This window comes from Legionella stuttgartensis (assembly GCF_977063405.2).
Genome location: NZ_CDRUHA020000060.1, coordinates 519,043 through 693,263, shown reverse-complemented (window position 1 = coordinate 693,263; position 174,221 = coordinate 519,043). Strand labels below are relative to the sequence as shown.

The following is a 174,221-nucleotide window of genomic DNA, read 5'->3' as shown; positions in this document are numbered from 1 at the left end:
TCATTAGTCCCTTTATTTTAGATGAGTTTTCTGTCTTGGTCTTTTTGTAAACTTCTTGGGGTATTTTCTGGTGAAACTTTATTGATGGCCTGCGCCATTTACTAGCGGGTTATTAGCACTGTCTACAAATGAACATGATGAAGCAAAAAATACCAAAAAAATTATAGAGGAAATAGGACAAAAATGTTGGTTAAATCATGGCGACTTACAAGAGTATTCAGCATGTGAAGAACTGAGTAAAATATTTATAAAGGAATGTGGGTCAATTGATGTTCTTATTAATAATATTGCAATTCAATATCCTCAAGATAGTCTAGAAGAAATTAGTTGTGAGCAAATGGAAAACACGTTTAAAACCAATTTCTTTTCTTGCTTTTATATGACTAAAGTTTTTTTACCCCATCTTAAAAAAGGCTGTGGAATTATAAACACCACTTCGGTCACCGCTTATAAAGGAAATGATCACTTAATTGATTATGCTTCAACAAAAGGAGCATTAGTTGCCTTTACCCGCTCACTTTCGCAAAATTTAGTGAAAAAAGGGATTCGAGTGAATGGAGTGGCCCCAGGCCCTGTATGGACCCCATTAATACCCTCTAGTTTTGAAGCAGATGAAGTGAGTCATTTTGGAGAGCAAGTTCCTATGAAACGCGCTGCTCATCCTTATGAAATTGCGCCCGCATATTTATACCTTGCCTCTGAAGATTCATCTTATATGACGGGGCAAATCCTACATCCTAATGGAGGAGTGATAGTGAATGGGTAGAGACTATAACTTCATTTAATTTTTCATCTAGGGTACATCTTAAATCCCCTAATTCTAAAAAGAGCAAATATGTTATTGAATTATATTATTTTAAATGATTCAAAATTATGAATAAAAAAGTAAATTTAAATGGAGTGTTGTGCTTTTACTTTGTTCTTTCCCTCTTTTCGCGGGCGCTCCTTGTCGGGGTAAGACCATGTTACTCACTTTAATTAACAGACCGTCCTTTTCAGATAGTGCATGTACAGTTCCTCCTAATAAACTCCTTATAGAGGGAGGATTTCAAACAAATAATTGGTGAGGGAACTCAAGTAAATACTCCTGAATTAAGTGATCGAGCAAATTCCGGTGGCCAACAATATGAAAGTTTTAATCCAGACTTTCTAATTAGTTATACTTTTAACAGAAAATTAATGTGCATTTAGAATTGCTTAGTCAAAAAAACAAGTTCAGAGGAGTCATTTGGGTTAGTTGGAGGAATAGGATTAATTTATCTTTCTAATCTAAATCTATGGACCAACTTAGCTTGATTGATATTAGGTAATATACCTAGATTTCCTAAGACAATCCCTAAACTTTAAATTTAAGCTTGGATTAATACAACCAATAAACTATGTTTTAATAATTTGAAATAGACTTAATCGAGCTCTGAAAAATGGAATTTTTACAACAGCTAAAAAAACTTATATTGGCAAAAATATCTGTTTATAAAACAGCCTACTCTTTAGTTTGCCTGGAGGCGCAACTCGCCAAATTATCTATTGTTCCACTATTGCTCACTATATTCATGCTTTTTATTGTATTAATGACCGTTTGGTTATCAATTACAACATTAATAGGATATTCCTTGTTTTTAATTTCTAATCGTCCTGTTCTTGCTCTACTACTTATTATATTTTTAAATATAGGTTTATTGCTGGTTTTAATTCGATATCTTTCTTTTAATTTAAAAAACATGAGTTTTGAGAAAACAAGAACCTATTTTTTTCAAAACAAAAGCATACTAAATAAAATTGGAAAAACTAATGAAAACCTAGAGAATAAAAATTAATAATATAGAGAGGATTCGAGTACTTCAATCTAAAACATTTAGATAATCACAAAGGTTCATGATTAGGTAAATTGGATAATTTTAAATCTTATACTATATTAAAAATACAAGTATTATACAGGCCATCATAGGATGGTCTATGCTTTTTAGAGAAAACCATGTTATATCGATTTTTATTAAACTATCTTAAAATAAAACTCTTTCAATTTATTCTTTCCAAAATTACAAGAAGTAAAGTTCCAGTTTCTTTAAGTAAATTAAGCGTTATTGAATATGGAATGAAAGTAATTTTATCATTTATAGAAAACAAGAAATTCGTGAGTAAAAAATAATTAGGTAATCTATTTTTCATCATGCCTATAAAACTACTGTTTACCCTAGCATCTAGGGGTTAGCCTCTCTTTGACTTTGCTCCATAATGCACTATTATAAAATTGTGCAATGCAACAAGGAGCGTATTATGCAACAATTTAAATCGAATTCATTTAATAAACTGAATCAGCCATTACAACAAATTGCAGAATTAAATAATGAAACATTTCAAAAATTTTCTTATTTAAGACCAGAAGATTTTCAAATGAATAATCCTCAAGTTTTGTTAGAAAAAAGTGTTCAAGTTTTTATCGAGAATTCTCACCATAGTCTCGATTACATGCATCAATTATTTAATATTTGGGGACATTCGTGGGAAAATATATCTCAAGAAGCTCGTGAAAAAACGCAAGATATAATGAAACAAACTCAAGCTTACGCTTCTACAGCCAGCAAAGAAATGTCTCGCTCTTCGCCATCTAGAGCATCTGCTAAAAGCACTTCTCATTTAAGAAAAAAAGCATCGAGCTCCAGCTCAAATTTATCCAAGAACAATACCTCTAGAAACGCGTCTCAACATACAGCCTCTGATAAAAAAACGGAAATGTCCCAGGAAAAAAAATAAGATTTATACTTAATTTGCATGAGTAAGTTGTATTTAAATCATTAAGGAGAAAACAATGGGTTATATTATTGGATGGTTGTTAGGTATACCAGTGAGCATTCTTATATTAATTTGGCTTATCTCTCATCTTTAAAAAGGAAATTATCATGCATACTGAAACACTAATAAAAACATCAGGGTGCTGTAAAACTACTTCTACTCATATTTGTTGGACCGCAATTGTCGCTGGTGCATTTGTAGGAGTAGGACTTGGTTTTCTACTCAATCTCTTTGGAGTGGCAATTGGCTTGAGTGCCTACAGTTCATCTCCAAATGGTGCTGCTGTAATTGCTATAGGTGGTGTAATTGGTTTGATCATTGGGGTGATTGCTGCAATGGGAACCGCTGGATTTGTAGCGGGATATATAGGCCGATTTTATCATTGTTATTGCCATGGTGGCGTGCTTTATGGTTTTATAACCTGGAGTATTGCTTTAATATTGAGTATCTTACTGATTGGTCCTACAACAAGTTATCTTTCATCCTATGAAAATAGTCTAAGTCCTTCTTTCGCACCAATAGAAGTTACTAATTCAGCAGTAGGAAATAAAGTAGTTGCTGGAGAGAACAATAACAATGCCCCTGGTGTATCCGTACAAGCAAAACATTTAGCTTGGAGTGGTTGGGTTCTTTTTATTCTCTTTTTTATAGGCGCGTTTTCCAGCTGCATCGGAGCATGTTATGGTATGCGTTGTAGAAAAGAAGAGGTCACCATGAATGTGCCCCCACAAAATATACCTAATGAAAAAATATAATTTAAGACTACCCATTTCTTTTGTGAAGTGGGTAGCTTTTTTTACAAGTATTATCTTTTTCCCCTAATCTAAAAACAATATAAAACTTTTACTTTTACCATTTTCTACTAATATTAAAAGATTATGAAAAAAGGAGTTTTCAATGAAAAAAAGTGAACAGAAAGACATCCCGAGGGTACGCACATTAAACATATCGGTGATATAACTGAAGAAGCATCTGACGATGTCTGCAAAAAAGTTAAATACTCATAGAAATTCTAAAATATAAAAACTAAATCCTAGATTCTGGCGCGCTAACTCAACAATAAGATACGCGTCCAATTATGCAGAACATGGATCAAATGACTTCGATAGCTATTAGTCATCTATATTCGAACTCTAAATTTTACTATTTACCTTAAGTTACAAAAATCATAAAGCCTACTATTCTTTATTAAATTCGTTACTTTTAAGGATGATTAATCATGAACTCACTTAATGGACTTAAAATCGCTATTTTATTAACAGATGGTTTTGAACAAGTAGAAATGGTAAAGCCTAGAGAAGCATTGGAAACTCAAGGAGCTCAAACTGTTCTCATTTCAAATAAACAAAAAGTTCAGGGCTGGAACCATTCAGATAAAGCAGATTTTTTTGATGTAGATATACTCTTAAAAAATGCCGACCCACATGAATACGATGCATTACTTTTACCGGGAGGGGTAATGAACCCCGATACATTACGTACCTTGCCAGAAGCTGTAGAATTTACTAAAAAAATTAATGCTCAACAAAAAACTATTGCTGCTATTTGTCATGGACCATGGCTTCTTATTAATGCCATGGCAGTTAAAAATAAACGTCTTACTTCTTGGCCTTCCGTGAAGACTGATTTAATTAATGCTGGCGGAATATGGGTCGATGAAGCTGTAGTTAAGGATGGAAATTTAATTACAAGTAGAAACCCAGATGATATACCCGAATTTAATAAAGCGATTATAGCTCATTTGAATAGCTGGAAAAAAATTAAGTAATGGGAAGCGATAATTGAGTTATTGGGGGAAGATACCATCCTCCCCTTATTACCTTAATCCCAGAAATAAAGGAGTTTATTTTTTTAAAATTTCTCCGCAAATTTTTTTATATTTTTTTTCTAGAAATTGTAGCTCTTCATCAGTCAATTTTTCTAAATCAAGAGCATGATTATCCGCCGGAGGATGAGATTTTATTAACTCATCTAATTTTAAATTTATTATTTTATTATCACGATTTTGAGTATGTTGAATTAAAAAAACCATTAAAAAGGTAATAATAGTTGTCCCTGTATTGATGACGAGTTGCCAAGTATCTGAGAATTTAAAAATAGGACCTGTTATTAACCACACAATTATAAGTAAAAAGGCCGTAATAAAAGCTACTAAGCTTCCTGATACTTCGCTAATAAAAGATGAAAATTTTTGAAACCATAATCTTAAGTTATCCATAATTATTTCCCTGAATATTAAATAAAATCTTTTAGCTTAAGAAAACAAATTGATATATATATTTACTTTGTTGCAGTGCAATAAAAAAATAGAAATCCTATTAAATTATAGTCACAAATATAAATTTAAAGTTTAAGCTATAATTTAAATAGAGCCGTAACGAATGTTAGTTCCTAATCAAAGAAAAAAATGAATACTTATAGATATTGGCGTTAAATAAAATAATTATAAACAATTCTAATCTCTGATTTATCCCCTTTAATCAACTTTGATATGAATTAAGGACATAAGTTCAAACCCTAATTTCTCAATATGATATGGTTTCATTCAAACCAAAATTCGTACTTGGTACAAGTTTGGTTTAATGAATAAGGATTAGTAATTATGAAACCTCAAGACCATTTAGTCACATTATCTCATGAATTTCCTAATGCCTGGAATCTTGTTAACAAATACAGAACAATTAATTACTTTAAAGAAGAATGGCCCTCTTGGTGCTTTCTACCTATAAATGCATGGAAAGCAATAGTGGCTCAAGAATATAACACTTCCAGCCTTGATTTAGAGCAATCCCGAGAGGCGATGTATTTGGCAGCAATTGGAACATGGCGTTATACTCAGGGCATTTATCGCTTTGATTCAAATTTATATAAAAAACTGGGTGAAATGAATACCAGCACACCGGATAAAACGAAATTTTACCAGCTTCCAGAATGGTCTATTTATATTGAAACTCCTGAGCTGTATTGGAACAATAATCCATTGTTAGGCTTTTGGTTTCATTTGCAATGGGATAATGAAAAAGACTACCATGAACTCTGTTTTTTATTAAATGCAGATAAATTTATTTCAATTTCTCTTCCGTTAAATAAATGGACTACGCATGAAATCCTTCAAAGTTCTTATCCAAATTTATATATAAACAATATCAATACAAATACCTTAAGAATTATGTCTTCTCTTGTTTATTATATTTGTATTTCTCCAATCCCCATTTCTGATAAGTTTGGCAAGAAACCGAGTTTCCCTTCAAGCAAAATTTATAAAAATGAATTTAGACTCTTTCCTCCTAATGATGCCAATATTTGGAATGTAAGTGATGAGCGTTCTATTATTCCTGTTGATAATGAATCGTTGACCATTAACAAGGGAGATTTAGGTCACTGAAAATAGATCATTTCAAAAAGTATGATTCAATATTAAAGGTTTTTATTTAACTTGCATATTTACAAATTGCCATGGATCAGCCTCATCTAAATCTTCGTGATATAATTCTTTTCTATTATTTAAAGGGCTCCATTTTGAATAATGCCCCTGTACTTTACCTAGGTAAGGTACGGCATTCTTTAAAATTTCATCATAAGGTAATTCATCTGGTTCAACTAAGCCTTCATTAGGATGCTGAATGGCCCAAATAATTCCGCTAATTAATCCAGCAACAACTTGTAAACTTGTAGCATTATTATGAGCAACCAGTTTGCGTGATTCTTCTATTGACAGAGTAGATCCATACCAATAGACACCTTTAGAATTCCCCATTAATAATACACCAAGCTCATCAATGCCTTCTGCTATTTCATCTACAATCAATCGGCTATTTTTTTGAGGAATCCATTCATTTCCTTGAAGTTCGTGTAACGAAAGAAGTGCATCAGGACAGGGACAATAGGAATACAGTACCGTGGGTCGATATAAGACTCTATTGTCTTTTTCCAAGGTTAAATAATTCGCAATTGAGGTATTTTCAGGATGAGTAATTAAATATCCATGATAGGCCCCAAAACTTGGAGTCCATGACCGAACTTTCATGCTCGCACTAGGACATTCTATATAGATACTGGATTTCGCTCCTTGAGAATGAAACTTAGCGCCCTGTGGAACGTGTCGCTCATGAGTACCCCACCCTATTTCAATGGGTTGTTTGATTTCTTCAATAAATCCTTTAATCGACCACGTATTCACAAACTCATCCCATTTTTTAAATGAAGTCGCAACTTGAGTATCATGTTCTGCAATATGGACACTTTTAATGTTTAGTGTTTTTGCAAGAGAAGCCCATTCAAATCTATTTTGGGGAGGAGAAATTTGAAGCGAATTATCTTTTGCAATATTTAATAAAGCTTGTTTTACAAAGTGAGAAACAAGACCAGGGTTAGCCCCATGAGTTAGTACACTTGTTTTTTTTATTGTTTCTCTTAAACCCAGAATTTTTTCTCGTAACCAATAATTAGTCCATGTTTCGGGATCGTTTTTCTCAAAAATACTCTCTCCCCATTCTTCAATGGAAGCATTGATATATAACGCATGATGTTCATTACATAATTTAATAAGGGAAGCAGTAGAAATACCTATTGAAACATCAATTACAAGGTCTTCAAAGGTGAGTAAAGAGCCAATCAAAGTTTTATAATTGTTTTGATTAATATTATGTATAAAAATATTCACTGAAAATTCCTTTGCTATGAGAATTGAAGAATTTTCATTAGTAATTATTGAAATGTTAGAAGAAGGAATACCCAGTTTACTTGTAAGTAAAGGTAATAAGGCTTGGCCTATACAACCAAATCCTAATATTATAATTTTGTTTTCGAAAAGCTTTTTTTTCATACCAATTCCCTTGTGTACGACTCATTCTGAACTCCATGACTCAAACTTCACTTTTCATTTTAAAGAATAACTATCATCCCGCTCAATTTTTTCGTCTTCTTCTCTCATCTCTTTTATTGTTTGTTTTATATTTTTAAAGTACGAAGTCGCTCTTTCTTTAGTTTTTTTATCTTTCCCCTCACTTAGAGCTAATGTCATTCGCATACTTTGTTTTAAATTATAAATTACTTCTTCATTTACTCGAGGACTATCTGGTTTAAGCGCATCATTTTCATACATTAGTTTATCTATTTTTTTCTCTATTTTTTCCCACTTTTCTCGCTCTTCTTTAGTAATAATTTTACCTTCAATTTTTATTGCATCCAATGAAGCCATTAATTTTGCTATTTCTCGTTGATTTTGTTCAAATTTTCTTTGTTTATCTTCTTTTTGACTCCTCAAGGGACTATCAGGCATGACCAAAACTTTATGATCCTCTTGCTTGGAGCTTTCCTTATCTAGCCTTTTTAACAGATCATCAAAAGGTTTGACATTTTGACTGGAAGCTAACGCGTCATCTATCTCTTGAATGGCTTGCTCCAGTTTTCCTTTTTTTGCAAGGGATGATAATACTTTTTGGGATAGTTCAAGCCCCTCAAGTCGCATGATGCCAAATTTAGCAGATTTCTCATGTTTTTTATCTTCCTTAATATCTTTCTTACATTGCTTTATAGTGACATCGAGCGCTTTTAGATCCCTTTCTAGAGTAGTTATTTTCCTGCCTGTAGTGGTAGTAAGAGCAGTAAAATATTTACGCTCCACATTGTTTATAGCTTCCAGTTCTTGAATATACTTTGAGATTGCTGCTTTTCTTTGTTTAAGATGTTCCATACTACTTGGAGACGGTTTTTCACCTGATAACTGTTCGATTTCTGCATCCAATTTTCTTTGCAAAGAAAGCGTTTCATTGTAGATTTGGCTACAATCGTTATAATCAGCTAAATTCTTAACTCCCTTGGCTAATATGCCTTTCATTTCATCCCATGGGGTTTTGACTAAGCCCTCTTTAACGTTACTTATAAGACTTTGCACTACTGCACCGCCCTCAGGTCCAAGTTTGGCAACAATTTTTTGGTCCCTCTCATTTTTGCTCGTTAAAAGACTTTCTAATTTGGCTAGAAAATCTTCCTGAGATAAATATTGCATTCCGCCATCCTCATGGCCAAAAATGCTTGAAAGCAATTTTATTTCTTCCAATGGTAAAGGAAGTCTTTGCAAGTTTTTCTTCGCAACCTCCTCTCGCTGTTTTTCCTCGCTCAGTCTTTCTACCAGCTTCCCATATTCCATTGCTTTTTTTAATCGCTCCTCAAGATCATCGAACGGTTTTCGTTGATGATCCTCGATAATTTGAATAACCTGTTCTATCTTGGCTAATTCCTTTTGGGCCATCTCTAAATTAACAGTGAACTCTCCACCAATAACATTTCTAAGTTCGCGATGTTTATTAATGAATTTAGCGTATTGATCATCTCCTGGCTTCGAAGGATTTTTTTGAGGCTGCGACCACATGAGAATATTCCAAATTTGTGTTGGTAGTTTAAATTATAGACTAATCAAACAAGCCTAGACTGAACTAAACAGCGTAATAATGAGAAAAATCGTGGTAGTACCAGTAGGCGGAGTCTTTTGACCCCAACAACCAATCCATCAATCTCCCAATGTTGGGTCAAATGACCCAACCTATATTTGTATATTTTTTGGGCGACAACACCCAACATATTAAGGACATGCATTACGGATCTTTGCCCAGTGATTGTCCTGAGCAGCTTGAGACCTGGTTTTGGGTGTTACACAGACATGATCACCTGGAAAAGCCTCACGCCAGACAAACCCTTGAATGCACGTATCTGGTCCATACGCTCCATTGGGATTGCGGCGTTTTGCTGCCTGCTTATTGTCATTTTTTGTTGCTTGGTGAACTTGGGGTGTGACACAAACATGATCAGTTGAATTGGCCTCGCGCCAAACATATCCTGAAGCGCAAGTACCGGGTCCGTAAGAGCAATCTTTTACAACAAGCATTTGTCCGGAGGTACCTAATTTAGTACAACAATAGACCTTGGAGCCAGTCACACATGCGGAACCACTTGAAGTACCAGATGGAGGCGTTGACTTCGTTTCATTGCTTTTACATGAACCTGAGCAAAAAGGTGCAGTGCCATCCCAACGGCAGGATCGGCCAGGCGTTGAACAACACAATGCCTTAGTACCTGTTGCACACTTCGATCCGAATGACGGAGTCATATTAACAAAGGGAGGCACCCAGAAGTCTGGAATTGCATCTAGTCGTGTCACTTCAGTTTCATTTGCTCCACAAGAACCACTGCAAAATGGAGCAGTTCCATCCCAACGACACGATTGGGCCGATGCAAATGGAATGAGCATGAACAAGGTAAAGGCAAGTATTATTTGTTTTAGAAAAATTCCAGCATGTGGACGTATATTTGTTTGTATCTGCCTTGTTTCTACTTCCGGGCAATTAACAAGAATGGTTCCATCCATGAAACACCTCCTTATTTCTTTGAGCGAATCAAAGCCTAACTGTTTAAGTATTGTTACTAAACTAATAAGAGTCAAGGAAGATGTAGTTTCGGTGCTTGTCGTCACCGGCTGGCTGAGGTTAGTACATAACTCAGCTAACATAAGCCGTTTTTTATTGGAGAGACTATTAGAACTTACCGTCTTAAGAATGACAAAAACCACCCGAAGGTGGTTTTCGCAATAGTGGCGTTTATGGACCTCTCCACAACACCTCCTATGTTTTAAGTATAGACTCTACTTTTAAAAAATCAAAAGTGGGTTGTTTAAAATCTCATTTATCTTTTTCTAAAGTAACATTCCTCTTACGTAAAACAAACACAGCAATGTGTCTATAATTTATTAAAAGAGATCCGATTTAAATCAAACACCTTATTAGAAAAGGATATTTTACATGAATAATAAGAATGTGGTTGAGCTGGAATATGAATTAACCGAGAGTCCAAATAAACTATTAGGTAAAAGTTTAGGGGATTTTTTAGATCAGCATGAGTTAGAGCTCCTGATGAAACATAGTCAAATAGCTCCATTCGAATCAGGAGAAGTCCTCCTTCATCAAGGAGAAAAAATAAATAAAATTTATATGATTCTTAAAGGAACAATTCTGATAAGCGCCCAAATAATGGGACGTGGAGTCACTAATCTTGAAACACTTCACTCAGGACAATTCTTAACTACCATTGGACTCAATGAACACTGCCCTTCTCCTACATCTTTTATAGCTACAAGTAACGGACTATGTTTAATTATTTCCAAGAGCTATTTTGAACTACTTTCTCTTGATTACCCTGAAACAAAATATAAGTTACTTCTTGTTATTGCTCAGCAAACCTGCAACCGTTTAAAAACAATACATGATGTGGTCACTTCTTTTATTTCTGATTCAGATATGACTAGTTTGTCGTTTTTTGAGCGAGTGATTTACTCATTAAATCAGCCAAAGAAAATTATTTTAGGTGAGAAAGAAATTGATAAAACCATGATTCAAAATATTCCCTCATTAAAGTCATTAACTAAAGAAGAAACCCTTTTGTTATGTTCTCATTTTATTATTCTAGATGCCCCTAAAAACAGTATATTAATCAGCGAAGGAGAAAAAAGTGCATGTTGTTATCTAGTCATATATGGAGGCATTCAATCATGCATTATTAAGGACAGCAAACTTGCAAAATTATCTGTTATTGGTCCAGGAACATTCCTTGCTAGCATCGGTTGCATTGAAAATAATGCCACATTTAATTTTACTTATATTACCTGCGAACATACGATTTTATGTAAGTTACCCGAATCAGCCCTGCAATTGATTAAAAATAATTACCCACAGCTTTGGTATAAGCTATTTAATTTAATTTGTACTTCGTTTACATCATTAAAAAAATCGATTGATAAATTAGACATCCGATTACACATTGAAAACTACAATAGGTAAATGCTATGTGCAGAATATTGACTTATCTTGGAAAACCGCTAGTAATTGAAGAATTGCTTTATAAACCTGATAATTCATTTATAGAACAGAGCTATAATCCCAAATACATGTCTCATTTACTTAATTTGGCGGGATTTGGCATGGCTGCTTGGGATACTACATCACCTAATCCCAAATTTCCTTACTTATATAAGACACCTCAATTACCATTTTACGATAGTAATTTACGAAATCTTGCTTCTAAAATTTCCCCTTATTGTCTTTTGGCGCATTTACGCGGGGTTTCTTATCACGAAGAACAAATCGTCTCTAACCAAAATGTTCATCCTTTTATTTTTTCGAACACCAATGTCGTTCTTGCTCATAATGGGTCATTAAGCAATTTTGAAGAGATGCGATATGATTTATTAGAATATATCCGTCCTGAATATAAAGAAGATATTCATGGAACCACTGATAGTGAATGGATTTATTCTATATTTTTATCGCAATTACCCGATTCATCAAGTAGTTATGAAACCGAAGAGATTATTAATGCTGTTATTGAAACATTAAAAATAATACAGAATGTGCGGCAAAGGAGAAAAATAAAAATAAACTCCCCTGTGAATTTATTTATTACAAATGGTGAGTTCATTGCGGCAACTCGATTTGTGTTTGATTACGGTTGGCCTTTACCATCGGAATTGCCTTCTACCCATGCTTATTACCATTCCTTATGGTATACCTACGGGGAAAATTACGGCTTTTATGATGATGTATATAAAATGAATGGTGGTGATTCCAAAAAAAGCATTATTATTGCCTCCGAACCCTTGACAGAGGACACTACTACATGGCTTGAAGTTCCTGAATATACTCTTGTGCTTGCCAGAAAATCCAATAATGATGAGATTGAAATAATTTCTCAAGATATTAACTTGTAATTCTTTTAATCTAAATCGCTATTGCAAATAATAACTCAAATTTATATGGATTTATGTTGTTTCAATTCTTTGGACCAAATTTTACATTGCTCTGAAACCACTTTAGGCAAGGAGCCCACTTGGTGAAATATTTGTAATAATAAAGTAGTGTCATTCACTTTATTTCTTACATCCTCAAGTAATCGCCCCACATACTCAGTATTTCCTAATTGATTTGTATATTTCTGAATTGTCTCTGCAGTATCCATTATATCGTCAATAATTAAACTACGATCCTTAGTGTAAGGATTAATAAAAGTGCCATCAAAACCATATCGAGAGGCCTCAAATCTATTAGTATTGTAAAGATTGTATACATCATGGCAAACTTGAGTTGGTCTTTCTTCTAATAAATAAAGCGCTACAGATTGAATATATGCTGCAATTAAAACTGCTTTATTGATGGTCAGTGGTGCATCAAAAACCCTTATTTCAACCGTGCCAAATTCAGGCTTAGGCCGGATATCCCAATAAAAATCTTTCATATTTACTATGATGTCTAAGCTTCGCATTTTATAATAATAATCTGAAAATTGTTTCCAATCCGTTAGATAAGGCATAAACCCACTCAATGGAAATGCATTAAACATAATCGAACGAGATGAACAAAAGTGGGTATTAACGCCTTGATAAAAAGGTGAAGAAGCTGATAGTGCAATTAGTTGGGGAACATACCGCGAAAGGGCATGGGTTAGATAAAGTGCATCCGCTGAATTCCCACAACCTATATGAATATGCTGGCCAAATTCCGTAGCCATTTTGGATAGAAACCGATATTTTGTAGATATTTTTTTATATCTTAAAGTCGGAAATATTTTTTGCATCGCCCAAGTTTGAAATGGATGAGAACCACCACCACAAATCGCTATCCCCAAATCAGAAGCCTGTTCTAATAAATAAGCTTGCAATTCAATTAATTCCTGTTCCATAGTTTGTGGAGACTGATGAATCGAGGTATTGATTTCGATCATGCTTTGGGTAATTTCAGGCTTTACTCTAATTTGATTTGGCCCCGCTTTAATATTTCTAATCAGATCTTTAGCCCTAGAAATTAATGAAAAGGAATTGGGATTTATAAGTTGAAGTTCTAATTCAACTCCTATTGAGGCCACTGAAGATTTTTTAAATGGCAGATTTCTTCTCATAAAAACCCTCCTTGATAAAATAACAATCCATTTGATTAATTATAACGCAATTTCTCATATAAATATGATAAATTGCAATGTTTAATTGACTTGACTATTATGTAATTTATAGCTCATTGTGCTTACTTATTGAGCGACCAAGGAGGGCGATGGATACTTTACAATGGCTTGAACAGCTCATCAGTTTTAATTCTATTTCCAATACTTCGAATTTGGAAATTATTAAAACAATTGATGAGTGGTTCAAATTACATCATATTCCTTCGCAAGTTATCCCTGGCCCCGCGGAGTCCAGAGTTAATTTATTTGCAACCATTCCTGCAAGTAATGGGCAAACAGAAGGAGGGATTCTTTTGTCGGGTCATACTGATGTAGTACCTGTTGGTGGACAAATATGGAATACCGAGCCTTTTGTAGCGACGAAATTAGATAATAAAATTTATGGTCGTGGCACATGCGATATGAAAGGTTTTATTGCGGTGATCCTCGCGCTTACTCCTGAGTTTAAAAAATTTAACCTAGTGAAACCCATTCACTTTTCATTTACCTGCGACGAAGAAATAGGCTGCCTTGGAATAGATTATGTAATTGATTTTATTAAAAAAAATCAGATTCTACCTGAAGGTTGTATTGTTGGTGAACCTTCTAATATGCGACCTATTATCGGTGGAAAAGCCAGAAAACTTTATCATTGTCAGATACAGGGAAAAGCAGTTCACTCTTCTCTAGCTTTTGAAGGATGTAATGCAATTGAGTATGGAAGTCGTTTAATCAACTACATTAACTCCATTGCTCATTATATAAAAGAAAATGGACCATTTGATAATGATTTTGATTGTCCATTCAGTACCATAACGATTAATATTGTCAGTGGCGGAATTGCAACAAATGTCATTCCTGGCACATGTGAATTTATTCTCGAAGTTCGTTATATCAATCAATTTCCCATTGTAAACTTTCGTAGCCAAATTGAAAATTATATCAATGAAGAGCTGTTACCTGAGATGAAAAAGGCCTATTCAGAAGCCAGGATTTATTTTGATGAAACTTCTGATGCACCTGGATTTCATGCTTTAGAAAACTCAACCATCCTTAGAGTCGTTCGTGCAGTAACTGGAATAAAAGAGCGATTAAAGGTTTCCTATGGAACTGAGGCAAGTGTCATTCAAAATGCAAATATTCCCACCGTTATTTGTGGACCAGGCGATATTAAACAAGCACATAATCCGAATGAATTTGTAACTATAGAACAACTTAATATGTGCGAAAAAGTAATTAAAAATGTGGTTACTTTTTTTTGCGCCCATCCACACAATAGTGACCAAATTTAAAATTTATTTATTACGAATTCGGTAAAAATAGCAATCCATCTCCAGATACCGTCCTTTTTTATAATATTTCATCCCACACTTTTGCATCACCCGAAATGAAGCAGTATTGTTCCGATCCGCGTAAGCAATTATATAATCTGTATCTATATTCTCCCTTGCCCATCTCAGAAGAGCTTTTAATATTTCGGTCGCATACCCTTTATTCCAAAATTTTTGATCTAAAAGATATCCTACTTTTATTTCTCCAGTTTCTAACTGGTTAAAATAAGCCTCACCAACAAACTCTTCATTAGATAACTTAAAAATAATACAAGAAGGTAAATGCTTTTCTTCATAAAGAACTAGGGTTTCATTAATATAATCCTTTATTTCCTTATCGCTTAAGAGACCTTCAGGAAAAAATTCTTTGACTTTTGGATCTCGTTCTATATGTTTTAAATGCTTAACATCATCTCTTCTAAGTAAGCGCAAACCGAGATGTTTGGTTTTTATCAAATAGTCGTCCATAACGTATCTGCCATATTAAGATATATATATAATATACACCACTTACCCAGAACAAACTCTGCAACACATTTACTTTATAAGAAAGAGATGTAAAAAGAATAATGTAGAAGTTCGTTTGATCCATTGAAAATAGGTAAAATAAATTAGTTTCCACTCGATGGTTTGTTCAAGGATAAACAAGAAAAGGCAGAAATAGCTTTATGGACAGCATTGCGCGCGCTTTGGAAGAAAAGAAAAGTCTTGCAAGTAATATAGTGACCCGGGCGAAACACAATAATTCTGAGAATGTACAATACTTCCAAGACAAGCTTGATGAAATAGAAAAAAAATTCAAACAATAAAGGAACTATTAGATAACTAAACTTCGACAAGAAAATACGTTGCTTAAAAATGGGACAGATCGATCCTAACTTTCATTTGCAAAACTGACCTTAATCAGTAAGCCCAATTATTTGGTAATGGCCTATCTTCCTTCTGTTATTTTAAAAATGACTTATTATTGCCTATCAAAATACACTTTAGGGCACTACTTACACGCCACTTTTCTTTGTTTGAATTTAATAAAAAAAATCAATCTAAAGCAATAAAATCTGAAGGTTCTCTCTCAATAAACCGCTTGATTAATTGTTGCCAGAAAGGGCGATACAAAGCATTAAATAAAGGATGGGAATCATCAACAGGAAAACAAGGCCCATGATTCACTTCCAATAGCCAAAGTTTATTACCCGCTGCTTCAACCATAAAATCAAAACCAAAGCATGCAATTCGAGGCTGGCTATCATGCCAAATAGGGGCAAACTGATTTTTCAATGTATGAACTAAAAGTTGGCAGTTAGAAATTATATCCATTTTATAGGGTTGGAAAATTGAGATCTCATCGCTTAAACGTTGAACTACATTATACCGATCATCACTAAGATGCTCATTAGTCAGATGAGCTTCCAATTGGTTGAAATTATCTTCTTGATAAGGTTTTAATGCGATATTCACATAGCCACTTGGAAAAAGCGCTGAACCGGCATGTGTAGACACCACTACCAGTTCTCGAATAGAAAATTTATGCCCCCATGTGGGCCCCTGAATTAATTGCGGCTTTACAATATAACGTTGCAAAACTTGGGGACCTCCCATGCGCTGATGGGAAAGAAAATGGGATTCAATGGCGTTTAAATCATTAAATATATGAATGTGTTGCCCATTATTTAACATCGATGGTTTTAATATCCATGGGCTGTTCGTAGGATGAGAATTACTAATATGAGTCAAAACAGTAGGCCAATTCTGATCATCGATATAATGAGTCTCTGGCATCAAATAGTCGAGATGATTGGCTTGTAAAAAAGCCGCAAGCAAATGCTTATACTCCAAGGTTTGGCTAATCAGGGGTGAAAAATGGAGCCATTCCTCATTCACTGAGGCCAACGCCGAAAACTTACTTGACTTCCACCCCTCAGCCTTCAAAAAACGTGCTAAATTAGCATGAGTTGGGGTTTTGTCTTCTTCTAAATGAAACTTTCTCATAACATTTGATATTAATTTTTTCCAATTCTTTATAAAACAAGTATAGCCCTCATTATATGTACCCATGGTACAGCACATCTTATTCTAGGCAATAAATCTGAATTGAATTCTTTTTTAAGCTCTCCTGTAAATAAGAATTATAAGTCGAACAAAGGCAGTTGAATCATTTCCGTTGTCTTTTCTTGCGTTAATTTAATGCCTATACCCAATAATCTTATGGGCATATATTTTCTGCAAAAACCTTCTTGGATAAGCCGCTGTAGAATAATTAAGTCAATTTTATCGTGTATACATTCAACGGTAGTTTGCTGAAAATCATTAAATTTTAATTTAACAAATAGACTATGAATACCTGAAATTTTCCCTATACGCTGTATTCTTACCTCAAGACGCGCCATTAATTCGGGCAGAGCAGCAAAACATGCTTCCACATCCGGTAAATCCTGCAAATATGTTTCTTCGACACTTATGGATTTTCGAATACGCTCAGGATTAACTGGACGCTCATCAACTCCACGCGCTAAATCATAAAGTCTCTGACCCATAACGCCAAACTCATTAAATAAATAATCTACTGAATGCTGTTGCACATCGCCACATGTTTTAATATTTAAAGAGTTTAGTTTTTTTTCCATTTTAGGCCCCACACCAAATAATTTGCGTACAGGTAAATCAATCATAAATGAAGCCACTTCTTCTGGCTTAATCACCTTTTGCCCATTGGGTTTATGCCAATCACTGGCAATTTTGGCCAAGCTCTTATTCGGCGCAATTCCTGCGCTCGCGGTAAGTCGTCGTGTCTGATAAATTCGCTCACGTAACTCTTGTGCCATCCAGGTAGCACTTCCTTTACAATTGGTAGAGTTTGTTACATCAAGAAAGGCTTCATCCAAAGATAAAGGTTCAATGAGATCGGTATATTCTTCAAATAAGGATCTGATATATTGGCTTTCGTTTCGATAAACCTCCATACGTACAGGCCGTAAGATGAGGTGACGACATAACTTCAGTGCTTTTGCTGTAGGCATGGCTGAGCGTACCCCATATGCGCGTGCCGCATAATTGCACGTTGCAATAACTCCTCTTCGATCCGCCGCCCCTCCTACCGCGATGGGTTTATCGGCAAGCTCAGGAAAATCTCGCATTTCGATTGCAGCATAAAAACAGTCCATATCAATATGAATGATTTTTCTTATTGGGCTCATCTCAATTTCTATCCTTTAGTTCATTCATGATAAAACCCGCTTAATACAAACGAACTTGAGGAACCTCAGACCAGCGCGTGGTATAAGCAGGTGATTTAAGCTCCGCGCGCATTTCCCAAGGTTTTGAATATCCTTCAGCAGCCAGTCGAATCGTGCTTCTTCCATACTTTTGATTAATTCGCTCAAATACACTCATCAATTGTTCTGTATGGTTTAGTTGCTCATCACTGGGCTGATTGAACATATCCAATTGCATGGGGTCTTTGGGAATTAAATCCTCAAGACAAACCCCTGCTTTCTTATAGTAATATCCTGATCTAAAAATACGTTGCAAACATCGCTTGGCAATCTTGGTAACTAATCGCAAATCATCGGTAGGATTAATGAACTTAAACTCTATAGATTGAAAGTGTTGTGCCAAATCTTCCCGAAACCGATTGGTATGTACAAAAACACTCAGGCGCTGTGCAACCAATTGCTGATTGCGCATTTTCTCCACGGCTCTGGCGCAATGACTACTTACAGACTCGGCCACAGCAGAAAAGTGCGTTTGCATTTGTCCAAAACTTTTTGAGGACATGATATTTTGTTTAGGTTCCACTTCATCTAATCCACCACAAGCAATTCCTCGAAGTTCCATTGCAGTTCGCATTAAAACGACATTAAAACTCTTCTTCAAAAAATGAGCATTGGTCATTGCCAAGTCGTAGGCCGTATGTATACCTCGGGCGATTAACTTATTTTCCCATTGGCGCCCCACCCCCCATATATCCCCTACTGAAATTTGCTGCAGTAATTGCTCGTGATTCGAGGTAATGTTAAATACCGGTATCTTAAAAACCTTTTTACATAAATAATTTGCCGCTTTGGCTAATGTTTTAGTCGATCCAATACCTATGGAAGTAGGAATTCCCGTGTGTTTTAAGATTTTCTGCTGTAATTGCTCGCAAAAAGAAGTAGAACAGCCTATCGGTAAGCTACTTAAATCAAGAAATGCTTCATCAATGGAGTAGATTTCCACATGTGGCCAGCTTTCCTCAATGGTACACATCACTCGATGACTAATATTCCCATAAAGCGTGTAGTTTGATGAAAAAGCTTGCACTCCATGCTTTTTGCACAAATCTTTAATTTTAAAATAAGGCTCCCCCATTGCAATGCCTAAGGCTTTTGCCTCATTCGAGCGCGCAATGCAACATCCATCATTATTAGAGAGCACTACGATGGGAACATCCTTTAAATCAGGACGAAACAAGCGCTCGCAGCTGGCGTAAAAATTATTGCAGTCGATAAGAGCAAACATGTTAGGCAGGCTCGTGAAGGACTAAAGTAACCACACCCCAAATCACCATTTCATTTCCTTCGGTAATTTCAATGGGTTTAAATTTGGGATTTGCAGGAAGCAATTGCACCTTACCTGACTTTTTTGAAAGACGCTTCACTGTGAGCTCACCATTGACTGCCGCAATCACAATACGCCCATCAGCGGGTTCTATGCTTCTATCCACTAAAAGCCAATCACCTGAAAAAATCCCTGCATCAATCATCGAATCACCGGTTGCTTGCAAAACAAAGGTAGCTGATGGATGTTTAATAAACTTGGTATTTAAATCGAGATATCCCTCTATATAATCATCGGCAGGTGAAGGAAATCCAGCTTGTATTTTGCTCGCGAATAAGGGCAATTGGTAACTCTTACGATTCTTTAAGCGCTCTAATTCAGCAAGCTGAGATACCGTTAAACGAACTGCTTTGGTAGGCTCACCCCTAGGACGCCCTGCTCCTGTTCTTTTTCCGCCTCGTGGTGACATAATGACTCTTTTTTTGATTTATGTACAAATATCATAGACAAGGAAAAACAAGCTGTAAATCCCTCCTTAAAGGTTCAAAGGCTAAAATCAATACTAAGTCATCGAGAATAATAAAAATTTTCTTGTAATTTTTTTATTTTGACAATGGCAAGCACGTTTGATCTTTGGGATGAAGATTATGCGTCACACATTGAAACTCGTAATTCTTACCTGTAAATTAATTTTAGGGGGGATTTTATTTCATACGCATTTCAAGGGAAAAATTATGAATTCGAAGAATGAAGTGAGCGATTTTTTAGATAAAAATTTTCATTTTAAAGAAATGAAAAGGATCTCGAAAAGCAGTGGTAATAATGGGCACAAAACAATCGTTTCCTATCTTGAGAAATGTCAGAATTTTTATGATTATTTAATGTACTCCAGTGACCTTGATGTAAAAACAACCGACAATATCGTCGCGTACAACTTAGGGCGTAATAATGTAAATTATCTACTCTATATTGGTGGATTTTTTTCTAATGCATGCAATTTCACTTATCATGAACTTCATTTGAGAGAAAATATCGAGGCTTACTTAACTAAGCAACACGAACTAAAAATAATTTAGTGGCTCTTTGTTAGTTATGGAGCAAGTAGGTAGCTGCCTGCACATTGATATGGAGCACATTGGTAAATGATGAATCATCTGCTTAACTACTCAATTCCACAAGGAGTTTGACAGTCTATAAACAGACTTATCCACAGAAAATGTGCATAACTTAAAGGAAATTGCAGCGATTTAAAAATGATATAATTCAGACACAGCAAGGTTTTCTTATATATTGCTGATTAATAATTCATATTTGGTAAAAAAGATATCCACAGGAAAAGGATAAGGGAAAGAATTTAATACAGCTATCTTATACAAATAAAAAATAAAAAAACAGTCTTGACTCCCACTATTTTTATTTTATTTTTAATCGTCATGCCCATTGTTATAGATGTCATTTTGTTAATATAGGTTCTTGCTCTACATCATGTCACTCCCGCGCAGGCGGAATCTATTCCTCAAATTAATTCCTTACTTTGTTTGGAGATTGATTCCCGCCTGCGCGGAAATGACATCAATTTGGCGTAAATTGACATCTACCTGCCTATTGCGTCTTTTTACGGAAAAATCTTAATCTTACCCCTCCATCAACAACAAATGATCGATATGCATATATAATTATCATATAGATAAATAATTGTGAGAAAATCATGAGTACAGAGAAATTGGTCCCGAGAAAACATGTCAAAGTTGGATTTTTTGGAGGGGCAGGAAGTGGAAAGTCACAACTTGTTAATGTATTGGCGGGCAACGCTTTTTCTACCTACTCTCCGAGCAACACAACGGTCCGCACAAACAACGTAAGCTTAAAAGAAGAAAACATCCTGCTTGGTCTATCTGACTTTTCAACAAAGTTAAATCACCCTGACCTTATTAAATCATTCTCAGAAATAAGTGTTATTTGTATCGATCAAAGCAATCCATCTTCATTGAAAGCCGCTGAGAAATACGTGGAAGAGGTTCAATTAAAGTTAGGTGATAATGCTCCTATTATCATTGCTATCACCAAAACAGATAAGGAAAGTAACATTTCAGATGAGGAAATCTCGGAATTTAAAGATAAATATAATATTACCTCTGAGACGATTAAAACAAGTGCTAAGCAGGAGAATTGCAAAGATTTACAAAAGAGTATTATCGCTTTAGCAAGAGCGCCTAAACAAAATCAACTACCATCAGAGAAACCAACGAAAATAGCAGATAAAGAGGTCGCAGAAAAAATAACAGATGAAGAGGTCAAAGAAAAAATAAGTTATTTGAAGCCTATGATAACTGCCGCGCTAAAAAAAATAGAAGGTGACCATTTCAAAAAAACAGGTTTGTTACCTCTGAACGAAGGACCTTATCTAGCTTTAACAAACTTCGAAAAGAGTTTAGATACAGCAAAAACACACGAAGAATATCAAACTGCTGCTAAGGCGTTTAAAAAAGCAGTCCCCGAGTATGTTTTAAATGTACAACCTCCTGAGGTACGAAGTGTATTACGACTAATATGGGATTTTCTATCTAAGGGTTGGAGTAGTTTAGCTGATACTCACCAAGAAACCACAGAAAAAGAACGCTTTAAACAACAAACAAAATTGAAAGGAGAACTATCATCTATTAAGCATGAGGAGGACGAACCAAAATCAGAGAAGGGACTAAGTAATTAGGTGGAATTTGACCCAGCAAACAAATCAAACATCCTAGTGTTAGGTCAAATGAACTGAGATATCGTCACCTTTTTAGACACTATTTTTCAGTTCATTAATGGGCAATCGTTATAGTGTCATGCTTACATATAGTGTTATGGATTATATATATAGGATCATTGCTTATATATAGTCATCCCGCATAGGCGGAAATCTATTCATCAAATTAATTCCTAACTTTATGTGAGATGGCTTCCCGGCGCGGGAATGACTAAATAAGTTGAGTTATTTTTAGCTAATGATAATCCTATTTCATCTTAATTAAGACAATCCCAAATTATCATCTAGGAGTTTAATTTCAATACGCTCTTTCTCGCTTCCGATATTTATTCTTTTAAGAGCAATAAGACCAACCTCTGAAGTAGTTTTAACATGAGTCCCCCCACAAGCGACTTTGGAAAATCCGTCAATTTCCCAGAAGCGTCTTTGATTTTGGAGATCACTAAATCCTGTTTTAATCTTTAAATCGTGTTGTATGATTTTATTGTAATCACTCAGCAGCCTTTCAAATAAGAAAGAAATATTTTTATCACAGAAAAAATCTATTCTTGCTTTAGATTCCGCGATATGTGCCCCTATTTTTTCAAGCTTAAGTTCTTGGGTCACAAGCTCAAGAATCAATTCAGCAGCAAAATGTAAACGCATAAGCCTGTATCGTCGAGGCCAATCAATGTTCATCGTCACAACATCACCAGGCTTAAGGTTATGCCCATCTAGAAGTACATAGTAAATAAAATTGCCATCTATCTCTGAGTCAACAATAGGGAGTCCATTAACACAAGCATGGTCACTTTCCTGTCCTCCTGAAAAAGAAAAAGCGATGGTTTCTTCGAATAAAACGTAATTCTTATCCACTGCAGCTACGCGCGTTTCTAAATCGGATTGATAAGGATTCTCCCAAAATATTTTTCGCATGATAGCCCTACTTAATCGCAATGATTTTGCCATGTGTTAACGACTCAATGTCGCTGGAATTCAAGCTAAAAACAGCATTAGGTGTACCCGCTGCAGCCCATAGAACACTATGCTGCAGTAAATCTTCATCAATGAAAATATGGGTGATCGTTTGTTTATGCCCTACAGGAGGAACGCCACCAATAGCAAAGCCAGTGATATCACGCGTAAAAGGAGCATCTGCTTTAACTATTTTTTCACCCACCCATTGCTCAATGATTTTCTCATTCACACGATTGATACCACTTGCCAATACGAGAATCGGCTGATTTGTTGTTGCAGAACAAAATAACAAAGACTTTATAATTTGCGCTACATCGCATCCTATGGTACTTGCAGCGTCATGAGCAGTACGGGTACTTTCAGAAAGCTCAATTACTTCAAAAAATAACCCTTTTTGGGCTAAAGCGTGTTGTACGCTTTGAGCGCTTTTGCTTAATATTTTATGTTCATTAGACATGAGAAAGCCTCCTTATCGCCACAAAGAGCATTTTTTGGTGAGTTCGGAAACTTTTGCCCACTCACCAAATAAGACAATACCGTAATAGATTAGATCGTCTTCTTTTGTTTGAGCAGTTCTTTCGATTTGCTCTTGATATGTACCTATCGTCATTGTATCTGTGAAATCATTTAATAAAATATGTTCCGCTAGAGCAGCCTGACGTAATTTTCTTATTTTATTCGAGTTTTCGGACAAGATAATAAAGGGTATTTCCGAAATAAAAGGATGGGAGCCACCATCAGCATCTTGGTAATCAGTAAGTCGCAAATCCTTTTGACCAATAGCTGAACCTAGCCCAATACACATATGTGCTAAAGCATTCATGACTTTACCCGCATCAATACTTTTATTAAGTACTGCAACTAATTTGTTTTGGAACTCAGCAGACATCATTCACTCCTTAGTTTAACAATTTACAAAATGTGCGTTATAACGCATAATATCCTATATTATCATTGTGCGCCATAACGCACAATAGCTTGGGTGGATTATTTGTGGAAAATATATACAAACATATCGCAACGACTTTAAAAGATTTACGGCAAAAAAAGGGCTGGAGCTTGGACAAAACAGCCCTTGCTACCGGAGTAAGCAAAGCGATGCTGGGACAAATAGAACGAGAAGAATCCAGTCCAACCATTGCTACGTTATGGAAAATAGCAACGGGTTTTGAAGTCTCATTCTCTTCGTTTATTGAGGAAATCGACTCAACATCGAGTGAAGCAATGTATCGTACAGGACAGGTACAAACAATTCATCCTGACGATAAAAAAATCCGAGTGTTACCTCTTTTCCCTTTTGAGCCTCAATTAAATTTTGAACTATTTGTTATCGAATTATTACCAGGCTGTGAGCATTTATCACCTGCTCATAAAGATGGAGTAATTGAGCATGTGGTGGTGGCTCAAGGTACTGTAGAGGTTTTAGTAGATGGTACGTGGCAAAAACTCTCAAAAGGCGAAGGCATTCGATTTAATGCCAACCAGCCGCATGGCTACCGAAATCTTTTGGCCGAAGCAGCCACGTTCCATGATATTATCCATTATCCTGAGGCAAGTTAATGTGCAAATCGACTGGTAGAGATACGACGTAGGTCGGGCCCCGGCCCGACAATTCATTAATTTGAGATCAAAATTTTATTTATAAATTCAGACTTATGGAAAAATTGAGTCAAATCTAATGGAATATCCACATATTTTTTACTGTTAATCTTGTTGATCGATCAAATGGTATTTTAATCAAACATATACATTCCTTGTTCCATACGATTCGAGAACCCCAAGTTCCAAAGCGCTGACCTATAATGATAATAAGTACCGCAAGGAAGCGCTCATTATGAAGAAAGCGATCATTATTCTGGCAAGCACAGGATTTCAAGGACATGGAGACTTCTTTTTTGCGCTTAAATTAGCAGAGCAAATCAAAAATCAGTATCAAGGAGAGGCCCCTCCTATTTATGTAGTCAGTCAAGAGGAAGGCAAAGGAGCTATTGTACGGCTTCAAGGACATGCTGAGTTCAACGTTCAAGTCATCTCATCAACCCGCTTAAAACAGCGTATTGCAGAAAAGGCAATTGATGTGGGGCAAATCATTGAAGGTCCTGTATTCAATGACGAATGGCTCACAGAAATTAATGAGATGCTTCCTAAATCTGAAACAGGAATACCGTTACTTATGTTGCCAGAATATGGATTCAACAGCGATCAAGACCGAACAAGTCTCGCTCGCCATGCTGATTTTCGAAAAGAACTATCCAATATCAGATACACAAGAACACTTTATTCGGGTTTTAACACCGCTAAAAATGAAAAAGGAATTATTTTGAGCGCTCCTCCCCCAGCAGATCAGTTGCTTAATCAAATTGATGGAAAAGTCCGTGCACAAATCTATGGAGCTAACTCGCTTGCGAATTATCAGGCAAGCACTGAGCTGTCCATGCAATATAGTCATGATACTTATGTAGGTAATGCTGCTGAGCACTATCTACGTGTTCACCGAGAATTTATAAAAGGCAACAGTAAAAACCAGGATGTACTCCTGGTTGGCGGCAATCAAGAGAAAAAAATGGAGGCATTGGCGGCAATTAAAGATAAATTAATTGCCGATGGGTTTACCCACATCTCTTTTTTTAATACAGCCACACAGAAAGAGGTAGTGTTGTATCATAGTGATAGCCCGGGTAAAACATATAGAGCCATTTATGCTCCTAAAATGACGCACGAATCTATGATTGCCTGTACTGCATTATCAGGGCCACTGATGGGATCAACAGGCGACCAATCGCTAGGTGAAGCCACCAGTGCGAATAAAATCATGGTTTATGAAACACTGGCCCATAAAAAAGTGTTAATTAATGACTATGATAAGGCGATAAAAGAAGCATCACAGCAAAATGCCGCAATCAGCGAAACATTAACCCTTTTACGTAATGCACGCTCGGATCCTGAATACGCTCGCCTCGGACAGCTTTTACGAACCCCAGAGCTGCAAGCAAATTTTGTCAATGCCAGTCAAAATGTTATAAGAAATTCCAATTTTACGAGTGCGGTTGTACGTGAGGGCTTATTGTGGAATCCCGAAGAGGCGGTCCGCTTGTTGCAACAAAATAAACCCCATGATGCGATAAGGCTTATGCGCCAAGGAAATATTAATATTTTTACCACGGTAAATAATCAATGCATCATTGATTACGCTCCTGGAAAAGAGAGTTTCGGACCATTTGCACCATTTTACAGAGTAACCGAACAATTAGGTTTTGAGATAGTTACAACCAATAATCGTGTTGGTGCATTTCGGTTTATGGAAAGAGCCCAAATTAGTCCATTTATTCCGAGACCCGCCGATGGTAAAAGTATTTTAGCCGTCGCTTTAGATGCAAGAGATTATGGTTTAGTGGATGCTCTGCTGCAACGAGCACAAACACATCAAGACAAGCAAGCCATCGGTACTCTTTTACACAGCAAAAATCCTGAAGGAAAAACCTATCTTGCTCAGCTACAACAAGAGCATCCAGAAAAACAATACTCGATGACTAAAAAAGCAACTTATTTCTCTGCACTCACTCATATCAACAATGCCACTGTTGAAAATGCGCCTCAACGAGTCATGATGCACCATTCTTTTCAAGACCTTATGCGATCATTTGATACCTTTAATGCAGACTATGAAGATAAGGCGTTTATCGGTCTGTTATTATTAAATAAAAAGAGCATTGAGGCGGAATATAAATACGTTGCACCCGACAATCCCATGTTTGGCAGTAATCTCTACATTGCCGGAGAAACAGCCTTAAAAAATTTAGGGATTAATGCAAAGGCGCTGTCGCCTGAGCAGGAGAAAGAATATTTTAGTGCATTACAAAAAGCGATAGATGCCAGACCAGAATATCTAGCAAATCAATTCTTACTGAGTACATTCAATAAATATTCTGGGCTCCCTCCCCTTGATAAAAAACCTCAAATGTCCACTTTAGATTGGCGCGATGTATTAACCAATAAAAAACCACCACCACCCAATACGATCATCATGAAAACTGCAGATGGTGCTTATGTGATAGCTTCTGGAGCACATAATGCAGGAAATTTTGGCGCGATACATACAGCGCAACATTATAAGTTAGATAAACAAGGGTATATCACTATTACTCCCCCATCAATTGCAAAAAAATTGCCTAACGCACAATCCAAAGAATTAGATAAAGAATTCCGTATGTTCCAAACTGCACATCCTGAAGATCAATTGTTGCGTGAAAATATTGGCCAGCATAGTTATCTCGTCATGCCGCGAAGACAAGGGGAACAGCTTGATCGTTATCTCGAAAAAAACCCCGTGATCAATAATCATGAGCGCCTGGTGATGGCAGAACAATTTCTAATGGATTTAAATTCCGTGCACAAGAAGGGGATTAACCATAATGATTTAAAACCACAAAATATTATCTATGATCCCTTGCATCATAAAATGCAAATCATTGATTTTGGTTGTGCAGAAACAGTCAAAACAAAAATGAAGTATACTGACATTGAGTCCTCTGTATTTGCTTTTGAAATGCCACCAGAATACCTTAAAGGAGCAGATGCGCACCCATCAATGGATGTTTTTGCAGCAACACCCATTGTAGCTGAAATTTTAGGGGTGAATAAACGCGCACTGATTAGAGCCAGGATGAATGAAGCCTTTAAATCGATAGATGATCCAAAATTACAAAAAGACATTGCTGCAGAATTTGAAAAAGCAGCCAATCTGGGCGATGTTTTTTTTACACCAGCCATCCAGGCGCATAAAAAAAATCCTAATTTAGAGAAATTTATTACAACCTATGTTAATACGCCCTACAACTTTTCTCCTTATAAAGAACAATTGGGAAAAGAACTAATCGATATGCTCAACAGCATGCAAAGTCTCGATCCTAAAGATCGGCCTAGTATTGATGTCTGCCTAAAAAATCTGCATAAAATGACAACTCCTGCACCAATGTCCGCAGCAGGAAACCCGGCAGTAAGCGCCCAATTTAAGCAGCCATTATACGATATTAAAGCAGACCGCCCTCCTCCACCTCATCAGTCATTTGCTTATTATGGGCACAGCAAAACAGCACACATTGATGGTCATTCTAAATCTGGCGGCGCCACTGCCGCTGCAGGAACATCTCCACCAATTAAAGAACCCACGAATCCTAAAACCAATGCACCGCCATCAGATGGAGCTGCAGTAGCCGACCACGTGTCAACGACACTATTTAAAGCACAACTTGCAAATATGAAAACAGAAAAACCAACACCACCCAGTGAAAACCCGAACCCCTTATCTCCAGGGAACACTTCAGCTTCGCGTTAAGATTTGTTTATTATTGTGTTGTTAAATCCCGTTTGCAAGCAAACGGGATTGTATCTTTAATCTGGAAGCAAGTTAATTTAATCGTCTGATTGAATCAAGAGCATTTACTATACTTATATTAGTTCTCGTCTGATGGACATTCAGAAGAAGAACAACAAGAACAATCAATCGCATGCAAGATGAAAGCAGAGATCGCAGGAATGCGAGCAAGCGCTTCTGAACCTTCAAGTAAAGACGAAGAAGAGGAGGAAGAGGAAGAAGATGGGATAGCGTTCGAGAACCCATTCGAACATTAAGGGATGATTAAAATCGGCTCTACATCATCATTTCATCGCATACGGCTATACTTGCTGAATATGTGATATAATCCCGATAGCTAAAGAATCAATATGAGCTATTTTAAATTAATGGAAGGCATTGTAACGATTACTACTCATATATTTTATTGGAATTAATGAGGTTTTTTATGGGCATTGCTAATAAAAAAGAACTTGCAGAATATTGCATGGGGAGGAAGTTAATTTACAACTTTTCCTTTTACCCAACAGGTATCGCCAAAAAGATTTTGAAAAATTACAATTTTGATAAATTCAAAGAACCATGTAGACCAGGGGTCGACCATGCTGGATTGCTAACTTTGGCTGATGCGGTAATCTATTTAGCTACAACTGGGGATGGCGGTCGTCTTTATGACCGTCCTGACTTTAAAGAAGCAATTAAAACACAACGAAAGTTAGTTGATCTATATTATCAATTTGCTGACTCTATATTAAAAGAAACTGGCCCTGATTATTCTTTAACTTTTAAATATATAACCGAATTTAAAGTTGAATTTGAAAAATTCAAAAATTATAACTCTGTTTACCTAGATGTAAATACATACACAGGTATGATTAACTTCGTTGAAAAAGAAGTAACCAAACTTTATGTTCAACAGCAGCTTAAAGTTCTTCAAGAACTAGGTAAAAACTTTATTTCAGAAGAAACATGGATGGAACTAGATGAGTTAGAAATAGAGAGCTTTGAAGATAAAGCAAAAATGAAACCTATTTTATATCAAGTAAGAGATGAGCTACAGCAAAACTCTGCTCCTTCACCTGTATTAAACGTGTTATATAATATTTTAAAATTTTTTAATATTGAAAAATCTAGTGTTTTCAAAGGATTTTTCAATCAACAAAGAGCTAACGATGTAACTCAGCAAATCAGTAAAATCTTCCAGGAAGACTCTGACGAGATGGATGAGAACAGACCGCAGACTAGTTGTTTAATATCATAAAACCATTACCATACGTAGGTCGGGCCCTCGGCCCGACAAATCCTGATTTGAATAAAATTTAATTTATAAATTCTGACAAAATTGAGTAAGTAGGTTGCTAATTAGCTTTTCAGCCCAGTCCACGCTTGCTTATTTTTCATTATTAATGGGGCCATCACAGGTGAATAATTGTGTTCAAGGGATTTTTCTTGACTAAATGGCGATTTTAGAGAGTTTTTCTCGCAGTAAGAGTTAATTTCTGCCTCACTACCCATTAAATAATGACCTTTACCATCAGAAAAAGCATAATTGTCTTTATTTACCTCTTTCTCTAAAAACGCACGGCCTTTATCTGCCTGTTTTTGGAAAAAATCATTTGCTGATGCCTGGTCTGGAAAACACATACAATCACCGTTAACATTTTCCTTACCAAGATGTTAAAATCGCGTTTGTATAAGACCTCGTTTTCTTTTAATCTAAATTTCTCAAATTACAAAAGAATATGTTTCCTTATCGATGTTATATTCATCATCCGCATCACTGTCTAATTGTTTATTTAAAACCGCTCTGCTGATTACTCCAGTTGCCAAATCAATTTGAGATATTTTTTCAGGACATGCTTTTATGGAAACAATAGATCTCTTTAGGGTTTCTTCCAACATAAATGCGATTAAAAATCCAGGAAGCTCGATATCGTTTGGCTCTTCCTCTTCTTCATTTATATAATCAGGATAGGGTCCATAAATAACAGTGATTTGAGTTGATGGACTATGTAAATCTACGTTACACTCTTTTAGATATTTCGCTACATATCTGAAATCTTCATTTATAAATTCATCTATCTCCGCTACTGCTATTTGTAAATGGCTATCTAGAACTAAGTGTTGTTCAGTATTTGTGATGATCAAGCGCGTGCAATACTCAAGAGAGCTCTCTTGAAGACTAATAGAACCGTTACAATCTTTAAATATAAAAAGTCCCATTCCCTCTTGTTTAAGATGTGGCATAGCATTTCTCAACACGAGTTGAGAATCTATTTTTAATTCAGGAGACACCAAATATCTGTCAAAAAGATTAATACGCCAAGCTGGATTCCGCTGATGATTTGCAATGATTTGTTGAATGTATTCTGGCCATTTTTCATTACATTGATAACCCGATTTGTTCATAGTACAAATGAGTCTTAACTTTCCATTACCTTCGCTTTTATTTAACGCTGATTTTCGCTCAGAATTTTCATTAACGTCGAATAGTCTTAGTTTCTTTGTTACTGGGACTATTGTTTTATCTCGGGGATTATTTCTTCTATTTAAAACACTATATTTTCGTTTCATCGAGTATGTACCAATTCAAAAATCTAAAATAGCTATGGTTAATTTTTAAATATGAATTATATCATCGAATAGGACGTAGTAATTCAAATGAGAACAACCCCAATTTCTTATAGTTACACCGCCCCATAATCCTGGGGGACTAAAAGTATTTATCCATCTAAAACAAATGAACAAATTTGAATTTTTCAGTTTGAATAAAAATCCAGATTTGCTCAAAAGCTAAGAGCTCCAAGAAGTCGTTAACTACTGCAAAAACAGGAATGCGATTATAGGTTCAATTGAAGCAGTTGAATTTAAGAGTATATTTCAAAAACACCATGTTTATGTAAGATACAAACTACTATTTTAAGATTGAATGGAAGCTGGCCTACACATTGTTGTAAATAACATTTAAATGCATGTCACTAAATTGGGAGCGATACTACAAAGGATAACAATTAATTACATTGTAAAAATGGTAGCCAAACTAGTACCAAAAATTCTTACTCTGCTCCAATAATCCTATTAGGCCTTGATTTTACAATGCCGCTGATGTGAATCGAACACACGACCTTTTGATTACGAATCAACTGCTCTACCGACTGAGCTACAGCGGCGTATGAAAAGTATACTCAAGTTGGATGATGATGCAACTGCTTGTAATCATTCGTAATCTTGGAATCAAGCCAATAAGTTCTTTTTTATATAAAAACTAGTGAGTACAATCTCTTATTACTGGCTAATCTCTTAGATAAATCAATAAACTATGATTTTTTTCTGTAATAATTTTCACTAACTTAGTAAAAAAATACCCAAATAGATAAAAAATGATTTATAATGCCGTGCTGAAAAATTTTTTATATCAGTTAAAAAAGAAATTTAGTATAAATAGAAAATATTTCTAATTTTTTAATTGAGAATGGTTTTAAATTATTGCAGATGAATATAACATAGCGTCACCCAAAATTATGACAACTTGTGAGAAACAAACAGCCCGTGAAAAAGAGTAAGATTGAAACAGATAAACCTATTAAAGATAGTGGTTATAGCCGAAGATTGAAAGACCGTCATGTGCAGCTAATAGCCTTGGGGGGAATTATCGGCTCAGGTTATTTTTTAGGTACCGGTGAAGTAATTAACCTTGTCGGTCCTGCCGTGTTTCTAGCTTATATACTAGGCGGCTTGATTATTTTTCTCACCATGCTCTGCATGGGTGAACTTGCTGTGGCAATTCCCATTTCAGGCTCCTTTGTCACTTATACCGCTGACTTTATATCTCCATCCGTTGCCTGTGGCGTAGGATGGTCTTATTGGATCAGTTGGGTAGCCTATATCCCTGCCGAATGTGTTGCGGGGGGGATCATCATGGAGATGTTTACTGGCGTAAATGGTTATGTATGGGCTGTTTGTTTTGGCTTACTGATTACCTACATTAACCTTGCAAAAGTAGATACCTTTGGTGAAATCGAATTTTGGTTGGCTTTAATTAAGATTTTGGCTTTGTTTGGCTTTGTTATTTTAGCTATTTTAATTTTCGTAGGCCTAATCCACAGTCCAGAATCGGATGGATTTATTGGTTCTAAGTACATTTTCGGCGATGGAGGACTCCTTCCAAACGGGACCATGTCCTTATTAACCGCGATGGTTCTCTTGCTGGTTAACTATCAAGGCTCTGAAATCATTGGTCTTGCTGCAGGAGAATCAGAAAACCCTGCCCGGATGATTCCACACGCCATTCGCAATGTAACCTTAAGAATCCTTTTCATCTACATCATTCCCGTATTTTGCTTGGTATTAATTTTTCCTTGGCAAAAAGCTGGATTATCTAACTCTGTGTTTGCAGATGCTCTAAACTATTACAATCTCAAATGGGCCGGTGCTGTAACCAGTTTTGTGACTCTGAGCGCTACCTTATCTTGTGCTAACTCAGGATTCTATGGCACCGTTCGTGCTCTGAATGCTTTAGCTCGTGATGGTATGGCGCCTCATACTTTTGCTAAATTCAATCACAATTCAGTACCCCAAAATGCCATTATCGCAACCTTAATTACCATCTGGATTCTTCTAGGCGTAGGGTACTTTTTCGGACAAACCAAACTCTACATTGCCTTACTACTTGTATCTGGATTTACAGGAACTCTGGCATGGATATCCTTGTGCACCTCACAAATTCGTTTTAGGAATCGATTATACCAAGCTGGATATACCACAGCGAACCTGCGCTATGTGACTCCTTATTCCCCCTATACTGGAATCCTCGCAATCATTCTGATGTGTTTTGCCTTATTCTTCCTGGTATTGAATAAAGATCCTACCTATAAGCTTGCTTTTTACATCGGTATGGTAAGCTTTATCGTTCCTATCATAATCTACAAGATTTTTGATTTGTCGAAGAAAAGAAAGAAAGCACTGCATCTCAAGACGCGTGTTAAGTTCCAGGATCTCTTTCCTCCAGTATAATAAGTACAACAAATTATCAACACCAAACAAGCCCAAACTCATTTTGGGCTTGTTTTATTTTAAGCAAAAATTCTGAGGCTTACTCTCACATAAAGTATTTAATCCCCATAGATCGCTCTACCCTATTTTCTTTGTCAGTTGAAAATTGAGTATGGACCGTATGAAATAATCCTTTAATGAAACTATTATTTCTTTTTTGACAAAAAAAAGTACTTAATCCATCCTTTGATCCCCGCTTATCTTGTAATAACTTAACTCCATCTTGACCCAAAGGATTTAAACAGATGTCTAATCGCTCTAATTTTTTTATCTGTTCAGGTTTCATTTTAGCTATTGATTTAATAGTTAATTTATTATTATTAAGAATCATCGCTCTAATTCTTTGATTCTGATTAATTAAAGCAATAGCGCCAGCATCACCTATTGTATTTGTGCTTATATCGAGAAAGTTAAGTTTTTTATGTGCAGCAAGATACCTTGCTCCTCTATAAGTCATTTGATTATTACTGAGAATGAGTCGACGTACATTAGTTCGTGCTAAATTTTTTGCACATTTATCATCAAGTTCATTATCACTTAAAGTGAGTTGTTCTAAAGTCGAATTTCTTACAAAAAACTTCAAACCTTGGGCAGTAATATTCTTGTTACAACCGTTATTAGAACTTAGGTCTAATTTTTTAAGTGATGTCATATCCGCCATTAAGTACATCCCTTTATCGGTGATTTTATTGGCTCGTAAGGAAAGTACTTCAATAGTGCTTAATCTTGATAAGATTTTAACTTTCTCATCATCAATCATACAGCAATTCATTTTAATTCGTTTTAAATAGCTATTGCCGTTGATTGCGTCAACCAGTTCATACAAACGTTCCTTACTTATCTCTTGATCACTCAAGTCTAAAGACACTAAATCTGGTACATTATTTTGTAGTAAGGCAATTGCTTCATTTAAATTTATTTTTCTGTACCTAGGCATATAAGTCTCACATTTAAATCAAATTGGATTATAATTGAATTGTATAATCTGTTTTTGTACACGTTTAGAGTATAGGTTTTAATCCATGGCTATATGGCAAGATGTTTACGCCCTTGATGATTGGCTTCTGATTTTAAAAAGTTGTAAACAACATGATGATCACAATGCTGAAGAACTAATTAACAAATTATCTAAACTATTAGAAGAATATCATAATATTTCAAAAGCAAACTTAAAAAATATCCCCAAGAGGCAAAAAAAATTAGCACAAATAGCAGAGCTTGCTCAAGTGTATAAGGAATATTTAGGCAATCAATTTATAACTAAACAACAAGAAAATGTAATCGAAGATGAAATACCCTGTGCAGCTATATATTCAACTTCTAAAGAACCACGAAAAGATACACGTCTTAAAGGTTCCATAGATCCATGGATTCATGGATTACAGCAGAGAGCAATCAAAAAAATAAATTATCTAAATAAATTAAATGAGTATTATATACATGCAAATCCTAAATATGTAGGTAAGAAATCATTACTTAAAACAATTAAGACTGAAGAAAAAGAACATAATAAACAGAAATTTTTTCGCCTAAGTAGTGGCACCTTATTAGAAAAACAAGATCCAGTTCATCGACCTATTGAATTTATGCTGAAGGACTTAAAAAATAAACGCAACCCAGCAGAGTATCCAATGAATGCGGCCTTTTACCAATGGATTAAAAGCCGCACTAAGGCCCCATTTTTTCTTTGGTTAGAAAAACATCCACTCAGCACGGCAACCAGAGATTTAAGTGATAATTGGCGTGGTTATTATAAAAATAAAATGGGTCCAGTAAGTTATGAATCCCCAGAAAATCAATCGGTGCATATTGTAAATGTGGATAGAGATTATAAATTAATGGCTAAAAGAATAAATTCCGAAGATGAATTTGAATTAAATACAAATAAATTAGATGATTTTGTTTTTAAAATAGGCTGCCCGCTGGGTGCAGCTGCATTTGTCTGGGATGCAAAAGATAAGAATCATTTTTTCACCCATGTTCATGAATCTGGTACCTATCATCATTCAACGATGACTTCCGGTAAAAAGGTTAGAGGTGCAGGAATGTGGTTAGTTGAAAATGGGAAAGTCACTTCAATCGATAATAATAGCGGCCATTATAAGCCCTCCTCATTATCTTTGTATAAATTGATTTGTTTTTTGTATGATAAGAATCTACTTCATTCTGAGGTAAAAGTAGCTGACTTACTTAGACCTAAGAGATTAATAGACGAAAATGATCTGTTTAAGGGGAATCAAGAAACTTATACCAGCTTGAAAAGTTATCTAGAATGGGCAGAAAATCTACCCGAAATTAAAAAATATCTAAAAAGAAAAGATATTCTCCCTTTAAGTGAACAACTCGAAATTTTGGAGGCTAGTCCCAAAAAGCTTCATCTTTAAGTTCACTAAAAAATTAATGCAACTTTTGTCCATTAGGGACTTTAGGCTCGGATCTTATGAGGCATATCGCCCCATTCTCATCAGAAAATCCCACCAGCAAAAATTGGGAGGTAAAACCAGCAATATTTTTTTCACCTAAATTGACACACCCTACTACGGAACGCCCTAATAAGGTTTCAGGAGTATAATGTGCCGTCACTTGAGCAGAGGTTTGTAATACACCTATCTCTTTACCAAAATCTACCCATACTTTATAAGCCGGCTTCTTTGCACGAGGGAACTCTTCCACTTTAACAACGGTACCTGAGCGCAATTCAACTTTAGCAAAATCATCGAACGATATAATCATTTGAAACCTCTTCCTCATAAATCAGAAAACCGATTCATACCCATTAATTTACCGATACTACACTGTCGGTATTTAACTCAGGGACTAAGCTCTTTAATAAGATAAACAATTCATCGTTCTGATTTTCCTGACACGCTGTATTTAACAAACGCATAGTCTGAATTAACTCGTCCCAATTGAGCTCGCGGAATTTTGCTTTAAACAATTTTTCATGTTCCGTAGAAGCCAATTGTTCAGACTCGTGGAACAATTCTTCAAATAATTTCTCTCCGGGGCGTAATCCAGTGTACTCAATCATAATATCCTTCCCTGGCTCCTTCCCTGCTAAGCGAATCATTTGCTCTGCCAAATAGCTGATTTTAACAGGCTCACCCATGTCCAGAACAAAAATTTCTCCTCCTGTTCCGTTGACCATAGCCTGTAAAATCAACTGACATGCTTCAGGAATGGTCATAAAATACCGTTGCATATCTGGATGAGTTACTTTTATCGGACCACCACTTTGTAATTGTTTTTGAAATAATGGGACAACACTTCCCGCAGAACCTAAAACATTTCCAAAACGCACTGTAATGAATTGGGTGTTAACCCGTCCATTCAGGTTCTGACAATAAATCTCAGCAACTCGCTTGGTAGTTCCCATAATGTTGGTTGGATTTACTGCTTTATCCGTAGAAATCAAAATGAACTTTCCAACACCAACAGTAATGCTAGCCTTGGCAACAATCTGAGTTCCAAGTACATTATTTATCACAGCAACTCGTATTTGATCTTGTAACAGCGGAACATGCTTGTATGCTGCCGCATGAAACACTATTTCCGGGAGAAAATCAGCAAAGAGATGATTAATCGCTACTTCATCGGTAACACTGATCAATTTAAGTTCTAAAGGAATGTCTGGGAAACTTTCTCTCAGCTCGAGTTCAATTTGATATAAATTAAACTCGCTGTTTTCGACTATCGCCAAACTCTTAGGTTTAAGGGCTAAAACTTGTCGACATAGCTCTGAACCAATTGAGCCTCCCCCTCCAGTAACCAATACTCGCTTTCCAGCGATGCCCGCTGTTAATCGGTCCCATTGCAAGCTAACCTGATCCCTACCTAACAAATCTTCAATATTAACGGGTCTTAATGCATTAACCTCTACTCTTCCTGCCGCTAAAGCATTAAGACCTGGGAGAGTGCTGAATGGTGTTTGGGTTTCCTCACAACAGGTTACAATACGGCGCATTAATGAAGAACTTGCTGATGGAATAGCAATAAAAATCAAATCAATATCATATTCTTTGACTCGCTCAGCAATTTGGCTAGTCGTTCCCAAAACAGGAATTCCATGAACCTCTAAACCACGTTTTGCTAAATTATCGTCAATAAACCCTACAGGGATATACTGATTGGAACGTTTTAAATCACGACCAAGTCCTTCGCCAGCCATACCTGCTCCGATAATGAGGACTCGTTTCATTTCAGTTGACTTATTCCACTTAGCTCGCTTATCCCAATAAATTCTTCTCAATATTCTAAAACTACAAAGAAGAGTGGTTAAAATCAGACAATATAAAGGAAATACAGAGCGCGGAACTTCATGAAGTATTGATGCAACATATAAAACTGGGATTCCCAATACTGTAGCCGAAAGGGTAGCTTTTAAAATCCGCATGACGTCGTTCAATGAAAAAAAGCGCCACAGGCCACGATATGTCTTAAAATAGAAGTAACAAGAAACTTGAATCGTTGTTAACAGAGCCAAGGCAATAACGAAATGCATTGAAGTAAATATTTTCGCCGATGGGTGCATATTATAACGCAACCAATATGCTGTATACCAAGCCACCGGAATAGCAAGAATATCGCAGAGAAAAACTGGTAATTTTTTATGCAGTTTTTGCAGAAATATTGGCATTTTGTGTATCATACAAGAATCATCCTTCACTCATTTTATTTCTTATTATCATAAGATAGTACACTATGTTGATATGTATCTCATCAAAAATCACTACGAACCGTGGTAATCCTTAATTCACATCTATTTCTTTTCTGATGAAAGAGAAGAGGAATTTTCATATATTTCATAGCGATAAATTGAATCACGATTATTGCTCACATAAGTCTTACTTAGTTTATAGTCGTGATTGTTGCTCAAAGCTGTTTTTAAACAAACATCGCTCGGGGTATATATTACTCTTCCTTGCTCAATAAGCGAAGTTAAAATGATAAATGCTGGCTTTTTATGCAAAACTTCACTACAAAATTGCTCATACATCTGTTTTTTCGAATAGTGGGCCATTGTCAAATTATTTAAACAGTATGAATCAATATAATTTAATGGACTGGCATAAGGAATCAACCCGTTGTCCGCTAATACCACCCAATCGCTGGGAGCGGCATGACTATTTAACCAATCTACTACCTTAGTACGTAATTGTTCGCCTTTGACTGGATTTTGGGTAAAGTATCGGTAATCGGCCAAACTCATGGCTGGGACAAATAGAAACAAAACAACAAAAAAACTTAAATAAAAAAGCGATGCAAAAATGTAATCTTCCTTTTGTCTAATTACAAGCACTATTCTACGAATACCTTGTACTACCAAGGGAAACAACAGAGCAAAAGCAGGTAAAAAGAGTCGATTATCAAACGCCACCACAGGATCCGCATCTGCTAATATAATTAGGTAAACAAGACTGGGTAACCATAAAAAATAATGTCGTTTATCTTGAGACTTGATGCAGGCAGGCAAAGATATCAGAGCTAGAGGCCAAATTAATTTGAGGTAATGAATATCCAAAGAAAAAGAGAGCGATTGAGATAGTCCTTTACAATAAACTGAGTTAGGAAACAAATATCCAAAATAAGTGAGACGCCAAAAAAAATAAGGTCCATAAAACAGTATGAGGCTTAGACAAAAAAGTAATACTCCATGCCAGTATTGTTCTATTTTTTCTTTAGGCCTATCCCAACACATCAAAATAAAAAACAATAAAATAAATGCAGGTGCTTCGGGTCTTGTTATTCCAGCCAGAGCAAGCAAAATTCCAGCGCTTACAAAATAAGCTTTTCTTGGGGTTGCGCGTACATTAGGAAAAAGGTTATACCCCATACCTCTAAAACAGCAATATACGGCTCCACATATAAGTGCCTCATATACTGTAGTTTCTAAACCACTAGTCCCCCATATAATTTGTCCTTTATAAAATAATAAGCCCATACATGGAAGAAGGGATTCACGTATGGAAAGCCAAAGTCGGCTAATTAAAAAAATGAAGGAACACGTAAAAAGCAGCCCTAATAGACCAGCCATTTTTAAAGCAATTACCGGGTTACCTTTTAATAAGAGGGTTAAAGCGCCTAGAGCAACAAAGCTAAAGTTAGAATATCCTTCCACTGGAGAGTCATGCAGATTCCATAATATGCCCTCTCCAGCAGCCCAATGCTTGGCATAGCGCAAAGAAATATACATATCATCGATAGTAAATGGCCAAATTGCTTGGACCTGGAGAACAAATAAATAAACAAAGATTAAAATTAGAGTGCTGTCATACCAATGCACTCCAGATTTCATTGAGCTAAAGCCATAAACGTTAAAACTACAAAACACCAAAGATTAATTCGTGATAATCGATCACTTAAAAAAACAATCACGGGGTCATCATTTTCAATGTCTTGCGTTGCAAGCCAGGCAAAACGCCACAATGCGATCGCTGCAAAGGGAACGGTTAGCATAAAATAAAATGATTCATCTCGAGCATAAATAATATAGAAAACGTAGGTAAGGAAAGTGGTAAAACCAATTACCAGAATAAGCCAATGAAGTATTAAAGGATTATACTTCTTCAATACTTGACGTGTTGCATGCTTTAGACCTAACTGCATTTCCATTCGTCGCTTGTTTAAAGCAATAAAAAGACTAAGCAATGTTGCTGCAACAATTAACCAAATAGAAATGGGTAAGCCGATACCCAACGTCCCGGCTAATACCCGCAGCATAAATCCAGCAGCAATGCAGAGTACATCAACAATAGGAATCAACTTGAACAGATGATTGTAGGCAACATTAATGACTAAATAAATACAGAGTATAATCGCTAGTTTTTTAGAAATTAACCAACCTAAAGTAAGTCCAGTGAGTAGCAATAAAAACAACATAAAAATTGCTTCAGAAACAGAAACGCTTCCACTTGCTATTGGCCTATGGCGTTTGTGGGGATGCAAGCTGTCTTCGGTTCTGTCTTCAAGGTCGTTATAAATGTATATGGCACTTGAAATCAGGCAAAAGGCTAAAGAAGCGAGTAAAGCAGGTATAAAATATCCAGGAGTAGGTGTATAACAAAATCCCAGCATCACAAAGACGGCTTTGGCCCAGTGGGACACACGAAGAAGCAGAAATAAATGTTTCAGCCTTTCCATGACACTCACTATTTTTATATCATTTGTCAATTCAATCACCTTCTCTGTTCCTGTAAAATACAGCTCAGGCAACAAGTAGCGCCTAACTTGGGCCCCCAAATTAAACGACTTACATACCCAGCACATCTACTATAACTATAATCATTAAGTTTAAAGTATCATAATCCTGAAAAAATGCATCATTTCAAAAGCTTAATCACTAAATAAAATATAACCTTTCAATATATTGAAGCAATTTAGTAAAAAATAATCAAATAACATTGCATTTATACAATTACGAAGTAAGATAAAATATACAAAAGGAATTACACACGAATATTACATACCAGAATGCCAATGGACGGGGGGTTATCATGCACTTTATTCTTATACCGGGACGTATTGAAAAATTTAACAGCCTACGTAAAGCCTATGAAGAAGAAAAACATGTTGATTTGAATGAAAAACCTTCGATGATAGGAACACCTGTTTTTTTTGGAGGAACAGATGTTGTCAGTAGAAGCAAGCAGGTTTCATTTTTAGAAAAAATAAACACAGTTCTTAAAATACATTTACTTCACGAACAAGACATCAAAACTCCGGCACAACGACAAGTATATATCATTGCTGCACGATTTATGATTGCAGCAGGCCTGTATGTACAATCCCAAATCGGGAGTTCAAAACGAAATTCTGCCTTATACCGCATCATTGAGAATAATTTGGGAATAACTGATGAAAACTTCCTGGATGAGGAAGATAAAGAAACATGTTTTTTAACTGCAGAGCGGCTTATAAAAACGCCCCATGCCCTAGAGCATGCGAATGTGTTTCTCCAAAAGGAAGGACTTAAGCCATTTAGCGAGAAAGAATGGAAACAGTTTACAGATTATTTAGGGGAAATGTGCCATAAAAAAGAAGTCCCAGAACAAATCACCAAATTTCCCGTCATCTCCATCACGCAACCATTATTTGGCGCTGCCTTTGCATACGTAGGAGCCACTGTAGGTGTCGTAATAGCAGAGGGAGCTACTAACTCAACAACGGCGATATCCCCTCGGGTTCAATTAACTGCTCTAGTTGGAAGCACCTTATTGATTTTCAGTCCAGCAGGAGCAACAGGCGTCGCCCTCTTTGCACCAGTAATTGCAACGAAACTCTTTACATCTTTTTGTACAATCAGTTTGGCTCATCTTATGGGAACTGCAGCGGGATATCTTGGACAAGGCGTAGGAATAGGAATAGGTTTCCCTTTTGATGCCGCATATAATTTACTTTGGTCTATTTGCTCGCTCATAAGTCGTCACTACAGTAAAACACCAGAGCTTGCTCCTATTGATGGAATACGTATTGTTGATGGGGCTACAATCATTGCGGGCATTCCTATTCAATGGGTTGCTGAGAATGCTCTACCAGAAGGGTGTACTAAAAAAATTCTTGAAATAACTGAAGAAGGTGAAATTCGTATTGAAGGAGAAGAGGTAAAAGACAGTAACACTCCCATGCAAATTCCCTCTGAAGTGCTTGAAGAATTAAAAAAACAATTGGCAACTCGCTCCACTCAAACACCTGAATCCACTGGAGTCGAGCAAGAAAAAGACGCAAGAAAAACCTCAAAAGAGGAAGAGGCTTTAGGAGACTCATTCTCCCTTGTATAAGCTGTTTCTGTTGAAAATACAATGGGGGGTAAGAAAAACTCAGAAATGCATTTCGTATTGCGATGCAATATCATTGCATTTCCGAGTTCCTGGGTCATGCTGTGCTACACCCAGGTTATGTATTAGGGTCGATTATCCACTTCTTTGCGCTGACTAGGCATGAAGTCTTTTCGATCAAGCCCCATTGCTACTGCTAAAGCTCCCGCAACATAGATAGAGGAATAAGTACCTATCACAATACCAATGATCAATGCCAGAGAAAATCCATGAATGGCTTCACCGCCATAAATAAACAGAGCAACCACCACAAAGAGCGTCAACATGGACGTCATGATGGTACGTGATAAAGTTTGGTTAATCGAAATATTCATAATTTCTATAGAGCTGGCACGACGAATTTTCACGAAATTCTCACGCACCCTATCAAAAACTACAATGGTATCATTTAACGAATACCCAATGACTGCTAACAAACCCGCCAATGCCTTAAGATCAAACTCAATACCAAAAAAAGCAAAGATACCCAGGATCAACACAGGATCATGGACCAAGGCAACAGCAGAACTCACTGCAAGTCGGTATTCAAAACGCATGGCAATATAAATCATCGTTGCTAACAAAGAAACAACGACAGCCAGGGCTCCTTTAGTCGCTAGCTCTTGCCCTACTTGTGGCCCAACAAAATCGACTCTTTGTTTTGCGGCCCCAGGCAGAGCACTCATGACCTGATCAACCAAGCGAGCCTGTTCTTTGTCTTCTCGAGGAGCAATACTAATTAATACATCTTTAGAAGTACCATAGCTCACTACCTGAGCTTCCTTAAATCCTGCCTTACTCAAGCTTTCCCTGATTGAAGGTAAATCTGCAGCAGAAGAATATGAAACTTCTATTTGAGTTCCACCCGTAAAATCAAGTCCCCACTTCAAACCATGAATCGCTAAAGCACCAATAGAAAGTACAAAGATCAATATGGAGAAGCTCGCCGTCCAACGACGAGCACCCATAAAGTCCACATTTGAATTTGGATTAAAAAATTCCATCTGAGCCTCGCCTTAAATACCAATAGATAATTTTTTAACAGCCCTACCACCATAATACCAATTTACAATTCCTCGAGTGTACGTAATACCCGTTAACATGGAGGTCAGCAATCCTAAAGAAAGCGTTACAGCAAATCCACGTACTGGTCCTGTACCCACAGCAAACAAAATGATTGCTACGATTAAGGTAGTCACGTTTGCGTCAAGAATCGTAGAAAATGCACGCTCATATCCTGCATTAATTGCAGCCTGAGGTGATAATCCATGCCGCAACTCTTCGCGAATACGTTCATAAATCAGTACGTTAGCATCTACCGCCATACCTACCGTCAATACAATCCCGGCAATACCTGGAAGGGTTAAGGTTGCATCGATCACAGACAATAATGCACAAAGCAGAACCAAGTTAAGCAGCAGCGCAATATTAGCGATAAGACCAAAAAGACGGTAATAAACCAACATCAAGATGAGGATTAAGCCCATGCCAACTTGCAATGAAATAATACCTCTACGGATATTTTCTTTACCTAAAGTCGGTCCTACGGTGCGTTCTTCTATTGGATAGATCGCAGCAGGCAAAGCCCCTGCTCGAAGCAATAACGCCAAATTACTTGCTTCTTTACTATCAGTAAGGCCAGTAATTTGGAAATTATTACCCAAAGCATTTTGAATGACTGGAGCACTAATAACACGCTCTTCTCTATGAGTAACTCTTTTTTCCACTCCATTTACAGTTTGAATGGAATTTTTTGTTTCAACATAAACAATGGCCATACGTTTACCAATATTCTCGCGAGTTACTTTGGTAAACAAACTTTCCCCGCCCCCACCAAGTTGTATTTGTACTGCTGGAGTCGCTGACTGCTGATCATAACTGGAAACTGCTGAGGTAATTGAATCACCACTCAATACCACTTGTCTTTTTAACAGAATAGGACGTCCATCCATTATCAGTAACTTATCATTGACAGGAATAGCCCCAGTTTGTTTCGCAATTTGCGGGTCATTATCTTGATCTACCATATAGAATTGTAAGGTTGCAGTTCCACCAAGAATTTGCTTAGCACGAGCTGCATCTTGAATTCCAGGTAAGTCAACAGCTACACGGGTTGCCCCTTGTTGTTGCACTACCGCTTCACCAACGCCTAACTCATTAACTCGATTTCGTAAAATACTCATTGTTTGTTCAATGGTATTTTGACGGGTATTGTTTAACTCAACGGGTGAAATCGACACTAAAATTTCATTGCTTGTTTTACTTTTTACAAAAACAAGATCAGGGATTTTTTCCTTTAAGCCCAAATAGGCATTATTCATCGACTCGCTATCACGGAAATGTAAACTTACGCCTTTGTCTGCTACATAACGAATACCGGTATAACGAATACCAAGCTCTCGCAATTCTTGACTGATATTTTTCATTACCCCTTCATAACGACGGCTAATCACACTTTCCACGTCAACTTCTAACAGAAAGTGTACTCCTCCGCGTAAGTCAAGACCTTGTTTCATTGGGGCCGCACGAATAGAGTCCAACCATCTTGGTGTAGATGGAGCCAAATTCAAGGCTACAGTATATTGAGATCCCAAAGCATTCTTAATGGCATCGCGAGCTAACAACTGGGAATCAGTAGATGAAAATATAACTTCAACGGACTCACCTTGAGTGATGAGTGATTTATAAGATAGATTACCTTTTTTTAAGATATCTTCTACCTGGTTTTTTAGTTCATCATAATCCACAGGTGTTTCAGACGAAATTTGTACTACAGGATTTTCTGTATACAAATTGGGTATGGCGTAAATAAACCCAACCACTGCAATGATAATCAGCAGCAGGTTTTTCCATAAAGGATATTTATTTTGCATTTCCGTGTCCTGACCTTCTTAAAGCGATTTTAAAGTGCCTTTGGGCAATACTGTGCTCACAGCACCTCTTTGTATATTAATCTCGACACCTTCGGCAAGACTGATCTTCATATATTGCTCATCTAAACTAACTACTTTAGCTAATATACCGCCTGAGGTAATAATCTCATCGCCTTTCTTTAAGCGGCTTATTAAATCACGATGTTCTTTTGCTCTTTTGTTTTGGGGTCTTATAAGCATAAAGTAGAACAACACAAAAATAGCGGCGATCATAATGAGCGAAAAAGTTCCATCTGCTTGAGGCGCTGCTGTAGTCCCCGCTGCAGCTAGAGCATCACTAATAAAAAAACTCATATTGTCTCCTTTAATCTACTATTGATAATCGCGTGACATCATATAGCGAATTGGTCTTAAGGTAAATGAATCAACGCGGAAATTAAAACAGTTTTTCACAATAGTAGTTTTTATTTTGAACTATAATTTTCTATAAGCATTTAAAAGGGAATTCAAATGAACCAATTTAAGGTCTTTATTTTTTTATTTATAATGACCTATTTGCTATCAAGTTACTCATCGACAGTAATAAATCCCAATGCTGCAGATAATACCAAACAACCCACAGTCCTTATTATAAAAAAAGTACCTCTTGTCATTCACGGGAAAAAAACAGAAGTATTCAAAATTGAGCAACCCGATGGAACTTGGGGGTATCGTGGAGTACAAGGACAATACTTTGATACAATTGTTAAAAATACCACCGATAAACCAACAGTAATTCATTGGCATGGGTTAATTTTACCTAACTCACAAGATGGAGTGCCTTATGTAACGCAACTCCCAATCCCTGCAGGTGGTGAATCTCATTATCGGTTTAAACTACACCAATCAGGCACTTATTGGATGCACTCGCATTTTGATTTACAGGTTCAACGCTTTCTTTCCGCTCCATTTATCATTACCAACCCTAATGAAAAGAATAAAGAACACGATGTGGTTTTATTTCTTGCCGATTATAGTTATAAAAAACCTAAAACGCTGTTATATGAATTAAAAAACAAAGGATCTATGCCGCTAAAAGCAATGGATAGTATGAAGCAAAAAACACCCACGTATAACAAGTCGATTGACAATGCCTCTAAAGCTTCAAAACCTGATTTAAATGATGTGACTTATGATGCTTTTCTAACAAATTATCATAGTCTTTCTAATCCGGAAATTATTCCTGTCTCCAGCGGAGAAACAGTTCGACTCCGCATTATTGATGGCGCAGCAATGACTAATTTTTTTATCAATTTAGGCAAACTTACAGGCAAAGCAATTGCTGTTGATGGACAACCTATCCAAGAAATAGAAGGGAATCAATTTCAACTGGCGGTTGGACAACGTGTTGATATTCTCATCAAAATTCCTAAAGGTGAAGGCGCATATCCTATTCTTGCTCAAGGAGCTGGAACCCAACTGCAAACAGGACTCATTTTATCTACTCCAGGCGCTTCTAAAATAGCAGTTAGCGAAAAAGCACCTACACTCGCAGGTGGACTAAACAATGAACAAGAATTGAAAACCCACGCCTTATTTCCTCTTCCTGTAAAACAACCCGAACAAACCCTCACTGTTACTTTAGATGGCGATATGATGAACTATATTTGGAAAATGAATAATCAAGTCTGGCCTGATATTACTCCATTACGTGTTGATAGAAACAAACGAATTGAAATCGTTTTAATTAATAAAACGAATATGGCTCATCCAATGCACTTGCATGGCCATTTATTTGAAGTCACAGAGATTGATGGCCAATTACTTAAAGAGGGCCCCATGCGAGACACGGTTTTAGTTTTGCCTCATTCCATTGTCAAAATACAATTTGATACTGACAATCCAGGAAACTGGATGTTTCATTGCCATATGCTCTATCATGAGGCAACGGGAATGATGACTTTTATTAATTATAATGGCACCAAATTACCAGACTTCAAAAAAGATTATTTTCATAAATAAAAGTCCTTCTTCCATCACAATGATATTAAAATCTAGCGGCATTCAAGACCATGGTATCCTGAGGAGTCTAAAACCTAGGATCTCCTGATTTTTACTCATATCCCTTCTAGACATCCCTCACTACGCCTTGCAATTCACTTAAGTTTAACTTCATTTATAACAATACCCACGTCCCGCGGCTTGTCCGCGGGATCCAGGGATTGAGGTACTCAGCTCGCTTTTTCCTCGATGCTGCGAACAAGTCGAAACATATAGGGCTCAGTGGCTATCGAGGAAACTTAACCCGGGTTTAGTCCCCCCGGTGTTTATCTTACTCATAGAATCGAGTCCATTAGCCAAATGATAAACGCTACGAAACCCAGCCTTTTTTAATAACATCAGAGCGCGCTGACTTCTTTGACCTGATTGACAATAAATAAGGATGGGCTGCAAAGAATTTAAATCATTAAGGCGATCGGGCAATTCAGACAGTGGAATGAATAGTTCACCTAAATTATACCTATTATGTTCTGCCTCTGTTCTTACATCCAACAATAATGCATCGGGATATTGGTGCAAAAAGCTTGATAAATCATCCGATGATACTGCAAAAGACTGCAAGTCATAGGATGATACGCATTGAGTAAAAACATTTTTTTCCATTGCTTGACCGTAAACACAGAACTGACATTCTTTATTTTTTACCAAATGAATATTTTTCATTTCCATCGATAAAAAATCGATACACAGCAAACGATTCAATAGAGAAACACCACTTTGAGTTATCCATTTGATAATTTCTGTGGCTTGCAAAATTCCTAGCAAACCAGGGAGCGGTCCTAAAACCCCACCATTCTGACAATTTGCAACTGAATCAGGAATTACTGGAAACAAACAGTGTAAACATGGATTTTCTCTACCATAAAACAACGAACAATGACCTTGGAATTGGTATGCACTGGCATAAACGTAAGGTTTTTCCAAGCGATAGCAAATACCGTGGGTCAAATAACGGGTATGAAAATTATCCGAACAGTCAGCAACAAGATCATATTGTGAGATTATATCCTCAGCATTCTCATCATTTAAACGAACGTCATAAGCCTGAATGTTAATATTCGAATTCAATGCCTGCAATTTCATTTTTGCAGTGGTTGCTTTGAGTTGGTGGATGTCTTTTTCCTGATAAAGTATTTGACGATGTAAATTACTTTCTTCAATACGATCATCATCAATTATGCCTAAGGTCCCTACCCCAGCCCCTGCAAGGTAGGGGAGTAACGTCGCGCCAATTCCTCCCGCTCCAACACATAATACACGTGCTTTTTGAAGTTTTTCTTGTCCATGAAGGCCTATTTCTTCTAATTTTATTTGCTGTGCATAGCGCTTTAATTCGGATGAAACAGCCATATTGAGCCTCTCATTGTTCCATTAAACTCAAAAGTTTCAGCGTGGATTGCTGTGGATCTGCAGCTTCTGTAATTGCAGAAATAAGAGCAACACCTTCAACACCTGTAGCTACTACATTAGGCATACGCTCAATATTAATTCCCCCTATTGCAACTAAAGGATAATTTAACGTACGTTTCCAGCGCTGTAAGCATTCAATGCCTTGAGCTGCAAAAGACATTTCTTTGCTTGTTGTTGGAAAAACAGGTCCAATTGCAATATATGAAGGACGCAGTGCATGCGCTCGTGCGACTTCGTAGTAACAATGAGTACTCACTCCAAGCAAAAGCCCTTGTTTTCTAATTGCATCAAGATCTGCTGTATCCAAATCAGATTGACCTAAATGTACTGCTTCTGCATTTAACTCTAACGCCATTTCCCAGTAATCATTTATAAATAAAGTAGCCTGATGCTTTTTAGCCAAAGCAATACTTTGCCGCATCTCCTCTTCTAGCGTCTTTGTTTTTTCTTTAATTCGTAATTGGATGGTTTTTACCCCAAGATTCAAGAGCCTTTCTACCCAGGAAAATCGATCAACCACCGGATAAAGACCTAATCGATGACATGGCTTAAATGGTTGCGGCACTTCGTACAATGGTTTAGATGCAAGATAAGGTAAATCTGATTCATCCTCTGGAAAACCACCGTAATAAACACTCTTTTGTCCTCGACGTATTGCTTGATGTACATACATTTTACTAATGATTAATGCATCTTCAATTAAATGACCAAGAGCCAGTGCCCCAGTAATTGCCGCGGAGAGAATTGATCGAAGTTCTGGGTATTTTGCATCAGAAACACAATTTTGAGTCAGCCAAAAGCAAGTAGTACCATTGGTCCAATAATCATGCTGCCATGAGGAATTCTGGATAGGCGATCCTAGGAGAAATACACTTTTAGCACCAAGAGTTAGGAGTTTATGTGCCGCTTCTTGCATGGCTTGGTGTGTTCGGACCTGGCCATTTAAAATAAATTCAGTTTCACGTGTATTCAGCACCAAAACATCGGCAAAAGAAAATCCTGCGCTTACATTACTCCTGTTTTCTTCAGCATTTTTGGATAAAGATAAGTTAAAATCCCGAACTACAGGCCCCGTAAAATGATTGAGAATCTGAAAGTCCTCAGCAGAAAATCGATCTTCTATTTTGATCGCTGCAGGCTGACTTTCTTTATGAAATTGCAGTGTTTGCTCAAGACCCAAGCCGCGAAATGTTTGTCTATCTGCTTCATTATTAGTGTTGGTCCACACAATAGTCATAATGCAATCTCCTGATGCCAAAATGGCGTGTCGATTAAAGGAGTACACGATTGTGCCGTAATTCGTTCAGGCATAAGACCTGCTTCAAAAGCAAGGCGTCCTGCGATGACTGCATGTGAAAAAGCTTCAGCCATAGTCACTGGATGAATCGATGAAGCAACTGCACTATTTAACAGGACCGCATCAAAACCTAATTCCAAAATACGTGCTGCATGAGAGGGTTTCCCAATTCCTGCATCGACAATCAGAGTTACATCAGGTAATCGTTGCCGTAACGTCTCCAAAGCAAAAGGATTAAGTAATCCTTTTCCAGAACCGATAGGAGCGGCCCATGGCATCAAAATCCGACATCCGCAATCCACTAAACGCTGACATAAAACTAAATCATCAGTACAATAAGGAAACACTTCAAAGCCTCGTTTTACTAATTCGGTGGCCGCATGCAACAATTCGAAAGGATCGGGTTGTAAACTGTAATCATCTCCTATTACTTCCAATTTAATCCATGAGGTTTGAAATAATTCGCGTGCCATTTCGGCTGTAGTAATCGCAGTTTGCGCGTCACGGCAGCCCGCAGTATTAGGTAGTATATTGCAATCCAAAGACTGTATGGTTCGCCAAAATAAATCGCCCCCCATATCACAAGGCATTTGCCGTTTTAAAGACACCGTAATCACGTTGGTTTTAGAGGCTCGGACAGCATCAGTCATCACCTCAAGTGATGGATAGCCCGCTGTACCCAAAAGCAACCGACTTGTTATGGGTTTATCTGCTAAATACCACATAGCCTATCCTCCTTGCATCGGAACAATTAAATCAATACGATCTCCTTCACACAATATAGTTTTTGAAAACATATACTTAGGAACAAACTGATTATTTATTGCGACTGCTACATGTGCGGCAATACCTACTCTCTGCTCAAGCATTTCCTGTAAGATACAGGATGAATCAAGAGTGAGTGGTTTATCATTTATATAAACGATCATGAATAAGCCTCCCAAAGCTCAGGATAACAAATGTCTTTTTGATTGCTCTTTAATCCACGTAGAATTTCCTCTACTAATGCCGGAGCGATTAAATATCCATGCCGATAAAGTCCATTCACAGCAATAAATTGCGGGGCATATCTTATGCGGGGCTGATGATGCACTAAAGTCGGGCGACAATGGGTCACAGTCTTAATTACCCGGGCTTCAGCAAAACCTCGATGCACATAGTATGCCGCAGTTAATAACTCAAGTGTTGTACGCACTGAAATGGGACTGGAATCTTCTGTCTCTAATTCGCTGGCACCGATAAGGTAATAAGAATTAGGACGTGGTGCAATATAAATATTATACCGTGGATGCAAGAGACGGATTGGTCTTTTTAATTGAACATCAGGTGCATATAGCCAAAGCAGTTCTCCACGAAGCCCACGTAAATTTGGAAAAGTACTTTTCGCCCCAAGCCCCCTGCAATCAAAAACAAAATCAAATGGATATGACCTCCCTCCCATTTCTATCTTGCCTGGACTCACACCAGAAACAAAAGTATGATCTCGCCAGATTACACCGCACTGACACATATGTTTTTTAAGTGCCAGCAACAAGGTCTGATTATCAAGTTGTGCTTCTTTAGGAAAATAATAAGCCATTTTCAACTGATGCAGTTCAGGCTCCAGTTGGCTTAGTTCATTTTGAGTGAGTAACTGATAACAAGAATCACTTAATTTATTTACAATTCTGCCACTAAATTGTTGCCATTCTGCTTTATCTTGAGGATGGTGCACCACAAGGCATCCTTTTTGGCGAAAATACACGGGGTCAGCTAATTGATTTAGAATGGACTCCCATAAGCGGTCAACCGATTCCATTCCCAAATTAAAAATCACTTGGTCCGCTTTATCCAGTTCAGACATGGGTGCCAAAAGCCCTGCTGCTGCATTACTGCAATTATTAAAAAAACTTTCCGCCTCAAATAATGTCACTTGCCAACCATCATTTTGTAAACGTAAAGCCAATAAACACCCCATAATTCCAGCACCAACAACAGCAACATTTTTCATTTAATTAGAATCACTTTTCTCAATAGACGGAAGCCTGAGTGCAGTTGCATTCAGGCAATGCTCTTAATTTCACTCACTAACACAACACGCAATAGGTTCCAGCTCAGAATGAGGCATCTTAGGAAGAAACTCATTTGTATAACAAGCATTTACTGCAAAGGACTCATCGATAATTCCCAAATGCTTGCCGAAACGCCCTACTTTACTCCAATCACGTTCCACATTTAAAAGTGTCCGCGAGAAAAAAGGTAAACTACGGATGAAAATTGTATGATACATAGGGGTTCTTAATTGAGGTTTTGCCCTACATAAAAGTTCATAGGCTTCATCTGGATTTTCGGTGGTAAAGGCAGCTCCACGTTGAGTAGCATTGAGAAATCCTTTAAGAATTTCAGGTTGTTTTAACATGCGTTCTGGCACAATAAATTGAATGGAACAAAAGCAGCAGCAACCTAAGCCAGCAAGCTGATCGATACGCAGAAATACCGTTTCGCCTCGTAAATGCTCTAATTCAACTTTTTGAAAATTAATAAAACCAATGCCTGTATCAACAATGTCACGACAAATCGCATCAGTAACATTCATGCCAATGCGAACTGTTTCATAACTGGAAGGCTCAATTCCCGCTAACGTTGCCAAATTATCGATAATGATTTTACCAAACTCCCCAATGTAACCAACTCGTTTGCCAACAATATCCTGAAAGGAATTGATGCCACTGGATTTAAGCGCAATCAGACCTGTAGGAGGCTCATCCAATAAGGTACCAATTGAGGTAACAGGATAACCTTTTGCGCGAGCCGCTAAGGTATGAATCATGGCCTTGACCCCAAAATCAACATGGCCCATACCTACAATTTCAGTCACATCGCTTGGATCGCTGGGCTCTAAAATCGCGAGTTTTATACCTTCTTGTTGATAATAGCCTAATGCATGGGCCACAAAAATGGGGGTATGATAAGGGTTCGCATACCAATTAAGTAATAGGGTAGTTCTCGTAGATAACGCGCTCATGCCATAGCTCCTTGTATTAATTAATAAAATAGGATGGCTAAAGATATCGCGTTAAGACTTAATAGAAGAAATGAATCTGCATTCTGCGAACCGTGAATAACTTATAAAGACTACCCCACCATACGGTACAGAGTACTCTAAGAGATTAACTGCTCAAAAAACGAATACAGATTTAAGGCGTTCTTACGCTGGTATGAACCAGATCAAGTTCAACGGGTATTTCTCAGACGTTTATCACGACACCCCGCGCCATCAAATTGCCCGTAATGCTAGCTGGTATGGGAAAAACTGTCAAATATTATAAGAGGCCTCTCATCCGCTCTGACGAGTCCCTTCTCCCCCAGGGGGAGAAGGGAGGAAAATTGCTCCCTCCATGCATGGAAAGAATACCGCATGCCCCTCTCCCATTTATGGGAGGGGGCTAGGATGAGGGTAAAAAAATCCTCAACTCACCCCATAATTCTGCACATAAAACACATTATGCTGAATCAAAAATCGCTGACATAGCAAAGGAGTATGGTTCAATAAATGATGCAAATAAGCGCGAGTAAATTGTTGCGAACACGTAGGGCAAACACAATTCGCATCGATCAGTTCAAATTGCATCGCTGTTTTTGCATCCATTAGATCCACAGTGCCTGTATTACTATACACTCTTCCTTGCATTGCGGCTTGGGCTGGCTCATCCGTTTCAATAAATCCTATTTCCAGATGACGCAAACGTTGGATTAACTCAGCATCAAAATACCCCACTACATAACGAGGGATATGGGACCATTGTTCTAATTGAACCCAATTAGGCTCATTTAAAATCTTAAAATAAACCCCATGTGGTTTAATAACTGCGTGCTTTTCGAAATCATCACTATGAATAAAAGGGACAATTTTCTCATCCCAATTATCCCAAATTTGCGGGAAATCGCGCATGATATTTTTGGGTAAGAGTACTACATTAGGTTTAAGATGCTGAATCAGTTCGATGAGTTCCCACGAGGTCAATTTGACTCGAGAACCATCGTACGGAGACTTAAGAACATAAACTTTTTCTTTATTAGCAATGAGTGATGAGGCATTAATTACCATCATCCCAGGACATGCCAAATAATTCGCTAAATCAGATATTTTTTGAAGTACATCCCGACCAGGCTTATACAACAAACTTTCTAATGAATAGGATGCTGCAGTAACCTTTGCCTCTTGCCAATTTGCCGTTGTAAGACACAAACCTGCTTCAGAAGTTAAAACAGGTATAAAATTTTGTATTGCAGCCAACATTCCTGATCTCCTGATTTATAGCAATAAACTGGTGTCACCATAACTAAAAAACCTGTATCCTTTTTCAATTGCTTCTTGGTAAAGCATCATTGCTTGTTTATGGCCAATAAACGCTGAAACGAGCATTAATAAAGTAGACTCAGGCAAGTGAAAATTAGTCATTAATCCATCGCAAATCTTAAACTCATATCCTGGGTAAATAAAGATATCTGTGTCTTTGCTACATGGAGTTAGTATTCCATTTTGTACAGCACTTTCAAGACTACGCAAAGCGGTTGTACCTACGGCAATTACTCGATTTCCTGCAGCTTTTGTGGCATGCACTGCCTCACATAATTCAGGGCTAATTGTAAAGCGCTCACTATGCATTTTATGATCTTTGATATTATCACAACGAACTGGTCTAAATGTCCCTGCTCCTACATGCAAAGTAAGATAGGCTACAGAAACTCCTCTTGAACGTATGCTGGATAATACAAGCTCATCAAAATGCAAACCCGCTGTGGGAGCAGCAACAGATCCTTCGTATTTTGCATAAACTGTTTGATAACGATTCTGATCCAGAGTTTCATCATTACGGGTAATGTAGGGGGGTAATGGAATATGTCCTATTCCATTCAATAAATTTAAGACATCCATATCCGCTTGACAAAGAAATAAATCATCGTGTCTATCAATCACTTCAATTTCTTTATTTTGTTCCAACTTAATCTTTGAGCCAGCTTTTAATGCTTTACTGGCCTTAATATGAGCAAGAAATGTCGACTCACCAGTAATACGTTCTACCAATAATTCTACTTTTCCCCCAGTAGTTTTATGGCCATAGAGTCTGGCTGGAATTACCTTGGAATCATTCATAACCAATAAATCGCCAGGATTTAAAAAATCAGCTATTTCACGAAACTGGTAATGACCATATTCACCCTTCTTTCGATCATAGGTTAAAAGACGTGAGTCACTGCGATTAGCCAATGGATACTGCGCAATAAGCTCTGGGGGTAAATCAAAGTAAAAATCCTGTTTATTCATAGAGCAACCTGAAAATAAATTGCCGCTATTATACACGGATTACAACCATTCATCATCCCTGATGAATAAGAGCTGAATTACATTATATTAAGGGAAATTTCGTTACTCTTTTTTTCGCATAGTCACATCCACCTCAGGCGTAGGTGCTACATCCTTTATCAAGCGTTTGGCACTATACAACCATTTGAGCCTCCTATCGGGCTCCATAATCTTCTCGGGTGTAACCTCTTCGATTAATTTATTAAGCTCTCCTTTAACTTCAGAAGATATTGAGGAGTTCTTAATAACATTTTGTACTTTTTCTATATCCTCTTTCTTGGGGGCTTTTATTGTCAAAAACTCAAAATTTTCAACCATTTGCAAATAGCTTCCTTGTGGATTAGGTTTTGGAGTAGGTGTGTGAGTACCTAATATCCGTGTTTTTTGAGCTTGTGCATCGTTTAAACATTGCCCCATAGTCTCTCTTGCTTGACGCATCTCCAATCTTTGATTGACCAATACATCCCTTAATTTCAAATGTTTCTCTTTGCGCTGAATTTGGTTATGTAAATTTTCTTGTATTTTATCCATAAAATTAAAACGAGGGGTTTGAATACGTGCTTTTGTTTGATCAAAATTAAGTTTCGCTTGTAGCCAATCTTCTTCGGTTAAATTCGCAGGATCCACATCTTGTGCGATTAAAGCATATGAACCATCACTTTTTTGAATAAGACGTTTTTCATCCTCGGGTTTGATAATAAAGCGAGCCTGAGTAAAATCAAAAACTTGTTCTAATTGATCGTTAAGAAGTATTTTCTTGTTTCTCATAACTTTTAACGCAGAAGCCAATCCTCGTTCACGCAATTGCAACCCTTCAATTTCAGTGTCGAACTGTCCGAAATAAGTTTGTCGCGATTGAAGTTCCTGTATTTGAGCTCGAGTTTGTTCTAAAGCTAAACGAAATAATTCCTCATAATTCGTCACTGTTTGGCTCAGATGAACTTGATGAAAATTGAGTTCATGCTCAAGTACTTTAATGTGTCTACTAATGCGACGCTCCTCAATTTCTTGAGGCCTGCTCTCTTCGGAGTTTGTATTTTTATATATTCTCTCTTGTTCTTTAAACGCTTCAAGATCTTTCATTAGAACGGTTATTCTTCGTTCGGCAACAGTTGAAGGCGATTCTTTAGGTTGATTCAATATAGGGAGCTTTAAATAGGTATCCAATATATCAATATGAGCATGAAGTTCTTCGTGATAAGCGTTCATCCGCTGTTCTTCTACTTCAATCGTGGCCAATTCTGCTTCGATTTCTTCTAATTGATATTCCAATTGTTCCAGTTTTTCATCTAGAGCTTGAATGGTCTCAAGGTAGTAATAAATCATAGCATCTATAATTTCAATTGGTGATCGGACAAAAGTTGTTTCTTGGCTCGTCTCAGCATACTTCTCCTTTGTAAGTAATTTTTCCATTTCCAGTCTAACGAGTCGGTCCACATTTTTGGCCATAGCTTCCCGATCAGCGATTAACCCCATCAGAAGATAAAGTAACCGTTGCTTTTTAAGCAATTCCTCAGCATTTTGTTCTCTCTTAGATTGAATCTGTGCCTCTTCTTCTATCAGTTCTCGAGCTATCATCGTTAATGTAGCCCTCCCACCGGCTGATTTAAGAAAATCAAATACCTCTGAGGAATTTTTGAGTCCGAAATGTGAAAGAAATTGAGTAGTTAAATAAGAATTTGTTTCAGCTGTATTGAGGGCTCGATTTTTTTCTATATCTGTAAACCATTGTTCCAATCGACTCGAAATAAACTTTAGTTCTGTTCCATTTAACTCTTGCCCTATTAAAATAGTATGCTCGGGAATTCTCAATATATTAGAAGCCATATTAAAACTCCAACAAAGCACTATTAATGAAATTATAGGCTACTTAAGAGGAAAATGGCTTATGAGACAGACTACACCTCTAATCTCAAACAGAGCAAGTATGACTATGGGGCGAAATTTTAATTAAGAACTGAATGAGTATCTATTTCTTTTCTGATTTTTGGGTTCTGTAACCACGAACCCAAAAACCTGTAATTTACTTTTAATTGAAAAAGTCTTTATTTTTTTATACTTAAAGTATCAAAAGATGTCTGAGAATCTAAAAGATAGCTACCAGAAACGTCTGAAGAAGCTTTAGTATATAACTCAGAATAGATTGGTTCTACATCTTTTCGAGGGGTTTTAGAATTTTGGGGAGGAAAATCACTACTCATCTCAGTATAAGAACCTCTTATATCCAAGTCCACCTCATCCTGTTCTGTACTTGAAGATTTTGAAGTACGAGCATTGACCGCTAATTTAACGCCCATCCCAGCTAAACCACCGAGCAGTAAAAATGGTGACCAAAGTACCGCCCCTATAGATTTCATAACTCCTTTAAAACTCAATCCATCTTCGTTAATAACTCGTGATTTGATCATATCAAATACATTTTTATCGCTTTTGTAGCATTCTTTAGCACTAGAATACAAAGAAACCAAACCTAATGCGCCATATAAAACAAGTGCACCAATTCCAAAAGTTGCAACATTCAAACCAATTGCACCCGCAACACCCGCTCCTGCCACTCCTGCCGTAGTTAATGACGCGGCAGTAAAGCCCATAGTAAGCTTGAATATCAAGGCCAAAACAATAATAGGAAGGATGATCAAAGAACCTACGAGTACTCCAGTACCTCCAGAATAGTAATAATTCGAGCGATAACCGGGAGTAGAGACTACTGCCAACTGAGGAGAACGAGTTGTATGAACGTGAACTCGCGGATTATAGGATGTAGTAACAACAGGTGTATATGGTTGAGTTATAACACGAGGCCCCTGATGATGGTGATTATGAGCGCCCCCAGAATGAACACCAGTAGCTCGATCATGATTATGATGGTGAGTATACGACACTTTTATTCTCCTTTTGTTTTTATTAAATTCCAAACTTGAAGCAAGAAGTATAAAAAAGAAAACTTAAGGTTTTATTAAAAAAACAATGAATCTTTACAAAAAAATTACATTTCTTTACAAAGCTCACATGATGATTAAAAGAAAAACAGATAGTATCCAAATTACTCCACTCGCAACATACGGATGCTGATATCCTTTAAAACTTTTTCTTCGGGATATCACATCAAGAATAAGTACAGGGACTACGGAAAGAAAGGTGAGCATAAACACCAATACTAATGAGACCGCGCCCTTTTGAAAAGGCATTATACGCACTAAAAAATTTAATACATCTTGCAATATTTCATGCGCGTAAAATACTGCCCATAAAACCCAAAAATTAAAAGTGTAAATGAGCCAGGAGGCAGCAAACATAGGTATCAGTATTTTGGCACCTTTTATAGCAAAGAGTTTTTTAAAGGCTTTGATAAATTCTTCTGAAAAGAAAACTACAATAGAACTAAACAGAACAACCAAAGCTAATGTCAATAACATTTACCTGTCCCTTTTTTCAACATCTTCTAACACCTCCCAACGCTCATAAAGCTGGGATAATAACGTTTCATCTTCAGCCAACCCTTGATTTACTTTTGCAATCATCTGAGCATCTTGCTGGTAAAACTTAGGGTCAGCCATTTGTAATTGTAACTCCGCAATTTTTCCTTCCAATTTCTCAATTTTTTGTGGTAATTGCGCAAGCTCACGTTGCTCATTAAAACTTAATTTATTTGTGGCAGTAGTTCGTTTTACAATCGGTGCTTTTGTTGCCAGATCACGCTGTTGTTGTTTCTTATGCATTTTATATTCATCATAACCACCAACAAACTCATTAAACTGTCCTGCTTCTTCATAAACCAGAACACTGGTAACGACCTGATTAATAAACGCCCTATCATGGCTAATTAATATTAACGTCCCAGGGTAATCAGCTAACATACCTTCCAGGAGTTCTAATGTTTCAATATCTAAATCATTAGTAGGTTCATCCATCACCAACAGATTGACTGGTTTGGCAAAGAGTTTTGCGAGTAATAATCTGTTTCGTTCGCCACCAGAAAGCACTGAAACCGGTTGATTAAAACGTTCGGACGAAAATAAAAAATCACGCAAATAACTGGCTACATGTTTTTGTTTGCCATTGATCGTTACATAATCTGCCCCATCACCTACATTAAACATGACGGTTTGATCCTCATGTAATTGACGGCGTAATTGATCAAAATAAGCAACACTCAAGGAAGTACCAAGCTTTATCTGCCCAGAATCAGGCTGTAGTTCTCCAAGCAATAGCCGTACTAAAGTCGTTTTACCACACCCATTGGGACCAATGATACCAAGTTTATCCCCCCTACTCAGCAATAAGGACAAATCATGTAAAATCGTTTTATCCCCTAACCTGTAATTAACATGGTTTGCTTCAATGACTACTGAACCTGAACGAGTTACATCTAAGGAAAATGATTTGACCTTACCCAATTGATTACGACGCGCCTTATATTCTTCACGCAATGCTTTTAATGCACGAACTCGACCTTCATTTCGGGTTCGTCGTGCTTTGATTCCTGTGCGAATCCATACCTCCTCCTCAGCTAGCTTTTTATCAAATAAATCATTTTGCTTTTGCTCGCTTAGACGAATGGACTCTCTTCTGTCCAGGTATGTTTCATAATCACAATCGTGCTGGTATAGTTTCCCTCTATCAATTTCTACAATCCGATTGGATACTTGACTTAAAAATTCCCTATCATGGGTTACTAACAATACCGATCCTTTGAAACTTTTCAAATAAGATTCTAGCCATTCAATTGCTTCTATATCCAAATGGTTTGTCGGTTCATCCAATAATAATAAATCTGGAGTCGCGATCAGCGCAGCGCCTAAAAGCACGCGGCGTTTCATACCTCCTGACAGATTATTCATACGCTCACGGGTGTCTATGCCTAAACGACTGGCCATAGTCTCAATTTGTGGCAATTTATCCCAAGCATGTAAATTATCCATTTGTTGCTGACATGCGGCTAATTTATCCATATCGCCTAACTGGGATAATTCATTAAAACGGGATAAAACCTCACCTACTTCACCAAGGCTTTTTACTAGAAAATGATAGACAGACTCTTCTTCTGCGATTGGAACTTCCTGCGTTAATCCAGCAACACGCAATCCAGAAAGCTGATTGATTTGACCACTATCAGGAATCAGATCTCCCTGCAGAAGTTTAAGAAGAGTAGATTTACCTGCTCCATTTCGTCCAACTAATGCAATACGATCCTGAGGCTGAATCTGCCAATCTGCATTATCCAATAACTGATTACCCGCAATATTGAGGGACACGCTATGAAGGGAAACTATACTCATACACTAACTCTGACGTTAAAATATGTAGCCTGGATGAAGCAAAGCTCGGTTTTCTTATTATTGATTTCTCAGGTTACGGCTTGAAACTTCATCAAGGCTACTTGTAAATGAATTACTTCGAAGACAAAACCATTATACCATCCATCTCAACTTGAGCGCCACGTGGTAAGGCAGAAACTTCTATGGCAGCCCGTGCTGGATAAGGTGCCGCAAAATAACGGCTCATTGCTTCATTAATTAACGGAAAATGACGCAAATCAGTTAGATAAACATTCAATTTCGCTATTTGCGCCAAACTGCCGCCAGCAGCTTCACAAACTGCTGATAAATTTTCCAAAACCTGTGTAATTTGCAATTTAATATCTTCACTACATATTTGCATCGTTACTGGATCAAGTGGTATTTGTCCTGAAAGATAAACTGTATTGCCACACTGGATTGCTTGTGAATAAGTTCCAATAGCCTCAGGAGCCAATTTTGTATGTACAGGTTGCATTAATTATCCCCTTGTTTTTTTCTATAAAGACGCATGACTACTTTATTTGCTCGTAATCGACGCATAACACGAGCCAAATGCGTTCTATCCACAACACTAATTGAGAAAGTAACTGCATTATGCCGACCATCACGCGGATCTACATTAATATTACCAATATTTGATCCCGCTTCAGCAATGGCCGTTGCTAGTGCCGCCAATACCCCGCGTTCATTCACTACATCAACAGTAATATCAACCCAGTACTCGCCTTCAACTTTCTCATCCCAACGCAAGGCAACAAATTGTTCTGGATTGCTTCGTGAATTTTTTAAGGTCGCACAATCACTGCTATGAACTATAATTCCTCGACCTTGCTGGAATTTCCCTACAATATTATCACCAGGAATCGGCTGACAGCACTCACTAAAATGCACCACCATTCCTTCGGTACCCTTAATTGCCAATGGTCGTGTTTTAATTCCTTTATCTAACTCATTAGAATCTTGAGAAACCACTAATCTTTTGGCAATTACCATTGCCATTTGATTGCCTATACCAATCGCATAGAGTAGATCGTCCATCACTTTATAATGTAAGTCACTTAATAATGCCTGTAAGGATTCAGGTGGTATTTTAGCATAATCACTAGACAACTCATTTAATGATTGCTCAAGAAGTCGTTTTCCTAAGCTAATTGATTCGGTATTTTGTTGGCTCTTCAGAAAATGACGAATATTAGAACGGGCTTTTCCTGTAACAACAAAGTTTAACCATGCCGGATTAGGATGAGCTCCCTGTGCAGTAATAATCTCAACCGTTTGCCCATTAGATAAGGGGATGCTGAGCGGAACCAGTTTTCGGTTTACTTTCGCTGCGACGCAACTATTCCCCACTCCAGAATGTACTGAGTAGGCAAAATCAACCGGAGTCGCCCCTTTGGGTAATTCCATGATATGACCTTTAGGAGTAAATACGTATACTTCATCAGGGAATAAATCGATTTTGACGTTTTCGATAAACTCCAATGAACTCCCTGTACTCCGTTGCATTTCTAATAAACTTTGTACCCACTCTCTTGCGCGTAATTGTGCCTCATTTACTTCGAGACCGGATGATTTATAGATCCAGTGTGCCGCGACTCCATTATCAGCTACTTTATCCATATCTCGTGTACGAATTTGCACTTCCAGAGGAACCCCAAAAGGTCCGAACAAGGTCGTATGCAGCGATTGATATCCATTCGCTTTAGGTATGCCAATATAATCTTTAAATCGTTGAGGCACCGGTTTATAAGTACAATGCAAAGCACCTAAAATACGGTAACAAGAATCAATATCTTCAGTAATAACGCGAAAAGCAAAAACATCAGTAATCTCGGTAAAGGAGGCTTTTTTCTGACGCATCTTCTTATATATGCTGTATAAGTGCTTTTGTCTACCGAATACTTGTTCATAAGGAATATTCAACTGTGCCAAAGCCAGTTGTAAATCACGTTCAATCGTTTGGGTCAACTCACGTCGATTGCCTCGAGATTTTTCAACAGCTGATTTAATTGCTCTATAACGCATGGGATATAAAGCCTGGAATCCTAAATCCTCCAAGCCTACATAAATTGAATGCATCCCTAAACGGTTAGCGATTGGTGCATAAATTTCTAAGGTTTCTATGGCAATGCGTCTGCGCTTTGCATAAGGCATTGCACCAAGAGTTTTCATGTTGTGTAGTCGGTCAGCCAACTTAACGATAATTACGCGGATGTCTTTGACCATAGCCAAGACCATTTTACGGAAATTTTCCGCTTGCGCTTCAGCCTTTGATTCAAATTTGATTTTAGTTAGTTTGGTAACACCATCAACAAGAGAGGTAATTTCTTCGCCAAATTGGCGTGTTAAATCTTCTTTACTCACAGAGGTATCTTCAACCACATCATGGAGTAAAGTAGCCATAATCGTTTGATAATCAAGACGCATTCGGGCGAGAATCAGGGCTGCTGCAACTGGGTGGGTAATATAAGGCTCGCCAGAACGACGCATTTGTCCTTGATGCGCTTTCTCCGCGACCAAGTAGGCTTGGTAACATTTTTCTATTTGCGACTGCTCAAGATAGCATTTCAGCTCTTCATCGAGCTCCTTAAAGTAGCTCACGCAGTACTCCCTAGTATCTAACATGACCATACCCCTATACCCCTAAATTCACCCTATTAAGGCACCCTCGAATAATCACCATCCTCTCTATGATTCGTAGCTAGGGTGAACAAGCGGAATCCTGGAATTAGTTACCTAACCCAGGTCCGCTTCGCCCAGGCTATATAAATAGTATTAACTATTCTTTATCCAAAATTTCTGGGGTAATTAAACCTTCTGCTATTTCACGTAACGCCACTACTGTAGGTTTATCATTTTCCCATTCAACCATCGGTTGATCTCCTCGAACCGCAATTTGGCGTGCACGTTTCGTGGCTACCATAACCAGCTCAAATCGATTTGCAACATTCTTTAAACAATCTTCAACTGTAACTCGTGCCATAAATCATTCTCCGGTAGCAAAACCTTGTATTTTACTGCGATGACATTAGGAAAGAAAGCAATTTTGATTGTTTATTTATCTGTCGCTGAATACATAAGCGGTTTGCAATCACAATCGCCCCTAACTCCATCGCTGCTTTTTCAAAATTATCATTAACTATTAAATAATCAAATTCAGGATAATGACTTAACTCATCTTGAGCCTTTTTCATTCGGTCACTAACCACATCATCTTTATCTTGTCGTCTATTCAACAATCGTTCTCTTAAAACCTCCAAGGATGGTGGTACAATAAAAATACTCACAGCCTCAGGAAAAGAACGTCTAATCTGAGTCGCTCCTTGCCAATCTATATCCAGAACCACATCGATACCATTTTGCAAACGCCTTGCAATTTGCTCCATCGATGTTCCATACAAATGATTAAAGACTCGGGCATGCTCTAAAAAAGCACAATCATCAATCATACGCATAAATTCTTTTTCATCAGTAAAAAAGTAATCCACTCCATGTCGTTCTCCAGGCCGCATTGTTCGAGTTGTATGCGAAATGGATACCTCAATATCGTCCATGGTTTCGATTAACCTTTTTACTAAGCTTGTTTTGCCTCCCCCTGAAGGTGCTGCAACAATAAATAAATTACCGGAATAATCACCCACAATAGTACTCACTCAATATTTTGAATTTGCTCACGCATTTGCTCAATTAAAACTTTCATATCCACTGCACTCTTAGTCAATTCTACAGAGTCCGATTTTGAGCTGAGCGTATTCGCCTCCCTATTTAATTCTTGCATCAAAAAATCAAGACGTCTTCCTGCGATTTTATCGCAATTTAACGTCCGACTCACTTCATCAAGATGAGTCTGTAATCTATCCAATTCCTCGCTGACATCAATACGAGTCAAAATTAAAGCAATTTCCTGCTCCACACGTGACTCTTGAACTTCAAGTTTCACTGAGTGTAATCGGGTCAATAGTTTATCTTTTACTTGTTCTGTTTGCATTAATACTATAGATCGTGCGCGCTTAACTTCTTGACCTAAATCACTTAATCGTCCTTCTATATGTGCTTTCAATGCGCTCCCTTCTGTTACACGCATTTGTTTTAGCTGCTCAATCCCTCTTTTAAATAAAGAAATTGCGTGCTCCCCTAAAACATCCGCATCGGGCACACTCGCTTGCACCACACCAGGCCAAGATAAGACACGACTAACACCTAAATCATTCGGCAAATGATGTGATGCAGAAAGTTTCTCACTTAAATTAACTAATGCATTAACCATGCCTATATTTATAAGCATAGACTGATTATTAGAACTTGTGTCTTGATACTTAAGCTGACACTCCAATTTGCCGCGATTGATTACATCTCGCAACGCATGACGCAATTGAGGCTCTATAAATCGGAACGATTCAGGTAAACGAAATGAAACATCCAGATATCGATGATTAACTGATTTGATTTCCCAGCAAAAATGACCCTCTTCGATTTGCTGTTGAACTCGTGAGAAAGCCGTCATACTTTGAAGCATATAGAATACCAATGAATAAACCTTGCGCGAATATACCCCAATTTAAAGCAATTGGACAGAGACAAATCTCTTGATATTTACCTCAGTTTAGCAATTATCATGAACAATATTAAATCAATTTGACAATTAATTAAAGACCCCAACTTAAAAACCCATCGAAGCATGATATCCCGGATTAATATTTTTAACCCGGGATTAAAAATTATTTACTTAGCGAGGAACCTGATATGGATTTTGATTGCTGATGATGCGCCAACATCTCAGTCATTTTCTCATTCATCCAACTCATCAGTGTAACTGCAGACATAACCCGCAGACCGCGAGGAAATCCACCATTAAAAAAGCCATAAAGGCCATGTTCTGCACGGATCTTTTGAGTCGTTTTGAAAAAACCAGCAGGATTTTTAGCAATTGAAGACTGTTGGACTGTCTTTATTACATCAAATTTTTGTGACGCTACTGTTGCGCCTATTCCTGCAAATATACCTGCAAGTGAAGAAGCAGCAAAATCATTGGGGCAATACTCCTTAATTCTAACTTTCAATGCAGGAGTCACCGCCAAAAAAAATGTAGAAAACATCCCCTCTCGCAGCATCGTTGCCATCATTCCCGTATAAAGACGAGAGCATCCCCCCTGCCTCACCAAATGAGTTCCCGCTGAAATAAAGCTGGTTTTTTGATGGGTCATGATCATTTCAGTCGGGCAACTAATTGCAGCAGAACCAACCCCAGCAGCAAATGCACTCATCAGTTTTTGAGTATCAGACAATTCATATTTATTCTCAAAAAACCATTTTTGGAAAAAACGATTCAAACCTACTTGTACTGCAGTTATTGGGACCATGCTGGCGGCATTTGGCAATATACCTCGATACAATACTTGTGGATTTAGAGTAAAGGGTTCTCTTTTTTGCATTCGCGTCTTTATAGACCACAAAGGATGATCCACGAACACTTCAAAAGCCCCAGTAATACTTCCCGAGATGATGCTTTGAACTACACTTAGATTGTTTTTCTTTTCTTTAGGGCGCGTCTCGTCTTTATGCGCCTCAAATTTAGTTTGAGTCATAATATTCTCCAAAAGCGATGTTAAATTGTATTCATTACCCGCTCGCATCCTCCCTAGAGAGGCGCGGATAATTCACAAAGACCGCCCTAGGGAAAAAGGGGTAAGAAAAGAATCACTAATAAAGAAGAAAGATTTTGAGAAACAACTAAATCGCAGGCAAACAGCGAGCTTGCAGATAAATCTGCAGATAAAGCAACACGGTGTTCATGACTGCAACTGTACATAATGGACGCTTTTTTATAGATAGAATTCAAAATTACATGATGAATCAATATTAATCAATATGAATATAAAGAAAATTTTTGCATTTAATTAGTGCTCTGTGTGAATTATTCTCCTCTATAATGTTCAACATATTATTATCTCAATAAATCAATCTTCAACCCCATCCTGATTTGTTTTATTGCGGCGGATATACTTTAGGATGCAACTCCCAGAGTTAAGCGTTATAATTCATAATTTTTAACGAGGATTATCCTATGCGCCCAAGTAATCGAGAAGCCAATCAACTACGTTCTGTTAAAATTACCAGAAACTATACCAAACACGCTGAAGGTTCTGTCCTGGTTGAATTTGGGCAAACTAAAGTGTTATGTAATGCTTCAGTAACTGATGGAGTTCCTCGTTTTATTAAAGGTAAAAACCAAGGCTGGGTTACTGCTGAATATGGCATGCTTCCCCGTGCAACGCATAGCCGCACTGAACGCGAAGCAAGCAAGGGAAAACAAGGCGGCAGAACCATGGAAATTCAACGTCTAATCGGACGTTCTCTAAGAGCTTGTGTTGATTTAAAAGTCTTAGGTGAAAATACAATAACTCTAGATTGTGATGTAATTCAGGCTGATGGAGGCACAAGGACCGCCGCTATTACAGGTGCCTGCGTTGCTATGAGAGATGCGATAAACTGGATGGTCGAACGAGAAAAAATACGTAGAATGCCTGCATTTCATTACATTGCTGCAATTTCTGTGGGGCTCTATCGAGGTCAAGCGGTCCTTGATTTAGATTACGCAGAAGACGTGCTTGCTGAAACGGACATGAATGTAGTAATGAACGAAGCAGGACATTTCATAGAGATTCAAGGGACTGCCGAAGACAAGCATTTTAATCGCGATGAACTAAATAACATGCTGGCACTTGCCGAAATTGGCATTCCTCAATTAATTGAATTACAGAAAAATGCCTAAGCCTTAAAGTCCCGGCCTTCCTGTCATTTAAGCATTGTTTGTCATTCCCGCGAAAGCGGGAATCTATTTTTAAATAAACTCTCAGCTCTCAAAAATGGAATATCCGCTTTCGCGGAGATAACAAAGAAGCAAGCACTTTAAAATAAATTTTTATCGATAGCCACTTCACGTGCTGTATAGGTGGAGATAATATTTTTTTTCACCAGCTCAGTTAAATGCTGATCCAAGGTTTGCATTCCTTTGCCTTGACCTGTTTGGATGGAGGAATACATTTGGGCCACTTTATCTTCACGAATTAAGTTCCGTATCGCACCGGTACAAATCATAATTTCCAAAGCAGCAACGCGTCCTCCACCATTTTTTTTCAATAAAGTTTGCGCTACTACAGCTTGCAAAGATTCAGACAACATGGAACGTACCATTGATTTTTCTTCAGCAGGAAACACATCAATAATCCTATTGATAGTCTTAGTTGCCGAATTGGTATGTAAGGTTCCAAATACTAGGTGCCCTGTTTCTGCAGCAGTCATTGCCAAACGAATTGTTTCCAAATCCCGCAACTCGCCCACGAGAATGACATCCGGATCCTCACGGAGTGCTGAACGTAATGCCGCATTAAAACTCAACGTGTCACGATGAACCTCACGCTGATTCAACAAACATTTCTTACTTTGATGTACAAACTCTATAGGATCTTCCACCGTTAAAATGTGATCGTAACGATTTGCATTGATGTAATCGATAATAGCAGCCAAAGTAGTACTTTTACCGGAGCCTGTTGGCCCCGTAATCAATACTAATCCTTTAGGATAACTGGCCATCTCTTCAAAAATAGCCGGTAATCCCAGGTCATCCATGCTTAAAATATCAGAAGGAATCGTACGAAAAACTGCTGCTGCACCGCGTAATTGATTAAACACGTTCACCCTAAAACGGGCTAGATTTGTTATTTCAAAAGAAAAATCAACCTCTAAATACTCTTCAAATTCTTTTCTTTGCCGATCATTCATTACATCATAGACAATTTTCATTACCTCTTTATGTTCCATGGCGGGCAAATTGATTTTACGTAAATCTCCATCAACTCGAATCATTGGAGGCAAACCTGCGGAAAGATGTAAGTCTGATGATTTATTTTTTACTGAAAACGCCAATAGTTCTGCTATGTCCATTGCTTAATCATCCCGATTGAATCAATAATAGATTGGACTTGATGACCCAATCTAAATCTGATGTTATTAGATTAGCTCACGAAGTGGTACTCGGCAAACATTGTTTCTTTTGCTATTGTTAAGCTTTTCCATGATGTACCAAAAAAACATGAATTTTCATCACAATCTAAATCAAATAAAACAAATAGTCACGCAAACTGAGCTTGAATGCGACAGAACACCTGGGAGTGTGCTCTTGCTTGCTGTCAGCAAACAACAAAGCATCAAGGCAATTAATGAATTATTTCATCTGGGAATCAATCACTTTGGTGAAAGCTACTTCCAAGAAGCCCAACAAAAAATAAATGCATTAAAAAATATACCTATATGCTGGCATTTTATCGGTCCTATTCAAAGTAATAAAACCAAAGGAATTGCTACTTCCTTTAGTTGGGTTCACAGTATTAGTCGCCTTAAAATTGCTCAGCAACTCAATGGGTACCGACCAATCAATTTAGACCCACTCAATATTTGTTTACAAATTAGTTTAGTAGAGGAAAAAACCAAATCGGGAATACCACCAGAAGAGGCTGCAGAATTAGCCTTAGCAGTCAGTCAACTTCCTCATCTTAAATTAAGAGGTTTAATGACCATCCCTCCCCCACAACAGGATATACAAACTCAATATGAGATATTTATGCAGCTTAATCAATTGATGCACTCACTCAATCATGAACTTGGTCTAAACATGGATACCTTGTCTATGGGGATGAGTGATGATTTAGTCCCAGCAATTAAAGCCGGTGCTACTATTGTCCGTATTGGGCGAGCATTATTTGGTGAGCGACAAAAATAAAGCGACGCGATATAATCCTGAAAAATCAGTTGCATAAATACATGTAGAGGGGAATATATGTCTGGGATTATCGTAGTAATGATCTTTGTTGTTTCTTTATTTTTTTCACTCGTCATTTTCAGTTTATGGCTTCGCATCGCCCTACGCTATTTACGTGTTAGTGCGCTTCACCCAATAAGCCAACTGATTTATAAAGTGACTAACCCCATAGTCAATCCCATTCAACTGATAACAAAGCAACCCTATAAGCCGGGACAAAAATATGATATTCCCGCTTTTATTACTTTAGTTCTGGTGGAGCTATTAAAAATTATCTGCATCAGCGTTCTGGCCTTAGGCGGGTTAATGCCTATTGTATTCCTATTCATTTACATCATTGCAGACTTAATCATTCAACCCTGTGATATTTTATTTTATGCGATACTCGTGCGCGTCATCATGAGTTTTGTTAATCCAAATTGGCAAGGCCCAATTCCTGATTTTTTACGCATGCTAACAGAGCCCTTGTTAAAGCTTGGTAGAAAGATTGTTCCGGAGATTTCAGGCTTTGATTTTTCACCCTTTATCATCCTGGTTTTATTAAAAATTATTACTTTATTTATTAGCGCAAGCCTACCCTGGAGATTATTATAAAAGCGACTATACTTAATTTTAAGCAGAGGATTATCAGGATTAAATTATGAAATTGACGCTCCTCAGTAGTACTGGCTTAGGATTGCTCCTGTTACCTTTTAGTCTGTTTGCTGATACCCAATCTTATTATTGCCCACAAAACCACGGATACATTAATGTGGGGATGACTCCAGATGAAGTGATCGCGGCTTGTGGCCAACCAGTAAGCCAACAGGAATCCAATCAACCTGTGATGCAAAAAATTCCCGTACAACAACTCATTTACAATAATATGGGAACGAGTACTGCTTTTTATGGGGTATGGAATATGCCTACCGGTAGTGGCGGAGTACAGCTTGAAATTGATATTGTGAATCAAAAAGTACGATCCATTAAAATGAATGGTTCTGATAGCAATGCAGTTTCTGTATGCCAAGGAGCAAGTATTCAGGCCGGTGATCCGGTGCAAAAAGTATATTATGCTTGTGGCAGCCCTTCTTTAGTAAATAATTCTTTTATCAATGAAATCGTGCCCACAGCAACAAAACCTGTTGTTTGGATCTATCAGCCTGGAGAATATCAACCTACTGTGTCCATGACTTTTGTTAACGGTAAACTACAATCCATTCAATAAACTGCAAACATTCATTTTCCGTTGATTTTCTATTTTTGGGTAAATCCCAATTCAACCCTATGGTAAGTTCAAAAAATAAGATAAACTCTCAAAATTTTAGCGCAAAGACGCAATATTATTGATTCGTTCTTTGTTTTTTGAAATATTCATTGGGGTAAACCACGAAATGACAGCAAGTATAGATGAAATTACTATTGCATATGGCGAAAATGGAACAGAAACAGTTAAAGAATTGGATAAGAAAGTATTAACTCGTGGGGCATGGACTACGATTATGTTTAAGTATCAAGATTGGGATAATGCCCAAAATGATTTCGGCCCAGTTAAATTTTCAATTAGACGTTATCAAAAACGTAATAATCAATACTGGCAAAAATCTAAATTTAATATTTCCAGTGCAGAACAAGCACAAAAAATTATTGAAATCCTAGGTGATTGGTTAAAATAATTCCACATTTTGATTTTACATTTGAGTTTTAAAAATTTAGAGCATCTAAATAATAAATTTCCTGACCTCCAGATTGAGTTTCAGTTTCCGAATTAGCAGAATGCATTTCTTATGTAACCTCCTGTAAACATACAATTTTTCTTCAACAAAAAAAGCAACCTACTGGAGGTTTTGTTTCACTTTGAACACCCGCATGCCCACAAAATGATCCCGAAGAATTTATTTTGTTCTAATTAATCATATTTGTTAAGGTTTAGTTAATTTTTGGTCCGTATAATTAGAATTCAAATTCAACAATTAATATAAGATATAACTATGCAGACTAAAAGTGAAACTTCAAATTCAAAATCTGGGCAAAGAATCATAGTTCCGTCTATATGGAGTACGTTGTCACCAATGGATTTGATCAAGCAAAGAATGCAAGACGTAAAAGATGGGAAAGCACCTCCGATTACACCAGTATGGAATTTACCAAATCTTGGTAAAAATTCTTGGTTTCCAACACCAATGGATTTTATAAGAGAACAAATAAAAACGTCGCCAACCGGACAGTTAACCACAAAATGGTTCTCAACCCTATATCCAACTCAGTGGTTTACTACACCAATGGATGTAGTCAAGCATAATTTGCAAGCCAAATCGGTACAAACATCAAAGCCTGTAACAACTCCAGTTGGTTCAGGTCCTAATGTTCCACCTCCAGGGAAAAAAGGTCCTGAGTTTCCTAAATGGATGCCCCCAATGGATCAAGTATACAAAACAGCTTGGGATGGACTTAATTTTTCAATCGTTGCATTGTTTACCAGTATGACTATCGTATTAGTTCAAAGCCCAGTCAAAACCTCCTTGGTTAATTTAACCAAGAACGGTACGATGGTTCCTCCTTACCAAGGGGGCGTTTGGGGATTCTTTAATGCGATGTATGCTGGGACTTCAGCCTCTATTTCAGGTTCACTAATTCGAACTGGCTATGTTACCGGTGCTAAAGGTGGTGCCAAGCCTGTAGAAGAAGGAATTCTGAGAGAAGAGATAAGCAAAGAAGAAGGAAAGAAATATTCCTTAGCGAGTTTTCATTATGTTATGGCTATGGCATTAGGCGATATTTTGGTCACCCAAATACCCGAGTCTTTATCTACACTACGAAAAGCTAATATCCTTCCTAAGAATTTTGTGTGGAAAACTCCTCATAACGCAGGAAGTTTGATGATGGGAGGTTTTATACCCAGATACGCATCAGGTTTGATAAATTTTGAAGCTTTATGTGTTGTTGAAGAACTTATAGCCAAAAGATTGCCAATTAAAGGTGACAAATCACATTATATAGCCGGAGCAGCAGCTGGAGCGATTGCTGGTGGTTTCGCATATACACCTACCGTATTTAAAGATCACTTACTCTTGCAATCGACTGTTACACCTGATGGACGTCTGCACAATGCGAGTACATATAAAGTAACCAAAGCGTTATTTTATTGCTTCATTAACGATCCAAAAGCTTCGCTGAAATCCTTTGGGCAAATGGCTTTGAAACAAGTTCCTATCCGCATGACCTTAAGCGCCGTAATATTTGGTCTTGTGGCTGGTGTTGGTGAAACAATGGGGCCTGAACCACTGAAGAAAGTTGTTCCAGAAAAATATCAACCTTCACCTGGAAAATCTAGACATACTATGTTTGCAACCAAGGAATCAACGCCTCGAATTGAAGAAATCGTTGAAGAGCAAACCAAGGAAAAAGAAAATAGCACTGGTTCCAAATTAAATTAGTGATAAGGATAATTGCATAACAAATCATTTAATTTTTCAAAAAAATGGTTTGTTATGTAAAAATATAGTGTATGATAAATACTGTAGTGTGTAATTTTAGTACACACTGCAGTGTTTAACGTTATTAAAAGGATTAAAAATGCTATCACGATTTTTTGCTGGACCTGTTAAAGCAGTTGCTGAAACCACAGGCTACTCCCTTGCTGCCGCAGCCGTAGGCTCCGGAGTTTATAGATTCACAACGTTTCAAGATAAAAGCAAAGAAAAAATGCCAGTATCCCAAGAGCAAGAAAATACCCCCAGTAATACAAAATTAAATTTTTAATTCAAAATCCTCATATTTATTTCAATTAATAACCTAAGGATGGTGTTGTCAAAATTTAATTTACAACACCAATCCAATCAATTTTATAATAAATTGAAACTCTAAGCCCATTCCAAACCAGGATGAGAACGTTCAAAGTACTTCTGAACCATTTGGTCTGAAACTAAATCCAAACGCACTGGATGCCATTGAGGATTCTTATCTTTATCAATTAATAGAGCTCGAACACCTTCATAAAAATCGTGGCCATGCATAAAATGACTGACCATATCATAGTCCATTTGCAAACATTGTGCTAAAGATAACCCCTTGGCTTTTTGTAATTGCGCTAATGTCACTTTAAGACTCAAAGGAGATTTCTGTGCTAAAGTATTATCAACCGCCTCAGCCCAAACTGTATTAGCACTTTGTAACGACCCGCGGATCATTTCGACTGTTGGATGAGCAAAACAGACATTAATCGCAGGTTTAATTTGACTAACTTCCTCAGTAGAAGAGGTAGTCGAAAAGGCGTCCACACATCGATTTACTTGCTCCATCGCATCTGCTGATAAATCTTCATTCATTAATGCATCATACAAAGCCGGCATTTGTTGGGAGGGGACTATTTTTTTAATTAATCCTGCTTTCATTGCATCATGCGAGCTCAAGCGATTTCCTGTTAACCCCAGGTAAATACCCAAAGATCCTGGGCATCGGGTTAACAAATAACTTGCACCAATATCAGGAAAGAAACCAATGCCGGTCTCAGGCATAGCGAATACAAAACGCTCACTGGCTATAGGGTGGCTTCCGTGCATGGAAATTCCTACTCCCCCCCCCATCACCATACCATCAATCAGAGCAATATAAGGTTTGCCAAAATGATGGATAAAATGATTTAAACGATATTCGTGCCAAAAAAATTGCATTTGCTCCGCATCATTAACTTGCCCGGAAAAATAAAGGGAACGGATATCACCTCCGGCACAAAAAGCATTTCCAGGAACTGCCCGCACTACGACAGCATGTATGGCGTCATCTTCCTTCCAAAAACTTAATTGTCTCTGGATGTTAAGAATCATATTTAAAGTCAACGCATTCAATGCGTTAGGTCTATTTAATGTAATGACACCTAATGAACCTTCTTGATTAAAAAGTACTTCATCAGTCATGATTATCTTCCTTTGAACTGAGCAACTCGTTTCTCTAGAAATGCCGCAACTCCTTCTCGCTTATCTTCAGAAGCACACACTTTAGCAAAATGAATTGCCTCTAGATGTAACGCATCTGTTAAAGATAAATCATAGCCATGATCTATAACTTCTATAATACCCGCTACAGCAAGAGGCGACATACTTAATATTCCATACAATAATGCTTTACCACGTTCTAACAAAGCTTCTGGTTCAACAACCTCACTAACCAATCCCCAATGTAATGCCGTTTCTGCATTAATAAATCGTCCAGTCAAACACAAATCCAGAGCTCGTCCTTTACCAATTAAACGGGCTAATCGTTGTGTGCCACCATAACCGGGAATAACCCCTAGCTTTACTTCAGGCTGACCAAACTGAGCTTTTGTTGAAGCAATTCTTAATGTTGCAGAGATAGCTAATTCGCAACCACCACCGAAGGAAAATCCATTTACCGCTGCCAATGAAGGTTTACCCAAAGTTTCCAAAAGTCGAAACACTTCTTGTCCACGACAAGCAAATTCATATCCTGTTTGAGCGGTACATTCAGCCAAGCGGTTAATATCTGCACCGGCACAAAAAGCTTTGCCATTGCCAGTAATCATCAATGCCTTAACTTTTGGATTTGTTTTTGCATAATGAAATAATTCTTCTAAAGCATCTAACACTTCGGAACTTAAAGCATTTAACTTCTCTGGTCTGTTTAAAGTTAAAGTTAAAATTCCCTGGCTATCCAAATCTTGTTCAATTAAATTCATTCTTTTACTCCCTTTCTATTGAAGAACATAACGTAGCTCGGGTTCCGGTTTACTAACACTAGCTACAAATTACAACCACTCAATCAGCACAGAAAGTGCTCCTCATCCAAAGTTGCCTTGGCTACAATTTCTCGCATAATTTCGTTCGTACCTTCAAGAATTTGATGCACTCTTAAGTCCCTGAATATTCGCTCAATCTTATAATCACGTAAATAACCATAACCACCGTGAATTTGCATAGCCTTGTCACAAATGCGAAACGCGACATCCGTAGCCAAACGTTTAGCCATAGCACAGTATATAGGGACTTGCGGATCATTTTTATCCATGGCACTTGCTGCCCGATAAACCATTAAGCGTGCCGCTTCGTAATCTGTTAACATATCGGCGAAATAAAAACGCAATGCCTGCATATCGGTAAGTGGCTTACCAAATTGTTTACGCTCATGCATATAGCTTTGCGTTAATCGTAAGCAGGCGAGAGCTCCTCCTAAAGAACATGAAGCAATATTAATCCGTCCTCCATTTAAAGCATTCAAGGCAATTTTAAATCCCATCCCCTCCTCGCCAACACGATTGGCAACAGGTACACGACAATTTTCAAAATAGACCATGCAGGTAGGTTGACTATTCCAACCCATTTTTTGCTCTAATTTCCCGAAACTCAATCCTGGAGTGTTTTTTTCGATCAATAAGCAACTTATTCCATGATGTGATTCATCACCAGTTCGAACCATACATAAATAAACATCACTTACTGAACCTCCTGAAATAAAGGCCTTGGAACCATTAAGAATGTAATAATCCCCATCCTTCATAGCTCGAGTTTTTAAAGAAGCCGCATCAGAGCCCGATTCAGGTTCAGTCAGGCAATAACTTCCGATTACTTCCATAGACGTTAATTTAGGTCCCCATTTCTTTCGTAACTCAGAATCGGCATATCGATCAACTAAAGAGGTAACCATGTTATGAATAGAAAGGTAAGCACTGGTACTGATACAACCAGTCGCCAATTGTTCGAACAATAATGCAGAGTCCAAACGTGTCAATTGTGATCCACCAATATCCTCACGCGCCATCATCCCAGCCATTCCTAATGTGGCCGCCTCACGTAAAACCTCAATGGGAAAATAATGATGCTCATCCCAATTATCGGCCATGGGAGCTAATTTGTCGCGTGCAAAATCAGCTGCCATCTCACGAAAAGCTATATGCTCTGCTGTGAATTCAAAATCCATAAACTGTCCTTAGAAAATTTATTCAAATGTATTATTATTGCGAATTTTTACCATCCGTGAAAGATATATGCTTCGAAAATTACCCAAAACATTTTATGAACGGGATACTATTATTGTTGCCAAAGAACTTTTAGGCAAATACATTATTCATAATTATTCAGGAATCGAATACATAGGAAGGATCGTTGAGGTTGAAGCATACCTAGGACAACATGATCTGGCATCCCATTCTTCTAAGGGCATTACTCAAAGAACAAAAGTTATGTATGGGCCTGCTGGTTACGCTTACATCTACTTAATTTATGGAATGTATTACTGTACCAATGTCGTTACTGAAACTGAAGGGACAGGTTCGGCGATATTGTTGCGCGCAATTGAACCCATCAAAAACATTCAAGGACGAACCCAAGGACCTGGTCTACTTTCTAAGGCAATGCATATAGATAGACAATTAAACCAACACGATCTAACCGGTGATACCTTCTATATCGCCGAAGCTGAAAATCAACCATCCATTACTATTGTAGAAAAACCAAGAATAGGGGTCCATTATGCAAAAGATTGGGCAGAAAAATTACTGCGCTTTTATATCAAAGATAATGTGTTTATTTCCAAGCCATAATCCTTATAAAAACAGCATAGCCCTAGGTATCACTACTGAAAAAACTGTCGCTCCCGCCATTTCTAAAGTGACACAGTACGACTATAAGAATAGATTTCCGCCTTCGCGGGAATGACAAAAACCCTTAAACCAATGACCCAAATCCTTAACTTAACCGTAATGACCCTAGGCATTCGTAATAGAACTCTACTGCTTTTTTAAGGATGATGATATGATTGCGAATTTTCTGCGTCCGTGAAAATAATAAGAATAATCACATGGAAACTCTTGCAGCACCGGTAACTCGCAATAAAAACTCACTTGCTGTACTCAAAGAATATTTTGGCTTTGACTCGTTCAGAACACCACAAGAAGACATCATTAATGATGTTATAGCTGGACATGACGTGCTTGTTTTAATGCCCACCGGCGGTGGGAAATCGCTGTGTTATCAAATACCTGCCCTTGTAAGACCCGGTGTAGGTATCGTTGTTTCTCCATTAATTGCGTTAATGGAGGATCAAGTAACTGCGCTCAGATTACAGGGAATTCGTGCTGCTTATTATAACTCCTCTTTAACCAGTGAAGAAGCAAAGAATGTATTAATGCAATTACATCAAGATGAACTGGATTTGCTGTACATTGCTCCTGAGCGCTTGATTAGCACCTCCTTCTTGGAGCGATTAAACGAATGTCACATCGCACTTTTTGCCATTGATGAAGCCCATTGCATCTCCCAGTGGGGGCATGATTTTCGTCCCGAGTATTCTGCGTTAGGTATTTTAAAAAATCATTTTCCTGATATTCCAATTATTGCTTTAACTGCCACGGCTGATAAACAAACACGCCAAGATATTGTGGATAGGTTAAACTATTTACCCAAAAAATATATTGCTTCATTTAACAGACCCAATATCCATTACAAAGTAGTTCCTAAGACCAATGTTGCCAAGCAATTAAATCAGTTTTTACAAACCGTGGAACAACAATCAGGAATTATTTATTGTGGGACACGTAATGGGGTAGAAAATCTGGCTCAAAAACTACAAGAAATGGGATTCAAAGCCCGTGCCTATCATGCCGGACTTTCTCATAATGAGCGTCGAGAAGTGCAAACTTTATTCAGATATGATCGCATTGATATTGTTGTTGCTACCATCGCTTTTGGGATGGGAATAGATAAGCCTAATGTTCGTTTCGTCGTACATCACGATTTACCTAAAAATATTGAAGGGTACTATCAAGAAACAGGACGTGCTGGGCGTGATGGCCTACCAGCTCAAGCACTCTTACTTTATAACGCAGCAGACAGCGCCAGACTACGCTCGTGGATCATGAATAACCCGCTGGATGAACAAAGACGAGTTGAAACCAGCAAGCTTAACCATATGCTTGCTTTTGCTGAAGCATCTCATTGCCGTCGACAAATTTTATTACGCTATTTTGATGAGCTCTGTGACACTGAATGCAAGTATTGTGACGTCTGTGATAATCCACCAATAACTGCTGATGCGACAGAAGACGCGCAAAAATTCTTATCCTGTGTTTATCGATTGCGTCAAAATTATGGTTTAACGTATACCATAGAAGTATTACGTGGTAGTTCTTCAGATAAAATTAAACAATATGGCCATGAGCAGCTCAGTACCTTTGGCATTGGTAAAAACAAATCAGCCTATTACTGGAAGCAACTCGCCTGGCAACTCATCCATAAAGAATATTGCCTACAAGATATGAATCAGTTTCAAGTTCTTAAACTAACACCCAAAGCTATTCCTTTGCTTAAAGGCGAAGAAAAAATATCACTGACCATACCTAATACTGAGTTTCAGGGCAGTAAAAAGAAAGCCAAAGAACGACGTTCGATTCAAGCCACAAATAGCCCTCTATTCGAGTTGCTGCGTGCATTAAGACGTGAGTTAGCAGATGAGGAAAACAAACCACCCTTTATGATTTTCAGTGATGCAACCTTGCATGCAATGACTGAAATAAGACCTCAAAACTTGGATCAGCTACTTGCAGTACCTGGTGTGGGGCAACATAAGTTGGCTCATTATGGAAGCCAGTTCCTTACTGTTTTGAATAACTATAGTGAATAAATGAGCTGAGGGAACAATTAGCTTCGACAACCTAGATAGTACAACAAAAGCAGGAGTACTGGGCACAAAAGCCCTCCATTGTTATGGTAATATCAACTCGCCCTGAGCGTTAAAACGATATCGCTTTTGATCCCACCCTTCACCAAAAAGTCTTAGTACTGAACTGTAGTAACTGTCAGCTGTCAGTTCGACTGCATCAATATGCTGTCTTTGTACTACAAGCTCAGAAGGAATATTTGCAAATAAAGGTAATAGTGCAGCAGTAAAACCAATAGAGCCCTTACCCTGTGTTTTACCGCTAACAATATCAATTTTCTCTGGAGGCGCACCCAGTTGTTGCGTCAAACTAATAATAGGTAAATAATGTTGTATCAATTCTGTTGCCTGAGTTGCTTGATGATCTAACATCCCTACCCAAAGATACACACGAATCGCATTATAACTACCTAAATTAGGATCCTTTTGATCAGGCTGCCAACCAACATTCTTTTTCCAAATAACCCAATCTGGGGCGAACCCTTTAGGAGACGTTTCTAACAGCAAGCGCCTGCTGTTGCGTTCTAGCTTACTCCATTTGCTGTTCAGTGAAGTAAATCGAGCAAATAACTGTGGCGGTAAATAACTGGGATTAAGGCGCCAGGAATTTTTAAAATTAAACCCGAATTTACCTGGAAGTAACATAAGTCCAAATCCCGGAATTTGAGTAACTTCTTCTTTAAGAATGCGTTGGAGAAGCTTTTTACCAAGAGAATTATAACGTTCTTTTTTCCATAAACGTCCCGCTTCAAGTAAATCATAAGCAATCCATAGATCAGCATCGGCTGCAGAATTACTGTCTAAAACAGTCCATTTTTTTTTGGAATTTTGTCCCCATGCCCATGCAGGTAGACGTTTTCCCAAATCACCTTCAGCAAGATTATTTTCTGTCCAATGTAATAATTGATCAAACGTAGATTGATCATTAGCAACCAATGCAAAAAATAATCCATAACTTTGGCCTTCGGACGTAGTCTTCCTTTCAGGAAGCTGTGGATCAATAACTCGTCCATCCTTACTAATGTAGTATTGCTTAAATTTTTCCCACATTGGCCATTGTGTACCTGCCAGACCGTTACTAATACCTAATAAAAATAAGAAAAAACCAGATATTAATTTCTTATTTCTTAATTTAAAAATCACGTTTTATCCTGTTGAGAACTATTTAAACGACGCTTACTAATTCGCAATAAAGCATTCCAAATCAAGAATGTGACTATGATAGCGGCCAAAAGAGATAAGAGTGCTAAATTAATTGGATGCTTTTGCAATGAGTACCAAAAACGCTCCCAAAATGGCAAATATCCTAGTTGATACGTATTACCCACTCGGAAGCTGTTAATACCAGAATCACGGATTACCGCTATCGAACCAAAGATTTTGTCTACATTTTTATTATTGGTTATTGCCCTATTGAGCAGGGTAAAGCCTTGTTGGTTTTCTGCTAATAAAGCAATAATGCTGCGTTTTTTATAATAGGGTGATTCAATACCAAGAATAGCAGCTACAGACCCCATAGCACTAACAGTAGTTTTGCTCTCAGCAGCGCTGAAAGGAGTCTCTCGATGTGTATCTGGCATCGCATTTCTATTTAAAGGTTTTTTAATCCAATCCGTTTTATTGATCAATATATTGAGATCGTCATTATCTTGAAGCTCTTTGGGTAGTACACCAATTATCAAGAGATCTGCATCTCTATTTTTCACATGAGACCAGTCATCTGTTAAAGTCATCGCCAAAATAGGATAACCTGTTGCTGCACCAATATTACCGGATACATTAAGTAATGTAGTCAATGCTTCAGTCTGTGATCGTGGATCAATATACACAATTGTTTGTGACAGATCCGCCAGAATGCTAAAAGGAAAACCAGAGTTCATAAATACTTTTAAATTGGGCAAAGTAATAAAATGAGAATAATTGGATAAATTTAAGGTTGAAGAACCATCAATAGCTCCCGAATTATTAATTACCTGATAGGTAATACACTGATCATTTTGCATTCCCCCGGCAATCTGTGTGCCATATGCAAAATCAAAGATAAATTGATTATGTGCCCCTAACTTCACTGGAACATATAGTTTTTTACTTGTTACTGCCATATTTGCGGTAAGCGTTTTCTCTCCCTTAGGTTCCAGCTGATAGCTTTTCACAAAAGAATTATTCAGACTAATACCCAGTTGTGACATACTGGCTGCTGGTGGTAGCGAGTAACTATACTTTAATCGTAAATCAATGCCTCTGGTTTGATTTAAATATAAATCAGGTGGTGTATTAAATCGGAGAGAAACTGGATAAGGAGTATAGCCTTTGGTTTGTAGTTGCCCCTCAAATTCTTCTAATTTTGCAAAAGATACTGGTCTATCTGTAGGAACCCAATTTGGTGCGTCGTAAGGTTTTCGGACCGCTAACATTTTTACGTTTTCGATTGTTACACTTGGTCCTCGGAAAAGAACATTACCTTGTGCAATGCCTTGAACTGCAGTTAATAAATCCTGATCGTCACGCCCCAAAATCAACAGTAGTTTGACATAGGGATTATTTGGATGACTGATCATCTCGACTGTAGGCGCTTCTACAGTTTTATGATTTTTCAAGAAATCAGGTCTCTGGGTATTCGTAGCAAATACTACTGCATGGCCTGTGGGTAATTGGTTATATAAAACAGGAAAAAAAGCACCGCGCCATAAGGATTTACTACCAAACCAAGAGGCCAAAATTGCTGCGGCACGTTGTTGCATTAAATCAGGTTGATTAGCGAATATTATGGGCATATTTAACTGATTATTATCAAGTGGATCGAAGAAAGGTTCTGGAAAATGTGAAAGATCATTTTTCAAAAGCAAGGTTTGAAAATTCAACTCAAGGTAGCTAAGTTTGTCAATATCTATCCATATGGAGCTGTGTGCCGGATTTTCACAAATTGATTTATAATGACCAATAAACTCCAGTCGGAGACGATTAAAATCATTTATAAAACGAGGATCGATGGGTACATCTTTAGAATTTAGTTTACCTAATTGTTCCTCACTAATTGCGATAACATCTACCAATTGATCATTTAGATAAATTTTAAGCTGTGATAATAAAGGAATCAGTGCTGGTGAAGGAATGAATTGCAAATGCAATACTGCTTGAAATACCAGCTCATCCTTACGCATGCTGAACTCGATATTTCTTCCCGTAGTGAAATTACCTAAAGTAAAATTCCCTTGCTGCTGATTTAAGTTATTAAAATACAATTGAACTTTTCGGGTTGGAACATTGGCTGGAGCAGATAATATCGGTTTTGCAGAAGGAGGATTCACTGAAACGTCAGGGGCCGCGTTTAACTGAACACTAGCACATCCCAAAGTCAGCAATATAATACGGATTATTCTTCTTCTCATTATCTCATCCATTAGTTTTTAAATTTAATTCAAATTCAAATAATAATAATTAGCAATTACTCTTTAATTTAGGCTTGTGAGGAAGAAATGTTCCCATCCAAATAACTGCGTTGCTAAAGCCTATTAGCATTTTTCGAATTCTATAGGGTGTATATTCTATGATATCGTAATAACCACGCAAGTCCAGAGCAAATACGTCTTGCATGCTTTTTAGGGGCTTATCCTGACTAAACTCATCTTGCCACAACGACCAGACATCCGCTCGTGCGAAGGTGCATTGGATAAAGTCAATATTTTGCCTTAGAGATAACTCATGTAATTGAATACCAATTTTGCGATTAAAGGTATAGGCAATAGTTCCTTGAAAAGCAAATTCATCATGTCCACGTTTGAGAAGAAGAGTGATCTCTTCTCCTGCCTCAAACAAGCCCTGTTTTTCCAGTTGTATACCTACTCCTTTATCAGAATAATCCCTCAAAGTACATTGAAATACATGGCCATCAGCGCGCATAACTGCTGCGGGCATAACAAAAGTTACGCGAGGTGCTCTACGCCTTTGCCTTGCTTCAATACTTACACCCAGCGCCCCGCCAAGAATAGCTATATTATACAAAGACCAGGTTGCTGTAATGAGAACAGCTAAAATTGTTGCCGCCGGGTCAACCGTCAAACGAAAACCTGCCGCGATCAAGCCCGCAATATTAATAATTAATAACGTGATATAAGGTCGTGCAGTCAGCCAATCTACATGTGTTTCTGCAGTAATATCCCCTTTGGGAGTGACATTAAAACGCCCTTTATGGGGATTGATCAAAGCCATGGTCGTAGGCACCGCAATATACCAGGCCATAACAGTTTCATAGATTTCATTCCAAAGAAAATGACGAAACCGTCCTTGAATTTGGTTATTCGTTAATACAGCATGAATAATATGAGGTATAGCATAAAGCAATATCATCACTCCAGACGCATAGACCACGTAAGCATCCAAAATTAAGAATGCTGCTGGAGTGATAAAAAAGATTAAGCGAGGAAGTCCAGAAAGAAAATGCAACATTGCATTGAAATAGCAAAGTCGTTGCCCAAAGTCTAAGCCTCTGCCCAGTAAGGGATTATCTATTCGCAAAATCTGTGTCATACCACGTGCCCAACGAATACGTTGAGCCACATGATTTGCAAGACTTTCAGTGGCTAGTCCTGCAGCCAATGGAATTCGAATGTAAGCAGAATTATAACCAAGCCGTTGAAGTCGTAATGAAGTATGGGCATCTTCGGTAACACTTTCTACTGCAAGACCACCAATTTTTTCCAATGCCGAACGGCGCATAATACCGCTGGAACCACAAAAGTATGTTGCATTCCAAGTATCATTCCCGTCCTGAACCACTCCATAGAACAAGGCACTTTCGTTAGGAGTTTTGCGAAACGATTTCAAATTGCGCTCGAAGGGATCTGGTGAGAAAAAGTGATGTGGGGTTTGTAAAATAGCAAGATTAGGATCTTTCAAAAACCAACCTACAGTCAATTGCAAAAAAGGATGGGTAATCACATAGTCGCAATCAAAAATTGCCACCAACTCACCATTTGAATGCTTTAGGGCATAGTTAATATTGCCAGCTTTTGCATGATCATGGTTAGGACGTGCTATATAATGCACACCGACTTCCTCTGCAAATGCTTTAAATTCAGGACGGTTACCATCATCTAAGATATAAATATTAAGTTTTTCTTTTGGCCAATTCACTCCTAAGGCCGAGTATACTCCAGGTTTTAATATACTGAGATCCTCATTATAAGTTGCGATCATAATATCTACAGTGGGCCATGTAGAATGATCAGCAGGCAATTCTACAGGCTGACGATGTAATGGCCAAAGGCTTTGAAAGTATCCCAATATCATCACCAGCCAAATATAAGTTTCAGCAAAGATAAGCAAGCTGCCAAATATCACACTCACGGTATCATCCCAGACCAAAGTGTAGGCATATCTCCACCACAGATAACGACATGACACAATCACAGAAAGAACCACGAGCATAATGGTACTCATATGCCCAGGAACTTTACGGATACTCATTGCCATTAACCAGAGGAGCACGACAAAAATAAATTGTGCTATTGGTGCAAATGGTTGAGTAATACAAATTAATAACAATAACGCTGAAAAAATGCTTAATACAATAAACAAGATACGGCGCACAATATTATTTGCTTGTCTAAAATGCTTGGTAGTCTGTTTTCCGACTTTACTGGCTTCGATCTTTGAGGGCAGCTGTTCTATCCAAGAATAGTAATAATCAAGACCTCTTTTCCAAAGACTATTTTTATCATAAACCGAATTTTTATTTTGTTCTGGAAAGAACAAAATTAACCACATGCTTTGGATTAAATACCGAAATATGTCTCCAGGACGAGGATGTTTTGTTGAAATATGTGGAAACCAACATTGATGATTCTTACGCATCCATTGCCAACTAGTCGACTCCAGTCTTAAAAAAGTCCAACCTATTAATTGGAATAAAATGATGCACGTTGTGGTCAAAAATGAAATTTGACGATGCCGAAAATGATGGCTAATCTTTTCAACTTTTTTATAAGCCTCATGAGACAAAAGAAAATACAAGAGATTACTCATTTTGTATTTCCAAAATCATTACTCATGCACCAATCGGCTAATGCATTAACATCTTGAGTTATTAAACTATGTGGGTGATATTCACCTATAGGTTTTTTAGCAGCAAGCGACTCAGCCATTGCTTCATCACTATGAAGTATTATTGGTAAAAAATTAGGTAATAACCGCTGCCATAATTCATATAAATCTTTTTGTAATGACTTGGCTGGAGAATAATGATTCATTAAAAAATAGCAATTCTCTGGAGTTTTTTGTTGATGTAAACGAATATGGCAATTAACGTCTGGGGTCAACAATAAGAATACAACATCAGCGTTATCTAATCCTTGTTGAGTGAGTAACTTAGTATCTGAGGGCAAGTCTAGTACAATCCAATCATAATTATCTTTAGTAAATAAATATTCTATATTTTTTTGCCAAAAATCAGGATTTTTCTGGAGATCGTTTTCTAAGTTAACACGCTCGACATGAGTTATTTTGCCAAAAGGCAAATAATCCAATTGGGGGGTGTAAGCCTGGATATTTTCGCTCCAATCTTGTTTATCCTGATAGGATCGCGCCCAACCCTCTACCTGTTCAAAAGGCATATTAAAATGCAAACGCAACAAATTATCTGGCGTAAAATCAATAACCAATACTGATTGCTTCAGTTGCTGCAATGCCCAAGCCAGGCCAACAGCAATAGAGGTTGCACCTACCCCTCCACGGATTCCTTGCAGCGCAATTACAGGCATGCTTTTTTTCCTATTTAATTTTTGAGCTCATGTCACAAAGCTCTTTTAATATTGTCCAACGTTCGGTTATTTCTGTGATAATTCGTTGTTTTGATACATCTACATAAGTTAACTGAGGTAAAGAGTGGATCTTTCTCAGTGCCAGCAAATCATCCTGAAGCCCTAGAGATTTCAGTCCATGAGAATCTAATATTTGATTCTTCATGCTACACCTTACAAGCTGTCTATAAATCGGACTTATTCATTTAAAACATAGCTCGCTTTGATAAAAAAATCAATTTTATCTAGCCTGTTACCTCTCAATTATGGTGATCAGGTTTCAGCAAAGTGAAACAAGAGTTTACTTTTTCGATATCTCTACTGGTGTGAACTGTGTTCAAGCTAGCCCCCTATACCTGAATCACTTTGAATGAGAGAAAGAAGCATGAGTTGACGCCTGCCTTTTTTCAATGAGTTCCTCTGCTTTAACAACGATTGGATTTTCTTGTAAGGGTTCCCCCGGATGAGTTAATTTACGGAGTTCTTTATATTGCTCTAACTCCTGTTCTCGCATATAGAGTTCAAATTCTTTGTAAAAAGCCTTGCCCTTCTCATCGCCAAGAATTTCAACAAATTGTTCATATAAACCTGTTTTTGGATTACTGTAAAAACAAATATCCATGAATTTTTTCTGATAAATCGAAGAAAATTGATAAGGTTCTCCAACCAACTCAGGTATTTGATTAAACAAAATATCCACTCCTTTTTCCTGAGATGAGTTTCTTGCTTGATATAAAAGCTCGATCACTTGCTGGCGTTTTTCCTTAGGAACAACAATCGATCGAATCGCTGCGAATTTTTTGTTTTCATCATTCAAAAAAGGAGCGCCACCTACCCGAGCACCTCGCTCAGCAAGTGAGAGTTTCATATGTTCATCTGACATATTTTTTAAAGTAGCAAGAATAGCATGGCCTGTAAAACCCGTGGCCTGGAAAGCCATGCCCTCACTATCTAAACGCCTTAATATATCTTCAACTGTGGTATCAGATTGAAGTTTATCTAACGCAGCTAATAAAGGTTCAAACTTTGAAGAGTCCTCTGGATGTTTCTCTTTAATAAAATCATGCAAATGGTCACCCAAGACCTTAATTCCTTCATCAAATAGACCCGAACCATATTTGACATCAGCATTAGGAAATTTAAGAACTTCATTCAACTTCTCTCCACCAAAAATAAAATAAAGTCTTCGTCTAGCATAATATTCTCTATAATCAATCTGATACGCATCAAAGAAATGCTTAATCATTTCCTGAGGAAAAGTATTCAAAGGGGTTATAGTAATAACTGATTGATTTTTATCATTTTTGTCTAAGACATCAGCTTTCGCTCTCAGCAACAATGGAATGACATCGAAATTATGAGATTCCACAGCCGACAATAAGGCAGTATTACCCTGAGCATCTCTTAATTTGACCAACTGGTTTCTGGTCTTAGGATCTAGAGTAACATTTAGTATTTTATTTATTTCATCACTTTGCTTATGCATAACTCCTGAATGTAAAGGCGATTCGCCTTTATTATTTTTTTTCAGGATCAAATTAGGACTATGAGAATGAATATAACTTTCAGCATTTCCGAAATTCCCTTTAGCGAGCAACAAATGAAATGCTGTATTTCCTTCTCCATCTTGTTCCTCCAACGAGCTACCTTTGTGATGTAAGAGCTCGACAAGATCCTCGGAATTAATTTCTGCGGCTACTAATAATGGAGTTTTTCCTTGAGAATTTCTATCTTGCAGTGAAAAATGCCCTCCAGAAATTAAATGATCAACAAGAGTAGTCTGACCGTTTTTTATTGCCACAAACAATGCATTATCTCCCTCCCTATCCTTATCATGAATAGGTGAAGGATCTAACTTAAGAAAATAATCGACTAATTGTGTCTTACCCAAATGTGCCGCTAATAATAGAGGAGTCATTTGAAATTGATCTGTAACTGATAAAGAAGCACCATGTTCCACTAACCATTGTACTGTTACCAAATCTCCTCTGTTTACAGCATCAATCAAAGCTTGGTCTTTTTCATTTGAAGTACTAAGAGTCGCTAGTAAATCAGCGATCTCTAGTTGAGACGTCTCTAACGCAAGTTGAAAAGCTGTTTTCCCTTGATTGTCTTTTAGATCAGCAGAGAGTCCACACCCTAACAGAAATGTAACGCAGGCCAAATGTCCATTTTTTGCGGCTACCAGTAAAGCGTTTTCCCCCTTATCATTCACGATAGTCAGATCAATACCTTTGCCACTTAAAAATTCAAGTGTATTTAATTGTCCATTTTCAGCAGCAAAAAAGGCGGCATTTTCTTCGTGAATATTTTTTTGATGTAGGTCTGCGCCTTTTTCAAGTAAGTACTCCAAAATTTTTAAATTTCCCCTCCCAGCTGCCAGCATTAACGGAGTATTACCGTAATTGTCTCTGACTTTTGCTGCGAACTCTTCAGGAAATAATTTAATTGCATCCAATCGATCGTTCAATGCAGCGAAATGGACACCAGACCATCCATCTTTGGTTTGATGACGAAGTAAATTTTCTTTATTCCGAGTAATATCTAAAAGAATCTGCAATGCCGTAACATCACCAAGAGCACTCGCAACTAGGGCAATTTTTTCGAGTCCTTGCCTACGCAAACCGGTTGGAGGCAAGCCCTTTAATCTATTGTACTGTTTTGAGATAACCAATTTTGCAGACTCACTTAATTGGGGATTAGATTCTAATAATGGCATCGTATTTAATGATGAATGCAAATAACAACACTCTAGAGGGGTAAATCCATTATCATTGGTAATTTCAAGTATTGAACTATTGAAATCCTCTGCTTTTCTCATAAGCACCTTCAGAATTTCAAGTTGATCATATATTGCTGCCAGATGCATAAGCGTATTACCACTTTCATCCGTCATGAGAAAATTTTCTTCATATACACTGGACATTAGCCATTGAAATTGAACCAAATTTCCCTGTTTAATTGCGGCTTTGAGTAACGCTTCTTTTCCCATTAAATGGTTATCCTAATCTTTCATTCTATTAATGAAAGTATAGTTCGTTTGTATAAAACAATATGAGAAAAGTACTAGGCAAATCCTAATGAGCGAGCCAAATTAATGAAAAAGCTCTGTAATACAACATATGGATTATCCGTTCTGATAAAGAGTTAATTCACGTAATACTGCCGTTGCATAAGCTCCAGCAGGCAAACTAAAAGATAACTCAGCGTAATTATCTTTAATCACGCAGCTAAATTGTTCTACATGCAGAATATTAGCGCGCCAATCCTCCTCTAAACCATAACGCTCCAAACCGGCTAACCAGGGTTGCCAATCAAGATAAATTTTATTAATCAATTGTAATGCTTCATCTTTGACTTTGTATTTACTTTTCCCCGGTAAGGGGCTTGCAGGAGAGATATCTTTGTCTTGAATCCTTTGAAGTAATTCATTATCAACGCGATCGATAACAAAAATACTGTTTGATCCTTGAAGTTGCATCACATCTCCAGGCAGAGGAGTATTCCAACTTTGTTCCAAAACACGATGAGATAGAATCAAATTATAAATCCATGAACGTGCGGCAGAACAATACATCCCTCGTAAAAAACGGTCTTTGACCTTATGCCCCCGAACAAGCATCTCTTCTGCTTTTAACACATTGCCTGCATTACGACCAAATCGCTGTTCTCCAAAATAGTTAGGAACACCAAGCTTTTTAATTCGTTCGATACGATCGAGTAAATCTTCTGGATGAGTGATTTCGCGCAAACGCAGAATAAATTGATTTCCCGTTAAAAATCCCGGTTTCAATTTTTTATGATGGCGTGTGCACTCCAAAATGCGCCAACCCGGTGCCGAAAGTTGTGCGATTTCTGGAATCTGTTCCCCAGGAGCATGAATGCTCAACCATTGAGTCGTCAATGCGTGTCTGTCCTTTAATCCCGCATAACCAATCGCTTTCTCTGGCTTATGCACTAGTTTTGCCAACGATTTAACCACTTCTGTAGTGGTTAAGCCTGATTTTTGTATTTTGAGAACAATGTGTTCTCCTTCTCCAGAAAATGGACTATCAAAAAACTCATTCACTTGAAAGTCTTCGGGAGTGCATTTAAAAAATGAAGTGGACTTTGGGACTCCATTAACATAGGACCAATCTAAAGAATACATTGAATGACCTTTGCAGAAATTTACTCTACTTTTTACCAAAAATTTGATAAAAAACTATATAATTCAAAAAATTTTAAGTGCATACTTACAAATAAACTGCACAATTTATTAATTGTTACTAATGGATAGATTAGCAAATGAATGCCACATTTCCACCGATACGTAAAGCAGTATTTCCAGTAGCAGGTTTAGGTACACGATTTTTACCCGCAACGAAAGCAGCACCCAAAGAAATGTTAACTGTTGTAAATAAGCCTTTGATTCAATATGCGGTTGAAGAAGCTTATGCAGCCGGAATACGCCAAATGATCTTTGTCACATGTCATAATAAACGTGCCATTGAAGATCATTTTGACCTGGCCTATCAACTCGAGAATGAGTTAGAGCTTCATGATAAAAATGAACTTTTATCTATAGTGAAATCAGTAACACCTGATGATATGGAATGTTTTTATGTGCGTCAGGCAAAACCACTTGGTTTGGGACATGCCGTTTTATGTGTGGAACAAATCGTTTGCAATGAAGCATTTGCTGTAATTCTTGCAGATGACCTAATGACAAATACAACACCAGTTATCCAACAATTGAACGAAATGTATCAACAATATGGTCATAGTATTGTTGCAGTTGAAAACGTTCCTCAAGAATTAACAGAATGTTATGGTATTATTCAAGGTGCTCCTTGGGATCAAAACCTTTTGAGCATACATCATCTTGAGGAAAAACCTAAACCACACCTTGCTGCATCAAATATTGCAATCGTAGGTCGTTATGTTCTTACCCCAAGTATTTTTGAACACATCAAAATGTTGCCTCGCGTGGAACATAAAGAGATTCAATTAACTGATGCAATTAATGGGTTAGTAAAAAAAGAAACGGTTTTAGCATTACCTTATGAGGGAAAACGATATGATTGTGGGAGTGTCCTCGGTTTTCTTAAAGCGAATGTAGACTTAGGAAAGGAGCATCCTACTGAAGGGAAAAATTTTTCCAAGTGGCTTGAAGATTAAATAATAAGATTGAGAAGGTATATGGAACAACTTACAAAAATGAATTCCTGGAAAAAACTCGAAAAACTAGCAAAAACATACATTAATCAAAATCCAGAAACAAAAATTTACTCTATATCTAGTGATAACATCACCCTGGATTATAGCGGACAACATGTTAATACCCAGATTATGGATGCACTTATTGAACTTGCCAACGAGTGTAATCTGCATGAACAGATAAATGCCATGATGAATGGAAAACCTATCAACAATACAGAAAATAGACCGGTCTTACATACAGCGCTTCGTGCCCCAGATAATAAAGTCATATCGGTAAATGAACGGAATATTGTGGCTGATGTAGTCAATGTTCGTAACACAATGAAGCACATTTCCACAAAAGTTAGAAATGGTGAATGGCTAGGTTACTCCGGAAAGCCTATAACTGATGTAGTTAATATTGGAATTGGCGGTTCTATGCTTGGCCCCTTTTTTTGTATCAATGCACTAAGTGATTTAGTAACGGACCAATTGGGGTTTCATTTTATTTCGGATGTCGATCCAAACGCATTTGCACGTGTTACTAGAAAACTAAACCCTGAGACCACACTATTTATTATTTCTTCAAAATCATTTACTACACCAGAAACCTTATCTCATTTTCAAAAAGCTTTATCATGGATCGATCAAAAACCCCATTTTAATCAGCATTTTATTGCAATTACTGCAAATGTTAAGAAAGCAGAAGAAATGGGTTTTGAAACCATTCTTCCTATATGGGATTGGGTTGGTGGACGCTATTCCTTCTGCTCTGCAATTAATTTAATTTCCTGTATTGCTATTGGTTTCGAACATTTTTCAGAGATCCTTGTTGGAGCATACAACATGGATATGCATTTCTGCACAGAACATTTTACGAAAAACGTACCGATTCTTTTAGCATTGTTAGGACTATGGAACATTAATTTTTTGAATATTAATAACTTGCTCGTTATGGCTTACTCTCAAGATTTACAATACTTTGTTCCCTATCTTCAACAACTTGATATGGAAAGCAATGGAAAATCAATAAACAAGCAAGGACGTAGAGTAGATTATGCAACAGGCCCTATTATTTGGGGTGGTCTGGGTAATCATGCACAACATAGTTATTATCAGCTATTGTGTCAAGGAACTAATAAAATAGCTGCTGATTTAATTTGTATCCGTACTTTCGATGGAAGTGTCATTAATAAAATATGTCACGCCCACAAAGAGGTACTAACAAAAGGTGGAAATCATGGTGAGAATCCGCACAGTTACATTGCTGGAGAAATCCCGGTAAATCTACTCTGCTTGAACGATTGCTCTCCACGAACTCTTGGTTCATTAATTTCTTTATACGAGCATAAAATTTTTGTCCAAGGCGTGATTTGGAATATAAATTCATTTGATCAACCTGGAGTCGAAACCTCCAAGGAAATAATTCGACAGAACAATTGGATTAGTTAATGTTTATAGCCAGATTCGTTTTACTGTTATTTAGTTTAATAGTTCAAAAAGCGTATGCGGTTGATATAGATCCAAAACAGTTCCTTTTGAATCAAGTCATTTGGGGCGAAACCTATTATCGAGATGATTTTGTAAAGCATTCGCTCGATCGATTACAATTGATCGCCCCTAATGATCCTGCTGTGCTTGCTGCACGAATTAGGCTTGCAATACGCCAAAAAAATCTAATCCTAGCGGAAGAACTACTCGAAGAATTAAAACAAAAAGCACCTGATTCTGTTGATTACAAACAAGCTCAAATGAGCTTATTTCTAACGCAAGTTGATGCAAAGCAAAAACTCCAGCAAGCAAGAGTAATGGCAATGTCCGGGCATCTCGATTTGGCTAAAGCCCAATATGATGCCCTTTTTCATGGTGTTTTCCCGACTCCTGAATTAAGTGCTGAATATTGGCGCATCTTATCCAGGATCCCTGCTCAACGCCAAATTGCATTTACCCACTTACAAGAAATCTATAATTTTTTGAACGAACATCAAGTTTATTCTAGTAATAACAATAAAGATAATTGGTCTTATGCAGTCAAAGAAGTCGTGTCAGACTTGTGGGTTTCTAGTGGAGAACAAGCTTTTCAATCGGGTGATATGAATTTGGCTGAAAAAAGATATCAGCAAGCGCTCCTTCTAGATAACACAAATTATTCTGCTTGGGTAGGAATAGGTGAAGTAGCATTTGCCCGTAAGAATTTTATTGATTCAGAAAAAGCATTTAAACACGCCTTACTTGTTAGCCCAGGAAAAAGTAGTGCTGTATATGGGCTTCTTGGCATTTACAAACATCAATCGTTAAAAAAGGCATTAAATTATCTGAACAGTTTACCTGATGATCTGAAAGACAAATTTAAAGATGTAAAGCTAATTTTAGAGAGTTCTTTGTTTCAAGAACAAGGAGAACAACTTGAAAAAGCAAATCAATGGGACAAAGCAATTGAAAAGTACAGCCAAGCACAAAAGCTTACGCCGGAAGATGTCTGGTTAACTTATCATTTCGCCTTAGCATTGAACCATGTAGGTAAAACCCAAAAAGCCAATGAGTTGTTTCAACAGTTGATAGCAAAACAAAAAAATAATCCCATCCAAGTATATGCTTATGCACTTTATTTATCGAGCACGGAGCGGGTGCCACAAGCACTTGCTCATCTTCACACCATTCCACAAAAGCAATGGAGTGTAGGTATGCGTCAGTTGGCAGAACGCCTAACTACTGAATTGATTTTAAAACACGCACAAGAATTACGAGATAGTGGCAATATACAAGGCGCAAAAGCTTATTTAATGAGTCAAAAACAAACCACACCCATTAAGCTTACTTTAGCAGATTGGGCTTTATTGGATGGTGAATTCGACAATGCGCTAAACTATTATCAGGATGTGAAAATTCATGAGCCACTTAATGCAGATGCAAATCTCGGGGTTATAGAGTCACTAGTTGCTCTAGGAAAAAAGAGCGAAGCACACCAATTACTAGAGCAATTGGGAAAACAAGAGTTAACATTCAATTATAACATGCAAAGAAGAATAGCAAATGCTTGGAATGCTGTTGGAGAACCCCAAAAAGCTTTAGCTATTTTCAATCAAATCAAACAAGACAGCAGCCATGGGGTACCCAGCCCAGATAGTGCGCTTATCTTTCGCGATGCAGCCCGTTTGGAAACACAACTTCGTATGCCAAAGTTGGCACAAGAAGACTATAAAAAAGCCATGGTTCAAAGCGAGATAACATCCGTATGGCCTACTAGCAATGATTATTATACTTGGTTAACCCGTAACCATGTAGAGGATGATTGGCTTAAACGTAGCATTCGTTCTGAATCCGCCCTACTTTATAAGCAGCAAGAAACACGCATCACTATAGACGAAGATTATTGGCGATTGACAGGTACCGCTGGAACCTCTGATCTGCGTGCGGAAGATACCATTGCTCAAGCAGATTGGGGCTATGCTAATGGCCGTGCATTTTTCAGAGCAGATAGAGTCAATCTAGGCGCCGGTAGTTTTTCTACAGTGAATGGAGTTTATTTTGATGATTTTGGTACTTGCGCTATCAATGGATGTACTACAGGTATCGTTCAACGAGCAAAGGGTATTGGCTGGGATGGAGGATGGCAAGGTATAACTTGGGGATTTGATGTCGGCGAAACACCTATAGGATTTCCTGTAGGGAATTTCATTGGAGGTATTAATTATAGCGGTGAAATACGACATATTGGCTGGACAGTTACTGCATCGCAACGACCCATGACTAATTCCTTGCTCTCTTTTGCAGGAGCTGTTGACCCCAATACCGGAAACGAATGGGGTGGAGTAGTTGCTACCGGCCTTACTTTATCACTCAGTTATGATAGAGGTGAAGCACATGGTTTTTGGGCAAATATCATTGGCAGTGAATTAACTGGAAAAAATGTTGTGTCTAATAGTCGTATTCTTTTATTGGATGGCTATTATTACAAAATAATCAATGAAGAAAATCGCCGTTTTATCATCGGACTTACAAATATGGTTTGGCATTATGAAAAAAATCTCTATGGCTTTAATCTTGGACAAGGAGGGTATTATAGCCCTCAGTTTTATTTATCATTAACTGCCCCGATTAATTATCGACGACGAGTTGCAAACTGGTCTTATGAGTTAGGAGGCACTGTAACCTGGTCTCGTGCGAATACTCAAGACATTGCATCATATCCATTACCTAACCTTATCCCAAATTTTGACAATACCCAAAACTCTATTCAAACTGGTGGACCAAGCGTAGGCTACGGCTGGTCATTCCTTGCCTTATTAGAGCGACGTCTTGGTTCACATTTTATTGTAGGTGGGCTGGTGGATATCCAACGATCAACAGACTATACCCCCAGTCACCTCTCTCTTTTCCTTCGTTACTCATTTGAAGGTTGGCAAGGTGATTTGGACATGCCTATTGTCCCATTGGTCCCCTACTCTAACTTTAGATAAGATCATTACCTGGGTACACCTGATACAGTATTACCCGGGTTTCAAAAATGAGTGAATCTTCTCATGATGTGCGCTTCATCCAAGCGATATGCCTTTTTTGGATTGTGCGAAATGATGCTAATTACAAACGATTGAGAAATAATCGATATAACCGCAGTGAAGCTAATTTTAAAAATTAATTGAGCTTGCATCTGGGATTTTTGCTGAGTAACCCGGGTTACATCTTATTTGAGGAACTCCTAAGGGTAAGGTACCCAGTTACTGTCACCTTTTAACAAAATGTAAAATTTATCTTGGTACTTCATCACAGTAACACCTTCATTAGAGGAAACAAAAGCCGTCTTTGGTAATTTTTTGGTAAGTGTTTCTAAACTTACATTATCCTGATTAAATATCTTTCCATCTACCAAACGAGAGGCTAACTCTGATATAGCAAGATAGCTGCTCGGGTCATTTATTTGTATTTGAGAGGTCTTCCCTTTCATACCAATAAATTTAATTCCGACTGGAACATGCGTAATAGTCGGACTAGGAATGTCACGTAAGCCCGGCATTTGTAATTTATCCCCAACAAGATTCGCACCATGTTCTGGGATAAAAACCACCATCACTTTATGTTCTGACTTCTCCAACGCTGTAAAAAAATTCATCGTTTGATCGAGGAGTTTTTTGGCCCGTACTTCATAAGGGGCTGGTTTACTTTCACCAATAAAAGTATTACCGTCATGGAGAGAAATTTCATTAAAGTAAGTCACGCTACGTTTTGTACCGGACGTGTTCTGTTGCTTAAGCCATCGATCCAGTAATTGGCCATCATCTGAAAGCAATTTCCCATCAAATGAAACAAGATCAGGATTTATACCTGCTCGTGACATTAAAGATACATCATCTAAACCACCATATTCTTTTATTTCGTTGAGAAAATCGCCAAATAGACCTTCATGATCGAGCATCATCTCCGGAGCAAAACCAAGCTTAGCCAGGTTATCCAAAATATAACATTTTTGATTAACAGACTTATAAAGCCCTGTGTGCGGGGTTTGACCACAGCTTGCACGTAACAAGCGTATTGCCGCAGGTCCACTATATGATGCGGCTGAATTGAAATTATTAAACATAATATCAAATTTACCCCATAATGGATGATCTCTTAGATGCACAGCATCTATATCGGCCCAAGAGAGTGAACAAACTTGAATAAAAATTACATCAAAAGGCTGAGCATCAGTGGCAAGAGAACTTGGGAAATTCGTATATAATTCTTTTTGCTGTTCATAAAATTGATTCAAGTATGCATTAAGATTTTCATTAGTAGGTGGCAAATTGCTGTTAAGTTCTCCCCCACCTGTATTAGCACCTGCTTCAGCTTGTACGCTATGTTCAGCAGTCTTACTTTGAACGGGTAAGAGGTTAATCGCAGGACCTGTTAGCGTGATGATGTTTAACCAAGTTAAGGCAATTGTAGTAAATGTGGTAATTCGTATCCATTGGGAAAGGAACAGATAAGCGACTAAAAGCACAAATGCCATCCCGATTAGTTGCCAATTAATAAAACGATCTAATAATTCAATAAGATAGCTAAAATTGAAAACAAAAAGATTTGTTCCCTGACTCATAATGGTACTGATACCAGGTAGCCATGTATCATGGTAAAAGATTACAATACCAATGGGAATAGCTATCCAATTACGGCAACGATGAAGTACTATTGAAGGCAAAGGAAACAACAAGAAAGCCAAAAAAACCAAATTAATAAATGCATGAAAATTTAAATATCCTGCCCATAAAAGAGCGAATTTCAACAAAAAATAATAGTTCCAACCATTGATATCGCGCCATTTAATATGATTTTTTTGTTGCAGTTGCACTGTTTCCATCATTACTATTCTTTATCCATAAATAATCGATAAGTTAATTTTTCGATCTGACGTTATCAACAGTAGGTAACAGGTAGGTCAGAACCAATTAGAAAGCTTTTTAATTTTTTAGTTTAACAGGATAAGCAGGATATTCAATGTAAAAGAGTTATTTTTGATTACTCAATCATAATCTATTCTTGACATACCCCATTCATCTTGCTATTTTTTTTGTAAAATTCGAAATATAAGACAATATGTTTAAAACCAAGACTATTTCCATCATTGGCGCAGGTCATTTAGGCAGTGCGTTAGCTCGAGGTCTCATTAAAAGTGGATATCCTCCACGTTCGATAACATTCAGCAATCGTGATACCAGTAAATCAAAGCGTTTAGCGAAGGAACTAGGGGTGCTCTCAGCAAAAACTAACATTGAAGCAGCTCAAAACGCAGAGATCCTTATTTTCGCTGTAAAACCTCAATTTATGCAGGAAGTATGTGAGGAGATTGCGCCAATCATGCAATCAAGAGAGCCTATTATTATTTCTTTGGCAGGTGTAATAGACATTGATAACATAACCCGCTGGCTCGATAAGAAAACCCTAGGGGTTATTCGCGTGATGACCAATACTCCAACCGAATTTTGTAAAGGAACTTCTGCCTTATTTGCCAACTCCTTCGCAACATCTGAAGAAAAGCGCTTGATTGAAACACTGTTTAATGAAGTGGGATACACATTTTGGGTCGAACATGAATCCATGCTTGATACACTTACAGCCCCGATTGGTTGTGCACCAGCTTATGTCTTTCTATTTCTTGAAGCCTTACAAAAAGCGGCAATCAGCCGAGGAATTCCAGAAGAACTTTCGGAAAAAATTGCCTTGGAATCTCTGTTTGGTGCTGCGGAATTAGCAAAAAAATCTGGGCGCTCTTTTTCCCAATTACGAGCTGGTGTAAGTACTCCTCATGGTGTAACTGCTCACTCTTTGGAAAAACTTTCTTTTACTGATTTTTTTGATCTATTTAAACAAATCTATGAAGCTGCAGAAGAACGTATTGGACAAATAACCCAATCTTTAAATACTCGAGAGTAACTGTAGAACGCAACATGAGTGTTGCCCAGTCATAGCTCGGAAATTTTTATTCAACGTCACCTGGGTTACGCTACGCTGAACCCAGGCCACTTCTGATATTTGCCCTGAATTAATTAACCCAGGCTTGATATGGGTCTAACCCAAGGGTTTAATCTGGTTATATTTGCTGGTAACTTACTTATGCTGCGTTGTGCTTCAGTCCGAGTTCCATACTCTCCTACCGTCAGCACATACCAAATCCCTTTAGCATTATTAAAATGTCTTATTTTAGAATTCTCTGCAAGGAGCTTATTGTTCTGCTGAAAACGTTCAATATCTTTTTTATTATGGCTTGCGGCGACTTGTATGGTGTACAAATTAAGAGTTGTATTACTTGAAGACTGGTCTTTTTTATCTTTATTTTCTTTTGTTGTTGGAATTTCAACTAATTTTGACTCACGTTGGAGATCAGCTTCTGGGTTTTCACGTTGAAACTCAGACTCAGGAATTCTGGCCTCTTGTTCTGCAAGATGCTGCATTTGCAATTTAGGAATCACAACGACCTTATCAATAATAGCTACTGGAGGCTCACTAAGCACCTCGTCATTAAGATCATCCAAAATCTGCTTTTTAGGCAAAGAAGAATATACCAATTGTCGCGTTGAAGAATCCTGCCAAGAAGCTATTCGACTCTCAAGCACTTCGGATTGTGTCTGTTGCTTTATTGCTATTTCTTCTCGGTTAGAATCAGGGATTGATCGATATAATGATGAAAGATCATAATTTTGAGCAAAATAAAAACCAACAAGCCCTGCAAAAAACGCCACACTAGCAGCAATACTTGCTTTTTTCACCAACTTAGAAGGTTCCTTTTTCTTTTGGGTGGCGCATTTAAATACAAATGCCTCTAGATTGCTGTTAATCTTTGCAACATTCCCTTTCGTTAATTGATAAAACTGTTTAAATTGCGCATCAGTTAGGGGTTTACTAATCAAATGTGCAGCCATGGCACGCTGTAATACATAGGTTCTGGTTTCGCTTTCATTCAATGAGCCCAATTCAATAGTGTGTACTAAATTCTCAAAAAATGAAGCGACTAAATTATTAAGTGTTGCGACGATAGAATAGTCCGAAATTAAGCAAAGATGGAAGAAACTAAAATTTTCTTGACTCTTTATCGCCAACATTGCTTCTTTAATAAATGCTTCTGGTAAATGTTGTGCATCATCGATAAGTAATAACACATGTGCTTTACGTTCATTAATTTGTGCTACTAATGAACTAATATCTGTATGTTCATCGCAATTAAGATGCAGCTGGGTTGCAATTTCCTGAATGAGAGTTTCGCGATTACAAGGAGGCGTCACTGTCATAGAAATTGATTTGATCTGTTGATCTAAATTGCCTTGTAACAAAGTACCAAAAGAAGTTTTACCTCCTTCTTTTTCGGATAAAACCGTAATGAGCACATTGTTAAAAAGAATCAAATGATTAACGAAATCAATCTTAGCAAGCCAAGATCCTGGCTTAAATAACACTCTTGGTTGAATTACAGCCGTTACATCAGACTGAATCATTCCCTCTTTCATTTTTATTCTCCTCTTACAGCTGCACCAAGTGCATTATACAAACAATCCTCTGTTACTCCAGATTCAAGATAACAATCACCTGGCCTTTTAATCAACACAAAGCGTAAACGGTTATTTTTAATTTTTTTATCTGATTGCATCAAATCTTTGAGTTTTTCTAAATTAATATTTGTTGGAATTTTATGTGGTAAACCTGCTAAGTGTAGAATTTGCTCTACTTGTTCGACCATTTGTTTATTAATTAAATTCATTTTATGCGACAAAACTGCTGCACAATATAAGCCAATTGCTACTGCTTCACCATGTAACCATTGTTGATAATGAGTATAAGTTTCCAGTGCATGGGCAAAAGTATGGCCAAGATTCAATAGGGCTCGTTGCCCCGCTTCCTTTTCATCCGTTTCAACAAATTGAGCTTTAATACGGCAACATTCAGCTATTAAATGAGGTAACTGTGGACTCTTAGTAGTTAATCCCTGCTGAAGCGCTTCACTAAGTTGTTTAAAAAACTCATCTCCAGCAAGTAGGGCATATTTTATCATTTCCGCCAAACCAGCACGAAACTCTCTTTCAGGAAGAGTATTTAATGTGTTTAAATCAATAACTACTGCTTGAGGTTGGTAAAAACTACCAATCATATTTTTGCCCAAGGCATGATTAATTCCTGTTTTTCCACCTACAGATGCATCAATTTGCGCTAGTAAAGTTGTAGGAATTTGAATCAGCTTTACCCCTCGTTGATATGTCGATGCTGCAAATCCCGTCATATCACCAATTACTCCTCCACCTAAAGCGATAAGGGTTGTATCTCGATGGTGTTTCTTTTGGATTAATGCATCATAAATAGCAAATAGACTTTGTTGATTTTTATACTGTTCACCATCTTCTAAAATCAACACATCACACTGAGCTTTAGGAAAAGCCGATTGCACGTAGTTTAAATAAAAAGGGGCTATTGTTTGATTGGTAACAATTAAAATTTGTGAAGAAGTTACAAGAGTTTGCAGAAAATCTGGTTTTTGCAAACCATTACGGCAAATAATAATAGGATATTGATGTTCCGTTAAAGAAACATCAACCTGATCATAAATCTCAAAGTTCGCCATAAATATATTTAATTATATTGTTTGCAACAGCTTTGACTGTTAATTTATCTGTTTCAAAACTAACATCAGCTAGCTCAGTGTAGAATGGTTCTCGCTCATCTCTCAACAATTCTAATCTTCCTTCAAGATCAGTTGTTTGCAACAAAGGACGCTTGGTATCTCGCTTAGTTCTTTCAAATTGTTGTTGTAATGAGGTTTTAAGATAGATTACGGTGCCACGCCCTGCTAATGCATTCCTGTTTTCAGGGGTAATCACCACCCCACCACCTGTTGCCAAAACAATGTTGGTTTTCTGAGTTAATTCTTCAATAACTTTTTGTTCGCGGCGTCTGAAACCCTCTTCACCTTCAATATCAAAAATCCAAGAGATATCGGCGCCAGCACGCTCTTCAATCACTTCATCCGAATCAAAAAATTCTAATTTGAGCTCCTTTGCCAAAGCACGACCTATAGTGCTTTTACCTGCACCCATGGGTCCGATGAGAAAAATATTTCGTACTTTAACTATGCTCATTTTTTATCACATACCTCTTTAACTGAAATGTCATTAATTAAAGATCGAGTCCGAAATAACTTCCCATTCTAGCATTAGACTAAAACATGATTCAAAAGCCAAAAGTGGGGGATATTTGGGGCTCAACCCTAACTGTATTTTTCGCAGTTAGAAATTCCCGCCCATTATTCTACAACAAATGAGCATATTTTATAACTGTTTACTCTTATTCATTTATATTATATCACTTCATTAATAAAATAATGCCCTGTTAAAGGCAAGTTATAAATAAAACCAAGCTTATTTGTGTGTAATTTTTATCCTAATTCAGCCAGGCATCAAAGTATAGTAACGTTCATACAATGGGGTACTTTATTGTAGCTAGTTGAAGCAAAGCGACACCTATTATCTCTAATCAATTTCATTTTTCATCAAAACGCACTACTTTTCTACCTTCAATTGCTGTTATAGATAATGAATTTGTTATTATTTTGGGGGTTATAAAAATAAGTAACTCATCATTTCTAAGACCAACTTGCGTGTTTTTAAATAAATTTCCAACTACCGGTAATTGACCAAAAAATGGCACCCTTGTAATGGTCTTGCTCTTATCTTGCTGATAAATTCCCCCAAGGACTATGGTTTGTCCATTACTGACGAGAACATTCGTCTGAATTTCTTTAGTTGCAATTGCTGGCACCCCATTAAATGTCAGGTTGGGCAATGCCCTATCCTGATTAATCTTCAATTCCATAAGTATCTTGTTGTCTGGGGTAATTTGCGGTTTTACATTCAAACTTAATACTGCCTTTTTAAACGCTACTGCTGTTGCACCACTTGAAGTCGCCTCCTGATAGGGAATCTCCTGACCTGATTGAATTTCTGCAGACTGTTGATTTGCTGTAATGAGCCTAGGACTAGATATTAATTCTGCAAGTCCCTCACTTTCCAAAGCAGAAAGCTCAAGATCAAGCAGAATATTATCGCCAAGCTGAGCTAATGCAATACCAACAGAAGCTGGATTAGCACCTGTTAATGGGGCAGCTATTAAATCGAGATTTAATCTGTCGGTAAAGGGCCTGACATTTGCAGGCGCAACTCCCTGTGCTAATTGATTCGCCCCCTCTAAAGTACCACTGAGATGGGTCGGTTTAGAAACCCCCCAACGAATTCCAAGATCCTGAGCAAAATCTTTCGTTACTTCCACGATACGTGCTTCAATAAGCACTTGTTTGACTGGTACATCTAATTGCTTAACCAATTCTCTAACTTCATCAATTTTAGCACCGATATCTTGAATCCAGATGGTATTTGTACGTGTATCAACACTCACGGAACCCTTCTCAGATAAAAGGGAATTTTGTTTGTCTTTAATCAAAATAGCAAGATCGGTTGCTTTGGCGTAATTGATTTGTATTAATTCAGAACGTACAGGCTCAATTTTTCGAATGGCTTGTTGTTTTTTGAGTTGTTCTGCCTCCATTGTTTCAAAAACCCCTTTTTTATCAATCAAAATCACATTACCTGACTGTCGCTTATCTAAACCTTGAGTAGTTAAAATAATATCTAATGCTTGATCCCAAGGAACATTATTTAATCTCAGTGTAATATCACCTTGAACCTGATCACTCACTACAATATTAATTCCCGTAAAATCCGCAAGTAGCTGTAATACAGCTCGTAAACTGATGTTTTGGAAATTTAACGAAAGTCTTTTTCCAGAAAAAACTTTCTTTTTCAATTTGGCTTGTTGTTCCTCTTCTGGAGTTAAAGGAATTACATCAATCATAAATTGCTGATTAACCTGATAGACGTTTTGGCCAAAACCTCCTTTATTAAATAAGGTCATATGTGCATTTTTGCCAACTTGCTGAAAAGTAACCATTTGCACTGGACTGTGGAAATCCGAAACATCGAATCGCTTCCTTAAATTCGTAGGAACTGTAGTATTTAAAAATTTAACTAGAATTTCTTTCCCATGCTCCTCAACTTCAGTGGGAACACTCGTACTAGAGACATTCACTATGGCTCGACCACCCTGTCGTTCAATTCCTCGAAAATCAAAATGATTGATTACATAATTTGTTTTGGCAGGACGATTCGTGATTATCAGTGCTTGCGGCGGCTGAAATAATTCATTACTTTTGCCATTCAAAATAACTGTATAAACTTTTCCAGATATTGTTCCTGAATAAGGCACAGAATAATTTAACTCCAATACAGCCCGAATACGCGAACCCACCGCAACAACGGAGTACCTATTAAGCGATCCCAGTTTAATTTCTTTGGCTTTTTGTTTTTGAGGTAACTGCAGATTTGAATCAATAAAATCAAAGACTATTCGTGCGGGGCTTTGGGTCACAAAACTTGCAGGCTCTTGCTTTATGGGTTGTGCAAATTCGAAATCCATACGCAACTTTTCCTCTGGCAAAGGAATTACCTTGACGGATATTAAAGAATTATTCTGGGCAAAAGCCATACCTAAACTCATGCCAATTAAAATGAATAAAGCAGCTATTTTCCGCACTTTTGCTCCTACTTCCCAGTATGTAATTCAAGCGTGGTTGTATGCTTTTCCCACTTTCCTGAAGTTTGTGTTGTTTCTATTAATTGAATGGAGCCATTCTTAATTGAAACAATACGGCCATAATTTTGTCCCATATAATTACCTATTCGGACGTGAGTAATATCCTTATTAGGTAATTTAATCAATGCCCATATTTCATTTCCTTGCGTTAAAGTGCCTACAAATTGTAATGCATCTAAAGGATAAGCCTCCAACGATTCCTTAGGCCTGTTTTTATCTGGAGCATTTACATCAACTTCCGGCTTTTTTTGAACCGTTGGCTTAAATGGATTTCGCCTATTACTATTATCAGGAAATTTAAAAGTAGGTAAAGGTGCAAATGAAGGGATTGGTTCAATATCACGTGTTTTTCTAAATTTTACGTCATGAATGTATCGCACCAAATCATCGTTACTACTGGAGCAAGCAACCAATAGTAACGATAATGAACAGATAGAACTAATCCCTAATTTTCGTTTCATCATTGTGTGCGATATCGATAAATTTTGGCAGTGATGCTCATTATCAACTCATCCTCCGAAACTTCTTTATCTTTGGAAGACACCCTTTCAATACTAAAGTCATGTAACGTTACAATACGATCCATCTCAGCAACACGACTGATAAACATAGCCAATTGAAAATAAGTACCTACTACTGAAATTTTTATAGGTAACTCAATATAAAAATCATGCCTTACCTCTGGCTGTGGCGCAAATAACTCAAATCTTAAGCCAGATGCAACCCCTGTTTTGGAAATGGCTTCCAATAGACCAGGCATCTGATTTTTTTCTGGAAGTTGTTTAAGCATTTGGGTAAAACGTTCCATCATAATCTGTAGTTGTTGGCGATAAGCCGGCAAATTGACTAACTGACGTTGCTTGCTTTCAAAATCTGTTTTTAATGTAACCTCCTGAGCTTGTAGTTGTTCAAACTGAGTAAAATTATCTTGTATGATTAGCCAATACCCCAGAGCAATAATCAAAATACTAACACCAGCAAGAACACAAACCTTAACGACTACTGGCCATTGTCCCAAATTTTCCAGAGTTAATTCATTCAGGTTAATACCGTTCATAGTTTTATCCCAATCTGGAATTGAGGCGCTAGCACAAAAGTTAACTTAAACTCATTCTCTGCGGATTCTTGTTTGTTTTTATCTTTATTTTTATCCTTATCTTGATCCTCTCTTTTGATTTCACTTAGGATAGGATCATGGAGCCATTCATTATTTTCTATATTTCTCATTAACATTGAAACAAAAGTGTTCGATTCAGCATAGCCAATAACGGTGATAACATCATTTTTTCCAACTATCTGAGTAAAATAAACTCCTGCCGGAATTACATTGATCAACTCATCGAATAAATGAACCATTAATGTTCGTGTAGACTGTAAATGCTGTACTATAGACATTCTAGAAATCAGCATTTCTCGCGTTTTTTGTAAATTTTTTATTTCTTTTATTTGCGCATCCATAGCATTAATTTCTTTCTGAAGCATTTCATTCCGTGTAATTTGATTACTTACCAATCCTGATGCATAAGAATTAATTAAAAAAACAGTAAACGCAGCGAACACGATGCTGACAAGCAGCATGGTCATAAACAGTTTTTTCTCCTGCTCCCGCTTGAGTTCTCGCCAAGGAAGAAGGTTAATTTGCGTCATATAGTCTCACTTAACTTCCCTTAGTGCCAAACCGCACGCGACCATAAGTCCTGGAGCATCCTTATTTATAGAATCCAAATGCACCATTTTACCTGGAGTCATGTGTGAAATTGGATTGGCAATTGTGGTGCTCATCCCCAATCGCTCTTGAACCAACGCCACCAAACCCGGCAACTTAGCTAATCCCCCCGCCAATAAAATATGATCTACATCTCCATCCTGACTTGTGGAATAAAAAAACTGCAAGGTGCGCTTGATTTGCAACAAAATATCTTCTTTAAAAGGCTCTAATACTTCCTTTTCATAATCCTCAGGTAATTCTCCATTCTCTTTAGCCAGGATAGCTTGTTCCAAAGTCATTTTATAATGTTCAGCAGTAGCGTCTATTAATTGCTTTCCACCAAATTTTTCTTCTCTGGAGTAAACTAATTTCATTCCTTGTAATACAAATAAATGCGTGTAGCTCGCCCCAATATCAATAATAGCGATTGTTTTATCTTGTCCAGATGCAGGTAAATCCTTAGCAAGTTGCTGGGCTGCGCGTTCTACAGCATAAGATTCGACGTCGACCACTATTGCCTCCAAACCCGAGTGAACGGCAACATCTAAACGTTGATTCACATTTTCTGCTCGTGAAGCAACAATTAGCACGTCGAGCATATTCTGATTTTTTTCAGAGTGGCCTAAAATTTCAAAATCAAGATTGATTTCGTCTATTGGATAAGGAATATATTTATCTGCCTCTGTAACAATCAACTCCTCCATCTCTGCGTCACTTAAACCTTCATTGATTTGTATTACTTTACTGATTATTGATGAATCAGGAACAGCTAGAGCAGCTTGTTTACATGAAGTTTTTAGCCGATCGATCACTTTTTTAATACACTGGGAGACCGCATCAATATCTTTAATGGTGTTGCCATCCATAGCATTTGCAGGCAGTACTTCACGGCCATAGTTTTCTACAACCAGCTCATCGCCTTGACCTGAAATTTCTAAGATTTTAACGGCTGTTGATGTAATGTCTATTCCGAGAATTGAACGATGCTTGGGCTGAAACAATTTGAGCATGCCACTTATTCCCTTAAGTCTTCCATGCATTCAAAAAATACTCCTCTAGGATCATATGCTGATGTTAACGTAACCTATTAAAAAATTACACTGTTTTCTAGCTTGTGAAACTCATTAAAATGATTACATGTTGGCATTTTCGTCATTTAGTTAAAACATCTTGCACTACCCAAAAACATTTAATATAGTGAAAGACCAACTTGTAAGGGGATTTCGCATTTATGCTTTGAAAAGGAGATTTTCATGACTAGGTTAGAAGAGTTAATTTATGCATTGGCAACCGTTATAGTTCGTTATCATGACAGCCAAGACAATATCGAGGCTAAAGATAAACTAGTTACTGCAGTTGACCCCATAATTCACAGAAAAAAATCTCATGACCGTGCAGTAGAAATAATTCAAGACTGTAATTTTGTTGCATATCTGGAAGGACGAATCACTGCGTGTACAAAGGGTTATCATGGCCGGGAAGAATTCCTTCTTTTCCTTTTAAATAAGATCTGTTTTTTAAAGGAACAACTCGACAATAAAACCCCATTCAAAGAGCATGAGTTAAAGGCATTCCAAGAGCAATTAACTCAATTATTCATTGATTTTCGAAAACTATTAAACATCAAAAAAGGGCTCAAGCATCCAGTAACGCTTCAAGATTCTAAAATCAAAGAACTACCTGGTTTATTGAATGATCGATATATAGGTAGTAAATATTGTAATTCAGGCCAATTACTCATTGATGAAGTTCTTTTTGTACTTCACATGACAACCGATGATTCTGATGAAGAACTTAAAAATATTGCTGCAAATATCTGCTCAGAACAACAGGATAAATTGGAATTGCAAAGCGAAAAATCCAAAAAAGCAACTGAAGATTTAGGTAGAAATGCTGAAAAATTAGAGTTAGAACAACTAAAATTATCAATGGCGGCACAAAAGTCTGAGTTTGAACTCAAGGTAGTAGAGTTAACAGAAAAAAATAAAGAACCGCTTGCTATTATTGAGAAATTAACTCAGGAACTGGAAAAAAATAAATTGGAATTACAAAAAGTCCAGTCCGAACTCGAGAGCTTAAAAAAACAAAACGAATTGGAAGCACCTTTTAGACGTGTTACTGGATATCCCACTTTATATGGTCTCGCTGGCCTACCTATGTTGCAAAGACCGGCAGTTCATTCTCGATTTTTTCCACAAGCAATTCAAACACCACCTACATCATCACAAACTGGCCCCACAATAGATGATTTTGAGGAGACTTCATCACGTGTGACAATAGAATAAAGCTTTCATATTATTAGCTGACTCCTTAGGTTTCATTGAGTTTTCTCAGAAAAACTCAATGAAACATTAAATATTAGTGTAAAATTACCCTCTTTTTTGCACAAAACTCGCATTCTTATCGAGAATCACTGTATAATATCTGCCAAATTTCATTAAAAATCACATGACTCTATGAAAATGGCATACTTCTGGCGTAAAGGTCTATGGGCGCTGATGAGCCTGTCTTTTGTTTTAATAGTAGCAGGCTGTCTGTTGTACCTCTATCTTGAAAGTCAACTTCCCAACGTAGATTCGTTGAAAACAGTACAATTACAAGTACCTCTACAAATTTTCAGCAAGGAAGGTCTGCTAATTCAGGAATATGGCGAGAAAAAACGAATTCCTGTTACTTATGATGAAATACCACCTATGTTGATCCATGCGCTGATTGCCACTGAAGATCAACGCTTTTTTGAGCACCCTGGTGTTGATGTTCTTGGTCTGGGCCGTGCAGCGGTTCGCATGGTAAAAACCGGAACAAAATCTCAAGGTGGTAGTACCATTACCATGCAGGTTGCGCGTAATTTTTTCTTAAGTCGTAAAAAAACCTTTTTACGCAAATTTAATGAAATTATGCTGGCCATAAAAATAGATAGAGAGTTGAGCAAGGAAAAAATTCTCGAGCTCTATCTTAACCGAATCTATTTAGGTAATCGCGCGTATGGCGTTGGTGCAGCAGCGATGGTTTATTTTGGAAAGCCGCTTAAAGAATTAAATCTATCAGAACTAGCAATGATTGCAGGACTTCCACAAGCCCCTTCAACACAAAACCCCATAGCAAACCCACTTGCTGCCAAAAAACGTAGGGATCACGTATTAGAACGTTTACTTGAAGAACATTATATCAATGAAGAACAGTATCAAAATGCCATAAATCAACCGATTACTGCTAAGTATCATGGCACTCCCATTGAAGTAAAAGCTCCTTATGTTGCTGAAATGATTCGTCAATCTTTATACGACAATTTCGGCCCAGATGCCTATACCAAAGGCTACAAAGTGTATACGACTATTGACGGGAATTTGCAAAATACAGCCAATGATGTCGTCGAAAAAAATTTAATAGCCTATGACCACCGGCATGGTTATCGAGGACCTGTCGCCACTATTGGTGAAAATGACAGTAAATCCTTACACTCTATTCAAAAAAATCTGGAAAAATATCCTGAGCTGAATCATCTTACTCCAGCCGTCGTAACCGAAGTCGGAGAAAAAGAGGCAACAGCCACGTTACAAGGTGGTCGTACCATTATTATTCCTTGGGCAGGTTTATCTTGGGCTAGACCCGCACTTAAAAATGGCTGGGTAGGAAAATCGCCATCTAAAGCCATGCAAGTTGTTGCCGTTGGAGATATTATTTACGTTCATTCAACAAAGGATCATTGGGAGTTAGCGCAAATCCCTGAAGCTGAGTCAGCAATGGTAGCACTTAATCCTAAAAACGGTGCTATAGAAGTCCTAGTTGGTGGGTTCAATTTCCAAAAGAGCAAATTTAACCGAGCAACTCAATCAAGTAGACAACCAGGCTCCAGTTTTAAACCTTTTGTCTATGCTGCAGCCTTAAACAATGGTTATACACTAGCAACATTAATTAATGATGCGCCTATTGTTGTTGATGATCCAAGTCAACCGAACTTATGGCGTCCTCATAATGTGAATCTTAAATTCAATGGACCAACCCGTTTAAAACAAGCTCTGGTCCAATCTAAAAACCTCGTGTCCATACGTATCCTTGATGACATCGGTATTAATTACACGATCGATTTCCTAGCTCGTTTTGGCTTTAATAAGAAAACTCTTCCTAGAGGTTTATCTTTGGCTTTAGGTAGTTTGTCAGTCAGTCCTATGGACCTTACTGCTGCTTATGCTGTTTTCGCAAATGGTGGTTATAAAATTGAACCTTATCTCATCGATCACATTACTGATAAAGATGGTAAGATTTTATTACAAGCCAAACCAACTGTTGTTTGTAACAATTGTGATGGCAATGTAGATCATTCAACTTTAGCACCACGAGTCATCCCTGAAGATATTAACTTTTTAATGTATACCGCTTTAAAAGATGTGATTCAGCATGGTACTGCACGTGCAGCTAGAGTGCTTAATCGTCAGGATATAGCAGGTAAAACCGGAACAACTAATGATCAAGTAGATGCCTGGTTTGCGGGGTTTAACTCTGACCTCGTAGTAACCACCTGGGTTGGTTTTGATAATCCTAAATCCTTACATGAGTATGCTGCAGGACTCGCCCTGCCCTTATGGATCGACTTCATGAAAGTTGCCTTGAAAGGAAAACCTGAGGGTGAAATAAAACAACCTGAGGATGTAGTAGCTGTTCGTATTGATCCCCACAGCGGCTTATTGGCTCATCCAAATCAGGCCAATGGCATTATCGAATATTTTCGCAATAAAGAAGTTCCATCGGAAGAAGATCCAACGCCTATTTATAATGCAGGTAATGATCAGCAGCAACTTCCAACAAGCGAAGATAGTTTATTTTAGCTTACCAAAATGCAGCGGATGTGAGTGAACTTTCTCAGATTCCGCTGTACATGCAATAGCTCTTTCTTGTCACAAAAATTCAAAAATTACGCAACATCGCTGGATCCCGCTGACAAGCATTGGGATGTTGAACTTTCTCATTCCTTCTATTAATGTAACCTATTTTAAAATGAAATATATTCAACGGTCTACGTACGGGGCTTAAACCGCAGTATGTAGGGATTAAAAAAACACATACCCTCGGAAAGATTTTAGCCAGTAGCTCTGTCGTAAAAGCTAATAATCTTTAAGCTTAATCGAACGAGCTGCTTTATTAATACGTCGTGTTGAGCAATTAATAAAAAATTTGATTAGATAACTTGGAGCAGTTTCCATGAGCCTTTTAAGTAACCAGGAGAGTAAATTATTCTTCTCTTGAGAACGCATCACTTGTGCCGCTTTAATCCCTAACTCCTGATTGAGTCGAACAAAAGGACGCATTAGTTTTTCATATTCCTCAAAAGCAATCTGATGGTTGCCATTGGCTGCTGCTAACTCCCCAGCAAGTACGTAAGCACCTATTATTGCAAGACTAGTACCTTGGCCTGACATGGGTGAAGCACAATAAGCAGCATCTCCTAATAAAATCACCCTACCCTGAGACCAATGATCCATATGAATCTGTGCTGCTGCATCAAAATAAAAGTCAGGTGAATTGGGCATGATTTGCAAAAATCTTGGGATCTCCCAACCAATTCCTTCATAAACGTTCTTCAGAACTTGCTGTTGTTGTTCTACATCACGTAGATCGATTTTTATTGATTGTGGCGTTGTAAATCCAAAACATGCTTTAGCTTGAGGTTCTCCTGAAGCACTCCAAACCGATGCAACTCGACCTAATTCCGAGTATTGCATCTCCATTCGATCCAAATTCAAATAGTTTGGAACTGTAAACACACAGAGGTATAAACCTAGGTGCTGAGAAAAAAGTGACTCTTCACCAAATACAAGTTGTCTTACATTTGAATGAAGTCCATCTGCACCAATAACCAAATCGAAATCTCGAACTTTATTGCTTTGAAACTTGACCTCTACTCGATCAGAACATTGGGATATCTCCTGAATGCAATCTCCAAAAATAAACTCTGCATCAAGTACTTGATCCATAAGAATCTGACACAAAGTACCACGAATAATTTCTACATCATCACCAACTCGATGTCCGAATTCATCGCCGCTCATTTGTTGAATCACTTTTCCATTTCTATCAACAAGCAATGCACCCTGCATATCAGTACCTGCGCCCACAATGGTTTCATAAATGCCCATTCTTCGCAGAACATGTAAGGCCGAACCTCGAACATCGATTTTATAACCCCCAGTCAGCAATGAATTTGCACGATCCACGATCGTGGCAGTAAAACCATAACGCCTCAACCAATACGCAACGGTCAATCCTGCTACCCCTGCTCCGGAAATAAGTACTCTCATATCAACCTCATGGATGGAAAAGAGAATCTGAATTTTATATCAATAAATCTTAGAGTAATAAAGAAAATAATTATAGTGTAATGGGTGGAAGGCTGTGAAAATCGGATTTCTAGAATGAGCGAGTTTCTCAAATCCCGGGTGATGGCTTCGCCTTCACCCGGGTACAAATTGAGCGTAAATCAAACAACAAAATTTTATCGACCAGCTAATGCTATGGCTGCAGGTGTGTACTCATAACCCAAATCACGGGCAACAGCATCAAAGGTAATCTTACCCTGGTGAACGTTTAAGCCATTGAGTAAATGTTTATCATTCAATAAAGCCAACTTCACACCTTTAGTTACAATACTTAAAACAAAAGGTAGGGTTGCATTATTCAAAGCAAACGTTGATGTTCTTGGCACCGCACCAGGCATATTTGCAACACAATAATGTACGACATTATCAACAACATATGTAGGCTCTTGATGTGTTGTAGGACGACTTGTTTCAAAGCATCCGCCTTGGTCAATAGCGACATCGACTAATACTGAACCAGGACGCATTGATTTAAGCATGGCTCGAGTTACTAATTTTGGAGCTGCTGCACCGGGTACTAAAACTGCGCCAATGACCAAATCAGCACTAGCAACATATCGTTCTATGGCATCTGCAGTGGAATAAACCGTATTGAGCTTAGAACCAAATTGGAAATCCAATTCGTTTAAACGTTGCAAAGAGCGATCCAGTACAGTCACTCGTGCTTCCATACCCATTGCCATACGTACTGCATTAGTACCAACCACTCCACCACCAATAACCACTACGTTTGCCGCAGCGACTCCAGGAACCCCACCTAATAAAATACCACTACCACCCTGAGCCATTTCCAGACAATGAGCACCTGCTTGGATAGACATACGCCCAGCAACTTGAGACATAGGTGCCAATAAGGGCAGGCCACCGCCTTCTTCAGTTACTGTTTCATATGCAATAGCAGTAACTCCAGACTCTTTAAGCATACGTGCTTGGTGAGGATCTGGGGCCAAATGCAGATAAGTAAATAAAGTTTGGCCTTCGCGAAGACGCTTGCACTCAATTGGTTGTGGTTCTTTTACTTTTACAATGAGATCAGCTCTTGAAAAAACTTCATCAGCGCTGTCAACAACCTCAGCACCGGCATTTCGATAATCATCATCAGAAATACCGATTCCTAATCCAGCACTCTTCTCTACTATAACAGAACTTCCTACTCTAATAATTTCTCTAATACTAGAAGGAACAAGACCCACACGATTTTCTTGAGGTTTAATTTCTTTTGGAACGCCTACTAACATACTTTCTCCCCTAACGGTTTTTTAATTGTGCTATTAACTGTGGCACGAGCTCGAATAAATCACCAACCAAACCATAGTCAGCGATTTGAAAAATAGGGGCATCTTCATCCTTATTAATTGCAACAATAATCTTGGAATCTTTCATCCCTGCCAAATGCTGTACCGCTCCAGAAATTCCCACAGCAATATAAAGCATTGGTGCAACTATCCTTCCGGTTTGCCCCACTTGATAATCATTAGGAACAAACCCTGCATCTACAGCAGCACGGGACGCCCCCACAGCAGCACCGAGTACATCAGCTAATTCTTCGATCAACTGAAACTTCTCAGCACTTTGCAGACCTCTTCCACCAGAAACAACAATTTTAGCACTGCCTAAATCAGGTCGCTCGGACTTACTTAACTCATGCTTAACAAATTGGCTCTCTTTTGCAACAAATTCTTTATCAATTTGTTCGATGAAACAACTAGCCTGATTTGCAGTTACTGGATTAAACGCCGTTGCTCTGATGGTTAAAACTTTTATAGAATCAAGAACTCGTACAGTTTCTATTGCATTACCTGCATATATTGGATGTTCGAAAGTTTCTTTATCAATAATTTTACTAACATCTGAAACTTGCGCCACATCCAGTCGCGCTGCAATACGAGGAGCAATATTTTTACCAAAAGTACTCGCCGGTACGATGATGGCTTGAAATGAATCCGCAAAGGAAAGAATTAAATCGCTTACTTGTTCTGCTAAGGGATGCTCATAACAAGGGTTATCAACGTACCAAACGGCATGTGCTCCTGCAAGAGTTGCAGCCTGTTCTGCTACTGCCTTGCATTGATGCCCTACAATAAGTAAGGTCGGTTCGTTATCCAACTCCAATGCGGCAGATAAAGCATTACGAGTAGATGGGTGTAATGTTTGATTATCATGTTCAACGAGTACTAAAGTGCTCATCACTCCCCCTTATCAAAGCACTTTGGCTTCATGCTGTAATTTATCCAATAATTCAGTCACTGACTCAACTTTCACGCCACCACTACGAGTCGGAGGTGCTGTAACATTTAATACTTCAATATGTTTTTTAAGTGACAATCCTAAACTTTCCAGTTTCCTAACATCCAAAGGTTTCTTTTTGGCTTTCATAATATTGGGGAGGCTAGCGTAACGTGGTTCATTTAAGCGTAAATCCGTACTCACTACTGCAGGTAAATGCACGCCTATGGTTTCAAGACCTCCATCAATTTCACGAGTAACTTGAAGATGATCACTTGTCGCCTCTATTTTAGATGCATAGGTTGCCTGTGGCCAATTTAATAGAGCAGCCAACATTTGTGGTGTCTGATTATTATCACCATCAATAGCTTGCTTGCCCATCAACACTAAATCTGGTTTTTCGTCATCAATAATCTTTTTTAATATTTTAGCGATATTTAGGCTTTCAAACGTATCTTCGGTATGAACCAAAATTGCTCTGTCAGCACCTAAGGCCAAAGCATGACGCAATGTTTCTTGCGAACTATCTCCACCAATACTGACGGCAAGCACCTCAGTAGCCCAATTATTTTCGCGTAAACGTAAGGCTTCCTCCACAGCAATTTCATCGAAGGGATTCATTGCCATTTTAATATTCTGTGTTTCAACTCCGGAATGGTCCGATTTGACCCGAACTTTGACATAAGGGTCGATTACACGCTTCACTGCCACGAGAATTTTCATAATTCCTCACTGGATAATCAAAACAACCGCATCTTGCCAGAGATACCGTGCCGAATTCAAGGGGTTATTTTTATTTAACCTGAATTCGACGACGATATCTTCAATAAATATAATGCCTAAAATTTAGTATGAAACAAGATATCTCGCCTCAAAATTGCCTATTTTACCCCTAAAAGTTAAGTTTTACCCAAAGAAAGTTGCATCTCTGATTCTTCATTTAGGAGATTAATGACACGTTCAGCCCGATCAACTGCTAAGGCGGTTTTTCCTCCTTCCGTATAAACATTTGAATTTTTTTTCACTAATTGTAAGGCCTCATAAGTGTGAGTAATTTTCTCATCAACTTTTAATTCGCCGTCTTTATCTATTACACGCATTCTTAATAAAAATGCATCTAATGCACGATATTTTTCGCCTCCCGCTCGCCAATTTCTAAAAAACTGCTGTTCTAGTAATCCAAGATAGGATTCGATTGGCGCGGCAATCATTTTTAATTGAGGAGTTGTAAAGTTCTCACTAATATTCGGATTTTGACTTGCAAGTATTAAGTCGCGGCATAAATTTTCATCGACCATTGAGGCATCGAACTTCATTTCAGGAGCAGCGCAAATTAATGGCGTTAAAAGAGTAGAACCTATTTGCAAGCTCATCTCATAGCAGTGTCTCGATGCCCAAAAAGTCATTTCAAGTAAACGAACCAATAAAGTAGTAGTTGCTGTAGCAGAAACCATAGTAATTTTTTGTAAGGTAGTCCCAAGTTTTTGCAATTCTTTCGAATCGCTCTTTTCAATAAATTGCCCACCCTTTAATAAAGCGAAATAAAGTGCATAAACAGCAAATAATTCTTCTGCAAAAACAAAAGTACCAAAACTAATGAAAACCATTGGAAGAAATGAAATTAAAGCACGAATTCCCGTGGGTTTTATTTTTCCGACCTCATCAAAATATCCTGTTGATTGGTCAAGCAAGCCGAGCAGACTTGCATAAAAATTACGTTCGGTAAATGTTCTCGAGGTATTTCTTAAATTTTCCATCCATTTTTTTAGATCTTCCCGAGTAGTAATCTCATCAAATTTGATGGTTTTAAAATCCTGAGGTGAGGTCAGTTTTTCATAACAGATGCTTAATGTTTTAAAACAAGCACCATCATTGCGCGCTTCAGATAAATTTTTCTCAATCCATTTACTTTCTGGGCTAAATTTCTCAAAAAGGTCTGGATGAAACTTTAAAGATAAGACCTTATAATTTGTTTTAATTTTTTCTTTATCTGGACCGTTCTTAAGCAACAATTTATTAATTAATTTAATAAAATCACCATCGAGCCTTAAAAGAGCTTCTTGATTCAGTTCACTGTTGTAACATTTTTTTTCTTCATCATAACTGGCATAGATAGTAACCAGGGTTTTTAATTCAGTCTCTATAGTCATAACTCTCCCTAGATTGGCTATTAGATCGATACTGCTAAACTCTGGTGAGCTTCAGCGACCTAGTTATCACACAGTATCATCGATTTTATTAAACCAATTCGTCCGTTTAACATATTCAGTAAAAAAGCCAACAACCAACAGACTAATATAAAATGCACTCATCACATCACTCAAATAATGAAAGCATAATAAGATTCTTGATGCAGCTACTAACAAGGCAACGACAAGTAAACTATAAAAATAACGAGGAAAAAGTGTTCCCAATCCTGCAGCCAAACTGATGACTGTTGTTGTATGTCCTGAAGGAAAAGACCAGTAATTTGAACTCAATTTAAACCAATAAAAACCAAATTCATTACTTGCAAATAATAATTCAGGACGAGCACGACTCAAAGCAACTTTCAAAAACAAACAAACTAAATTGGCTAAAAGTACACATCCAAGTAGATACCAAGATCGGTTTTCATAAACAGTATTAACTTGTATGTATCGAAAATACAATCCTGCAACAAAAAACAAAACAATATAAGCAATCCATTTGCCTAAAGCAGTCAATACACTCAAAAAAGGTAATTTGGCTTCAAGATCTAACTGATGGAAATAAGTTGCCACAGTTCGATCTACAAAATAATAGGCTAAAATAACCAAAATTGCATAAAAAATAATAACCCAAGGTTTTTTCATAAAATTAAACAACTTTTCAAATTGCGTCATCAATTAAGTCCTTCTTTTTAGTTCTCACGTAAATACCAAGGGATGGTAATAACAATCGTACGGGAATCTCGTTCTAAAAAAAGCAAAGCGCGTAGGCCAGCAGCATGAATATTGTGTAACAAATACTCATACCATTTAGGTTCTACTAACTCAGGTATAATAAGGGCAATGAGGTGATTTTTCCTCTCTTTTCTGACTTTACTCACAAAATTTAATAAAGGTTTATAAATACGACGATATGGCGATTTAATAATTTCAAGCTTAGGGCTCTCTTTACCGGCCCTTTTGGCTGGGATTTCAATTTTTTCATGCCAAAGCTGCTGCAAACGCTCAACACCTCCATATCCAGCATCAATAAAAACAGCCGTAATATCATCCGAAAGCAGCATCCCAAATTGAATTGCTTTTTCTGCAATTAAATCCAAACCATGTATTGGAATAATGACTACTGGTGGGTTGAGTGTCAAAGGGTCTATTTTTATAGGGTTTTCTATTTCATGAGCAATTCTATCATAATGATGTTTAATACGATGCATTAAAAATGCTAAGGTGGGTGCAAGCAAAATAATTATCCAGGCCCCTTCAATAAATTTTGTAATAATAATGAGAATAAGTGCAATTGCAGTTACTACTGCGCCCACCGCATTGATTACTAATTTATATCGTACATGTCGATTCTCCTTACGAAACCAATATACGACCATGCCGACCTGAGAAAAGAGAAAAGCACTAAAAGAACCAACAGCAAATAATGGAATCAAATTATTCGTAATTCCTTTAAAAGCAATCAGGATGATTGCAGAAAAAAGAGACAAAATAATTATTCCTACTGAGAAAACCAAGCGTCGACCACGCTCAGCAAAAAAATGAGGTAAATAATTATCCTCGGCAAGTAAACGGCATATTCTAGGGAAACCCGAAAAACTGGTTTGCGCCGAATAGGAAAGTACAAAAAAAATACTGGTAATCGAAATATAATAAAAAATACCTTTACCAGTGGTTGCTTCGACTAATTGCGACAATATTGTTTGGTAGCCAGGCTGATCCTGATTCATCGCTAAAATATGATAAGCGGGACAAAGATAACCAATGAGTATTAAAAATAGTGCGAGCGTGCCCACAATTATAGTCAATGTCCATTGTGCATTTCGAACTCTGGGTTTGCGAAATAACGAGACTGCATTACTGACTGCTTCTACACCAGTCATAGCAGTTAATCCATAAGCAAAAGCAGTTAACAACATCCAAAACGATACCCTTTCATCTGAACTCGCTTGTATTTTCGTTAGTTGATGTACAGGTTGAGAATGTCCACCACTATTCCAGACGTCTACTAAGCCAAGGACCAAAGCAATGAACATGCTTAAGATAAAAATAACGACAGGGATCAAAAAAAGGCTTCCTGTTTCGCGAATGCCTCGCAAATTAAATAGGGTAACCATCAGTAAAATAACAAGACATAAAGTAAGTGTATAAGGATGCAACGATGGAATTGCTGATACTATAGCAGCCACACCAGCTGATATTCCGACAGTAACGTTCAATAAATAATCCAGTATTAATGAAATTGCTGCACCTAAACCATATTTTTTGCCTAAATTGTCACTTGCAACAATATAAGCGCCCCCCTTACCTGGATATGCTGCAGCAGTTTGCATATAAGAAAAATACAAAAACATAAGAACAAGAATAACCAAGAGGGTGAGCGTAAAAAAATAATGTAATCCTATTAGCCCTGCAGGTAATAACACTGTGAGTGTAGCTTCCGGGCCATAAGCCGTTGAAGACAATGAGTCTAATCCAAGTGCAGGAACTCCCGTTGCTATGGATAATTCTTGTTTTTTTTTGGACCTTAAAGAAAGAGGTTTTCCCAAAATTTTATCTATTATCGGCATGTCCCCATAACCCAAGAATTTTTAACCATTGTAACCATTCGATAAATCTTAATAAAGACATCTGATTACAGTAGCCAAATTAAGCCTTATTCATAAATGCATTCAATCTCACCATTTTGTTTGTTGACATTAAAATCAATAAGCATAACAATTCAACATCAACTCTTAACAACAGGAACGAATTGGCATGGATTTAGCAAAATTTTCTATGAAGTTAATGCACGCATTTGTTATTACTGCATTGGCAAGTACGGGAGTTTATGCCCAGGATGTTACAGTTATTGGTACTCTGAAGCAGACATTAAAACAATCAAATAAAAATTTGCCACAAAATAATCTTGTGGCCGATGAAAAAGTGATTCAATTACTGCATGTGCAACTTTCTGATGAAACAAAAAATCTTTTAGCCCAACGCGCTCAAGATGCTTTAGAGCATAAGCACCAATTTACTTATACTTCCTCCAATAAAATAGCATCACCGATACCCAATAGTGTTAACTTAGGTATGAATAAAGTACCTGTATTAGATCAAGGAATCCATGGAACTTGTGTTACCTTTGCGATAACTGCTGCTCTTGATGCCGCAATGACTAAAGGTGATTATATCAGTCAACTATGTAATCTACAGTTAGGTAGTTATTTAGAAAAACATGGTTATGGTATGAGCGGTTGGAATGGAAGCTATGCAAGTCTTGTAATAGAACAAATCGAGCAGTATGGGGCCATTAATAAGATAAAACAATTAAAATTCGGTTGTGGTGGTATGACACAATATCCAACATACTTAGAACATGATCCTGAGTCTTTTATAGAGCCTGAACAATTTAGTTCACTTAGTGAACCTATTTTTGGCAAAGAAGTTAATTGGACTGACGTATTTCAAAGAACTGATCCGGAAAAAAATTTAAATGATGTGAAGCAAGCACTCTATGCTGGTGATCGTCTTGTTTTTGCAGTACTTCTTCCACGTACTGATTTAGGATTTGTCGGAGCAGTTGGCAAATATAAGACGTGGATATATAAAGATAGCTGGGTTTTAACTCCAGAAATAATAGCAGGTATTGATTATGTAGAATCAGCTCATGAAATGGTGATCACCGGATATGATGATAATGCAGTTGCCGTTGATCCTAATGGAGTAAAGCATAAGGGATTATTATTCTTACGTAACTCTTGGGGTACTTCCGTAGGGGATTATGGTGAGTTTTATATGTCCTATGATTATTTCAAGTTATTAGCATTTGATATTACTCGATTTTCTCGAACTTCAATCTAGTCCAAGTCTCCTGGGTGAAGGTACTGCCCTAACCCAGGAAATTTTAATACTTAAGCTGTAAACGATAAAAGTCGACTGCATTAGTCAATAAAATTTTGTTTGCCATACTATTATCAAAAGTATCCAAAATTAGAGTAATATCTTCTTTTTTAAAAGGCTTTGGCGCGCGCGTTGAAGGAAGATCAGTCCCGAACATTAAAGCATCAGGATTAATCGATGCAATCATCTTTAAGGTGTTTGCCACATCAAAATCAACCCTGCCAAATCCTGATGCCTTTACTTTTATTCCTTCTTCAACGAGTTTGAACAATATTGAAAGTCCATTTTTTGATAATCCCAGATGGTCTATGCTAACTGCAGGTAAGCTTATCAACAGATCGGCTAACTCTGTAAGCTCAGAAGAGTCAACGTACAACTCTACGTGCCATTTGGCAATCTCATAAATTCGATGCGCCATTTCACTTAAATAGAGTAATTGTTCTGAACCACCTCGTTTGAGATTAAACCGAATCCCTCGTATACCTTGATCATTTAATTCAATAATTTGCTTATCACTTGCGGTAGCCGGTAGTTGAGTCACACCAACAAAGTTTGGTCCCAATATGTGCAAAGCATTTACCAAATACGTTTGGTCAAATGCTTGAAAAGACCCAGACACCACTGCTCCACCAACAATTTTCAATGGTTTTGCACGGTTAAGATAATCAACAACTGTAAATTCATCAGGTAAATACGATTGATTTGCAACAAGGGGAAAACGGAAATCGATAATATGTAAATGCGCATCAAATAGGTTAATCATTATACCCCACCTTCTTAGATATCCTTATATTGGTTTTTGGCACTTTACCTCATTAGCTACCAGTTTCTAAGCAAAATTGTTAATAAACATCTCTTCTTCAGTAGCAATATTAATTTGCCGTTGGGGCTTCTTTTTTTCAGTAAAAAAATGTTGGGGTTTAGGATTAGAATAGAGGGACGCCGAAGTATCTTCTCTAACTGATTCCACTAAACTTGGAGTATCTCTATATCCACCCAGGCAATATCTCTGCCATTGACCATTCAATTCCATCTCAATAAAACAATGATCGGGATTAACGTCAATAGATACAGGAACATTAGGATACAAACGATTCATTTCTTCCTTAAAAGCAATAGCTCTTAAACGGCAACTTGCAACACCTAACTTTCTTGCTTCCTCAAGATATTCGTTACCATTGTGTACCGTTACACCTATGGCGTTACGTAGCGTTCCACGATCTTTACCAAACTTAAGGTATTTCATTAACAAGCGATGAATCTGTTGGTGCTCAGAAGACATGGCTGATAACGTATCAAAAACAGGATTTGTTCGATACTGCTTGGGCATGCGGAGCAACAAATTAATAAAAGCGTCCCGAGGCTCTGCTGTTGGTTTAAGTAAGCGAATGTAATGTAAGCGATTCTCTTTAGAGTACTTTATTTCAAAATCGTCTTTTTTTAATCCTTTAATTGCCATATCCAGTAAGGTTTCGCCTGGATGCACAGAGGGCAAGGCCTGCCAATTTTTTGTCAAACTTAATCTTTTATTTCCTTGTAATAGAACCTGATTTGATTCTTTTTTTCTTTTATTAATTAGTTTTTCTGTTATTCCTTCAGGATGAAACTCATATTTACATTTCACCAAATTTTCGGTGGCATTCATTCCAACCAATTCAAAATATTGAAATGGAGATGACGGATTTTCAGGGATTACCAGCTCAGAATATACTTCATTGCGGTAGTACTTTGGAGATGGTGTCATCGTTAGTAAATCTACGGGTTTAAATATGGGTGCCCTATAAGAGGATTGAGACACGGAAGCCCTGGTATCGATACCGCTTTGATATGTTTTTTGTTTTATGTCGTTCTGAGTCCCGATACGTTTTTTCAAGGTCTGCATTTGGAGTTTCTCTTTTTGATCATATGCAGAATTTGCAAGCTCAACGTCAATAATTGTTTGCTTGGTCTGATCTAAAGAATACCGATCCAGTTTAGGCGAAAATATTGCTGCAACCTGGTTAAGATGTGTCTCAAGAGATTCACGATCCTCTGTTATTGCGCGGCAGACTTTATAATCAAGAAAATGGATCTTTGTTGAGTCTAATTGTTGATGTTCTGCTTGCGAAAGAATTGTACCATGTTTTGCGGGTTTTAATTTGGAAGCAAGCAAGTCATCAAAGTCCGCTCCATTAATAGCACTTTTTAAAGACTCTTTATTCTTTTTAATTAGTTGCTCATTTTCCCAACAATATAACTCATGTCCATCCGCAAGCAATTTTAACATATGTTTCAACATTAATTCACGTTTACTCGTTGGCCAACTGGAAAATGACCAATCAGAAAAAATATAAACTTCACCAGCAGGTAATGGTTCATGATCATTACCTACTTCGTCTGGGATCTCCTCCTCTTGAATACTGATAGAAGGCTCGTTCTTTAACTTCTCCAATGTGTCACGAATGTCCCCGTCAAAAATTCCTTGGGTCCGAGCAAATGCTCTCACATTGGCATAGGACGTTGCAGGGAACCATTCACCTAACCAACCTGTTTTTCTCTGTAGTACCGGGAGCAAAGTTGCAATAAGCTTTAATGCCGCATCAACTTGTAAATTAATGGGATATTTTTGATATTTTGGAGCACGAAAAGGTAAAAGGAGTTGTTTCAAATCAGATGCTTTTTTCTTATCCTCTTGATTAGCCCAACGTTTGTTTTCAATACGCTCAATTTCATTATCTACCACCGCCAATAATGTACTCATTAATTCTTTGCCCGTTGCAGGTAAAATTTGCAATCTAAATGGGGGGAGAAATTGTTCTTGCGCTGCAATCATCGCTTCAAAATCGTCAAACTGTTCCTGATTTACAGCCTCTTCTGATTTTTTCCTACTTTTTGTTGCTTCACGAAGACCAGCCTCCAGAGTTTTGGGGAGCACATGTCTGCATCTGTTTACAAGATTAGGGTCGACCTGATTTAAAACTTGCATCACATTGCGTGAACAGAACGTTGCATCAGAGGGAGTAATGCTGTCTCTGTCTTTTTTATCCTGCTGATTTGACCATTGAAAAAGAGATTTAATCACCGCCCAGAAACTGGTTCGACTTTTTCCTTGTTGACGAAATCGTTCTGTAACTTTAACCTGCTCTCGATATGCATTAAGAAATTTCTCTCTTTGTTTAGTATCAGTATGTTTAAACACTAATAGACTTGAATGAACTGCAGGAAGAACTTCTGACTCTCCTGAAGCACGCCAGAAGGTAACCAATAACTGAATTAGTTTTGCTTTTTGTTCTTGAGTCGCATTAAGAAATCGTTCAATTAACTCCTCTGAATCCTCATTTCCAGTCATTGTAGCAGCTAGTCGCTTCATCCACGGAGCACCGCCTGCTAGCACCTTCTTGATTTGGGTGGCCTTGAATTGTTTATTGCAATAATTTAGAAGTAACGTGGTCAATTCTTCTATAGTGCTCTCTTGGAGATTCTTAATGAATGCTTCTTTTGATACAGTAATTTGTCGTTCATAATTATGACAGATAACGCCATATTTATTTTTACCTGTACAAACAAAAACTGTAATTACTTCTCTATGTCCATGTTTGTTGCCAGCAGTAGTTAGTGACTGGGCCGCCTGTTTTAAGCGTACCCAAGGCTTACCGCTATTTGAGACTACAAACAAAATATCCCCTGGCTCAATAGCACAGTCCTTCATCACTAACATAACTGCTGTTCCTAATATCAGAATTTAGAAACGACTCGGATGGCCATGGTGGTGACCATTTTCACAGCTTCCAAGTGTAATTTCACTGGTGACTAATGTTAAGAAAATAGCGAGGCATGTATCTTCATCATTTCCTGCTTGCTCGATACCTTTCACCATTGAGTCAATTGTTTCGGGGGCAAAATCTAGTTCTTGGAGTCGAGCAACCACATCTTCTGGCTTAGAAAATGAAAGCACACTGAGTTCGCCAGCATGTTCTTTCAATAACTTAAGATATGAATCTCTTTGTTCTACTAAATGTGAAGCAGGAGAGGTTCCTTTGATTAATTTATATCTTTTAATTACATCATCAACGTATTTAATTGCATCTTGATCATCTCGAAGCGACTCACCTTTGCTCTTTGCACGTAAGTTCTCGTATTGCTCTTCAAAATTTTTTGTTTTGCCTAATGCCTTAACAAGTTCAGGCTGTAATTTATTCAATATTGGCATTTTGTCTCCTAGACTAGTTATTTTTCGGCCAGAATATTATCATGCATAGATCAACCAATCAACTTTGTGACTTCAATTTAATCAATTGATTAAAAACTGCTTTTTTTATAAAGAAGAAATCAAAAATAGCGTTAAAAATTAAAGACTTCGAGGGGAAAGGAGACTTTAGCTCCTTTTTACTTGTTATTGGAAGCAACTATTCGATAGAATCAGGATACATTGATTACTGGTCATTTTTTTAATGATAGAATTTACTTTAATTCAAAAAATATGCATTTGGGCCATTCCCATTTTACTTGCCATCACCTTACATGAGGCAGCACATGCTTATGTTGCATATCGTTGCGGCGATACTACAGCAAAAATGTTTGGTCGATTAAGTTTAAATCCTCTTCGCCATATTGACCCGATAGGTACTGTACTCATACCCTTACTGGTTGGTATTTTAACTCAATTTAATTTTGTCATTGGTTATGCAAAACCCGTCCCGATTAACTGGAACCAATTTCGTCATCCTCGACGTGATATGATTTTGGTAACCCTTGCCGGACCATTTGCGAATATTATTATGGCATTTTTATGGGCTGCCTGTGACAAAATCGCGCTCATCTTAAATCCTAATACCTCGATGGCAGTGCTTTTTCTTTATGCCACCGCTCAAGCAGGCGTATTTATTAATTTAATTTTGGCCGCATTAAATTTACTTCCAATTCCACCTCTGGATGGAAGTCGAGTAGTCAGTAGCCTTTTACCTCCTAAACAAGCGATGGCTTACGCAAAAATAGAACCTTTTGGTTTTTTTATTCTACTAATTTTAGTGTTTACAGGTATTTTGGGAATGATACTGACCCCGTTAATCAATCTAGGGCTGATTGCACTAAGCTCCATTTTTAAAATATGAAATGGTGACGATGTGAGCGCTCGAGACAACAATTTGAGATGGCCTATCCTTTTGATGTGGAATAAGAAGTCACTATGAATATTCTTGCTGATGCCTCACTCCCTGGATTGAGTCAGGCTTTTCCCAAGCCTTTTAACTTAACGGAATACCATCATCCCGACGAGATATCTCAGCTACTTCCTGGACAAGATATTCTCCTGTGTCGTTCTACGCTTAAAGTAAACCAATCTTTATTAAAAAATCATTGTTTGCAGTATGTTGCTACTGCAAGTAGTGGTACTGATCATCTGGATCACTTCTGGTTAAGGACTCAGAATATTCAGGTAATTGATGCAAAAGGTTCTAATGCGCAAGCGGTTGCTGATTATGTGGTTGCCTGCCTTTCTTTTCTGGAACAAAAACATCTTATCCATGGTTATAAAGCAGGCATTATTGGTCTTGGAAAAGTGGGAACAAAAGTCGCGGCACGTTTGCAAGCAGTCAATTTCGAAACCATTACTTATGACCCTCTTAAAGCGGTACGCGAACCCACTGCTTTTCAAAGTTGTAGTTTGGATGAATTATATGACGTTGATCTACTATGTATTCATGCTGAACTACATAGTAATCCCCCCTATCCTAGTGCCAATTTAATTAATAAGAATTTCCTCGATCAATTAAAACCAGGTTGCATTATTATCAATGCAGCACGAGGTGGAATTGTTAATGAAGAAGAACTTCTCCATTCATCAAAACCACTTATTTACTGTACCGATGTATTTCTTAATGAACCAAAGATTGATAAACGGGTTATCGATAATTCTACCCTCTGTACACCCCATATTGCAGGTCATAGCCTTGAGGCGAAATACGCTGCTGTTGCAATGGTTAGCTCTATTTTGCATCAAATTGCAGGCCTAGCTCTACCACATTTTGCAGCCCCTGCATTACCTCAAATTTTATGCTTTGAAAAAGATAAATTATGGTATGAAACTATTCTAGAAATTTATAACCCTCTTGAAGAAACCTTAGCTTTAAAACAAGCTGCAGACAAAAAAACGGCGTTCGTAAATGTGCGTAAAAATCATCAAACACGCCATGATTTTTCTCAATATTTTGCGGACTCAATTTTGAGCGAGAAAAGCAAATTATTACTTGGCAAATGAAAATCAAACAATGTTCAAATTGATTGCCTAATGCTCATTGCCAAATCCAAAGATGTCCATTGTAAATTAGGATATCAAATGATACTCTTTTTCCGATTTTTAAAAAAACAAAGGAGTATGTGTTATGTCTTTAGGAGTAAAGTTATCAACGTTTGCAGCAGCATTCGTTCTCGCTGGTTCTGCTTTCGCAAACAACGCCTGTCCTGATCTGAATGATCTTCAAGCCGAAGGACTCGTAGAAGCCCAACAGATAGGTAATAACTATTTTATTGGTTTCACCATCGGTCAATTCAACTCTGCAACTTGGGGCTTTGCTATTGGGCCCGTGCAAGCAGATACAGAAGATGATGCATTAGATGTCTCAAATGAAATTTTAAATAATATGGCTACTCCTGGATTTCCTTTAGAACTGGATAATGACACATTAGTTTGTTTGTATGACACAGGTAATCCTTATGTTTATTCTGTGGCTGTTAGAGATTACGCAATCAGCCCAATGAAATTAAAACAATACTTACAAAAAGCTCATAAATAAAAAAGAAAATTAGATATTTGAATTAATTCGGAATAATTAGACTTAACAAGGAGTAATAATATGTCTTTAAGAGCAAAATTAACCTCTGCTGCTGTTGCGTTAGTTCTCACAGGATCTGCTTTTGCAGAAGAGGCAGTCTGTCCTAAATTGAGTGATATTCAATCTGTAGGAATTACAATGGCGTCGCAGCTGGCTTATAACTATTACATTGGTTATTCAGTTAATCATTACAATACTTCTTCAAGCTGGGGATTTGCTATTGGGCCTGTAGAGGCAGAATCTGAAGAGGATACAATAGAAATCACCAATGACATTTTAGCAGGTTTAACTGCTCCAGGAGTTCCTGAGTCTGGTCAAGATGATGAATTAGTTTGTATTTACGAAACAAATGATCCTGACCTTTTTGCAGTGGCAATTAAAGATTATGAAGAAATGTCACCAATGAAGTTTAAGCAATACATACATAAAGCTCGTTAATAAAATCGTAGCCTGGGGCCTGAGGATTCAAGTAGGATTAGCCCCGGGATCCTCTGCGCCTCACCCGGGAAACAAAACAATACAATATATTTTTAAATATTAATAATTATTTCTGGATTAATCTCTTTACTACATCTTGATCTGAAAAAGCATGTTTTACGGAACCAATCTGTTGATAGGCTTCATGTCCTTTGCCTGCAATTAAAATAACATCATTTTCATCGGCTTCATTTAATGCATAAGCAATTGCTTCTTCGCGATCAACAAGTTGAATGACATTGGATGATTTTGTAATACCTTCTGCTATCTCATTAACAATGATTTGTGGATCTTCTGTACGTGGGTTATCACTGGTAATTATGATTTGATCAGCAAGCTTACTTGCAACACCTCCCATCACCGGTCTCTTGCTTTTATCCCTATCACCACCACAACCAAAGACCACCCACAAACGTCCTTTTTTCAATTGATTTAAAGTGAGAAGCGCATTTTCCAAAGCATCGGGGGTATGTGCATAATCAACCAGGACATAGGGTGCATTGGAAATAATTTCCATCCGCCCAGGAGCGGCTTTTAATTGGGTCATTACTTCTACCACCTTTGCAGGTGCATAACCAGAAGCCAATAAACTACTAAATACAGCCAAGCTATTATAAATGTTAAATTGGCCAAGGGCTTTTATTCTCAATTGATGCTGTCCCCATGGCGAGTGAACTTCAATTTCTGTACCTTTTATATCCATAGACCAATCTATGACTTTCACATCACAATTCTGGTGTATTCCATAAGTTACTTTTTTTGCATGTGGCTTAACAGCTGCTGCCATGATTCTTTGATAGGAATCATCTTGATTAATAATCGCCCACTGTAATGATTCTCTGGCAAACAATAATGCTTTTGCAGCTGCATAATTTTCCATAGTGAGATGATAATCGAGATGATCCAGTGTTAAATTAGTAAATATAGCCTGCTTGAATTCAATCGCATCAACTCGATGTTGCGCAAGAGCATGAGAAGAGACTTCCATGCACACTTGACTCATACCTTGATTTTTATATTGGTGTAATAGCTTTTGTAAACAAAGAGAATCAGGTGTTGTATTATCCAATAATTGGAGTTTATCTACATTTCCTTGCCCAATAGTACCAATGTATGCTGCCCCTTGTCCTAATAAATGATGAGCTTGAGCTAATTGATATGCAATTGTAGTTTTGCCGTTAGTACCAGTTACTCCGGTTATATTTAAAAAACGGCCAGGATCATCATAAAACTGCTTGGCAATTGCGGCCAGCTGTGTTGCTAATTCGGGAACAGGAATGCAAGGAACTGAGTCAGGTAATCTGCAATCCTTGGGAAAATGATAAGGATCATAGGCAATGGCAACAGCACCCGCAGAAACGGCTTTACTTATAAAGAAACGACCATCAGCTGCTGCGCCAGCATAAGCGATAAACAGGTCACCTGGTTGAATGCGACGGCTGTCATTTTCCAGACCTGTAACAGTACAATCCGATTTAATGTGATGCATCCAAGGTTTTAATAATTGTGAAAGTTTCATCACTTGGTTCCTAGTAGTTCTAAAAGTAGATGTTTTGTAGGCTGGGTGAAGCGCAGCCGGATTTTATAAAATGATTTTCTCATCCTGAGTTTTCGCCACGCGCCACTCAGGCTACAAAACACGCAGCTACAAAGTGCTCTAAAGATCTTTAACGGCCAAAACTTATCCTACCAACTCATCAGTTGGGATATTAAACAATCGCAAAGCTCCCGACATCACTTTAGCAAACAGGGGCGCTGCAACTGCTGCAGCATAATAACCTTTACGTGAAGGCTCATGAATTATTACTACTACAACAAACTTAGGTTTTGATACGGGTGCAATACCAATAAAACTTGCAGTATATTTTCTGTCTTTATAGCCATCCTTCCCTGCTACACGTGCTGTCCCAGTTTTCCCTGCTACTCGATACCCCGGTACTCTTGCTGATTTTCCGGTACCATCCTTTCCTAAAACTGCTTCCATCATAGACAAAACCTGTTTCGCTGTCTCAGATTTCATTACCTGTACGCCAGGGGTTGGTGGATCATTATGCAGTAAGGTTACTGGAATCAATTTACCTTGATTCGCAAAAACCATATTGGCCTTAGCTAATTGAAGCGCTGTAACTGACAAGCCATAACCAAAGCTTAATGTAGCCAATACAAACGGTTTTGCTTCTTTAACACTAACAATTCCTCCCTCGCTTTCCCCGGGATATGTACTTTCAGTTCGTTGTCCAAAACCACAACGTTGCAGCAATCCAATTAATTGTTCTGGAGGACTGGCTAAAACCATCTTTGTAACCCCAACGTTACTTGAGTGTTGCAACACTCCCGTTACGTCGAGGACGCCATAATTATGAATATCGCGAACTGTCCGACCTTGAACACTCATCCAACTTGGATTCGTATCAATAATCGTAGAGGGTGTGAATAAACCGGTTTCCAATGCACTGGCGATGCTAAACGTTTTGATAACCGAACCGGGTTCGAAAGTATCAGTAACTGCTCTATTTCTATACGTATCTTTATCGTAGTGTCCCCGCGAATTAGGATTATAGGAAGGAACATTAGCCATAGCCAAAATCTCACCGTTTTCTGTATCAACTACGACAACAGAACCTGATTTTGCTGCAAACTCCTCAACCGTTTTATTTAATTCACTGTATGCTAAATATTGTAGCCGTCTATCGATACTCAAAGCCATATCACGTCCAGGGCGCGGTTGTTTCATCACACCTAACTCTTCAATAATTCGTCCTAAACGGTCTTTAATTACTCTTTTTTTACCAACAACGCCCTTTAACCAATCTTGATAGGCAAGTTCAATTCCTTCCAAACCTTGATCATCAACATTAGTAAATCCAACAAGCTGGGAAATACTATCTGAATCAGGATAATAACGTTTGAACTCTTTTTGAAAATTAACACCTGGGATTTTTAGTGTTTTTATTTTTTTAGCCAAGGGAGGAGGCAATTGTCTTTGTAAATAGAGAAATTCTAACTCTTTTTTTTCTGCATCGACGATTTTTCTACTTAATTGCTGGGGAGTAAAACTCAGATATTCGGCTAAAGACATAAATTGTTCTTTGTCAGGTGAAAACTCTTTAGGATTCACCCATACCGACTCTACAGGAGTACTGATTGCTAAAGGGGTACCATTCCTGTCCATAATCATCCCTCGATGTGCAGGAATATCTACAACACGCAAACTGCGGGCATTACCTTGCCCTTGTAGAAATTGGCGATGCAGCACAGTGAGATCAACCATTCGCCAAATCAAAATTAATAAAAGTAATGAAAAAAAAGTAGATACTACAATCAGTCTGTTCAAATGAGTTGAGTTTTTCATGGATACTATCCATCTGTAGCCAGGATGAAGGCAATGCCATAACCTGGGTTTGATTGCACAAAAACTCCCAGGTTACCACCTTGTTCCACCCAGGCTACGTTACACTAAAACTAAATGGTGCAATGGTACTCGTTTAAAACCAAAACTTCTACTGCTGTGCTTGTAACCAATAAGTATTTGTGGACGTTGGTAAAACCATTTGTAATTTTTCGGTAGCTAACTCCTCAACTCGTGCTGGTCTCGCTAAACTTGCTTGTTCTAAGAGTAATTGTCCCCATTGCAGCTGTAAATAGTGACTTAACTGCTCCTGTTGTTCTACTTTACTTAATGTCACTCGATATGAATTGGTACTGTACACAACAGCCAAAGCACTCACTAACACAGCCACTAATAATATAATCAGCATGTATAATGATTTTGACATATGCATATCAGCCAGTTGACCATTAAATAAGGTACCTTGATTGATTACTTTCGCTGCAGCGTTCATGCTAATTTCTCCCCTATTCTAAGTACAGCACTTCGAGATCTAACGTTCTCTTTTACTTCAACTTCTTGTGGCATAATCGCCTTACCTATTCTTTTAAAATTTGTTTTTAATGCTTCATAACGAATGGGCACCTCGGGAGGAGGCTTGGCCCCTTCTTCTTTATCACGCATAAATTGTTTGACTATGCGATCTTCCAGGGAGTGAAAACTAATCACTGCCAGTCTACCTTTAGGCCCTAGAACATTGAGACATTGTTCCAGACAGCTCTTTAAATCATTCAATTCCTGATTTATATAAATCCGTATTGCTTGAAACACTCGAGTTGCTGGATGCTTGTGTTTTTCCCATTTAGGATTTGCTTCTTTAACAATTTCGGCCAACTGCAAGGTTGTTGAAATAGGAGTTACATTTCTGGCAGCAACAATGGCCTTTGCGATACGACCTGCAAAACGTTCCTCACCATATAATCTGAAAACAGAAGCCATTTCTTCTGCCTCGGCCTCATTAACAAATCGTGCGGCACTCATTGGTTGCGATGAATCCATACGCATATCCAATGGTCCTTGCTGCATAAAACTAAATCCTCTTTCTGGATTATCCAATTGTGGTGAAGACACCCCTAAATCCAGCAAAATACCATCTACTTTTCCCAACACACCTGCTTCGGTAGCAAACTCTTCAATTCTTGCAAAGGAACCTTGAAATATATGAAAACGCTTATCTTGACCAAAATGTTCGGTAGCGTATGCAATTGCTTCTAAATCTTTATCTATGGCATATAAACGACCTTGCTCGTTTAAATGACGCATAATTTCCCTACTATGACCTCCGCGGCCAAAAGTACCGTCAAAATAGATGCCGCCGCTTTTGATTGCCAGGCCATCTATTGATTCATGAAGTAATACTGATTGATGCATTGCCATTTTTGTTTCCATTACAAAGAAAACGTTTTCATTTCATCGGGTAACCCACTAGTTCCGGAACTTTCCTCTGCCAACCATTGTTCACGTCGGGTTTCCCAAAGATCCTTATTCCATACTTCAAATTTATTTCCTTGGCCTATCATCACTACATCTTTTTCCAACTGTGCATAATTTCTTAAAACTGTGGGTAAAAGCACCCGTCCATTACCATCTAATTCGACATCAGTCGCATGTCCAATCAATAAACGCTGTATTCTTCGAGCGGCAGCATTAAAACTAGGCAGTTTCTGCAAATTATCTTCAATTATCTGCCATTGAGCCGCGGTGTAGAGCAATAAACATGTCTCCTCCGTATCAATAGTCACCACCAAAGGCGTTTTTTCTTCAGCACCCAGCGCGGAGCGATAACGCGTAGGGATTGCTAAGCGCCCTTTAGTATCAATGGTGATGGCATTTATTCCACGAAACATGTTTTTTTTTATGTGGAAGTTTTTCTCCCTCCACAATTCTCCACTTTTTTATTATTTTACCCCACTTTTCTACACTATAGAAACACATTTCTCCATGCGTCAAGATAAAAAACCACTTTTTAGTTAATTTATTTATGGATTATGAAACAAATGATCAAAAAAAGCTCTTTATGAAAAGATTGTGCTCGATTAGTCGCTGAGGGAAAAAATCACACCGAACTGCAAACTACAACAGAATTCGTGGATTAAAAATGCAAATTATAATGAAGATAATATGCGCAACAGCCTAAACACCACCAAATATAAATTTATAGATAGTATTGTAAAATACGGCCATGTAGTTCATAATTTGATCACGAAAGTATCATTTAATGTGATGATTGGTATAAAGTTTTTGTCGTGAATAAAATGGAGAAAATGTGAGTCAAGACCCCAAACGAGCACAAGTTCAACTCAATATAGATAAAACTCGCAAAGCATGGAACACTCTTGCCGAATGTAATCCGTATAAAAACGCTACGACTATGGAACGAATAAATGAAAGGATAGCATTACACTTGATGTACAATGAAATGGCAGAAAAAGACTCTTGGTATGAGCAACAAACTTTATATACAACAAAATTTTTACCAGCCTTTTATAAATATAAAGACCGCTTCATTCAATCAGCTGAACAAATAATGCAGGAAGATAACCCAAATAATAAACGTCAATTTGAAATAGGTACAAAACAATATTATCAAGCTCTAAAACTTCTTCGAAATTGTCAACTGGTGATAAATGAATCCTTGTTTATGTACAATCGAGTAAATGGAGAACATTTTGAACAGAAAATTGAGTTTTTACAGACGCAATACAAACTTCTAGAAGAAGAGGTTAATATTTTTAAAACAAAAGTAAACGAGGTTTCTTTTCATTTTGAAGACAAAAAAATGAAATACTTTAAAGATCAAGAAATCTCTCTACCAACAATAGCTACGAAATATGAAAAAGCATATGAGGACTCCTATGGTAGATTTTGGGGATGGATTAAAAGTCTCTTTCAAAAGAGCGACAGAGTCCAAGAGCTTAAATTTTTAAAAACCATTTCAGAACACAGCGACTGTGATAAGTTAATTCAAGTTCAAGCAGCAACTTTAGTACATAATAAAATTCGCGCATCAGAATTATTTGGTAGAGGAAGCCAGCTTGCTCTAATCTTGGAGAGCTTTTTAAAAGGAAAAGATCCAGAGGTAGGAGAGCATGGAAATTTAGTTCAATTTCTTCAAGACCATGAAGAAATAAAGAAACTCATGCCAAAAAGCTTAAAAGAATATTTTGAAGAGAACCAACAAGAATATAATCAAGGGATAATTAATGCGGTTCGCTTTTGATACCCTTTCCAGCTCAGCAATCTTTGCTAAAAGTGTTGATATGATTTTTTCGTAGCCGTTCCTGCTGCGGCTATTTAATTATAACCGCATTATTTTTTAGATATTTTTTTACATTAATTTAATACGCACCGTTTTGCTGGAGAGCCCTCGCTGTGCTCGGGATTACGGTGGGGAGTTACTACTATATATGAATGAATTTTGTATCTTGTTCAATTAAATCAATGATTCATCAATGCAGCCAACCTTATGCCTTGCAAAACCAAGTCAGGAACCAGATGATCATATAAGCCCTGTTTTTCAAATAAAGAAGCAAACCCCCCTGTTGCTAATACTAATGCTTTCTCAGCACCAAAAGCCTCCTGATTTAGGCGTTGAATTAATTCACGGCAAGCGCCAATTGCACCGTAATAAACACCCGATTGAATACTTTCTATCGTCGAACGCCCCACTGAATTTTCAGTTTTTATGATTTCTACAGCAGGTAATTTAGCTGTATTTTTTGATAACGCATCAACTGAGAGTCTAACCCCTGGTAAAATTGCGCCTCCCATATATGCTTTTTGAGCACTGATGACACAAAAAGTAGTTGCGGTGCCAAAATCAATAACAATCACGTTTTGATTTGGATGGCTATGGGTTGCAGCAATAGCATTGGCGATTCGGTCAGCACCAACTTCTATAGGGTTACGATATTTGATATTAAGACCTGTTTTAACTCCTACCTGTAACAAAAAAGGTTCTAAAGAAAAGTATTTAACACATGCTGAACGCAATGAATAATCAATTTGAGGCACTACAGAACAAATACCAATTTGTTTAATTGCTTCAGGAGAACAATTGTTTTCTCTTAAAACACTTTTCAAAAAGATGCCCAGTTCATCAGATGTACTTACGGTAGAAGTGTGACGAAAACGCAACTTTATCTCTTCTCCATCAAAAACACCACCATAGATATGAGAGTTTCCAACATCAATACAAAGAATCATAATGTCATGCGTCCAGGTTAAAAAACACGATAGTAAATTGCGATGCTTTTATTAGCAAGTTATTAGTCCGCAAAATGAATGAATTTATAATAGACTTCTTCGGAAATTCGCTACAGAAAGAGGAGTACAAGAAGACACGGAGCGCAGAACTGGAGTGTACACGCAAGTATATGAGGATTCGAGCAGCATCTCGATCAAGCGATCCTTTCTCTGTAATAGATTTTCCGAAGTACTCTGAATGAAAAAGCCCTGCTTTACGCAGGGCAGAAGTGGAGATTATGTCTTCAATATAGCAACATATTGATGCCTATTGATTAGTAGGGTTTAACAATTACTGTAGTACCAATATCAGCAAAATCTTCGTTTAACCATTTTGCTGCACTAGGTAAAACACGGATGCAACCATGACTCGCATTATAGTTAGGTACTTCGTACGCAGCATGAATTGAATATCCCCCATGGAAATGCATACAGTATGGCATTTTTGCACCGCCATGGGTTTCTAATGGATAAATACTGGAAGTACAATCTTCACCTTTTTTAGAGTAAACACTGAATGTCCCTGTCACAGTATGACATGGTTTACCTGCATCCTCACAGAAATCCTTACCCCCAGAAGCACTACCGGTATTTACCCTATTACCTTCTCTATCGTAAGCTGCCCATGCTGTTGCTTTAGGGTCAAATACAATAACTTTTTTTCCTGTAGCAGGTCTTTTCATGGGAAAGTAATTTGAACCCTTATGGTCTGATTGCATACTCATCGTATAATGAGTGTTGCCAGCATCATCAACTATAGGGACTGACCTATCCATGGAAGCACAGGATGTTGCTAAAGCACACACTGGTACCAACACTAGATATTTTTTCACTTTATTTCTCCCTCTTTTTTCTTAGTTATCGGGAGATTTAAAAATAGGTTTAGGTATTTTTATAAATTTTTTTTACACTGTGTGTTTTTTATGAACTCTACGATCATTAAATGATTGCTTTTTTGGTTGTTTTGGAAGCATAAATCGAATGGCATTCATTAACTGTTTATCAGTACATTCAAAGCATCCACCTCTTGCCGGCATTGCATTTAAACCCTCATCAGTATGTTTAAAAAGCACGTTCATTCCTTGTTTTAAACGCATTTTCCAATCAGCTTCTTCGCCAATTCTTGGTGCACCTAGAGGGATTAATGGTTTATTTGCATGACAATTGGCACAAAAATGATGATAGATTTGTTCACCTTCATTTTTGCTACCACTAATTGATTGCAAAAACTCTTGAGGATGATGGGTTTTTGCATACACCGGTAGTTGGCATATCAATAAAATGACTACATAAATACTGAAACGAATCATCATGTAATATTCTCCAAAATATTGGCACAATATTTGCAGCTTACCGCAAGTTACTCAAAGAGGGATTATTTGTGAACAAGTGCATACTAAGTGTTTTACTATTTTTTGCAAGCACAGAATTACATGCTGATGCAATTCAGTCGCCTGATATATTAACAAATAAAATAGAACATCATATACGTAATGAACTTTCTTCATATAAAGAAGGAACAGTTCGAGTTACAGCAGATAAAATTGATTCTCGTTTAAATCTCAAAGCATGTGCCGAGGATCAATTGGTTGTCTTTAACCCCTATCAATCTCCCATCTTAAGCACCAGTACGATGGGTATTAAATGTCAAGAAAATGATAATCACTGGTCGTTATATGTTCCTGTTAAAATAACCGTATTAAAAACGATCTATGTCGCCAAACGAGCCCTAATAAAAGGCAATCGACTTACTGAAGATGACATCTATCAAACAGAAATGGATGTGCAACGTTTGAACAAAGGCTATTTTACTGAAAAGGATTTATTAGTAGGGCAAATCTGTAAACAAAATATTTCACCGAATAGCCCACTGAATCCTCATAATATTGAGGCAGCAAAATTGATTAATAAAGGAGAACGTGTTTCTATCGTAGTCAATGATAATAATTTAACTATAAGTATGGATGGTGTAGCTATGGAAGAAGGTTCTCTAGGTGACACCATTAAAGTGCGTAATCTTTCTTCCAAAAAAATTATTGAAGCTCAGATTACTGATGCAAAAAAAGTGAATGTTATTATCTAAAAAAATCAATAACTAATTAAATTTTACTAAAGATTTTAAAAAAACGGCCGATACATATAGAAGTCAAACGTGATTGAGGATAAATTATGTTTAATCAAATTAGTGATGCAGTTCCTGTAAAAACTCTAGATGCAGACAATCGATTGAAAACAAAACATCAAGAAAAAATTAAAAGTTTGATTGAAGATCCCTCTTCACTCGTCAGTATAAGTGACACCTCCAAACAATTAGAGGCAATAAAAAACTCCCTTAAGGAAGTCTCTGAAATCAACGATGCTCGAGTTTTATATTTTAAAACTGAAATAGCGCTAGGAAACTATCAGATTGATAGTGACAAAATTGCCATGAAAATGTTAAATGTAGAACCTGCTTAATTTCTAAGGGCTATTATATGGATAATAAGAAGAACTTATTGAGTAGCTGTTTGACCCAAGAAATTAATTGGATAGAACTGCTCAATTCTTTATTGGTTGATGAAAAAGAAATATTAATATCTCGAGAATTTAAGAGACTTGAAGAGTTTGCAAATAAAAAACAGGAATTATCGAATAAGTTAGAAGAAAGTGCTAAACAACGGCTGCAACTTCTTAATCATACCAATCCCAATCAAACAATAAATCAGGTTTTAACTGAATTTCTTAAAGATTGCAGTGCTGAAGAGGTAAATGAGATCAACCAGTTAAATACCAAGCTTGCTGAACTTCTCACACGCTGTCGCGAATTAAATGCAGTCAATGGACAAGTAATAGCTAACAATCTTTATGTGCGTCAAGAAATTGTCAATACACTGTCAGGAAATCAAGAAAACGCGATCAGTGTCTATACTTCCCAGGGTAACATTGAGTCAACAAAAGATAATTCACATCATCAAGAAGCCTAAAAATACAATACTTCTGGGTGAAAGCAGAGCTGAACCCAGAAAAAACCTCAATCAACAACCCATCCCTAATGAAACACAGCCAAACACAAGTATTATTTTTACACAATAAAATAAAAATAGGTATAATAGGATAAAAATTTATTTTAATTGATATGAAATTCTTTTCAAAAAAATATGACAGTACAGTTGTAGTTGAATTTTTCTCTGATAAGTCGACCAAAGAGAGTGCAATAAGGGAAAATTCTAAAAACTTGTTAGGTACTCATTTTAAAGAAGAAAATCGATTGTTTTATTCAGCTCTACTTGAAAGTTATCCTGACCTGAGTCACCTCACTTCTCAATCTCGTTTATGCTTGATCGGACACAGTGCTCAAGGAAAACAAAAATTTTCCGGCTGTGACGTAGATATGCTGGTAGAACGTTTAGTAGAGGATTGTTCATTAAGCGCAGTCAAACGAATTACGTTCATCGCATGCCATCTTGGAGGTGCGAAAGCATTCATAGAGAAGCTCCAATTAAAATTAGCTGATGAAAATATTTATACTGAGATTGCTGCTTATAAAGCCTATTTGGTTGTTGATAGTTCAGGACATCGCTGGGTTGATTTAGGTGCACATGATGGCCTGGTCGAAGCACGGAAACAAAAAATTGTAATGGGGTGGGAAAAAGGTCCTCAGGGCACTCCACCGAAACAGGTTGTTTTAGTAGATACGAATGAAATTAACCCGCATTATGAAGATAAGCTATCTGACGAGAGTTATGAGAATGCTGAACAAATCCCATTCCAAATGACTTAGAACCTAAGACAGGAAAAGAAATTTAAGCATGTTTCAGGAGCCACTACTTTAGCCCGCCCTTACCAAAAGATACTTCAGAATAAGAAAAACTTAAAATTCCTGGGTTTCGCACTAATCCATTCAGGCAAGGATGCGTCATCCCGAACGTAGAGAGGGATCTCCAAAAATGGTTATGAATAAAATCGGGAGATCCTTCCTTATAAACTAGTCAGGATGACATGGTGGTGAATGCTTCGTAGCTATTGACAACTGACATTAGAATTCACGAGAGTTATCGCATACGAAGAGCTCCATCCAAACGAATCACCTCACCATTTATCATTCCATTTTCAATGATATGAGCTACTAATGAAGCAAATTCATCAGGTTTCCCAAATCGCTTGGGAAAGGTCATAGTTGCTATCAAATTGTCTTGAACTTCTTGCGGCATATTCAACAGCATAGGCGTAGCGATTAACCCGGGAGCTATTGTATTCACTCGAATTGCAAACTGAGCTAACTCGCGTGCAGCAGGAAGCGTCATGGCGACAACTCCGCCCTTGGAGGCACTGTATGCAGCTTGGCCAATTTGTCCTTCAAACGCCGCAATTGAAGCTGTGTTAATAATGACTCCCCGCTCCTGGGAACTACTTTCCAGTTCTAAACTGCTCATTGCATGTGCTGCAACCCTCATAACATTGAAGGTACCAATGAGATTTACATCAATAACTTGTCTAAAGGCTGCTAAAGGCATCGCTCCTTCTTTTCCAACGATACGTTTTGCTGGGGCAATCCCTGCACAATTAACACAAACTCTTGGGGCTCCTAATTGCTCAATGGTTTGTTGCATTGCCTTTTCGACCGATTCATCGCTGGTTACGTCGCAGCTGATAAATAAATCGGCTTCGCTTTGATCGTCTACTTGCTTATCCCATGCCACAACTCGCATTCCACGCGTTTGCAGATATTGTACACTTGCCTTTCCCATACCTGAAGCACCACCTGTTATCAATGCGATTTGATTCGTAAAATTCACTTTATTCTCCATAATTTGTAGTTTGGGTACAGCGTATCGAAACCCGGGAAATTTAGTTTGTTAACCTGGGTTTGCTACGCGTGGCACCCAGGCTACAATAAACTTGAGTCAATTATATTTAATGTAAACAGGCCCTAAAAAAACTCCTTACTCAGTTGTTTGAACTCGGGAGTGCCTGCTTTTCTTAACCATTCAAAAAATACCATTTCGGAAGTAATCAAATGAACCCCTTCATTTTTCATTCGTTTCAGTCCATATTTCATATTTTGTTCACCCCGACAGCTTACTGCGTCAACAACAACAAAAACATCAAATCCGGCTTCTCTCATTTCTAATGCAGTTTGCAAAACACAAACATGTGTTTCTATACCGATAAGAATTAATTGCCTTTTATGAAGCTGCTTTAATTGCTCCACATATTTAGGTTCACCCATACAGGAAAAGCTTACCTTATCAATACATTGTTGTGGATCAAAATACGATTGAAATTGCTGCAGAGTTGAACCAAGACCTTGCGGGTATTGTTCACTAACCAGAATGGGTACGTCGATTTTTCTGGCTAATTTTAAAAGCCATTCACAACGCGCAATAAATGCTTCACTATTCAGTACGGCTGGTGTTAATTTTTCTTGCACATCAACCAATAATAAAAGTGAATCCTCTTTATTAAGTAACATCCTTATTCTCCATTAATTTTAAGACTTATAAAAGCATACAGCCTGGATTTGAAACTTCAATCCAGGCTGTACCTATTAGCAGAAAAAACTCGAGTAAAAGCTATATCCCTGCTATATCAATTGTTTTCATTTTAACATCCATTTGCTTATTACCACGCTGAATGGATACAGTTATTTGCTCTCCTACTCTTATTTCGGTAAGCATATTGTATAAAACATCGTAGTTGGGAACAGCATGTCCATTAAGTGCAACAATAATATCACCTAACTGGACACGACCCCAAGCATCTCGGTGAGTACCTCGCAAATGAATTTTAGCTGCAGGTGTATTGTCTAGAACATCTGCAATTAATATCCCTTTGCGTATGCCTAGTTGACGAGCAACCTTAGGCGGCACGCTTTGAATACCTATGCCAGACAAAACAACTCGACCATTTTTAATAATTTGCGTCACAATACGATCAATATCATCAGCAGGTACAGCAAAACCAATTCCGGCAGACGAACCCGACTGAGAATAAATCATCGTGTTCATACCAATTAACTGCCCGGCGCTATTCAATAACGGACCACCTGAGTTTCCTGGATTAATTGGAGTATCTGTTTGAATCATATTGCGAATTGTAACTCCGCCAATACCAGGAACCTTTCTCCCTAAGGCCGAAATTACCCCCTTAGACAAACTATGATCCAGACCAAAAGGATTACCAATCGCAATCGCCTTTTGTCCCACCATGAGCTCATGCAGATGTACCACTTCAAATGGTTTAAATGCTTTAAGTAACGCCAAAGCTTGCGGTGACTCAATCTTTAATACAGCGATGTCCTTACGTGGTTCTGCACCAACAACCTTAGCCGGCACTGTCAAATTACCTAAAGTAATAGCCAACTTGTCAGCGCCTTTGATGACATGGAAATTAGTAACTATATACCCATTGTTATTCCACACAATTCCAGAACCCGCGCCATCTGGCACTTGTTTTTTCTGCAACGATCGGTTGGTTATTGTTGCTAACCGATGAACATACACTACCTTTGGTGCTGCGTCATGAAATACTGTCACCGTATTTTGTTCATCAGGAAGAAGAGAGTTTACACCTGTGCTATGCCCCGGCAAAGCCAGAATAGAACATAACATAAATGTCATAAACCATAAAAAACGATGTTTTGCCATCAATATATTCTCCACCAATTAGCTAAAAATTTTGCATTCCTGCAAAAAATGCAAGTTGAATTGTAATATAAACAATCAAAAATGTCACTAAATGGGTTAGAAGATTAATTTTCAAGCAAATGTTATTGAATGATTTCTATCCTCCTCCTTCTCTTCATTAGGTAGGCTATCGTGACGCTTATTTTGGTGGGACTTGGCATCTTTAAGTACCTGATTTTCTTGTTGCTTTGCTGGCGGATTATTTATTTCGTGTTGCATTTTATCAACCTCAACACGTGCAACATGCTCTACTCGCGTTTGGATCAACGAAATGCCAGGACTAACCCCAAAATATTGCATCAAAAATTGAATTGGAATCATCAGCATATCTTTAAAAGTCGTCGTTGAAGCTTCGATACTTTTCACTGCTATGATTTCTGTATTATCGATATGACGTAGATATACTTTTTCCAATAGCGCTGAATGCTGTTTGTATACATTATCCAAACTTTCATTTCGAACTTTTTCTTGGTTTAAAAGAAATTTTTGAAAATCAGTATGCGCATCCCATAGAAGCCCTCTTCTTTCTTGTAATTGCTTAAGATCCGTATCATAAAAGGCAATTTCACGATCAATTTCCTCTCTTAAGCGATCACATGCAATTTTACGCTCAGATGAAATTTCCCCACTAACGATACAACCAGATTCTTTTATAATAGCCTTGGCATAACGCTCAACTAACTCTGTTTTTTTACTTAAAATCTCCTCTATTTTAGTATCTATGTACCTAATTGCATCTTTATTCGTACCAAGCACTTGGTAATGAGAATCAAAGCGCTTCTCGCTTTGCATTTGAGTACGCATTTTTTCTAGTTCTTTGACTTCCAGAGATAAGGCCCTACTTTGAGCCGTATCATTTAATTGCTTGTCTCTGCTCAGCAGAATTTGTCTAATAAATGCAGACAACACAACAACCGTTCCCAATACTGCAGCACAAATAAGCGCTATACTAACTGGCTCCATAATCAACTCCTCGAATGAGACAAATGAATCAATTGAGTATGAATTTCAATTGCAAAATACTCGCTAAAAGTTTGATATGAATCAATCGTTGGCCATTGATCAGGTAGGCTTGACATACGACTCATGGCTGCTGAGAAAATTGGTAGATAATGCTCTTTAATGAACGGTTTTATTTCTGTCAAATTAGAAAAATTCCTCACTAAAGCGGTAGCATTTTCTTCCAAATGCGATAATTCTACTTTTTCAATAACATCCATCAAATCCTCTTGCCCCTCTAGAGATTTTTTAATCCAATCGAGCAAAGCTGCACGAGGCTGAATAAGCAATAATTGATGACTTGTTTCTATCGAAGGCTCCATCAACACAATATGGTTGTGTAGTTCAAATTTAAAACAACATAGAAAATCAAGAAAGTTGGTTTCAATTTCATGACGCGCTTTATCACCTAACCAACGACAAATTTCATGGCGAAACATTTTTGAAAAATGTTTTTCTATTTCATCTAAAGTTGCATCATCCGAATTTTGTTTTGGCAACACATAAGCCGTATTATCAATTTGTAATAATCTAAGATCCGGTAGTTTTGTATCAGGTAGTTGTGAAGCAAGAAATGATAAAAAAACAGCCGTAGGCTTTAATACCACTATTTCATGTTGGCTATGGCGCATAATCTCTCCTTGATTTTGAACCTAAATCTCTCACCAACAGATTTACAGCACACTCTTTTTCCATTGAACCTGCGCGTTCACTTAAGATCTTTTTTGTCTTTAAACAGTTAAACTCTTGTTTGATGAAAAAATCTTAAAAACTCACCATCTCAATGTAATAAGCGCGTCGCTACAATCTTTAGCAAAATGATTCAGCTTGATTTGACTCATCCTGAGTACAACAGGCCCCCTATTTAAAACGATAGACCATATATCGACACTTCGCGAGTGAACTTTAATTTTTTCATAATATTGACCCGGGACATTACTTTTTTTACAGTACGCCAATAATAAAGAATCAAAGAATAACGCACGTGGATAAACAAAATTTATATAAAAAATTTAGTAAACCATTACTCAATTGGTTTGCTCTTCATGGGCGTAAAAACCTACCGTGGCAATTACCTCGAACGCCCTACAGGGTATGGATTTCCGAGATTATGCTCCAGCAAACCCAAGTGCAAACTGTTATCCCTTACTTCGAACGTTTTATGCAACGATTTCCTAACATTTACGCTCTAGCTCAAGCAAATGAAGATGAAGTACTTTCTTTATGGTCAGGACTTGGTTATTACAGTCGCGCTAGAAATCTTCATCAAACAGCAAAAAAAGTGATACAAAACCATGACGGTGTTTTACCTGCCGATTATCAGTTATTAGAAGCTCTACCAGGAATTGGTCCATCTACTGCAGCAGCCATTGTGTCGCAAGCCTTTAACCAACCAGTTGCTATTCTTGATGGTAATGTAAAACGAGTTCTGACGCGCTTTTTCACAATTAAAGGTTATCCTGAACAAACACAAATAAAAAAAACATTATGGGAACTCGCTAATTCCTGTATGCCTCAAGACCACTGCGCTGACTACACTCAAGCGATTATGGATTTAGGAGCCATGTGTTGTACCCCTAAAAATCCGAATTGCCTTAATTGCCCTTTACAGAAAAGTTGTCTGGCATTTAAACATAAAGAGCAACATCTATATCCGACAAGAAAAATAAAAAAACCATTACCCACCCAACACCAGCAATTACTCGTCTTATATAATGATCAAGGCCACATTTATTTAGAAAAAAGACCCCCTGTAGGACTATGGGGAGGGTTATGGTGTTTGCCCAATCTAGATGAAGGCGATTGCCCTCTTGATTTCATTCGTTTGAACTATGATTTATCAGGAGAGTCCCCCCAAAAACTAATGGCTTTTAAACATCGTTTCAGCCATTTTAATTTAGAAATCAATGCGTTCAGCATAAAAACTAAAGTTTTAGGTAAAGTATTGTCTGAAAAACAAGGGCAGTGGTTTGCTAAAGAACAAATAAGCGCTTTAGGATTAGCTCAGCCTACCAGCAAAATATTATCTTTTCATTACAATATGTATATTTAAAGCGCTCTATGGTATAAACGTGGCTTTTTTATTGGTTGACTTGTTCAATGAAAGAGTTTATTCAGTCCAGCTCTGCTTTAAATACTTTGGTCCAGTATGTGCAAAAAATAGGAGTTTCATTAAAAACTTCTCTCCCTAGAAAGAAAACCGTTACTCAACTGAGCGACAATTCACTTACTCAAGAACAACAAAAATTCATACAAAATCGGGCTGCAAAAATAATTCAGCATACATATCGCAGCTATAAAGTAAAACAAAAGATAGGGGAGAATCCTTATGCTTTTTATTTGTCAATGATGAGTGAAGAGGAACAACAGCGAGTCCCCGCCCATATTTTATTTGGAAGTCATGTCGCAGAAATTAGAAGCGATTCAGTACATCGAATAAATAATCCTTATATTTACTCCGAAGCAAAATATCATAGAGATGATGATTTATCTGGAATCTTGTTGGATAATTTAATTTCCTCATTCAATATTAGTGACGCATCACGTGCAGTAAATGATTATGTCCCTGTAACATTGTTGGATAATACTCCTGTTGAAGATATTGCTAAACGTTACTTTCCCCAGGAAGAACCCCAACCACAAATTATTAAAGATACTAAGCATTCTATTGCATTGGTTGCTATACCCCAAAGCAATACCAAGTCTTATGAAATAAAAGGGGTTTTGAGTATTTGTGGCTTGGTCGCAAGCCCTTGGGAAATTGCAATCAATGTAAAAACCCCTCCCTATCCTCTTATCAAATTCGAGAAAATCGACCCAGCGCTCAATTTGGTTACAAGCAAAGAAGCATTATTAAAAAGTAAATTATTTAATAAACTTAATTTAATTGCTGATAGTTCCCAACATACAACCAACAAATTGGCCCAAGGGCTAAAACAATTATTGATCGATCTTCCTGAACTCAATCCAAATGCGATCCAGCGTATTGTGCTTGTACTCAATATAACTTGTCTTTTTTATGAAAATAATTATCCAAAATTTGCATTCTGTATTTATACAGTTATCCATGAAATCAGCCTTGCGTTATTACAACAAAACGACATTGGACACTTAAAAAAAGATTATTCCAGATTCATGTTTGAAACCGAAAAAGTATTACTTCATACATTGGGACTAAAAAAAGAACAATTAGAGAAGACGACTTTTTTTGCTTCACTTGCAATGTCAGGAACCAATGCATATGTCATTGCCATGCATTTGGCTGAAAAAATGAAAACTAAAGACGATCTCCCACCGACAATTAAGGTATACGGAATCGGTTATTATGAATTTGAACACATTACAAAAGAAACTGAATCTGCTGATGCAGATGTGTTTATTATTTCCGCTGGCCCAATTGTCAACGAAGAAGGTATTATCCCTGGTATTGATATTAATCAGTTAATAAAATACAAATGTATTGATAATAAACGAGAGAAGCCACTGACAGTAATTATTGATGCAACTAGTGCATTGTATAAAAATTTGCATTTAGATCCTGCAGTTCAAGCTCTTGTAGTCGAGGGGAAGCTCTCAATAATAATCCATGAAAGCTACCAAAAATTTGGTCTCTTTCATACCGACCAAGCGCAATGTGGCAAAGTATATGGATTATGCGCTAAAGCAAGCTATGCAGAGGACCTACTTAAAGAATTACAGAAAAACGCCCAGAATGATTTTAATCGTCACGTCGATTTGCGGATAGGCGCTTATATAAGTATGAATTGCAGCCAAATTTTAGAGGAAGTAAAACGGCAGCACTTTGCTAATGGTGCGCTTTTAAGAAATATGTTTGCCCAAGCCCGATTAATTGATACAAAGATAATCGAACATCCACAAATGCTTTCCAACCCCGAAGAGTTATATTTTGTTAGTTTTGATCCGCAGAAATCAAAATCACTTGAAAACTCAGTCCAGGAACTCGTTGAACTCAGAGATAGTTTCGGACATTTTTGTACAACCCACTCCGCAATCAGTGATTTCGTGGACTCTGAAGAAATGATGCAAACTCGAATTAGTGCTGATGCCTCAGATACCATTGATACTTTAATCAAAACATCACAACTTTATTTGTCAAATTGTTATACAAAGGATGAATTATTAAAAATTCTCATCCAAAACGCTCGAAAATCCGATTCATTATCATACGACGAGCAAATTATTTCCCTTGCCTTGGTCAATAATATAATCGACTCCATTTCTGTTGACTCACCCCTTATACACAAAAACTTATTGATCCTTTTTGCCTCAATAAAATGCGTACGTGAACAATGTTTTTTGTTAAAAGACCGTCAATACATTACAAAGGTAGATAGCTACTTATTGAAGTTACAAGATAAGATTATTACCACCTATAAACCGCTACATCCACAAGATTTCATTCAATCCATCCAGAAAAAGTATCAGGAAGGCAACCTCTTCATTTCCATGGATACCCAATTAAAGTTAGAGGATGAATATTCTAAAAATAGAAAAGGGTTCCTTTTTTTCGATTTCTCCAGCTCAAATTTTTCTTCTCAATCGTCAAAAAAGTCTAATGACGACAGGTGTAGCCCAAAAACTGAACTGATTTAATGTGTCGTTTAAGTGACACTCAGTTTAAAATGTTTTTAGCTTAATGAACCGCCACTGGCTAATATTTGAATTGCTACTTTTGCATCAGGTTGTCCTAAATTGGCAGCCGCATTGATCCAAAACCACGCTTTCTTTCGGTCTTCTACCACTCCTTTGCCATAATAATACATATAACCTACAGCATATTGTGCATCAGGCAGACCTTGCTTAGCTAATGGTTTTAAACGGATAAACGCCTTGCGGTATTCTTCGAGTCTGAAGTTATCAATTCCTTCACGCAAATTGATGGCATTAGTCATAGCACATCCAGCAAGAATAGAAATAAAAATTACAACGACTAATAGGTTAAATAAACGTCTCATAAATTTTTTATTCCCCTTCCAAAGGCTTGGCTACTGGTTCAAAGATTAATTCATTTTTGGGCAAACTTAAACTCTCTAAAGCACCATTGCGTTCAACCAAAATTCCAGACGCCATAATGCGTTTGATCACTGCCCCCCCAGGAATAGTATCCCCCAATTTATAAGTATTTTCCTCTCCATCAGCAGAACGAATAATTACTTGAGAATCATTTATCTGATTAGCAAACAAAATCCCTACTAAAGTAACATTCAGCATCGATTTCTTAATAGTAGTTAAATTATCAGAAACATAAACACCAAATAAAGAAGAATGTAAAATAGCATCAAATGAATTTTGCTTTGCAATTACCGGCATCTCATTTGTGGTTACAGATTCTGTCTGCATATTAGCCGGGGAAAATATCAATGTAGCGTATTCAGTAATAATCAATATGGAAAAAAGCGAAATTAAGGCAATAATAATCCATTGTGCGTATTTTGCTGAAAATAAAGCTTGAATATCAAATTTCATTGTCAAAACGCCCCTGCAGTATAAACTTGCCTAGACCTAGACTCCTCATTGTTCTTTAGAGAAGTAGAACTTGCCTATATATAGAACCCCCACTAGAATATCCTACATAAACCGCTCTGAAAAGATCGCCCGTCTATAAATAAACCTCTTTTCAAACGCCCTGAGAAAGTGAATACGAAGAGACGCAGTGAGAAGAACCTAAATGTACACGCCAGTACATGCGGATGCGAGCACCGCCTCGTCGAAGTTATTCATCTCCTCGGTCGCGTTTGGAAAGAGGTCTAATGAAGGGTATCGATATTAAAAAAATTTACAGCCCTAAGGACAGTCCAATGAAAAAGAATCACTTTGAAACGCGAGCCATTCATGCAGGTCAACACCCTTGCCCAAGTACCGGTGCAGTCATGACACCAATATATGCAACCTCAACTTACAAACAAATTGCACCGGGCGAACATCTCGGTTATGAATATTCGCGTACACATAACCCGACTCGTGGTGCCTATGAAGGGTGTATTGCCAGTTTAGAGTCTGGAGAACGAGGTTTTGCTTTTGCTTCTGGAATGGCTGCAATTAATACAATTGTTGATTTATTAGATGTAGGAGATCATGTTGTGGCCATGGATGATCTTTATGGCGGCACTTTTCGTTTATTTGACAAAGTCAAAACACGCACATCAGGGTTATCCTTCTCCTTTGTAGACATGTCTGATACTCGCAATATAGAAGCGGCGATTACACCAAAAACACGCATGCTTTGGGTAGAAACCCCTTCAAATCCCATGTTAAAACTAGCCAATTTACGTGAAATAGCGGCAATAGCAAAGCGCAATAATCTCATCGCTGTAGCAGACAATACATTTGCAACTCCTTGGATTCAGAGACCTCTTGAATTAGGATTTAACATCGTATTGCATTCGGCAACTAAATATCTTAATGGCCATTCAGACGTAGTCAGCGGGGTCGTGGTCGTGGGCGATGATCCGAATTTAGCGGACAAAATCGCTTTTCTTCATAACTCATGTGGTGGAATTGCAGGTCCATTTGACAGTTTTCTGGTTTTAAGAAGTTTAAAAACCCTGTCGTTGCGTATGGAGCGACATTGTGAAAATGCGCATCATTTAGCAAATTGGCTCAGTAATCAATCCGGAGTAAAAAAGGTCATTTATCCAGGTCTTGCAAACCATCCTCAACATAAGTTAGCTAAAGAGCAAATGCATGGGTTTGGCGGTATGATTTCCATGGTAATTGATGGGGGTATTGATGCAGCCAAACGCTTTCTTGCTCGCTGTGAATTATTTACTCTAGCTGAAAGTCTAGGGGGCGTAGAAAGTTTGATAGAGCATCCAGCAATTATGACGCATGCATCGATCCCTCCAGAACAACGGAAAGCGTTGGGAATTGAAGATGGTTTTATTCGGCTCTCAGTGGGCATAGAACATGTGGAAGATTTACAAGCTGATTTGGAATATGCACTGGCAAATTAAATTTTTCAATACACCCTGAATACAAAAGTAACAGAGGAAAAACAGATGCAGACTTTACAAACTATAATTGAACAAGGTTTTGAGCAACGTCAAACGTTGTCCATTGATACAGCGCCTCCTGAACTCGTCACCGCAGTTAATGAGGTGCTTTCGTGTTTGGACAGTGGTCAATATCGAGTTGCTGAAAAAATAAATAATGAATGGGTCGTACATCAATGGATAAAAAAAGCAGTTCTTTTATCTTTTAGACTTTACCCCAATCAAGTAATTGATTCCGGTTTTTGTCAGTTTTATGACAAGGTGCCGCTTAAATACAATAACTATACTGAAGAGCAATTTAAACAAACAGGGGTACGCGTGGTACCTCATGCCATGGTCCGCAAAGGAGCATACATTGCAAAAAACTGTGTTTTAATGCCTTCTTATGTCAATGTGGGTGCATACATTGATGAAGGAGTCATGGTAGATACCTGGGCAACTGTGGGTTCTTGTGCCCAAATCGGTAAAAATGTGCATCTTTCGGGTGGAGTAGGCATCGGTGGTGTACTAGAACCATTGCAAGCTAATCCTACAATTATCGAAGACAATTGCTTTATCGGCGCCCGCTCAGAAGTAGTTGAAGGGGTTATTGTGGAGCGAAACTCTGTCTTATCTATGGGCGTTTATTTAGGACAAAGTACTAAAATATACAATCGTCTTACCGGTGAAATTACCTATGGTCGTATCCCGGAAGGATCTGTGGTAGTAGCGGGTAGCTTACCCAGTGAAGATAAAAGCTACAGTTTATATTGCGCGGTCATTGTGAAACAGGTGGATGAAAAAACCCGAGCGAAAGTAAGCATTAATGAACTATTGAGAGCTAACTAGCATATGATTGAGTCAAAAAAAATGATAGAAGAGTTACAAGAAATCGTGGCGAAGCTTGTGAGCTTTCCCTCGATTACCCCCGAAGATGCTGGTTGCCAAGAGTTTATGATTCAATTTTTGGAGCAATCAGGATTTACCTGTCAGCGGATGAATAAGGGCTCTGTCTCCAACTTCTTTGCATCTTATGGAGAATCTGGACCTCTTCTAGTTTTTGCGGGTCATACAGATGTGGTTCCAGTTGGCGATATCACCAAATGGTTGTCTGATCCGTTTGTGACACAAAATAAAAACGGAATGCTCTACGGACGGGGTGTTGCCGACATGAAAGGAAGCCTAGCTTGCATGTTACTGATGGCACAACGATTTATTAAAACCCATCCCAAATTTCAAGGAAGATTAGGTTTTCTTATTACTAGTGGTGAGGAAGGTGATGATTACGATCTAGGCACCCCCTATGTTATGCAGCTTTTGCAAAATCAAGGCATTCACATTGACTACTGTGTAGTAGGTGAACCATCAAGTAGTCAAAAAATTGGTGATGTGATTAAAATTGGGCGACGCGGTTCATTAAGCGCCAAAATTAGTCTACATGGAAAACAAGGACATGTTGCTTACCCGCATTTAGCAGACAATCCAATCCATAAAATTAGCCCCGCCTTAGCGAAACTGACCTCCACGCTATGGGATCAGGGCAATAATCATTTCCCACCAACCTCAATGCAAATTACTCACCTTCAATCAGGAGGACATGCTCCAAATATAATTCCTGGAGAACTGATTTTACACCTTAATTTTAGATACTCTACAGAGCAAACACATGGCACATTAAAAGAAAAAGTTCTTGCTGCTTTTCAGGAGCACGATCTGAATCCTATCATTGAATGGCGTCTCAGCGGCGAGCCTTTCTTGACAGCTCAGGGCGCCTTATTAGAAAGTTGTAAGCAAGCGATCACCGAGCTTAATGGCTATGCACCTGAGCTTTCTACTAGTGGTGGAACATCTGATGGCCGCTTTATTGCACCCTATGGCGTTGAAGTAGTAGAACTTGGCCCTGTTAATGCCACGATTCATCAAGTGAATGAATGCGTCTCCTTAAATGATCTATATCAATTAGAAGCTTTATATTTTTCAATTTGTGAAAAATTGTTAATTAATTAGGGCAGTTTACATCCCAGTAGCTTGAGCCAAAGTAGTCTATACTTTAAGAAAGGCAATTGAATTTATTGTAGTTTTGCTGTTTTCGTAGTCTGGGTAAAGCTTAGTAAACCCCAGGAGTTCATTAACGAAGCCCAGGGTTCGCAACACTACACCCAGCTACAATTTTAATGGCACTATAAGGAGAGACGAGCATGAAAGGTTGCAAATTAAGTCCTGTAGCTTTAGGTCTTGCATTTGGGGTTCTTTGGGGTGTATCTATTTTGGTATTGGGATTAATTGCTTACTATTATACCTATGGGCGTGGTTTTGTGGTTGCAGTGGGTTCTTTATATCCAGGATATGAGCCTTCAATCCAAGGAAGTATATTAGGCGGTATTATTGGTTTTATTGACGCATTCATCACCGGTGTTATTATTGCCTGGTTGTACAATGTATTTTCTTGCTGCAAATGTGTGTGCTGTGACAAGAAAAAGGATGAAGAAGTTAAATAAAGCTCAATGGTATGGCCTGGGTGAATAGCAAATCGTAAACCGGGAAATTGGTGTAAAAAACCCGGGCTTCGCTACGCGTTACCCAGGCTAGATATAATTACTTTAGTTTACAACATGCCATGTGCCATCTGGCTGGCGACATGCACTACCACGTAATGTTTGTGGTTTTCCATCAATGATTGCTTTAGTTAAATACTCGCGGCAAGGTAAATGCTCACGATAATAAGTACGAGTGGGTTGTACTGTATAACTATTTCCAGTGTCTGGATTTGACCAATGTACTGATCTGCCGGTGGGTGCAGTTTCTAAGGCACGTTGCATTTCCATTCGGTCCACTTTATCCATATATTTACCAATTTGACCACCTAAATAAGCACCAGCAATAGCACCACCAGCTGTTGCTGCCAATTTAGCTGCTGGGCCACCTCCAAATTGACTTCCAATTAATCCGCCAATAACTCCACCTGAGATAGTACCAACATCCTGATGGTTCATTGATGCACAACCAACTAATAATAAAGACAATGATGCAACAGCTATTTTTTTCATAACATATCACCCAATATAAAGGTTATAGAAATCGGTTTTAATTCTATCATCACGTTCAGTTATTATCCATAGTTAAATAAGTATCCTGATATAGCGTGCGAAACCTGGGATTTGGGTTGATCTACATCCCCTAAATTCCTCTTCGTTACACCTGGATTACATATATTCTTAATCGTGACGCACTCGCTCAGAGATTTGACATAATAATTCATATCCTGAAGTACCTGCAGCTTGGGCAACCCGCTCAACTAAAATATGAGTCCCCCAAAGCTCAACAGGCGCCCCAGGTTTTACCTCTGAATGGTCTGTTAAATCGACAGCAAGCATGTCCATTGAGACCCGCCCTACAATAGGCACTTCTTTGCCCTGGACCCAGACGGGTGTATTTTCCGCTATATGCCGTGGATATCCATCACCATAACCAGCAGCAACAATACCAATAATTGAAGGTTTTTCACTTTTCCAAATGCCACTATATCCAACTTGAGCTAAAGGCGGATTATAATGAACGGCACTAATTGCTGAAACAAAACGCATCACAGGGAGCAGACCCAAATCAATTGCAGTCTGATTGGCAAAAGGAGATACACCGTAAAGCATTATCCCAGGTCTGACAACATCTGCATGAGTTTGTGGAAACGAAATAATAGCCGCAGAATTGGCTATACTGCGTTGACTAAATCCTGTGACAGCAATATTTTCAAACAAAGCAATTTGTTGGGAATTTTCAATACGCTCTGGCTCATCAGCACATGCTAAATGAGTCATCAAGCCAATCTCTTTATCCACCCAAGGACATGATTGTAATGCATCCATAACTCCTTGCAGCTCATCGGTTTTAAAACCCAAGCGATGCATACCCGTATTCACTTTAACCCAAAGTTTAATAGGCCTTTCTAAAGGGGTATTTAAAAGCCATTGGACTTGGTGGGGTTGATGAATAACACAACCAAATTGGTGCTGAGATACGACCTTAAACTCATCGGGACTAAATACACCTTGAAAAAGGATACAATGAGTTCGAATTCCTATTTTACGAAGAACCAAAGCTTCTTCAATACAAGCAACCCCAAAAGCATCAACGTGCCCTTCCAATATTGGTGCTACAACATGTACACCACAGCCATAGGCATTGGCTTTAACCATAGCTATGATTTTCTTGCCTGGAGCAAAGCGTCTTATCCGCGCTAAATTATGGTGTAATGCATTGGGATCTATCACCAATCTGGTGGGTCTGGACATCTTAATCTACCCCTTGATAACCATTGAACGCTAAATCTTCAAAACGGGTGTATTTACCAATAAAGGCTACACGTACCTTACCAATAGGACCATTTCTTTGTTTTGCTACAATTATTTCTGCTGTTCCTTTATCAGGACTATCTTCATTGTAGACTTCATCCCGATAAATAAAACAAATTAAATCAGCATCTTGCTCGATCGCACCCGATTCACGTAAGTCAGACATAACGGGTCGTTTATCTGAACGTTGCTCCAAACTTCGATTCAACTGGGACAAAGCAATAACGGGTACCTGCAACTCTTTAGCAAGCGATTTGAGACTGCGTGAAATTTCAGAGATTTCTGCCGTTCTGTTATCAGCACCAAAGCCTGGTACTTTCATTAATTGTAAATAATCCACCACAATTAGCCCAATATTTCCATGATCCTTGGCCAACCTACGGGCTCGTGCACGCATTTCACCAGGACTTAAAGCAGGAGTATCATCAATAAATAAAGGAGCTTCCGAAAGCATATGGACGGCAGAAGTGACACGAGGCCAATCATCGTCATCCAGTTTACCCGTTCTAATTTTATGCTGATCAATACGTCCTAAAGAAGACATCATCCTCATTGCCAAAGAATCCGAGGGCATTTCCATAGAAAAAACGAGTACAGGTTTTCCAGATTTAATTGCAGCATGCTCTGCCATATTCATCACTAAAGTCGTTTTACCCATAGAGGGACGACCTGCAACAATAACTAAATCAGAAGGCTGCAATCCAGAGGTCATTTCATCCAAATCAGACAAGCCAGTAGCAAGTCCGGTAATCGCATCACCATTATGATAAAGTGCATCAATTTTTTCCACTGCACGAACTAAAACGGATTTTATATTTTCAGGGCCACCATCACCGGCTGTTTGTTCACCTATAGCAAAAACTCGAGTTTCAGCCATATCAAGTAACTCAGGGACTTGCCTACCCCCAGGATTATAAGCCGAATCAGCAATCTCAGTAGCTACAGCAATAAGCTGTCTTTGTACCGATTTTTCTCGCACAATATCAGCATAAGCAGATACGTTAGCAACGCTGGGTGTATTATTTGCCAGTTCAAACAAATAGGCTTCCCCGCCTGCGTCATCCAATTCGTTGTAAGACTTTAATGCATCAAGAAGGGTCACTACATCAAAAGGTTGATCTTTCTTCACCAAAGAAGAAATGGCTCGAAATAAAATTCGATGCTCAGTGCGATAAAAATCAGCTTCACATAATTTATTGCTGACTTTATCCCAAACCTCATTGTCCAACATTAATCCACCAATGATGGATTGTTCCGCTTCCACGGAATGAGGTGGGCGTTTTAAAGGATCAACCGTCTTTTTGGAATTTTGCAGATCATACATGGTAGTGACATTATGAGAATTTGGAACGATGTCTATTGTAATGTTCTTTTAAAAGGATGTCACCCCGAACCAAACTATTCGGGGTGAATTCAATTGATAAATTATTGCTTTTGCCAAACTTGAGTACGGCCTAATAAAGAAACACCCACATATCCTCTCACCAAGAGTTTATTTCCTTGGACAGTGAGTTTGACACGATAGATTTTACCTGACTTAGGATCTAATATTTGCCCACCACTCCATTCATTATTGCCTTCGTTTTTTAATCCCCACATAAACTGTAGTCCCTGAATTTTCTTACCTTTAAATCCACCAGGACATTTCTCACAAATACCAGTATCACCAGGTTGTGGATATACCTTGTTAATAACAGCGTTTAAAGTACCACCAGACTCACTAATGGTAACAACTGCTCTTTTCTTACCTGTTTTATCATCAATTGTTACCCAGGTACCTACCGGTGCTTGAGATGCGGCAAGTGCTGCAGGTAAATAGAACGCGGCAACAAAAAAACCACAAGCTAGCTTCCATAAGTTCATAATTTTCTCCGTGTTTACAATCATTTATAGCTTATGCCATGATCGAAAACTATGCCAGTTTTAAATAGAATAAATTTAAAAAATGGATGTTTATCTGGGGTAAAATATACATTGGAGGCTACTAGAAAATAACATCAACTCATACTAGGGGCATAAAAAACTGCTCGACATCCTCTTCACTTAAAGTCATCGCTTTGGCAGGATCAGCAGATAAAATACCTTCTACTAGTAATCTCTTTTTCTCTTGCATCCCTAAAATAGCTTCCTCAACAGTACCTGAGGTAATCAACTTATAAACGAACACAGGGTTTTCTTGACCTATACGATGTGTTCGATCGGTCGCTTGGTCTTCTACTGCTGGATTCCACCAGGGATCATAATGAATTACTGTGTCAGCACGTGTCAGGTTAAGTCCAGTACCCCCGGCTTTCAAGCTGATAAGGAAAACAGGCGTTTTTCCTTCCTGAAATTTTTCCACCATTGCCTGCCGATGTACTGTCTGACCTGTTAACTTTAAGTAATCATAATTTCTTGCGCGTAATTCATCTTCAATTAATTGCAACATCGAAGTAAATTGTGAAAAAACCAAAACGCGCCTACCCTCACCCACCAAATTATCTAATAAATCCATTAGTGCTTCTAGTTTGGCGGAAGTTCCATGGGCGATTTCTGCTGCTGGCAATGACAATAGTCTAGGGTCACAACACACTTGACGTAACTTCAGTAGTGCATCCAAAAGAAGAATATGACTTTTACCTAATCCTTGTTTAGCTATGGCATCACGAACTTTTTTCTCCATACTCATACGAATCGCTTCATAGAGATCACGCTGGGAGCCAACAATCTCTATAGTGCGGGTCATTTCAGTTTTGGGAGGCAATTCACGAGCCACCTGATTTTTTGTTCTTCTCAATATAAAAGGTTGTACTCTCTTAGTGAGTACTTCCCGTCTACCCAAGTCTGCATATTTCTCTATAGGGGTTCTGAACCAAAGTCTAAATTGTTTTGCATCACCTAGTAAACCAGGCATTAAAAAATGAAACAAAGACCATAACTCACCTAAGTGATTTTCCAAAGGTGTACCCGTCAGGCATAAACGATGAGTCGCATGTAATTGCTGAATAATTTGCGTGGTCTTGGTACGCGCGTTTTTTATAAATTGCGCTTCATCCAATATAAGGTAATAGAATGGATAAGCTATAAATTTATCTTTATCACGATGTATTAACCCATAAGTAGAAACAACAATGTCATAGTCATCAAAATTATCCTGATGACGATCTGAACCATGGTAGATTAGAACCTTTAATTCAGGAGTAAAACGTTTTGCTTCAGCCTGCCAATTTCCAACAAGACTCGTTGGAGCAACTATTAAGGTCGCCGCCTTTATACGACCCTGTTCTTTTTCATATTGTAAATGAGACAAGGTTTGTACTGTTTTTCCCAATCCCATGTCGTCAGCGAGAATTCCACTAAAATGACTTGTCCGTAAAAACTGTAACCAATTCAATCCATCACGCTGATAATCCCGCAAATGCGCATTTAAGCCGGTGGGAGGCTGTACTTCAGGAATCTGAGTTAATTGAGAAAGTTGGCGGATTTGCTCTCTTAAGATTTCAGCCCCTTGCCAACGAGTTTTAGTAGCTGCAATAGCTAATTCAGCCTCTCGCATCAGAATAAGCTGATATTTATTAATTTGTACCTGTTGGTTTTCATCTATATGACGCACACCAAATTGCAGCAACAAACGAACCAAAGGCTTAATTCGTCCCATTTCTAACTGCAAAGCCCTCCCATCATGTAAGGGTAATTTAACTAATTGTGTATCCGGCAGATTATCCAAATCATTACCACTGTAACGATGAATCAAATCGGCCACCAAAGGTACAATACTGACTGGTTTACCCTCAACCAAAATTCCCAATTGGTATGAGAAGAAATCGGTTGTATTTTCATACAGATCTGAATACCACTCTACATCATCAGCATGAATCACTTCTTGATACAAAGAACTAATGCACTCGACTTGCCAGTCACGACTTTTTAACTCGGGCAATAATTGGCTGTAAAGAAATTCCAAATCCGCCAAAACTTTAATATTCTGCAAAACAAAATCAGCTTTTTTTACTTTTTCCCATTGTTCATTTTCCCAAGCTCTTGGCACCCGCAACTCAAGTATACTCTGCACTTCATCCCATTTTGATTTCTCAAAATCCCTATCACGCTTATATTCAATTAAAACCCCTTCCTGATGGCAAACTACGGTGTCGCACTCTTCAGAGGCTGAGATCTTTAAACCCGCATAATCAAATACAATATGGGCTGTGAATAAGGCATGCAATTCTTCTTCAGTATCATAAAGCCAGGAGGATTCTTCACCAAGCTCACTAATGGCATCTAGGATAAGCACCGGTACTGGCATAACTTTACGAACTTCGCGTTCTTTAAAAACTTGAGGTATGGGAAATTCAGGACATGTTTGAGCCATTTTACTTGCTAATAATTCCGTCTGATCCATTGGTATTGGAGGTGCTTCCAATAAATAACCCAATTGTTTTATTGGATATGGAGTAGTTAAATGTCCCATTTTGCTTTCGAAACAATTAAAATACCAACAGTCATCCAACAATAAAGGCTCAAGTGCTTTTCCTTCATGCATTAATAACAAATTTTGACTGCCATTATGAGATAACACCCATTCACACGTACCTTGAATAGGCTCACTTAAGTGAATTGGTTCCTCCTGATTTTGTATAAAGAAAGCTCTTCCTGTGGCAAGGACTCTCTCTAATAATTCGCTATTACGAATGGTTAATGTATCAAACCAACCTGAAACACCACATTTAAACAGCAGCAAGGCGACCAGCTCATTATCATCATCAATAAAATGTTGCTTTTTGGAATCAGAAAGACTATTGAAAGGAATCATTTTTCCATAACCGCCACGTTTTAATAACTTGGCTAAAGCTAATTTAATCGCCACTCGGTGTTCATAGCCATCAAGTCTTAATTCTATGAGATAAACTAAATGATGAGTCACTTCCGGTGCTTTCACTACAGCAGCTTCTTGGGCCCGCAAATTTTTCAACCAGCTATCCAGTCTTCTATTTAACTTAGTCCCAGAAACAGATTGCGAACTTCCTTTTTCTCTATCACGCAAAGCAAACAGACAAGCAGCGGCATGTTTACAATTGTATTGATACGCACAAGTACAATGCGCTAATTTCTTGGGCCAAGCTTTCAAATCCATATGTACATCATAAATCTGACTTGAGCTGCCTTTGACTCGTCCCTTTAACAGTCCATCGCTAAAACGAATATTGAGCACATGTCCATTTTCAAAATATTCTTGACCTCGCAATAATATTTTGGCTTCAAAGACTTCTGGCATTTTTGAGAGTGCTTCATTTAACATAAAACGGACTTTTTACTGGGCAAAGGATCTATTTTAGTCAATTTTTAAATTAATTAACAATTTTATCTTCAAATTTAAGATTCTTTTTATGTAAGGGTCTGTTGACAATTCGCTAGATTAAGACAAAATGATGAGATTTTAAAACACCCGAAACTTACGACGTGTGTGAGAATTGGATCCTTTAAAGTCTCATCATTTTGACCAAGATAGTGTCGTTGTCATCAGACCTGCTTACTCGAACTTTGGATCTTTTTAGAGTATATATAATGCAAAATAAGCTTAGTGTACTTATGGCACAAATTAATCCCACAGTAGGTGCCTTAACGTCAAACAGAGATAAAATTATAGAGATTATAAAAAGCGAACAAGAAGCGCATGATGTAATCCTCTTTCCTGAACTGGCTTTAACAGGTTATCCTCCTGAAGATTTACTTTTTCGCAAAGAATTTCAAGAAGCAGTTAACGAGCATTTAAAACAAATACAAGCTGTAACCAAAGATTGCTATGTTCTAGCTGGGCATCCTGCTCGTAACTCACAACAGCTGTACAATAGTGTTAGTATTTTTCATAATGGGCAAAAGATTTCCGAATATCACAAACAAAATCTACCTAACTATGAAATTTTTGATGAAGCACGTTATTTTACTCCAGGCAAAAAAATTCCATGTATTTTAGATATAAATCATTACAAAGTAGGAGTAATGATTTGCGAAGATTTATGGCATCCCGGCCCCACCGAAGATTTGATAGAGAATGGAATTTCTGTCCTACTCATTTTGAATGCTTCTCCATTTGATTGCGGTAAATATCACAAAAGAGAATCGCTTTTAAAATCTTATGCAAAACGCGGTATATCCATAATCTATGTGAACCAAATTGGTGGCCAGGATGAACTATTATTTGATGGTCAATCATTAGCGATCGACACACAAGGGACAGTTTGCGCACGCGCTCCCGCATTTAAAGAAGATTTACGTACTGTTGAAATCCAAGGAAACCAAATCAAAGGTGAAGTGGCTCCTCTTCTTAAGTTTGAACCATTAATCTATGACGCCCTAGTTTGTGGTACTCGCGATTATGTAAATAAAAATCATTTTCCCGGAGTTCTAGTCGGACTCTCAGGAGGAATCGATTCGGCATTAACTTTGACTGTAGCAGTAGATGCTTTAGGAGCAGAGCGAGTTCATGCTGTGCTTATGCCTTCGCGTTATACCGCGCAAATGAGTAATGAAGATGCATTAGCTCAAATAAAAAAATTGAACGTATCTCATTCCATACTATCGATTGAACCCGCCTTTGATGCACTGATGACCACTCTTGAGCCAGCTTTTACAGGACTAGCCCCTGATACAACCGAAGAAAATATTCAAGCACGTATTCGTGGTTTGTTAATTATGGCATTGTCTAACAAAACAGGAAAAATGGTACTCACAACATCGAATAAAAGTGAATCCGCTGTAGGATACGCTACATTATACGGAGATATGGCCGGAGGATTTGGCGTATTAAAAGACGTACTTAAAACTCAGGTTTATGCGCTTGCACGTTATCGCAATGGTCTTTCTGAAGTCATTCCCGAGCGTGTTCTAACTCGTGCTCCATCGGCTGAATTAAGAGCAAATCAAACCGATCAGGATAGTTTACCTGACTATGAGATATTAGATGCAATCATTGTTGCCTACATGGAACAGTACTTAACACCTGCCGAAATCATTCAACAAGGATTTTCTGCGGAAACTGTAAACAAAGTAATTCACTTGATCAAACGCAATGAATATAAACGCCGCCAATCGGCACCAGGAATTAAAATAAGTCCAACTGCTTTTGGAAAAGACTGGCGTTATCCAATCACCAATGGTTTTTAAACGCAAGTTTGTTATCCCGTATGCCAGACTTCTAATCCACCTTAAGTTTTCCTCGACAGCCACTTATCTTCGCAGCATTCAGGAATAAGCGAGCTCAGTACCTCACGCGGACAAGCCGTGGGACGTGGTATTGTTATAAGTCACGTAACTATTAAGATGAATGGAAGATGCCAGTGAAGGATCTCCTGTCAATATATAACGCTAAATTCAGGAGGATCCTTCGTTCGCAAACTTCTCAGGATGACGTGGTAAATAATAATTTATCCTGGTTTTGCTTGTGCATCTGGGAGGAGATAAAAATTAACCATTAGTTAAAGTTTTTGATTCTTCCATCGCTGATTGTTCTGCAGCAATTTTACGTTGTTGCCAGAAATTCGGTAACTTTGAAAGCGCTTCATATCTACTTTTTTCTAACTTTTTAGAATCGATTTCTATAGTTGTCTCTTTCTCTTTAACAGCTTCTCGTTGAGATAAGTCAGGCTTCACTTCTACATCAGTCTCATCAACAATCTCTTCCTTAGATAAGTTAGCGGTTTTTGTAGCTTCTTTTTCTACCCTAGCTTTCATATGTTGTTCGATAAGAGCAAATTGCTTCAGGTTTATTTTGCCTTGACTGGTAGGTGCTTGTTGCTTCGGCTTATTATGCAATACTTGAGAAAACATACTATTCATTTCATCCAGTTTCGCTGAGGCAATGGATTGAGTAGTGTTCAATTGCAATAAATAGGCTTTAAGCTGCAAAACATCTGCTTCTTTAAATGTTCCTTTCTGATTGGCTAACCAGAAATCCAGCTTGGGATAATCAGATAATGAAATTTTATTTGCACTACCCAGACTGTTTATCCACCAAAGACTTATCTCTTCCTTTTCGCCACAACGTAGAACAAAAGTTGAAGTAATTCCTTTTACTTTAAGATCTTCATTAGTTAATGCAAGTTTTGTTTTGGTATTCTCTGGATTGATGAGTAAACGAACTTTAGCAAGGTATTCTTCTCTTGCTTTGAGACACTCTCGTTTAACTTGTTTTAAATGAACAGAGTTTAATTTTTCGATGTCTCGGTCTTCAAATGTGGCTAGCTTCTGAGCCAATTCTTCACTCGGAGTTAGAGGATAGACCTCTCCCGTTGAATCAACCCAATAAAGATGCCATTGAGGATTTTTATAACTTAAAGCAAAAACAATTTTGTCTTGTTGCACCGATTGATTTTTCGCCGTGGCAAGATTATTAAAAATTAGTACATCTTTAACTGCTTGCATTGATGATTGAATCATCGCTTCACGTTCAATTTCTTGCTTTTTTTTCTCTTCCAATGTCCCTTTATATTGATACATAAAGCTATTTATCTCTGCTAATACGTCTTCTTTAAGCTCCATAATAAATTTAGGAAGTTGGCTGTCTTCAACCATTTGGTAATCAGGGACTGCATCGATTAATTCTAGAAAGAGGAAATAATTATAGGAGCTGTTTACATTCCACTCACCTTCGCTAATCATGAGTTTTAATTCTAGTAATCGAGTATAAGCATCAGGGAAGTCTTTCATGACATTAATTGATTGTTCTATTTTTTCACCCCGAGTTCTGGTGTACTGATATACCCAACCGGTTAGCCATGATTTTACAGGTTGCTGATAATTTTTTTCTGCTCTTCGAGCAATAGCAACTATTTTTTGGCGTCCTTCTTCGGACTCATTTGCAATGATACCTACTACTTGTTCAACAAATTCTTTGGGTATTTTAAATGATTTTTTTTTTGGCATTTTGAAACTCCTTTTCATGATGCAAATTCATCATTACATTAATGTTAATTTTATACAAGTAGAAAATTATTATGCTAAATTGATCGTATCGGCATAGTCATGTTAATTTTTCTACATCGCGCAAAGTTATACAATTGTTCATTCCTAAACATCATTCCATTTAGCCGATGGCCTAGACTTGCATCTTCAAAAAGAAAAAATTTGGACTCGCTTTCGCTAAAACTAGGTGCTCTAATGAATGTTTTGAGCATTCGCTTTAATCTTTGTTGGCATTGGCATCCTATTACAAAGAACTCTTAAATAAGAAATGCCAATTGGAAGTATAGACTTTGTTCCAAATTTTGCCATAAAGAGTTTCCCTTTTAAATTTACAGAAGGTAATCTGTTTTTGCTAATCACGAGCCAACTCCAGAATATTGCTGATAAATTTTACCGAAATTAAACACTCTTTTATAATTAAAAAGCACCTCCATCATTCCTTCCAAAAAATATGCGTGTCTAATACTTGCAAATTTAAAGTAACACGTTAACATGATTCGACAAAAAAAATAATAACAAAGGGATGTTATGAAATTTGCATTTTTTTCAGCTGCTTTATTATCAAGTAGTATTGCTGTAGCTGCAGTACCAGTGAATGGATGGTATTCCAGCGTATTTGGTGGATATACCCACATAGCAGGGAATGTATCAAAACACCAACTGGGATTTCTATTTGATGACGTCGCTTATGAAAATGGTTTTAATGCCGGGGTACGTTTAGGTTATCAAAGTAACCCCATCCGTTATGAATTGGAGTACACCTACTTACGGGCTAATACCAAAGACTTTGATGTTGACTTCATTGATCAAACTGGAGTATCAGGTAACACGAATGCCAATGTGGGTATGGCGAATATTTATTATGATTTTGCTGATGTTATCCTACCGACAATCTCTCCTTTCCTAGGAGTAGGTATTGGATATGCATATATTCAGACTTCTTTGAATAGTACGGGTCCTTTTGGAGCAGCCTCTTTTGGTGTTACAGAAGGTGCCTTTGCATATCAGGGAACTGCTGGGCTAACTTTTAATTTTAATGAAAACTGGGCATTAAATGCTGCCTATCGTTATTTAGCAACAGCCAGTAACGACGATTTTGGACGGACCTTACAAGTTCAGATGGGGAACGCTGGTATCGTTTATCGCTTTGATCAATGTAATTATAAATAATTGTATCTTGAGTCCAAATCTTAAGTTGGGTATCGTCAAGCCCGAGCGCAGCGCCCTTTCAATTCACCTTAAGTTTTCCGAGACTTATAATATCTACGTCCCGCGGCTTGTCCGCGGGATCTAGAGATGGAGACAGCCTTAATCCTTATTTTAATACTGAAGTGTTTTTTTAGGATTCAGAATTTGCGGTTCTTGCCATAACGTCATGAACAAAACCATAACCAACGGTCCTACAAATAAACCAAGCAAACCTAAAGTTTCTACCCCGCCCAAAATGCCAAATAATACAGCTAAAAAAGGCAACTCAATTGCGCCACCAATCAAAACAGGTTTAACAAAGTGATCTGCAACAAACATTACAAGTGTTCCCCAAACCAAAACTACAATTGCGCCAATCATACTACCAAAAGAAAACAGAACCATTGCTACCGTAATAAAAACTATAGGAACAACAAAGGGGATCATTGCTGCCAGTGCGGTGATAAATCCGACTAAAGTAGGTGCTGGGAAACCAACCAAGCCATAACAAATTCCCATTAAGATACCTACCCCAAGCCCAACTACTATAGTTCCATTAACTGTAGCCCTCAATGCTCTGGGTAACCTATCTGCGTAACGAAACCATCTTTTTCCGAGGCAATATTCTCCTACTTGGTAAATTTGTGATAATAGTTGATCGCCATCACGATAAAAGAAAAACAAACTTAATAGCGTGAAGCCTACTTGGACACTTCGATGAGCTAAACTTGCCCCTATTTGTTTCACATAATAGCTTGTTGGGGTGAGCGATAAATGTACATTAGATAATAAACTTTTAATCATTCCTGGCTTACCAATATGCTCATCCCAATAAGCAACTAAATCATTCCCCAAAAATGGAAAGTCTCTTAAAAATACAGGGGCAGCACCACCTTGATTATTTATATCTTGCAGGAAATTAATAAATATCTGTAATTCCTTAATTAACAGGCCCAATAACCAGCTCAATGGAAGTAAAAACAACAAACCAATCAAGGTTGTAAACAGTAACGCTGCTAAATTATTTTTATTGCTAAAAAACCTACGCCATTTTTCATACCAAGGGTAGGTAGCAATAACGATTATGGAGGCCCATATTAATGAAGGAATAAAACGATGAATAATAAATAAACTAAGAACTACAATCCCAACAGTTAAGCCCATACTAATGAGCTCTTTATGGTTTTCATTCATTATGCAAAACTCCATGCTAAAAGTTGCATCAATAACCAGGCAGGCACTGCGGCCAATACATCATCAAGCATAATTCCGAAACCACCACGTACTTTTTGATCGATGTAATCAATAGGTTGTGGTTTCCAAATATCAAAAATTCGAAACAAAACAAAACCACAGATCATCCATTTTACTCCGTGGGGTGCCATAAACATAGTTAACAAATAGCCTACAACTTCATCCCAAACAATCCCTTTATAATCATGCACACCCAAATCTTGAGAAACTTTCTCACAGACCCATACGCCCAATAGAAAAGCAAGGAGGGTAAATAAAAGGTATACCACCCAATTCGAACCCATAAGCAGTAAATACACGGGTATAGCAGCTAATGTGCCCCAAGTACCTGGAGCAGTCGGCATTAAACCACTGCCAAACCCGAAGGCAATAAAATAAATAGGATCCTGAAAAACACTTTTTGCTAAATTTATTGGTTTCATTTCTTCTTCTCTTACTTAGCTAATCTTGGAAGGTTGGATCAAAATGCATTAATTTACAATAGTCACTCCCCTCGGTTCTATTCGTACCTCTAGGCTAAAAATGTGAGTATCCTTTGGGGATTAGCTCATGATATTGATGGTTCACATCTTTCATTCTTAAACCAGGTCGTTCCTCAACAATTCCAATGGGGTAACACTGCAAATTAGCGCTTTTAAAATCATTCATCAAGGAGTCTAAATGATATTCTGGTATGGTAAAACATAACTCATAGTCATCACCACCAGTCAAAGCCAACTCAACTGCATTCTCAGACCAATATTTATCAAGCAAGGGGTGTACTGGAATTGCTTCTTTATTGAGGCAAGCACCAACACCACTCGCAACACAGATATGGCTTAAATCCGCACTAAGTCCATCTGAAATATCTATTGCTGCAGTTGCATAACCTCGTAAAAATTCAATTAAATCCACTCGAGGTTTTGGGTGTACTAATTTGCCCATTAATTCAGCTTTATCTTGCTCAGATATGTGCTGATTTTCAAGAAGTTTTACTGCTAAAGCGGCACCACCCAATTCACCTGAAACCACGATTATGTCCCCAGGTTTTGCCCCTTTTCGTGATATCGCTTTTCCATTGGGCGCAGTCCCAAAAACAGTAAGCGTTATCGATAAAGGACCTTGTGTGGTATCACCGCCTATTAAACTCATATCAAATTGGTTTAGCGAATCGTTTAGTCCTTGCGTAAATAAAGTTAACCATTGCTGATTGAATTCTGGTAAAGTTAGAGCAAGAGTAATCCAACAAGGTTTTGCCGCCATAGCGGCCATATCGCTCACATTAACCATAACTGCTCGGAATGCGACATCATAGGCATTCCATTGAGGGAGAAAATGCACTCCTGACACCAGAGTATCCGTACTCACCAGTAAATTCATTTCCTGGGAAACCTGCACACAGGCAGCATCATCACCAATACCTAATAATACATCTTCACGTTCACAATCTAGTGGTTTAAAAAAATGATTAATAAGTGAGAATTCATCCATAGTTATGACTGATTTCGACTGAACGTACTTGTTGTGCCAAGCTATTTAATACACCATTGACATAACGATGCCCATCTTGAGAACCAAATTCTTTAGTCAATGATATTGATTCATCAAGGACGACTTTGTATGGAATTTCAGGACAATGTAATAATTCAAAAGAACCAATACGTAATACAGTCAACTCAATAGGATTTAAACCGGTAATTTCTCTATCAAGAAAAGGAGTAATACTTGCTTCCAAGGTTTCAACATGAGTTGGAACGCCATGTAAAATACGGCAAAAGTACTCTACGTCTACTTTATCCATGTTGTTAACAATTCGAAATTGTGCTTCGATTTCATTTAAATCACTTCCAGACATTAACCATTGATAAAGAGCCTGAAGTGCTAATTTTCTGGCTTTTCTTTTACCGCTAATTGACTGCTTTTCCACCTTAACCTCATGAATTCTTTGTAAACATCTATAAAACCCCTCTTTAATTTAATTAAGAGGGGGCATAAAAAAGCCAATACTAAGGTATTAAAAATTTACCTATTGGGGGGCCTAGTGGCCGAATAAGTAAATTTTCCTAGCTACCCTAGTCTTTATTCATCTGATCTATTGTTTGTCTGAAGTCACTTACGTCTTTAAAGCGTTTATAAACAGACGCAAACCGCACGTAAGCTACATGATCCAAACTATATAATTCCTTCATGACCAATTCACCTATGATCTGGGAGTCAATCTCTCGTTCTCCTCGACGGCGAATTTCCTGGGTAATCGCAATAATCGATGCCTCTAAAGCATCAACACTCACAGGCCTTTTTTCCAAAGCGCGCAACATGCCGGAACGTAAATTATCAATATTAAACGGCTCACGCCTACCATCACGTTTAACAATTAACGGCATGATTAATTCAGCTGTTTCAAAAGTAGTAAACCGTTCATGACAAACAAGACATTCTCGTCTTCTACGTACCTGGGCACCTTCCGCGACCAAGCGTGAGTCCACTACTTTAGTTTCTTCTGCGTGGCAAAAAGGACAAAACATAATTATCCATAAACCGGAAATTCACGACACAAAAGCAATATTTGTTCTTTAACTTTTGCTATGGTCGCTTCATTGTTAATGTCATCAAGAATATCTGCTATCCAATTAGATAAAAGCGTTATTTCTTTTTCTTTAAATCCTCTTGTTGTAACTGCTGGAGTTCCCAAACGTAAGCCGCTCGTTACAAAAGGAGAGCGAGGATCATTAGGTACTGTGTTTTTGTTCACAGTAATATTTGCTTTATCTAAAGCTGCATCAGCTTCTTTACCAGTAATATTCTTATCAATTAAATCAACTAATAATAAATGATTATCAGTGCCACCTGAAACAATTTTATAGCCGCGACTCATAAGTACTGAAGCCATTGTCTTAGCATTCAACAAAACTTGTTGTTGATAGGTTTTAAATTCAGGCAGTAAGGCCTCAGCAAAAGAAACTGCTTTGGCAGCGATCACATGCATTAATGGTCCGCCCTGGTTTCCAGGGAAAACAGAAGAATTCAATTTTTTTTCTATTTCCTCGTTTGCACGACAGAAAATCATTCCACCTCTTGGCCCTCTGAGTGTTTTATGGGTCGTGGTGGTTACAACATCTGCATAAGGTACTGGAGAGGGATAAAGACCGACAGCAATCAATCCGGCAACATGGGCAATATCTGCCATTAAGTAAGCCCCGACCTTATCTGCGATTGCTCTGAACCGTGGCCAATCAAGAACTCGTGAATAAGCAGAAAACCCTGCAATGATTAATTTAGGTTTATGCTCTAGGGCTAAACTCTCTAATACATCATAATCAATTAAACCAGTATTCGCATCTACTCCATAAGGAATCGCCTCATAAAGCTTACCAGAAAAATTAACTTTGGAACCATGAGTCAAATGACCACCATGAGGTAATGCCATACCTAGAACAACATCACCAGGAACTAATAAAGCCATCATTACTGCCGCATTAGCTTGGGATCCAGAATGAGGTTGGACATTAACATAATCTGCTGAAAAAAGTTTTTTAGCACGAGCGATTGCTAACTCTTCAGCAACATCTACGTACTCACATCCGCCATAATAACGTTTGCCGGGATAACCTTCTGCATATTTATTAGTTAACACCGAACCTTGAGCTTGCAGTACTCGAGGACTCACATAGTTTTCCGAGGCAATAAGCTCTACATGCTCTTCTTGCCGGCGTTGCTCATCAACAATAGCTTGAAATAATTCATTATCAAAATTTTCTATAGTATAGCTTCGGTCAAACATGAGTAATCCTTGGGAAAATGGTTAAGGTCTAACGATGATGTCATTACGTACCTTTCTAACACCATCCACGCTTGCAGCAATCATCCCTGCTCTTTGCTTCAATCTTGGGGTAGCAACAAAACCACTAAGTTGCACTTCATCTTTAAAGGTTTTAACTTGGACGGCTAAACCCGTACGCCCTAATTGATTCACTAATGTTGCTTTGACTTTAGTAGTGGTAGTCGAACTATCCAAAAACTCTCCAGTACTTTCACTTCCAGGAGAAGCAACACATGCTATGATAAGTATAGATAAAAGTCCTACAAACAGTATTTTAAGTGAGTTACGCATCCTCAAAACCCCTAAAGAAAAAACGTCCTAAGACTACCACAAAATTTACTTTGTTACGAATTGTGAATATAAATTGAAAATCATGCTGTATTTTTGATTTAAAAAAGTGCATTCCCTGGGCTATGACCAAGCATGCCCAGGAAAATCACACATAGATTCCATTCATAAGTACTTTTCATTATTCAGTAACTACAACCTTAGATCCAGATTCTGAAGGATGTTGTTTCACTGTCTGATTTTTTTTCTTTTCATGTCCATGAACATTGCTCTGAGTTGAGTTGTTCACAACCACTTGTTTTTGATTAGAAGTATGCTCATGAGTCTGTTGACTATGGCCATGCACCTTAGCCTGACTTGGTGCTGCATTTGTTTTTTTGTGACCTCGATGATAAGGAGAAGGATGACGGTAGTCATGTGGACGCTCATCGAAACCATAAATTTCAGCGCGAGGAGGAACAGAGTGATAATAACCTGCATCATAATATTCCGGTTCGCTCAGCTCACACGAAGTCAATAGGGGTAATAACAAAAGACAAGGGATTAAACGCTTCATGAACAACTCCTGAAATACAAATAAAAAAGGGAAGGTGCATTGCATGCAACTTCCCTATCGTCAAATAAGCTAACGCTTATTTTTAGAAATTACTTATTTCTTAGGTGTAATCTCAACTTTATCACCTTTAATACCTTTGTTCAGGTAATTAACGATACGTACGGTACTATTTACATTAGTCCAACCAGAGTAAATAGTTCCATAAGGAGATTGGATTAAAAGGTTCATGCCAGAGTGACAGTAACCATAGTAGTACAAGCTGATGTAATGAGGTGCATCATAGTAAAATATTGTGAATGGATCTAAAGGAGCACCATCATCAAAAGAACCGTATACACGAACATTATCAACACTGTTATTGATGATTTCAATTTCACAATAACCTGGATACATCATTGATTTACCAGCAGGTTTATTTTTGTCAGCTTCGGTAGCTTTAGGATGCAAATGTGCATTTGCAGCAAAAGCTTGACCTATCAAGCTAAAACAAAGAGCAAATAACAAGGACTTCAACTTCATGGTTTCTCCTTCGTTTAATAAAAGCTGCATAGTAGCAAAGTGTTGTATTTAGTCAATAGGATATTTTTATAACCATGAAATAAATAAAATTGAAACTTATAAGCACAATAAGGGTAATAATATTCATCTTTCATGTTATATTTGGCGGGTTTCAAAATTATCGTTTTTTTTAAGCATTTAGGGGAGTATTAATGAAAAAGCGAATGATCATCATGGGAGTAGCCTTACTGATTGTTTTCGGTGGGATCATTGCTTTTAACCTGATCAAAGCATTTTTGATTAAGCGTTTTTTTGCAAGCTACCAACCACCTGCTGTTTCTGTTGCCTCAGCGGTTGCCAAATCAGTTGACTGGCAGCCTAGCATTAACGCTGTGGGGAATTTCGTTGCATTTAATGGGGTTGATGTAAGCGCTCAGGCCTCAGGAAATGTGGTAAAAATTGATTTTGAATCCGGACAGTATGTTGATAAAAATGCGCCCTTAATTACTATTGATGACAGCATTGATCAAGCAGTATTAAAATTTAATCAAGCAGAATTAACTCTGAAAACACTTAGCTACAAACGTCAAGATGACTTATATAAACGAGGTGCTGCCCCTATTTCCAGTGTTGATGAAGCTAAAGCAAATCTCGATCAAGCCCAGGCAAAATTAGATCAAACTCAAGCACAGATCAATCAAAAGCATATTACTGCACCTTTTGCGGGCAAATTAGGTATACGGCAAGTAAATCTAGGCCAATTTATCAGCCCAGGGCAAACAACGATTGTTTCCTTACAATCACTTGACCCATTGTATTTAGAGTTTTATCTCCCAGAACAAATGTATAAACGTATTCGACCCAATCAAAGCATTACATTTTCTGTAGAAGGATTTCCTAATGCGCTGTTTGAGGCCAAAGTAACTGCGATTAACTCTAAAGTGGATCTAAACACACACAATATGTTAGTCCAAGGTACGCTGGCTAATTGCCCTGCAGCTGCAATTAAAGACCCTGAACATTCTCCCTTAGTTCAAACCCGAAAAGAGCCAATGGGTACTAAAAGAATTGTTACTTGTAATTCTGATTTAAACAGCAAGAATAAAGTTCATAGTTTTACCTTCGTACCTGGTATGTTTGCTTCAATTGAAATAAGTCAACCTCCTGAGCCTAATACAGTGATTGTGCCATCAACCGCAATATCTTACAGCTTATACGGTAACGCAGTGTACATTATAGAGAAAAATGCAGAGGGTAAGAAAAACCCCGACGGTTCTGATCTGCTCACCGTTAAGCGTGTTTTTGTTACCACAGGAGAACAACGCGGAAATTATACTGTAATCAAAAAAGGAATTAAGGCAGGACAATTAGTTGTAAGTGCCGGAGAAATAAAATTACAAAATGGCACGCCTGTTGTAATCAATAATGATGTCAAACTAAATGAAATTAGTAATCCGGATATGTTAGGACAATAAACTAAATTGAATCGTAGTAGCCTGGGTGCAGCGAAGCGTAACCCAGGTTAATTTTTATAGGTATCACACCTATTATAAAATTTTTTAATCAGGAACACGTTATGAAGTTTACCGATCTTTTTATCAAGCGGCCCGTACTTGCCATGGTAATTAGTTTGCTCATTCTGCTTTTTGGTATTAACTCCATCTATAAGATGCAAATTCGTCAATACCCCCGCATGGACAATACAGTAATTACCATTATGACGGGATACCCTGGTGCGGATGCCGATCTTATTGCAGGATTCATTACTTCACCTTTAGAAAAAGCCGTAGCCAGTGCGGAAGGGATTGATTACATGACCTCCTCCAGTACTCAAGGCTTAAGCACTATTACTCTAAATATTAAATTAAACTTTGATCCTCAAGTGGCTTTTACTGATGTGATGAGTAAAGTGCAACAAACACTTAACCAATTGCCCAAAGAGTCTCAACAACCAGTCATATTGAAAACATCGGATAGCTCAACAGCATTGATGTACATTAGTTTAGACAGTACAGAAATGACCCCTCAACAAATCACTGACTATGCTACCCGTGTTGTACAGCCGCAGCTGCAAACAGTAGATGGTGTAGCTAAAGCCGAGATTTTGGGTGGCGCCACCTATTCCATGCGAATTTTTCTTGATCCTATTAAAATGGCTGCACTGGGGGTTTCTCCCTCAGATGTCTCAATGGTACTTGCCAAAAATAACTTCCTCACTGCAGCAGGAAATACTAAAGGTGAATACGTTGCAATCAGCATCACTGCAAAAACAGATCTGAATGACACAACAGAATTTAGTAACCTGATTGTTAAAAGTGATAAAGGCTCCATTGTTCGTTTACGCGATGTTGGGAGAATTGAACTAGGTTCACAAGACTACGATACCTCCGTAACATTCAATGGCAAAAAAGCAGTATTTATATCCATTACGCCGACTCCTACTGCAAATCCTCTAACCGTCATCAGTGATGTAAGAAAAATACTTCCTTCGGTTATTAGAGAGTTTCCGCCATCCTTAACAGGCACAATAGTTTATGATGCGACAGCATTTATTAGAGCATCTCTGGATGAAGTAACGCATACCATTATTGAAGCAGGCCTAATTGTTATTGTAGTGATTTTTCTATTCCTAGGCTCCATTCGTTCAGTACTCATACCTGTTGTAACCATTCCACTTTCATTAGTTGGTGTATGCACCTTGATGCTTATTCTAGGGTACAGTATCAACTTACTTACATTACTCGCCTTTGTTCTAGCCATTGGTTTGGTAGTCGATGATGCCATTGTTGTCGTAGAAAACGTCCATCGACATATCGAGGAAGGAAAAACTCCTTTTGACGCTGCATTGATTGGGGCCCGAGAAATAGCCACTCCAGTCATTGCAATGACGATTACCTTGGCGGCGGTATACGCACCTATTGGATTTATGGGGGGATTAACAGGCGCCTTGTTC

At 37.7% G+C, this 174,221-nt stretch carries 156 protein-coding genes, 1 tRNA gene, 1 pseudogene and 1 riboswitch (1 of these 159 running past the window's edge); of the genes and pseudogenes, 54 read left to right on the top strand and 104 right to left on the bottom strand.

Annotated features, from left to right (window positions below; all coding sequences use genetic code 11):
• Positions 1 to 118 precede the first annotated feature (118 nt).
• The 5 genes from ACWTEW_RS22380 to ACWTEW_RS22360 all read left to right on the top strand — a co-directional run bounded on the left by ACWTEW_RS22380 (position 119) and on the right by ACWTEW_RS22360 (position 4,561).
• Complete coding sequence (locus ACWTEW_RS22380; RefSeq protein WP_454780734.1) at positions 119 to 766, top strand: SDR family oxidoreductase; 648 nt, start codon at positions 119 to 121, stop codon at positions 764 to 766.
• A gap of 655 nt (positions 767 to 1,421) precedes the next feature.
• A complete protein-coding gene (locus ACWTEW_RS22375; protein ID WP_454780720.1) occupies positions 1,422 to 1,817 on the top strand; it encodes a hypothetical protein in 396 nt (131 codons plus the stop codon).
• Positions 1,818 to 2,277: 460 nt separating this feature from the next.
• Positions 2,278 to 2,754 (top strand): hypothetical protein, encoded by a 477-nt coding sequence (locus ACWTEW_RS22370; protein ID WP_454780719.1) that lies wholly within the window; start codon positions 2,278 to 2,280, stop codon positions 2,752 to 2,754.
• 146 nt (positions 2,755 to 2,900) lie between these two features.
• Positions 2,901 to 3,548: a hypothetical protein gene (locus ACWTEW_RS22365; protein ID WP_454780718.1), complete on the top strand. Its 648-nt coding sequence runs from the start codon at positions 2,901 to 2,903 to the stop codon at positions 3,546 to 3,548.
• A gap of 464 nt (positions 3,549 to 4,012) precedes the next feature.
• The gene (locus ACWTEW_RS22360) at positions 4,013 to 4,561 is read left to right on the top strand and encodes a type 1 glutamine amidotransferase domain-containing protein (protein ID WP_454780717.1); all 549 of its coding nucleotides are present in this window, start codon (positions 4,013 to 4,015) and stop codon (positions 4,559 to 4,561) included.
• Between the two features lie 75 nt (positions 4,562 to 4,636).
• Here the strand turns inward: ACWTEW_RS22360 and ACWTEW_RS22355 are convergent, their stop codons facing one another.
• Entirely contained in the window at positions 4,637 to 5,011 is a 375-nt protein-coding gene (locus ACWTEW_RS22355) for a low affinity iron permease family protein (protein WP_454780716.1), read from the bottom strand.
• A gap of 384 nt (positions 5,012 to 5,395) precedes the next feature.
• Between ACWTEW_RS22355 and ACWTEW_RS22350 the strand changes: the two genes are divergently transcribed.
• Positions 5,396 to 6,178, top strand: a complete 783-nt coding sequence (locus tag ACWTEW_RS22350; protein ID WP_454780715.1) for an AcrVA2 family anti-CRISPR protein — start codon at positions 5,396 to 5,398, stop codon at positions 6,176 to 6,178.
• A 42-nt stretch (positions 6,179 to 6,220) separates the two neighbouring features.
• Here the strand turns inward: ACWTEW_RS22350 and ACWTEW_RS22345 are convergent, their stop codons facing one another.
• From ACWTEW_RS22345 to ACWTEW_RS22335, 3 genes are all read right to left on the bottom strand, one after another.
• Positions 6,221 to 7,618 carry a saccharopine dehydrogenase C-terminal domain-containing protein gene (locus ACWTEW_RS22345; protein ID WP_454780714.1) on the bottom strand — a complete coding sequence of 466 codons (1,398 nt, stop codon included), beginning with the start codon at positions 7,616 to 7,618 and terminating at the stop codon, positions 6,221 to 6,223.
• 54 nt (positions 7,619 to 7,672) lie between these two features.
• Positions 7,673 to 9,166, bottom strand: a complete 1,494-nt coding sequence (locus ACWTEW_RS22340; protein ID WP_454780713.1) for a hypothetical protein — start codon at positions 9,164 to 9,166, stop codon at positions 7,673 to 7,675.
• Positions 9,167 to 9,376: 210 nt separating this feature from the next.
• Positions 9,377 to 10,159 (bottom strand): hypothetical protein, encoded by a 783-nt coding sequence (locus ACWTEW_RS22335; protein ID WP_454780712.1) that lies wholly within the window; start codon positions 10,157 to 10,159, stop codon positions 9,377 to 9,379.
• Positions 10,160 to 10,589: 430 nt separating this feature from the next.
• Between ACWTEW_RS22335 and ACWTEW_RS22330 the strand changes: the two genes are divergently transcribed.
• Both ACWTEW_RS22330 and ACWTEW_RS22325 read left to right on the top strand, forming a co-directional pair.
• Positions 10,590 to 11,624: a cyclic nucleotide-binding domain-containing protein gene (locus tag ACWTEW_RS22330; RefSeq protein ID WP_454780711.1), complete on the top strand. Its 1,035-nt coding sequence runs from the start codon at positions 10,590 to 10,592 to the stop codon at positions 11,622 to 11,624.
• A 5-nt stretch (positions 11,625 to 11,629) separates the two neighbouring features.
• Positions 11,630 to 12,550 (top strand): class II glutamine amidotransferase, encoded by a 921-nt coding sequence (locus ACWTEW_RS22325; RefSeq protein ID WP_454780710.1) that lies wholly within the window; start codon positions 11,630 to 11,632, stop codon positions 12,548 to 12,550.
• Between the two features lie 41 nt (positions 12,551 to 12,591).
• Here ACWTEW_RS22325 and ACWTEW_RS22320 read toward each other — a convergent pair whose 3' ends face one another.
• Complete coding sequence (locus ACWTEW_RS22320) at positions 12,592 to 13,734, bottom strand: YbdK family carboxylate-amine ligase (protein ID WP_454780709.1); 1,143 nt, start codon at positions 13,732 to 13,734, stop codon at positions 12,592 to 12,594.
• 149 nt (positions 13,735 to 13,883) lie between these two features.
• Between ACWTEW_RS22320 and argE the strand changes: the two genes are divergently transcribed.
• Positions 13,884 to 15,065 (top strand): acetylornithine deacetylase, encoded by a 1,182-nt coding sequence (argE, locus tag ACWTEW_RS22315; protein ID WP_454780708.1) that lies wholly within the window; start codon positions 13,884 to 13,886, stop codon positions 15,063 to 15,065.
• A gap of 3 nt (positions 15,066 to 15,068) precedes the next feature.
• On the opposite strand, the gene ACWTEW_RS22310 is transcribed toward argE, so the two are convergent.
• Entirely contained in the window at positions 15,069 to 15,572 is a 504-nt protein-coding gene (locus tag ACWTEW_RS22310; protein ID WP_454780707.1) for a GNAT family N-acetyltransferase, read from the bottom strand.
• A gap of 200 nt (positions 15,573 to 15,772) precedes the next feature.
• On the opposite strand from ACWTEW_RS22310, the gene ACWTEW_RS22305 reads away from it, so the two are divergent.
• On the top strand, positions 15,773 to 15,913 hold the full coding sequence (locus tag ACWTEW_RS22305; protein WP_454780706.1) for a hypothetical protein: 141 nt from the start codon (positions 15,773 to 15,775) through the stop codon (positions 15,911 to 15,913).
• A gap of 229 nt (positions 15,914 to 16,142) precedes the next feature.
• Here the strand turns inward: ACWTEW_RS22305 and ACWTEW_RS22300 are convergent, their stop codons facing one another.
• The 4 genes from ACWTEW_RS22300 to ACWTEW_RS22285 all read right to left on the bottom strand — a co-directional run bounded on the left by ACWTEW_RS22300 (position 16,143) and on the right by ACWTEW_RS22285 (position 20,109).
• On the bottom strand, positions 16,143 to 17,093 hold the full coding sequence (locus ACWTEW_RS22300; protein ID WP_454780705.1) for an ATP-grasp domain-containing protein: 951 nt from the start codon (positions 17,091 to 17,093) through the stop codon (positions 16,143 to 16,145).
• 137 nt (positions 17,094 to 17,230) lie between these two features.
• Entirely contained in the window at positions 17,231 to 18,298 is a 1,068-nt protein-coding gene (dinB, locus tag ACWTEW_RS22295; RefSeq protein WP_454780704.1) for a DNA polymerase IV, read from the bottom strand.
• A 40-nt stretch (positions 18,299 to 18,338) separates the two neighbouring features.
• Entirely contained in the window at positions 18,339 to 19,601 is a 1,263-nt protein-coding gene (locus ACWTEW_RS22290; protein WP_454780703.1) for a Y-family DNA polymerase, read from the bottom strand.
• Between the two features lies 1 nt (position 19,602).
• Complete coding sequence (locus tag ACWTEW_RS22285; protein WP_454780702.1) at positions 19,603 to 20,109, bottom strand: LexA family protein; 507 nt, start codon at positions 20,107 to 20,109, stop codon at positions 19,603 to 19,605.
• A gap of 265 nt (positions 20,110 to 20,374) precedes the next feature.
• On the opposite strand from ACWTEW_RS22285, the gene ACWTEW_RS22280 reads away from it, so the two are divergent.
• Both ACWTEW_RS22280 and ACWTEW_RS22275 read left to right on the top strand, forming a co-directional pair.
• Complete coding sequence (locus tag ACWTEW_RS22280) at positions 20,375 to 20,716, top strand: hypothetical protein (protein WP_454780701.1); 342 nt, start codon at positions 20,375 to 20,377, stop codon at positions 20,714 to 20,716.
• 632 nt (positions 20,717 to 21,348) lie between these two features.
• The gene (locus tag ACWTEW_RS22275) at positions 21,349 to 22,350 is read left to right on the top strand and encodes a Rab family GTPase (RefSeq protein WP_454780700.1); all 1,002 of its coding nucleotides are present in this window, start codon (positions 21,349 to 21,351) and stop codon (positions 22,348 to 22,350) included.
• A gap of 300 nt (positions 22,351 to 22,650) precedes the next feature.
• Here ACWTEW_RS22275 and ACWTEW_RS22270 read toward each other — a convergent pair whose 3' ends face one another.
• The 3 genes from ACWTEW_RS22270 to ACWTEW_RS22260 are packed head-to-tail and all read right to left on the bottom strand — an operon-like array spanning position 22,651 to position 24,238.
• Positions 22,651 to 23,304: an alanyl-tRNA editing protein gene (locus ACWTEW_RS22270; protein ID WP_454780699.1), complete on the bottom strand. Its 654-nt coding sequence runs from the start codon at positions 23,302 to 23,304 to the stop codon at positions 22,651 to 22,653.
• Positions 23,305 to 23,311: 7 nt separating this feature from the next.
• Positions 23,312 to 23,803, bottom strand: coding sequence for a YbaK/EbsC family protein (locus ACWTEW_RS22265; protein ID WP_454780698.1), 492 nt, complete (start codon positions 23,801 to 23,803; stop codon positions 23,312 to 23,314).
• A gap of 12 nt (positions 23,804 to 23,815) precedes the next feature.
• Positions 23,816 to 24,238, bottom strand: a complete 423-nt coding sequence (locus tag ACWTEW_RS22260) for a DUF2000 domain-containing protein (RefSeq protein WP_454780697.1) — start codon at positions 24,236 to 24,238, stop codon at positions 23,816 to 23,818.
• 101 nt (positions 24,239 to 24,339) lie between these two features.
• Between ACWTEW_RS22260 and ACWTEW_RS22255 the strand changes: the two genes are divergently transcribed.
• The 3 genes from ACWTEW_RS22255 (at position 24,340) to ACWTEW_RS22245 (ending at position 29,960) form a co-directional block, all read left to right on the top strand.
• Entirely contained in the window at positions 24,340 to 24,906 is a 567-nt protein-coding gene (locus tag ACWTEW_RS22255) for a helix-turn-helix domain-containing protein (RefSeq protein ID WP_454780696.1), read from the top strand.
• A gap of 274 nt (positions 24,907 to 25,180) precedes the next feature.
• On the top strand, positions 25,181 to 28,681 hold the full coding sequence (locus ACWTEW_RS22250) for a protein kinase domain-containing protein (RefSeq protein WP_454780695.1): 3,501 nt from the start codon (positions 25,181 to 25,183) through the stop codon (positions 28,679 to 28,681).
• A 466-nt stretch (positions 28,682 to 29,147) separates the two neighbouring features.
• Positions 29,148 to 29,960, top strand: coding sequence for a hypothetical protein (locus ACWTEW_RS22245; protein WP_454780694.1), 813 nt, complete (start codon positions 29,148 to 29,150; stop codon positions 29,958 to 29,960).
• A 101-nt stretch (positions 29,961 to 30,061) separates the two neighbouring features.
• Here ACWTEW_RS22245 and ACWTEW_RS22240 read toward each other — a convergent pair whose 3' ends face one another.
• The 4 genes and pseudogenes from ACWTEW_RS22240 to ACWTEW_RS22225 form a co-directional block, all read right to left on the bottom strand.
• Complete coding sequence (locus ACWTEW_RS22240) at positions 30,062 to 30,343, bottom strand: hypothetical protein (RefSeq protein ID WP_454780693.1); 282 nt, start codon at positions 30,341 to 30,343, stop codon at positions 30,062 to 30,064.
• Between the two features lie 81 nt (positions 30,344 to 30,424).
• Complete coding sequence (locus ACWTEW_RS22235; RefSeq protein WP_454780692.1) at positions 30,425 to 31,273, bottom strand: hypothetical protein; 849 nt, start codon at positions 31,271 to 31,273, stop codon at positions 30,425 to 30,427.
• A gap of 108 nt (positions 31,274 to 31,381) precedes the next feature.
• Positions 31,382 to 31,535: pseudogene (locus ACWTEW_RS22230) on the bottom strand (2OG-Fe(II) oxygenase); the annotation flags it as partial.
• 261 nt (positions 31,536 to 31,796) lie between these two features.
• A tRNA-Thr gene (locus ACWTEW_RS22225) sits at positions 31,797 to 31,869 on the bottom strand.
• Between the two features lie 379 nt (positions 31,870 to 32,248).
• Here ACWTEW_RS22225 and ACWTEW_RS22220 point away from each other — a divergent pair.
• Positions 32,249 to 33,712: an amino acid permease gene (locus ACWTEW_RS22220; RefSeq protein WP_454780691.1), complete on the top strand. Its 1,464-nt coding sequence runs from the start codon at positions 32,249 to 32,251 to the stop codon at positions 33,710 to 33,712.
• A gap of 85 nt (positions 33,713 to 33,797) precedes the next feature.
• Here the strand turns inward: ACWTEW_RS22220 and ACWTEW_RS22215 are convergent, their stop codons facing one another.
• Complete coding sequence (locus ACWTEW_RS22215; RefSeq protein WP_454780690.1) at positions 33,798 to 34,688, bottom strand: leucine-rich repeat domain-containing protein; 891 nt, start codon at positions 34,686 to 34,688, stop codon at positions 33,798 to 33,800.
• Positions 34,689 to 34,773: 85 nt separating this feature from the next.
• Between ACWTEW_RS22215 and ACWTEW_RS22210 the strand changes: the two genes are divergently transcribed.
• Positions 34,774 to 36,135, top strand: coding sequence for a hypothetical protein (locus ACWTEW_RS22210; RefSeq protein ID WP_454780689.1), 1,362 nt, complete (start codon positions 34,774 to 34,776; stop codon positions 36,133 to 36,135).
• 13 nt (positions 36,136 to 36,148) lie between these two features.
• Here the strand turns inward: ACWTEW_RS22210 and ACWTEW_RS22205 are convergent, their stop codons facing one another.
• From ACWTEW_RS22205 to ACWTEW_RS22190, 4 genes are all read right to left on the bottom strand, one after another.
• A complete protein-coding gene (locus ACWTEW_RS22205) occupies positions 36,149 to 36,484 on the bottom strand; it encodes a tRNA-binding protein (protein WP_454780688.1) in 336 nt (111 codons plus the stop codon).
• A gap of 43 nt (positions 36,485 to 36,527) precedes the next feature.
• On the bottom strand, positions 36,528 to 38,399 hold the full coding sequence (locus ACWTEW_RS22200; protein WP_454780687.1) for a polysaccharide biosynthesis protein: 1,872 nt from the start codon (positions 38,397 to 38,399) through the stop codon (positions 36,528 to 36,530).
• Between the two features lie 111 nt (positions 38,400 to 38,510).
• Entirely contained in the window at positions 38,511 to 40,046 is a 1,536-nt protein-coding gene (locus ACWTEW_RS22195) for a protein LphB (RefSeq protein WP_454780686.1), read from the bottom strand.
• Positions 40,043 to 40,930 carry a decaprenyl-phosphate phosphoribosyltransferase gene (locus ACWTEW_RS22190; RefSeq protein ID WP_454780685.1) on the bottom strand — a complete coding sequence of 296 codons (888 nt, stop codon included), beginning with the start codon at positions 40,928 to 40,930 and terminating at the stop codon, positions 40,043 to 40,045. Before ACWTEW_RS22190 ends, ACWTEW_RS22195 begins: the two co-directional genes overlap by 4 nt.
• Positions 40,931 to 41,244: 314 nt before the next feature.
• On the opposite strand from ACWTEW_RS22190, the gene ACWTEW_RS22185 reads away from it, so the two are divergent.
• Complete coding sequence (locus tag ACWTEW_RS22185) at positions 41,245 to 42,528, top strand: hypothetical protein (RefSeq protein WP_454780684.1); 1,284 nt, start codon at positions 41,245 to 41,247, stop codon at positions 42,526 to 42,528.
• A 122-nt stretch (positions 42,529 to 42,650) separates the two neighbouring features.
• Here ACWTEW_RS22185 and secF read toward each other — a convergent pair whose 3' ends face one another.
• The 3 genes from secF to yajC are packed head-to-tail and all read right to left on the bottom strand — an operon-like array spanning position 42,651 to position 45,791.
• Positions 42,651 to 43,568 carry a protein translocase subunit SecF gene (gene secF, locus ACWTEW_RS22180; RefSeq protein ID WP_454780683.1) on the bottom strand — a complete coding sequence of 306 codons (918 nt, stop codon included), beginning with the start codon at positions 43,566 to 43,568 and terminating at the stop codon, positions 42,651 to 42,653.
• Between the two features lie 12 nt (positions 43,569 to 43,580).
• On the bottom strand, positions 43,581 to 45,437 hold the full coding sequence (secD, locus tag ACWTEW_RS22175) for a protein translocase subunit SecD (RefSeq protein WP_454780682.1): 1,857 nt from the start codon (positions 45,435 to 45,437) through the stop codon (positions 43,581 to 43,583).
• A gap of 18 nt (positions 45,438 to 45,455) precedes the next feature.
• On the bottom strand, positions 45,456 to 45,791 hold the full coding sequence (yajC, locus tag ACWTEW_RS22170; protein WP_454780681.1) for a preprotein translocase subunit YajC: 336 nt from the start codon (positions 45,789 to 45,791) through the stop codon (positions 45,456 to 45,458).
• A 156-nt stretch (positions 45,792 to 45,947) separates the two neighbouring features.
• Here yajC and ACWTEW_RS22165 point away from each other — a divergent pair, with 156 nt between their 5' ends.
• On the top strand, positions 45,948 to 47,438 hold the full coding sequence (locus tag ACWTEW_RS22165; protein ID WP_454780680.1) for a multicopper oxidase family protein: 1,491 nt from the start codon (positions 45,948 to 45,950) through the stop codon (positions 47,436 to 47,438).
• 258 nt (positions 47,439 to 47,696) lie between these two features.
• Here ACWTEW_RS22165 and ACWTEW_RS22160 read toward each other — a convergent pair whose 3' ends face one another.
• The 19 genes from ACWTEW_RS22160 to ACWTEW_RS22070 all read right to left on the bottom strand — a co-directional run bounded on the left by ACWTEW_RS22160 (position 47,697) and on the right by ACWTEW_RS22070 (position 66,640).
• Positions 47,697 to 48,827 (bottom strand): ThiF family adenylyltransferase, encoded by a 1,131-nt coding sequence (locus ACWTEW_RS22160; protein WP_454780679.1) that lies wholly within the window; start codon positions 48,825 to 48,827, stop codon positions 47,697 to 47,699.
• 10 nt (positions 48,828 to 48,837) lie between these two features.
• The gene (gene thiE / locus ACWTEW_RS22155) at positions 48,838 to 50,124 is read right to left on the bottom strand and encodes a thiamine phosphate synthase (protein ID WP_454780678.1); all 1,287 of its coding nucleotides are present in this window, start codon (positions 50,122 to 50,124) and stop codon (positions 48,838 to 48,840) included.
• A complete protein-coding gene (locus ACWTEW_RS22150) occupies positions 50,121 to 50,909 on the bottom strand; it encodes a thiazole synthase (protein WP_454780677.1) in 789 nt (262 codons plus the stop codon). Before ACWTEW_RS22150 ends, thiE begins: the two co-directional genes overlap by 4 nt.
• Positions 50,910 to 50,912: 3 nt before the next feature.
• Positions 50,913 to 51,113, bottom strand: a complete 201-nt coding sequence (gene thiS, locus ACWTEW_RS22145) for a sulfur carrier protein ThiS (RefSeq protein ID WP_454780676.1) — start codon at positions 51,111 to 51,113, stop codon at positions 50,913 to 50,915.
• Entirely contained in the window at positions 51,110 to 52,174 is a 1,065-nt protein-coding gene (locus tag ACWTEW_RS22140) for an FAD-dependent oxidoreductase (RefSeq protein ID WP_454780675.1), read from the bottom strand. Before ACWTEW_RS22140 ends, thiS begins: the two co-directional genes overlap by 4 nt.
• 69 nt (positions 52,175 to 52,243) lie before the next feature.
• A complete protein-coding gene (locus tag ACWTEW_RS22135) occupies positions 52,244 to 53,188 on the bottom strand; it encodes an ABC transporter substrate-binding protein (RefSeq protein WP_454780674.1) in 945 nt (314 codons plus the stop codon).
• Between the two features lie 163 nt (positions 53,189 to 53,351).
• Positions 53,352 to 53,445, bottom strand: a riboswitch (TPP riboswitch).
• 187 nt (positions 53,446 to 53,632) lie between these two features.
• On the bottom strand, positions 53,633 to 54,463 hold the full coding sequence (locus ACWTEW_RS22130) for a queuine tRNA-ribosyltransferase (RefSeq protein WP_454780673.1): 831 nt from the start codon (positions 54,461 to 54,463) through the stop codon (positions 53,633 to 53,635).
• Positions 54,464 to 54,478: 15 nt separating this feature from the next.
• On the bottom strand, positions 54,479 to 55,492 hold the full coding sequence (gene queA / locus ACWTEW_RS22125; RefSeq protein ID WP_454780672.1) for a tRNA preQ1(34) S-adenosylmethionine ribosyltransferase-isomerase QueA: 1,014 nt from the start codon (positions 55,490 to 55,492) through the stop codon (positions 54,479 to 54,481).
• 102 nt (positions 55,493 to 55,594) lie between these two features.
• A complete protein-coding gene (locus ACWTEW_RS22120) occupies positions 55,595 to 57,358 on the bottom strand; it encodes a hypothetical protein (RefSeq protein WP_454780671.1) in 1,764 nt (587 codons plus the stop codon).
• A gap of 218 nt (positions 57,359 to 57,576) precedes the next feature.
• The gene (locus ACWTEW_RS22115; RefSeq protein ID WP_454780670.1) at positions 57,577 to 58,413 is read right to left on the bottom strand and encodes a hypothetical protein; all 837 of its coding nucleotides are present in this window, start codon (positions 58,411 to 58,413) and stop codon (positions 57,577 to 57,579) included.
• Between the two features lie 123 nt (positions 58,414 to 58,536).
• On the bottom strand, positions 58,537 to 58,947 hold the full coding sequence (locus ACWTEW_RS22110) for a hypothetical protein (protein ID WP_454780669.1): 411 nt from the start codon (positions 58,945 to 58,947) through the stop codon (positions 58,537 to 58,539).
• Entirely contained in the window at positions 58,948 to 60,810 is a 1,863-nt protein-coding gene (locus ACWTEW_RS22105) for an ATP-binding cassette domain-containing protein (protein ID WP_454780668.1), read from the bottom strand.
• Between the two features lie 112 nt (positions 60,811 to 60,922).
• Positions 60,923 to 61,306, bottom strand: a complete 384-nt coding sequence (locus ACWTEW_RS22100) for a RidA family protein (protein ID WP_454780667.1) — start codon at positions 61,304 to 61,306, stop codon at positions 60,923 to 60,925.
• The gene (gene spoT, locus ACWTEW_RS22095; RefSeq protein WP_454780666.1) at positions 61,306 to 63,432 is read right to left on the bottom strand and encodes a bifunctional GTP diphosphokinase/guanosine-3',5'-bis pyrophosphate 3'-pyrophosphohydrolase; all 2,127 of its coding nucleotides are present in this window, start codon (positions 63,430 to 63,432) and stop codon (positions 61,306 to 61,308) included. Before spoT ends, ACWTEW_RS22100 begins: the two co-directional genes overlap by 1 nt.
• Before the next feature lie 178 nt (positions 63,433 to 63,610).
• Entirely contained in the window at positions 63,611 to 63,814 is a 204-nt protein-coding gene (gene rpoZ, locus ACWTEW_RS22090; RefSeq protein ID WP_010653170.1) for a DNA-directed RNA polymerase subunit omega, read from the bottom strand.
• 31 nt (positions 63,815 to 63,845) lie between these two features.
• Positions 63,846 to 64,475 carry a guanylate kinase gene (gene gmk / locus ACWTEW_RS22085; RefSeq protein ID WP_454780733.1) on the bottom strand — a complete coding sequence of 210 codons (630 nt, stop codon included), beginning with the start codon at positions 64,473 to 64,475 and terminating at the stop codon, positions 63,846 to 63,848.
• 5 nt (positions 64,476 to 64,480) lie between these two features.
• Entirely contained in the window at positions 64,481 to 65,347 is an 867-nt protein-coding gene (locus ACWTEW_RS22080) for a YicC/YloC family endoribonuclease (RefSeq protein ID WP_454780665.1), read from the bottom strand.
• A gap of 202 nt (positions 65,348 to 65,549) precedes the next feature.
• Positions 65,550 to 66,416, bottom strand: coding sequence for an MC/SLC25 family protein (locus ACWTEW_RS22075; protein ID WP_454780664.1), 867 nt, complete (start codon positions 66,414 to 66,416; stop codon positions 65,550 to 65,552).
• Between the two features lie 86 nt (positions 66,417 to 66,502).
• Complete coding sequence (locus ACWTEW_RS22070) at positions 66,503 to 66,640, bottom strand: hypothetical protein (protein ID WP_454780663.1); 138 nt, start codon at positions 66,638 to 66,640, stop codon at positions 66,503 to 66,505.
• Between the two features lie 255 nt (positions 66,641 to 66,895).
• Between ACWTEW_RS22070 and rph the strand changes: the two genes are divergently transcribed.
• A complete protein-coding gene (rph, locus tag ACWTEW_RS22065; protein ID WP_454780662.1) occupies positions 66,896 to 67,603 on the top strand; it encodes a ribonuclease PH in 708 nt (235 codons plus the stop codon).
• A 137-nt stretch (positions 67,604 to 67,740) separates the two neighbouring features.
• Here the strand turns inward: rph and ACWTEW_RS22060 are convergent, their stop codons facing one another.
• A complete protein-coding gene (locus ACWTEW_RS22060) occupies positions 67,741 to 68,775 on the bottom strand; it encodes a type IV pilus twitching motility protein PilT (protein WP_454780661.1) in 1,035 nt (344 codons plus the stop codon).
• 148 nt (positions 68,776 to 68,923) lie between these two features.
• Here ACWTEW_RS22060 and ACWTEW_RS22055 point away from each other — a divergent pair, with 148 nt between their 5' ends.
• From ACWTEW_RS22055 to ACWTEW_RS22030, 6 genes are all read left to right on the top strand, one after another.
• Positions 68,924 to 69,610, top strand: a complete 687-nt coding sequence (locus ACWTEW_RS22055; protein ID WP_454780732.1) for a YggS family pyridoxal phosphate-dependent enzyme — start codon at positions 68,924 to 68,926, stop codon at positions 69,608 to 69,610.
• 57 nt (positions 69,611 to 69,667) lie between these two features.
• Positions 69,668 to 70,243: a YggT family protein gene (locus ACWTEW_RS22050; RefSeq protein ID WP_454780660.1), complete on the top strand. Its 576-nt coding sequence runs from the start codon at positions 69,668 to 69,670 to the stop codon at positions 70,241 to 70,243.
• A 46-nt stretch (positions 70,244 to 70,289) separates the two neighbouring features.
• A complete protein-coding gene (locus ACWTEW_RS22045; protein ID WP_454780659.1) occupies positions 70,290 to 70,856 on the top strand; it encodes a DUF2845 domain-containing protein in 567 nt (188 codons plus the stop codon).
• A 166-nt stretch (positions 70,857 to 71,022) separates the two neighbouring features.
• Positions 71,023 to 71,304: a hypothetical protein gene (locus ACWTEW_RS22040; protein ID WP_454780658.1), complete on the top strand. Its 282-nt coding sequence runs from the start codon at positions 71,023 to 71,025 to the stop codon at positions 71,302 to 71,304.
• A 396-nt stretch (positions 71,305 to 71,700) separates the two neighbouring features.
• Positions 71,701 to 73,065, top strand: a complete 1,365-nt coding sequence (locus tag ACWTEW_RS22035) for a hypothetical protein (RefSeq protein ID WP_454780657.1) — start codon at positions 71,701 to 71,703, stop codon at positions 73,063 to 73,065.
• 139 nt (positions 73,066 to 73,204) lie between these two features.
• Positions 73,205 to 73,390, top strand: a complete 186-nt coding sequence (locus tag ACWTEW_RS22030) for a hypothetical protein (RefSeq protein ID WP_454780656.1) — start codon at positions 73,205 to 73,207, stop codon at positions 73,388 to 73,390.
• A 101-nt stretch (positions 73,391 to 73,491) separates the two neighbouring features.
• Here ACWTEW_RS22030 and ACWTEW_RS22025 read toward each other — a convergent pair whose 3' ends face one another.
• The 3 genes from ACWTEW_RS22025 to ACWTEW_RS22015 form a co-directional block, all read right to left on the bottom strand.
• Positions 73,492 to 74,544 (bottom strand): enoyl-CoA hydratase/isomerase family protein, encoded by a 1,053-nt coding sequence (locus ACWTEW_RS22025; protein ID WP_454780655.1) that lies wholly within the window; start codon positions 74,542 to 74,544, stop codon positions 73,492 to 73,494.
• Between the two features lie 2 nt (positions 74,545 to 74,546).
• A complete protein-coding gene (locus ACWTEW_RS22020; RefSeq protein ID WP_454780654.1) occupies positions 74,547 to 75,323 on the bottom strand; it encodes an enoyl-CoA hydratase/isomerase family protein in 777 nt (258 codons plus the stop codon).
• A gap of 83 nt (positions 75,324 to 75,406) precedes the next feature.
• Positions 75,407 to 76,561: an acyl-CoA dehydrogenase family protein gene (locus tag ACWTEW_RS22015; RefSeq protein WP_454780653.1), complete on the bottom strand. Its 1,155-nt coding sequence runs from the start codon at positions 76,559 to 76,561 to the stop codon at positions 75,407 to 75,409.
• 67 nt (positions 76,562 to 76,628) lie between these two features.
• Between ACWTEW_RS22015 and ACWTEW_RS22010 the strand changes: the two genes are divergently transcribed.
• Both ACWTEW_RS22010 and recQ read left to right on the top strand, forming a co-directional pair.
• Complete coding sequence (locus tag ACWTEW_RS22010) at positions 76,629 to 77,183, top strand: DNA-3-methyladenine glycosylase (protein ID WP_454780652.1); 555 nt, start codon at positions 76,629 to 76,631, stop codon at positions 77,181 to 77,183.
• Between the two features lie 257 nt (positions 77,184 to 77,440).
• Positions 77,441 to 79,261: a DNA helicase RecQ gene (gene recQ / locus ACWTEW_RS22005; RefSeq protein ID WP_454780651.1), complete on the top strand. Its 1,821-nt coding sequence runs from the start codon at positions 77,441 to 77,443 to the stop codon at positions 79,259 to 79,261.
• A gap of 81 nt (positions 79,262 to 79,342) precedes the next feature.
• Here the strand turns inward: recQ and bcsZ are convergent, their stop codons facing one another.
• The 7 genes from bcsZ to truD all read right to left on the bottom strand — a co-directional run bounded on the left by bcsZ (position 79,343) and on the right by truD (position 90,244).
• A complete protein-coding gene (gene bcsZ, locus ACWTEW_RS22000) occupies positions 79,343 to 80,440 on the bottom strand; it encodes a cellulose synthase complex periplasmic endoglucanase BcsZ (protein WP_454780650.1) in 1,098 nt (365 codons plus the stop codon).
• A complete protein-coding gene (bcsB, locus tag ACWTEW_RS21995) occupies positions 80,437 to 82,686 on the bottom strand; it encodes a cellulose biosynthesis cyclic di-GMP-binding regulatory protein BcsB (RefSeq protein ID WP_454780649.1) in 2,250 nt (749 codons plus the stop codon). Before bcsB ends, bcsZ begins: the two co-directional genes overlap by 4 nt.
• Before the next feature lie 49 nt (positions 82,687 to 82,735).
• Positions 82,736 to 85,321 carry a UDP-forming cellulose synthase catalytic subunit gene (gene bcsA, locus ACWTEW_RS21990; protein WP_454780648.1) on the bottom strand — a complete coding sequence of 862 codons (2,586 nt, stop codon included), beginning with the start codon at positions 85,319 to 85,321 and terminating at the stop codon, positions 82,736 to 82,738.
• The gene (gene bcsQ, locus ACWTEW_RS21985) at positions 85,318 to 86,055 is read right to left on the bottom strand and encodes a cellulose biosynthesis protein BcsQ (RefSeq protein WP_454780647.1); all 738 of its coding nucleotides are present in this window, start codon (positions 86,053 to 86,055) and stop codon (positions 85,318 to 85,320) included. Before bcsQ ends, bcsA begins: the two co-directional genes overlap by 4 nt.
• Positions 86,056 to 86,065: 10 nt before the next feature.
• Positions 86,066 to 86,260, bottom strand: a complete 195-nt coding sequence (bcsR, locus tag ACWTEW_RS21980) for a cellulose biosynthesis protein BcsR (protein WP_454780646.1) — start codon at positions 86,258 to 86,260, stop codon at positions 86,066 to 86,068.
• 195 nt (positions 86,261 to 86,455) lie between these two features.
• Entirely contained in the window at positions 86,456 to 89,086 is a 2,631-nt protein-coding gene (locus tag ACWTEW_RS21975; RefSeq protein WP_454780645.1) for an ankyrin repeat domain-containing protein, read from the bottom strand.
• 135 nt (positions 89,087 to 89,221) lie between these two features.
• Complete coding sequence (truD, locus tag ACWTEW_RS21970) at positions 89,222 to 90,244, bottom strand: tRNA pseudouridine(13) synthase TruD (RefSeq protein ID WP_454780644.1); 1,023 nt, start codon at positions 90,242 to 90,244, stop codon at positions 89,222 to 89,224.
• A 137-nt stretch (positions 90,245 to 90,381) separates the two neighbouring features.
• On the opposite strand from truD, the gene galU reads away from it, so the two are divergent.
• The 3 genes from galU to bcsC are packed head-to-tail and all read left to right on the top strand — an operon-like array spanning position 90,382 to position 95,735.
• The gene (gene galU / locus ACWTEW_RS21965; protein ID WP_454780643.1) at positions 90,382 to 91,254 is read left to right on the top strand and encodes a UTP--glucose-1-phosphate uridylyltransferase GalU; all 873 of its coding nucleotides are present in this window, start codon (positions 90,382 to 90,384) and stop codon (positions 91,252 to 91,254) included.
• 21 nt (positions 91,255 to 91,275) lie between these two features.
• On the top strand, positions 91,276 to 92,727 hold the full coding sequence (gene pgi / locus ACWTEW_RS21960) for a glucose-6-phosphate isomerase (protein ID WP_454780642.1): 1,452 nt from the start codon (positions 91,276 to 91,278) through the stop codon (positions 92,725 to 92,727).
• On the top strand, positions 92,727 to 95,735 hold the full coding sequence (gene bcsC, locus ACWTEW_RS21955) for a cellulose synthase complex outer membrane protein BcsC (RefSeq protein ID WP_454780641.1): 3,009 nt from the start codon (positions 92,727 to 92,729) through the stop codon (positions 95,733 to 95,735). The genes pgi and bcsC overlap by 1 nt, the downstream gene beginning before the upstream one ends.
• 239 nt (positions 95,736 to 95,974) lie before the next feature.
• Here the strand turns inward: bcsC and bcsG are convergent, their stop codons facing one another.
• Entirely contained in the window at positions 95,975 to 97,615 is a 1,641-nt protein-coding gene (gene bcsG / locus ACWTEW_RS21950; protein WP_454780640.1) for a cellulose biosynthesis protein BcsG, read from the bottom strand.
• Between the two features lie 233 nt (positions 97,616 to 97,848).
• Between bcsG and proC the strand changes: the two genes are divergently transcribed.
• Positions 97,849 to 98,685, top strand: a complete 837-nt coding sequence (proC, locus tag ACWTEW_RS21945) for a pyrroline-5-carboxylate reductase (protein WP_454780639.1) — start codon at positions 97,849 to 97,851, stop codon at positions 98,683 to 98,685.
• A gap of 113 nt (positions 98,686 to 98,798) precedes the next feature.
• On the opposite strand, the gene ACWTEW_RS21940 is transcribed toward proC, so the two are convergent.
• The 8 genes from ACWTEW_RS21940 to pilM all read right to left on the bottom strand — a co-directional run bounded on the left by ACWTEW_RS21940 (position 98,799) and on the right by pilM (position 107,157).
• A complete protein-coding gene (locus tag ACWTEW_RS21940; protein ID WP_454780638.1) occupies positions 98,799 to 100,253 on the bottom strand; it encodes an SPOR domain-containing protein in 1,455 nt (484 codons plus the stop codon).
• A gap of 2 nt (positions 100,254 to 100,255) precedes the next feature.
• Entirely contained in the window at positions 100,256 to 101,359 is a 1,104-nt protein-coding gene (aroB, locus tag ACWTEW_RS21935; RefSeq protein ID WP_454780637.1) for a 3-dehydroquinate synthase, read from the bottom strand.
• A complete protein-coding gene (gene aroK / locus ACWTEW_RS21930) occupies positions 101,346 to 101,873 on the bottom strand; it encodes a shikimate kinase AroK (RefSeq protein WP_220471005.1) in 528 nt (175 codons plus the stop codon). The genes aroB and aroK overlap by 14 nt, the downstream gene beginning before the upstream one ends.
• Positions 101,874 to 102,273: 400 nt before the next feature.
• Positions 102,274 to 104,379: a type IV pilus secretin PilQ gene (locus ACWTEW_RS21925; protein ID WP_454780636.1), complete on the bottom strand. Its 2,106-nt coding sequence runs from the start codon at positions 104,377 to 104,379 to the stop codon at positions 102,274 to 102,276.
• A gap of 8 nt (positions 104,380 to 104,387) precedes the next feature.
• The gene (locus tag ACWTEW_RS21920; RefSeq protein ID WP_454780635.1) at positions 104,388 to 104,903 is read right to left on the bottom strand and encodes a pilus assembly protein PilP; all 516 of its coding nucleotides are present in this window, start codon (positions 104,901 to 104,903) and stop codon (positions 104,388 to 104,390) included.
• A complete protein-coding gene (locus ACWTEW_RS21915) occupies positions 104,900 to 105,496 on the bottom strand; it encodes a type IV pilus inner membrane component PilO (protein ID WP_454780634.1) in 597 nt (198 codons plus the stop codon). Before ACWTEW_RS21915 ends, ACWTEW_RS21920 begins: the two co-directional genes overlap by 4 nt.
• Complete coding sequence (locus tag ACWTEW_RS21910) at positions 105,493 to 106,086, bottom strand: PilN domain-containing protein (RefSeq protein WP_454780633.1); 594 nt, start codon at positions 106,084 to 106,086, stop codon at positions 105,493 to 105,495. Before ACWTEW_RS21910 ends, ACWTEW_RS21915 begins: the two co-directional genes overlap by 4 nt.
• 6 nt (positions 106,087 to 106,092) lie before the next feature.
• Positions 106,093 to 107,157, bottom strand: a complete 1,065-nt coding sequence (pilM, locus tag ACWTEW_RS21905) for a type IV pilus assembly protein PilM (protein ID WP_454780731.1) — start codon at positions 107,155 to 107,157, stop codon at positions 106,093 to 106,095.
• 243 nt (positions 107,158 to 107,400) lie between these two features.
• Between pilM and ACWTEW_RS21900 the strand changes: the two genes are divergently transcribed.
• Together ACWTEW_RS21900 and ACWTEW_RS21895 are read left to right on the top strand one after the other, a co-directional pair.
• Positions 107,401 to 108,432, top strand: coding sequence for an SPFH domain-containing protein (locus ACWTEW_RS21900; protein ID WP_454780632.1), 1,032 nt, complete (start codon positions 107,401 to 107,403; stop codon positions 108,430 to 108,432).
• A gap of 171 nt (positions 108,433 to 108,603) precedes the next feature.
• Positions 108,604 to 110,973: a penicillin-binding protein 1A gene (locus tag ACWTEW_RS21895; protein WP_454780631.1), complete on the top strand. Its 2,370-nt coding sequence runs from the start codon at positions 108,604 to 108,606 to the stop codon at positions 110,971 to 110,973.
• 276 nt (positions 110,974 to 111,249) lie between these two features.
• Here the strand turns inward: ACWTEW_RS21895 and ACWTEW_RS21890 are convergent, their stop codons facing one another.
• From ACWTEW_RS21890 to ACWTEW_RS21860, 7 genes are all read right to left on the bottom strand, one after another.
• The gene (locus tag ACWTEW_RS21890; RefSeq protein ID WP_454780630.1) at positions 111,250 to 112,443 is read right to left on the bottom strand and encodes an FAD-dependent monooxygenase; all 1,194 of its coding nucleotides are present in this window, start codon (positions 112,441 to 112,443) and stop codon (positions 111,250 to 111,252) included.
• 194 nt (positions 112,444 to 112,637) lie between these two features.
• Positions 112,638 to 113,759 (bottom strand): alanine dehydrogenase, encoded by a 1,122-nt coding sequence (gene ald / locus ACWTEW_RS21885; protein ID WP_454780629.1) that lies wholly within the window; start codon positions 113,757 to 113,759, stop codon positions 112,638 to 112,640.
• Positions 113,760 to 113,769: 10 nt separating this feature from the next.
• Complete coding sequence (locus ACWTEW_RS21880) at positions 113,770 to 114,708, bottom strand: electron transfer flavoprotein subunit alpha/FixB family protein (RefSeq protein WP_454780628.1); 939 nt, start codon at positions 114,706 to 114,708, stop codon at positions 113,770 to 113,772.
• 12 nt (positions 114,709 to 114,720) lie between these two features.
• Positions 114,721 to 115,470 carry an electron transfer flavoprotein subunit beta/FixA family protein gene (locus ACWTEW_RS21875; protein WP_454780627.1) on the bottom strand — a complete coding sequence of 250 codons (750 nt, stop codon included), beginning with the start codon at positions 115,468 to 115,470 and terminating at the stop codon, positions 114,721 to 114,723.
• 176 nt (positions 115,471 to 115,646) lie between these two features.
• Complete coding sequence (locus ACWTEW_RS21870; RefSeq protein ID WP_454780626.1) at positions 115,647 to 116,897, bottom strand: J domain-containing protein; 1,251 nt, start codon at positions 116,895 to 116,897, stop codon at positions 115,647 to 115,649.
• Between the two features lie 66 nt (positions 116,898 to 116,963).
• Positions 116,964 to 117,611, bottom strand: coding sequence for a phosphatase PAP2 family protein (locus tag ACWTEW_RS21865; protein ID WP_454780625.1), 648 nt, complete (start codon positions 117,609 to 117,611; stop codon positions 116,964 to 116,966).
• Positions 117,612 to 117,628: 17 nt separating this feature from the next.
• A complete protein-coding gene (locus ACWTEW_RS21860; protein WP_454780624.1) occupies positions 117,629 to 119,506 on the bottom strand; it encodes an APC family permease in 1,878 nt (625 codons plus the stop codon).
• Between the two features lie 187 nt (positions 119,507 to 119,693).
• On the opposite strand from ACWTEW_RS21860, the gene ACWTEW_RS21855 reads away from it, so the two are divergent.
• Entirely contained in the window at positions 119,694 to 120,782 is a 1,089-nt protein-coding gene (locus ACWTEW_RS21855; RefSeq protein WP_454780623.1) for a C1 family peptidase, read from the top strand.
• Positions 120,783 to 120,825: 43 nt separating this feature from the next.
• Here ACWTEW_RS21855 and ACWTEW_RS21850 read toward each other — a convergent pair whose 3' ends face one another.
• From ACWTEW_RS21850 to ACWTEW_RS21840, 3 genes are all read right to left on the bottom strand, one after another.
• Positions 120,826 to 121,584 (bottom strand): amidohydrolase family protein, encoded by a 759-nt coding sequence (locus tag ACWTEW_RS21850; RefSeq protein ID WP_454780622.1) that lies wholly within the window; start codon positions 121,582 to 121,584, stop codon positions 120,826 to 120,828.
• A 66-nt stretch (positions 121,585 to 121,650) separates the two neighbouring features.
• Positions 121,651 to 124,518, bottom strand: coding sequence for a hypothetical protein (locus tag ACWTEW_RS21845; RefSeq protein ID WP_454780621.1), 2,868 nt, complete (start codon positions 124,516 to 124,518; stop codon positions 121,651 to 121,653).
• Between the two features lie 24 nt (positions 124,519 to 124,542).
• Positions 124,543 to 125,010, bottom strand: coding sequence for a coiled coil protein (locus tag ACWTEW_RS21840; RefSeq protein ID WP_454780620.1), 468 nt, complete (start codon positions 125,008 to 125,010; stop codon positions 124,543 to 124,545).
• A gap of 241 nt (positions 125,011 to 125,251) precedes the next feature.
• Between ACWTEW_RS21840 and ACWTEW_RS21835 the strand changes: the two genes are divergently transcribed.
• The 4 genes from ACWTEW_RS21835 (at position 125,252) to ACWTEW_RS21820 (ending at position 128,068) form a co-directional block, all read left to right on the top strand.
• Complete coding sequence (locus ACWTEW_RS21835) at positions 125,252 to 125,911, top strand: site-2 protease family protein (RefSeq protein WP_454780619.1); 660 nt, start codon at positions 125,252 to 125,254, stop codon at positions 125,909 to 125,911.
• A gap of 74 nt (positions 125,912 to 125,985) precedes the next feature.
• On the top strand, positions 125,986 to 127,056 hold the full coding sequence (locus ACWTEW_RS21830; RefSeq protein ID WP_454780618.1) for an NAD(P)-dependent oxidoreductase: 1,071 nt from the start codon (positions 125,986 to 125,988) through the stop codon (positions 127,054 to 127,056).
• Between the two features lie 124 nt (positions 127,057 to 127,180).
• Positions 127,181 to 127,591, top strand: coding sequence for a DUF4949 domain-containing protein (locus ACWTEW_RS21825; RefSeq protein ID WP_454780617.1), 411 nt, complete (start codon positions 127,181 to 127,183; stop codon positions 127,589 to 127,591).
• Positions 127,592 to 127,651: 60 nt separating this feature from the next.
• A complete protein-coding gene (locus ACWTEW_RS21820; RefSeq protein ID WP_454780616.1) occupies positions 127,652 to 128,068 on the top strand; it encodes a DUF4949 domain-containing protein in 417 nt (138 codons plus the stop codon).
• Between the two features lie 106 nt (positions 128,069 to 128,174).
• Here the strand turns inward: ACWTEW_RS21820 and ACWTEW_RS21815 are convergent, their stop codons facing one another.
• The 5 genes from ACWTEW_RS21815 to mraZ form a co-directional block, all read right to left on the bottom strand.
• Complete coding sequence (locus ACWTEW_RS21815) at positions 128,175 to 129,626, bottom strand: UDP-N-acetylmuramoyl-L-alanyl-D-glutamate--2,6-diaminopimelate ligase (protein WP_454780615.1); 1,452 nt, start codon at positions 129,624 to 129,626, stop codon at positions 128,175 to 128,177.
• Between the two features lie 162 nt (positions 129,627 to 129,788).
• Positions 129,789 to 131,459 carry a peptidoglycan D,D-transpeptidase FtsI family protein gene (locus tag ACWTEW_RS21810; protein ID WP_454780614.1) on the bottom strand — a complete coding sequence of 557 codons (1,671 nt, stop codon included), beginning with the start codon at positions 131,457 to 131,459 and terminating at the stop codon, positions 129,789 to 129,791.
• Positions 131,460 to 131,607: 148 nt separating this feature from the next.
• Positions 131,608 to 131,949, bottom strand: a complete 342-nt coding sequence (gene ftsL / locus ACWTEW_RS21805; protein ID WP_454780613.1) for a cell division protein FtsL — start codon at positions 131,947 to 131,949, stop codon at positions 131,608 to 131,610.
• Entirely contained in the window at positions 131,946 to 132,872 is a 927-nt protein-coding gene (rsmH, locus tag ACWTEW_RS21800; RefSeq protein ID WP_454780612.1) for a 16S rRNA (cytosine(1402)-N(4))-methyltransferase RsmH, read from the bottom strand. The genes ftsL and rsmH overlap by 4 nt, the downstream gene beginning before the upstream one ends.
• A gap of 11 nt (positions 132,873 to 132,883) precedes the next feature.
• Entirely contained in the window at positions 132,884 to 133,342 is a 459-nt protein-coding gene (gene mraZ, locus ACWTEW_RS21795) for a division/cell wall cluster transcriptional repressor MraZ (protein ID WP_454780611.1), read from the bottom strand.
• A 524-nt stretch (positions 133,343 to 133,866) separates the two neighbouring features.
• Between mraZ and ACWTEW_RS21790 the strand changes: the two genes are divergently transcribed.
• A complete protein-coding gene (locus tag ACWTEW_RS21790) occupies positions 133,867 to 134,715 on the top strand; it encodes a hypothetical protein (RefSeq protein ID WP_454780610.1) in 849 nt (282 codons plus the stop codon).
• A gap of 218 nt (positions 134,716 to 134,933) precedes the next feature.
• Here the strand turns inward: ACWTEW_RS21790 and ACWTEW_RS21785 are convergent, their stop codons facing one another.
• From ACWTEW_RS21785 to ACWTEW_RS21775, 3 genes are all read right to left on the bottom strand, one after another.
• Positions 134,934 to 135,701, bottom strand: a complete 768-nt coding sequence (locus ACWTEW_RS21785) for a type III pantothenate kinase (RefSeq protein ID WP_454780609.1) — start codon at positions 135,699 to 135,701, stop codon at positions 134,934 to 134,936.
• 314 nt (positions 135,702 to 136,015) lie between these two features.
• Entirely contained in the window at positions 136,016 to 136,573 is a 558-nt protein-coding gene (locus tag ACWTEW_RS21780; RefSeq protein WP_454780608.1) for a L,D-transpeptidase, read from the bottom strand.
• Positions 136,574 to 136,645: 72 nt separating this feature from the next.
• On the bottom strand, positions 136,646 to 137,053 hold the full coding sequence (locus tag ACWTEW_RS21775) for a c-type cytochrome (RefSeq protein WP_454780607.1): 408 nt from the start codon (positions 137,051 to 137,053) through the stop codon (positions 136,646 to 136,648).
• Between the two features lie 68 nt (positions 137,054 to 137,121).
• Here ACWTEW_RS21775 and flgA point away from each other — a divergent pair, with 68 nt between their 5' ends.
• From flgA to ACWTEW_RS21755, 4 genes are all read left to right on the top strand, one after another.
• On the top strand, positions 137,122 to 137,823 hold the full coding sequence (gene flgA / locus ACWTEW_RS21770; RefSeq protein ID WP_454780606.1) for a flagellar basal body P-ring formation chaperone FlgA: 702 nt from the start codon (positions 137,122 to 137,124) through the stop codon (positions 137,821 to 137,823).
• Positions 137,824 to 137,909: 86 nt separating this feature from the next.
• The gene (gene flgM, locus ACWTEW_RS21765; RefSeq protein WP_454780605.1) at positions 137,910 to 138,197 is read left to right on the top strand and encodes a flagellar biosynthesis anti-sigma factor FlgM; all 288 of its coding nucleotides are present in this window, start codon (positions 137,910 to 137,912) and stop codon (positions 138,195 to 138,197) included.
• Between the two features lie 17 nt (positions 138,198 to 138,214).
• Positions 138,215 to 138,703 (top strand): flagella synthesis protein FlgN, encoded by a 489-nt coding sequence (locus tag ACWTEW_RS21760; RefSeq protein WP_454780604.1) that lies wholly within the window; start codon positions 138,215 to 138,217, stop codon positions 138,701 to 138,703.
• 152 nt (positions 138,704 to 138,855) lie between these two features.
• Positions 138,856 to 139,500 (top strand): C80 family cysteine peptidase, encoded by a 645-nt coding sequence (locus ACWTEW_RS21755; RefSeq protein WP_454780603.1) that lies wholly within the window; start codon positions 138,856 to 138,858, stop codon positions 139,498 to 139,500.
• A gap of 271 nt (positions 139,501 to 139,771) precedes the next feature.
• On the opposite strand, the gene ACWTEW_RS21750 is transcribed toward ACWTEW_RS21755, so the two are convergent.
• From ACWTEW_RS21750 to ACWTEW_RS21730, 5 genes are all read right to left on the bottom strand, one after another.
• Positions 139,772 to 140,515 carry an SDR family NAD(P)-dependent oxidoreductase gene (locus ACWTEW_RS21750; protein ID WP_454780602.1) on the bottom strand — a complete coding sequence of 248 codons (744 nt, stop codon included), beginning with the start codon at positions 140,513 to 140,515 and terminating at the stop codon, positions 139,772 to 139,774.
• Between the two features lie 134 nt (positions 140,516 to 140,649).
• The gene (locus ACWTEW_RS21745; RefSeq protein ID WP_454780601.1) at positions 140,650 to 141,192 is read right to left on the bottom strand and encodes an isochorismatase family protein; all 543 of its coding nucleotides are present in this window, start codon (positions 141,190 to 141,192) and stop codon (positions 140,650 to 140,652) included.
• Positions 141,193 to 141,292: 100 nt separating this feature from the next.
• The gene (locus ACWTEW_RS21740; RefSeq protein WP_454780600.1) at positions 141,293 to 142,366 is read right to left on the bottom strand and encodes a S1C family serine protease; all 1,074 of its coding nucleotides are present in this window, start codon (positions 142,364 to 142,366) and stop codon (positions 141,293 to 141,295) included.
• A gap of 111 nt (positions 142,367 to 142,477) precedes the next feature.
• Positions 142,478 to 143,368, bottom strand: coding sequence for a hypothetical protein (locus ACWTEW_RS21735; RefSeq protein WP_454780599.1), 891 nt, complete (start codon positions 143,366 to 143,368; stop codon positions 142,478 to 142,480).
• 2 nt (positions 143,369 to 143,370) lie between these two features.
• On the bottom strand, positions 143,371 to 144,036 hold the full coding sequence (locus tag ACWTEW_RS21730; protein ID WP_454780598.1) for a hypothetical protein: 666 nt from the start codon (positions 144,034 to 144,036) through the stop codon (positions 143,371 to 143,373).
• A gap of 353 nt (positions 144,037 to 144,389) precedes the next feature.
• On the opposite strand from ACWTEW_RS21730, the gene mutY reads away from it, so the two are divergent.
• Both mutY and ACWTEW_RS21720 read left to right on the top strand, forming a co-directional pair.
• Positions 144,390 to 145,457 (top strand): A/G-specific adenine glycosylase, encoded by a 1,068-nt coding sequence (mutY, locus tag ACWTEW_RS21725; protein ID WP_454780597.1) that lies wholly within the window; start codon positions 144,390 to 144,392, stop codon positions 145,455 to 145,457.
• Between the two features lie 47 nt (positions 145,458 to 145,504).
• A complete protein-coding gene (locus ACWTEW_RS21720; protein ID WP_454780596.1) occupies positions 145,505 to 148,018 on the top strand; it encodes a hypothetical protein in 2,514 nt (837 codons plus the stop codon).
• A 35-nt stretch (positions 148,019 to 148,053) separates the two neighbouring features.
• Here the strand turns inward: ACWTEW_RS21720 and ACWTEW_RS21715 are convergent, their stop codons facing one another.
• Together ACWTEW_RS21715 and ACWTEW_RS21710 are read right to left on the bottom strand one after the other, a co-directional pair.
• A complete protein-coding gene (locus ACWTEW_RS21715; protein WP_454780595.1) occupies positions 148,054 to 148,380 on the bottom strand; it encodes a tetratricopeptide repeat protein in 327 nt (108 codons plus the stop codon).
• Between the two features lie 7 nt (positions 148,381 to 148,387).
• Positions 148,388 to 148,891 carry a type II secretion system protein N gene (locus tag ACWTEW_RS21710; protein ID WP_454780594.1) on the bottom strand — a complete coding sequence of 168 codons (504 nt, stop codon included), beginning with the start codon at positions 148,889 to 148,891 and terminating at the stop codon, positions 148,388 to 148,390.
• 332 nt (positions 148,892 to 149,223) lie between these two features.
• Between ACWTEW_RS21710 and ACWTEW_RS21705 the strand changes: the two genes are divergently transcribed.
• The 4 genes from ACWTEW_RS21705 (at position 149,224) to ACWTEW_RS21690 (ending at position 152,894) form a co-directional block, all read left to right on the top strand.
• Complete coding sequence (locus ACWTEW_RS21705) at positions 149,224 to 150,378, top strand: trans-sulfuration enzyme family protein (RefSeq protein ID WP_454780593.1); 1,155 nt, start codon at positions 149,224 to 149,226, stop codon at positions 150,376 to 150,378.
• A 45-nt stretch (positions 150,379 to 150,423) separates the two neighbouring features.
• Positions 150,424 to 151,245 carry a 2,3,4,5-tetrahydropyridine-2,6-dicarboxylate N-succinyltransferase gene (gene dapD, locus ACWTEW_RS21700; RefSeq protein ID WP_454780592.1) on the top strand — a complete coding sequence of 274 codons (822 nt, stop codon included), beginning with the start codon at positions 150,424 to 150,426 and terminating at the stop codon, positions 151,243 to 151,245.
• 21 nt (positions 151,246 to 151,266) lie between these two features.
• Positions 151,267 to 152,403 (top strand): succinyl-diaminopimelate desuccinylase, encoded by a 1,137-nt coding sequence (gene dapE / locus ACWTEW_RS21695; protein ID WP_483099562.1) that lies wholly within the window; start codon positions 151,267 to 151,269, stop codon positions 152,401 to 152,403.
• A 191-nt stretch (positions 152,404 to 152,594) separates the two neighbouring features.
• Positions 152,595 to 152,894, top strand: coding sequence for a bacteriophage holin (locus ACWTEW_RS21690; protein ID WP_454780590.1), 300 nt, complete (start codon positions 152,595 to 152,597; stop codon positions 152,892 to 152,894).
• A gap of 102 nt (positions 152,895 to 152,996) precedes the next feature.
• Here the strand turns inward: ACWTEW_RS21690 and ACWTEW_RS21685 are convergent, their stop codons facing one another.
• From ACWTEW_RS21685 to ACWTEW_RS21665, 5 genes are all read right to left on the bottom strand, one after another.
• Positions 152,997 to 153,443: an RT0821/Lpp0805 family surface protein gene (locus ACWTEW_RS21685; RefSeq protein ID WP_454780589.1), complete on the bottom strand. Its 447-nt coding sequence runs from the start codon at positions 153,441 to 153,443 to the stop codon at positions 152,997 to 152,999.
• 168 nt (positions 153,444 to 153,611) lie between these two features.
• Positions 153,612 to 154,685 carry an alanine racemase gene (gene alr / locus ACWTEW_RS21680; protein WP_454780588.1) on the bottom strand — a complete coding sequence of 358 codons (1,074 nt, stop codon included), beginning with the start codon at positions 154,683 to 154,685 and terminating at the stop codon, positions 153,612 to 153,614.
• A gap of 1 nt (position 154,686) precedes the next feature.
• Complete coding sequence (dnaB, locus tag ACWTEW_RS21675) at positions 154,687 to 156,069, bottom strand: replicative DNA helicase (protein ID WP_454780587.1); 1,383 nt, start codon at positions 156,067 to 156,069, stop codon at positions 154,687 to 154,689.
• Between the two features lie 101 nt (positions 156,070 to 156,170).
• Positions 156,171 to 156,608 carry a DUF2147 domain-containing protein gene (locus tag ACWTEW_RS21670; protein ID WP_454780586.1) on the bottom strand — a complete coding sequence of 146 codons (438 nt, stop codon included), beginning with the start codon at positions 156,606 to 156,608 and terminating at the stop codon, positions 156,171 to 156,173.
• Between the two features lie 139 nt (positions 156,609 to 156,747).
• Entirely contained in the window at positions 156,748 to 160,023 is a 3,276-nt protein-coding gene (locus ACWTEW_RS21665; protein ID WP_454780585.1) for a DEAD/DEAH box helicase, read from the bottom strand.
• 266 nt (positions 160,024 to 160,289) lie between these two features.
• Between ACWTEW_RS21665 and ACWTEW_RS21660 the strand changes: the two genes are divergently transcribed.
• Positions 160,290 to 161,888, top strand: a complete 1,599-nt coding sequence (locus tag ACWTEW_RS21660; RefSeq protein WP_454780584.1) for an NAD+ synthase — start codon at positions 160,290 to 160,292, stop codon at positions 161,886 to 161,888.
• Positions 161,889 to 162,188: 300 nt separating this feature from the next.
• Here the strand turns inward: ACWTEW_RS21660 and ACWTEW_RS21655 are convergent, their stop codons facing one another.
• The gene (locus ACWTEW_RS21655) at positions 162,189 to 163,646 is read right to left on the bottom strand and encodes a hypothetical protein (RefSeq protein WP_454780583.1); all 1,458 of its coding nucleotides are present in this window, start codon (positions 163,644 to 163,646) and stop codon (positions 162,189 to 162,191) included.
• Between the two features lie 567 nt (positions 163,647 to 164,213).
• Between ACWTEW_RS21655 and ACWTEW_RS21650 the strand changes: the two genes are divergently transcribed.
• A complete protein-coding gene (locus ACWTEW_RS21650; protein WP_454780582.1) occupies positions 164,214 to 164,855 on the top strand; it encodes an outer membrane protein in 642 nt (213 codons plus the stop codon).
• Positions 164,856 to 165,005: 150 nt separating this feature from the next.
• Here ACWTEW_RS21650 and ACWTEW_RS21645 read toward each other — a convergent pair whose 3' ends face one another.
• From ACWTEW_RS21645 to ACWTEW_RS21605, 9 genes are all read right to left on the bottom strand, one after another.
• On the bottom strand, positions 165,006 to 166,067 hold the full coding sequence (locus ACWTEW_RS21645) for an AI-2E family transporter (RefSeq protein ID WP_454780581.1): 1,062 nt from the start codon (positions 166,065 to 166,067) through the stop codon (positions 165,006 to 165,008).
• The gene (locus tag ACWTEW_RS21640; RefSeq protein WP_454780580.1) at positions 166,067 to 166,549 is read right to left on the bottom strand and encodes a phosphatidylglycerophosphatase A family protein; all 483 of its coding nucleotides are present in this window, start codon (positions 166,547 to 166,549) and stop codon (positions 166,067 to 166,069) included. The genes ACWTEW_RS21645 and ACWTEW_RS21640 overlap by 1 nt, the downstream gene beginning before the upstream one ends.
• 94 nt (positions 166,550 to 166,643) lie before the next feature.
• Entirely contained in the window at positions 166,644 to 167,597 is a 954-nt protein-coding gene (gene thiL, locus ACWTEW_RS21635; protein WP_454780579.1) for a thiamine-phosphate kinase, read from the bottom strand.
• Positions 167,590 to 168,033 carry a transcription antitermination factor NusB gene (gene nusB / locus ACWTEW_RS21630; protein ID WP_454780578.1) on the bottom strand — a complete coding sequence of 148 codons (444 nt, stop codon included), beginning with the start codon at positions 168,031 to 168,033 and terminating at the stop codon, positions 167,590 to 167,592. Before nusB ends, thiL begins: the two co-directional genes overlap by 8 nt.
• 145 nt (positions 168,034 to 168,178) lie before the next feature.
• A complete protein-coding gene (gene nrdR, locus ACWTEW_RS21625; RefSeq protein WP_058468406.1) occupies positions 168,179 to 168,631 on the bottom strand; it encodes a transcriptional regulator NrdR in 453 nt (150 codons plus the stop codon).
• Between the two features lie 2 nt (positions 168,632 to 168,633).
• Positions 168,634 to 169,887: a serine hydroxymethyltransferase gene (gene glyA, locus ACWTEW_RS21620; protein WP_454780577.1), complete on the bottom strand. Its 1,254-nt coding sequence runs from the start codon at positions 169,885 to 169,887 to the stop codon at positions 168,634 to 168,636.
• A 21-nt stretch (positions 169,888 to 169,908) separates the two neighbouring features.
• The gene (locus tag ACWTEW_RS21615; protein WP_454780576.1) at positions 169,909 to 170,217 is read right to left on the bottom strand and encodes a BON domain-containing protein; all 309 of its coding nucleotides are present in this window, start codon (positions 170,215 to 170,217) and stop codon (positions 169,909 to 169,911) included.
• A gap of 178 nt (positions 170,218 to 170,395) precedes the next feature.
• Complete coding sequence (locus ACWTEW_RS21610; RefSeq protein ID WP_454780575.1) at positions 170,396 to 170,770, bottom strand: hypothetical protein; 375 nt, start codon at positions 170,768 to 170,770, stop codon at positions 170,396 to 170,398.
• A 93-nt stretch (positions 170,771 to 170,863) separates the two neighbouring features.
• The gene (locus ACWTEW_RS21605; RefSeq protein WP_454780574.1) at positions 170,864 to 171,289 is read right to left on the bottom strand and encodes a hypothetical protein; all 426 of its coding nucleotides are present in this window, start codon (positions 171,287 to 171,289) and stop codon (positions 170,864 to 170,866) included.
• 191 nt (positions 171,290 to 171,480) lie between these two features.
• On the opposite strand from ACWTEW_RS21605, the gene ACWTEW_RS21600 reads away from it, so the two are divergent.
• Entirely contained in the window at positions 171,481 to 172,743 is a 1,263-nt protein-coding gene (locus tag ACWTEW_RS21600) for an efflux RND transporter periplasmic adaptor subunit (protein ID WP_454780573.1), read from the top strand.
• A gap of 101 nt (positions 172,744 to 172,844) precedes the next feature.
• Positions 172,845 to 174,221, top strand: partial view of an efflux RND transporter permease subunit gene (locus ACWTEW_RS21595; protein WP_454780572.1) — the 5' end (the start) only. 1,713 nt of this gene lie beyond the right edge of the window; only the first 1,377 of its 3,090 coding nucleotides appear in the window; it begins with the start codon at positions 172,845 to 172,847; the stop codon falls past the right edge of the window.

Bases quoted from the DNA above. Each gene is read 5' to 3' on its own strand.
- ACWTEW_RS22300 (WP_454780705.1), bottom strand. From the start codon at position 17,093: ATGAGAAAGTTTCATTTAGAAGAAGACAAAACCCCAACTCATGCTAAT.
- ACWTEW_RS21660 (WP_454780584.1), top strand. From the start codon at position 160,290: ATGCAAAATAAGCTTAGTGTACTTATGGCACAAATTAATCCCACAGTA.
- bcsG (WP_454780640.1), bottom strand. From the start codon at position 97,615: ATGATGGAAACAGTGCAACTGCAACAAAAAAATCATATTAAATGGCGC.
- ACWTEW_RS21745 (WP_454780601.1), bottom strand. From the start codon at position 141,192: ATGTTACTTAATAAAGAGGATTCACTTTTATTATTGGTTGATGTGCAA.
- rpoZ (WP_010653170.1), bottom strand. From the start codon at position 63,814: ATGGCACGAGTTACAGTTGAAGATTGTTTAAAGAATGTTGCAAATCGA.
- ACWTEW_RS21790 (WP_454780610.1), top strand. From the start codon at position 133,867: ATGGAACGAATAAATGAAAGGATAGCATTACACTTGATGTACAATGAA.
- ACWTEW_RS22120 (WP_454780671.1), bottom strand. From the start codon at position 57,358: ATGGCTTCTAATATATTGAGAATTCCCGAGCATACTATTTTAATAGGG.
- ACWTEW_RS21940 (WP_454780638.1), bottom strand. From the start codon at position 100,253: ATGAAAGAGGGAATGATTCAGTCTGATGTAACGGCTGTAATTCAACCA.
- ACWTEW_RS21850 (WP_454780622.1), bottom strand. From the start codon at position 121,584: ATGATTAACCTATTTGATGCGCATTTACATATTATCGATTTCCGTTTT.
- argE (WP_454780708.1), top strand. From the start codon at position 13,884: ATGGATACTTTACAATGGCTTGAACAGCTCATCAGTTTTAATTCTATT.
- ACWTEW_RS22075 (WP_454780664.1), bottom strand. From the start codon at position 66,416: ATGACTCAAACTAAATTTGAGGCGCATAAAGACGAGACGCGCCCTAAA.
- ACWTEW_RS21775 (WP_454780607.1), bottom strand. From the start codon at position 137,053: ATGATGATTCGTTTCAGTATTTATGTAGTCATTTTATTGATATGCCAA.
- ACWTEW_RS21810 (WP_454780614.1), bottom strand. From the start codon at position 131,459: ATGAAAAACTCAACTCATTTGAACAGACTGATTGTAGTATCTACTTTT.
- ACWTEW_RS21600 (WP_454780573.1), top strand. From the start codon at position 171,481: ATGAAAAAGCGAATGATCATCATGGGAGTAGCCTTACTGATTGTTTTC.
- ACWTEW_RS22020 (WP_454780654.1), bottom strand. From the start codon at position 75,323: ATGAATTTAATTGAACAAGATTTGGATAGCCAGGGAATTTTAACTTTA.
- ACWTEW_RS22245 (WP_454780694.1), top strand. From the start codon at position 29,148: ATGGGCATTGCTAATAAAAAAGAACTTGCAGAATATTGCATGGGGAGG.
- ACWTEW_RS22160 (WP_454780679.1), bottom strand. From the start codon at position 48,827: ATGGCTGTTTCATCCGAATTAAAGCGCTATGCACAGCAAATAAAATTA.
- ACWTEW_RS22210 (WP_454780689.1), top strand. From the start codon at position 34,774: ATGGCTATATGGCAAGATGTTTACGCCCTTGATGATTGGCTTCTGATT.
- ACWTEW_RS21900 (WP_454780632.1), top strand. From the start codon at position 107,401: ATGACTAGGTTAGAAGAGTTAATTTATGCATTGGCAACCGTTATAGTT.
- bcsR (WP_454780646.1), bottom strand. From the start codon at position 86,260: ATGAAGAATCAAATATTAGATTCTCATGGACTGAAATCTCTAGGGCTT.
- ACWTEW_RS22080 (WP_454780665.1), bottom strand. From the start codon at position 65,347: ATGCTTCAAAGTATGACGGCTTTCTCACGAGTTCAACAGCAAATCGAA.
- ftsL (WP_454780613.1), bottom strand. From the start codon at position 131,949: ATGAACGCTGCAGCGAAAGTAATCAATCAAGGTACCTTATTTAATGGT.
- ACWTEW_RS21860 (WP_454780624.1), bottom strand. From the start codon at position 119,506: ATGCCGATAATAGATAAAATTTTGGGAAAACCTCTTTCTTTAAGGTCC.
- ACWTEW_RS21910 (WP_454780633.1), bottom strand. From the start codon at position 106,086: ATGACGCAAATTAACCTTCTTCCTTGGCGAGAACTCAAGCGGGAGCAG.
- ACWTEW_RS22185 (WP_454780684.1), top strand. From the start codon at position 41,245: ATGCACTTTATTCTTATACCGGGACGTATTGAAAAATTTAACAGCCTA.
- ACWTEW_RS21720 (WP_454780596.1), top strand. From the start codon at position 145,505: ATGAAAGAGTTTATTCAGTCCAGCTCTGCTTTAAATACTTTGGTCCAG.
- ACWTEW_RS21685 (WP_454780589.1), bottom strand. From the start codon at position 153,443: ATGAAAAAAATAGCTGTTGCATCATTGTCTTTATTATTAGTTGGTTGT.
- ACWTEW_RS22285 (WP_454780702.1), bottom strand. From the start codon at position 20,109: ATGTCACCACGAGGCGGAAAAAGAACAGGAGCAGGGCGTCCTAGGGGT.
- ACWTEW_RS22015 (WP_454780653.1), bottom strand. From the start codon at position 76,561: ATGGATTTTGAATTCACAGCAGAGCATATAGCTTTTCGTGAGATGGCA.
- ACWTEW_RS21755 (WP_454780603.1), top strand. From the start codon at position 138,856: ATGAAATTCTTTTCAAAAAAATATGACAGTACAGTTGTAGTTGAATTT.
- ACWTEW_RS21845 (WP_454780621.1), bottom strand. From the start codon at position 124,518: ATGTTAGTGATGAAGGACTGTGCTATTGAGCCAGGGGATATTTTGTTT.
- ACWTEW_RS22195 (WP_454780686.1), bottom strand. From the start codon at position 40,046: ATGAAATCTGGAGTGCATTGGTATGACAGCACTCTAATTTTAATCTTT.
- ACWTEW_RS22200 (WP_454780687.1), bottom strand. From the start codon at position 38,399: ATGATACACAAAATGCCAATATTTCTGCAAAAACTGCATAAAAAATTA.
- ACWTEW_RS21760 (WP_454780604.1), top strand. From the start codon at position 138,215: ATGGATAATAAGAAGAACTTATTGAGTAGCTGTTTGACCCAAGAAATT.
- ACWTEW_RS22070 (WP_454780663.1), bottom strand. From the start codon at position 66,640: ATGTACAGTTGCAGTCATGAACACCGTGTTGCTTTATCTGCAGATTTA.
- bcsQ (WP_454780647.1), bottom strand. From the start codon at position 86,055: ATGCCTGTAATTGCGCTGCAAGGAATCCGTGGAGGGGTAGGTGCAACC.
- ACWTEW_RS21710 (WP_454780594.1), bottom strand. From the start codon at position 148,891: ATGAAATTTGATATTCAAGCTTTATTTTCAGCAAAATACGCACAATGG.
- ACWTEW_RS22100 (WP_454780667.1), bottom strand. From the start codon at position 61,306: ATGCAACCTGTACATACAAAATTGGCTCCTGAGGCTATTGGAACTTAT.
- ACWTEW_RS22050 (WP_454780660.1), top strand. From the start codon at position 69,668: ATGTCTGGGATTATCGTAGTAATGATCTTTGTTGTTTCTTTATTTTTT.
- thiE (WP_454780678.1), bottom strand. From the start codon at position 50,124: ATGACTATTGTGTGGACCAACACTAATAATGAAGCAGATAGACAAACA.
- ACWTEW_RS22290 (WP_454780703.1), bottom strand. From the start codon at position 19,601: ATGTTTGCTCTTATCGACTGCAATAATTTTTACGCCAGCTGCGAGCGC.
- dnaB (WP_454780587.1), bottom strand. From the start codon at position 156,069: ATGTATGATCTGCAAAATTCCAAAAAGACGGTTGATCCTTTAAAACGC.
- ACWTEW_RS22345 (WP_454780714.1), bottom strand. From the start codon at position 7,618: ATGAAAAAAAAGCTTTTCGAAAACAAAATTATAATATTAGGATTTGGT.
- ACWTEW_RS22060 (WP_454780661.1), bottom strand. From the start codon at position 68,775: ATGGACATAGCAGAACTATTGGCGTTTTCAGTAAAAAATAAATCATCA.
- ACWTEW_RS21715 (WP_454780595.1), bottom strand. From the start codon at position 148,380: ATGAGACGTTTATTTAACCTATTAGTCGTTGTAATTTTTATTTCTATT.
- recQ (WP_454780651.1), top strand. From the start codon at position 77,441: ATGGAAACTCTTGCAGCACCGGTAACTCGCAATAAAAACTCACTTGCT.
- ACWTEW_RS22250 (WP_454780695.1), top strand. From the start codon at position 25,181: ATGAAGAAAGCGATCATTATTCTGGCAAGCACAGGATTTCAAGGACAT.
- glyA (WP_454780577.1), bottom strand. From the start codon at position 169,887: ATGTTTGACCGAAGCTATACTATAGAAAATTTTGATAATGAATTATTT.
- ACWTEW_RS21740 (WP_454780600.1), bottom strand. From the start codon at position 142,366: ATGGCAAAACATCGTTTTTTATGGTTTATGACATTTATGTTATGTTCT.
- ACWTEW_RS21830 (WP_454780618.1), top strand. From the start codon at position 125,986: ATGAATATTCTTGCTGATGCCTCACTCCCTGGATTGAGTCAGGCTTTT.
- ACWTEW_RS22040 (WP_454780658.1), top strand. From the start codon at position 71,023: ATGACAGCAAGTATAGATGAAATTACTATTGCATATGGCGAAAATGGA.
- ACWTEW_RS22110 (WP_454780669.1), bottom strand. From the start codon at position 58,947: ATGTTATTGACATTAGCTTTGGTTGTTCTGTTTAGTTCTATTGTAGTT.
- ACWTEW_RS22375 (WP_454780720.1), top strand. From the start codon at position 1,422: ATGGAATTTTTACAACAGCTAAAAAAACTTATATTGGCAAAAATATCT.
- pgi (WP_454780642.1), top strand. From the start codon at position 91,276: ATGGAACAACTTACAAAAATGAATTCCTGGAAAAAACTCGAAAAACTA.
- thiL (WP_454780579.1), bottom strand. From the start codon at position 167,597: ATGGATGAATTCTCACTTATTAATCATTTTTTTAAACCACTAGATTGT.
- dapE (WP_483099562.1), top strand. From the start codon at position 151,267: ATGATAGAAGAGTTACAAGAAATCGTGGCGAAGCTTGTGAGCTTTCCC.
- ACWTEW_RS21880 (WP_454780628.1), bottom strand. From the start codon at position 114,708: ATGAGCACTTTAGTACTCGTTGAACATGATAATCAAACATTACACCCA.
- bcsC (WP_454780641.1), top strand. From the start codon at position 92,727: ATGTTTATAGCCAGATTCGTTTTACTGTTATTTAGTTTAATAGTTCAA.
- rph (WP_454780662.1), top strand. From the start codon at position 66,896: ATGCGCCCAAGTAATCGAGAAGCCAATCAACTACGTTCTGTTAAAATT.
- ACWTEW_RS21835 (WP_454780619.1), top strand. From the start codon at position 125,252: ATGATAGAATTTACTTTAATTCAAAAAATATGCATTTGGGCCATTCCC.
- ACWTEW_RS21645 (WP_454780581.1), bottom strand. From the start codon at position 166,067: ATGAATGAAAACCATAAAGAGCTCATTAGTATGGGCTTAACTGTTGGG.
- ACWTEW_RS21840 (WP_454780620.1), bottom strand. From the start codon at position 125,010: ATGCCAATATTGAATAAATTACAGCCTGAACTTGTTAAGGCATTAGGC.
- ACWTEW_RS22275 (WP_454780700.1), top strand. From the start codon at position 21,349: ATGAGTACAGAGAAATTGGTCCCGAGAAAACATGTCAAAGTTGGATTT.
- bcsB (WP_454780649.1), bottom strand. From the start codon at position 82,686: ATGAGAAGAAGAATAATCCGTATTATATTGCTGACTTTGGGATGTGCT.
- ACWTEW_RS22265 (WP_454780698.1), bottom strand. From the start codon at position 23,803: ATGTCTAATGAACATAAAATATTAAGCAAAAGCGCTCAAAGCGTACAA.
- ACWTEW_RS22355 (WP_454780716.1), bottom strand. From the start codon at position 5,011: ATGGATAACTTAAGATTATGGTTTCAAAAATTTTCATCTTTTATTAGC.
- ACWTEW_RS22010 (WP_454780652.1), top strand. From the start codon at position 76,629: ATGCTTCGAAAATTACCCAAAACATTTTATGAACGGGATACTATTATT.
- ACWTEW_RS21865 (WP_454780625.1), bottom strand. From the start codon at position 117,611: ATGACGCAATTTGAAAAGTTGTTTAATTTTATGAAAAAACCTTGGGTT.
- ACWTEW_RS21610 (WP_454780575.1), bottom strand. From the start codon at position 170,770: ATGAAGCGTTTAATCCCTTGTCTTTTGTTATTACCCCTATTGACTTCG.
- rsmH (WP_454780612.1), bottom strand. From the start codon at position 132,872: ATGGCAATGCATCAATCAGTATTACTTCATGAATCAATAGATGGCCTG.
- ACWTEW_RS21605 (WP_454780574.1), bottom strand. From the start codon at position 171,289: ATGAAGTTGAAGTCCTTGTTATTTGCTCTTTGTTTTAGCTTGATAGGT.
- ACWTEW_RS21870 (WP_454780626.1), bottom strand. From the start codon at position 116,897: ATGACTATAGAGACTGAATTAAAAACCCTGGTTACTATCTATGCCAGT.
- ACWTEW_RS21670 (WP_454780586.1), bottom strand. From the start codon at position 156,608: ATGAACTTATGGAAGCTAGCTTGTGGTTTTTTTGTTGCCGCGTTCTAT.
- ACWTEW_RS22365 (WP_454780718.1), top strand. From the start codon at position 2,901: ATGCATACTGAAACACTAATAAAAACATCAGGGTGCTGTAAAACTACT.
- ACWTEW_RS21650 (WP_454780582.1), top strand. From the start codon at position 164,214: ATGAAATTTGCATTTTTTTCAGCTGCTTTATTATCAAGTAGTATTGCT.
- ACWTEW_RS22150 (WP_454780677.1), bottom strand. From the start codon at position 50,909: ATGTGGTATTTAGCAGATAAACCCATAACAAGTCGGTTGCTTTTGGGT.
- ACWTEW_RS21815 (WP_454780615.1), bottom strand. From the start codon at position 129,626: ATGAAACTTTCACAATTATTAAAACCTTGGATGCATCACATTAAATCG.
- aroK (WP_220471005.1), bottom strand. From the start codon at position 101,873: ATGAGCATAGTTAAAGTACGAAATATTTTTCTCATCGGACCCATGGGT.
- ACWTEW_RS21735 (WP_454780599.1), bottom strand. From the start codon at position 143,368: ATGGAGCCAGTTAGTATAGCGCTTATTTGTGCTGCAGTATTGGGAACG.
- ACWTEW_RS22340 (WP_454780713.1), bottom strand. From the start codon at position 9,166: ATGTGGTCGCAGCCTCAAAAAAATCCTTCGAAGCCAGGAGATGATCAA.
- ACWTEW_RS21615 (WP_454780576.1), bottom strand. From the start codon at position 170,217: ATGCGTAACTCACTTAAAATACTGTTTGTAGGACTTTTATCTATACTT.
- ACWTEW_RS21975 (WP_454780645.1), bottom strand. From the start codon at position 89,086: ATGGGAAAAGAAGCGTTACTCAAAGCCGCAATTAAACAGGGAAATTTG.
- ACWTEW_RS22325 (WP_454780710.1), top strand. From the start codon at position 11,630: ATGTGCAGAATATTGACTTATCTTGGAAAACCGCTAGTAATTGAAGAA.
- ACWTEW_RS21855 (WP_454780623.1), top strand. From the start codon at position 119,694: ATGGATTTAGCAAAATTTTCTATGAAGTTAATGCACGCATTTGTTATT.
- ACWTEW_RS22165 (WP_454780680.1), top strand. From the start codon at position 45,948: ATGAACCAATTTAAGGTCTTTATTTTTTTATTTATAATGACCTATTTG.
- ACWTEW_RS22320 (WP_454780709.1), bottom strand. From the start codon at position 13,734: ATGAGAAGAAATCTGCCATTTAAAAAATCTTCAGTGGCCTCAATAGGA.
- ACWTEW_RS21785 (WP_454780609.1), bottom strand. From the start codon at position 135,701: ATGATTCTTTGTATTGATGTTGGAAACTCTCATATCTATGGTGGTGTT.
- ACWTEW_RS22030 (WP_454780656.1), top strand. From the start codon at position 73,205: ATGCTATCACGATTTTTTGCTGGACCTGTTAAAGCAGTTGCTGAAACC.
- alr (WP_454780588.1), bottom strand. From the start codon at position 154,685: ATGTCCAGACCCACCAGATTGGTGATAGATCCCAATGCATTACACCAT.
- ACWTEW_RS22335 (WP_454780712.1), bottom strand. From the start codon at position 10,159: ATGGATGGAACCATTCTTGTTAATTGCCCGGAAGTAGAAACAAGGCAG.
- ACWTEW_RS21915 (WP_454780634.1), bottom strand. From the start codon at position 105,496: ATGAACGGTATTAACCTGAATGAATTAACTCTGGAAAATTTGGGACAA.
- proC (WP_454780639.1), top strand. From the start codon at position 97,849: ATGTTTAAAACCAAGACTATTTCCATCATTGGCGCAGGTCATTTAGGC.
- ACWTEW_RS22035 (WP_454780657.1), top strand. From the start codon at position 71,701: ATGGATTTGATCAAGCAAAGAATGCAAGACGTAAAAGATGGGAAAGCA.
- ACWTEW_RS22105 (WP_454780668.1), bottom strand. From the start codon at position 60,810: ATGAGTATAGTTTCCCTTCATAGCGTGTCCCTCAATATTGCGGGTAAT.
- ACWTEW_RS21890 (WP_454780630.1), bottom strand. From the start codon at position 112,443: ATGAGAGTACTTATTTCCGGAGCAGGGGTAGCAGGATTGACCGTTGCG.
- ACWTEW_RS21655 (WP_454780583.1), bottom strand. From the start codon at position 163,646: ATGCCAAAAAAAAAATCATTTAAAATACCCAAAGAATTTGTTGAACAA.
- yajC (WP_454780681.1), bottom strand. From the start codon at position 45,791: ATGAGTTTTTTTATTAGTGATGCTCTAGCTGCAGCGGGGACTACAGCA.
- ACWTEW_RS22130 (WP_454780673.1), bottom strand. From the start codon at position 54,463: ATGTTGGCTGCAATACAAAATTTTATACCTGTTTTAACTTCTGAAGCA.
- dapD (WP_454780592.1), top strand. From the start codon at position 150,424: ATGCAGACTTTACAAACTATAATTGAACAAGGTTTTGAGCAACGTCAA.
- ACWTEW_RS21825 (WP_454780617.1), top strand. From the start codon at position 127,181: ATGTCTTTAGGAGTAAAGTTATCAACGTTTGCAGCAGCATTCGTTCTC.
- ACWTEW_RS22310 (WP_454780707.1), bottom strand. From the start codon at position 15,572: ATGGACGACTATTTGATAAAAACCAAACATCTCGGTTTGCGCTTACTT.
- ACWTEW_RS22360 (WP_454780717.1), top strand. From the start codon at position 4,013: ATGAACTCACTTAATGGACTTAAAATCGCTATTTTATTAACAGATGGT.
- ACWTEW_RS22055 (WP_454780732.1), top strand. From the start codon at position 68,924: ATGAATTTTCATCACAATCTAAATCAAATAAAACAAATAGTCACGCAA.
- ACWTEW_RS21665 (WP_454780585.1), bottom strand. From the start codon at position 160,023: ATGTTAAATGAAGCACTCTCAAAAATGCCAGAAGTCTTTGAAGCCAAA.
- ACWTEW_RS22025 (WP_454780655.1), bottom strand. From the start codon at position 74,544: ATGACTGATGAAGTACTTTTTAATCAAGAAGGTTCATTAGGTGTCATT.
- secF (WP_454780683.1), bottom strand. From the start codon at position 43,568: ATGGAATTTTTTAATCCAAATTCAAATGTGGACTTTATGGGTGCTCGT.
- ACWTEW_RS22215 (WP_454780690.1), bottom strand. From the start codon at position 34,688: ATGCCTAGGTACAGAAAAATAAATTTAAATGAAGCAATTGCCTTACTA.
- galU (WP_454780643.1), top strand. From the start codon at position 90,382: ATGAATGCCACATTTCCACCGATACGTAAAGCAGTATTTCCAGTAGCA.
- ald (WP_454780629.1), bottom strand. From the start codon at position 113,759: ATGTTAGTAGGCGTTCCAAAAGAAATTAAACCTCAAGAAAATCGTGTG.
- ACWTEW_RS21920 (WP_454780635.1), bottom strand. From the start codon at position 104,903: ATGATGAAACGAAAATTAGGGATTAGTTCTATCTGTTCATTATCGTTA.
- secD (WP_454780682.1), bottom strand. From the start codon at position 45,437: ATGCAAAATAAATATCCTTTATGGAAAAACCTGCTGCTGATTATCATT.
- queA (WP_454780672.1), bottom strand. From the start codon at position 55,492: ATGAATAAACAGGATTTTTACTTTGATTTACCCCCAGAGCTTATTGCG.
- flgM (WP_454780605.1), top strand. From the start codon at position 137,910: ATGTTTAATCAAATTAGTGATGCAGTTCCTGTAAAAACTCTAGATGCA.
- dinB (WP_454780704.1), bottom strand. From the start codon at position 18,298: ATGAGCCCAATAAGAAAAATCATTCATATTGATATGGACTGTTTTTAT.
- ACWTEW_RS22045 (WP_454780659.1), top strand. From the start codon at position 70,290: ATGAAATTGACGCTCCTCAGTAGTACTGGCTTAGGATTGCTCCTGTTA.
- ACWTEW_RS22135 (WP_454780674.1), bottom strand. From the start codon at position 53,188: ATGAGCGCGTTATCTACGAGAACTACCCTATTACTTAATTGGTATGCG.
- ACWTEW_RS21690 (WP_454780590.1), top strand. From the start codon at position 152,595: ATGAAAGGTTGCAAATTAAGTCCTGTAGCTTTAGGTCTTGCATTTGGG.
- ACWTEW_RS22350 (WP_454780715.1), top strand. From the start codon at position 5,396: ATGAAACCTCAAGACCATTTAGTCACATTATCTCATGAATTTCCTAAT.
- ACWTEW_RS21730 (WP_454780598.1), bottom strand. From the start codon at position 144,036: ATGCGCCATAGCCAACATGAAATAGTGGTATTAAAGCCTACGGCTGTT.
- ACWTEW_RS22140 (WP_454780675.1), bottom strand. From the start codon at position 52,174: ATGAAAAATGTTGCTGTTGTTGGTGCTGGAATTATGGGGTGTTTATTG.
- nrdR (WP_058468406.1), bottom strand. From the start codon at position 168,631: ATGTTTTGTCCTTTTTGCCACGCAGAAGAAACTAAAGTAGTGGACTCA.
- truD (WP_454780644.1), bottom strand. From the start codon at position 90,244: ATGTATTCTTTAGATTGGTCCTATGTTAATGGAGTCCCAAAGTCCACT.
- pilM (WP_454780731.1), bottom strand. From the start codon at position 107,157: ATGCTCAAATTGTTTCAGCCCAAGCATCGTTCAATTCTCGGAATAGAC.
- ACWTEW_RS21820 (WP_454780616.1), top strand. From the start codon at position 127,652: ATGTCTTTAAGAGCAAAATTAACCTCTGCTGCTGTTGCGTTAGTTCTC.
- ACWTEW_RS21895 (WP_454780631.1), top strand. From the start codon at position 108,604: ATGAAAATGGCATACTTCTGGCGTAAAGGTCTATGGGCGCTGATGAGC.
- ACWTEW_RS22235 (WP_454780692.1), bottom strand. From the start codon at position 31,273: ATGAAACGAAAATATAGTGTTTTAAATAGAAGAAATAATCCCCGAGAT.
- ACWTEW_RS22270 (WP_454780699.1), bottom strand. From the start codon at position 23,304: ATGCGAAAAATATTTTGGGAGAATCCTTATCAATCCGATTTAGAAACG.
- thiS (WP_454780676.1), bottom strand. From the start codon at position 51,113: ATGATCGTTTATATAAATGATAAACCACTCACTCTTGATTCATCCTGT.
- ACWTEW_RS22280 (WP_454780701.1), top strand. From the start codon at position 20,375: ATGAATTCGAAGAATGAAGTGAGCGATTTTTTAGATAAAAATTTTCAT.
- ACWTEW_RS21705 (WP_454780593.1), top strand. From the start codon at position 149,224: ATGAAAAAGAATCACTTTGAAACGCGAGCCATTCATGCAGGTCAACAC.
- ACWTEW_RS21875 (WP_454780627.1), bottom strand. From the start codon at position 115,470: ATGAAAATTCTCGTGGCAGTGAAGCGTGTAATCGACCCTTATGTCAAA.
- ACWTEW_RS21640 (WP_454780580.1), bottom strand. From the start codon at position 166,549: ATGAAACCAATAAATTTAGCAAAAAGTGTTTTTCAGGATCCTATTTAT.
- aroB (WP_454780637.1), bottom strand. From the start codon at position 101,359: ATGGCGAACTTTGAGATTTATGATCAGGTTGATGTTTCTTTAACGGAA.
- mraZ (WP_454780611.1), bottom strand. From the start codon at position 133,342: ATGTTTCGTGGAATAAATGCCATCACCATTGATACTAAAGGGCGCTTA.
- ACWTEW_RS22260 (WP_454780697.1), bottom strand. From the start codon at position 24,238: ATGATGTCTGCTGAGTTCCAAAACAAATTAGTTGCAGTACTTAATAAA.
- bcsA (WP_454780648.1), bottom strand. From the start codon at position 85,321: ATGAGTAATCTCTTGTATTTTCTTTTGTCTCATGAGGCTTATAAAAAA.
- ACWTEW_RS22370 (WP_454780719.1), top strand. From the start codon at position 2,278: ATGCAACAATTTAAATCGAATTCATTTAATAAACTGAATCAGCCATTA.
- ACWTEW_RS22330 (WP_454780711.1), top strand. From the start codon at position 10,590: ATGAATAATAAGAATGTGGTTGAGCTGGAATATGAATTAACCGAGAGT.
- ACWTEW_RS22240 (WP_454780693.1), bottom strand. From the start codon at position 30,343: ATGTGTTTTCCAGACCAGGCATCAGCAAATGATTTTTTCCAAAAACAG.
- ACWTEW_RS22205 (WP_454780688.1), bottom strand. From the start codon at position 36,484: ATGATTATATCGTTCGATGATTTTGCTAAAGTTGAATTGCGCTCAGGT.
- ACWTEW_RS22305 (WP_454780706.1), top strand. From the start codon at position 15,773: ATGGACAGCATTGCGCGCGCTTTGGAAGAAAAGAAAAGTCTTGCAAGT.